Origin of the sequence: Amycolatopsis albispora (genome assembly GCF_003312875.1) — a bacterium.
GTDB classification, from domain to species: domain Bacteria; phylum Actinomycetota; class Actinomycetes; order Mycobacteriales; family Pseudonocardiaceae; genus Amycolatopsis; species Amycolatopsis albispora.
The window spans coordinates 8537698-8764495 of sequence record NZ_CP015163.1 but is presented as its reverse complement, the minus strand read 5'-3'; the positions used below and the strand labels follow the sequence as shown (position 1 = coordinate 8764495).

222 protein-coding genes, 1 tRNA gene, 3 pseudogenes and 1 riboswitch (2 of these 227 running past the window's edge) are annotated in these 226798 nt (G+C 70.8%); of the genes and pseudogenes, 87 read left to right on the top strand and 139 right to left on the bottom strand.

Features of this window, described 5'->3' with window-relative positions:
• The 3 genes from A4R43_RS40735 to argG form a co-directional block, all read left to right on the top strand.
• Nucleotides 1–462 carry the 3' portion of a TetR/AcrR family transcriptional regulator gene (locus tag A4R43_RS40735; RefSeq protein WP_162788775.1) on the top strand. It extends 111 nt beyond the left edge of the window, so only the last 462 of its 573 coding nucleotides appear in the window; its start codon lies off the left edge, out of view; the stop codon is at nt 460–462.
• 9 nt (nt 463–471) lie between these two features.
• Nucleotides 472–900 (top strand): hypothetical protein, encoded by a 429-nt coding sequence (locus tag A4R43_RS40730; RefSeq protein ID WP_113696961.1) that lies wholly within the window; start codon nt 472–474, stop codon nt 898–900.
• 215 nt (nt 901–1115) lie between these two features.
• Nucleotides 1116–2561, top strand: coding sequence for an argininosuccinate synthase (gene argG, locus A4R43_RS40725; protein WP_113696960.1), 1446 nt, complete (start codon nt 1116–1118; stop codon nt 2559–2561).
• A gap of 41 nt (nt 2562–2602) precedes the next feature.
• On the opposite strand, the gene A4R43_RS40720 is transcribed toward argG, so the two are convergent.
• The gene (locus A4R43_RS40720) at nt 2603–2950 is read right to left on the bottom strand and encodes a VOC family protein (protein WP_113696959.1); all 348 of its coding nucleotides are present in this window, start codon (nt 2948–2950) and stop codon (nt 2603–2605) included.
• Nucleotides 2951–3017: 67 nt separating this feature from the next.
• Here A4R43_RS40720 and A4R43_RS40715 point away from each other — a divergent pair, with 67 nt between their 5' ends.
• Together A4R43_RS40715 and A4R43_RS40710 are read left to right on the top strand one after the other, a co-directional pair.
• Entirely contained in the window at nt 3018–3971 is a 954-nt protein-coding gene (locus A4R43_RS40715) for a zinc-binding dehydrogenase (protein ID WP_113696958.1), read from the top strand.
• A gap of 73 nt (nt 3972–4044) precedes the next feature.
• Nucleotides 4045–4488, top strand: a complete 444-nt coding sequence (locus tag A4R43_RS40710) for a nitroreductase/quinone reductase family protein (RefSeq protein ID WP_113696957.1) — start codon at nt 4045–4047, stop codon at nt 4486–4488.
• Nucleotides 4489–4552: 64 nt separating this feature from the next.
• Here A4R43_RS40710 and A4R43_RS40705 read toward each other — a convergent pair whose 3' ends face one another.
• The gene (locus tag A4R43_RS40705; protein WP_113696956.1) at nt 4553–5203 is read right to left on the bottom strand and encodes a cutinase family protein; all 651 of its coding nucleotides are present in this window, start codon (nt 5201–5203) and stop codon (nt 4553–4555) included.
• Between the two features lie 65 nt (nt 5204–5268).
• Complete coding sequence (locus A4R43_RS40700) at nt 5269–5631, bottom strand: VOC family protein (RefSeq protein WP_113696955.1); 363 nt, start codon at nt 5629–5631, stop codon at nt 5269–5271.
• A 77-nt stretch (nt 5632–5708) separates the two neighbouring features.
• Here A4R43_RS40700 and A4R43_RS40695 point away from each other — a divergent pair, with 77 nt between their 5' ends.
• Entirely contained in the window at nt 5709–6137 is a 429-nt protein-coding gene (locus A4R43_RS40695) for a MarR family winged helix-turn-helix transcriptional regulator (RefSeq protein WP_113696954.1), read from the top strand.
• Nucleotides 6138–6232: 95 nt separating this feature from the next.
• Nucleotides 6233–6925: a hypothetical protein gene (locus A4R43_RS40690; protein WP_162788774.1), complete on the top strand. Its 693-nt coding sequence runs from the start codon at nt 6233–6235 to the stop codon at nt 6923–6925.
• Nucleotides 6926–7007: 82 nt separating this feature from the next.
• Here the strand turns inward: A4R43_RS40690 and A4R43_RS40685 are convergent.
• The 3 genes and pseudogenes from A4R43_RS40685 to A4R43_RS40675 all read right to left on the bottom strand — a co-directional run.
• Nucleotides 7008–7091, bottom strand: a pseudogene (locus A4R43_RS40685) (ATP F0F1 synthase subunit C); the annotation flags it as partial.
• 125 nt (nt 7092–7216) lie between these two features.
• A complete protein-coding gene (locus tag A4R43_RS40680; protein WP_113696952.1) occupies nt 7217–8011 on the bottom strand; it encodes an isocitrate lyase/PEP mutase family protein in 795 nt (264 codons plus the stop codon).
• 97 nt (nt 8012–8108) lie between these two features.
• The gene (locus A4R43_RS40675; RefSeq protein WP_113696951.1) at nt 8109–9398 is read right to left on the bottom strand and encodes an FAD-binding oxidoreductase; all 1290 of its coding nucleotides are present in this window, start codon (nt 9396–9398) and stop codon (nt 8109–8111) included.
• A gap of 60 nt (nt 9399–9458) precedes the next feature.
• Here A4R43_RS40675 and A4R43_RS40670 point away from each other — a divergent pair, with 60 nt between their 5' ends.
• The gene (locus A4R43_RS40670) at nt 9459–10418 is read left to right on the top strand and encodes a helix-turn-helix transcriptional regulator (RefSeq protein WP_113696950.1); all 960 of its coding nucleotides are present in this window, start codon (nt 9459–9461) and stop codon (nt 10416–10418) included.
• Nucleotides 10419–10420: 2 nt separating this feature from the next.
• On the opposite strand, the gene A4R43_RS40665 is transcribed toward A4R43_RS40670, so the two are convergent.
• Nucleotides 10421–11143 (bottom strand): SDR family NAD(P)-dependent oxidoreductase, encoded by a 723-nt coding sequence (locus A4R43_RS40665; RefSeq protein WP_113696949.1) that lies wholly within the window; start codon nt 11141–11143, stop codon nt 10421–10423.
• Between the two features lie 76 nt (nt 11144–11219).
• Here A4R43_RS40665 and A4R43_RS40660 point away from each other — a divergent pair, with 76 nt between their 5' ends.
• The gene (locus A4R43_RS40660) at nt 11220–11771 is read left to right on the top strand and encodes a MarR family winged helix-turn-helix transcriptional regulator (RefSeq protein ID WP_113696948.1); all 552 of its coding nucleotides are present in this window, start codon (nt 11220–11222) and stop codon (nt 11769–11771) included.
• On the opposite strand, the gene A4R43_RS40655 is transcribed toward A4R43_RS40660, so the two are convergent.
• From A4R43_RS40655 to A4R43_RS40640, 4 genes are all read right to left on the bottom strand, one after another.
• Nucleotides 11758–12627 (bottom strand): hypothetical protein, encoded by an 870-nt coding sequence (locus A4R43_RS40655; protein ID WP_162788773.1) that lies wholly within the window; start codon nt 12625–12627, stop codon nt 11758–11760. The two genes, A4R43_RS40660 and A4R43_RS40655, sit on opposite strands and share 14 nt — an antisense overlap.
• A 103-nt stretch (nt 12628–12730) precedes the next feature.
• Nucleotides 12731–13795: a hypothetical protein gene (locus tag A4R43_RS40650; protein WP_113696946.1), complete on the bottom strand. Its 1065-nt coding sequence runs from the start codon at nt 13793–13795 to the stop codon at nt 12731–12733.
• 6 nt (nt 13796–13801) lie between these two features.
• Nucleotides 13802–15115 (bottom strand): carboxylesterase family protein, encoded by a 1314-nt coding sequence (locus A4R43_RS40645; RefSeq protein ID WP_113698214.1) that lies wholly within the window; start codon nt 15113–15115, stop codon nt 13802–13804.
• 10 nt (nt 15116–15125) lie between these two features.
• Nucleotides 15126–16085 (bottom strand): helix-turn-helix transcriptional regulator, encoded by a 960-nt coding sequence (locus A4R43_RS40640; RefSeq protein WP_236808587.1) that lies wholly within the window; start codon nt 16083–16085, stop codon nt 15126–15128.
• Nucleotides 16086–16147: 62 nt separating this feature from the next.
• Here A4R43_RS40640 and A4R43_RS40635 point away from each other — a divergent pair, with 62 nt between their 5' ends.
• Both A4R43_RS40635 and A4R43_RS40630 read left to right on the top strand, forming a co-directional pair.
• Nucleotides 16148–16717 carry a DinB family protein gene (locus A4R43_RS40635; RefSeq protein ID WP_113696944.1) on the top strand — a complete coding sequence of 190 codons (570 nt, stop codon included), beginning with the start codon at nt 16148–16150 and terminating at the stop codon, nt 16715–16717.
• Nucleotides 16714–17175, top strand: a complete 462-nt coding sequence (locus A4R43_RS40630; protein WP_113696943.1) for a VOC family protein — start codon at nt 16714–16716, stop codon at nt 17173–17175. Before A4R43_RS40635 ends, A4R43_RS40630 begins: the two co-directional genes overlap by 4 nt.
• 48 nt (nt 17176–17223) lie before the next feature.
• On the opposite strand, the gene A4R43_RS40625 is transcribed toward A4R43_RS40630, so the two are convergent.
• From A4R43_RS40625 to A4R43_RS40610, 4 genes are read right to left on the bottom strand one after another with little or no spacing between them, the layout of a single operon-like run.
• The gene (locus A4R43_RS40625; RefSeq protein ID WP_113696942.1) at nt 17224–18534 is read right to left on the bottom strand and encodes an MFS transporter; all 1311 of its coding nucleotides are present in this window, start codon (nt 18532–18534) and stop codon (nt 17224–17226) included.
• Between the two features lie 5 nt (nt 18535–18539).
• Nucleotides 18540–19688 carry a galactonate dehydratase gene (gene dgoD, locus A4R43_RS40620; RefSeq protein ID WP_113696941.1) on the bottom strand — a complete coding sequence of 383 codons (1149 nt, stop codon included), beginning with the start codon at nt 19686–19688 and terminating at the stop codon, nt 18540–18542.
• Nucleotides 19689–19699: 11 nt separating this feature from the next.
• Complete coding sequence (locus A4R43_RS40615) at nt 19700–20305, bottom strand: 2-dehydro-3-deoxy-6-phosphogalactonate aldolase (RefSeq protein WP_113696940.1); 606 nt, start codon at nt 20303–20305, stop codon at nt 19700–19702.
• On the bottom strand, nt 20302–21267 hold the full coding sequence (locus A4R43_RS40610; protein WP_236808586.1) for a 2-dehydro-3-deoxygalactonokinase: 966 nt from the start codon (nt 21265–21267) through the stop codon (nt 20302–20304). The genes A4R43_RS40615 and A4R43_RS40610 overlap by 4 nt, the downstream gene beginning before the upstream one ends.
• Before the next feature lie 64 nt (nt 21268–21331).
• On the opposite strand from A4R43_RS40610, the gene A4R43_RS40605 reads away from it, so the two are divergent.
• Entirely contained in the window at nt 21332–22093 is a 762-nt protein-coding gene (locus A4R43_RS40605; RefSeq protein ID WP_113696938.1) for an IclR family transcriptional regulator, read from the top strand.
• Nucleotides 22094–22104: 11 nt separating this feature from the next.
• Here the strand turns inward: A4R43_RS40605 and A4R43_RS44355 are convergent, their stop codons facing one another.
• Genes A4R43_RS44355 through A4R43_RS40580 form a run of 5 tightly spaced genes read right to left on the bottom strand, consistent with a single transcriptional unit; the run spans nt 22105 to nt 26471 of the window.
• The gene (locus tag A4R43_RS44355; protein WP_236808583.1) at nt 22105–23586 is read right to left on the bottom strand and encodes a ComEA family DNA-binding protein; all 1482 of its coding nucleotides are present in this window, start codon (nt 23584–23586) and stop codon (nt 22105–22107) included.
• Nucleotides 23583–24026: a hypothetical protein gene (locus tag A4R43_RS40595; RefSeq protein WP_113696937.1), complete on the bottom strand. Its 444-nt coding sequence runs from the start codon at nt 24024–24026 to the stop codon at nt 23583–23585. Before A4R43_RS40595 ends, A4R43_RS44355 begins: the two co-directional genes overlap by 4 nt.
• Complete coding sequence (locus A4R43_RS40590; protein ID WP_113696936.1) at nt 24023–24631, bottom strand: 4Fe-4S single cluster domain-containing protein; 609 nt, start codon at nt 24629–24631, stop codon at nt 24023–24025. The genes A4R43_RS40595 and A4R43_RS40590 overlap by 4 nt, the downstream gene beginning before the upstream one ends.
• Nucleotides 24619–24834, bottom strand: coding sequence for a DUF2997 domain-containing protein (locus A4R43_RS40585; protein ID WP_113696935.1), 216 nt, complete (start codon nt 24832–24834; stop codon nt 24619–24621). The genes A4R43_RS40590 and A4R43_RS40585 overlap by 13 nt, the downstream gene beginning before the upstream one ends.
• Nucleotides 24831–26471, bottom strand: a complete 1641-nt coding sequence (locus A4R43_RS40580; RefSeq protein ID WP_113696934.1) for an AAA family ATPase — start codon at nt 26469–26471, stop codon at nt 24831–24833. The genes A4R43_RS40585 and A4R43_RS40580 overlap by 4 nt, the downstream gene beginning before the upstream one ends.
• Nucleotides 26472–26742: 271 nt before the next feature.
• Between A4R43_RS40580 and rph the strand changes: the two genes are divergently transcribed.
• Nucleotides 26743–29346 carry a rifamycin-inactivating phosphotransferase gene (gene rph, locus A4R43_RS40575; RefSeq protein ID WP_236809363.1) on the top strand — a complete coding sequence of 868 codons (2604 nt, stop codon included), beginning with the start codon at nt 26743–26745 and terminating at the stop codon, nt 29344–29346.
• Between the two features lie 56 nt (nt 29347–29402).
• On the opposite strand, the pseudogene A4R43_RS44350 reads toward rph, so the two are convergent.
• Together A4R43_RS44350 and A4R43_RS40560 are read right to left on the bottom strand one after the other, a co-directional pair.
• Nucleotides 29403–29510, bottom strand: a pseudogene (locus A4R43_RS44350) (IMP dehydrogenase); the annotation flags it as partial.
• Nucleotides 29511–30311: 801 nt separating this feature from the next.
• Nucleotides 30312–32603 (bottom strand): ATP-binding protein, encoded by a 2292-nt coding sequence (locus A4R43_RS40560; protein ID WP_113698213.1) that lies wholly within the window; start codon nt 32601–32603, stop codon nt 30312–30314.
• Between the two features lie 167 nt (nt 32604–32770).
• On the opposite strand from A4R43_RS40560, the gene A4R43_RS40555 reads away from it, so the two are divergent.
• Nucleotides 32771–33223, top strand: coding sequence for a carboxymuconolactone decarboxylase family protein (locus tag A4R43_RS40555; RefSeq protein WP_113696932.1), 453 nt, complete (start codon nt 32771–32773; stop codon nt 33221–33223).
• Nucleotides 33224–33237: 14 nt separating this feature from the next.
• Nucleotides 33238–33672: an iron chaperone gene (locus A4R43_RS40550; RefSeq protein ID WP_113696931.1), complete on the top strand. Its 435-nt coding sequence runs from the start codon at nt 33238–33240 to the stop codon at nt 33670–33672.
• 3 nt (nt 33673–33675) lie between these two features.
• On the opposite strand, the gene A4R43_RS40545 is transcribed toward A4R43_RS40550, so the two are convergent.
• From A4R43_RS40545 to A4R43_RS40520, 6 genes are read right to left on the bottom strand one after another with little or no spacing between them, the layout of a single operon-like run.
• Nucleotides 33676–34614, bottom strand: a complete 939-nt coding sequence (locus A4R43_RS40545; protein ID WP_113696930.1) for a fumarylacetoacetate hydrolase family protein — start codon at nt 34612–34614, stop codon at nt 33676–33678.
• A gap of 1 nt (nt 34615) precedes the next feature.
• A complete protein-coding gene (locus A4R43_RS40540; protein WP_236808580.1) occupies nt 34616–35557 on the bottom strand; it encodes a VOC family protein in 942 nt (313 codons plus the stop codon).
• Nucleotides 35557–36561: an amidohydrolase family protein gene (locus tag A4R43_RS40535; protein WP_113696928.1), complete on the bottom strand. Its 1005-nt coding sequence runs from the start codon at nt 36559–36561 to the stop codon at nt 35557–35559. Before A4R43_RS40535 ends, A4R43_RS40540 begins: the two co-directional genes overlap by 1 nt.
• A complete protein-coding gene (locus A4R43_RS40530) occupies nt 36558–37682 on the bottom strand; it encodes an FAD-dependent oxidoreductase (protein WP_113696927.1) in 1125 nt (374 codons plus the stop codon). The genes A4R43_RS40535 and A4R43_RS40530 overlap by 4 nt, the downstream gene beginning before the upstream one ends.
• Nucleotides 37683–37695: 13 nt before the next feature.
• Nucleotides 37696–38649 (bottom strand): cyclase family protein, encoded by a 954-nt coding sequence (locus A4R43_RS40525; RefSeq protein WP_113696926.1) that lies wholly within the window; start codon nt 38647–38649, stop codon nt 37696–37698.
• The gene (locus A4R43_RS40520) at nt 38646–39596 is read right to left on the bottom strand and encodes a fumarylacetoacetate hydrolase family protein (RefSeq protein WP_113696925.1); all 951 of its coding nucleotides are present in this window, start codon (nt 39594–39596) and stop codon (nt 38646–38648) included. Before A4R43_RS40520 ends, A4R43_RS40525 begins: the two co-directional genes overlap by 4 nt.
• Nucleotides 39597–39702: 106 nt before the next feature.
• Here A4R43_RS40520 and A4R43_RS40515 point away from each other — a divergent pair, with 106 nt between their 5' ends.
• Nucleotides 39703–40602: a LysR family transcriptional regulator gene (locus tag A4R43_RS40515; protein ID WP_113696924.1), complete on the top strand. Its 900-nt coding sequence runs from the start codon at nt 39703–39705 to the stop codon at nt 40600–40602.
• Nucleotides 40603–40610: 8 nt separating this feature from the next.
• Here A4R43_RS40515 and A4R43_RS40510 read toward each other — a convergent pair whose 3' ends face one another.
• Nucleotides 40611–42071: an alpha/beta hydrolase gene (locus tag A4R43_RS40510; protein WP_113696923.1), complete on the bottom strand. Its 1461-nt coding sequence runs from the start codon at nt 42069–42071 to the stop codon at nt 40611–40613.
• A 617-nt stretch (nt 42072–42688) separates the two neighbouring features.
• Between A4R43_RS40510 and A4R43_RS40505 the strand changes: the two genes are divergently transcribed.
• The 3 genes from A4R43_RS40505 (at nt 42689) to A4R43_RS40495 (ending at nt 48343) form a co-directional block, all read left to right on the top strand.
• The gene (locus A4R43_RS40505; protein ID WP_113696922.1) at nt 42689–47158 is read left to right on the top strand and encodes a DUF6531 domain-containing protein; all 4470 of its coding nucleotides are present in this window, start codon (nt 42689–42691) and stop codon (nt 47156–47158) included.
• Complete coding sequence (locus A4R43_RS40500; protein WP_113696921.1) at nt 47155–47553, top strand: hypothetical protein; 399 nt, start codon at nt 47155–47157, stop codon at nt 47551–47553. The genes A4R43_RS40505 and A4R43_RS40500 overlap by 4 nt, the downstream gene beginning before the upstream one ends.
• 145 nt (nt 47554–47698) lie before the next feature.
• Nucleotides 47699–48343 carry a hypothetical protein gene (locus A4R43_RS40495; protein ID WP_113696920.1) on the top strand — a complete coding sequence of 215 codons (645 nt, stop codon included), beginning with the start codon at nt 47699–47701 and terminating at the stop codon, nt 48341–48343.
• A gap of 312 nt (nt 48344–48655) precedes the next feature.
• On the opposite strand, the gene A4R43_RS40490 is transcribed toward A4R43_RS40495, so the two are convergent.
• On the bottom strand, nt 48656–49801 hold the full coding sequence (locus A4R43_RS40490; RefSeq protein ID WP_113696919.1) for a polysaccharide lyase family 7 protein: 1146 nt from the start codon (nt 49799–49801) through the stop codon (nt 48656–48658).
• A gap of 133 nt (nt 49802–49934) precedes the next feature.
• Here A4R43_RS40490 and A4R43_RS40485 point away from each other — a divergent pair, with 133 nt between their 5' ends.
• From A4R43_RS40485 to A4R43_RS43085, 6 genes are all read left to right on the top strand, one after another.
• Nucleotides 49935–50711 carry a polysaccharide lyase family 7 protein gene (locus A4R43_RS40485; protein WP_113696918.1) on the top strand — a complete coding sequence of 259 codons (777 nt, stop codon included), beginning with the start codon at nt 49935–49937 and terminating at the stop codon, nt 50709–50711.
• Nucleotides 50712–50754: 43 nt separating this feature from the next.
• Nucleotides 50755–52506 (top strand): serine/threonine-protein kinase, encoded by a 1752-nt coding sequence (locus A4R43_RS40480; protein WP_162788772.1) that lies wholly within the window; start codon nt 50755–50757, stop codon nt 52504–52506.
• Nucleotides 52507–52875: 369 nt separating this feature from the next.
• Nucleotides 52876–53319, top strand: coding sequence for a hypothetical protein (locus tag A4R43_RS44345; protein ID WP_236808578.1), 444 nt, complete (start codon nt 52876–52878; stop codon nt 53317–53319).
• A 75-nt stretch (nt 53320–53394) separates the two neighbouring features.
• Complete coding sequence (locus A4R43_RS40470) at nt 53395–54273, top strand: hypothetical protein (protein WP_113696916.1); 879 nt, start codon at nt 53395–53397, stop codon at nt 54271–54273.
• Nucleotides 54274–54611: 338 nt separating this feature from the next.
• Complete coding sequence (locus A4R43_RS40465) at nt 54612–55655, top strand: HD domain-containing protein (RefSeq protein ID WP_162788771.1); 1044 nt, start codon at nt 54612–54614, stop codon at nt 55653–55655.
• A gap of 14 nt (nt 55656–55669) precedes the next feature.
• The gene (locus A4R43_RS43085) at nt 55670–55843 is read left to right on the top strand and encodes a hypothetical protein (RefSeq protein ID WP_162788770.1); all 174 of its coding nucleotides are present in this window, start codon (nt 55670–55672) and stop codon (nt 55841–55843) included.
• A 58-nt stretch (nt 55844–55901) separates the two neighbouring features.
• Here A4R43_RS43085 and A4R43_RS40460 read toward each other — a convergent pair.
• Nucleotides 55902–55974, bottom strand: a tRNA-Asn gene (locus A4R43_RS40460).
• Nucleotides 55975–56130: 156 nt separating this feature from the next.
• Between A4R43_RS40460 and A4R43_RS40455 the strand changes: the two genes are divergently transcribed.
• A complete protein-coding gene (locus A4R43_RS40455; protein WP_113696914.1) occupies nt 56131–56355 on the top strand; it encodes a hypothetical protein in 225 nt (74 codons plus the stop codon).
• Here the strand turns inward: A4R43_RS40455 and A4R43_RS40450 are convergent.
• From A4R43_RS40450 to dnaG, 3 genes are read right to left on the bottom strand one after another with little or no spacing between them, the layout of a single operon-like run.
• Nucleotides 56352–57107: a trans-aconitate 2-methyltransferase gene (locus A4R43_RS40450; RefSeq protein ID WP_113696913.1), complete on the bottom strand. Its 756-nt coding sequence runs from the start codon at nt 57105–57107 to the stop codon at nt 56352–56354. The two genes, A4R43_RS40455 and A4R43_RS40450, sit on opposite strands and share 4 nt — an antisense overlap.
• Before the next feature lie 17 nt (nt 57108–57124).
• Entirely contained in the window at nt 57125–57646 is a 522-nt protein-coding gene (locus A4R43_RS40445) for a hypothetical protein (RefSeq protein WP_113696912.1), read from the bottom strand.
• A 5-nt stretch (nt 57647–57651) separates the two neighbouring features.
• Nucleotides 57652–59538 (bottom strand): DNA primase, encoded by a 1887-nt coding sequence (gene dnaG / locus A4R43_RS40440; RefSeq protein ID WP_113696911.1) that lies wholly within the window; start codon nt 59536–59538, stop codon nt 57652–57654.
• A 62-nt stretch (nt 59539–59600) separates the two neighbouring features.
• On the opposite strand from dnaG, the gene A4R43_RS40435 reads away from it, so the two are divergent.
• On the top strand, nt 59601–60527 hold the full coding sequence (locus A4R43_RS40435; RefSeq protein ID WP_113696910.1) for a sigma-70 family RNA polymerase sigma factor: 927 nt from the start codon (nt 59601–59603) through the stop codon (nt 60525–60527).
• Nucleotide 60528: 1 nt separating this feature from the next.
• Here A4R43_RS40435 and A4R43_RS40430 read toward each other — a convergent pair whose 3' ends face one another.
• The 4 genes from A4R43_RS40430 to A4R43_RS40415 form a co-directional block, all read right to left on the bottom strand.
• Nucleotides 60529–61446, bottom strand: a complete 918-nt coding sequence (locus A4R43_RS40430) for a glutamate ABC transporter substrate-binding protein (protein WP_113696909.1) — start codon at nt 61444–61446, stop codon at nt 60529–60531.
• A gap of 33 nt (nt 61447–61479) precedes the next feature.
• A complete protein-coding gene (locus A4R43_RS40425; protein WP_236808575.1) occupies nt 61480–62415 on the bottom strand; it encodes a glutamate ABC transporter substrate-binding protein in 936 nt (311 codons plus the stop codon).
• A gap of 342 nt (nt 62416–62757) precedes the next feature.
• On the bottom strand, nt 62758–63348 hold the full coding sequence (locus A4R43_RS40420) for a carboxymuconolactone decarboxylase family protein (RefSeq protein WP_113696908.1): 591 nt from the start codon (nt 63346–63348) through the stop codon (nt 62758–62760).
• 25 nt (nt 63349–63373) lie between these two features.
• The gene (locus A4R43_RS40415; protein WP_113696907.1) at nt 63374–64735 is read right to left on the bottom strand and encodes an MFS transporter; all 1362 of its coding nucleotides are present in this window, start codon (nt 64733–64735) and stop codon (nt 63374–63376) included.
• Nucleotides 64736–64831: 96 nt separating this feature from the next.
• Between A4R43_RS40415 and A4R43_RS40410 the strand changes: the two genes are divergently transcribed.
• Entirely contained in the window at nt 64832–65320 is a 489-nt protein-coding gene (locus A4R43_RS40410; protein ID WP_236808572.1) for a MarR family winged helix-turn-helix transcriptional regulator, read from the top strand.
• Here A4R43_RS40410 and A4R43_RS40405 read toward each other — a convergent pair.
• Together A4R43_RS40405 and A4R43_RS40400 are read right to left on the bottom strand one after the other, a co-directional pair.
• On the bottom strand, nt 65317–66429 hold the full coding sequence (locus A4R43_RS40405; RefSeq protein ID WP_113696906.1) for a serpin family protein: 1113 nt from the start codon (nt 66427–66429) through the stop codon (nt 65317–65319). The genes A4R43_RS40410 and A4R43_RS40405 overlap by 4 nt on opposite strands.
• Nucleotides 66430–66439: 10 nt before the next feature.
• Entirely contained in the window at nt 66440–67708 is a 1269-nt protein-coding gene (locus A4R43_RS40400; protein WP_113696905.1) for a deoxyguanosinetriphosphate triphosphohydrolase, read from the bottom strand.
• Between the two features lie 140 nt (nt 67709–67848).
• On the opposite strand from A4R43_RS40400, the gene A4R43_RS40395 reads away from it, so the two are divergent.
• The gene (locus A4R43_RS40395) at nt 67849–68193 is read left to right on the top strand and encodes a hypothetical protein (protein ID WP_236808569.1); all 345 of its coding nucleotides are present in this window, start codon (nt 67849–67851) and stop codon (nt 68191–68193) included.
• Nucleotides 68194–68251: 58 nt separating this feature from the next.
• On the opposite strand, the gene A4R43_RS40390 is transcribed toward A4R43_RS40395, so the two are convergent.
• From A4R43_RS40390 to A4R43_RS40350, 9 genes are all read right to left on the bottom strand, one after another.
• A complete protein-coding gene (locus tag A4R43_RS40390; RefSeq protein ID WP_113696904.1) occupies nt 68252–68905 on the bottom strand; it encodes a YdcF family protein in 654 nt (217 codons plus the stop codon).
• Between the two features lie 161 nt (nt 68906–69066).
• Complete coding sequence (locus A4R43_RS40385; RefSeq protein ID WP_113698210.1) at nt 69067–69672, bottom strand: response regulator transcription factor; 606 nt, start codon at nt 69670–69672, stop codon at nt 69067–69069.
• Complete coding sequence (locus A4R43_RS40380; RefSeq protein ID WP_113696903.1) at nt 69669–69887, bottom strand: hypothetical protein; 219 nt, start codon at nt 69885–69887, stop codon at nt 69669–69671. Before A4R43_RS40380 ends, A4R43_RS40385 begins: the two co-directional genes overlap by 4 nt.
• Entirely contained in the window at nt 69884–71014 is a 1131-nt protein-coding gene (locus A4R43_RS40375; RefSeq protein WP_236808567.1) for a sensor histidine kinase, read from the bottom strand. The genes A4R43_RS40380 and A4R43_RS40375 overlap by 4 nt, the downstream gene beginning before the upstream one ends.
• A 14-nt stretch (nt 71015–71028) precedes the next feature.
• The gene (locus A4R43_RS40370) at nt 71029–71769 is read right to left on the bottom strand and encodes an ABC transporter permease (RefSeq protein WP_113696902.1); all 741 of its coding nucleotides are present in this window, start codon (nt 71767–71769) and stop codon (nt 71029–71031) included.
• Nucleotides 71766–72668, bottom strand: a complete 903-nt coding sequence (locus A4R43_RS40365; RefSeq protein WP_113696901.1) for an ABC transporter ATP-binding protein — start codon at nt 72666–72668, stop codon at nt 71766–71768. The genes A4R43_RS40370 and A4R43_RS40365 overlap by 4 nt, the downstream gene beginning before the upstream one ends.
• Nucleotides 72669–72743: 75 nt before the next feature.
• Nucleotides 72744–74129, bottom strand: a complete 1386-nt coding sequence (locus A4R43_RS40360; RefSeq protein WP_113696900.1) for a glycine--tRNA ligase — start codon at nt 74127–74129, stop codon at nt 72744–72746.
• A 112-nt stretch (nt 74130–74241) separates the two neighbouring features.
• Complete coding sequence (locus A4R43_RS40355; RefSeq protein WP_236808564.1) at nt 74242–74907, bottom strand: class F sortase; 666 nt, start codon at nt 74905–74907, stop codon at nt 74242–74244.
• Nucleotides 74908–74911: 4 nt separating this feature from the next.
• The gene (locus A4R43_RS40350) at nt 74912–75979 is read right to left on the bottom strand and encodes a hypothetical protein (protein ID WP_113696899.1); all 1068 of its coding nucleotides are present in this window, start codon (nt 75977–75979) and stop codon (nt 74912–74914) included.
• Between the two features lie 224 nt (nt 75980–76203).
• Between A4R43_RS40350 and A4R43_RS40345 the strand changes: the two genes are divergently transcribed.
• Together A4R43_RS40345 and A4R43_RS40340 are read left to right on the top strand one after the other, a co-directional pair.
• The gene (locus A4R43_RS40345; RefSeq protein WP_113696898.1) at nt 76204–76593 is read left to right on the top strand and encodes an ArsR/SmtB family transcription factor; all 390 of its coding nucleotides are present in this window, start codon (nt 76204–76206) and stop codon (nt 76591–76593) included.
• Nucleotides 76593–77015, top strand: coding sequence for a Fur family transcriptional regulator (locus tag A4R43_RS40340; protein WP_269467511.1), 423 nt, complete (start codon nt 76593–76595; stop codon nt 77013–77015). Before A4R43_RS40345 ends, A4R43_RS40340 begins: the two co-directional genes overlap by 1 nt.
• Here the strand turns inward: A4R43_RS40340 and A4R43_RS40335 are convergent.
• Nucleotides 77012–77656 carry a TetR/AcrR family transcriptional regulator gene (locus A4R43_RS40335; protein WP_205215172.1) on the bottom strand — a complete coding sequence of 215 codons (645 nt, stop codon included), beginning with the start codon at nt 77654–77656 and terminating at the stop codon, nt 77012–77014. The genes A4R43_RS40340 and A4R43_RS40335 overlap by 4 nt on opposite strands.
• Before the next feature lie 74 nt (nt 77657–77730).
• Between A4R43_RS40335 and A4R43_RS40330 the strand changes: the two genes are divergently transcribed.
• Nucleotides 77731–78411 (top strand): NAD(P)-dependent oxidoreductase, encoded by a 681-nt coding sequence (locus A4R43_RS40330; RefSeq protein ID WP_113696897.1) that lies wholly within the window; start codon nt 77731–77733, stop codon nt 78409–78411.
• Nucleotides 78412–78415: 4 nt separating this feature from the next.
• Here the strand turns inward: A4R43_RS40330 and A4R43_RS40325 are convergent, their stop codons facing one another.
• The 21 genes from A4R43_RS40325 to A4R43_RS40225 all read right to left on the bottom strand — a co-directional run bounded on the left by A4R43_RS40325 (nt 78416) and on the right by A4R43_RS40225 (nt 98757).
• Nucleotides 78416–79144, bottom strand: coding sequence for a TIGR03943 family putative permease subunit (locus A4R43_RS40325; RefSeq protein ID WP_113696896.1), 729 nt, complete (start codon nt 79142–79144; stop codon nt 78416–78418).
• Complete coding sequence (locus A4R43_RS40320; protein WP_113696895.1) at nt 79144–80154, bottom strand: permease; 1011 nt, start codon at nt 80152–80154, stop codon at nt 79144–79146. The genes A4R43_RS40325 and A4R43_RS40320 overlap by 1 nt, the downstream gene beginning before the upstream one ends.
• 208 nt (nt 80155–80362) lie before the next feature.
• Nucleotides 80363–80782, bottom strand: a complete 420-nt coding sequence (locus tag A4R43_RS40315; RefSeq protein WP_113696894.1) for a hypothetical protein — start codon at nt 80780–80782, stop codon at nt 80363–80365.
• Complete coding sequence (locus A4R43_RS40310) at nt 80782–81606, bottom strand: isoprenyl transferase (RefSeq protein WP_113698205.1); 825 nt, start codon at nt 81604–81606, stop codon at nt 80782–80784. Before A4R43_RS40310 ends, A4R43_RS40315 begins: the two co-directional genes overlap by 1 nt.
• 44 nt (nt 81607–81650) lie before the next feature.
• Nucleotides 81651–82412, bottom strand: a complete 762-nt coding sequence (recO, locus tag A4R43_RS40305) for a DNA repair protein RecO (protein ID WP_113696893.1) — start codon at nt 82410–82412, stop codon at nt 81651–81653.
• A 23-nt stretch (nt 82413–82435) separates the two neighbouring features.
• Nucleotides 82436–82903 carry a CD225/dispanin family protein gene (locus A4R43_RS40300; protein WP_113696892.1) on the bottom strand — a complete coding sequence of 156 codons (468 nt, stop codon included), beginning with the start codon at nt 82901–82903 and terminating at the stop codon, nt 82436–82438.
• A 48-nt stretch (nt 82904–82951) separates the two neighbouring features.
• Nucleotides 82952–83419: a CD225/dispanin family protein gene (locus tag A4R43_RS40295; RefSeq protein ID WP_113696891.1), complete on the bottom strand. Its 468-nt coding sequence runs from the start codon at nt 83417–83419 to the stop codon at nt 82952–82954.
• Nucleotides 83420–83626: 207 nt separating this feature from the next.
• A complete protein-coding gene (locus tag A4R43_RS40290) occupies nt 83627–84097 on the bottom strand; it encodes a DUF2752 domain-containing protein (protein WP_113696890.1) in 471 nt (156 codons plus the stop codon).
• Nucleotides 84094–84447, bottom strand: a complete 354-nt coding sequence (locus A4R43_RS40285; RefSeq protein WP_113696889.1) for a CD225/dispanin family protein — start codon at nt 84445–84447, stop codon at nt 84094–84096. The genes A4R43_RS40290 and A4R43_RS40285 overlap by 4 nt, the downstream gene beginning before the upstream one ends.
• Nucleotides 84448–84486: 39 nt before the next feature.
• On the bottom strand, nt 84487–85389 hold the full coding sequence (era, locus tag A4R43_RS40280) for a GTPase Era (protein WP_113696888.1): 903 nt from the start codon (nt 85387–85389) through the stop codon (nt 84487–84489).
• Nucleotides 85390–85410: 21 nt separating this feature from the next.
• Nucleotides 85411–88425, bottom strand: a complete 3015-nt coding sequence (locus A4R43_RS40275; RefSeq protein ID WP_113696887.1) for an AfsR/SARP family transcriptional regulator — start codon at nt 88423–88425, stop codon at nt 85411–85413.
• A 40-nt stretch (nt 88426–88465) separates the two neighbouring features.
• Entirely contained in the window at nt 88466–88804 is a 339-nt protein-coding gene (locus tag A4R43_RS40270) for a cytidine deaminase (RefSeq protein WP_113696886.1), read from the bottom strand.
• Nucleotides 88797–90143, bottom strand: a complete 1347-nt coding sequence (locus A4R43_RS40265) for a hemolysin family protein (RefSeq protein ID WP_113696885.1) — start codon at nt 90141–90143, stop codon at nt 88797–88799. The genes A4R43_RS40270 and A4R43_RS40265 overlap by 8 nt, the downstream gene beginning before the upstream one ends.
• A 4-nt stretch (nt 90144–90147) precedes the next feature.
• Nucleotides 90148–90735 carry an rRNA maturation RNase YbeY gene (ybeY, locus tag A4R43_RS40260; protein WP_113696884.1) on the bottom strand — a complete coding sequence of 196 codons (588 nt, stop codon included), beginning with the start codon at nt 90733–90735 and terminating at the stop codon, nt 90148–90150.
• Nucleotides 90732–91808 (bottom strand): PhoH family protein, encoded by a 1077-nt coding sequence (locus A4R43_RS40255; protein WP_113696883.1) that lies wholly within the window; start codon nt 91806–91808, stop codon nt 90732–90734. The genes ybeY and A4R43_RS40255 overlap by 4 nt, the downstream gene beginning before the upstream one ends.
• Before the next feature lie 106 nt (nt 91809–91914).
• The gene (locus A4R43_RS40250) at nt 91915–92271 is read right to left on the bottom strand and encodes a histidine triad nucleotide-binding protein (RefSeq protein WP_113696882.1); all 357 of its coding nucleotides are present in this window, start codon (nt 92269–92271) and stop codon (nt 91915–91917) included.
• Nucleotides 92272–92934: 663 nt separating this feature from the next.
• Nucleotides 92935–93675 carry a 16S rRNA (uracil(1498)-N(3))-methyltransferase gene (locus A4R43_RS40245; protein WP_113696881.1) on the bottom strand — a complete coding sequence of 247 codons (741 nt, stop codon included), beginning with the start codon at nt 93673–93675 and terminating at the stop codon, nt 92935–92937.
• A complete protein-coding gene (dnaJ, locus tag A4R43_RS40240) occupies nt 93675–94835 on the bottom strand; it encodes a molecular chaperone DnaJ (protein ID WP_113696880.1) in 1161 nt (386 codons plus the stop codon). Before dnaJ ends, A4R43_RS40245 begins: the two co-directional genes overlap by 1 nt.
• A 42-nt stretch (nt 94836–94877) precedes the next feature.
• Entirely contained in the window at nt 94878–95900 is a 1023-nt protein-coding gene (gene hrcA, locus A4R43_RS40235) for a heat-inducible transcriptional repressor HrcA (protein WP_113696879.1), read from the bottom strand.
• 65 nt (nt 95901–95965) lie between these two features.
• Nucleotides 95966–97462 carry a CoA-acylating methylmalonate-semialdehyde dehydrogenase gene (locus tag A4R43_RS40230; RefSeq protein ID WP_113696878.1) on the bottom strand — a complete coding sequence of 499 codons (1497 nt, stop codon included), beginning with the start codon at nt 97460–97462 and terminating at the stop codon, nt 95966–95968.
• On the bottom strand, nt 97459–98757 hold the full coding sequence (locus A4R43_RS40225) for an aspartate aminotransferase family protein (RefSeq protein WP_113696877.1): 1299 nt from the start codon (nt 98755–98757) through the stop codon (nt 97459–97461). The genes A4R43_RS40230 and A4R43_RS40225 overlap by 4 nt, the downstream gene beginning before the upstream one ends.
• Nucleotides 98758–98839: 82 nt before the next feature.
• Between A4R43_RS40225 and A4R43_RS40220 the strand changes: the two genes are divergently transcribed.
• From A4R43_RS40220 to A4R43_RS40195, 6 genes and pseudogenes are all read left to right on the top strand, one after another.
• Complete coding sequence (locus A4R43_RS40220; protein ID WP_113696876.1) at nt 98840–100453, top strand: PucR family transcriptional regulator; 1614 nt, start codon at nt 98840–98842, stop codon at nt 100451–100453.
• Nucleotides 100454–100513: 60 nt separating this feature from the next.
• Complete coding sequence (locus A4R43_RS40215) at nt 100514–100888, top strand: SSI family serine proteinase inhibitor (RefSeq protein WP_113696875.1); 375 nt, start codon at nt 100514–100516, stop codon at nt 100886–100888.
• A 217-nt stretch (nt 100889–101105) separates the two neighbouring features.
• Nucleotides 101106–102717: pseudogene (locus A4R43_RS40210) on the top strand (NCS1 family nucleobase:cation symporter-1); the annotation flags it as partial.
• Nucleotides 102671–103513 carry a nitrilase-related carbon-nitrogen hydrolase gene (locus tag A4R43_RS40205; protein WP_113696873.1) on the top strand — a complete coding sequence of 281 codons (843 nt, stop codon included), beginning with the start codon at nt 102671–102673 and terminating at the stop codon, nt 103511–103513. The pseudogene A4R43_RS40210 and the gene A4R43_RS40205, both read left to right, overlap by 47 nt.
• 13 nt (nt 103514–103526) lie before the next feature.
• A complete protein-coding gene (gene hydA / locus A4R43_RS40200; protein WP_113696872.1) occupies nt 103527–104915 on the top strand; it encodes a dihydropyrimidinase in 1389 nt (462 codons plus the stop codon).
• A 23-nt stretch (nt 104916–104938) separates the two neighbouring features.
• Entirely contained in the window at nt 104939–105937 is a 999-nt protein-coding gene (locus A4R43_RS40195) for a TIGR03842 family LLM class F420-dependent oxidoreductase (RefSeq protein WP_113696871.1), read from the top strand.
• A 4-nt stretch (nt 105938–105941) separates the two neighbouring features.
• On the opposite strand, the gene A4R43_RS40190 is transcribed toward A4R43_RS40195, so the two are convergent.
• From A4R43_RS40190 to A4R43_RS40175, 5 genes are all read right to left on the bottom strand, one after another.
• A complete protein-coding gene (locus A4R43_RS40190) occupies nt 105942–106379 on the bottom strand; it encodes a type II toxin-antitoxin system VapC family toxin (protein WP_113696870.1) in 438 nt (145 codons plus the stop codon).
• 30 nt (nt 106380–106409) lie between these two features.
• Nucleotides 106410–106682 carry a hypothetical protein gene (locus tag A4R43_RS43080; protein ID WP_162788769.1) on the bottom strand — a complete coding sequence of 91 codons (273 nt, stop codon included), beginning with the start codon at nt 106680–106682 and terminating at the stop codon, nt 106410–106412.
• Between the two features lie 37 nt (nt 106683–106719).
• A complete protein-coding gene (locus tag A4R43_RS40185; RefSeq protein WP_113696869.1) occupies nt 106720–107547 on the bottom strand; it encodes a siderophore-interacting protein in 828 nt (275 codons plus the stop codon).
• 153 nt (nt 107548–107700) lie between these two features.
• A complete protein-coding gene (locus A4R43_RS40180) occupies nt 107701–108021 on the bottom strand; it encodes a hypothetical protein (protein ID WP_236809354.1) in 321 nt (106 codons plus the stop codon).
• Between the two features lie 5 nt (nt 108022–108026).
• Nucleotides 108027–108425: an SgcJ/EcaC family oxidoreductase gene (locus tag A4R43_RS40175; RefSeq protein ID WP_236808561.1), complete on the bottom strand. Its 399-nt coding sequence runs from the start codon at nt 108423–108425 to the stop codon at nt 108027–108029.
• An 82-nt stretch (nt 108426–108507) separates the two neighbouring features.
• On the opposite strand from A4R43_RS40175, the gene A4R43_RS40170 reads away from it, so the two are divergent.
• Together A4R43_RS40170 and A4R43_RS40165 are read left to right on the top strand one after the other, a co-directional pair.
• A complete protein-coding gene (locus tag A4R43_RS40170) occupies nt 108508–109191 on the top strand; it encodes a TetR/AcrR family transcriptional regulator (protein WP_113698204.1) in 684 nt (227 codons plus the stop codon).
• 60 nt (nt 109192–109251) lie between these two features.
• Nucleotides 109252–109608: an ArsR/SmtB family transcription factor gene (locus tag A4R43_RS40165; protein WP_113696866.1), complete on the top strand. Its 357-nt coding sequence runs from the start codon at nt 109252–109254 to the stop codon at nt 109606–109608.
• On the opposite strand, the gene A4R43_RS40160 is transcribed toward A4R43_RS40165, so the two are convergent.
• Nucleotides 109539–110345, bottom strand: a complete 807-nt coding sequence (locus tag A4R43_RS40160; protein WP_113696865.1) for a helix-turn-helix transcriptional regulator — start codon at nt 110343–110345, stop codon at nt 109539–109541. The genes A4R43_RS40165 and A4R43_RS40160 overlap by 70 nt on opposite strands.
• A gap of 66 nt (nt 110346–110411) precedes the next feature.
• Between A4R43_RS40160 and A4R43_RS40155 the strand changes: the two genes are divergently transcribed.
• On the top strand, nt 110412–110948 hold the full coding sequence (locus tag A4R43_RS40155) for an SDR family oxidoreductase (RefSeq protein WP_113696864.1): 537 nt from the start codon (nt 110412–110414) through the stop codon (nt 110946–110948).
• Here the strand turns inward: A4R43_RS40155 and A4R43_RS40150 are convergent.
• On the bottom strand, nt 110945–111682 hold the full coding sequence (locus A4R43_RS40150; protein ID WP_113696863.1) for a methyltransferase domain-containing protein: 738 nt from the start codon (nt 111680–111682) through the stop codon (nt 110945–110947). The genes A4R43_RS40155 and A4R43_RS40150 overlap by 4 nt on opposite strands.
• Nucleotides 111683–111738: 56 nt before the next feature.
• On the opposite strand from A4R43_RS40150, the gene A4R43_RS40145 reads away from it, so the two are divergent.
• The 5 genes from A4R43_RS40145 to A4R43_RS40125 all read left to right on the top strand — a co-directional run bounded on the left by A4R43_RS40145 (nt 111739) and on the right by A4R43_RS40125 (nt 116321).
• Nucleotides 111739–112137: a MerR family transcriptional regulator gene (locus tag A4R43_RS40145; RefSeq protein WP_113696862.1), complete on the top strand. Its 399-nt coding sequence runs from the start codon at nt 111739–111741 to the stop codon at nt 112135–112137.
• An 82-nt stretch (nt 112138–112219) separates the two neighbouring features.
• Complete coding sequence (locus tag A4R43_RS40140) at nt 112220–112408, top strand: hypothetical protein (RefSeq protein WP_113696861.1); 189 nt, start codon at nt 112220–112222, stop codon at nt 112406–112408.
• 111 nt (nt 112409–112519) lie between these two features.
• Nucleotides 112520–114538, top strand: a complete 2019-nt coding sequence (locus A4R43_RS40135; protein WP_113696860.1) for an MMPL family transporter — start codon at nt 112520–112522, stop codon at nt 114536–114538.
• Nucleotides 114535–115671: a sensor histidine kinase gene (locus A4R43_RS40130; RefSeq protein ID WP_113696859.1), complete on the top strand. Its 1137-nt coding sequence runs from the start codon at nt 114535–114537 to the stop codon at nt 115669–115671. The genes A4R43_RS40135 and A4R43_RS40130 overlap by 4 nt, the downstream gene beginning before the upstream one ends.
• On the top strand, nt 115668–116321 hold the full coding sequence (locus A4R43_RS40125) for a response regulator (RefSeq protein WP_113696858.1): 654 nt from the start codon (nt 115668–115670) through the stop codon (nt 116319–116321). The genes A4R43_RS40130 and A4R43_RS40125 overlap by 4 nt, the downstream gene beginning before the upstream one ends.
• 102 nt (nt 116322–116423) lie before the next feature.
• On the opposite strand, the gene hemW is transcribed toward A4R43_RS40125, so the two are convergent.
• Complete coding sequence (gene hemW / locus A4R43_RS40120; protein WP_205215170.1) at nt 116424–117638, bottom strand: radical SAM family heme chaperone HemW; 1215 nt, start codon at nt 117636–117638, stop codon at nt 116424–116426.
• Between the two features lie 26 nt (nt 117639–117664).
• On the opposite strand from hemW, the gene A4R43_RS44885 reads away from it, so the two are divergent.
• The 9 genes from A4R43_RS44885 to A4R43_RS40080 all read left to right on the top strand — a co-directional run bounded on the left by A4R43_RS44885 (nt 117665) and on the right by A4R43_RS40080 (nt 125016).
• Entirely contained in the window at nt 117665–117823 is a 159-nt protein-coding gene (locus tag A4R43_RS44885; protein ID WP_418190788.1) for a putative leader peptide, read from the top strand.
• Between the two features lie 119 nt (nt 117824–117942).
• Nucleotides 117943–119631, top strand: a complete 1689-nt coding sequence (locus tag A4R43_RS40115) for a nitrite/sulfite reductase (RefSeq protein WP_113696857.1) — start codon at nt 117943–117945, stop codon at nt 119629–119631.
• A complete protein-coding gene (locus A4R43_RS44340) occupies nt 119628–119780 on the top strand; it encodes an Insertion element protein (protein WP_162788768.1) in 153 nt (50 codons plus the stop codon). The genes A4R43_RS40115 and A4R43_RS44340 overlap by 4 nt, the downstream gene beginning before the upstream one ends.
• Nucleotides 119777–120472: a phosphoadenylyl-sulfate reductase gene (locus A4R43_RS40105; RefSeq protein ID WP_113696855.1), complete on the top strand. Its 696-nt coding sequence runs from the start codon at nt 119777–119779 to the stop codon at nt 120470–120472. Before A4R43_RS44340 ends, A4R43_RS40105 begins: the two co-directional genes overlap by 4 nt.
• A gap of 11 nt (nt 120473–120483) precedes the next feature.
• Nucleotides 120484–121404: a sulfate adenylyltransferase subunit CysD gene (gene cysD / locus A4R43_RS40100; protein ID WP_113698202.1), complete on the top strand. Its 921-nt coding sequence runs from the start codon at nt 120484–120486 to the stop codon at nt 121402–121404.
• Entirely contained in the window at nt 121404–122666 is a 1263-nt protein-coding gene (locus A4R43_RS40095) for a sulfate adenylyltransferase subunit 1 (RefSeq protein ID WP_113696854.1), read from the top strand. The genes cysD and A4R43_RS40095 overlap by 1 nt, the downstream gene beginning before the upstream one ends.
• A complete protein-coding gene (locus A4R43_RS40090) occupies nt 122663–123394 on the top strand; it encodes a sirohydrochlorin chelatase (protein WP_113696853.1) in 732 nt (243 codons plus the stop codon). Before A4R43_RS40095 ends, A4R43_RS40090 begins: the two co-directional genes overlap by 4 nt.
• Before the next feature lie 162 nt (nt 123395–123556).
• Complete coding sequence (locus A4R43_RS40085) at nt 123557–124186, top strand: cyclase (RefSeq protein WP_113696852.1); 630 nt, start codon at nt 123557–123559, stop codon at nt 124184–124186.
• 56 nt (nt 124187–124242) lie between these two features.
• Nucleotides 124243–125016, top strand: coding sequence for an enoyl-CoA hydratase-related protein (locus A4R43_RS40080; protein ID WP_113696851.1), 774 nt, complete (start codon nt 124243–124245; stop codon nt 125014–125016).
• Nucleotides 125017–125307: 291 nt separating this feature from the next.
• Here A4R43_RS40080 and A4R43_RS40075 read toward each other — a convergent pair whose 3' ends face one another.
• The 3 genes from A4R43_RS40075 to A4R43_RS40065 are packed head-to-tail and all read right to left on the bottom strand — an operon-like array spanning nt 125308 to nt 126309.
• Nucleotides 125308–125682 carry a barstar family protein gene (locus A4R43_RS40075; RefSeq protein WP_113696850.1) on the bottom strand — a complete coding sequence of 125 codons (375 nt, stop codon included), beginning with the start codon at nt 125680–125682 and terminating at the stop codon, nt 125308–125310.
• Entirely contained in the window at nt 125679–126098 is a 420-nt protein-coding gene (locus tag A4R43_RS40070) for a guanyl-specific ribonuclease (protein ID WP_113696849.1), read from the bottom strand. The genes A4R43_RS40075 and A4R43_RS40070 overlap by 4 nt, the downstream gene beginning before the upstream one ends.
• 10 nt (nt 126099–126108) lie before the next feature.
• Nucleotides 126109–126309, bottom strand: coding sequence for a hypothetical protein (locus A4R43_RS40065; protein WP_113696848.1), 201 nt, complete (start codon nt 126307–126309; stop codon nt 126109–126111).
• A gap of 57 nt (nt 126310–126366) precedes the next feature.
• Between A4R43_RS40065 and A4R43_RS40060 the strand changes: the two genes are divergently transcribed.
• The 3 genes from A4R43_RS40060 to A4R43_RS40050 all read left to right on the top strand — a co-directional run bounded on the left by A4R43_RS40060 (nt 126367) and on the right by A4R43_RS40050 (nt 130039).
• Nucleotides 126367–127332, top strand: a complete 966-nt coding sequence (locus A4R43_RS40060; RefSeq protein ID WP_113696847.1) for a zinc-binding dehydrogenase — start codon at nt 126367–126369, stop codon at nt 127330–127332.
• 119 nt (nt 127333–127451) lie between these two features.
• Nucleotides 127452–128462 (top strand): alpha/beta fold hydrolase, encoded by a 1011-nt coding sequence (locus A4R43_RS40055; protein WP_113696846.1) that lies wholly within the window; start codon nt 127452–127454, stop codon nt 128460–128462.
• Nucleotides 128463–128596: 134 nt separating this feature from the next.
• A complete protein-coding gene (locus A4R43_RS40050; protein ID WP_113696845.1) occupies nt 128597–130039 on the top strand; it encodes an amino acid permease in 1443 nt (480 codons plus the stop codon).
• Here A4R43_RS40050 and A4R43_RS40045 read toward each other — a convergent pair whose 3' ends face one another.
• A complete protein-coding gene (locus tag A4R43_RS40045; protein WP_113696844.1) occupies nt 130040–131080 on the bottom strand; it encodes an NAD(P)H-dependent flavin oxidoreductase in 1041 nt (346 codons plus the stop codon).
• Between the two features lie 65 nt (nt 131081–131145).
• Here A4R43_RS40045 and A4R43_RS40040 point away from each other — a divergent pair, with 65 nt between their 5' ends.
• The 3 genes from A4R43_RS40040 (at nt 131146) to A4R43_RS40030 (ending at nt 134380) form a co-directional block, all read left to right on the top strand.
• Nucleotides 131146–131943 carry a MerR family transcriptional regulator gene (locus A4R43_RS40040; protein ID WP_113696843.1) on the top strand — a complete coding sequence of 266 codons (798 nt, stop codon included), beginning with the start codon at nt 131146–131148 and terminating at the stop codon, nt 131941–131943.
• On the top strand, nt 131940–132482 hold the full coding sequence (locus A4R43_RS40035; protein WP_113696842.1) for a GyrI-like domain-containing protein: 543 nt from the start codon (nt 131940–131942) through the stop codon (nt 132480–132482). The genes A4R43_RS40040 and A4R43_RS40035 overlap by 4 nt, the downstream gene beginning before the upstream one ends.
• Nucleotides 132483–132616: 134 nt before the next feature.
• Nucleotides 132617–134380 carry a family 20 glycosylhydrolase gene (locus A4R43_RS40030; protein WP_113696841.1) on the top strand — a complete coding sequence of 588 codons (1764 nt, stop codon included), beginning with the start codon at nt 132617–132619 and terminating at the stop codon, nt 134378–134380.
• Nucleotides 134381–134455: 75 nt separating this feature from the next.
• On the opposite strand, the gene lepA is transcribed toward A4R43_RS40030, so the two are convergent.
• Entirely contained in the window at nt 134456–136306 is a 1851-nt protein-coding gene (lepA, locus tag A4R43_RS40025; protein ID WP_113696840.1) for a translation elongation factor 4, read from the bottom strand.
• A 135-nt stretch (nt 136307–136441) separates the two neighbouring features.
• Here lepA and A4R43_RS40020 point away from each other — a divergent pair, with 135 nt between their 5' ends.
• The gene (locus tag A4R43_RS40020) at nt 136442–137032 is read left to right on the top strand and encodes a class I SAM-dependent methyltransferase (protein WP_113696839.1); all 591 of its coding nucleotides are present in this window, start codon (nt 136442–136444) and stop codon (nt 137030–137032) included.
• Here the strand turns inward: A4R43_RS40020 and A4R43_RS40015 are convergent.
• The 6 genes from A4R43_RS40015 to A4R43_RS39990 are packed head-to-tail and all read right to left on the bottom strand — an operon-like array spanning nt 137029 to nt 141236.
• Nucleotides 137029–138045, bottom strand: coding sequence for a WXG100 family type VII secretion target (locus A4R43_RS40015; protein WP_113696838.1), 1017 nt, complete (start codon nt 138043–138045; stop codon nt 137029–137031). The genes A4R43_RS40020 and A4R43_RS40015 overlap by 4 nt on opposite strands.
• Nucleotides 138045–138359 carry a type VII secretion target gene (locus A4R43_RS40010; protein WP_113696837.1) on the bottom strand — a complete coding sequence of 105 codons (315 nt, stop codon included), beginning with the start codon at nt 138357–138359 and terminating at the stop codon, nt 138045–138047. Before A4R43_RS40010 ends, A4R43_RS40015 begins: the two co-directional genes overlap by 1 nt.
• Nucleotides 138359–138841: a YbaB/EbfC family nucleoid-associated protein gene (locus A4R43_RS40005; protein ID WP_236808560.1), complete on the bottom strand. Its 483-nt coding sequence runs from the start codon at nt 138839–138841 to the stop codon at nt 138359–138361. Before A4R43_RS40005 ends, A4R43_RS40010 begins: the two co-directional genes overlap by 1 nt.
• A 22-nt stretch (nt 138842–138863) precedes the next feature.
• The gene (locus A4R43_RS40000) at nt 138864–139949 is read right to left on the bottom strand and encodes a DUF6346 domain-containing protein (RefSeq protein WP_113696835.1); all 1086 of its coding nucleotides are present in this window, start codon (nt 139947–139949) and stop codon (nt 138864–138866) included.
• Between the two features lie 14 nt (nt 139950–139963).
• A complete protein-coding gene (locus A4R43_RS39995; protein WP_113696834.1) occupies nt 139964–140353 on the bottom strand; it encodes a VOC family protein in 390 nt (129 codons plus the stop codon).
• Nucleotides 140354–140375: 22 nt separating this feature from the next.
• Nucleotides 140376–141236, bottom strand: coding sequence for an EamA family transporter (locus tag A4R43_RS39990; RefSeq protein WP_113696833.1), 861 nt, complete (start codon nt 141234–141236; stop codon nt 140376–140378).
• Between the two features lie 159 nt (nt 141237–141395).
• Between A4R43_RS39990 and rpsT the strand changes: the two genes are divergently transcribed.
• Nucleotides 141396–141656, top strand: coding sequence for a 30S ribosomal protein S20 (gene rpsT, locus A4R43_RS39985; RefSeq protein WP_113696832.1), 261 nt, complete (start codon nt 141396–141398; stop codon nt 141654–141656).
• A gap of 82 nt (nt 141657–141738) precedes the next feature.
• Nucleotides 141739–143154, top strand: coding sequence for a Si-specific NAD(P)(+) transhydrogenase (gene sthA / locus A4R43_RS39980; protein WP_162788767.1), 1416 nt, complete (start codon nt 141739–141741; stop codon nt 143152–143154).
• 65 nt (nt 143155–143219) lie between these two features.
• Here the strand turns inward: sthA and holA are convergent, their stop codons facing one another.
• Nucleotides 143220–144197 carry a DNA polymerase III subunit delta gene (holA, locus tag A4R43_RS39975; protein ID WP_113698201.1) on the bottom strand — a complete coding sequence of 326 codons (978 nt, stop codon included), beginning with the start codon at nt 144195–144197 and terminating at the stop codon, nt 143220–143222.
• 115 nt (nt 144198–144312) lie between these two features.
• Nucleotides 144313–144446, top strand: a riboswitch (SAM riboswitch).
• Between the two features lie 11 nt (nt 144447–144457).
• Between holA and thrC the strand changes: the two genes are divergently transcribed.
• The 3 genes from thrC (at nt 144458) to A4R43_RS39960 (ending at nt 149504) form a co-directional block, all read left to right on the top strand.
• A complete protein-coding gene (thrC, locus tag A4R43_RS39970; RefSeq protein WP_113698200.1) occupies nt 144458–145717 on the top strand; it encodes a threonine synthase in 1260 nt (419 codons plus the stop codon).
• Nucleotides 145718–146385: 668 nt separating this feature from the next.
• Nucleotides 146386–147120 (top strand): ComEA family DNA-binding protein, encoded by a 735-nt coding sequence (locus A4R43_RS44335; RefSeq protein ID WP_236808557.1) that lies wholly within the window; start codon nt 146386–146388, stop codon nt 147118–147120.
• Nucleotides 147117–149504, top strand: a complete 2388-nt coding sequence (locus A4R43_RS39960; protein WP_113696830.1) for a ComEC/Rec2 family competence protein — start codon at nt 147117–147119, stop codon at nt 149502–149504. The genes A4R43_RS44335 and A4R43_RS39960 overlap by 4 nt, the downstream gene beginning before the upstream one ends.
• 335 nt (nt 149505–149839) lie before the next feature.
• On the opposite strand, the gene A4R43_RS39955 is transcribed toward A4R43_RS39960, so the two are convergent.
• The gene (locus A4R43_RS39955) at nt 149840–150373 is read right to left on the bottom strand and encodes a M15 family metallopeptidase domain-containing protein (RefSeq protein ID WP_236808555.1); all 534 of its coding nucleotides are present in this window, start codon (nt 150371–150373) and stop codon (nt 149840–149842) included.
• Nucleotides 150374–150598: 225 nt separating this feature from the next.
• Here A4R43_RS39955 and A4R43_RS39950 point away from each other — a divergent pair, with 225 nt between their 5' ends.
• Nucleotides 150599–150949 carry an ArsR/SmtB family transcription factor gene (locus tag A4R43_RS39950; RefSeq protein WP_113698198.1) on the top strand — a complete coding sequence of 117 codons (351 nt, stop codon included), beginning with the start codon at nt 150599–150601 and terminating at the stop codon, nt 150947–150949.
• Nucleotides 150946–151374 (top strand): SRPBCC family protein, encoded by a 429-nt coding sequence (locus A4R43_RS39945; protein ID WP_113696828.1) that lies wholly within the window; start codon nt 150946–150948, stop codon nt 151372–151374. The genes A4R43_RS39950 and A4R43_RS39945 overlap by 4 nt, the downstream gene beginning before the upstream one ends.
• Before the next feature lie 222 nt (nt 151375–151596).
• On the opposite strand, the gene A4R43_RS39940 is transcribed toward A4R43_RS39945, so the two are convergent.
• The 6 genes from A4R43_RS39940 to nadD all read right to left on the bottom strand — a co-directional run bounded on the left by A4R43_RS39940 (nt 151597) and on the right by nadD (nt 155374).
• A complete protein-coding gene (locus tag A4R43_RS39940) occupies nt 151597–151989 on the bottom strand; it encodes a DUF6221 family protein (RefSeq protein WP_113696827.1) in 393 nt (130 codons plus the stop codon).
• A gap of 177 nt (nt 151990–152166) precedes the next feature.
• Nucleotides 152167–153009: a DegV family protein gene (locus A4R43_RS39935; RefSeq protein ID WP_113698197.1), complete on the bottom strand. Its 843-nt coding sequence runs from the start codon at nt 153007–153009 to the stop codon at nt 152167–152169.
• A 10-nt stretch (nt 153010–153019) separates the two neighbouring features.
• Nucleotides 153020–153757: a diglucosylglycerate octanoyltransferase gene (gene octT, locus A4R43_RS39930; protein ID WP_113696826.1), complete on the bottom strand. Its 738-nt coding sequence runs from the start codon at nt 153755–153757 to the stop codon at nt 153020–153022.
• The gene (locus A4R43_RS39925) at nt 153754–154359 is read right to left on the bottom strand and encodes a histidine phosphatase family protein (protein WP_113696825.1); all 606 of its coding nucleotides are present in this window, start codon (nt 154357–154359) and stop codon (nt 153754–153756) included. Before A4R43_RS39925 ends, octT begins: the two co-directional genes overlap by 4 nt.
• Complete coding sequence (gene rsfS, locus A4R43_RS39920; RefSeq protein ID WP_113696824.1) at nt 154356–154757, bottom strand: ribosome silencing factor; 402 nt, start codon at nt 154755–154757, stop codon at nt 154356–154358. Before rsfS ends, A4R43_RS39925 begins: the two co-directional genes overlap by 4 nt.
• A gap of 44 nt (nt 154758–154801) precedes the next feature.
• The gene (gene nadD, locus A4R43_RS39915; RefSeq protein ID WP_236808554.1) at nt 154802–155374 is read right to left on the bottom strand and encodes a nicotinate-nucleotide adenylyltransferase; all 573 of its coding nucleotides are present in this window, start codon (nt 155372–155374) and stop codon (nt 154802–154804) included.
• A gap of 265 nt (nt 155375–155639) precedes the next feature.
• Here nadD and A4R43_RS39910 point away from each other — a divergent pair, with 265 nt between their 5' ends.
• Nucleotides 155640–157769, top strand: coding sequence for a RecQ family ATP-dependent DNA helicase (locus A4R43_RS39910; protein WP_236808552.1), 2130 nt, complete (start codon nt 155640–155642; stop codon nt 157767–157769).
• Between the two features lie 95 nt (nt 157770–157864).
• Nucleotides 157865–159139 (top strand): MFS transporter, encoded by a 1275-nt coding sequence (locus tag A4R43_RS39905; RefSeq protein ID WP_113696821.1) that lies wholly within the window; start codon nt 157865–157867, stop codon nt 159137–159139.
• A 16-nt stretch (nt 159140–159155) separates the two neighbouring features.
• Here A4R43_RS39905 and A4R43_RS39900 read toward each other — a convergent pair whose 3' ends face one another.
• Nucleotides 159156–160394: an FAD-dependent oxidoreductase gene (locus tag A4R43_RS39900; RefSeq protein WP_113696820.1), complete on the bottom strand. Its 1239-nt coding sequence runs from the start codon at nt 160392–160394 to the stop codon at nt 159156–159158.
• Between the two features lie 63 nt (nt 160395–160457).
• Between A4R43_RS39900 and A4R43_RS39895 the strand changes: the two genes are divergently transcribed.
• Nucleotides 160458–161075, top strand: coding sequence for a TetR/AcrR family transcriptional regulator (locus A4R43_RS39895; protein ID WP_113696819.1), 618 nt, complete (start codon nt 160458–160460; stop codon nt 161073–161075).
• Here the strand turns inward: A4R43_RS39895 and A4R43_RS39890 are convergent, their stop codons facing one another.
• Both A4R43_RS39890 and A4R43_RS39885 read right to left on the bottom strand, forming a co-directional pair.
• Nucleotides 161076–162965: an FtsX-like permease family protein gene (locus tag A4R43_RS39890; RefSeq protein WP_113696818.1), complete on the bottom strand. Its 1890-nt coding sequence runs from the start codon at nt 162963–162965 to the stop codon at nt 161076–161078. It lies immediately after the preceding gene.
• Entirely contained in the window at nt 162965–163714 is a 750-nt protein-coding gene (locus tag A4R43_RS39885; RefSeq protein ID WP_236808550.1) for an ABC transporter ATP-binding protein, read from the bottom strand. Before A4R43_RS39885 ends, A4R43_RS39890 begins: the two co-directional genes overlap by 1 nt.
• A gap of 115 nt (nt 163715–163829) precedes the next feature.
• On the opposite strand from A4R43_RS39885, the gene A4R43_RS39880 reads away from it, so the two are divergent.
• From A4R43_RS39880 to A4R43_RS39870, 3 genes are all read left to right on the top strand, one after another.
• The gene (locus A4R43_RS39880; RefSeq protein ID WP_236808548.1) at nt 163830–165116 is read left to right on the top strand and encodes a sensor histidine kinase; all 1287 of its coding nucleotides are present in this window, start codon (nt 163830–163832) and stop codon (nt 165114–165116) included.
• Nucleotides 165098–165748 carry a response regulator transcription factor gene (locus tag A4R43_RS39875; protein WP_113696815.1) on the top strand — a complete coding sequence of 217 codons (651 nt, stop codon included), beginning with the start codon at nt 165098–165100 and terminating at the stop codon, nt 165746–165748. The genes A4R43_RS39880 and A4R43_RS39875 overlap by 19 nt, the downstream gene beginning before the upstream one ends.
• Nucleotides 165749–165842: 94 nt before the next feature.
• A complete protein-coding gene (locus tag A4R43_RS39870; RefSeq protein ID WP_113696814.1) occupies nt 165843–166061 on the top strand; it encodes a hypothetical protein in 219 nt (72 codons plus the stop codon).
• A gap of 10 nt (nt 166062–166071) precedes the next feature.
• On the opposite strand, the gene proB is transcribed toward A4R43_RS39870, so the two are convergent.
• The 5 genes from proB to A4R43_RS39845 form a co-directional block, all read right to left on the bottom strand.
• Nucleotides 166072–167181, bottom strand: coding sequence for a glutamate 5-kinase (gene proB, locus A4R43_RS39865; protein WP_113696813.1), 1110 nt, complete (start codon nt 167179–167181; stop codon nt 166072–166074).
• Nucleotides 167174–168619, bottom strand: a complete 1446-nt coding sequence (gene obgE, locus A4R43_RS39860) for a GTPase ObgE (RefSeq protein ID WP_113696812.1) — start codon at nt 168617–168619, stop codon at nt 167174–167176. The genes proB and obgE overlap by 8 nt, the downstream gene beginning before the upstream one ends.
• Nucleotides 168620–168719: 100 nt before the next feature.
• On the bottom strand, nt 168720–168977 hold the full coding sequence (rpmA, locus tag A4R43_RS39855; protein ID WP_113696811.1) for a 50S ribosomal protein L27: 258 nt from the start codon (nt 168975–168977) through the stop codon (nt 168720–168722).
• Between the two features lie 15 nt (nt 168978–168992).
• Nucleotides 168993–169307 carry a 50S ribosomal protein L21 gene (rplU, locus tag A4R43_RS39850; RefSeq protein ID WP_113696810.1) on the bottom strand — a complete coding sequence of 105 codons (315 nt, stop codon included), beginning with the start codon at nt 169305–169307 and terminating at the stop codon, nt 168993–168995.
• A 164-nt stretch (nt 169308–169471) separates the two neighbouring features.
• On the bottom strand, nt 169472–172591 hold the full coding sequence (locus A4R43_RS39845) for a translation initiation factor IF-2 N-terminal domain-containing protein (protein WP_113696809.1): 3120 nt from the start codon (nt 172589–172591) through the stop codon (nt 169472–169474).
• 568 nt (nt 172592–173159) lie between these two features.
• Between A4R43_RS39845 and A4R43_RS39840 the strand changes: the two genes are divergently transcribed.
• On the top strand, nt 173160–174554 hold the full coding sequence (locus tag A4R43_RS39840) for a S8 family peptidase (protein WP_113696808.1): 1395 nt from the start codon (nt 173160–173162) through the stop codon (nt 174552–174554).
• Nucleotides 174555–175205: 651 nt separating this feature from the next.
• Here A4R43_RS39840 and A4R43_RS39835 read toward each other — a convergent pair.
• The 6 genes from A4R43_RS39835 to A4R43_RS39810 form a co-directional block, all read right to left on the bottom strand.
• Complete coding sequence (locus A4R43_RS39835; RefSeq protein WP_418190787.1) at nt 175206–176033, bottom strand: ABC transporter permease; 828 nt, start codon at nt 176031–176033, stop codon at nt 175206–175208.
• A gap of 2 nt (nt 176034–176035) precedes the next feature.
• Nucleotides 176036–176836 carry an ABC transporter permease gene (locus A4R43_RS39830; RefSeq protein ID WP_162788766.1) on the bottom strand — a complete coding sequence of 267 codons (801 nt, stop codon included), beginning with the start codon at nt 176834–176836 and terminating at the stop codon, nt 176036–176038.
• A complete protein-coding gene (locus tag A4R43_RS39825) occupies nt 176836–177750 on the bottom strand; it encodes an ABC transporter ATP-binding protein (RefSeq protein WP_113696805.1) in 915 nt (304 codons plus the stop codon). The genes A4R43_RS39830 and A4R43_RS39825 overlap by 1 nt, the downstream gene beginning before the upstream one ends.
• 68 nt (nt 177751–177818) lie before the next feature.
• Nucleotides 177819–178292, bottom strand: a complete 474-nt coding sequence (locus A4R43_RS39820; RefSeq protein WP_113696804.1) for a GNAT family N-acetyltransferase — start codon at nt 178290–178292, stop codon at nt 177819–177821.
• A 1-nt stretch (nt 178293) separates the two neighbouring features.
• Nucleotides 178294–181563 carry a phosphodiester glycosidase family protein gene (locus tag A4R43_RS39815; protein WP_113698196.1) on the bottom strand — a complete coding sequence of 1090 codons (3270 nt, stop codon included), beginning with the start codon at nt 181561–181563 and terminating at the stop codon, nt 178294–178296.
• A gap of 131 nt (nt 181564–181694) precedes the next feature.
• Nucleotides 181695–182393, bottom strand: a complete 699-nt coding sequence (locus tag A4R43_RS39810) for a FadR/GntR family transcriptional regulator (protein WP_113696803.1) — start codon at nt 182391–182393, stop codon at nt 181695–181697.
• A gap of 76 nt (nt 182394–182469) precedes the next feature.
• Here A4R43_RS39810 and A4R43_RS39805 point away from each other — a divergent pair, with 76 nt between their 5' ends.
• A complete protein-coding gene (locus A4R43_RS39805; RefSeq protein ID WP_113696802.1) occupies nt 182470–183837 on the top strand; it encodes a sialate:H+ symport family MFS transporter in 1368 nt (455 codons plus the stop codon).
• Between the two features lie 15 nt (nt 183838–183852).
• On the opposite strand, the gene ndk is transcribed toward A4R43_RS39805, so the two are convergent.
• Nucleotides 183853–184260, bottom strand: coding sequence for a nucleoside-diphosphate kinase (gene ndk / locus A4R43_RS39800; RefSeq protein ID WP_113696801.1), 408 nt, complete (start codon nt 184258–184260; stop codon nt 183853–183855).
• A 53-nt stretch (nt 184261–184313) separates the two neighbouring features.
• Nucleotides 184314–185855, bottom strand: coding sequence for an alkaline phosphatase D family protein (locus tag A4R43_RS39795; RefSeq protein ID WP_113696800.1), 1542 nt, complete (start codon nt 185853–185855; stop codon nt 184314–184316).
• A gap of 111 nt (nt 185856–185966) precedes the next feature.
• Here A4R43_RS39795 and A4R43_RS39790 point away from each other — a divergent pair, with 111 nt between their 5' ends.
• Nucleotides 185967–188249, top strand: a complete 2283-nt coding sequence (locus tag A4R43_RS39790) for a penicillin acylase family protein (RefSeq protein WP_113696799.1) — start codon at nt 185967–185969, stop codon at nt 188247–188249.
• A 110-nt stretch (nt 188250–188359) separates the two neighbouring features.
• Here A4R43_RS39790 and A4R43_RS39785 read toward each other — a convergent pair whose 3' ends face one another.
• Both A4R43_RS39785 and folC read right to left on the bottom strand, forming a co-directional pair.
• On the bottom strand, nt 188360–188749 hold the full coding sequence (locus tag A4R43_RS39785; protein ID WP_113696798.1) for a DUF4233 domain-containing protein: 390 nt from the start codon (nt 188747–188749) through the stop codon (nt 188360–188362).
• Nucleotides 188746–190401, bottom strand: coding sequence for a bifunctional tetrahydrofolate synthase/dihydrofolate synthase (gene folC / locus A4R43_RS39780; protein ID WP_113696797.1), 1656 nt, complete (start codon nt 190399–190401; stop codon nt 188746–188748). Before folC ends, A4R43_RS39785 begins: the two co-directional genes overlap by 4 nt.
• Nucleotides 190402–190471: 70 nt before the next feature.
• Between folC and A4R43_RS39775 the strand changes: the two genes are divergently transcribed.
• Complete coding sequence (locus A4R43_RS39775) at nt 190472–191074, top strand: class I SAM-dependent methyltransferase (protein WP_113696796.1); 603 nt, start codon at nt 190472–190474, stop codon at nt 191072–191074.
• Here A4R43_RS39775 and A4R43_RS39770 read toward each other — a convergent pair.
• The 9 genes from A4R43_RS39770 to A4R43_RS39730 form a co-directional block, all read right to left on the bottom strand.
• Entirely contained in the window at nt 191034–192212 is a 1179-nt protein-coding gene (locus A4R43_RS39770; protein WP_113696795.1) for a DUF222 domain-containing protein, read from the bottom strand. The genes A4R43_RS39775 and A4R43_RS39770 overlap by 41 nt on opposite strands.
• Nucleotides 192213–192409: 197 nt before the next feature.
• The gene (locus A4R43_RS39765) at nt 192410–192910 is read right to left on the bottom strand and encodes a hypothetical protein (RefSeq protein WP_162788765.1); all 501 of its coding nucleotides are present in this window, start codon (nt 192908–192910) and stop codon (nt 192410–192412) included.
• 98 nt (nt 192911–193008) lie between these two features.
• Nucleotides 193009–196863 carry a ThuA domain-containing protein gene (locus tag A4R43_RS39760; RefSeq protein WP_418190786.1) on the bottom strand — a complete coding sequence of 1285 codons (3855 nt, stop codon included), beginning with the start codon at nt 196861–196863 and terminating at the stop codon, nt 193009–193011.
• Nucleotides 196864–196961: 98 nt separating this feature from the next.
• On the bottom strand, nt 196962–197813 hold the full coding sequence (locus A4R43_RS39755; RefSeq protein ID WP_113696793.1) for a sugar phosphate isomerase/epimerase family protein: 852 nt from the start codon (nt 197811–197813) through the stop codon (nt 196962–196964).
• 5 nt (nt 197814–197818) lie between these two features.
• Entirely contained in the window at nt 197819–199012 is a 1194-nt protein-coding gene (locus A4R43_RS39750; protein ID WP_113696792.1) for an ABC transporter substrate-binding protein, read from the bottom strand.
• Entirely contained in the window at nt 198984–199991 is a 1008-nt protein-coding gene (locus A4R43_RS39745; protein WP_113696791.1) for an ABC transporter permease, read from the bottom strand. Before A4R43_RS39745 ends, A4R43_RS39750 begins: the two co-directional genes overlap by 29 nt.
• Nucleotides 199988–201004 (bottom strand): ABC transporter permease, encoded by a 1017-nt coding sequence (locus A4R43_RS39740; protein ID WP_113696790.1) that lies wholly within the window; start codon nt 201002–201004, stop codon nt 199988–199990. Before A4R43_RS39740 ends, A4R43_RS39745 begins: the two co-directional genes overlap by 4 nt.
• On the bottom strand, nt 201001–202482 hold the full coding sequence (locus tag A4R43_RS39735) for a sugar ABC transporter ATP-binding protein (RefSeq protein WP_113696789.1): 1482 nt from the start codon (nt 202480–202482) through the stop codon (nt 201001–201003). Before A4R43_RS39735 ends, A4R43_RS39740 begins: the two co-directional genes overlap by 4 nt.
• Nucleotides 202479–203540 carry a Gfo/Idh/MocA family protein gene (locus tag A4R43_RS39730; RefSeq protein WP_236808546.1) on the bottom strand — a complete coding sequence of 354 codons (1062 nt, stop codon included), beginning with the start codon at nt 203538–203540 and terminating at the stop codon, nt 202479–202481. The genes A4R43_RS39735 and A4R43_RS39730 overlap by 4 nt, the downstream gene beginning before the upstream one ends.
• 361 nt (nt 203541–203901) lie before the next feature.
• On the opposite strand from A4R43_RS39730, the gene A4R43_RS39725 reads away from it, so the two are divergent.
• A complete protein-coding gene (locus A4R43_RS39725; protein ID WP_113696787.1) occupies nt 203902–204786 on the top strand; it encodes an SGNH/GDSL hydrolase family protein in 885 nt (294 codons plus the stop codon).
• The gene (locus tag A4R43_RS39720) at nt 204783–205655 is read left to right on the top strand and encodes an SGNH/GDSL hydrolase family protein (protein ID WP_236808545.1); all 873 of its coding nucleotides are present in this window, start codon (nt 204783–204785) and stop codon (nt 205653–205655) included. Before A4R43_RS39725 ends, A4R43_RS39720 begins: the two co-directional genes overlap by 4 nt.
• A gap of 22 nt (nt 205656–205677) precedes the next feature.
• On the opposite strand, the gene A4R43_RS39715 is transcribed toward A4R43_RS39720, so the two are convergent.
• Nucleotides 205678–206058: a VOC family protein gene (locus A4R43_RS39715; RefSeq protein WP_113696786.1), complete on the bottom strand. Its 381-nt coding sequence runs from the start codon at nt 206056–206058 to the stop codon at nt 205678–205680.
• Nucleotides 206052–206249, bottom strand: coding sequence for a hypothetical protein (locus tag A4R43_RS43075; protein WP_162788764.1), 198 nt, complete (start codon nt 206247–206249; stop codon nt 206052–206054). The genes A4R43_RS39715 and A4R43_RS43075 overlap by 7 nt, the downstream gene beginning before the upstream one ends.
• A 48-nt stretch (nt 206250–206297) precedes the next feature.
• Between A4R43_RS43075 and A4R43_RS39710 the strand changes: the two genes are divergently transcribed.
• Nucleotides 206298–206639 carry a hypothetical protein gene (locus A4R43_RS39710; RefSeq protein WP_113696785.1) on the top strand — a complete coding sequence of 114 codons (342 nt, stop codon included), beginning with the start codon at nt 206298–206300 and terminating at the stop codon, nt 206637–206639.
• Between the two features lie 262 nt (nt 206640–206901).
• Here the strand turns inward: A4R43_RS39710 and A4R43_RS39705 are convergent, their stop codons facing one another.
• Nucleotides 206902–209526 carry a valine--tRNA ligase gene (locus A4R43_RS39705; protein ID WP_113696784.1) on the bottom strand — a complete coding sequence of 875 codons (2625 nt, stop codon included), beginning with the start codon at nt 209524–209526 and terminating at the stop codon, nt 206902–206904.
• Nucleotides 209527–209587: 61 nt separating this feature from the next.
• Here A4R43_RS39705 and A4R43_RS39700 point away from each other — a divergent pair, with 61 nt between their 5' ends.
• Nucleotides 209588–211894 (top strand): FdhF/YdeP family oxidoreductase, encoded by a 2307-nt coding sequence (locus tag A4R43_RS39700; RefSeq protein ID WP_113696783.1) that lies wholly within the window; start codon nt 209588–209590, stop codon nt 211892–211894.
• 264 nt (nt 211895–212158) lie between these two features.
• Here the strand turns inward: A4R43_RS39700 and A4R43_RS39695 are convergent, their stop codons facing one another.
• Complete coding sequence (locus tag A4R43_RS39695; protein WP_113696782.1) at nt 212159–212833, bottom strand: GOLPH3/VPS74 family protein; 675 nt, start codon at nt 212831–212833, stop codon at nt 212159–212161.
• Nucleotides 212834–212887: 54 nt separating this feature from the next.
• On the opposite strand from A4R43_RS39695, the gene A4R43_RS39690 reads away from it, so the two are divergent.
• Nucleotides 212888–213511, top strand: a complete 624-nt coding sequence (locus A4R43_RS39690; protein ID WP_113696781.1) for a GNAT family N-acetyltransferase — start codon at nt 212888–212890, stop codon at nt 213509–213511.
• Here the strand turns inward: A4R43_RS39690 and A4R43_RS39685 are convergent.
• The 4 genes from A4R43_RS39685 to A4R43_RS39675 form a co-directional block, all read right to left on the bottom strand.
• Nucleotides 213497–214258: an SDR family NAD(P)-dependent oxidoreductase gene (locus A4R43_RS39685; protein ID WP_113696780.1), complete on the bottom strand. Its 762-nt coding sequence runs from the start codon at nt 214256–214258 to the stop codon at nt 213497–213499. The genes A4R43_RS39690 and A4R43_RS39685 overlap by 15 nt on opposite strands.
• A complete protein-coding gene (locus A4R43_RS39680) occupies nt 214255–216795 on the bottom strand; it encodes a M14 family zinc carboxypeptidase (RefSeq protein ID WP_236808544.1) in 2541 nt (846 codons plus the stop codon). Before A4R43_RS39680 ends, A4R43_RS39685 begins: the two co-directional genes overlap by 4 nt.
• 68 nt (nt 216796–216863) lie before the next feature.
• Nucleotides 216864–216977, bottom strand: a complete 114-nt coding sequence (locus A4R43_RS44880; protein ID WP_418190785.1) for an MFS transporter small subunit — start codon at nt 216975–216977, stop codon at nt 216864–216866.
• Nucleotides 216977–218335: an L-lactate MFS transporter gene (locus tag A4R43_RS39675; protein WP_113696779.1), complete on the bottom strand. Its 1359-nt coding sequence runs from the start codon at nt 218333–218335 to the stop codon at nt 216977–216979. The genes A4R43_RS44880 and A4R43_RS39675 overlap by 1 nt, the downstream gene beginning before the upstream one ends.
• A 126-nt stretch (nt 218336–218461) precedes the next feature.
• Between A4R43_RS39675 and fdhD the strand changes: the two genes are divergently transcribed.
• Both fdhD and A4R43_RS39665 read left to right on the top strand, forming a co-directional pair.
• Nucleotides 218462–219289, top strand: a complete 828-nt coding sequence (gene fdhD, locus A4R43_RS39670; protein ID WP_113696778.1) for a formate dehydrogenase accessory sulfurtransferase FdhD — start codon at nt 218462–218464, stop codon at nt 219287–219289.
• A 220-nt stretch (nt 219290–219509) separates the two neighbouring features.
• The gene (locus tag A4R43_RS39665; RefSeq protein ID WP_236809346.1) at nt 219510–220382 is read left to right on the top strand and encodes an alpha/beta hydrolase; all 873 of its coding nucleotides are present in this window, start codon (nt 219510–219512) and stop codon (nt 220380–220382) included.
• On the opposite strand, the gene A4R43_RS39660 is transcribed toward A4R43_RS39665, so the two are convergent.
• From A4R43_RS39660 to tig, 6 genes are all read right to left on the bottom strand, one after another.
• Nucleotides 220379–221296: a sensor histidine kinase gene (locus A4R43_RS39660; protein WP_113696776.1), complete on the bottom strand. Its 918-nt coding sequence runs from the start codon at nt 221294–221296 to the stop codon at nt 220379–220381. The genes A4R43_RS39665 and A4R43_RS39660 overlap by 4 nt on opposite strands.
• 103 nt (nt 221297–221399) lie before the next feature.
• On the bottom strand, nt 221400–221714 hold the full coding sequence (locus A4R43_RS39655; protein WP_113696775.1) for a hypothetical protein: 315 nt from the start codon (nt 221712–221714) through the stop codon (nt 221400–221402).
• A 113-nt stretch (nt 221715–221827) separates the two neighbouring features.
• Entirely contained in the window at nt 221828–223123 is a 1296-nt protein-coding gene (clpX, locus tag A4R43_RS39650) for an ATP-dependent Clp protease ATP-binding subunit ClpX (protein WP_113696774.1), read from the bottom strand.
• A gap of 208 nt (nt 223124–223331) precedes the next feature.
• Nucleotides 223332–223961 carry an ATP-dependent Clp protease proteolytic subunit gene (locus tag A4R43_RS39645; protein WP_113696773.1) on the bottom strand — a complete coding sequence of 210 codons (630 nt, stop codon included), beginning with the start codon at nt 223959–223961 and terminating at the stop codon, nt 223332–223334.
• 25 nt (nt 223962–223986) lie between these two features.
• Nucleotides 223987–224595, bottom strand: coding sequence for an ATP-dependent Clp protease proteolytic subunit (locus A4R43_RS39640; protein ID WP_113696772.1), 609 nt, complete (start codon nt 224593–224595; stop codon nt 223987–223989).
• Between the two features lie 96 nt (nt 224596–224691).
• Nucleotides 224692–226101 (bottom strand): trigger factor, encoded by a 1410-nt coding sequence (gene tig / locus A4R43_RS39635; protein ID WP_113696771.1) that lies wholly within the window; start codon nt 226099–226101, stop codon nt 224692–224694.
• A gap of 394 nt (nt 226102–226495) precedes the next feature.
• Here tig and A4R43_RS39630 point away from each other — a divergent pair, with 394 nt between their 5' ends.
• Nucleotides 226496–226798: the beginning of a fatty acid desaturase gene (locus tag A4R43_RS39630; RefSeq protein ID WP_162788763.1), read on the top strand. 1497 nt of this gene lie beyond the right edge of the window; 303 of the gene's 1800 nt are visible here — the first part of the coding sequence; the start codon lies at nt 226496–226498; the stop codon falls past the right edge of the window.

Genomic DNA, 226798 nt, shown 5'->3' with positions numbered 1-226798 from the left:
GCCCGGCGCGCCGGCGTCACCAGGGCGACGGTGTACCGGCGGTTCCCCGACAAAGCGCGGTTGCTGCTGGCCACCGTCGAGGCGGCGTACGGGAATCCGCCGCGGAAACCGGAAATCCGCGACCTCGAGCACCTGCTCACCGCGTGGGCCAGCGTGCTCGCGGACCCGTCGCAGCGCCGCCTCCTGCGGCGGCTGTACGGCGCGATCGAGGACTACCCCGAACTCGCGGCCGTCTACCAGAACCAGCTCGGGCACCACCGCGACGACGCCCGGCGGGCCGTGCTGGAGCAGGCACGCGACCGCGGTGAGCTGCCCGCCGACACCGATCCGGCCGTGCTGCTGGACCTGCTGACCGGCGCCACCTGGCAGCACCTGGCCACCCGGCCGGACACCACGACGGCCGCCGAAACCGAGCGCTACCTGCGTTCCATCTGCCACCAGGCCGGTTACCGGCCGAGTTAGGAGACCACCATGACCAGCACGGCCACCACCGCTCTCGACGCCCAGCGCCGCACCCGCGCGTTCGCCCGCGTCATCGGCCCGTACGTCGCGGTGTTCACCACGATCTACGCGATCCGGCTGCCTTCGTTGCAGGGACTGACCACCGAGCTGTTCGCCGACCCGGTGCCGGTGCTGATGCTCGGCGCGCTGATGCTGGGCGCGGGCCTGGTGATCATCGGCCTCCACCGCAACTGGCGGGGCCCGCTCGCGGTCACCATCTCGCTGTTCGGCTGGTTCGTCGCGATCCGGGGCTTCCTGCTGATCGCCGTGCCGGACACGCTCTCGTCGGCGGTGGACGCGACCATGCTGTCGCCGACCGGCTTGCTGGTGGCGCGCGTGTTCTTCGGCTGCCTCGCGGTGATGGGCCTGACCCTCACCTACGCCGGCTGGCGCCGCTGACCCACGTCACGAATGTGGCTTTCGGGACGTTCGCCGTCTCGAATGTGGCTTTCGTGACACCCGCGCCGCCCGCCCGAGCCGCCGGGCCCGCTGCCGATGGACACGAATGTGGCTTTCGGAGCGGAAAACGCCCCGAAAGCCACATTTGTGTCCGACCCCGGCGCCACCCCGACCCCGGATTTGCATGATTATGCTCCTGGATGCATACTCTTGCCATGTCCAAGGTTCTCACCTCCCTGCCCACCGGCGAACGGGTCGGCATCGCGTTCTCGGGCGGCCTCGACACCTCCGTCGCGGTCGCCTGGATGCGCGACAAGGGTGCGCTGCCGTGCACCTACACCGCCGACATCGGCCAGTACGACGAGCCCGACATCGCCTCGGTGCCCGGCCGCGCCACGGCCTACGGCGCCGAGATCGCGCGTCTGGTCGACTGCCGCGCGGCGCTGGTCGAGGAGGGCCTGGCCGCGCTCACCTGCGGCGCGTTCCACATCCGCTCGGCGGGCCGCGTCTACTTCAACACCACCCCGCTGGGCCGCGCGGTCACCGGCACGCTGCTGGTCCGCGCCATGCTCGAGGACGACGTCCAGATCTGGGGCGACGGCTCCACCTTCAAGGGCAACGACATCGAGCGGTTCTACCGCTACGGCCTGCTGGCCAACCCGAACCTGCGCATCTACAAGCCGTGGCTCGACTCGGCGTTCGTCACCGAGCTGGGCGGCCGCAAGGAGATGTCCGAGTGGCTGCAGGCACACGGCCTGCCCTACCGCGACAGCACCGAGAAGGCCTACTCCACCGACGCCAACATCTGGGGCGCCACCCACGAGGCGAAAACCCTCGAGCACCTCGACACCGGCATCGAAACGGTCAACCCGATCATGGGCGTGCGGTTCTGGGACCCCGAGGTGGAGATCCCGGCCGAGGACGTCACCATCGGCTTCGACCAGGGCCGCCCGGTGACGATCAACGGCAAGGAGTTCGCCAGCCCGGTCGACCTGGTGATGGAGGCGAACGCGATCGGCGGGCGCCACGGCATGGGCATGTCGGACCAGATCGAGAACCGGGTGATCGAGGCCAAGAGCCGCGGCATCTACGAGGCACCCGGCATGGCGCTGCTGCACGCGGCCTACGAGCGGCTGGTCAACGCCATCCACAACGAGGACACGCTGGCGCAGTACCACAACGAGGGCCGCCGGCTCGGCAGGCTGATGTACGAGGGCCGCTGGCTGGACCCGCAGGCGCTGATGGTGCGGGAGTCGCTGCAGCGGTGGGTCGGCACGGCGGTGATCGGCGAGGTGACGCTGCGGCTGCGGCGCGGCGACGACTACTCGATCCTCGACACCACCGGCCCGGCGTTCAGCTACCACCCGGACAAGCTGTCGATGGAGCGCACCGAGGACTCGGCGTTCGGCCCCGGCGACCGGATCGGCCAGCTGACCATGCGCAACCTCGACATCGCCGACTCGCGCGCGAAGCTCGAGCAGTACGCCGGGCTGGGCCTGGTCGGCAGCACGCACCCGAAGCTGATCGGCGCCGCGCAGGCCGCGTCGACCGGGCTGATCGGCTCGATGCCGGAAGGCGGCGCCGAGGCGATCGCGTCCCGCGGCCGGGCCTCCGCCGACGCGGTGCTCGACCGCGCCGCGATGGAGTTCGGCACCGACTGATCCCCGTTGACCCGCGCTTCGCCGTGGTGGCGTGGCGCGGGTCAGCGGTGGCTGAGCACGTTCACCACGCGGCCGCTGGGGTCGCGCACGAAGAACCGCCGCACACCCCACTCCTCATCCCGCAGCGGGTGGACGATTTCCGCGCCACTGGCCTGGAATCCGGCATAGGCGGCGTCCACATCGTCCACTTCGATGCTGACGTCCGGGTTCACCGGCGCGGTCTGGTCCGCGGTGATGAAGCTGAGCTGCGCACCGGGATTGCCCGGCGGCGCCAGCGTCATGATCCAGCCGTGGTTCATCACCTCCTCGAGCCCGAGGATCCCGTAGAACTCGCGGTTTTCCCGCTCCTTTTCGGAGTGGACGATGGGCATCACACGACGCACGGCCATGGGCCCAGTGAACCAGATCCGGCCACCGCCTTGACTTGAACCTTGGTTGAGGTTGTCGACTGGGGGCATGCACGCAGTCGTCCTCCACGCCTACGGGCCCGCCACGAACCTCACCTACCAGCGGGTGCCCGATCCCGAACCGGGGCCGGGCCAGGTGCGGATCGCGGTCCGCGCGGCCGGTGTCCACTTCATCGAAACGGTGATGCGCACCGGCAAGCAGACCGAACTGGCGCCGCCCCCGCCCGAACTCCCGGCCATTTTCGGCGGTGAGGTGGCGGGTGAGGTGGAGTCGGTCGGGCCGGACGTGGACCCCTCGTGGCTGGGCGCGCGGGTGGTCGTTTCCGCGAGCCAGCCGGGCGGTTACGCGGAGCTGGTGGTCGCCGAAGTGCCCGCGCTGCACCGGATCCCGGACGATCTCGGGTACGAAGCCGCGGTCGCCATGGTGGTCACCGGGACCACCGCGCTCCAGTTCCTGGACGTCGCCCAGCTGACCGGCGACGACACCGTGCTGATCACGTCGGCGGCGGGTGGCATCGGGCAGTTGCTCGTGCAGTACGCGCGCGGTCTCGGCGCCACCGTGATCGGCGCGGCGGGTGGTCCGGACAAGGTGGAGATCGTGCGGGCGCTCGGCGCGGACCTGGCGCTCGACTACAACGAACCCGGGTGGGAGAAGGCCGTCGACGGCCGCGTGGTCACCGTTGTGCTCGACGGCGTCGGCGGCTCGAAGGGCGAAGCCGCGTACAGCCTGATCGCCGACGGCGGGCGGTATCTCACCATCGGCACGTCGTCGCAGCAGGAGTACCGCCCGGCCGCCACGCGCGGCATCACCACCACGAACGCACTGCTGAACATCCTCGACCGGCTCGACGAGGGACCCGCGTTCGAGGTGCGGGCACTGGCAGCCGCCGCCGAGGGCAAGTTGGTGCCCGCCGTGCACACCTTCCCGCTCGCCGAAGCCGCGGCGGCGCACGCGGCCCTGGAAAGCCGCGCCACCACCGGCAAGGTCGTGCTCGTGCCGTAGACCGAAAGCAAACCGAAAGCCGGTCGGCGCAGGCTGGTTCCCGTCAGCAGCAACGAGCAGACGGGAACCAGCGATGTCAGCCGAAACCCAGCCGCCGGTGGCGGACAGCCCCGATCCGTCGGTCGCCGAGCACGTGCGGCGTTACCTCGCGACCGACGGCGCGAGCGGTTACCGCGAGGGCGGGGTGACCAACCTGGTGCTCACCCACCGGGGACGCCGATCCGGCCGCCGCTACCGGACCGGGCTCTTCTACGGTGAGGAGAACGGCCGCTACGTGCTGGTCGCCTCGGGTTCGGCGATCACGCACACGCATCCGCAGTGGTACCTGAACCTGGTGGCCGAACCGGAGGCCGAGGTGCAGATCCTGGGTGAGCGGTTCACCGTCCGCGCCCGCACCACCGAGGGCGCGGAACGGGACCGCCTGTGGCGCCTGATGACCGGGCTCGCGCCGGTCTACCACACCTACGCCGCGCGCAGCCGCCGCGAAATCCCGGTCGTGGTGCTCGATCGGACCTGACCGGCGGACACGAATGTGGCTTTCGGGGCGTTTTCCGCTCCGAAAGCCACATTCGTGTGCTGGATCAGGGGTAGAAGACGCCGTTGAACCATTGGCCGCTGGCGTCGTCCGCGTAGGTGTCGACGTTGAAGTTGTAGTTGCCGTGCTTTCCTTCCCACAGATAACCCGGCAGCCCGGACGCCGCGTTGGCGTCGCAGATGATGTCGTCGGTGCACAGGGTCAGCACCGGCACGTTCCCGAAGAAGTCGTCGGCGCCCGCGAGCGGGAAGCCGGCCACCGGCGCCACGGCCGGGTGCGCGGCGGCGCCGGGCGCGCCCGGGTCGCCCGCCCGCTTGGGATCGGCGATCAGCACGGCGTTGACGTTGTCGAAGGTTTCCCAGTTCTCGGTCACCCAGGTGTGCACCACGGCCGCGCCGAGCGAGAAGCCGATCGCCTTGACGTGCTGCCCAGGGCAGGCGTTGCGGTGGTCGCGGACCAGCCGGTTGAGCTCGTTCACCCCCTGCCGCGCGTTGATGCCGATCGGCTGCGCCGGATAACCGACGCGCTGGCTGATGTTGCCGTGCCAGTAGGGCGCGGCGGAATTGTTGTCACCGGTGCCACCCACCACGATCGTGTAGGTGCCTGCACACGATTGAGCCTGCGCCGCGGGCGCCCCGGCCAGCACGAGGCCGGTCGAAGCCACCAGGCCGGCCAGAAATGCGGAAATCTTCCTCATGTGACGGAAACTAACGAACATCGATGAATTCCTGATGAAACCCAACCCGGCGCTCCACAGTGGACTCAGCCGTCGTGCGCGGTGATGGCGTAGCCCTCGGGGCCGGCGAAGGTGAACGCCAGCCCGAACGGCCCGCGCTCCGGCGCCCGCAGCACCGGGACGCCCGCGCCGGCCAGGTGGTCGTGCAGCGCCTGCGCGTCGTCGGCGCGGAACCACAGCGCGACCCCGGCACCGGGGCGCTCGATCGCGTCGAGATCAAGGCCGGGCAGCGGCTCGCGGACGGCGAACGGGATCGGCTCGGTGGCAAAAACCACCGCCCCTGGCGGGCCGGCGGGCGCCCGGCGCAGGCCGAGGTGTTCCTCAAAGAAGCGCGCCGCCTTCTCGACCTCACGTACTTGCAGAGCCACAAAATCCGGTCCGGTGACCATGGGAACCTCCGTTTGATGTCAGGACTTTGACATGGCCGACGCTAGACCAGTGCGCCGAGGTATGTCAAACTCCTGACATGCAAAACGACGTGACCGAGCGGCTCGGGTACCGGCTCAAGCGGGCCGCGGCCGCCCTGCGCGGGGCGATGGACAAGGCGCTGCGGGAGCACGAGCTGACCGTGCCGCAGTACGCCTGCCTCGAGCTGCTCGACCAGCAGCCGGGCCTGTCCAACGCCGAGCTGGCCAGGGGCACCTTCGTCACGCGGCAGTCGATGAACGTGGTGCTGCGGGGCCTGCAGTCGGCCGGCCTGATCACCCGGCCGCCGACCAGCGACCACGGACGCGCCCTGCCCGCCACCCTCACCGAACTCGGCAAGGAACGCCTCGACCGGGCACGCGCCGCCGTCTACGCCATCGACCAGCGCCTGACCGACGCCGTCCCGGCGAGCCGCCGCCCCCAGTTCCTGTCCGACCTGGACCGCCTAGCGTCCTCTTTGGACGACTGACCCACGGTTTCCCCGGGCTGAAACCGCGGTGAAAGCGGTGCGCCGAAGCTGGTGCGCGCGAGGGGTGCACCGCGCCCCGGGACCGAGGGAGTTGGATGACCGGGCCAGGGCAGTACCCGCCCCAGTACCCGCGGCAATACCAGCAGTATCCCCAGCAGCACCATCCACGGCCGCCCAAGCGGAAGACGGGGTTGCTGATCGGGATCGTGGCCGCCGTGGTGGTGCTCCTGCTGGCCGGCGCCGGGGTCTGGGTGTTCGTGGCGATGGACGACTCCGGCGACGCGGCACCGCGCGTGGACGCGTCGCAGGACCTGCCGAAGGCACCCGGTGGCTGCGCGGTTTTCGACGAGCACGAGGTGAAGCCGCACATCCCCGGCCGCATGGAGTTCGAAGTCGGCTCGGTCAACGGGTCCAACCAGCTGGTCGAGCAGGGCCAGTGCAACTGGAACAACTCCGACACCTTCACCAAGGACAAGGTCCGCCCGGCGTTCGTGATCGTGACCAGCTACGTCTACCGCGCCACCCAGACCAAGTCCGGAGTGGACGCCGCGAAGGAACACCTCCAGCGCCGCGTGAAGAACGGCGTCGAGGTGAACGTGAAGGGCGCCGAGGAAGCACTGCTCGTCGCCAAGGAGGACACCGACTTCACCGCGGACGTCACGGTGCGCTACCGCAACGTCGTCTACCACGTCGACTACAGCAACCAGACCGACGGCGCCCCCATCAAGCCGACGGTGACCGACCTGGCCGCCACCGCCATCGGCAAGGTCGTACCGAACACCGGCTAGCCCGGGCACGGCGAGGGCACCGCACCCGGGCCCGGCCGTCAGAGTGAGGCCAGGAAGTACATCACGATGCCGATCAGCGCGAGCCGACGGCGGCCAGTCCGTAGCCGATGGCCGCCAGGCCCGGGTTGATGTCGACGGCGGCTTGGGCGAGAACCAGATCAGTCATCGGATTCCCCTTCACTCGGTCCGCGTGACCGGGCCGGCTCGGCCCGGCACCTTCACCGCGCCGAGCCGGGCCGTCCGGCGCGACCGCCGATCCGGAGGAAATTCCGCCAGGAAATGCGCTATTTTTCAGTTCAGTGCACGAGTTCCGGCCGGAATGCCGCCACCCTCCCGGACGGATTCGGTGAGTTCGGCGAGCGCGGTCAGCGCGACCCGCTGGGAAAGCGGACCGTAGGAAATGCGCGCGACGCCGAGTTCGGCGAGGCGTTCGTGCGACGGCAATCCCGGCAGGCCGATGACGGTCAGCCGCTGCGGACCGAAAGCCTCGCTCAAGGTGGAAATCTGCCCCTCCGAAAGCACACCCGGCACAAAAACCACGGGCGCGCCCGCGTCGAGGAACGCCTTTCCGCGCTCGACCGCGTCCGCGAGCACATCGGCCGGGTCGCGGTCACCGGCTTTCAGGAACGCGTCGGTCCGGGCGTTCAGCACAAAATCGGGCACGCCTTCCGCGTCGGCGGCCTTCATGATCGCCTCGACCTGAGCGGCCGCCTCGGCGAGCGGCTTGAGCTGGTCCTCGATGTTGGCGCCGACCGCACCCACACCGATCGCGCGGCGGACCGTCTCGGCCGCGTTGCCGTACCCGCCTTCGAGATCGGCGGTCACCGGCAGCTCGGTGGCGGCGACGATGCGTGCCACCTCGTCGATCATTTCGCCGACCGGGATGTTCTCCCCGTCCTCGTACCCGCGCGAGGCGGCGATCGAGTGGCTGGCCGTCGCGAGCGCGGTCGTGCCCTCGACCCCGGCGACCACCTTCGCGCTGATCACGTCCCAGACGTTGACCACCCGCAGCAGTTCCGGCTCGCGGTGCAGCCGGAGCAGTTCGGCGGCCTTCGCGGCAACACCGGAGACATCCTTGCCCGTCATGGAAACCTTCCTCGCCTGTCCGGGACCGGCAGCTGCCGGTCTGCCTCCCCCAACCCCGCCGGTCAAGGAAAAATTCCGGCAGACCGCCGGGGACTGGTCAGCCCGGCGGAATCGGGAAGCCGGCCCGGAACAAGCCCTTCGGATCGACTTCCGCCTTGATCTCGCACAGCCTCCGGTAGTCCGCCGGAGCGAACGCCGAGCGGATCTTCGCGTCATCGACCTCCCCGATGTCGAACAGGAAATTGAGCGAACGGCCCATCGCGTGCGCCGACCAGGGTTCCAGCAGCTGATCGTGCATCGCCCGCACCGCGGGCAGTTCCTCGGTGCTGGTCGGTGAAAGCACGCCCAGCAGGTAACCGGCGTCGCGGTGGCCGACCGCGTTCGGGATCTCCGGCGACCGCGACAACGCACCGCCGAGGTGTCGCAGGCCGACCACGCACATCGCCGGGGCACCGGACCCGGTTTCCTTGACCAGCGCGGAAAGCTTGGCCGGATCCAGGTCGCGCAGCAGCAGGTTGTCGCCCCGGTAGGCGTGCGGCTGGTCGGGCTCTCCGAAGACCACTTCGGACTGGGCGAACGGGATCTCCCGCACCTCGTCGGCCAGCGGACCCAGTGCGCGCAACGGTTCCAGCAGGTCGTCACCGTCCTTTTGCGACCCGAGGAAGGCGATCTGGACCTTGCCGACGTGACGACCGCGCACCGGCTCGGGCGCCCACGGCTCGTCGGGGAAAGCCAGCGCCGACACCGCCGAGGTCAGCTCGTCCGGCACGTCCGCCGTCCACCGGTACCAGGCTTCCAGCAGTTCCGGCGTCCGCGCGAGGTCGAAGGTGAGCGTGCCGCCGTAAAGCCTGGTGACCGGCACCAGCCCGATCTCCATGCCGGTGACCACGCCGAAGTTGCCGCCACCACCACGCAGCGCCCAGAACAGGCCGGGCTCACCGTCCGGAGTCACCTGGCGAAGGCGTCCGCCGGCGGTGACGAGGTCGATGCGGCGGACGTGGTCGGCGGCGAATCCGTAGCGCCGCGCCAGCACGCCGACCCCGCCGCCGAGCGTGTACGAGACGGCACCGACCCCGGGCAAGCTGCCCGAAAGCGGCGCGAGCCCGTGCGGGGCGGCCGCGTCGATCACGTCCCACCAGCGCGCGCCCGCTTCGACCCATGCCGTGCGCCCGTCCGCGTTCACCTCGACCGCCCGCATTCCGCTGGTGTCGATCAGCACCCCGGTGCCGTCGAGCGGCCGGGTGAGCCCGTGCCCGGTCGCCTGCACGGCCACCGGCCCGGTGGCCGACCGCACGGCGTCGCGGACGTCTTCGCTGTTCGACACCGCGAAAGTCACCTCGGGCCGGTGTGCGGCGAGCAGCTGGAATCCGTTGTTGTTCTCGATCATGCCCGCCACCGTAGGATCCGTTGCGGACACCAGAAGTCCTCAACGTGACGGGTGAGCGGAATGACACGCCAGGACATGTCGACCCGGCTGCTGCGGTTGCTGTCATTACTGCAAGGACGCCCCGAGTGGCCGGGTGCCGACCTCGCCGCGAAGCTCGGCGTGACCACGCGGACCGTGCGCCGCGACGTCGAACGCCTGCGGCAGCTCGGTTACGAGGTCGAAGCGACCACCGGGACCGCGGGCGGCTACCGGCTCGGCGCCGGGCAGCGCATGCCGCTGCTGCAGCTCGACGACGACGAGGCGATCGCGGTCGCCGCCGGGCTGGTGACGCGCGGTGGTGGCAGCATCGCCGACCTCGACAGCAGCTCGGTGCGAGCGCTGGCGAAGGTGCGGCGGATGCTGCCCGCGCGCCTGCGGCCCCGGCTGGCCGCGCTCGCCGAAGCGGCCTCACCACACGCGCCGGCCGGAGCCGACCCGCTGGTCCTCGCCACGCTCGCATCCTGTTGCACCGAGCGGGAAACGGTCACCTTCGGCTACCGCAACCGGGCAGGCGAGCCGAGTGAGCGGCGCGTCGAGCCACACAGCATGGTCACGCTGGAACGCCGCTGGTACCTGCTCGGTTTTGACGTGCACCGGGAGGATTGGCGGGTCTTCCGCGTCGATCGCATCGACGCGCCCACGTCCACCCGGCACCGGTTCACCCCGCGCGAGTTGCCCGCGGAAAGCCCGGCCGACTACGTCTCGCGCTCGCTGTCGGGCGCGGTGTACCGCCACAGCGCGACGATGCATGTGCCGATGTCCGCGGATTCGTTGCGTGCCAAGCTTTTTTCGCCGATTCCGGGCGGGATCCGCGATGACGGCCCGGAGGGCTGCGTGGTCCTGCTCAGCACCGACAGCGCCGAAGTGCTCACCCAGTACCTCGCCGCGATCTGCGCGCTGGCCCCGGATTCACGGGTCGAAGCCGACACCGAGATCCGCGAACGCCTGCGCGCACTGGGAACCGCGTTGCGCTCGGCCTGACCTCAGCGGGTGGTGCACTCCCCGCCGTTGACCGGGATGACCTGGCCGGTGAGCTGCCGGGCACCCGGCGAGGCGAGGAAAGTCACCGTCTCGGCGATGTCCTCGGGCGCACCGGCCCGGCCGGTCATCGCGGCGTCGATCAGCGAAGACCGGCGCTCGTCGGTCAGCTTGTCCCGGAAGAACTCGGTGTCGGCGATGTAGCCGGGCGCCACCACGTTCGCGGTCAGGCCCCGCCGTCCGACCGTCCTGGCCAGGTCGATGTTCCACGAAGCGATCGCGGCCTTCGCGGCGCCGTAGGAACCAGCGCCCTTGTCCGCGGCGATCGAGCCGATGGTGACGATCGACCCGCCCGGCCGCAGCTTGCCGAGGCAGGCGGTGGTCATCAGCACCGCGGTCAGCACGTTCGCTTCGAGGTTCGCCCGCCAGTTCTCGGCGACCGCGGCTAGGCCGCCGGGCTCGCCGCGATCGAAATCGGTGTTCCCGCCGGCGTTGTTGACCAGCACGTCGACCTCGCCCAGCGTGGCCGCAAACGCTTCCACCTGCGCGGGATCGGCGGCGTCGAAGCAGGCGGTGCGCACCGCACCGCCGAGATCGGCGGCCGCCTTGTCGAGCACTTCCTGCCGCCGCCCGGTGATGACCACGCCGTCGCCGCGCCCGGCGAACGCCGCCGCGATCGCCTTGCCGATCCCGGTCCCGCCGCCGGTCACCAAAACAGTCCTGCTCACGAGGTTCTCCCCTCGGTCGGGTTAGCATGTTCAGGCCTAAACGTAGCAGAAGATTTAGACCTAAACGAGGACTGGTGTGGCACTCGACCCGAACGACCCCGTGGACGCGATCGCCTTGGCCTGGACCACCGAGCGGCCGGGCACCAACGTGGCCTCCATCGGCATCGTCACCCGGATCTGGCACGCGGCGAAGCTGCTTGGCGAGGACCGCACGCGCACGCTGGCCGCCGCGGGCGCCGACGCCGCGATCCTCGACCTGCTCTCGGTCCTGCGCCGCAGCGGCGAGCCGTACCGCCTGACCACCAGGGAACTCGCGGACGCGACGCTGGTTTCCGCCGGTGCCATCTCGCAGCGCGTCGCCCGCGCCGAGCGGGACGGCCTGGTCACCCGCACCACCCGCGCGGACGGGTCCCGCAAGGTCGACGTCGAACTCACCGCCGCCGGGCACGCGCTGGTCGAGCGGCTGGTCGACCGGGTGCTTGACCGCGAGTCCGAACTGGTGGCCAGGTTGAGCGAGAGCCAGCAGGCCGAACTCGCGGAACTGCTGCGGCTGCTGCTCGACGGCCTGCATGCCGAACTCGGTGACCGCAGGCTCGGCCAGGTCGGCGACGGGCTCACGCGAGACTGACGCCGTGCCACACCTCGGTCCGGTGGTGGGCGAACTCGTGCCACCGCGGCTCCCACCGCAGGTCACGGCAGCGCGACCACCACAGCCCGCCACCCGCGGGGTCACGCCAGACCAGCACGAGTTCGCCGTCGCCCGACCTGCCCAGCGCCGGCGCGCCGAACGCCCGCCGGTCGCCGAGCACGACTTCGCTTCGCGGGCGATCACCCGAAATGGTCGCCCAGCCGATGCGGTCGTCCTCGACGCGGCGCCAGGCGACGTGCAGGCAGGTGCCGTCGGAGGCCACCGCGGGCGGTGTGCTCGTCCGCCAGTCCGCGACCGGGCCCACGACCGTCCAGCTCCCGTCGAACACGGCCCGGCACACGCGGGAATCGAAGGTGCGCCGCCAGAACAAGTGCAGGCAGCCGCCGTGTTCGGTGAGTGAGACGTTTTCGTCGACAAAGTGCAGGCCGAGATCTTCCGGCCCGGCGTCCCAGTTCTCCCCGCGCAATTCCGCCCAGCGGATCGTGTACTGCTGATGGCTCGGCGGGCGGAAATCCGGTTCCTCCTGACGAAAGGCGAGAAACGTTCGGTTGCCGAGCCTGCCGAGCGACGGAAAGGCCAACGTCTGGAAGCCGGTCGATTTCCGCGGCGACCAGCGCCCGCCGCGATGCCGGTGTGACCACCAGATCCGCTGATCAAGCCCCTTCCAGGCCATATAGGTGCTGGTCGTATCCCCCGCCAGCGCCACCGCCCGCCCGGTGCGGCGGTCGCCGAGCACTTCGACCGCCGCTTCGCCGTCCTCCGGCTGGGCTTCGGACCAGCGGATGCAGTTGTCCGACACGCCTTCGAACCACGCCATCGCGGGCATTCCCGACATTTTTCCCCCTCGGACGCTCAACCTCACCGGCTCAATCGCGCCGATCAGCCCGAACGTTCTCGGCGACCCCGGAAAAGCCACGAATGGGCGACCAACGGAAAGGTCAACTCGATTCGCGAACATCGTCGAGACGCCACAACCGCACGGTTCCGTCGACCGGGTCGGAGGTGGCGCGCAGGCCGGCCTCCGGGGCGACCGCAGTCCCCCGATAGTGCTCGGCGCCGGACGGTAGCGGGAGTTCCTCGACCGTGCCGCTGGCGACGTCCCACCGGACGGCCACCGCCCGCGAACCCGGTCCGTGTCCCCACACCGTGAGCCATCCGCCGTCCTGGCTGAAAGCCAGCCCGTGCACCTGCAACGGAGCCACGTTGAGCTCCCGCCAAGGCTGCTCCGCGGTAAGAACCGCGGTCAGCTCGCTCTCTGCGCCCCGGTCTCCCTCGGCGGCGAGCGCCCGCAGTTCCGCGATGGCTTCGTCGCGTCGCTTCTGCTGCAACAGCAAGATCGCCCGGGTACGCCGGTACGCCGACGTGGCGAGCAGATCGATGGCCACCGCCCGGAGATCGGCGAGCCACCAGCCTCGCGACTCCTCCACCAGACGTTCGTGCAGCCAGTCGCTCGGCCCGACATCGGCCAGCAACGCCACCGCGTCCGCGGTCCGGGACCGCCACCACAGCAGCACGATCCAGGACAACTCCAGCTTCGCGCCCTCCTGGCGGAGCCGATCGAGGTAGTCCGGGCGCACCCCGGCGTGGTCGGCCAGCCCGCACCCCCACAGCCAGCGGCCCACCCGCCGGAGGTCGACCGAGCGCGCCGGGACCTGTCGCAGTTGTGCCACCGCCTCCGCGTAACGCCCGTGCCCGGCCAGCAGCCTGGCCAGGCGCTGCCGAGCCGGGAGACTTCCGGCGTCCGCGAGTGGTCGCAGCACTTCGATGGCCTCGGCCATCCGCCGCTTGCGGGTCAGGTGCTTCACGTAGGCCCAGCGCGCGGAGCCGTCGCCGGCGGTCATCCGCTCCCGCAGTTCGTCGAGCTGACCGGAGCGCATCAGACAGTGCGCGAGGTGCCACGCCGCCTGCTCGTCACCGGCCGCCACCAGGTCGCGCAGTTCTTCGATGCGCCCCGCCCGCGCAAGCTCCTTCGCCCGCCTCCCCCGAGCACGGATCTCGTTCACCGTCGGTCAGCTCGCCGGGAAGGTCAGCGTGTCGCGGGCTGCCTGCGCGTCGTCCGGGGAAACCTGGCCGGTGCGGGCGAAACCCGCCCAGACGCGGCGGACCGCACGGCCACGACGGTCCACTTCGGACCAGTCGACGCGCCCCAGCAGCTTCGAGCGTTCCCAGGCCTGCCGCGTGCCGAGGATGAGCGGCAGGTCGGCGATGTGCGCCGCGCCGAACGAGCTGCCGTCCGGCTGCCAGGTCATCCGGTACCGCACGGCCTGCCCGCCCGCCTCCCGATGCCGCCGGGCGAAGGCGCGCGCGGGCGCGTCGTAGATCTTCCGGGTCAGCGGCGCCGTGCCGAAACGCCGGATCACCGGGCCCGCCACGGGAATCCGGAACACGCGCTCGATCGCGGGCACCGCCCCGGCGAACAGGGCCGCCTCCTCCGCGGTGCAGCCGATCAGCACGTCGATCCGGGGCGCGGCCTTCCGCCAGGCCTCGTCCCGTTCGGCTTCCGGGGGCACCGGCGGCAGGCCGTACTGCACCCCGAACGGCATTCCGCCGGGCAGCCCGAAGCGCCGCGCCGCCTTCTCCGCGACCATCTGCGCCGCGAGGATCTCCCCGACCGGCGCCTCCCGCGACAGCTCACCGACCGCCGCGAGCATCGCCGAAGTCATCGCGGACCGCCCGGACGTGATGCCCAGCGGCGCGCTCTGGATGATCGCGCGCCGGAACAACCCGTCGGCGCCCTCGCTGATCATCAGGTGCGCGATCGCGTCCCCACCGGCGGACTGGCCGAACACCGTGACCGCCCCGGGATCACCGCCGAACGCCGCGATGTTGTCGCGCACCCAGCGCAGCGCCGCGAGCTGGTCGAGCAGGCCGAGATTCGCCGGCACCCGGACTCCGTCGCCGAGGAAGCCGAGCACGCCGAGCCGGTAGGTCACCGTCACGACCACCACCCGCTGCTCGGTGACCAGCGCCCGCGGGTCGTACACGTTCAGGTCACCCGCGCCGGTGACGTAGGAACCGCCGTGGATCCACACCATGACCGGCAGGCGCTCACCCTCGGCGAGGTCCGCGGGCGCGGTGATCGACAGCCGCTGGCACGCCTCGCCGTCACCGAGGTCGTCGTCCCCGATCAGCCGGGTGAGCAGCGGGGACCGGTGCTGCGGCGGGGCGAGCGCCCGCTCGAACGCGGTGAACGGTTCGCTGAACGGGGGCGGCGCCTCCGGCACCTCGAACCGTTTCGCGACCGCGTAGGGCACCCCGAGCACCCGCACCACGTCCGCTTCGACCCGCCCGACGACCGGCCCCGACGAAGTCTCGAACTGCACGCTGCCATGATCACACGGACCCGGCCGCCCGCAGCCGGTCCGCCAGCTCACCGCAGCGCGCCCGCAGTTCCGGCGGGTCGAGCACCTCGAACTCGTGCCCCAGCAGCAGCACGTGCATCAGGACGTAGTCGAGGCTGGCCGCGCCGCTGCGCACCTCGCAGCGCCCCTTCCCCCGCGCGCGGACCACGGCGGCCGACGCCGGGACCTGCGCGCGAACCGTGTCCGCCGCGGCGTGCACGAGGAACCGCGCCTGCTGCGGGTAAACGCGCAACGCGACGTTCTCCTGCACGAACGCCGCCGCGTCCGGCGCCTCGCGCGGGCTGAACCGCCAGGTCCGCGCGATCACCCCGGTCATCCGGTCCACCCGAAAATTGCGCCAGCCGTCCCGGTCGAGGTCATAGGCGAGCAGGTACCAGCGGCGATCGGAGGCGACCACGCGGTACGGCTCGACCCGCCGCTCCCGCACCTCGCCGCCGGACGGGTAGCCGAACCCGGCCTCGACCTGGTCGCGGCACGCCCTGGCCAGCGTCATCAGCACCTCGGGATCAACCGGCACGCGGCCACCGTCGAAGGACTCCACCGCGTCGGACAACGTGCGCACCTCGTGCCGCAGCCGCGACGGCAGCACCCGGTCGAGCTTGGCCAGCGCCCGCAGCGCGGCGTCCCCCGCGCTGGCGACCGCCCCGCCCGCGCCGACCAGCAGCGAGACCGCGGTGGCGATCGCCTCTTCGTCGTCGAGCAGCAGCGGCGGCAGGTCCTGCCCGGCGCCGAGCTGGTATCCGCCACCGACGCCCTGGCTCGCGTGCACCGGATAACCGAGCGCGCGCAGCCGTTCGACGTCACGCCGGACCGTGCGCGGCGTGACCCCGAGGCGGTCGGCGAGCTCGGGTCCGGTCCAGACCTGCCGCTGCTGCAACAGCCCGAGCAGGGTGAGCACCCGTTCCGTCGTCCCCCGGTCCTCACCGTCCACCCCGCTCACCCTATCGGAGATAGCGGACCGTATCTGTCCGCTAGGCATGCCAGGGTGGTCCCATGAACGGATTCGACTGGAACCGGAGCCTGCGGGAGCAGTGGGAGTTCCACTGGCGGCACCAGGTCCGCGCCCGCCTCGACGGCCTGACCGACGACGAGTACTTCTGGGCGCCCGTGCCGGACGCCTGGAGCGTGCGCCCGCGCGGCACCTCGACCGCGCCCGTGCAGGCCGGAGCCGGGGACTTCACCATCGACTACGCCATTCCCACGCCCGATCCCGCGCCCTTCACCACCATCGCCTGGCGGCTCGGCCACGTCATCGTCGGTGTGCTCGCCGCCCGCAACGCGTCGCACTTCGGCGGGCCCCCGGCGTCCTACGACAGCTGGCACTACGCCGGCGACGCGGCCACCGCGCTCGACCAGCTCGGCACGCAGCTCGACGCCTGGGTGACCGGGGTCGGCGGGCTCAGCGAGGCGGAGCTCCGCACCCCGGTCGGTAACAAGGAGCCCTATCCCGAGCTGGCGATCGCCGATCTGGTGCTGCACATCCACCGCGAGCTGATCCACCACCTGTCCGAGGTCTGCCTGCTGCGCGACCTGTACCTGCACACGAACGGAGCCCTCCGATGAGCCGCGAAATCCAGCTCACCTTCGACGCGCACGACCCGCGCTCGCTGTCCTGCTTCTGGCGCGACGCACTGGGTTACGTCCACCCGGCCCCGCCGGGGGTCGAGCTGCCCGAGGGCGCGGACCCGCTGGCGGCGTGGGACGAATTCCTGGAGCGGGTCGGCGTTCCGGAGGACCAGCGCAACTCGAGTTCCGCGGTGGAGGACCCGGACGGGCGGGGGCCGCGGCTGTTCTTCCAGCAGGTGCCGGAGGACAAGGTGGCCAAGAACCGCGTCCACATCGACATCCGCGCGGCGCCCGGCTTGCAGGGCGACGAGCGCATGGCGGCGCTGGAGGTGGAGTGCGAACGGCTCGTCGCGCTGGGCGCCGAGCGGCTCGAACGGCACGAACCCGCGCCACCGCTCAGCCACGGGTTCATCGTGATGCGCGACCCCGAGGGCAACGAGTTCTGCCTGGACTGAACACGAACACGACCGGTCGTACCCGGACGACCGGTCGTGTTCAGGGGGTCACCCGCGTTCTTCGACCCGTTCCACCTTCCCCACCAGGAACACGTACGACAGGATCCCGGCGATGGTGATCACGGTCATGTAGGCGAAGCCCGGCGCGAAGCTGTCGTCGGTGACGATCAGCCCGATCACGATCGGCGTCGCGATCGACGACAGGTTGCCGATGAAGTTGAACATCCCGCCGGTCAGCCCGAACAGCCGCCGCGGCGCCAGCGCCGAGACCAGCGACCAGGTGATCGACGCGAGCCCGTTGCCGAAGAACGCCACCGACAGGAACACGATGACCAGCGCGGTCGAATCGGTGAAGCTCGCGCCCACCATCAGCGTGCTCAGCAGCAGACCGGCGATGATCGGCCCCTTGCGCGCCGCGCCGAGCGAAGCACCGCGGCGCAGCAGGAAGTCCGACAGCACCCCGGAAATCAGCACGCCCACCAGCGCGGCGACGAACGGCAGCGAGGCCAGGAAACCGGACTTGATGTAGTCCATGTCCCGGTACTCCACCAGGTACGTCGGGAACCAGGTGAGGAAGAACCAGAGCGTCGAGGTCAGGCAGAACTGCCCGAGGTAGATGCCCCACAGCTTCCGGCGGCCCAGCACGGTCGCCAGATCACCACGCGTGATCCGCGCCCGCTCCGGCCGTTCGCGCGCCAGGTCCACCAGCCCGCCACCGGACTTGATCAGCTCCACCTCGGCGTCGTTCGCCCGCGAATCACGCGGTTCCCGGTACCAGGCGTACCAGATCACCGCCCACAGGATGCCGACCAGGCCGGTGCTGACGAACACCCAGTGCCACGAAAGCACCGACTGCAGCCAGGACAGCACCGGTGTCAGCAGCGCCAGCCCGATGAACTGGCCGGAGGTGTAGAACCCGATGGTGGTGGCGCGTTCCCGCTCGGGGAACCACACGGTGGCGATCTTGCTGTTGATCGGGTACGCGGGCGCCTCGAACACGCCGACCATCAGCCGCAGCACGATCAGCGCGGCAAAACCGCCGATGATGCCCATGAAGAAGGTCGCCAGCGACCAGAGCACCAGGCACACCGGGTACAGCACCCGCGGCGGCACCCGGTCGACCAGCCACCCGCCGGGAATCTGCAGCGCGGCATAGGTCCAGCCGAAGGCCGACAGCAGCAATCCCTGCTGCGCCTTGGAAAGGTCCAGTTCACCGGCGATCGCGGGCATGGCGATCGACAGGTTCGAGCGGTCCAGGTAGTTGATCACCACGGTGACGAAGAGCATCACCGCGACCAGCACCCGGATGCGGGAGGCCGTTGTGGACAGCCCGGCGCCCGCGGTTGTTGTCTGCGTCATGCCGCTCACCACTCCGCGAACGAGCCGTCGGCGTGCCGCCACACCGGATTGCGCCAGCGGTGCCCTTCCGCGGCGCGCTCGGTGACGTACTCCTCGTTGATCTCGATGCCGAGCCCGGGGCCGCCGGGAATGTCGACCTGCCCGTCGCGGTAGGTGAACACCGACGGGTCCACCAGGTAGTCGAGCAGGTCGTTGCTGGTGTTGTAGTGGATGCCCAGGCTCTGCTCCTGGATCGTCGCGTTGTAACAACCGGCGTCGATCTGCAGGCAGGCGGCGAGCGCGATCGGGCCGAGCGGGCAGTGCAGCGCCAGGCCGACGTCGTGTGCCTCGGCCAGGTGCGCGATCTTGCGCGCCTCGGTGATGCCACCGCAGTGCGACGGGTCGGGCTGGATGATGTCCACCGCCCCGGAGGCCAGCACGGACTTGAAGTCCCAGCGCGAATACAGCCGCTCGCCGAGCGCGATCGGGATCGGCGAGTTCCGCAGCACCTCGGCGAAGTCCTCGACGTGCTCGGACAGCACCGGCTCCTCGACGAACATCAGCCGGTACGGCTCCAGCTCGCGCAGCAGCACCTTGGCCATCGGCTTGTGCACGCGGCCGTGGAAGTCCACGCCGATGCCGACGTCCGCGCCCACCGCCTGGCGCACCGCGTCCACATTGGCCACACAGCGGTCCACCTTGGCCCAGCTGTCCAGATAGGACAGTTCCTCGGTGCCGTTCATCTTGACCGCGGTGAACCCCCGGTCCACCACGTCACGGGCGGCGCGGGCGGTCTCGGCCGGGCGGTCGCCGCCGATCCAGGAGTACACCTTGATCCGGTCGCGCACCCGGCCGCCGAGCAGCTCGTGCACCGGCACGCCCAGCGACTTGCCCTTGATGTCCCACAGCGCCTGGTCGATCCCGGCCAGCGCGCTCATGTGGATGCCGCCGCCGCGATAGAACCCGCCGCGGTAGAGCACGGTCCAGATGTCCTCGATGCGGGCCGGGTCCTGGCCGATCAGGTAGTCCGACAGCTCGGCCACCGTCGCGGCCACCGACTCGGCCCTGCCCTCCAGCACCGGCTCGCCCCAGCCGGTGATCCCCGCGTCGGTCTCGATCTTCAAGAAGCACCAGCGGGGCGGCACCTGGAATGTCGTCATTGACGTGATCTTCATGGTTTCCCTTACTACTGCGACGTTCCGTCCCAGATCCGGCGGAGTTCACCGGCTCGGGCACCGACCACTTCGGCGGTGTCGCCCGGCCGGTAGAGGCAGGAGCCGAGCCCCGCGCCCACCACGCCGTCGACGGCGGCCCACGCGGCCAGGTTGGTTCCGTCGACCCCGCCCACCGGCAGGAGTCCGACGTCCGGCGGGAGCACGGCACGCCAGGCCGCGGCTCCGCCGGTCCCGACCGCACCGGCCGGGAAGAGCTTGAGGTGACGGGCGCCCGCGGCGATCGCGGTGAACGCCTCGGTGGGGGTGGCGACGCCCGGGTACGGCGTCATGCCCAGCTCGACCGCGGCGCGGATGACTGCGGGGTCGCAGTTGGGCGCCACGATCATCCGGGCGCCCGCTTCCTGGGCGCGCCCGGCGTCCTCGGCGGTGAGCACGGTGCCCGCGCCGATCTCACACCGGTCGCCGAGCGCGTCGGCGAGCAGCCGCACGCTGGTGAACGGCTCGGGAGAGTTGAGCGGCACCTCGATGCCGGTGATGCCGGCGTCGGCGAGCGCGTGGCCGATTCCCGCCACCTCGGCGGGGGTGACGCCACGCAGGATCGCGATCAGCCCGGTCACGGTTGCGGTGTCCTTTCTGGAGTGTGGTGGACCAGCCCGGCCGCGGTGGCGATGCGCCACAGGCCGCGGACGGTGGTCTCCTCGGTCAGCACCACGGCCGCCACGCCCCGGTCGGCGAGCGCGGCGGCGTAGCGGCGGCACAGGTCGGCCGTGCCGCACAGCACCACGCGCTCGGTGTCCGAAGTGGACAGCTGGTGCGCGACCTCGTCGGCGAGCAGCACGCCGGAGAGGTAGTCGGGCAGGGACGCCGGGGCGAGCGCGCCGTCGAGCACCAGCGGGCGGGCGCCGAACAGCTCCGCGGCCAGCCCGCGCGACCGCCGCCCGGCCGCGAGCCCGCGTTCGAACGCCGCGTCGTCCCGGACCGGTTCGGCGGCCGTGCGCGCGAAGATGCCGTGCTTGGTCAGCAGGCCGTGCAGTTCGCCCGACATCGAGGTGGCGAACCCGGTCACCGTGTCGCCCTCGACGCGGACCCACTTGGTGTGCGTGCCGGGGAGCACCACGGTGCACGGCCCGGTGAGCACGTCGAGCATGCCGGCGAGCTGGGTCTCCTCACCGCGCAGCACGTCGCCGGGCCGGTCACCGGACGGGATCCGCAGGCCGGGCACCAGGTGGAGCACGCCGTCGCGGTGCGGCACCGGGACCAGGCCGGTGAAGTCCAAAGTGGAGGGAACGGCGCGGTAGCCGGTGTCGGTCCAGCCCTGCGCGCTGCCCACCATGCCGCAGGCGATGGCGGGCAGGCCGGGGTGCGCGGTGAGCCAGTCGCCGCAGGCCTGCCGGAAGGCCGTCTCGTAGGCGGCGGCGCGGGCGGCCGGGTCGCCGGGGTCGATGCCCTCGGTGACGGCCAGCAGCCCGCGCTTCGAGCGGCGGCCGTCCAGGACGCGGCCACCGGTGCCGAGCAGCCAGGCGCGCTGGCCGGAGGTCCCCCAGTCGAGCGCGACCAGGGCGGGTTCGGTGTCCGTCACAGGGGGCACTGTGCGACGCGGTTCCCAATAATGCGAATGCCGTCCCTATATGTAGGATGACGCCGTGGCAGACGCTCCCCCGCCGGGCACCCAGACGCTCGCCCGCGGCCTCGCGGTGATCCGCGCCGTCGCCGACGGCGCGACCGATCTGCGTGCGCTGGTCGCGCGCACCGGGCTGGGCCGCAGCACCGCGCACCGGCTGGTCCAGCTGCTGGTCAGCGAGGGTTACCTGCGCAGCGGGCGGGAGGGCTACACACTCGGGCCGACGCTGATCGAGCTGGGGTTCCAGGCGCTGCACGGCAATCCGCTGCCGGTAGTGGCGCGGCCGGTGCTGGAGGAGTTGTCCGCGCAGCTGAGCGACACCGTGCACCTGGCCGTGCGGGACGGTGATTCGGTGCTGTACCTGGACAAGCTGCCGGGTTCGCGCGGGGCGGAGATGCGCTCGCGGATCGGGCACCGGATGCCGCTGACGCGCACCGGGGTGGGCATGGCGCTGCTGCTGGACTCGGAGCCGGAGTGGCGGGGGCTGTACCAGGCGGAGGCGCCGCTGGAGCCGGACCAGGTGCACCCCGGGGACCTGGACGCGTTCCTGGTGCGGATGCGGGAGTACGCGGAGACCGGGGTGGCGCTCGACCTGGAGGACAACGAGCCCGGTATCCGCTGCGTGGCGGCGCCCGTGCGGGACGCGAGCGGCACGATCGCCGGGGCGATCAGCGTGTCGGCGACCCGGCCGTACATGCCCGCCGCCCGGCTGCGGGGCCTGGCGAAGGTGGTCGGCCGGGCGGCGCAGCAGATCTCGGCGGGGCTGGGCCACCGGGACCACTGAGCCCGGCCTGTTTAGATGTCGAGCTGGCGGACGCCGGTGTTGTGGTGCTGGATACGGCTCGTGGTCGCGCGGGCGCGAAGGCGGACGATCTCATGCGGCTGCAACCCGACGGCGACGCCGAACGCCTCGACATCGGCGAAGCCGCCCTGCCGCCGGCGCAGTTCCACGGCGGCGGCGACGCGCTGCGGGGTCATGCCGGGCAGCCGCGCCAAATCCGGCGGCGGTGCCGTGTTGAGGTCGGTGAGCTGCCCGGACGAGCCCGGCGCGCCACCGGTGAGAGCGGCCCCGGTAGCCTGCGGCCCGCTCACCGCGGCGCCGGTCGGCTGCGGCCCGGTCACGCCGGGCCCGGCAGCCTGCGGCCCAGTCACCGCGGGACCGATCGGCTGTGGCCCGGTCAGCGCGGGGCCAGTCGGCTGCGGACCCGTCGGGGGTGGGAAGCCGGGTGGCATCGCGCCCATTGGCGCGGCGCCCATCGGCGTGGGGCCGGTCATCGGGCCCCCGCCGAGCGTCGGGGGCGGAGCGAGTACCGGTGGCGCGCCCGGCGTTCCCGGCGCCGGGATGTGGGCCTCGATCGTGTCGCCCTCGCGCAGGTCCGTTCTCGACAGGCCGACGGTGAACACCCCGGTCCCGCTCGCCACCGGCACGGCCATGTTGTGCTGCGCCAGCGACGTGATCCGCACCCCTGTCGCGACCACTGTGGACCGTTCGTTGAACGTGGTCCCCGCCGGGCGCAGCACCCGCACCAGCGAGCCGACGCTGAGCCGGTTGCCCTTCAGCACGTCCGGCACCTCGACCGCGGCCACCACCGTGCCGTCCGGCAGGTGGTTCACCCCGTGCGTCACGGCCACACCCTCCCGGTGCTCCAGGTACTCCAACTCCGGCTCGTCGAACGCGACCAGCGCGTCCCCGGCCATCGGCTGCACCTCGCACTGGAACCCGAGCAGCACCGTGCCGTGCTGCCCCGCGGGCAGTTCCGGCACCGGCCCGGCAGGCCCGAACAGCTTGAGCACCCGCATCGGCTGACCACCGCCCCGGCCACCGCGGACCAGTCCGACGAGCGCCCCGTCCCGCAGCACCCCGCCGCGCTGCTGCACCTGCAGCCGCACCCCGGTGATCTCGTCGAAGTACGGCGCGTGCACCTGCGCCTGCCCCACCTGCCTGCTCGTGTCCGGCGGCGCTTCCTCGTCGCTGTACAGCTCCAGCGCGTCACCGTTGCCGAGGTCCCGCCGCCCGACGACCACAAAGATGTCCTTGAGGAAGCCGACCTCCGACACCGGCTCGACCTCACTCGAAAAGAACTTCTTGCGCACCATGATCCCGAGGCGCAGGTTGTCCGCCAGCACCCGGTCGTTCCGGATCAGCCGCGCCCTCGCCCCGCGGGTGGCACGGCCCGCGCTCACCTGCCCACCGGGCAGTTCACCGAGACCGGGCACGGACACCGAGTCGTTGAGCGCCTTGCCGAACTCGATCAGCCCGATCCTGCGCTCGGTCACGAGGTGGCGACCAGCGTGACGCTGATCGACTGGTCGGCGTTGGTCCGCTCGGACTCCACGCGCATCCCGGACTGGGCGGCGCGCTCCTTGAGCCGCTCGTAGACCTGGCGCTGCACCTCGGCCGCGTAGGCGTTGTCCACCGACAGCACCAGCTGCTCGGCTTCGGCCGGATTGATCGACGGACCGTCCACATGCGCCAGCTGCACGCCGTCGGGACCGTAGGTGAACTGGATCCGCCGCCCCGCCCACTGCGCGACCACGGTGTTCTCGTCGCTGGTGACCTGCGCGTTCAGCCCGGTCAGCGCCTTGGTGAGCAGGTCGCGGTGCCGCATGCGGGTGCGCACGGTGACCTGCCCGGCCTGCGCCTGCGTGTGCGCGGCGAGGGTGGCGGCGTTGAGCTGGGCCAGCGCCTGGCTGCGCAGCTTGAGGACGACGCTCATCGGTTGTTCCCTTCACGCACCGGCGCGAGCAGCGCCTCCAGTGCCTCGGTGGTGGCGAACCCGTTCAGGTCCACCGAGCCGTCGGTCGCGATCCGCAGCTCGAGCCGGTTCGGGGCGTCGAGCACGGACTCGTCGTAGCGGTCGGTCAGGAAGTGGAAGCGCTGGTTGGCCGACCCCACCCACGGCCGGCTCGGCTCCGGCTTGTCCGCCAGGTACGGCCCGTCGACCAGCAGGTCCGTCGACGCCAGCAGCGCCGCGCAGTCCGGCCGCACGCGCAGTTCCTCCACGCGGTGCCCGGTGAAGGTCATCACCGACAGCCCTTCCGCGCGGACCGCCGCGGCCAGCGCGCCGAGCGGCTCGGGCTGGTCGAACGGCTCGCCGCCGAGAAAGGTCACGCCCTGGACGCCGTGCTCGTCGCGGGCCCGCAGCACCCGCTCCGCCGCCTCGGGCCACGGCATCCGCGTGCCACCGCGGGTGGTCCAGGTCTGCGGGTTGAAGCAGCCGGGACAACGGACCGAGCAGCCCTGCGTCCACACCGCGCACCGCAGGCCCGGCCCTTCGGCCAGCGTCGCGTCGACGATCCGGTGGAGGTTCAGGAGTTCCATTGGGACTGCTGCTGGGTCGCCTGGTGCTCCGCGGTCGTCGTGGTGCGGCGGTAGTCCTCGGTGAACTCCGAGGACACCGTCTCCGCGTCGAGCAGATCCTCCAGGAGCGGGATGTAGTCGAGGCATTTCGAGCCCGTCACGCCGTGTGTCTCGGCGCTGATCGAGCCGTCACGCCCGACGGTCACGGTCACCCGGTGCGTCATACGTCGATCGTCCTTCCCGGCAGTGACTCGGCTGGCTCCGGCGGCGCGGCCGCCGCGGGCGGTGCGGGCGCCGGGGCGAGGCTGCTGTCGTCGGTGGCGGCGACCGCGCGCGTCTCCGCCCAGTTGCGGATGGCCAGGATCTCGTCGGCCTGGGTGACCGACAGCGGCACGGTCGACTTCACCGCGTGCACCAGGTCTTCCTTGCGCAGCGGCCGCTTTTCGGCGAAGGCGTCGACCAGCCCGGACAGCACGGCCTGCTCGATCTCGGCGCCGCTGTAGCCGTCACTGCACGCGGCCAGCTCGGCGAACAACGCGTCATCCATCGTCAGCTCGCTGCCGACGAACTCGTCGGTCACCCGCTTGCGCAGGTGGATCCGCCAGATCACCGCCCGCTCGGCGGCCGAGGGCAGGTCCACGAAGAAGATCTCGTCGAACCGGCCCTTGCGCAGGAACTCCGGCGGCAGCGAGTCGACCTGGTTCGCCGTGGCCATCACAAAAACCGGCGCGGTTTTCTCCTGCATCCACGACAGGAAGGTGCCGAACACCCGCCGCGCGGTGCCGCCGTCCCCACCGCCGCCCGCGCCGGCGAGGCCCTTCTCGATCTCGTCAACCCACAGCACGCAGGGCGCGATGCCCTCCGCCGTGCGGATCACCGCGCGCATGTTCTTCTCGCTGGAACCGACCAGCCCGGCGAACACGCGGCCGAGGTCGAGGCGCAGCAGCGGCAGCCGCCACATGCTGGCCACGCACACCGCGGACAGGCTCTTGCCGCACCCGGGAACGCCGGTGAGCAGCAGGCCCTTCGGCGCGCTCAGGTTGTACGCCGCCGCGGCCGGGGTCCAGGTGCCGCTGCGCTTGGTCAGCCAGCGCTTGAGCCGTTCGAGGCCGCCGACGGATTCGAAGCTCACCTCCGCGGGCACGATGTCGAGCATGCCCGACCGGCGCACCGCCTGGCGCTTCTCGGCGAGGATCAGCTCGAGGTCGCCGGGGTCGAGCCCGCCGCCCTCGACCAGCGCGCGGGCGAACGCGTTCTCCGCCTCGGGCAGGGTGAGCCCGCGGGCCGCGGCGATGAAGGTGTCGCGGTCTTCCCTGGTGATGCCGATGCGCACCTGGTGCCGGTGGGCGGCGACCATGCTGTCGAGCAGCTCGCCGATCTGCTGCTGGTCGGGCAGCGGGAAGTCGATGACGGTGGCGTCGTGCTCCAGCTCCGGCGGCACCTTCAACGCGGGCGAGACCAGGATGACGGTCAGCGGGACCGGGCGCGTCTTGAGCGTGGTGGCCAGTTCACGCAGGCGGCGCACGACCTCCGGGTCGGGGCGGTGGCCGCCCTCGGAGACCAGCGACGGGTGCAGGTCGACAAAAACGAACACGCCGGGCTCGTTCCAGCTGTACACGCGCTCCAGCGCCGCGGAGGCCGCCCTCGTCTCGGCCACCGGCGCGCCGCCACCGGCCGGGACCAGACCCGTGGTCGAGGACCACACGTGCACCCGACGCGGCGTGCGCAGCCGCGACCCGTCCTCGGCGACGGCGCGGATTTCCCGCACCACGCGCTGTTCCTCGTGCGTCTCGACGACGAGCAGCGGGTAACGCGCCTGCAGCAACTGGGTCAGCTCTTCGCGGAACCCCCGGCCTGTCATCAGTCCCCCCTTGACGTCCGGGCTGGATGCTATCAGCGCACCCCGGCGGTATCCGGTCGATCGGCCGACGCGGCGTGATGTGTCCACTGTGGAGGCACAGGCGAATCCGGCATCCCCGGACGAATCGGGCGGGCCCGGTCCCCAGCGGGGAACCACCCTCTTCCCACTTCAGGTTATAGCAGATTTCGCGGCCTCATGAGGCGCCGGAATCTGCTCCATACTCCCGTCGCGAACCACCCGACGAACCGATGGAGCAGCGGAATTGCGCTACGTGATGGGCTTCGAGCAGATCGACCGGACCAACCTCGCGGAGGTCGGCGGCAAGGGGGTGCACCTCGGTGAGCTGTCGAAGATCGACGGCGTCCGCGTGCCCGGCGGTTTCTGCGTCACCACCGGCGCCTACCGGGAGATCCTGGCGACGGCGTCGATCGAGGAGCAGCTCGACCGCCTGTCCCGCGTGCGCCCGGACGACCAGGCGGAGATCCGCGCGCTGAGCGCCGAGATCCGCGGCGTCGTCGAGGGCGTCGCGATGCCGGGTGAGCTGGTGACGGCGATCAGCGAAGCGGTCGCCCGCCTCGGTGACCAGGCCGCCTACGCGGTGCGGTCCAGCGCGACCGCCGAGGACCTGCCGACCGCGTCCTTCGCCGGGCAGCAGGACTCGTACCTCAACGTGGTGGGCACCGAGGCGGTCCTCGACCACGTCCGGCGGTGCTGGGCTTCGCTGTTCACCGACCGCGCGGTGACCTACCGGCTGCGCAACGGCTTCGGTCACCGGAGCGTGCGGATGGGCGTGGTGGTGCAGCGGATGGTGTTCCCGGAGGCAGCGGGGATCCTGTTCACCGCCGACCCGGTGACCTCGAACCGGAAGGTGGCCACCGTGGAGGCGGGCTGGGGGCTCGGCGAGGCGCTGGTGTCCGGGCAGGTGAACCCGGACATCTACACGGTGCGTGACGACCGCGGTGAACCGGTCGTCACCACGGCCGTCGGTACCAAGCAGCGGGCCATCGAGGCGGTGCCGGGAGGCGGCACGAAGGAGGCGCCGGTCGATCCGGAACGCCAGGCGCGGCCCGCGCTGACGGAGGCGCAGGCCGTGCGGCTGGTGCGGCTGGGCAGGCGGCTCGAAGCGCATTTCGGCGGCCCGCAGGACATCGAATGGTGCCTGGCGGACGGTGAGTTCCACCTCGTGCAGAGCCGCCCGATCACCACGCTGTTCCCGGTGCCCGAAAGCGCAGACGACGGCAACCACGTCTACCTTTCCGTCGGCCACCAGCAGATGATGACCGACGCGATGAAGCCGCTCGGGCTGTCCGTGTGGCAGCTGACCACCCCGCGGAAGATGCACGAAGCGGGCGGGCGGCTGTTCGTCGACGTGGCCCCGGAGCTGGCGACGCGGTCGGGCCGCGAAGGCATGCTGACCGCGCTGGGCCGGTCGGACCTGCTGATCCGCGACGCGCTGGAAAGCGTGCTGGCCCGTGAGGACTTCATCCCGTTGCAGCCGGACACGGGTCAGGGCACCGGCAACCCCCATCTCGACGGCCCGCCGTCCACCATCGAGACCGATCCGGCCATCGTCGCCGAGCTGATCGCGGAGAACCGGGCGTCCGTGGAAACCCTGCGGCGCGAGATCCAGCCGCTGTCCGGCACGGCGCTGCTCGACTTCGTCCTGGCCGACTTCGACGAGCTGCGGCGGATCCTGTTCTCCCCGCGAAGCCACCAGGCGATCATGGCCGCGATGGAGACCACCTGGTGGCTCAACGAGCGGCTGGCGGAATGGCTGGGCGAGAAGAACGCGGCCGACGTGCTCACCCAGTCCGTGCCCGGCAACGTCACCTCGGAAATGGGGCTCGCGCTGCTCGACGTCGCGGACACGATCCGGCCGCACGCCGAGGTCGTGGCGTTCCTGGAGCGGGTGGCGGCCGAGGACCACGACGATTTCCTGGACGAGCTGGCCACGCTGCCCGGCGGACGCGAGGCACGCGACGCCATCCAGGGTTATCTGGACGAGTACGGCATGCGCTGCGCGGGCGAAATCGACATCACCAGGGACCGCTGGAGCGAGCGTCCCGCCATGCTGGTGCCCACGATCCTCGGCAACGTCAGGAACTTCGAGCCCGGCGCCGGCAAGCAGCGCTTCGAGCAGGGACGGCAGGAGGCGCTGCGCAAGGAAGAGGAGTTGCTGACGCGGTTGCGTGCGCTGCCGGACGGGGAAGCCAAAGCCGCGGAAACCAAGCGGATGATCGACCGCGTCCGCACCTTCGCCGGTTACCGCGAGTACCCGAAGTACGGCATGGTCTGCCGGTACTTCGTCTACAAGCAGGCGTTGCTGCGGGAAGCGGCGCGCCTGGTCGAAGCGGGTGTCCTGCGGGCCGAGGACGACCTGTTCTACCTCCGGCTGCAGGAGTTCCAGGAGGTTGTGCGCACGCGGGCGGTGGACGCCGAGCTGATCCGGGAACGGCGGGAGGCCTTCCGGTCGTACGAGGCGCTCACGCCGCCCCGGCTGCTCACCTCGGACGGTGAGGCCGTCAACGGCGAGTACCGGCGTGACGACCTGCCGCCGGGCGCGCTGGCCGGGCTGCCGGTGTCGGCCGGGACCGTGGAGGGCCGGGCCAGGGTGGTCGTGGACATGGCGCGGGCCGAGCTGGCCGCGGGCGACATCCTGGTCACCGCGTACACCGATCCCAGCTGGACGCCGCTGTTCGTGGCGATCGCCGGCCTGGTGACCGAGGTCGGCGGCCTGATGACGCACGGCGCGGTGATCGCCAGGGAGTACGGGCTGCCCGCCGTGGTCAGCGTGGACGGCGCGACCCGGCTGATCCGGGACGGGCAGCGGATCCGCGTCCACGGCAGCGACGGTTACGTGGAGCTGCTCGACTGAGTCACCGGGTGCGGGAACCGTTCGGCCCACCGCGTTTCGGGGGTGGCCGTGGCAAGGCGTTCGGCGATGACGTGGGTGGCGCCGAACTCCCGGGCCAGCTTCTGCCTTGATTCGTGGCGGCTCATCGCGATGATCCGCTCGGCGCCCATTTCCCTGGCCGCGATTGCGCGACCGTCTGTGGTTCGTCGCTGGTCGTCTACAGCTTCACTTCGCCCTTGTTGACCACGAACAGCGGGCTCGCCTTGTCGCTCGGGCTGCGGGCATGGCGACGGCGTTCAACCTGGGCACCGCGGTCGGCTCGTGGATCGCGGGATTCGCGCTGGAGTCGTCCCTCGGGGCCACCGGCCGGTCGCCCTCCTGCGCCGCGCGAAAATGTCTGGGCCGGGCGCTTGACATAACCTCCAGTGCGAGCTATAGAAATAACAGAGGCGGTACACCACCTGGTGCCAGCGAAAGACACCGTGCCGGGGAGTGATCGACGATGCGGGACACTTTGTGCAGGCCACCCGCGACCAGCGGGTTCGCCGACCTGCTGGGTGCCGAGCCGCTGCTGGTGGACGCCGAGTTCGAGGCGATCGTGGCGGCCAGCTTCCCGCCTGTCCCACCGCCGTCCAAGAACCACCTCGCCACGACGGGCCAGCGTGCGAAGAGTCCACGCCGGACCCGTCCTCCGGCCGGCAAGCCCCGCGAGGCGGTGCGCCGGCAACAAGGCCTGCGACGGCAACGGTCCCCTCCGCCGGGCCACGCCAGCGTCCTCGACCAACTGCGTCAGCTGTGTGTCTGGGAAAGGCAGGTGATATCGCGGCGCGCATTCCCACGACGGTCACGCGCGCCGGTCACCGGATGAGGCTGTCTGCTCCCGCCATGGCCGGGTGAGCCCGATTTGGCCCCGGCACGCGTCTCGTGGCGCCAGACCGCGGCAGCCTCACCACCGGTACGCGATGAGTCGTGTACTCCCTTCCAGATCACCCGGCCCCGCCCGCGACCCCCGCGGCGGGGCCGGTTTCGGCCTGGCCCGCATGCGGGCTCGGTGTCACGAATGTGGCTTTCGAGACGTTCTGCGTCTCGAAAGCCACATTCGTGACAGTGGCGGCTTTGTCGAGTAGCGCCTGTGCCTCCTCGGGGCGTCCTGCGGCGCGGCAGGTTTCGGCGTAGGACCGCAGGCAGTCGATCTCCAGCTGCGCCTCCGCCAGCGGTTCCAGCAGCTCCAGCGCGCGCCGGTGGTGCTCCACGGCCTGGTCCAGCTCCCCCATCACCCGCAGCGCGACGCCGAGGTAGTTGTGGCACCACGCCTGGTTGTGCTGGAGGTTGTGCTCCTCCGCCAACCACAACGCCTCGTGCAGTGTTCGCAGCGACTCGGCCGGTTCGGTCTCGGCCAGTGCGACACCGAGCGTGACCAGGCCGGTGATCCGCGCGGGCCCGTCGGCCAGGTCGACCGCCGTCCTGGCGAGTTCGGCGGCTTCGCCGGAGGAGCCCAGCCGCCACGTCACCCAGCCGTCGAAGGCCAGCGCCTGCGCCTGCCCACCGCGGTGACCGAGTTGCTCGAACAACTCCCGCGCCCGCCGGAAACAGGCCTGCGCCGCTTCGAGGTCGCCGAGATCCCGGCGCACGAAACCGGTCCGCAGGGCCAATCCGGCCACCAGCTCAGGATCGTCCACATCGGACTTACCAGCCTCTTCGTACGCGGCCAGCGCCTCAGTCAGGCGGCCCGCGGCCGCGTGCGCGAAGCCCAGGTCCGACAGCAGTGAAGCCCGTTCCCGGTCACGCCCCAGCCGTCCCGCGGCAGCCGCGGCGGCATCGAGCAGGCGCGTCTGGTCGCCGGTGCCGCGATGCCGGAAGAACCAGACGTGCATGGCCTGCGGCAACTCGGCCACCACCTCGTCCACGCCGAGCCGCACGGCCGCATCGAAGGCGGCGATCAGGTTGACGTATTCGAGGTCGAACCAGGCCATCGCCTTCGCCGGATCACCATGCGAAGGCTGTGGCCGCCGCGGGGACGGCAGCACCCGATCATGGGCGATCGCCTCCGCCAGGTAGTGCTCCAGCACCCGGCGCACGGCGGCGTCGGCCTGCGGTTCCTCCTCCGCCGCGAGGTCGGCGGCGTAGCGGCGGAGCAGGTCGTGCATCCGGTACCGCCCCGGCGACGGCTCCTGGACCAGATGCGCGTCGACCAGCTCTTCGAGCGCCGCCTCGACGCGGCCGCGCGGCAGGCCGGTCAGCGCGACCACCGCCGCCTCGTCGAAGTCGGCACCCGGCAGCACACCCAGCAATCGGAACACGCGCCGCTGCTCGGCGTCGAGCTGCTCGAGCGACATGCCGAACACCGCGTCGAAGCGACCGGCGCCCTCCCGCAGCCGCTCGGCGAGCACGGCCACCGTCCATCCGGGACGGTGCCGCAACCGGGCACCGGCCATCCGCAGCGCCAGCGGCAGCCCGCCGCACTGCGACAGCACCTGACCGACCGCCTCCTCCTCGGCGAGCGCGACCCCCGCGGCCCGGCCGAACAGGTGCGCGGCGTCGTCGTCGGCCAGTGGCGCCAGCGAAACCGGCGGCACGCCGTCCAAGCTGACCAGCCGGGACCGGCTGGTGATCAGCACCGCGGACTGGCCGGCGCCGGGCAGCAGCGGGCGCACCTGCTCCGCGTCGACCGCGTTGTCGAGCACCACCAGTGCCCGGCGGCGGGACAGCTCGGACCGCCAGAGCGCCGCGCGCTCGTCGGTACCGGCGGGCGGCTGGCTGATCTCCAGTGCGCCGAGCAACCGGCCGAGCGCGGTCTGCGCGTCCAGCGGCTGCTCGCCGGGCGTGAAACCCCGCAGGTCGAGGTAGAGCCCGCCATCCGGATATGCCGCCGCGAGCCGGTGTCCCACGTGGACGGCCAGGCTGGTCTTCCCCACCCCCGGCATGCCGTCGATCGCGACCGCGCCCGCGGTCCGCAGCAACTCTTCGACCCGCGCGTACTCCGCTTCCCGCCCGGTGAAGTCGATCAGGTCGGCGGGCAGGTCGTTGCGGCGCGGCGGCGGGGCCGCCCCGGCCTTGGCCGCCTCGGCCCAGATCGGGCGCAGCGGCCGGGGATCGCGGCCGACCGCGCGGCACAGCGCCACCACGGCCTCCCACGGCGGCACCAGCCTGCCGGTCAGGTACCGGGACAGCGACGAGCTGCTCAGCCCGGCCTGCTTGGCCAGCGCACGCAGGCTGAGCCCGCTCAGGTCCTTGATCCGTGCGAGCTGGGTGACCAGTCGCTGCTGGGGGCTCGACACGGTGGAACACGGTACCCGTCCCAGCCCACCGAACTGGATCAGGACGAGGTTTGCGCAGGTCAAGCGCGTTCCGCGTGTCCCACGGTGTCCCACGGACCGCGCGACGGGGTGCGCCCGGGTGATCAGATCAATCCCGTCAGGCCGAGCGCGACCGAAGGAGAGAAGCGATGCCGACCGAGCGGATGCCGAACCCGGCGGAGCTGCTCCCCGGGGCGATGGACGCGCTGCTGGCCGTGGACGAGGTCACCGGGGCGGCCGGGCTGGAGGGCGGGCTGCTGGCGCTGAGCCACCTGCGCACCAGCCAGATCAACGGCTGCGGTCACGGGGTGGCCGCGGCCGTCCGGCGGGCACTGGAGCACGGTGTGCCGGAGCGGCAGGTGCACACGGTCGCCGCGTGGCGGCAGGCGCCCTGGTTCAGCGAAGACGAGCGCGCGGCGCTCGCGCTGACCGAGGCCGTGACCCGCCTCGCCGACCACCCGGACCCGGTACCGGACCGGCTGTGGGACCTGGCCGCCAAGTACTTCGACCACCGGGAACTGGCCGCGCTGCTGCTCGGCATCGCGTCCACCAACGCCGTCAACCGGCTCCACGCACCGACCCGCCAGCAGGCGGGCGAATAGAGAAAGGGAACACCATGGCCACCACGAAGAAATACGACGGGTTCACCGAGGACGAGCGCGACGCGATGAAGGAGCGCGCCAAGGAACTGAAGGCGCGCACCCGGCGTGGCGCCAAGGCCGACACCGAGCCGGAAGTGCTCGCGAAGATCGCCGAGATGCCCGACTCCGACCGCGCGCTCGCCGAGCGGCTGCACGCGGTGATCAAGGCCAACGCGCCGTCGCTGACGCCGAAGCTGTGGTACGGCATGCCCGCCTACGCCCGTGACGGCAAGGTGGTCTGCCACTTCCAGCCCGCCGCGAAGTTCAAGACGCGCTACGCCACCTTCGCTTTCAGCGACCAGGCGAACCTCGACGACGGCACGATGTGGCCGACCGCGGTGGCGCTGACCGAGCTGACCGCCGAGGACGAGGCGAAGATCGGCGCGCTCGTGAAGCAGGCGGTCAGCTGAGGTCTACCCGCCCGGCCGGTGGCGCGGGCGCCGCCGGGCGGCCGGGAGCGGGTGCGACACGGCCCCGGCGACCACCGTCGTGCTCAGCTCGCCGATCCCCTCGACGGTGAGCCGGACGGTGTCGCCGGGCCGCAGCGGTGGCCGGTCGCTGCCCCGGTTCCACAGCTCAGCGAGGCAACCGCCGTTGCCGCAGGTGCCGGAGCCGAGCACGTCACCGGGCCGCACCTCGGTGCCGCGCGAGGCGTAGGCCACCAGTTCCTCGAACGTCCAGCTCATGTTCGACAGCAGGTCCGAGCCGACGACCTCACCGTTGACCTCGGCGGTCAGCGCCAGGCGCAGCAGGCCGTCGGCGTCGCGGTGACCGGCCAGCTCGTCGGGGGTGACCAGCCACGGGCCCAGCGACAACGCGGTGTCCTTGCCCTTGCACGGTCCGAGCCCGACGGTCATCTCGGCGGCCTGCAGGTCGCGGGCCGACCAGTCGTTGAAGATCGTGTAACCGGCGATGTGCGTGCCCGCCTGCTCCGGGGTCAGGTCGCGGCCCGCGCGTGCGACCACGGCCGCGACCTCCAGCTCGAAGTCGAACCGCTCGGTGCCCGGTGGCATCGGCACGTTGGCGTGCGGGCCGAGCACCGAATGCGGGTTGCCGAAGTAGAAGGTCGGCGCGGTGTACCACTGGCCGGGCACGCCGTCACCGCCACGCATGCCCTCGACGTGTTCCTCGAAGGTGACGAAGTCGCGAATGGACGGTGGTCGCAGTGGCGGGAGCAGGCGGACCGCGGACACGGGCGGTCCCGGCGGTCCGTCCAGCGCCGCGGCCCCGGCCGCGGGTAGTTCGTCCAGCACCTCGATGAGGGACGCGGCATCGACCGGGTGCAGCAGCTCGGCGTCGTCGAGCACACCGACGCGCTCACGGCCCCGTTCGGCATAGGTGGCGAACCGCATGTCACACCGGCGGGGCGGCGAAGCAGCCGGGGTCGGGGTCGTTGAACGATTCCTTGGCGACCAGTTCGCTCATCGGGTTCGCGGTCCCCCACTGGTCGGTGACCTCGGGCTCGGAGAAGTCGTAGACGTGCGGGTGCCAGCTGTCCTCGTCGAGCAGTTCCAGTTCGGTGGTGTATTCGAGGGTGTTGCCGTGCGGGTCGAAGAAATACGAGAAGGTGTTGTCCCCGGCCATGTGCCGCCCGGGTCCCCATACCTTGTGCACGCCCGCGCGGAGCAGCCTGCCGGTGCCGCGCAGATATTCGTCGATCCCGCGTAGTTCGAACGAAATGTGGTGCAGCGAGGTGTGCGGCCCCTTCGCCAGCGCCAGGCTGTGGTGCTGCGGATTGATCCGCATGAAGTGCATGACCTCGCCCAGGTGCGGTGAACTCAGCGTGTCCGAAAGCGCAAAGGAAAGGTGCTGCTCGTACCAGGCGCGGGTCCGGTTGAGGTCCGGTGAATTGAGCACCACGTGGGAAAGGCGCACCGGCACCGATTCCTTTTCCTCGATGCGCCGGTGCTGCCGGGTCGCGACGTCGGCCGACACCTCGACCGTGCGGCCGTCGATGTCGAAGAACCGGAAGCCGTAACCACCGCCGAGCGTGCCGAGCTGGTCCGGGCTGCTGATCAGCTCGACGTTCGCGGCGATCAGCCGTTCGGCCAGCGCGTCCACATCGGCCGCGCTGGCGGCCCCGAACGCGACCAGGTCGAGCCGCTTCTCCTCCGCCTTGCGCAGCCGGACCACGTACTGCTCGGGCGAGCCTTCGGCGGCCAGGAAGCTGAGGCCGCTGTCGTTGGCGACCTCGGTCAGGCCCCAGACACCGGCGTAGAACTCCAGTTGCTTGTCGTAGTCCGGCACGGCGAGATCGACGTGCCGGAGATGGGTGAGCAGGCGCCGGGTCATCATCACTCCTTTGTGGACAGATTGAGCAGGGCGGCAGCGTTTCCGCCACGCACGGCGTGGAAATCGGCTTCGGGCAGGCCCGCGGCACGCAGCGCCGCCAGCGGATCGGTGGTGCCCATGTCGAACGGGAAGTCCGAGCCGAGCAGCACCCGGTCCGCGCCCGCCACCCGGACCAGTTCGCGCAGCACACGCGGATCGTGGACCAGCGAGTCGAACCACAGGTGCCGCAGGTAGTGGCTGGGTTCGCGGGCGCAGCCGCGGGCGTCCGGGCGGACGCGCCAGGCGTGGTCGGCGCGGCCGGCGTGAGTGGGCAGGTAACCGCCGCCGTGCGCGGCGACGAGCTTCAGCCCGGGGTGGCGGTCGAACACCCCGGAGAAGATGAGGTGGGACAGGGCCACCGCGTTCTCCGCGGGCTGGCCGACGCTGTTGGACAGGTACCAGCGGTCGAGCCGCTCGTCGAGCGTGCAGCCGAACGGGTGCAGGAACAACACCGCGCCGGTCTCGGCGGCCAGTTCCCAGAACGGTTCGTAGGCCGGGTCGGAGAGTTCGCGCGCGGGGGCGTGACTGGACAACTCCACGCCCGCCAACCCTTCGCTCAGCGCGTGGTCCAGCGCCTGGACCGCCAGCTCGGGATGTTGCAGTGGCACCACTCCGAGGCCGATCAATCGCTCGGGGGCGTGCGCGCAGTGCTTGGCGGTGGCGGTGTTCGCCGTCTCCCAGACCGCTTGGGCGACCTCGGGATCGGCCCAGTAGTGGTAGTGCGACGGGGACGGGCTGACCAGCTGCACGTCCACGCCGGCGGTGTCCATCGCGGCCAGCCGCCGCGTGACCTCGGTCAGCAACGGCAGCCGGCCGCCGACCATGGCACCGCTGACGGCGAGCGCTTCGGCCCCGTTGCGGCGGGCGTCCAGCTCACGAGCGGCCCGCCAGCCGGGCATTCCCTCGACCAGCTTGTCCACTTCGGACAGCAGGAGGTGCGCGTGCACGTCGACGGTGGGGGCGGTCACGGCCGCTCCTTCAACATCTTGGCGGTGCGGCCCATCAGTCCGGGCACGTCGGCGTCACGCACCCCGGCGAGCAGCCACTGTCCCAGTTGGACGGAGGCATCGACGACCTCACGAACCCGCGGGTACCGGCGATCGCGGTAGGCCTCGAACAGGCCGTCGTCCCAGTTGTCCCGTGTGGACAGCAGTTCGGCCAGCACGAGCACGTCCTCCAGCGACATGGCCGCGCCCTGGGCCAGGGTGGGCGGGCAGGCGTGCGCGGCGTCACCGGCCAGCACGACCCGGCCGCGGTGCCACGGACCGTCCACCAGCAGCCGGTCGAACCAGGTGTAGTTGACCACCGACGGTTCGGTCAGCGCCTCCTGGATCTCCCGCCACGGGCCGCCGTAACCCTGGGCCAGCCGCCGCATTTCCCGGTGGTAACCCGCGGGATCCACGGAATCGCGGTCGCGGGTCCGCTCGACCAGGTAGGCGTAGGCGGTGTGCTCGCCGGTCGGGCAGCAACCCGCGATGAAGCAGGAACCGCCGTAACTCATGTGCGTGTGCGTCAGCCCGGCCGGGCGCGGCACGGGCGCGCGCCAGATCGCCATCCCGGTCGGCACGGGCTCGTCACCGATGCCGATCAGCCGCCGCACGGCCGAATTGAGGCCGTCGGCGCCGACCACCAGGTCGTAGCCGCCGGTGGTGCCGTCGCTGAAGGTGACCTCGACGGTACTGCCGCGCTGCTCCAACGCGGTGGCCGTGAGGCCGAGCCCGACGAACGCGCCGGACGCGCGGACCGCGTCGATCAGGATCCGCTGCAACGCCGGGCGCTGCATGCCGAGCGTGGCGGGCAGGTCCTCACCACCGGTGCGGACGGACGGCTGCGTGGCGAGCACGGTGCCGTCCGCGCCCAGCAGGCTCAGCTCCTCGAAGGCGAACCCCTCGCGCAGCACGGGATCGAGCACGCCGACCGCGCGCAGCACCCGCAACGCGTTGCCCTGCAGGGTGATGCCGGAGCCGGTGGCCGCGTTCCAGTCCGGCCTCAGCTCCACCAGGTCGACGGCGTGGCCGGACCGTCTCAACAGGACGGCCAGGGCGCACCCGGCGGTGCCACCGCCGAGCACGAGCACGGTGCGGGTCATCACGGCTCCTGGTTCACTTGACGGCGACGGGATTGACCGGTGAGCCGACGGCCCCGGTGATCGGCAGCGGGGCGGCGGTGAGCCAGCACTCGTACACCCCGTCGGCCGCGCAGTCCGCGGCCAGCGCTTCGAAGTCCCACATCTCCCCCACCAGCAGGCCGATGTGCGGGATGACTACCTGGTGCAGCGGCTGGAAGGCGTGGTCGAACTCGTTGGGGCGGACCTCGAACCCCCAGGTGTCCGTGGCGATCGCGGCGATTTCGGTGCGGTGCAGCCACTGCGCGGTGGTGAACGACAGGCCGGGCGCGGGCCCGCCCGCGTAGTCGCCCCAGCCGTCGCGCCGCGCCCTGGCCAGCTGCCCGGTGCGGACCAGGACCAGATCACCGCGGCCGACGGCCACCCCGTGTGTCTCAGCGGTGGCGGTGAGGTGGGCTTCGGTGATGGCGAAGCCGTCCGGCAGCTCGCCACCGCCGACCGCGCGGCCGACGTCGAGCAGCACCGCGCGCCCGGCGACGTGCGCGGCCATATGCTCGATTCCGGTCACCCGATCACCTTCGGCGGTCACCGTGGTGGCCGCGTCCCGGCCGTTCCACGCCCGGCCGTGGTCGAAGATGTGGCCGAGGCCGTCCCACTGGGTCGAGCACTGCAGCGGCATCGCGATCACGTCGTCGGCACCGCCGATGCCGTGCGGGAAGCCCTGGAGCCCGGCCGCCGCGTCGGTGCCGGTGTCGAGCATCGTGTGCACCGGATTCGTGCGGCGGCGCCAGCCTTTCTGCGGTCCGTTCAGGTCGAACCGCTGCGACAGCGAGAAACTGGCCCCGCGGCGGATCAGCGCGGCGCCTTCGCGGCGCTTGGCCTCGGTGAGGAAGTTCAGCGTGCCCAGCACGTCGTCCGCACCCCAGCGGCCCCAGTTCGAGCACAGCTTCGCGGCTTCGGCGATCGCAGCCTCGGGATCGGCGCGGTTCACTCGGCCACGCACCGGGTGCGCTGGGTGCCGAGGCCGGTGATGGTGCTCTCCATGACGTCGCCGTCACGCAGCAACCGGCCCCAGTGCAGGCCGTTGCCCGCCGGTGACCCGGTCAGCACGAGGTCACCCGGCAGCAGGGTGGTGGTCTGCGAGACGTAGGACACCAGGCGCGCCACGTCGAAGATCATGTCCTTTGTGGACTCGTCCTGCCTGGTCTCGCCGTTGAGCTTGAGCACCAGGCGCAGGTCCATCGGATCCGGCACGAACTCGGCTGGTACCAGATACGGGCCGAGCGGGGTGAACCCCGGCGCGTTCTTGGCCCGCAGCCAGTCCGTGCCGATCTCCCGCATGTCCTTGCGGAACACCAGATCCCGGGCGGTGAGGTCGTTGGCGATGGTGTAGCCCGCGACGTGCGCCAGCGCGTTTTCCGGGGTGACGCGGTGCGCCGGGCGGCCGATCACGGCCGCCAGCTCGAGTTCCCAGTCCGGCTGGGTGCACCACGACGGCAGCACCACGTCGTCGTAGGGCCCGGTGATCGCCGACGGCAGGCCGACGAACACGTACGGCTGGTCCTCGCGGGCGCGGCGGTCCATCAGCTCCGCGGCGCGTGCCCTGGCCTGCTCCTCGGTCTCCTGGTCGTCTTCCGGTCGGTGCGCCACCACCAGGTCGATCACGTGCTGGCGGTAGTTCGCCCCGGACTGGAACACCTGGCGCGGCGCGATCGGCGCGTGCACCCGGAGGCTGGCCAGGTCGAGCCAGTTCTTGGCGTGCTGGGCGAGTTCCCGCAGTTCGGGCAGCGCCCCGGCCCACCGGTCCAGCACCGCGAGCGTGGTGGCGGGGTGCCAGGGCAGTGCCTGGCTCAGGTCGGCCACGCGGTCCTCCACCACCAGGCCGGGGAACGGCTCGTGACCGGTGGAGAAGGTGCCGAGCGCGAAGGGCGTTGCCATCGGGTGTCCTCCTTGGGTTCGAGGACTACTGTGGCCGCCGACGGAGGATCACGGAAATGAATGTCCGTGATAGCCGCCATTCACCACGTGGATACCGGGAGCGGCGATGAACCTGTCCAGCCTGGACCTCAACCTGGTGGTGGCCCTGCGCGCCTTGCTGGAGGAACGCAACGTCACCCGGGCGGGCGAACGCGTCGGGCTGACGCAGCCCGCGATGAGCGCGGCACTCGCGCGGCTCCGCCGCCACTTCGACGATCCGCTGCTCTCGCGCGTGGGTTCGCGGTACGAGCTGACCCCACTGGGCACGGTGCTGCGCGACCGCAGCGCCACTGCGTGCGACGTGCTGGAGCGCATGTTCAGCAGCCAGGCCGATTTCGACCCCGCCACCGAAACGCGGGAGTTCACCCTCGTCAGCTCCGACTACGGCGCCACCGTGTTCGGCGTCGCGCTCGCCCGCGCCCTGCACGAAGCGGCACCCGGCGTCCGGCTGACCTTCCAGCAGACTTCGCCGACGCTGCTGGAAAACCTGCCGACCCTGCTCAGCACGGTGGACGGCCTGCTCATGCCGCACGGGGTGATCGACGGCTTTCCCGCGGTCGACCTGTGCACCGACCGCTGGGTCTGCCTGGTGGCCGACGACCATCCCGAGGTCACCGGCGACCTCACCCTCGACCACCTCGCGCGCCTGCCGTGGGCGGTGTACCAGCGGGCCTACGACGCCCCGGTCGCACGGCAGCTCAGCATGCTCGGCGTCAGCCCGCGGGTGGACGTGTCGGTGCCGTCGTTCCACCTGCTCCCGGAACTGGTCGCGGGCACCCGGCGGATCGCGATGATCCAGCAGCGCCTGGTCGACCGGCTGCCCGCGCCCGGCGTGCGCGTGCTGCCCTGCCCGTTCCCGGCGGTGCCGTTGCAGGAGGCGCTGTGGTGGCACCCGGTGCACACGCAGGACGCGGGCCACATCTGGCTGCGTGACCTCGCGCAGCGCGTCGGCCAGACCCTCCGGTGAACCCGGGATCAGCAGGCGAGGTCTTCGCGCGGTCGTTCGCCGGTGACCAGGAAGTCGGTGGTCGCGTCGTTGAGGCACTGGTTCTTCAGGTAGAGGTACGCGCCGTGCCCGCCCTGGTCGGCGGTGATCATCCGGGCGCGGTCGCCCAGCGCCTCCCGCATCCGCAGCGCGCCGGACAGCGGCGTGGAGGGGTCGCGCAGGTTCTGCACCATGAGCACGTTCGACGGCCCGCGGTCGCCGATCTCCACCGGCGGCTCGACCGGCTCCACCGGCCAGAACGCGCACGGCCAGATGTTGGCCGCGCCCGCGCCCCACATCGGGAAGCGGAACCGGTCCTCCTCGACGTTGCGCTGGTAGAACTCGACCGGCTCCGGCCAGTTCCGGTCCCCGCAGAGCACCGCGAGCTGGGCGGCGGTGACGTTGTCCGCCGGCTGGTCCGGCGGTGGCGGGGCGCTCGGCAACGGCGGCACGGGCTGCCCGGTCTCGATCGCGCGCCACAGCTCGGCCGCCTGCGGCAGGCCCTGGTCGGTGTACATCCGCTCGAAGGTGGCGCGGCGGAACTGCCTGCCGTCGAAGCCGTCCGGGCGTGGTTGCGCGTCCAGCCGCGCGGCGAGTTCGTAGTACTTCAGCTTCACCTGCTCTTCCGTGGTGCCCAGGCCGTACTCCGGATGCGCGACGATGAACTTCGCCAGGTCCGGGAACCGATCCTCGACGCCCTGGCCGAAGCCACGTGAAGCCGAGGGGGCCGAACCTTCCTCGCTCATCGAGCTGTCGAGCACGATCCGGTCACCGCGCTGCGGGAACATCGTGGCGTAGGCCGCGCCGAGATAGGTGCCGTAGGAAACGCCGAGGAAGGACAGCTTCCGCTCCCCCAGCGCCTCGCGGACCCGGTCCATGTCACGCGCGGTGTTGGCGGTGGTCAGGTGCGGCAGCAGGCCGGCGGTCGAAGCCGCGCCGCACTTCCTGGCGACCTCGGCCACCCGTTCGGCCCGCGCGGCGACGTCGGCCGAGTCCAGCGCGTAGTCCGGGATGTTGGCGGTCTGCGAGGTTTCCGGCGGCAGGTCGCAGGTCACCGGGGTGCTGTAACCGACCCCGCGTGGGTCCATGCCGATCAGGTCGTAGCTGTCCCGCACGCTCTGCGGCAGCCCGAAATAGGTCAGGACCAGCGGGTAGTTCATCGCGGGCGCGCCCGGCCCGCCGGAACTGAGCAGCAGCACGCCGCGGCGCTTGGCCGGGTTCGCACTGGCCAGCCGCGAAATCGCGAGGTCGATGGTGCCGCCGCGCGGGTCGCGGTAGTCCAGCGGGACCGGCAGCGTGCCGCACTCCAGCGGGCCCAGCGGCGTGCCGCTCGGGCACTTCCCCCAGGTCACCGCGCCCGGACCGGGCGGCGCGGTGTCCGCCGCCAGTCCCACCGGCGCCAGCGACGCCACCAGCAGGGCGGCGAGCCCGGCAACGACGGATTTACGCATGGGTACCCCTTCTCGGACAGTCCACAACGGACGGTTGCCCGCCAGTGAACACCCTGCCCCTGGGACACACTCAAGCCGGCGGCGGCACGGGGTGAATGTCCTGGATCGAGACGCGAGGTGGGCTGTTCCGGCCAACTTGGCGAGCGATTCGAGTACGAAAGAAGCTAGCGTGAACACGCCGCGACCGCCGTAGAACCGCTGCTCCCCCATTGACTGCCTGATCTCCAACCAAGCGGGGCTCCGCTGCAACATTGATGCAGGCGGGCGATGCTCGACGCGGGAGTGTGGTCAGCCGCAGGTTTCGTTCGAGCCTTCGACATCGGCTGCGCCTGGCGATTGACCGGCCGTGGTTTTCCCGCGGGCGAGGCCGACAATGGTGCATGGCGGAACAGGCGTGCCAGGACGCGTTCGCGATAGCTCAAGCCGTCGAGCCGCAACTTCCAGCTGCGGCATCGTGAGGCCGGGGTGCGCGACGGACTCGACCTCGTACGCGGCCTCGGCACCGACGTGGCGCGATGGCCGACGAGGCCGTCGCCATCCTGCGCCGGTGCGGCACCGCCCAGGGAACCGGCGTAGCCGGGGCGACGTCGTAGAGTGCGGGTTGGAAGGGGGCGTGCATGCCTGAGGGAAATCCGCTGGTCGCGCAAGCGCAGTCGCAAACGACCGGGGTGACCGGGATCGGGATCGCCGAGTCGGCGGTCGATCTGGCCAACGGCGTGTCCGACGGCTCCTGGGTCGAAGCCGGACTCGGTGCGGTCGGCGTCGGCCTTGAGGTGCTGTCCCTCGTCGTGGACCCCATCGGCACGCTGGCCTCCTACGGCGTGTCCTGGCTGATCGAACACGTCCAGCCGCTCAAGGAAGCACTCGACTGGCTCGCCGGGGACCCGCCCGTGATCCAGTCCTTCTCCGACACCTGGGCCAACGTCGCCGCCGAAGTCAACGCCATCGCCGGAGACCTCGGCAACGAAGTCACCAACGGCACCGCCGGCTGGCAAGGCGAAGGCGCCGACGCCTACCGAGGCGCCGCCGCCGAACAAGCCGACGCCCTCGCCGGCGCCGCCTCGCTGGCCGACGGCATCTCCGCCGGTGTGATGATCATGGGCACCGTCGTCGCCGCCGTGCGTGAACTCGTCCGGGACCTGGTCGCCGAACTCGTCGGCAAGCTCATCACCTGGGCGCTGGAAGCCGCCGGGACCCTGGGCTTCGCGACGCCGGTGATCGCCGTGCAGGCCACCACCGCCATCTCCAAGACCATCACCAAGATCAGCGACTTCATCCGCAAGCTGGTCAAGACCATCGGCAACGTCTCCCCGAAGATCCGCAAGATCATCGACAAACTCGGCGAGATCATCGAGAAACTGTCCAAAATGCTGCGCAAGGGCGGCAAACCCGGCAGCAGCACCACCCCCTCGGGCGCCAAGCCGAACACCACCACAACCCCCGACACCACCCCCAACTCCCCCGACACCACCCCATCCGGCGCCGACACCACACCCGACACCGGCAGCACCCCCGACGGCGGAAAACCCGGCAGCACCACCCCCGACTCCTCCTCACCGGGCAGCAACCGGCCGGACGACGTCAACGACACCAAGACGCCGATCGACCAGCGCAAGTGCGAGAACGACCCGATCGACGTGGCGACCGGGGAAATGGTCCTGGCGCAGACCGACGTCGAACTCGCCGGTGTGCTGTCGCTCGTGCTGCGGCGCACGCACATCTCGTCCTACCGGGCCGGCCTCACCTTCGGACCGTCCTGGGCCAGCACCGTGGACCAGCGGCTCGAGTTCGACGCCGAGGGCGTGCTGTTCGTCGCCGAGGACGGCATGTTGCTGGCCTACCCGGCCCCACCGGACACCGGCTCGGTGCTGCCCGCCGCGGGCCCGCGCTGGCCGCTGAGCCGCTCCGAGGACGGCTTCACCATCCAGCGCGATTCGGGGCAGAGCCTGCACTTCCCGGCCGGTCCGGGCGCGGTCCAGCCGCTGACCCGGATCGAGGATCGCAGCGGCAACCGGATCACCGTGGAGCGTGACGGCGCCGGAATCCCGCTGGCCGTCCAGCACTCCGGCGGCTACCGGGTGGAATTCGAGCACGAGGGCGGCCGCGCCGTCACCCTCCGGCTCGCCGAGACCGACGGCGACGGCATCGTCCTGCTGCGGTACGGCTACGACGAGCGCGGTCGGCTCACCGAGGTCGTCAACTCCTCCGGCCGCCCGCTGCGCTTCGACTACGACCTCGCCGGCCGGATCACGCAGTGGACCGACCGCAACGGCGAGTGGTACCGCTACTTCTACGACGCCCAGGGCCGGTGCATCGCGAACCAGGGCTCGGGCGGCTTCCTCAACGGCACCTTCGGCTACGACGAGGACGGCCGCGGCACCCGCTTCACCGACGCGCTGGGCAACACCACCACCTACCGCTTCGACGAGCGCAACAACGTCATCGCCGAAACCGACCCGCTCGGCCACACCTGGCGGCAGGAGTGGGACGCCCACGACCGCCTGATCAGCCGCACCGACCCGCTCGGCCGCACCACGCGCTACGAGTACGACCAGGACGGCAACCTGACCAGGCTGACCCGTCCGGACGGCACCCAGGCGCTGGCCGAGCACAACGAACTGGGCAGGCCGACGGTCACCGTGGACCCGGACGGCGCGGTCTGGCGGCGCGCCTACGACCACGCTGGCCGCGTGGTCTCGATCACCAACCCGGCCGGGGTCACCACCACCTGCACCTACCACGAGAACGGGCAGCTCGCCTCGGTCACCGACGGGCTGGGCCGCACCCGCCGCACCGAGGTCGACGCGGCCGGCCTGCCGGTGGCCGAGATCGACGTGCGGGGCCAGGTCACCCGGTACCAGCGCGACCAGTTCGGCCGGATCGTCTCGGTCACCGATCCGAGCGGCGCGACCGCGCGCATGACGTGGACGGTCGAGGGCAAGCTGCTGTCCAGGACCGCCCCCGACGGCAGCGTCGAACGCTGGCAGTACGACGGGGAAGGCAACGAGGTCGCCTACCAGGACGCCGCCGGGCGCGGCGTGACGGTCCAGACCACGCACTTCGACCTGCCCGCGGTGGAGACCAGGACCGACGGCAGCAAGCTGACCTTCACCTACGACGCCGCGCTCCGGCTCCGCACGGTCACCAACGCGCAGCACCTCGAGTGGCGCTACGACTACGACGCGGCGGGCAGGCTGGTCGCCGAGACCGACTTCAACGGCAGGCGGATCCAGTACGAGCACGACGAGGCGGGTCATCTCGTCGCGCGCACGAACGGGCTCGGGCAGCGGATCGAGTTCGTCCGCGACCGCGCCGGGCGGATGCTCCAGCGGCGCTACGACGGCACCGCCGAGTACTTCGAATACGACCCGGTGGGCAGGCTGGTCCGCGCCCGCAACAACGACGCCGACCTGGTGCTCGAGCGGGACGTGCTCGGCCAGGTGATCGCCGAGTCGGTCAACGGGCAGGCGGTGACCTCGGCCTACGACGCGGCCGGGCGCCGGATCGCCCGGCGCACCCCGACCGGCGCGGAATCACGCTGGCAGTACGGCGAAAGCGGGCAGCCGACGGCGCTGGCCACCGCCGGGCACACCATCAGCTTCGGTTACGACGCGGCGGGCCATGAAGTCGAGCGCCTGCTCGACAGCGGCACCATCATCGCCCAGTCCTGGGACGCGAACCACCGGCTGACCGGCCAGACGGTGTCCACTGTGGCCGGTGGCGGCCGGGCGCGGCTGATCCAGCGGCGGGACTTCAGCTACCGCGCGGACGGCCACCTGGTCGCCGTGGACGACCAGCTCGACGGCCCGCGGTCGTTCCAGCTCGACGGCGGCGGCCGGATCACCGCCGTCCGCGGCGCGGGGTGGACCGAGCAGTACGCCTACGACAGCGGCGGCAACGTGCGCGCCGCGGAGTGGTCCGGTGGGGACACCGAAGCCCACGGCGAGCGCGCCTACCACGGCACGCTGCTCACCCGGGCCGGAAAGCTGCGCTACGAGCACGACCAGCAGGGACGCGTGGTGCTCCGGCAGAAGAAGCGGCTGTCCGCCAAACCGGAGACCTGGCACTACTCCTGGAACGCCGACGACCGGCTCGTCGGGGTGGTCACGCCCGACGGGAGCCACTGGCGCTACCTGTACGACCCGCTGGGCAGGCGGATCGCCAAGCTGCGGCTGGGGCCCGGCGGCACCGTGCTCGAACGAACGGACTTCTGCTGGGACGGCCTGCAGCTCGCCGAGCAGGTGCACTCCGGCGGCCACGCGCTGACCTGGGACTGGGCACCGGGCACCTTCCGGCCGATTTCCCAGGTGCAGCGGGTGCGCTCGGCCGACCAGGGCTGGATCGACAGCCAGTTCTACTCGATCGTGACCGACCTGGTGGGCACCCCGACCGAGCTGGTGGACGCGTCCGGGGCGCTGGGCTGGCGCCGCCGGTCGACGATCTGGGGTCACGACGTCGGCTCGGCGCCGCAACAGGCCGGCACTCCGCTTCGCTTCCCCGGCCAGTACTTCGACCCGGAGTCGGGGCTGAACTACAACCACTTCCGGCACTACGACGCCGAAACCGGCCGTTACGTGTCGACCGATCCGATGGGCCTGGCGCCGGGACCGAACCCGCAGGCCTACGTGCCCAACCCGACCGCCGCGACCGACCCGACCGGCCTGTCCCCCTGCCGCACCTACTACAGCGTGCAGGGCCGGGCCGACGCCGACCGGCTGATCAACGACGGCGGTGAGCCGTGGCCGTCCGGAGTGGACGCACAGGGCAGGCCGCGGAGCGAACTCGGCGAAGGGCTCTACGCCTGGGAAACCCGCGACCAGGCGGAACGCTATCTGGAGATGGTGCGCAGCCGCGACGGCGCACCGACCGACCTGGAGATCATCGAGCACCGCATCCGCGGCGAGGACTTCGACGGGCTGCGCTCGGCCGACATGACCACAATGGACGACGACGCGGCGACCGACCTGTGGAACCAGGGCAGCAACCACGACTACGAGCACATCCGCCGCGGAACCGGGCGGTTCGGCCCGGAGAACTACTTCCACCACAGCGTTTACCACCTGTTCGAGACAAGGAGGCCGGGGTGACCCGCGTTGGCGAGTTCAGGTTGCAGCGCCAGAAGAACGGACGCGGCTACTTCGGGCACGTGAAAGTCCGCGTGACGCCTTCGGCCACATCGTCGGTGTCCTGGGCCATCCCCGACGGCGATCCCGCTTCCCTGCAAACCAGGGCAGACGCCGAATTCGTCGAAGCCGCACTCGCGGGAGTGCGCGACGGGCTCGACCTCGTACGCGCCCTCGGCACCGAAGTGGACGGTCACCAGGTGGAAATAGTCCAGGCACTGGCGTACCTGACCGACCTGGACGAATCGGCGGTGCACGCGGCCGGCGTACTCGCCGTGGCCGACGCCTTCGGCGCACAGGACCGCTTCGACCTGACCTTCGACGCCGGCTGGCGGGTCACCCCGTCGTCGCCCGCGTAGAACTTCGTCGGGCTTGCCGCCCGGTGACGTCTGGACAGGGAGCGCCTACGCCGAGCTGCGTAGCTGGAGTTACGTCCGAGCGCGGACGCTTTCCGCGGCTCGCTCCGGCAGCTTTGAGGACACCTCGAACGCTGAAGGAGTCCCGATGTCCACTGCGGAAACCACTCTTGACCACCGGGCGGTGCGCCTCACCGCGCCGGTCGGCGCGGCCGTCTTCCTCGGTTCGTACCTGGCCGTGGACCTGGTCGCCGGCGACGCGGAACGGCCGCTGCCCGATGCCCCGGCGACAGCCATCTTCGACTACGTGACCGGCAATGCCACCGGGGTCGCGATGACCGGTGTCATGCAGCTCGTTTCGGTACTGGGACTGGCGTTGTTCGTGCACGCCGTCCGGCGCGTGCGCGGCACCGGCGCGAGCCATCTCGTGGGCTACGCCGCGGTCGTGGCGATGTGCCTTTCGGTGACCGCGTCCTTCGTGACGGCCGCGTTCGGCGCCGACCTGTCCGCGAGCACCGTCGCGGCGATCACCAAGGGCGGCTTCTACGCGGGCGGCGTCGGGCACGTCGTGCTGCTGGGCACCTATGTGTGGCTGACGCGCGGCGCCTTCCGAGCACGTGCGATCCGGATCTTCGGTGCCGTCGCGGCGGTCCCGGCGTTCCTGTCGCTGAGCTCGCTGCTGTTCTACTACGGGAACGCGTTCATCCTGCTGGGACGGCTGCTGGGCATGGCGTGGATCATCGTCGCGGCGGTCGCCGCCGTCCGCGGTGGTGTGCGACGAGTCGCCAGTTGACAACTCGCCGAGGGTGGTCGGTCGCCGTGCACGATCGACCACTCTGGCCCCGACGACCTTCGCCGCCAGGGCGGCAATGCCGCGCAAGGCCTCACCGTCGCGCCCGGTCAAACCGGCGTTCGCGACCCCACGAGCACCGCCAGCCCCACGCCGATGCCGACCTGCATCGCGGTGTTGGCCATCCCCCAGACTCCATCCAGATTTCGGACGTGGCGCTGTCCCGCGTGGCGGATCATGCGGCTTCGCCTGTTGTCGAGACGACCACCGGCGAGCTGCGCCGCCGGTGGTCGTCTCGTGTTTGCCGCAGCCTTACTAGCCGCTGTGGGTGACGTTCAGGGCGTAGATCTTCACCTCGCCGTAGTTGCTGCTCGAGCAAGGCGACGACTTTTCGCAGTTGGCCTGCGTGTAGGCGCCTGCCTTGAAGTACCCGCCGGTGAAGCTGTCGGAGATGGTGGTCTGCAGTACGCCGTTGTAATAAGCCTTGATCTTGCCGCCGCTCACCTCGAACTTCGCCTGGAACCTGGTGCCGAGCACGTAGTTGTCGTCGACCAGCTTGTGGTCGGAGGTGTCGCCCTTGGTGACGTAGAGCTTCTTGCCCTCCAACCGGAACACCGAGACGTCGTCGTCACCGCCGTGGATCTGGCCGGCGACCACGTCCGGCTTTTCCTTGGGCTGCGCGGTGATGGCCTGATCGATGGTCATCGTGTGCGTTCCCGAGGTGGACGACCAGCTGGCCTTCGACGAGCCCTTCATTTCCCGCAGTTCCGAGCGCGGGTAGCTGGAACCGCTGGTGGTCACCCCGTTGACGGCGGCGCGGAACTGGACAGCCTCGCAGTCCGGCGTCGCGGTGAACCACGGGTCGATCGAGTACGTCGCGAGTTCCGGTTGCTCGACGTTCTTCGGCTTCTCGTCCGCGCCGATGGGCAAGCCGATGTACCAGTTCTCGAGATCCAGCACGTCAGCCGGGTACGCGCAGGTGCCACCATTGCCGTCGGCGCCGAGCACGGCCGCTTCGGTGATGCTGGTCCAGTCGTTGCCCGTGTTCCCGTGCCCGACCACGCGCACGTACCTGGCGGACGCGTCGGCGAAGTCGTAGTTCTGCGGCGCGAGCGTGGTGCCACTGGACACTTTCCCTGCCAGCGCGGTCTTCCACGACGTCCCGTCGCTGGAAAGCTTGATGTCGAAGGTGTTCTTCCTGGTGTCGCCCTTGTGCCAGGCCAGTGACACCGAACCGACCGTCTGCGCCGTGCCGAGGTCGTACTGGATCCACACCCCGTCGCCCTCGGCGGACCACCGGGTCCCGAGATCGTTGTCCAGCGTGTTGGCCGGGACGTTGCCGTCGTCCGCGCTGGCGGTCACGCCCGCGATCTGCAGCGGGGAACCCGCGGCGACCGCGGTGAGCGTTCCCGGTACCCCGAGCGCGACCACCGCCAGCACTACGCCAAGCGTGCGTTTCATCGAGCCTCTCTTCGATCGGAACAACTAGGAACAACGATGACGCGCCCAAGGTGGCAAACCCCGTGGGGGACCGGTCCCCCGAGCGATCACCTAGCCTCCGCTGGCAACACGGGCCCAGCACGATCGGAGAAGAATGCGGACGATCAAACTGTTCGCCGGCGCTTTCGCCGGCGCGGCCACGCTGGCCCTGGTGCCGGTGGCGACCGCCCAGGAGAACTCCCCCGCCTGCACCCGCCCCGCGCAGGTCCTGGACCTGCGCAACTGGAAGATCACCCTGCCGGTCGACGACCCGGACCAGCCTGGAGCCCAGCCGCTGGAGGTCCAGCAGCCCCAGCTCAAGCGCTACGGGCTCGACCCGTGGTTCGTGCCCACCGCGGCCTGCGACGGTGTCCGGTTCCGCAGCGCGGTCAACGGGGTGACCACACCCAACAGCAGCTATCCCCGGTCCGAACTGCACGAGATGACCCGCGGCGGCACACAGCCCGTCAGCTGGTCCCCCACCTCCGGAACGCACACGATGGAGATCGACCAGGCCATCACGCACCTGCCCAACGACAAGCCGCACGTGGTCGCGGGCCAGATCCACGACGGTCAGGACGACGTCACCGTCTTCCGGCTCGAAGGGGAAAAGCTCTACGTCACCAACGGGGACGACCCGAACTTCGCGTTGCTCGACGACCACTACGTGCTCGGCACCAGGTTCCAGGCGAAATTCGAAGTGAGCGGCGGCAAGATCAAGGCCTACTACAACGGCGTGCACAAGGTGACGCTGCCGGCCACCTTCGACGGCGCCTATTTCAAGGCCGGTGCCTACACCCAGGCCAACTGCGCGAAATCCGTGCCCTGCGACCCCGGCAACTTCGGGCAGGTGATCATCCACCGGCTCGCCGTGACCCATCGACCCTCGTGATCAGGGGCTCACGCAGCGCAGCGGGCTGGCTACACTGGCTTGCGTGCGCACGGGAGACGTGATCGACGGGCGTTACCAACTCGAGGAAGTCCGAGGCGGCGGGGCCGGCGGCATGGTCTGGACCGCCTTCGACCGCAAGCTCAAGCGCACGGTGGCGCTCAAGCGCCCGCACGCCATGGTCAGCGAGGCCGACCGCATCCAGTTCTGCCGGGAGGCCGAGACAGCGGCGCAGGTGCAGCACCCGAACGCGATCTCGATCTTCGACACGGTGGAGGCGGATGGCTGCTGGCTGGTGATGGAGTACCTGCCAGCGGAAAGCCTGGACCGGGTGCTGGCCGAGTGCGGGCCGCGCCCACCGGAGTGGGTGGCCACGGTGGGCGCGCAGATCGCCGCCGCGCTGGCCGCGCTGCACCAGCGCAAGATCGTGCACCGCGACGTGAAGCCGGGCAACGTGCTGGTCACCGAAGACGGCGTGGCCAAGCTGACCGACTTCGGCATTTCCGTCTGGCGCGAGGTGACCTGGACCCACGACGGCAATTTCAGCGGTACGCCCGCTTACGCCGCGCCAGAGGTGGCGAGCGGGCATCCGGCCGACGAAGCGTCAGACGTGTTCTCCTTGGGCGCGACGCTGTTCACCGCGCTCGAAGGTGTCCCGCCGTTCGGCGCCGGTGAACCAGGCGAGGTGCTGGAACGCGCCCGCCGAGGTGAGGTCGAAAGCTCCGCCCGTGCGGGCCCGCTGGCGCCAGTGCTGGCGGAAATGCTGGCCGCGCAACCACTTCGCCGGCCGACCGCCGACCAGGTGCGACAGCGGCTCGAGGCCATCGCCGGTGCCGACCGGATCGGCCCGCCACCCGCCGGGGTCGTTCGCCCGCCGTGGTGGCGCCGCCGTCACGTCCAGGTGCTCGCGGTGCTCGTGCTCGCCGCGACGATCTCCGCCACCACCCTGGTGCCCACGCTCTGGAAGACCGAACCGGCGGCGGATCTGGTCGGTGACGAGCACACGGTCGCGCCGTGCGCCCTGGTCGATCCGGAGGCGCTGAGCACGCACTTCGGTGTACCGGCGCGCTTGCACAGCGCGCTGGGCAACTTCAACCGCTGCGACGTGATCCTCGGGCCGCCCGGAGCGGATGCCGCGACCGCGATCGACATCGAGGTGCAGTTGCTGCGGCTCAAGCGACATCCCGTCGTCGGCGAACTGTACGAGGACGAAGGCCCGCCGGGTGACGACGAATGCGCCCAGCAGGTGCCGGTGGACGAGCGGTTCGGCATCCAGGTCGCGGCGAAGGGCAGCCAGCCCCAGGACCAGCTCTGCGTCACCGCGAAGGTGGCGGCGGACCAGGTGCGCGGTGTGCTCGAGCGCGGCCCGATCCCGCGTCGCGAACAACCGCTGGCGCCCAGTTCGCTGGCCCACATCGACGCCTGCGCGCTGCTCGACAACACCGCACTGGCCGTCTATCCCGCCATCGACGCCACCGCCGGAGCGCGGGGCTTCGGCGGCTGGCGCTGCCGGTGGTACAGCACGGCGGACCAGGTCAGCGTTCTGCTGCGGTACGACCAGCACTCCAGCACCTCCCCCGTCGAAGGCGATTCGATCCCGTTCCCCGGTCATGAAGCGCACATCGACGCCGAAAGCGAGGCGTGCACCGTGCACGTCGTCCACCGACCGGCCGGTCGGCCCGCCGGCCCCACCATCGAGCTGATGGTGCTCACCGTCGAAGGCCCGCGCCCGGATGCCCAGTACTGCCCCCGCGCGATCGGCCTGGCCGAGGCCGCGGCCGCCCGGCTGCCGCGGTGAGGGAGGGGTCCCCTGACGGTCGGCCAGACTGGCGGTCACGGGAACGCAGGAGGCAGGAATGAGCCACGAAAGCCTTGCCCGCGGTGTGCCGCCGGCGGCCGCGAGCACCGTCGTCGCGCTCACCGTCCCGGCCGGATCACCGCCGGCCCGGCGGAAGGGCGCACCATCCGGTTCGGCCGCAACCGCACCGAGGTCGACCTGCCCGTCGGTGAGACCGATCCCCGGGTCAGCCGCCAGCACGGCCTGCTGGTCCGGCGCGAGGCACACTGGTGGGTCAGCAACACCGGCAGGCTGCCCATCCGGCTGCCGAAGACCACGTGGCTGTTCCCCGGAGAGGATCCGCTGCCGCTGCCCACCGGCTACACCCCGATGTTCATCCGCGGCTCCCGCGACCGCGAGCACCTGCTCGAGCTGTACATCACCGGCGAGGACGGCGGCCAGCCCGCGGTCCGGCCCGACGCGGTCACCCACCAGCCCAGGCAATGGCCGCTCTCACCGGACGAACGGCTGCTGCTGGTGGTGCTGGGGCAGCGTTATCTGCTCCACGACGCCAATCCGCAGCCGATCTCACGTCAGCAGGCCGCGCTGATGCTCGCCGAGTTGCAGCCGGACGCGAACTGGAGCGTCAAGCGGGTCGAGCACCTCGTCACCGACGTCCGCCTGCGGCTGTCCGCGGCCAGCGTGCACGGCCTGTTGCGGGAGGAGGTCGGGGAACCGGTCGGCAACACCCTCAACGACAACCTGCTCCGGGAACTGATCCTGTCCACCACGCTGGTGCCGCCGGATCTGGCCCTGCTCGACGGCTTGTCCTGAGTTGGTGCTGGTGACCCGCCGCGCCCTGTACCGGAAATGTAGGGCGGGTGGACCACCCGCGCGTAGACCAGGTGCATGCGGAACGCTCTGCGGCTCGGTGCCGCCGCCCTGATCCTGTGCAGCCTCGCCGCCTGCGGGGCGCCGGACGAGCCCGCGGCACCACCGGCCGCACCGCCACCCGCGCCGAGCCCGCCCGCGCCGCCGCCCACCCCCGCCCAGGTGGACTGGCTGAACCGCTTCTGCCAGGCAGCAAAGGTGTTCCTGCTGCCCCCGGAACCGCCGCGGGACCTGCGCGACGAGTTCACCGCGATGGACCTCAGCTCCTACCTGAGCACGGTGAGCACCTCGCTGAGCAGCATCAGGCACCAGAGCACCACCCTCGCCCCGGAAACGTTCCCACACGGCAAGGAACTCGTCGACGCCTACACCACCGCGGCGGAGCAACTGGGCAACAAGGTCGACGAGTACTCACGCCAGTACACCGCCGCCGAGGACGTGTTGCGCGGGTACGTCACCGAGACCACCGAGGCACTCAAGACACTGCGGCCGCAAGGACTCGACCTCCCCACGCTGGTGGCCACCGACGGCACCGTCGCGCAGGCACACCAGCAAGCCGAAAAGTGCCAGCCGCCCAAGGAAGAGGGCAAGCCATCCACCGCGCCCGTCGAGCTACCCGCGGCGAAGGACGGCGAAAGGCTCTCCGCCTGCTCGGACGGCCGGTGCGAGGTGCTGGTCTCCGCCGGAGCCGAGGTGCCCGCGCCGAAACGGTTCGGCTTCGAACTCATCCGGGTGCGCGCCATCGCCGACGGTGTCCTGCAACTCGGCGCGAAGGTCAGCGGCGGTTCGATGACCTCGCCACTGGACACCGGCCGCGCCACGATCATGAACGGACTCGAGGTCAAAGCCGTGGCCGTCGGCGACGGCAAAGCCGTGCTGAGCCTGGCACCCGCGTGACAAGACCGAGGCCAGCACAGCGTCCGCAACCTCGATATGGAGCACTACCTCAGCCTGGGCGGGTGCTCATGCCCTCAGCCGACATCATTCGGCCTGTTTCGGCGGGGATTGTGCACCGTGAATGCGGCAGTACTCGCTGCTGACCTCGCCGCGCCGCTACCATGGACCGGCTGCACACGGTACCGGTGCCCGAATTCGGCGGGGTACGACTGCGGGCGAAAGACTTCCGGCCTTCTGGAACCCTCCAAGAAGCGCGAGCCGCCGCAGCGTCGCGACTCGCGAACCTGCGAGCCGAGGTTGCCAACCTGCTCCATGAGCGATCGTGAGGTATTGAGTTATTGCGTGCGGTAGCCGAAATTCTGGGCCGAGACGAGTTCTACGCGGACCCGCTCTGGCGGGTGGAATTCCGTTTGACCCCGCTGGAGCGCCGGTTGCTGCGGTGCTGGCCGGTACGGCGGTTGCAATTCGTCGCTCACGCCGGAGCCGCGGTGGTGAGCACCCACCAGACCTATTCCCGGTTGGAGCACAGCCTCGGCCTGTTGTCATTGGTGGCACACTTTGCCCCGAACGATGAACCAGCCAGGCTCGCCGCGCTGTTGCACGACGTCGGACACCTCCCCTTCAGCCACACGTTCGAGGGTGTCGCAGGCCTCTCGCACCACGAGCTAGGAGTCCAGCGCATTCGAGAGCTGGGACCGATCCTGGCCGAATACGGCGTGCGCGTCGAGGACGTACTCGCTGTCGAAGGCAGTGCGCCCTCCGTGCTATGTGGCCGTCGAGGCGTGCTGAAGCTGGACCACCTGGAATCCTTCATACGCAGCGGCCGTGCGCATGCGCGGCTACGCGAGTCACCGCCGGAGACGCTGGCCCGGTTGCGGCTCATCGACGGCGAGGTGCACACCGACGGTGACACCGCCCATTATCTCGCCGAGCTGGCAATCGGTGAAGCGGAATACCTCTGCAGCTGGGAAAACGTGGTTCCCACCGCCGTGCTGCGCGGCCTGGCCACCATGCTGCTCAGCGACAGCGCCACCACCCACGGCATCACCGAGGCAACGGATGACGAACTGTGGGCCATGCTGCTTGCTGACCCGCGCACTCAAGCGGATGCGCGACTACTGCGGCGCGATCCACTCGGCTGGGACGTCCACCCCGCCGACCACACCGACGGTCATCCCTACGAACTGCGCCACCTCTACCTCGACACCGCCTGCGTCGAGAGCGAACCGTTACCTCTGCCCGCCCACCAGTTGCGGCAGCTGCCCTGGCGCTGCGTGGTCGCCCGCCGCGGCATCGACGGAAACGATCCGGAGGCGGATCACGCCGCGATCGGGCAGACGCGCAGCTGGCACTGGTCGCACGCCGCGCGGGGGCGCCGCTGATCGCCGTCGCGATCGTGGAGACGGCCACCGCGTGGCTGGATCCCAGCAACGTCATCCACCGGCTCAAGGAAGCCTTCACCGAGTGCGGCTACGGCTGGGTCACCAGCCACGTCTTCCGCAAGACCGTCGCCACCGTGCTCGACGAAGCCAACCTGCCCACGGGGGCCATAGCCGACAGTGTGGTGTGATCCTGCACTCCGCCGGGGGTACACACAACGAAGCCCAGGTCGTTGACCTGGGCGGATGCTCCCCCGATTGGACTCGAACCAATAACCTGCCGGTTAACAGCCGGCTGCTCTGCCAATTGAGCTACAGGGGATCACTGGCCCGGCCGGAGCGCTCCGGCCTGACACGAAGAACTCTAGCCCATGCCCATCCGGCCCCGCGCACCCACCCCCACCCCGTCCGCGCCCGGCCCGCCGCCGGGAGCTGGGGGACAATGGAACCCGAGCGAGCTACAGGGAGGCGCACGGAGATGAAGAAGTTCCTGCTGGGCGCGGCGGTGGGCTACGTACTCGGCGCGCGGGCCGGCCGCAGCCGTTACGAGCAGATCGTCCGCACCTACCGCAAGCTGGCCGACCACCCCGCCGTGCAGGGCGCGGCCGGGATCGCCAGGGCCAAGGTGGGCGAGAAGCTGCCGTTCGGCGAGCGACCCAGCCACAGCACCAACGGGCACCGGGCGCGGGAGCACCAGGGCTAGCCCACCCGCGCCACGGTGAAGACGCGGCGGAACGGGAACCACGTGGTGCCATCCGCGTTCGGCGGGTAGGCGTCGCGCAGCAGCGAGCCCAGCTCGTGCCGGAACCGGGCCCAGTCCGCCGCGTCCAGCGCCGCCCTGATCGGGCGCAGCACCGTGCCGGTGATCCACTCCAGCACCGCGTCCTCCCCGGTCAGGCGCTGCACGTAGGTGGTCTCCCAGGCGTCGACAGCGCAACCCCGCGCCGCCAGCAGTTCCGCGTACTCCTGCGGCTCGCTGACCACGTTCTCCTCGCGGAAGCCCAGCGAGCGCGACCAGCGCGCGGTCGCCACCAGCTTGCGCACCAGCGCGTGCGACGGCGCACGGAAATTGCCGGGCACCTGCATCGCGAGCCACGCCCCGGACGGCAGCGCGTCCACCCATCGGGTGAGCACTTCGTGGTGGGCGGGCACCCACTGCAACACGGCGTTCGTGATGAGCACGTCGGTGTCGGCGGGCGGCTGCCAAGTCACTACGTCGCCCAGGTCCGCCTGGACGCCGTTGGCCCGCGCCGCCTCGATCATCTCGGGGGAGCTGTCGAACGCCTCCACCACCGCGTCCGGCCAGCGCTCGGCCAGCGAGGGCGTCAGGTTCCCCGGCCCGCACCCGGCGTCGACCACCCGGCGCGGCTCGGTGGCTCCGACCCTGGCCAGCAGCTCGTGGAACGGGCGCGCGCGTTCGTCCTGGTAGTCGAGGTACTTCACCGGATCCCACATACAGTACGACTGTACTGCTAGGCCTCCGGATCCACCAGCTTCTTCACCGCGTCCTCGGCGATGGCGGCCACCAGGTCCGCGTCCACCCCCGGATCGGCACGGACCTGCAGCACGGTGCCGTCGGTGCCCGGCACCTTCCGCCGCAGGAACCAAGCCCCGCCACCCGGCAGCTCCTGCCGGTGCCGCGCGCGGATCGAGCCGTCGACGCGCTGGCGCACCATCGGCGGCACCTTGCCCGGCGACTCGACGCCGAACCGCACCGGGGCGCGGTCGGTCAGCAGCACGGCGCCACCCGCCTGCCCGGTTTCCTCGGCCTCGGTCACGGTGAGTGATCCTTCGGCCCAGGCCGCCTTGCTGATCAGGTGCCAGCCGATGCGGCGCTGTTCCCCGCCCTCGGGCACCCACAGGCCGAACTGCGTCACCACCAGGTACCCGCCGCCGGTCACCTTGGCGGTGGCCAGCGCGTCCTCACCCGCGGCCAGCTCGCCCGCGAAGTCCTCGGGCAGCCGGTCGCCGAACAGGCGCTTGAAGAACCCCATCCGGCTCAGTCCAGCCCGCCGACGGCCTGCTGCCGCAGGGCTTTCCGGTACTCCTCCAGCGCCACCAGGTCACCGAACAACGCGCGGTAGTCGTCCGGCGCCTCCACCGGCGACAACCGGGTCAGCTTCGACTTGATCTCCTGGATCTGCCTGCCGACCAGGTTCTCCTGGATCGCGGCGAGCACGCTGGAGACGTACCGCGCGTCGGCTTCTTCCTTGGCGTGCATCGGTTCCACCGCCAGCTCGCCGAGCACCCGGCGCACCATCCCTTGTGGACAGTGCTGCGAGGTGGCGTCGAGCAGCGCGGGCCCGGCCATGCCACCGGCGGCCCCACCGGCCTCGCGGATCGCCTTGCGGATGGCCAGGTACGCCGGGTGCGTGAACGCCTCGTCGGGCAGCGCGTCGAACTCGGGACCGGCCAGCGCGGGCTCCTGCAGCGCGGCCTTGAGCGTCTCGCGCTGCACGGTCAGGCGCGGGTCGGTGGGATTGGGCCGCGGCACGTCCTGCCCGTTCGCCGCGCTCGCCCCGGACGGCCGCTCGGCCAGGGCCCGCCCGCCCTTGCCGCTGGCGACCGCGCGCACCCGCTTGACCACGGTCGCCTCGTCCGCCCAGCCGACCCACCAGGCCAGCTTGGTGGCGTAGCCGTCCCGCTTGGCGCGATCCCTGATCTGCGCCACCATCGGCACCATCTTCTGCAGCGCGGCGACCTGCCCGTCCACCGACTCCAGGTCGTAGGACTTGAGCATGCTGCGGATGGCGAACTCGAACAGCGGGATGCGCCGCGCCACCAGGTCGCGCACCGCGGTGTCGCCCTTGGCCAGCCGCAGCTCGCACGGGTCCATGCCGTCCGGCGCCACCGCGATGTAGGTCTGCCCGGCGAAGGTCTGGTCGCCCTCGAACGCCTTGAGCGCGGCCTTCTGCCCGGCCTCGTCACCGTCGAAGGTGAAGATCACCTCACCGCGGAAGGCGTCGTCGTCCATCAGCAGCCGGCGCAGCACCTTCATGTGGTCCTGGCCGAACGCGGTGCCGCAGGTGGCCACCGCGGTCGGCACCCCGGCGGCGTGCATGGCCATCACGTCGGTGTAGCCCTCGACGATCACCACCTGGTGCCGCCGCGAGATCTCCTTCTTCGCCATGTCCAGCCCGAAGAGCACCTCGGACTTCCGGTAGATCGGGCTCTCGCTGGAGTTGAGGTACTTGGCTTCGATGCGGTCGTCGTCGAACAGCCGCCGCGCGCCGAAGCCGACCACGTCGCCGCCGAGGTCCTTGATCGGCCACAGCAGCCGCCGGTGGAACCGGTCGATCGGCCCCTGCCTGCCCTCGCGCACCAGCCCGGACTTGATCAGCTCGGTCAGCTCGAACCCGCGCTTGAGCAGGTACTTGGTCAGCTTGTCCCAGCCGCTGGGCGCGTACCCGCAGCCGAAGGTCTTCGCCGAGACCGGGTCGAACCCGCGCTCGTTGAGGAAGTCGCGGGCCATCCGGCCCTCCTCGCCGAGCAGCTGCTCGGCGTAGAACTCGGCGGCGGCCTTGTGCGCCTCGACCATGCGCGAGCGGGTGCCGCGGTCGCGCTGCACGCTCCCGCCGCCGCCCTCGTAGGTCAGCCGCAGGCCCACCCGGTCGGCGAGCCGCTCCACCGACTCGACGAAGGTGAGCTTCTCCAGGTCCATCAGGAACTTGATGACGTCCCCGCCGACCCCGCAGCCGAAGCAGTGGAAGGTGCCGTGCGTGGGGCGGACGTTGAACGACGGGGTCTTCTCGTCGTGGAACGGGCACAGCCCCTTCAGCGCGCCGCCACCGGCCCGCCGCAGCGCCACGTACTCGCCGACGACCTCATCGATCCGGTTGCGGTCACGCACCTCCGCGATGTCGCTTTCCCGGATCCGTCCCGCCACACCGCCACTCTAGTGCGCGGCCTCGGCGGCCCCGCAGGCACCGGATGGGGCAGACTCGGGGTATGGCCGTCACCGGGGATCTGCTGGCAGAGGAGTTCACCGCCCACCGCGCGCACCTGATCTCGGTGGCCTACCGGCTGACCGGCTCGGTGGCCGACGCCGAGGACGCGGTGCAGGAGGCGTGGCTGCGGCTGGCCGGGCTCTCGGAGGAGCAGCGCGCCGCCATCCGCGACCCGCGTGGCTGGCTGACCACCGTGGTCGGGCGGATCGGGCTGGACAGGCTGCGCTCGGCGGCCGCGCGCCGCGAGCGGTACGTCGGGCAGTGGCTGCCCGAGCCGATCGTGTCCGGCTTCGGCCCGCGCCCCAGCGAGGACCCGCTCGAGGTGGCCGTGCGCGACGACGGCGTGCGCATGGCGGCGATGGTGGTGCTCGACCGGCTCGGCCCCGAGCAGCGCGTGGCCTTCGTGCTGCACGACGCGTTCTCGGTGCCGTTCGCCGAGATCGCCGAGATCCTCGGCTGCTCACCGGCCGCCGCGCGGCAGCACGCCTCCCGCGGGCGCCGGGCACTGGAGGAGGCCGAACCGCCGCCCCGGGCGCCGCTGGCCGAGCAGCAGGCCGTGCTCGAGCGGCTGATGGCCGCGCTGACCTCCGGTGACGTGCGCGCGGTCGCCGAGGTGCTGCACCCCGACGTGGTGCTGATCGGCGACTCCAACGGCAAGGCCCGCACCACGCGCCAGATCATGGTCGGCGCGGACAAGATCACCCGCTTCTTCACCGGCGTGTTCGCCCAGTACACCGACGACGCGGTGGCCGGGGCGCGGCCGCTGCTGGTCAACGGCGATCTCGGGCTGTACCTGCCGCCCGCCCCCGGCGACGCCGACCACCACCCGCTGGACGCGCACGTGTCCACCTTCGTGGTCCGCGACGGCCTGGTCGTGGCGATCTACGACCAGGCGAACCCGGAGAAGCTGACCCACCTGCCCGACTGAGTCAGGAGCCGGGCACCGATCCGATGGCGGGCGGCTTGGGCGGGTCGCCCGGCACCACCTGGCCGAGGGTTTCGGTCCAGTTCTCGCCCCACAGCCCGCTCTGCTGGATCTTGCCCAGCCAGTCGTTGACCACCTTCTTGAACGCCTCGTCGCCGTGCCGGATGCCGATGCCGTAGGCCTCCTCGGTGAACGGCTCGCTGACGATCTGGATCTTGTCGTTGAGCTGCGCCGTCCCGGCCAGCAGCGTCATGTCGTGCACGTAGGCCACCGCGGTGCCCGCTTCGAGCGCCTGGATGCACTCGGTGGCCGCGCCGTAGGTGGTCAGCTGCACGCCCGGCGCGCTCTGCTTGATCGCGTCCACGCTGGTGGTGCCGGAGACCGCGACCACCTTCTTGCCGGCCAGGTCGGCCGGGGTGGAGATCTTGTTCTCCGTGCTCAGCGTGGCGATGGCCTGCCCGGAGACCAGGTACGGCCCGGCGAAGCTGATCTTCTCCGCGCGCTGCGGGGTGATGGTGTAGGTGCTGATCACCACGTCGACCGTGCCGGTCTGCAGCACGGCTTCACGCGTCTCGGAGATCGACCGCACCACCTTCACGTTCGGCTCGCCGATGAGGTACTTCGCCAGCAGCTTGCCGAGCGTGGCGTCGAAGCCGACGGTCTCCCCGGTGATCGGGTTCCGCTGGGACATCAGCGGCAGGTCCAGCTCGCCACCGACGAGCAGCTGCCCGCGTTCGCGGATCGCGGCGGCCGTCGGGCTGGCCGCGATCTCCGCGGCGGAGGCCACCGGCGCCCGGTCGAGCAGGCTCAGCTGGGCGGGTGGCGCCGCGGGCGGTGCCTGCCCGCCGCTGCACCCGCTCAGCGCCACCAGGCACACCGCACCCAGTGCCAGCCCCGTCCGCAGCCAAGACGCCGTTGTCACGCCGCGTTCCCCTCTCGTGGGCGTTGGTGGGCGTCACGACCCCGGAACGGACCCGATCTGCGGTGGCGCCGGCGGCTGACCGGCGACGACGGTGCCCAGCGACTCCTTCCACAGCTCTTCCCAGATCCCGGCCTGCACGATCTTGCCCAGCCAGTCGTTGACGAACTTCTTGAACTCGGTGTCCCCGCGCGGCAGGCCGATGCCGTAGGGCTCGCTGGTGAACGGCTCGCCGATGACGCGGATCTTGTCGTTGAGCCTGGCCGCGCCGGCCAGCACGGTCAGGTCGTGCACGTAGGCCACCGCCTGCCCGGCCTCCAGCGCCTGGATGCACTCGTTGGCCGTGCCGAAGGTCTTGATCTGCGCGTCCGGGGCCACCTTCTCCAGCGCGTCCACGCTGGTGGTGCCCGCGACCGCGACCACGGTCTTGCCGTTGAGGTCGGCCGGCTTGGTGATCGAGCGCTCGCGGCTGAGCGTGGCGATCGACTGGCCGGACATCAGGTACGGCCCGGCGAAGGCCACTTTCTGCGCGCGCTGCGGGGTGATGGTGTAAATCCGGATGACCGCGTCGACCGTGCCGACCTGCAACAGCGCCTCACGGGTCTCCGGGGTGGCTTTCGCGATCTTGACCGACGATTCCCCGATGATGTATTTCGCCAGCAGCTTTGCCAGCGTCGCGTCGAAACCTTCGGTTTCACCGGTAATGGAATTCCGCTCGGAAAGCAGTGGCAGGTCCAGTTCCCCGCCGACGATCAGCTGCCCGCGCTGCCGGATGGCGGTCGCGGTGGGACTCGCCGCCAGCTCCGCCGCACTGGCCACCGGCGCCCGGTCGAGCAGCCCGCCCGGCCCCGGCGCGGGGCTCGGACCAGCGGTACCCGGGGTGTTCGAGCCACCACACGCGGTCAGCGCGACCAGTCCGGTGACCGCCGCGGCCATCGCCAGCCAGCGGCGCGCCGGAAACGCCCTCACCATGTAAGACCCACGCTCCATTCATCATCCCGCGGCCGTGCCGGAGCCCATCTCCAATAGACGCCGGCAGCACTGACTGGCCCCCGAGACTTCCCAGCCGGAGCACACAAAACCCGCTCTTGGCGCAACCATAACCAGGGCGAACCACTAATTGTTAGCCCGAATTTCGGTGAGTGATAAACCAACTCCGTTAATGAATTGCACGATCTTGGCAGCAAGCCGTGAATGCGCGAGCAGGCCGGGCGCAACGGGCCAGGACCGGGTTGCGGGTGCCGTCACGGCACCCGCAATCGATCTTGTCCAGTGATGTTTCCGTGACCTGCACGGCGATTAATCGGAAACTGCTTAACCGGCCGCCCGGCCGATCTCGGTGACCTGGGGCACCCGGCAGGCCCCCCCCGAGGTGAAGCCCTGCTCGGTGATGTCCAGCGCGTTGTTCATCCGGGCACGCATGTTCTCCAGGCCGATCTGGTAGGTCAGCTCCAGCACGCCCTTGCGGCCGAACTCGGCCTCCAGCTCGGCGACCTGCTCGTCGGTCACGGTGACCGGCGTCGCGGTCATCGCGTCCGCGTAGGCCAGCGCGAGCCGCTCCTGCGGGCTGTACAGCGGCGAGTCGGCGTAGTCGTCGATCGCCTTGAGCCGGTCGATGTCGAGGCCCTCGTGCTTCTGCAGCATGGTGCCGAAGTCGATGCACCACGAGCAGCCGAGCCGCACCGCCGTGCGGTACACCGCCAGCTCGCGCACGTTGACCGGCAGCTCGTTCGACACCTTCTCGGCGAACAGCTCGGTCACCAGCCCGGCACGCAGGACACGCGGGTTGTGCGCGCTGACCGCCATCGGCTCGGGCAGCGCGCCGAAGCGGCGGCGGGCGATCCTGGCGATGACACGCAGCACGAGGCCGCCGCTCTTGACGTCCAGCGCGGGAATACGGGGCATGATCCCTCTCCTTCGTTCGTCGGTCTCACGAGGGGGACGAGACGACTTCTCCGGCTGTGACAGGCCGGGGTGAGCAGGTGGCGGCGATCACCATGGCGACCGCGGCCGCGCCGAAGACCACGGTCAGCCCCGCCGCCTCGAAACCCCCGGTGACCAGCAGCGCGAGCCAGCCGAGCACGGTGGTCCCGGCCACCCCGCCCGCCTGCCTGGCGAAGGTGAACACGCCCATCGTGGCGCCCATCTCGGCCGGCGCGGCGCGGCCCTGGGCGAGCACGGTGTAGGCGGAGACCACGAGCATGAAGCTGCCGCCGGTGAGCACCAGCCCGGCCGCCATCAGCACCACCCCGCCGGTGTGGATCGACACCGCGATCAGCGCCAGCCCGGCGACGCCGGTGAGGCAGCCCCAGCGGCCCCACGCGGTCATCCGGGGCCAGCGGCGCGCCAGCACCGCGAAACAGCTCGAGACGAGCAACGAGCCGCCCGTCATGGCCAGCAGGAGCAGCCCGGCCGCGCTCGGGTCACCCCGCACGCCGAGCGTGATCACCAGCGAGACGTAGGTGAAGGTGCCGTAGAGCGCGACGCCGGCGAGCGTGGTCGCCAGCACCGAGCGGACCACCACCGCGTCGGCGAAGATCCGGCGCGGGATCAGCGTCTGCGTCCTGGCGAAGGCGTACCCGGCCACCACCGCGGCCACCGCCAGCACCGGCGTCCACAGTGGACTTCGCGCCAGCTCGGGCACGGTGCCCAGCGCGGTGGCCGCCGCACCCGCCACCGCCAGCAGTGCCGAGCCACGGAGGTCCAGCCGTCCGGCGGGGCGGTCGGCACGGCGGCCGGGCAACCCGGCCATGCCGAGCACCAGCGAAACCACGCACAGCGGGAGGTTGAACCAGAACAGCCAGCGCCAGCCGAAGGCGTCGGCCACCAGCCCGCCGGCCGGCGGCCCGGCGAGCGAGGCGACCGCGCCGACGGCCACCTGCCAGCCCTGCCGCCGGATCAGCTCGGTGCGGTCGAACAGCTCGCCGAGCGCCGCCATCGCGCCGACGATCAGCCCGCCCGCCCCGAGACCCTGCACGGCGCGCCCGGCGATCAGCGAGCCGATGTCCCCGGCCACCGCGCACCAGGTGGATCCCGCCGCGAGCAACACGATCGACAGCACAAAAGCCGCTTTTCGCCCATACAGATCACCGAAGCGGCCGTGGACCGGCGTGGAGACCGTGGTGGTGAGCAGTGACGCCGCGGTGACCCCGGCGACCGCGGGCCCGGCGTCCAGCTCGGCGCCGATCAGCGGCAGCGCGGTCACCACCACCGTCAAATCCAGCTGTGCCAGCAACATCCCGAGCAGGACCCCGGCGAAGGCGAGCGTGCGCGTACGCTGATTCGTGTGCATATCGCACACATTAACGCGTGCAATATGCACGCATCAAGGGCATGGCAGGATGTCCGGCCATACCCGCATGGGTGATCTTGGTTCGAGGAAAGGCTCGTGAGCTCCGAGGTGACCGAAAACGAGAAAGCCCGGCCCGCGCCGAACGGCGGCGGACCGGCCTTGTTCCGGTTGGTCAGGTTCTGGTCGCGCCGGTGGGCGCCCGAGGTGGTGGAGCGGCTCTACGAGGGCGCCCCGCAGACGTGGACCGTGCAGAACCTCTACGTGATCGACGCGATCCACAGCGCGGCGCAGGCGGATCCGGAGGTGACCGTGGCCGACGTGGCGCGGCAGCTCGGGCTGGACCGCTCGGTGGCGAGCCGGATGATCACCGACGCCGTGCGCGACGGCTTTGTGCTCCGGGAAACCTCCGGGCAGGACGCCCGCCGCGCCCGGCTGTCGCTGTCACCGGCGGCCGAGAAGTTCCTCGACGCCACCCACGAATACCAGCGCGCGGCCTTCGCCGAACTGGTCGCGCACTGGCCAGCCGAAGACCGGCGGCGCTTCGCCGGCTACCTGGGGCGGCTGGCCAAGGAAGTGCTGCGTTAGCCCGTCGCCGGATTGGTGACCCTGGCCAGGAAGTAGACCGCACCGGTGCCGGTGTGCCGGACCAGCAGCAGGAACGGCCGGTCCACGGTGACCGGCACCGGGTCGCCGACCGGCAGCGAGACCATCCGGATCATCGCCGCGGTGGCCGCCGCGCCCTCCAGGCCGCTCTCGTCGATGCGCAGCACCGCCTGGTGCAGCACGTCCGAAACCAGCAGCCGCGGGTCGGGGCTGAGGCCGGACAGGTCCGCCTCCGGTGTGAACAGCGTCCGCACGCCGAGCGCCTTGAGCACGGCGGTGAGGTCGGTGCGCAGGTCCAGTTCGAGCTTCGGCAGCGCCAGGCTCACCTGGGTGAACCGCTTGGCGGACAACAGTTCCGCCAGCCGCCCGGCGTCCAGCTCCGCCTCCGCGGCGGCCAGCTCGCCGTCGGGCAGCAGGACGACCGCCTCCACGTCGCCGACCGCGGGCAGGCCGACCACCTGCCAGCCGTCTTCGTGCGCGTAACCGAGCTGCTCGGTCAGGTGCATGGTCGGCACCTCGACCGGGCCGCCCGGCGCGCGGAAGGGGGCCGGGCGGGTGGCGCCCTCGCCGAACGGGTTGGTCCACGCGGTCTTCAGGTAGAGCGCGTTGACCACGGCGGCGACGGTGTCCGGGCCGACCGAGCCGGGGGTGAGCAGTTCGGGGATCAGGTCGTGCGTGGTGGCCGCGATGTCGGCGTTGATCAGCCGCCGCGCGCCCTCGGGGTCACCGACAAAGGGCGCGCTCGCGACCGAGCCGTTCGCCCAGGCCGTCAGCTCGCCGGCGAACTCGGCACGCAGTTCCAGCTCGTCCCAGGCCCAGAGCGTGTTGGCCACTTCGAGCACCGGGGTGTCCTGGTGGTCCGGCCCCTGCAGCTCCGCGGCTTCGCGCAGGAGCTTGGCGTGGGCGTCCACCTCGCCGAGCAGCCGGACCAGTTCCTCGGCGGACTTCCCGCGGGCCGCTCTGGCCACCAGCGCCAGCGCACTGGCCGCGGAGTACGGCGAAAAGCAGGTGGCGCCCGATCCGGCCTCGGCGTGCAGGGCCAGAGCGAAGCGCAGGTGACTGGTTTCGGCTGGGTCTGCTGGGACTCCCATGGCACCGACCCTACGCGTGACGACCCGTGTGCCACGAGTGCCAAGCGTGGGCTTGTGCGTCAGTGAGCGAGGCGACCTGGTCGATCACCACGCGCAGGCGCGCGGCGTCGTCGGCCGCGGCGGTCCAGGCTGGCTGGAAGATCGGGTCCAGTGGTTCGGGCGCCTGCCTGGCCAGCACCTCGACCAGCTCGATGAGCAGCTGCCGCTGGCCGTCCTGCATGGCCAGCCGCCGCGGGTCGCTCATCACGTACCGCAGCGCCAATGCCTTGAGCACGGCCACCTCGGCACCCACCTGCTCCGGCACCGCCAGCGAAGCGGCGTACCGGGTCAGCGGGCCGTCGCCGTGGGCCTCCCTGGTGCCGGTGACCGCCGCCGAGGCGAACCGGCCGACCAGCTCGCTGGTCATCCGCTTGAGCGCCACCTGGGCGCCGAGCGAGGCGTCGTAGCGCTCGGCCAGCTCCTTCACCACCGGCAGTTCCAGCAGCCCGCGCGCCGCACCCTCCAAAGTGGACACCGGGGCGGCGGAGAAGTGCTTGGCCGCCAGTTCCGCCAGCGCGGCCCGCTCCTGCGAGTCGGCCAGCACGCGGAACGAGATGCGCCCGGCGAGCACGCCGTCCTCCACGTCGTGCACCGAGTAGGCCACGTCGTCGGCCCAGTCCATGATCTGGGCCTCCAGGCAGGTGCGGCCCTCCGGCGCGCCCTCGCGCATCCAGCGGAACACGCCGAGGTCGTCGGCGTACACCCCGAACTTGGCCACCCCGGCGGTGCGCGGCCACGGGTACTTCGTCGCCGCGTCCAGGCAGGCCCTGGTCAGGTTGAGCCCGGCGGTCTCCGGCCCGTCGAGCACCTTCGGCTCGAGCCTGGCCAGGATGCGCAGCGTCTGCGCGTTGCCCTCGAACCCGCCGCAGGGCTGCGCCGCCTCGTTCAGCGCGTGCTCGCCGTTGTGGCCGAACGGCGGGTGGCCGATGTCGTGCGCCAGCCCGGCGGTGTCCACCAGGTCCGGGTCGGCGCCCAGCTCCTCGGCGATGCCGCGGCCGATTTGGGCGACCTCCAGCGAATGGGTCAACCTGGTGCGCGGCACCCCGCTCACCTCGGTGCCCTCACCGGGGCCCACGACCTGCGTTTTCCCGGCCAGCCGGCGCAGGGCAGCCGAGTGCAGCACCCGGGCCCGGTCACGCGCGAACGCGCTGCGGGCGTCGGCCCGCGCGCCCGCGAGCACCGCGCCCTTGGGCGGCTCGGCGAGCCTTCGCTCGGCGTCGTGCGCCGTGTAGGAGTTCACCTCCGCCAGCTTAACCGCCCCGGCTTGCCGAAATAGGGGTTCCCCTAGGGACTTTCTCGGGTGCCCGCGGAAAGCAAACCAGGAGACGATTGTGATTCCAGTCACCACGAACACTGGAAGCACGGAGGCGGTGATGAGTTATGACAAGCGCCGAAAGAGCCGAAGTCGTCACTCCTGAGCGAACACCGGTCATCACCCACCGGGCCCGCGCGATGCTGCGCGCGGTGCAGGCGGGCCGGGCCGAGCTGACCGCGAGCTGCGAGCCGGACCTCAGGGTGGACGGCCTGCACTGCAGTGACCAGGCGACTTCCCACGAACTGGCCAGGGCGGGGCTGATCAGGGCGGCCGGACCGGCCCTGCCGGGCACCTGGGTGCGGGCCGAGCTGACCCCGGCCGGACTGGCCGCGCTGGCGCGCCCGATCCAGGGTTACGGGAGCCGGCGGCTCTCCGTGGTGCCGCCGTTACCCGGTGAATCGGCGGCGTGAGAATTGTTTCCGCAAGGCGGGAGAATCACATGATCGGCGGGTGTGGAATAGCGGTTGCTCAGCTGATACCGGTGCCGCCGATATCGTCCGCGGGGCGTTTCGAAAGCCGGTAGTACAGCAGCGCCCCGGTTTCCCGGAAGATGTACTTCGCCTGGGTTTCCCTGGTCTGCACGATCGGGCCGCGGTGGGTCGGCGAGGTCCACGCGTCCAGCCCGACGTCCTCGGCCATCGTCTCCGCCCGCAGTGAGTGCCACGGGTCGCTGACCAGCACCGCGCTGGCCATGCCGCGCCGGTGCACCTCGTCGGAGACCGCGTGGAGCGTGCCGAGCGTGTCACGCCCCTCCCCGACCACGATCGTGTGCTCGCGGGGCACGCCGCGCTCGATCAGCCACCGCGCGCCCGCCTCGGCCTCGGTGTAGCTGTCCCCCTCCGCGGAACCGCCCGAAGTCAGCACGTACTTGGCGACGCCGCTGTCGTAGAGCTGCTTCGCGTGCACCAGGCGCGCGCGGAACACCTCCGACGGCTTGCCGTTGTACTGGGCCGCGCCGAGCACCACGATGACGTCGGCCGGGGAGCGGTCGTCCAGCCTGGCCACCTGCCACACCCGGACCGCGGTGCCGCCGACCACGAGCAGCGCGATCAGCACCGCGCCGACCACGGCACGGCGCACCCAGCGGGCAGCACTCACACGTCCGGGGATTCGCGCAGTCATAGTGGGGAAATCCTGACAGATGCACGCTCCGTAGCGAGTACCCCCTACGGACCAGGCCGGGCCGCCGGGCTCAGGCGGCGGCGGGCGCTCGCAGTGTCACGAATGTGGCTTTCGAGACGTTTGGCGTCTCGAAAGCCACATTCGTGACATCCGGAGGGGGCCTACAGCCAGCCGCGGTCCTCGGCGATGCGGATGGCCTCCGCGCGCGTGCGGGCGCCGGTCTTCCCGATGGCGGCGGACAGGTGGTTGCGCACGGTGCCGTCGGACAGGTGCAGCCGCGCGGCCACGTCGGCCACCGTGGCCCCATCACCGGCGGCGCGCAGTACTTCCAGCTCCCGCCCGGTCAGCGGGCTGGTGCCGGTGGCCAGCGATTCCGCGGCCAGCGCCGGGTCCACCACGCGCAGTCCACTGTGGACCCGCCGGACGGCGTCCACCAGCTGCTCCGGCGGGCTGTCCTTGACCACGAAGCCGGCCGCCCCGGCGGCCATCGCCCTGGCGAGGTAACCCGGCCTGCCGAAGGTGGTGCACACGATGATCCGGCAGCCGGGCAGCGCGGCGTGCAGCTCGGCGGCGGCTTCCAGCCCGTCCTTGCCGGGCATCTGCACGTCGAGCAGGACAACGTCCACTTCGGAGGCACGGGCGAGCGCGACCACCTCGTCGCCCGAGGCCGCCTGCGCCACCACCTCGATGTCCGGCTCCAGCCCGAGCATGGCCGCCAGGGCGCCTCGCACCAGCGCCTGGTCGTCGGCCACCAGCACCCGGATCACGCCACCACCTCCGGCGGCCACGCGCCCCCGGGAATCGCCGATGGCTCCTGCGGCCACTCGCACCCGAAAACCGGCGCCACCTCCCGCTGCCCCTCGCACCAGCGCACCGGCGCCACCTTCCGCGGCCACGCGCCCCCGGGAACCGCCACTGGCTCCTGCGGCCACTCGTACCCGAAGACCGCCGCCGGGTGCATCACCGCCCGCGCCTTGATCACGCCGCTGCCTCCCCCGCGCTCGCTCGTACTCGGAAACCGCCGCCGGTCAGTGGTTCCGCTTGCACCGAGCCACCAACCGCAGCCAGCCGCTCCCCCAGCCCCCGCAGGCCGTTGCCCGGCGCACCGGGTGGGTTCGCGCCGTCGTCGGTGATCTCGATCCAGTCTTCGCCGAGTGAGATCCGTACCACCCGCGCCCCCGAGTGCCGGATCACGTTGGTCACCGCCTCCCGCACCACGTAACCGAACACACCCCGCAGCTCCGGCCGCACGTCGTCCACCGCGGACGGCAGTTCCGCGCGGATCTCCGCGGCCCGCAGCGCCTCACGCGCCCCGGCCAGTTCCGCGGGCAGTGACACCTCGCGGTACTCGGTGACGGTGGCGCGCACGTCCGCCAGCGTGCTCCTGGCCAGCCCTTCGATCGAGCGGATCTCCTCGACGGCGGACCGCTCGTCGTGCGCGGTCTCCAGCATCCGGCGCGCCAGCCCGGCCTTCACCGCGATCGTGGTGATGCTGTGCCCCAGCAGGTCGTGCAGATCGCGAGCCAGCCGCTCGCGTTCGGCGCTGACCGCCAGCGCGGCGATCTCCTCCTGCGCCGCGCGCAACTGCCGCACCATCCGCGAAAGCCTGCCCATGAAGAACATCGCGATGCTCACCGACACCACGGTGACCAGATTCCCCAGCTCCGCGAGGAACCGTCCCTCCACCAGCAGCCAGCCGGTCAGCCCGAGCACCGCGACCCCGTCGACGGCCAGCACGATCGGCGTCGGCAACGCGAAGGCGACCATCGAGATCGAGTACACCATCAGGTACATGTGCTCGTCGCCGAACAGCACCAGCAGCGCGAACCCCGCCACCACGTGCGCGGCGCACCAGGCGAGCCGCGTGCCCACCCGGCGCACCGGCAACAGCACCGGCATCGCCAGGTACCCCGCGCAATAGCCCGCCACCAGCGCGAAGGACAGCACGAGCACCGGCCAGCGGTGCTCGCGCTCCAGCAGCTCGATGCTCGACGGGATGACGAACGGCAGCAACAGCAGCGAGGAGATCACCAGCCAGCGCACCGGGAACCGGCTCGGTCCCGACGTCCGCGACGTGTCCTCCCACCGGCCGTCCCGCCAGTTCACCATCTCGCCCGATCCCCTCAAACCCGTGCGCTGTCGGCGCGGTAACGCCGGATCACTATCGCACCGAGCACCACGGTCCACCCGGCCAGCACGGCCACCGCGGTGAGCAGGCTCACCGACAGCTCGCTGGTCACCGCGCCCCGGCCGAGCTGGGTCAGCCAGTAGCTCGGCAGCAGCTGCGACACCCCGCGCAGCCATTCGGGCATGGTGTCGATCGGCACCCACAGCCCGCCGAGAAAGCCCATCGTCATGGTCACCAGCATGCCCAGCGGCTGCATCGACTCCGGCGTGCCGAACTGCCCGAGCAGCAGGCCGAGCAGCACGAACGGCACCGCGCCGAGCCAGCTGCCGAGCCCCGCCCGCAGCCAGCCGTCGAACCCGAGGTGCACGCCCTCGGTGATCACCGCGACCACCGGCACCAGCACCAGCGCGGGCAGCGCCACCAGCATCCCGGACAACCCCTTGCCGCCGAGGTACCCGGCGCCCGACAACGGGGTCAGCCGCAGCTGGCGCTGCCAGCCGCCCGCCCGTTCCAGCGCGAGCCTGCCGCCACCGGCCATCGCCGCCGACAGCACGCCGAAGGCCATCATGTTGACCATGAACACGCCGACCAGCTCCGCCCGGTGCGGCGTCCCGGCTGGCAGGAAAAGGTTGGCCTGCAACAGGAACATCACCACCGGGAAGACCACGGCGAAAACCACGAACCGGGTGGAGCGGAAGGTGCGGCGAATCTCCAGCCGCAGATAGGCCAGGCTCATCGGGCGCTCCCTTCGGCGGTCAGGGACAGGAACGCGCCTTCGAGACCGACCGCGGACACCTCGATCTCGTGTGCCGCCGGGTATTCGCGCAGCAGCGCACGCAGGGTGGCATCGGAATCCCGGCTGGACAACGCCACCTGCTCACCGCGTTGCTCCACATCGGACACTCCCGGCAGTTCCCCGGCCACGGCCGCGCTCAGGCCGGGCACCACCGCGCGGATGGTGCGGCCACCGGCCAGCGCCCGCACCTGGGCCACCGAACCGTCGGCGACCACCCGGCCACCGCGCATCAGCACCACCCGGTCGGCGAAGTCCTCGGCCTCTTCGAGGTAGTGCGTGGCAAACAGCACGGTCCGGCCGGTGTTCGTGAACTCGTGCATCCCGCGCCAGAACTCCCGGCGCGTGCCGACGTCCATCGCCGCGGTGGGCTCGTCGAGCACCAGCAGGCTCGGATCGCTGACCAGCGCGATGGCGAACCGCGCGCGCTGCTTCTGCCCGCCCGACAGCTTGGTCCCGCGCCGCCCGGCGAGTTCGGTGACCCCCGCGCGGCGCAGCGCCTCGCCCACCGGCAGCGGCGCGCGGTGCAGCGACGCCACCATTTCCACCATCTCGCCGACGGTCGCGTCTTCGAGCAGCGCACCGCCCTGCAGCATCGCGCCGATGACGCCGTCGGCCACCGCTTCGGCCGGGCTCAGCCCGAAGATCGTGGCCGTGCCCGCGTCCGGCCGGGTCAGCCCGAGCAGCAGGTCCACCGTGGTGGACTTCCCGGCGCCGTTCGGCCCGAGCAGGGCGACGACTTCACCCGGCGCGATGGCCAGCTCGACGCCGTCGACCGCCCGGACCGTCCCGTAGTGCTTGCGCAGCCCCGAAAGCCGGACCGCGTGTGAATCTCTGGTCATGCCTCCAGCGTCGCGCCGGAGGCCGCCCGGACCCCAGGCCGCTCGTCACGACCTGCCCATGACATCCGTCAGGGGTCAGCAGCCGATCAGCCGCGCGGCCAGGTAGGACTCCAGCTGGTCGATCGAGATCCGCTCCTGGCGCATGGTGTCGCGCTCGCGCACGGTCACCGCGTGGTCCTCGAGCGAGTCGAAGTCGACGGTGACGCAGAACGGCGTGCCGATCTCCTCCTGGCGGCGGTAGCGCTTGCCGATCGACCCGGCGTCGTCGAAGTCGACGTGCCAGTGCTTGCGCAGCGCGGCCGCCACGTCGCGGGCCTTCGGCGTGAGGTCGGCGTTGCGCGAGAGCGGCAGCACGGCCACCTTGTACGGCGCGAGCCGGTAGTCCAGCTTCAGCACCACGCGCTTGTCCACGCCGCCCTTGGCGTTGGGCACCTCGTCCTCGGTGTAGGCGTCGACCAGGAAGGCCATCATCGACCGGCCGACACCGGCCGCCGGCTCGATCACGAACGGCCGGTAGCGCTGGCCGCTGGCCTGGTCGAAGTAGGACAGGTCCACGCCGGAGTGGTTCGAGTGCGTGGTGAGGTCGAAGTCGGTGCGGTTCGCGATGCCTTCCAGCTCACCCCACTCCTGGCCGCCGAAGCCGAAGCGGTACTCGATGTCCACCGTCCGCTTCGAGTAGTGCGACAGCTTTTCCTTGGGGTGCTCGTAGTGGCGCAGGTTCTCCGGCTTGATGCCGAGATCGGTGTACCACTCGGTGCGCGTGTCGATCCAGCGCTGGTGCCAGACCTCGTCCTCACCCGGCTCGACGAAGAACTCCATCTCCATCTGCTCGAACTCGCGGGTCCGGAAGATGAAGTTGCCCGGGGTGATCTCGTTGCGGAAGGACTTGCCGATCTGGCCGATGCCGAACGGCGGCTTCTTCCGCGAGGTGGTCTGCACGTTGAGGAAGTTGACGAAGATGCCCTGCGCGGTCTCCGGGCGGAGGTAGTGCAGGCCCTCCTCGGACTCGACCGGACCGAGATAGGTCTTGAGCAGGCCGTTGAACTCACGCGGCTCGGTGTACTGGCCGCGGGTGCCGCAGTTCGGGCACGGCACGTCGGTCAGGTCGCCTTCGGCGATCTCCTTGCCGCTGCGCTCGGCGTACTCCTCGCTCAGGTGGTCGGCCCGGAAGCGCTTGTGGCACGACAGGCACTCGACCAGCGGGTCGACGAAGGCCTCGACGTGACCGGAGGCCACCCACACCGGGCGCGGCAGGATCACCGAGGAGTCCAGGCCGACCACGTCGTCGCGGCCCTGCACCATGGACTTCCACCACTGGCGCTTGATGTTCTCCTTGATCTCCACGCCGAGCGGGCCGTAGTCCCACGCCGACCGGGTACCCCCGTAGATCTCCCCGCACGGAAAGACAAAACCACGACGCTTGCAGAGACTGACTACGGTCTCGATGGTGTTGGCGGGCACTCCACGCTCCGTGACATGCGGGGACGAACATCTGACTTGGAACTGTCAGGGTATCCGCTGCGCTCCGCGCCCTCCGCGAGGGGTTTACCTTGGGTGAAAAGGCAAACGCGGATCACGGCCGCGAGACGAGCTCCGCGGTCACGATCCGGTTGTCCTGATAGCCCTCGGTACCGCCCACGTAGTCACCGCCGCAGGTCACCAGCACCAGCCGGTGCGGCCCGTCCTGGCCGAACAGCTGCTGCGCGTGCTGGGGCAGTTCGTTCTTGTGCAGCGTGAGGACCTCGGTGATCCGGTACTTCCACTGCCCGCCGCCGGTGTCCACCACGCTCACCTCCTGCCCCGGGTTGCTGCGCCACAGCTCGTCGAACGGGCCGTTCTGCCGCTTCCAGTTCACGTGGCCGGACAGCAGCGCCGCACCCTGGCTGTCGCCGAGCTTGGCGCCCCACCAGGTGGCTTCGTCGAGGCCGTCCGGGATCGGCAGCACGCCGTCGGCGGTGACCTCCTTGCGGACCAGCTTCGCCGTGCCGCCCTCGGGCAGCCGGACCGTGCCGGGGCTCTGCGCGGGTTCGGCGACCTGCACCGGCGCGGCCGGGGCCGAGGTCTCCGCCGGCACCCGCACCGGCACCGGGGCGGGCGGCTGGGCCACCGGCACCGGCTCGGGGCCGCTGGCCAGCACCCAGATCCCGACCCCGGTGACCACCACCGCGACGACGGCGAGCACGATCGCGATCAGCTTGCGGCGGCGCGGGACTTCCGGCTCGACGGGAGGCGTTTCCACCAGGTCAGCTCTTCCGCTCGGCCGGCGCGGGACGACGGCGCAGCGTCAGCACGGCACCGGTGCCCAGCAGCAAGCCACCACCGAGCAGCGACAGGCCCAGCGGCGACACGCCACCATCGGTGTGCTCCGGGGTGATCGCGCCCGCCGGGATCTTCGTCGGCACCTGCGGGGTGCTCGACTGCGGCTCCGACGGCTTGAAGTTCTCCGGGATCGAGCAGCTGACCCCGCCGAGCACGTACCGGCTCGGGACTTCCTCGATGACCTTGTCGTCCTTGTCCTTGACGCGCGTGACGACCTCGACGAGCCAGCCCGCGGCGGCGTTCAGCTCCCCCTTGCGCCACTGGTCCTGGCGCAGCAGCGAGTCGAACTCGGAGATCGGGCGCACGGTCAGGTCGGAGCGCGTCTTGGCGGGGTCCTCGACGCCGACCTTGGCGTCGGTGTCCCGCGGCGCGCCGAACGGCAGGTCGGTCAGCTTTACCTCACCGCCGGCGGCGGGCACCTTCTCTTCGACGAGTTCACCGTCGGCGTTGCGCACCCAGAGCTTCTCCGCGGTGGTGGTGCCGGTGACCTTGTCACTGCCCGCGCATTCCACGCTGGTCTTGGCCCCGCTCAGCACCACGAGGGTGTTCTCGAGGTCGCTGTGGCCGCCGATCGAGGTGTCCTGCAGCGCGTAGTTGGTCTCGGCGGTGGCCGTGGGCACGTTGTTGTCCTTCAGCGTCGCCACGACGTTGTGGTCGCGGCTTGCGACGCCTTCCGGGTACGGGCTGTGCGCCGGGTCGTACTTGCCGAGGTGCACCAGGTAGTTCGGGCCGATGGCGTTCTTCTCGCCGTCGTCCTTGGGCAGCAGGATGCGGTCCTGCGACAGCCTCGACTCGCCCGCCTTGAGCGGAGACTTCTGCGTCTCGGTGACCAGGGTGCCCGCATTCTCCCCCTCGCCGACCTTCGCCGCCGCGGCGTTGGCGTAGGCGACCGGGCCGGTCTCCTCGTCGACCTGGGCCGACGCCACCCCGGGCGCGACCGCGAAGGCCAGTGCCGTCGTACCGGCGGCCAGCTTCGTCACAAAACGCGTCATGGCTCCTCAGCTTCATAGGCGCTCTTGCCGTGTCTCACGCGTGACCACGCGCAGGGGTTGCTCGCGCGTCCCCAGACCCCGCGGTGCGGCCAACTTCGCACGGCCGTCCACAAGATAGGAAACTTACTCACGATTTCGACCGGATGTCACTCGAACGGCCTAGTCCCTGAGATGGGCACTAGGATGGTAAGGACAACCCTTTTCGCCAACCGCTGGAGTGGACGATGCCGACGGTGAGCCCGGACGCCGCACCACCCGGTCTGCCGGAGGACGCCGAGCACGTGCACTCGCCGGCCAGGACGCCGTCCCCGCACGCGCCGACGCCGTCCGCGGCCACCCTGGTCGAGGCCGGTGAGCTGCTGCGCGCGCTGGCCGCCCCGGTGCGCATCTCGATCGTGCTGCAGCTGCGTGACGGCGACCGCTGCGTGCACGAACTGGTCGACTCGCTCGAGGTGGCGCAGCCGCTGATCAGCCAGCACCTGCGGGTGCTCAAGGCGGCCGGGGTGGTGCACGGCGAGCGGCGCGGCCGCGAGGTGGTCTACCGGCTGGTGGACGACCACCTGGCGCATATCGTGGTGGACGCGGTGGCACACGTGCAGGAAGGCAAGCAGTAGTGAGCATCCCGACCCGAGGACCGGCCCCGCTGCCGGGACGCCGGTCCACCAAGCAGCGCGCGGCCGTGGTCGAGCTGCTGGCCACGGTGGACGACTTCCGGTCGGCGCAGGAACTCCACGACGAGCTGCGCAAGCGTGGTGAGGGCATCGGCCTGACCACGGTGTACCGGACGCTGCAGTCGCTGTCCGAGGCAGGCGAGATCGACGTCCTGCGCACCGAATCCGGCGAGGCGATCTACCGGCGCTGCTCCTCGCACCACCATCACCACCTGGTCTGCCGCCGGTGCGGGTTCACCGTCGAGGTGGAGGGCCCGGCGGTGGAGCGCTGGGCGGAGAAGATCGCCTCGGGCAACGGTTTCTCCGACATTTCGCACACCGTGGAAATCGTCGGGCTCTGCGCGGACTGTTCCAAGGAAAACTAGGTTTCGTCCGGGCGCAACGCGTCCAGGATCAGCGACAGGCCGAACTCGAACTCGCCCGCGTAGGTGTAACCGGGCTGGAGAACGTGCTCGGTCATCAGCTCCATCAGGTTCGGATAGGCGTCGACGGGCGCGTCGCGGGCGATTCCGGTGGCGACCTCGTCAAGTTCCTCGGTGTTGGTGAACGGCAGGCTCAGCTCCTGGAGCACAAAACCGTAGAGGTAGCTGTCGATCACCGAGAAGGCGTGCGCGGCCATCGGCACGGAGAAACCGCCCGCGTGCAGGACACCGAGCACCGCGTCGTGGTGGCGCAGCGTCGCCGGGCCCGGCTGGCTGCGCGAGTCCATCAGGCCGACGGCCCAGGGATGACGCCGCAGCGCCGCGCGCGCTGATTCCGCGCGGTCGCGCATGGCCGCCTTCCAGTCCCCGCCCGGGGCGGGCAGCTCGATTTCGGCGAACACCGCGTCGACCATGCCGTTGAGAATGTCGTCCCGGCCGCCGACGTGGTTGTAGAGCGACATCGCCTCCACGCCCAGCCTCCCGGCGATCGCCCGCATGGTGAGCCCGGCTTCGCCCTTTTCGTCGGCCAGCTCCATCGCTGCGGTGATCACCCGCTCCCGGCTCAGCGGTGCGCGCTTCGGCATGTGCCCTCCTTGACGTACTTACAGCGTAAGTCTAGCGTTACTTACAACGTAAGTCCGGAAGGCGGGAGCGGGACATGGAAAAGGTCTGCGTCATCGGCGCGTCGGGAAAGCTCGGGCAGTACATGGTCGGACAGGCACTGGATCGCGGGTACGAGGTCGTCGGCGTGTGCCGCGAGCGCAGCGTGGGCAAGCTCACCCGGTTCGCGGACCGGATCACCGTGGTGCCGGGGCCGACCAACGATCCGGAGGTGATCCGGAAGGCGGTCGCGGGCTGCGACGGCGTGCTGACCGTGCTCGTGCCGTGGGGTGTGCGGCAGTACTCGTCGGGCACCGCGCAGGCCGTGCTCGACCACGCCGAACCCGGTGCGCGGCTGGTTTTCTCGTGTGGCTGGCACATCAGCCGGGACGGGCTCGACCGGTACTCGTGGCGGTTCAGAACCGGCGTCCGGGTCGCCACCAGGCTGGCGAAGCTGGCGCGCGTGGTCGAGATCGACGACCAGGTCGAGGCGTGCCGCCGGATCTTCGACAGCGACCGGCGGTGGACGGTCGTGCGCGGCAGCGATCTCGAAGAGGGCGAGAGCCAGGGGCTGCCGGTGTGGAGCCGTCACGTCGGCGACCCGATCCTCGCCAGCAACCTGACGCGGCGCGTGGACTTCGCGCTGTTCATGGTGGAGGCGCTGACCGACGACTCGCTCGTGCGGGAGGCACCGGCGATCGTCGGCCGTCTCTCGGAAAGCGCGCTAGCCGCTCAGTAGGTCTTCAGTATTCGTACGGGTCCTTCGGCGCGGGTACCGGGCGCACCGAGGCGAGGGTGAGGTCCGGGGTGTAGTTCGTCTCGCGGGTGGTGGTGCCGGGCACGACCACGCCGGTGACCTCGATCCAGGTGTCCGGCCGCAGGCCCTCGGTGCCCGGGCCGAGCAGGCGCACGGTGACCGGGTTGGCGTCGGCCGCGCAGCAGCCGATGACCAGGCGCGCCAGCAGCACGTCGGCGCCGTCGCGGGCGACGAACCCGGACAGCGAAACCGTGCGGCCGTTGAGCGAACCGCTCGAATCCCAGCCCGCCCTGGTGACGAACTCCGAAACCGGCAACGGCACCACCTGCTGCTCGGGCAGCGCGGGAAAGAGTTGCGCGTCCCGCAGCGCCGAGGACTGCGGGGTGCGGCCCTGGGTGCGGGTCACCGAATCCGAGCCGAGCGCGGGCGGGGCGACCAGGAACACCGCGAGCACCGGCACCATCAGCAGCCACGCCGAGCGGGCCGGGTGCTGGTGGCCTTCGTGCGCGTGTCCGGCCGGGGCCGCGGCCCTGCGGGCGGCCACCAGGTCGCGGCCGATGGCGAGCACGCCGAGCAGCACCATGATCGCGCCACCGGCGATGATCCACGGCTGGTGCGCGGGCTTGACGTACCGCAGGTAGTCGCCGTTGAGGCTGATCTTGAGCAGCGCCCCGCCGAGCAGGACGAGCAGGATGTTCTGCGTTTCGCGCCGCATCACGAACCTCCGAGCAGGAACGATCCGGCGAGCACCGCGCTGGTGGTCGCGACGACAAAGGTGACCGGGGCGAACCGCAGCGCGAACGACCGGCCGAAGGTGCCCGCCTGCAACGCGAACAGTTTGACGTCCACCGCCGGGCCGACGACCAGGAACACCAGTTTCGGCAGCAGCGGCATCGCGGTGAGCGAGGCGGCGACGAAGGCGTCGGCCTCGCTGCACAGCGCGAGCACCACGGCCAGCACGGCCATCACCAGGATGCCGAGCACGATCTGCTCGCCCAGCACGCCAAACCACTCCGGCGGCACGAGCACGCCGAGCGCGGCCGAGATCAGCGCGCCCAGCACGAGGAAGCCGCCCGCCTCGACCAGGTCGGTGCGGGCGATCTCGGCGAAGGTCTTCCAGCGTGAGCCCGGTTCGCTGTCGGGCAGGCGGCGCAGCGCGCGCTCGGCGATCCACTCGAGCTTGCCGAAGCGGGCCCACAGCCAGCCCATCACCATCGCGGTGGCCAGCGAGGCGAGGAAGCGCGCGAGCACCATCATCGGCTCGCCGGGGAAGGCGACCGCGGTGGCCACCAGCACCACCGGGTTCACCGCGGGCGCGGCGAGCAGAAAGGTCAGCGCCGCGGCGGGCGCAACACCCTGCCCCATCAACCGACGCGCGACGGGCACCGAAGCACACTCGCATCCCGGCAGCGCCACTCCCGCGAGCCCGGCCACCCCGACCGCGGCGCCCTCGCGCTTCGGCAGCACCCGGCGCAGTACGCGCGCGGGGACGAACGCGGCGATCGCGCCGCTGATCAGCACCCCGAGCACGAGGAACGGCAGCGCCTGCACACAAACCGCGACGAAGACGGTGGAGCCGGTGCGCAGCGCGGGCACGTCGAGGACCTGCTGGAGCCAGCCCTGCGCGAGAATCGCGATCAACAGCACCGCGCAGAGCACCTCGATGGAGGTGATCTTCGGCTTCCTGCGGGCCGTACCCTCCGCGTTGCCGGAAATGATTCCCACCTTCGTGACTATGCCAGACGCCCCACCCGCAGACGGGAGCGCCGGGGTGGCGCGGGCCGGTCACCGAGGTGGGGTGGCGCTGCCGCCGGGAGCATCCCCGGGCCGGGAGCGGCGTGACGCGAGCCGCGCGGCGAGCACATGTCACGAATGTGGCTTTCGAGACGTTTGGCGTCTCGAAAGCCACATTCGTGACACCAGCCCAGGTCGGTCAGGACTCCGGGATGCCCAGCAGGTCGGTGCGCAGCTGCGAAGCGGTCGAAACCACCAGCATCAGCAGCGTGCCCAGCGGAGACGGGTCCATGCCCTCAGCCGGAAAGGCGTAACGCAGGGTGACGTCCATCCCCCGCTCGGTGTGTACCACGCCCAGCGTGCCGAACAGGCCCTGCCCGGCGCGCTCCGCCGCGGAAGCCGCGATCGACTGGTCGTCCGGCAGGTCCCAGGCCACCACGCAGGTCAGGCTCAGCACGGTCAGCCCGTCGGCCAGGCGCGTCGCCTGCACCACGCACGGCACGTCCGCGTGCATGAAGGTGAGCGCCCCGTCGTCGTCGACGTGCACATCGAGGTAGCGCTCGAGCGACGAGCGGGCGAGGGTGAGCAGGTTCGCGGTGTCCGCGGCTTCGGTGGTCATCAGGCTCCTCCGGCCGACGACGCCGCGTCCACCGCGGCACCGAATCGCCGGTCACGTTTGGCGTACTCGAGGCAGGCCGCCCACAGCTGGCGGCGGTCGAAGTCGGGAAAAAGGGTGTCCTGGAAGACGAACTCGGCATAAGCCGACTGCCACAGCATGAAGTTCGAGGTACGCAGCTCCCCGGACGGGCGCAGGAACAGGTCCACGTCCGGCATCTCCGGCTGGTACAGGTACTTGGCGATGGTGCGCTCGTCGACCTTGTCCGGGTTGATCTTGCCCTCGGCGGCCAGCTGCGCGATGCGCCGCACCCCGTCGGCGATCTCGGCGCGGCCGCCGTAGTTCACGCACATGGTCATGTTCAGCGTGGTGTTGTGCCTGGTCTTCTCCTCGGCCGCCTGCAGCTCGTTGATCACGCTGCGCCACAGCCGCGGCCGGCGACCGGCCCAGCGGATGCGCACCCCGATCGAGCCGAGGTAGTCGACCTGGCGGCGGATGGTGTCGCGGTTGAAGCCCATCAGGAAGCGCACCTCCTCCGGGCTGCGCTTCCAGTTCTCGGTGGAGAAGGCGTACACCGACAGCCACTTCACGCCGAGTTCCACCGCGCCGCTGGCGACGTCGATCATCACCGCCTCGCCGCGCTTGTGCCCCTCGATCCGCGGCAGGCCGCGCTGGTTGGCCCACCGACCGTTGCCGTCCATCACCAGCGCGACGTGGTTGGGCACCAGCTCGGCCGGGATCTCCGGCGGCCGCGCCCCCGAAGGATGCGGTTCGGGCGCCCGCAAGGGCACCTGCGACGCCGGTGTGGAGCGTCCCCTGAGCCGCACGGTCGTCCTCCAGGTCATTCGGGCGGGTACGTTTCCACCCGACCCTACTTCCCGGTGACCTCGGCATCGCGGGCACGTCGCTCCACCAGCGGCAGCGACCGCAGCTGGCGCTCCAGGTGCCACTGCAACTGCGCGGCGACCAGGCCGCTGGCGTCGCGGCGGGTGCTCTGGGTGGCGGCGTCGGCGGTGGTCCAGTCCCCGTGGAGCAGCGCGCCGAGCAGCTGGAAGATCTCCGGGGCGGGGTGCACCGAACCGGCCATCCGGCACCGCGGGCACATCGCGCCGCCGCCGGCCACGCTGAACGCGCGGTGCGGGCCGGGTTCACCGCAGCGGGCGCATTCGTCGATCGCGGGCGCCCAGCCGGCGAAGGCCATCGCGCGCAACAGGAAGGCGTCGAGCACCAGTGAGGAGTCGCGCTCGCCGTCCGCCAGCGCGCGCAGGGCGCCGACGACGAGCAGGTAGAGCCGCAGTGCGGGCTCACCCTCTTCCACGGTGAGCCGGTCGGCCGTTTCGACGATGGCGCTGGCCGAGGTGTAGCGCTGGTAGTCGGCCACGATCGGCATGGCGAACGCGTCCAGGGTCTGCACCTGGGTCACCACGTCGAGCGTGCGGCCGGTGTGGAACTGCACGTCCACGTGCACGAAGGGTTCGAGGCGGGCGCCGAACCGCGAGTTGGTGCGGCGGACGCCCTTCGCGGCGGCACGGACCTTGCCGTGCCGCCGCGTCAGGAAGCTGACGATCCGGTCGGCCTCGCCGAGCTTGTACGTCCGCAGCACCACCCCGGTGTCGCGGTAGAGACGGCTCACCGCCCTATCGTCCCACTACCGGGTCAGCAGGAGGTGGTGTAGTCGCAGTAGTCGTACGAGCTGGTGATCTCGGAGTACGAGTCGTACGCCGCGGTACCGGCCGCGATCGCGACGATGATCATGATGATGGCGACCACGCAGCCGATGCCGCCCAGGATGGTCGAGATCAGGCACAGCGTCTTCGTGGTCCGCGAGGCCTGCTCGGCCATCGCGTAGTTGCCCTGCATCTTGTACTGGCCGACCTCGTTGGACTTCATGATCGCGAAGATCCCGAGGATCACGCCGCCGAGGAACAGCGAGACGATCGCCCAGCCCTTGTAGTCCGGGATGTCCTGGCCGCCGGGGGGCATTCCGGGCGGGCCGCCGAAGCCGCCGCCGGGGGCACCGTAGGCGGGCTGCCCGTAGGGCGCGGGCATGCCACCGGACGGCGGGCCGTAGCCACCGGGCTGCTGGCCGTAACCCGGCTGCTGCTGGCCGTATGGATTGGTCATCGAGAATCCCCCAAAGAGGCTGGAACGGTGAAAGGTGGAAACACGGGCTCAGAGCGCGGCGAGGCTGACGATGAAGATGATCAGGCCGACCACGCAGCCGAGACCGCCGAGAATGGTGGAGATCAGGCAGATCGTCTTGGTGGTACGGGACGCCTGCTCCGCCATCTGGTAGTTGCCCTGCATCTTGTACTGGCCGACTTCGTTCGACTTCATGATCGCGAAGATGCCCAGCAGGACGCCGCCGAGGAACAGCGAGGCGATGGCCCAGCCCTTGTAGTCCGGGATCTCCTGGATGGAGCCGCCGGGACCACCGGGACCACCCATGCCGGGACCGCCGCCGAAGGGCGACGGCTGGCCGTAGGGCTGCTGCTGACCGTAGGGAGCGGGCTGACCGTACGGCGGCGACGGCTGACCGTACGGGGCCGGCGTGCCACCCGACGGGGGCCCGTAGCCCGGCTGCGGCTGACCCTGCGGTTGCTGGCCGTAGGGCTGCTGCTGACCGTAGGGATTGGTCATGGGGCTTCCCCCTCGCTCACTTCAGTCGGCTTGAACATGTCGTCACGGTCGCCCCCCGAGGCAGGCCGGTGCGCGGGAGCGTACTCGGTCGGGTGACCAGGGGTGCGGGCAGGCACCGATCGGTACCCCGACGCCGTGACGTCGCGATAGGACGGTAGGCGACCGGCGCCGGTTCCACCGGCATTTCGCCGAATTTTCCGTCCCGGCTCACACGTACAGCGCGGTGAACGGCGCGAACGGCAGGTTGCGCACCACGAACCAGACGACGAACGCCACGCCGAAGACCAGCGGGGTCCACCGCCAGTGCAGCCAGCTGTTCACCCAACGGCCACGCCACCGGCCGACCGCCCACGCCACGATGCTCCACACCGACAGCAGCACCACGATCAGCGACAGCGCGTTGTAGTGCAGCGCCCCCAGTAGATCCCCGTGCAGCAGGCTGTACATCATCCGCAGCCCGCCGCAGCCGGGGCAGGCGATGCCCAGCAGCGAGTGCGTCGGGCAGACGGGCAGGAAACCGCCGGGGGTGGTCGGGTCGCCGAGCAGCACCGCGACGCAGCCCGCGGCCCCGGCCGCGACCACCGCCGCGGGCGGGCCCAGCGCCCTGGCCCGCTCCGCGAAGGTACGCGCCGGGATCCCGTTGTAGATACCGGTGTACTCACCCGCGGCCTGGCTCATACCGACGACGCCGCCCCGAAGATGCCGAACAACCCGAGTCCCAGCACAAAAACCACGAAGACGATGTAGAGCGCGAGCAGGATGACCATGCTCAGCGCCGACCACATGGCCCACTTCTTGGCCTCGTCGGCGGCCTTGTGCGCGGCTTCGAACTGCCCGGAGTACCACAGCGTGTGCACCTGGTTCGACTTCACGATCGCCACCACGCCCAGCGGCAGGCAGCACATGATCGTCGTCAGGATCGCCCACACCAGGTGGTTTTCCGGCGGCGGCCCGTAGTTGGGCGGGCCGTAGCCGTACCCGGGGCCGTAGCCGTAGCCGCCAGGCGGTTGCTGAAACGGACCGGTCATCCGCCCCCTCCTCCGTCAACAGTCATCAGTAGAAGCCCTCTAGAAACCCAGCCGCCGCAGCTGCTTGGGGTCACGCTGCCATTCCTTCGCCACCTTGACGTGCAGGTCGAGGTAGACCTTGCTGCCGAGCAGCGCCTCGATCTGGCGCCGGGCGCTCGCGCCGACCTCCCGCAGCCGCTCCCCCTTGTGCCCCAGGATTATGCCCTTCTGGCTGGGCCGCTCCACGTACAGGAAGGCGTGCACGTCGATCAGGTCGTCGCGGCCCTCGCGCGGCAGCATCTCCTCGACGGTCACCGCGATCGAGTGCGGCAGCTCGTCGTGCACGCCTTCGAGCGCGGCTTCGCGGATCAGCTCGGCGACCAGGGTCTGCTCGGGCTCGTCGGTCAGGTCGCCGTCCGGGTACAGCTGCGGGCCCTCGGGCAGGCGCGACACCAGCAGGTCTGCCAGCGTCCGGACCTGGAAACCGTCCACCGCGGACACCGGCACCAGCTCGGCGAACTCCATCACGTTCTGCAGCGCGAGCAGCTGCTCGGCCACCCGCTCCTTCGGCACCAGGTCGGTTTTGGTGACCACGCCGATCACCGGGGTGCGGCGGGCGATCTTGGTCAGCTCGGCCGCGATGAACCGGTCACCGGGACCCACCTTCTCGTCGGCGGGCACGCAGAACCCGACAACGTCCACTTCGGACCAGGTCGAGTGCACGATGTCGTTGAGCCGCTCGCCGAGCAGCGTGCGCGGCCGGTGCAGGCCGGGGGTGTCCACGATGACCAGCTGCGCGTCCTCGCGGTGCACCACGCCGCGGATCGCGTGCCGGGTGGTCTGCGGCTTGCTCGAGGTGATCGCGACCTTGCTGCCGACCAGCGCGTTGGTCAGCGTGGACTTGCCCGCGTTCGGGCGGCCGACGAAGCAGGCGAAACCGGAGCGGTGGGTGGTGGTGCTCATCCGCCCATCCTCCCTGACGCCTCACGCCGTCGACTCGGTGATCCCCCCGAGCAGCTCGTCCAGCTCGGTGGCGCCGGCGCGGTCACCCAGTTCCAGGTACAGCGCGCGGGCTTCGGTCCAGGCTTCGACGGCCTCGGCCACCCGTCCGGTTCCCTGCAGTGCCCTGCCGAGTTTCGCCAGCGCGCCGGGCAGCCGCGCGACCAGCCGGCGCTCGCGGTATTCGGCCACGTACCCGGTCAGCTCGGCCGCGGCCAGGTCGTAGCGGCCCTGCTCCAGGTGGACCGCGGCGAGCAGTTCCATCGGCAGGAAGCTGGTCGAGTGGTGCCGGTAGTGCTGCGCCACCTCGACCGCCTGCTCCAGGGTGTCCTCGGCGGCGGCCAGGTCGCCGGTGCGCAGGTGCAGGTCACCGAGGTGGGTGAGGGTGAGCGTGTGGAAGCCGGTGTGGTCGAGCCGCCGGAACCCGGCCGCGGCGGTCCGGTAGGCGTCCACCGCCTCGTCCCACTGGCGCCGGTCCTGCCGGAGATTGCCCAGCCGCATCCAGGCCTCGGCCTCCGCCCTGGCGAAGCCGATCGCCCCGGCCAGGCGGCGGACCTCCAGCACGCACCGCAGCGCCTGGTCGGCCTCACCGCGGACGCGGTGGATGATCGACTCGTTGATCAGCGACAGGATCGTGGTGCGGTGCTTGCCCTGCTCCCCGCTGAGGCGGCGGCTCTCGGCGTACGCGGCCATCGACTCGTCGTACGCGCCTTCCAGCCGCAGGCCGAGCCCGAGCAGCGAAAGCGCCTGCGCGCGCCCGGTGTCGTGTCCGAGTTCGGCGAACAGCTGCTCGGCTTGGCGCGCGTACCGCAGGCAGTCCGCGCTGCCGCGGCCCCACGCGCGGTCGGCCAGCCCGCGCAGCAGCACCGCCGTGCCGAGCCGGTCGCCCTCGGCTTCGCACCGCTGGAGCGCGGCCAGGTGCGTACGCTCCCAGTCCTGCCCGAGCACGCGGTACTCGAAGTAGCCGACCAGCGCCTCGGCGATCTGCCAGCCGACGGGCATGCTCGCGCCGCCGGTGACGATGGCTTGCAGATTGCGGGCCTCGACGTCGAACCAGCCCGCCGCGTTGCCGCCCAGCACCTCGGGCTCACCGGTGAACGGCCGGTCGTGACCACCGGAAATCCGTTCCAGGGTGCGGTTGTCGAGCAGGTCGTCGGCGGCCTCGGCGAGCGCCAGCCACGCCCGGCGCGCCCGGCCCAGCGCGGCGGTGATCTCCTCCGGCGACTCGGTTTCCTCGGCGCGTTCCCTGGCGAAGAGCCGGGTCAGGTCGTGCAGCCGGTACCGCGTCTGCCCGCAGACGTCGGTGCCCACGTCCTCCACCAGGTGCACGTCGACCAGCGCTTCCAGCGTGCTTTCCGCCTCCGCGGCGGGCACGTCGAGCAGGGCGGCGCAGACCCAGGAGGCGAAGTCGGTGACGTCGAGCAGCCCGAGCAGCCGCAGCGCCCGCTGCTCCGCCTGCCGCAGACCGGTGTAGCCGAGCGCCAGGCTGGCCCGTACCGCGAGATCACCGGCCACCAGCTCGTCGAGCCTGCCGCATTCGCCCGCCAGCCGGGCGGCGAGCTGGCCGATGCCCAGCCGCGACCGCGCGACCAGCTTCGCGGCGGCCACGCGGACCGCCAGCGGCAGGTACCCGCACAGCCGGGCGATCTCGTCGACCGCGCCGGGTTCGGCGTCGATCCGGTCCTGGCCGACCACCCCGGCGAGGAAGGCCCGCGCCTGCTCCGGCGTGAACACCTCGACGTCGAGCGCGCGCCCGCCCTCCAGCCCGCTGAGCCGCGCGCGGCTGGTGACCACCACCGCGCAGCCCGCCGACCCCGGCAGCAGCGGCCGGACCTGGTCCTCCCCGGCCGCGTTGTCCAGCAGCACCAGCACCCGGCGCCCGGCGAGCTTGCTGCGGAACAACGCCGACCGGTCGGCCAGGTCGTCCGGGATGGCGCCGCCGTCCACGCCGAGCGAGAGCAGGAAGTTGGCCAGCACCCGCGCCGGGTCGCGCACTTCCTCCTGCGTACCGCACAGGTCGACGTAGAGCTGGCCGTCGGGGAACCGGTCGGCGACCAGGTGGGCGGCCCGCACGGCGAGCGTGGTCTTGCCGACCCCGCCCTGCCCGGCCAGCGTCACCACCGGCACGGCCTCCCCCGCCGCGGTCAGCGTGCGGACCAGCTCGGCGAGTTCGGTGGTGCGGCCGGTGAAGTCGCCGACGGTCGGCGGCAGCTGGGCCGGGCCGTCGAACGCGTCGCGCCGCGGCGCGCGGACCCGCGGCTGGTGGTGCAGCGACTCACCACGCAGCACGGCCTGCTCCAGCGCGCGCAGCTCGGCCATCGGCTCCAGCCCGAGTTCCCTGGTCAGGCGCCGGTGCAGCCGGCGGTAGGCGGCCAGCGCGTCCCTGGTGCGGCCGGTGCGGTGCAGCGCGATCATCAGCTGCGCCCAGAGCCGCTGCTCGAACGGGTGCTCGTGGGTGAGCGCGAGCAGCGCGGGCACCAGCTCGGCCGCGCGGTCCAGCCGGAGCACCGCGTCGTGGTAGTCCAGCAGCGCGCCCACCCGCTCGTGCTCGAGCGCGGGCGCGATCCGCTCCGAGATCAGCTCGGACTCGATCCCGGCCAGCGGCGCGCCACGCCACAGGCCCAGCGCGCGCTGGAACAACTCGGCCGCCGCCGCGTCGTCGTGCCAGGCCAGCTCCCGCGCCTTGGCCACCGAAGCGCGGAACCGATGGAGGTCGACCCGCTCCGGCGCGACGTCGATCAGGTACCCGTTCGCCCTGGCCAGCACCTGGACCGGATGCCCGGCGAACGACCGCCGCAGCCGGGAGACCACCACCTGCACGGCGTTGCGCACGGTGTCCGGCCACTGCTCGCCCCACAGCGCGTCGGCGATCCGCTCCAGCGGCACCACCTGCCCCGGTTCGAGCAGGAGCATGGCCAGCAGGCAGCGCTGCCTGCCCGCGCTGATGGTGCCCGAGGGCATGCCGATGATCTCGAGTGGGCCCAGGATCCCGAAGTCCACACGGTCTCCAGCGGTCGGCGAGTGGCGGTCAGGTCACGCCCTAGCGCAACACTTCCTGCACCGATCCGGAAGGGTCCGCGCGAAAAATAGGGGCATTCCCGGCAAGATCACGGACCGCGTGCACCGACTGCTCGGGGAACGCGGGCTCCGCGGTGACCAGTGCCGCCGCCTCCAGGCCCTCGGCACCGCTGGACACCGCGGCGGCGACCGCGGCCTGCAACGCGGTCAGCTTGAACGAGGGCAGGTTCACGCTGGTCGCCGCATAGGTGCGGCCGTCGGTGTCCCGGACGGCCGCCCCTTCGGCCGCGCCGTTCCGCGCCCTGGCCGAGCGGGCGAGAATGACGATCTTCTCGTCCTCGGCCCCGAGCTCCTCAGGCATGCTCCACGCTCCGATCCCGTTCGTTCCGCTCGTCCCGTTCGTCACGCGGCACGCGCACGCGCCGCCCGGCCAGCCCGTCGCTCGCGCGCACCACCACGGTGGTGATCCGCATCCGGCCGCGCCGGTCCTTGCCGCCCTCGGCGTGCAGCCGCAGCCCGGCGACCTCGGCTTCCGCACCCGGCAGCGGCACCCGGCCGAGGCGCTGCGCGAGCAGGCCGCCGACCGTCTCCACGTCGTGGTCCTCGAGTTCGATGCCGAACAGCTCGCCGAGGTCGTCCACGCTGAGCCTGGCCGACACCCGCACCGACGACTCGTCCAGCGCCTCGACCGGCGGCCGCTCGTCGGCGTCGGATTCGTCGGTGATCTCGCCGACGATCTCCTCCAGGATGTCCTCGATGGTGAGCAGGCCGGCCGTGCCGCCGTACTCGTCGATCGCGATGGCCAGGTGGTGGCGCGAGACCTGCATTTCCTTGAGCAGCTCGTCCAGCCGTTTCGAGTCGGGCACAAAACTGGCCGGGCTCATCAGCTCGCGCACCTCGCGGGCGGCACCGCCGTCGGCCATCGAAGCCCGCACCAGGTCCTTGATGTTGACCACGCCGACGATGTCGTCCACCGACTCGTCGATCACCGGCAGCCGGGTGAACCCGGACCGCAGCGACAACGCGAGCGCCTGGCGCACCGTCTTGCCCTGCTCGATCCAGACGATCTCGGTGCGCGGCACCATCACCTCGCGCGCCACCGTGTCCCCCAGCTCGAACACCGAGTGGATCATCTCGCGCTCGGAGTCCTCCACCACGCCGCGTTCCTGGGCGAGGTCGACCAGCTCACGCAGCTCGACCTCGGAGGTGAACGGGCCCTCGCGGAAGCCCTTGCCCGGGGTGATCGCGTTGCCCAGCAGGATCAGCAGCCTGCTCAGCGGGCCGAGCACGGTGCCCAGCGCCCGCACCGGCCCGGCCACCACCAGGCCGACGCGGTACGGGTGCTGGCGGCCGATGGTGCGCGGGCCGACCCCGATCAGCACGTAGCTGACCACGACCATCACCACCCCGGCCACGACCACGGCCAGCGAGACCGGCTCGATCCAGCGCAGGAAGACCACGGTGACCAGCACCGTGGAGGTCAGCTCGCAGCCCAGCCGCAGCAGGAGCAGCAGGTTGATGTGGCGCCTGCGCTCGGCGATCACCGCGACCAGCTGGCGGGCCCCGGCGCGGCCGAGCCGCACCATGCCCTCGGCCCTGGCCTGCGACACCGTGCTCACCGCCGCGTCGGCCGCGGCGAACACCCCGCCGAGCAGGACCAGCGCCACGGCGATGACCAGCAGGGAGGTCGAGCTGGTCATCGGCTCAGCCCGGCTGACCGGGGTCGGCGTCCGCGGCGTCGGCGGGATCGGCCGCGTCGGGCACCCGGTCCAGGCCGGCCGTGCCGAGCAGCCGGTCGTCGGCGGAGCGCTGCGCGTCCTGCCTGCGCACGGCCGCGGTGGCCGCGCGGAACTCGTTCAGGATGCGCTTCTGCAACCCGAACATCTCCTTCTCCTCGGCCGGTTCCGCGTGGTCGTAGCCGAGCAGGTGCAGCACGCCGTGCACGGTGAGCAGGTGCAGTTCCTCGGTCAGCGAGTGCCCGGCGGTGTGCGCCTGGTCCTTCGCGAACGCCGGGCAGAGCACGATGTCGCCGAGCAGGGCCGGCGAGGCGTCCGCGGCGTCGGGACGGCGGGTGGAGTCCAGCTCGTCCATCGGGAAGGCCATCACGTCGGTCGGGCCCGGCAGGTCCATCCAGCGCTCGTGCAGGTCCTCCATCACGTCCAGGGTGACCAGCAGCACGGACAGCTCGGCCAGCGGGCTGACCTCCATCTTGTCCAGCGCGAACCGGGCCGCCGAGACGATGGAGGCCTCGTCGACGCCGACCCCGGACTCGTTGGCGATCTCGATGCTCACCGGCGCTGGCCCTTCCAGCCGTTGGCGGTCTCGGTCGCGTCCTGCACGGCCTGCCACTTCTCGTAGGCGTCCACGATGTCGCCGACCAGGCGGTGGCGGACCACGTCCTGGCTGGTCAGCGTGGCGAAGTGCAGGTCGTCCACGCCTTCGAGGATGTCGCGCACCACCCGCAGGCCGCTGCGCTGCCCGCTGGGCAGGTCGACCTGGGTGACGTCCCCGGTGACCACGATCTTCGAGCCGAAGCCGAGGCGGGTGAGGAACATCTTCATCTGTTCCGGCGTGGTGTTCTGCGCCTCGTCCAGGATGATGAACGCGTCGTTGAGGGTGCGGCCGCGCATGTAGGCCAGCGGCGCGATCTCGATCGTGCCCGCCTGCATCAGCCGCGGGATCGACTCGGGATCGACCATGTCGTGCAGCGCGTCGTAGAGCGGGCGCAGGTACGGGTCGATCTTCTCGTTGAGCGTGCCGGGCAGGTAACCCAGCCGCTCCCCGGCCTCGACCGCGGGCCTGGTCAGCACGATCCGGGTGACCTGCTTGGCCTGCAGCGCCTGCACGGCCTTGGCCATCGCCAGGTAGGTCTTGCCGGTACCGGCCGGGCCGACGCCGAACACGATGGTGTGCTTGTCGATGGCGTCGACGTAGCGCTTCTGGTTCAGCGTCTTCGGCCGGATGGTGCGGCCGCGGCGGGACAGGATGTCCATGCTGAGCACGTCGGCTGGCGATTCGGCGCCGCCGGCGGAGAGCATGGACACCGTGCGCCGCACGGTCGGCGGGTCCACCTGCTGGCCGCGGCCGGCCAGGGTGACCAGCTCGGCGAACACCCGCTCGGCGAACGCCACGTCCGCCGGGGCGCCGGTGAGGGTGACCTCGTTGCCGCGGACGTGGACGTCCGCGGTGAGCAGTTCCTCGGCGACGCGCAGGTTCTCGTCCCGCGACCCGAGCAGGGTCAGCGCGGCGGCGTCGGGAATGGGGAATCGGGACTTCGCGTCCTGCGCGGCTGCCGCCTCGACCTGCTGGTCGTCTTCACGCGGGACTTCGGATCGGGCGGCTCCACCCGGTGCGGTACCGGCCACTGGGCCTCGGGCCTGCTTTCTGCGCGTGCGCTACTGGTCGTGAATGGTCTGGTCACCCACGATGCTAGCGGTTGGCGCCCCGGCGGCGCAGGTGGTTACCTCGCGGCTAGCCGGGGCGGCCGAAGTGGCCGAGCTGTTCCCCGCCGAGGACGTGGGCGTGGACGTGGAAGACCGTCTGCCCGGCGTCGGCGTCGGTGTTGAAGACCACGCGGTAGCCGCTGGCGCTGATGCCCTCGAGTTCGGCCACCTTGGCGGCGGTGGCGACCACGTCGGCCAGCCCGGCCGGATCGGCGGCGGCGAACTCGGCGAGGTTGCGGTACCGCTTCTTCGGCACCACGAGCACGTGCACCCTGGCCTGGGGCTGGATGTCACGGAAGGCGAGCGTGGTGTCGGTCTCGTACACGATCTCGGCCGGGATCTCCCTGGCGATGATCTTCTCGAACAACGTCTCCGCGTCACTCATGGTTCGGACCCTATCGGTTCATCCGCGGGTCCCCATCCCGGCGCCCGATTGTGACTACGGCGAAGACCCCCTTGTCAAGGCTGGGAAACGTACCTTGACAAGGGGGTCTTCGCCGTGTTCTTGGCTTGGGACCGGGATGGGGAAGGGGAGTCTGCCTGGTGCCCCCACTGCTCCCCGGCTTCCTGTTCCCGCCCACCCAATGTCACGAATGTGGCTTTCGGGACGCCAAATGCCTCGAAAGCCACATTCGTGACACTCCAACAGGGAGGCGCGGCACCCAACCGACAAACGACCCAAAGCCGCGCGGGGGTCCAGGGGGCTCGCCCCCTGGCGGGGGCCTGGGGGTTCGACCCCCAGAAAACACCGTTCCTTCGCCGATGGGAGGGCGAAGCCCGAACACGGCAAAGGAAAGAAGGAACGCCGCGGGGCGGTGGAACCTGGGGGTCGCTCCACCGCCACCGCGGCTCCGCCGGACCGAGGGGGGAGGTGTCCGGCGGGGACTCCGGTGCACGGGCTGATGCCGCTGTGTCCGGAAACCGTGTGTGCTGTTCCGAATGACCAGAGTAACGGCTACTCCGGCCAGCGCGCCAGGTCAGAGCGTAAAATTACCGGCAGAAATTTCCGGGGTTTCGAATACGCCCGGTAGCTGGATCCACCAGGTGGTCAGGGCCAGCGTGGCGTGAGCGCTCCAAGTGCGCCGAGAGCAACCGCCGCCGCGGTCGAGGTCCGCAGTACGGTCTGTCCTAGTCTGACCGGACGTGCGCCCGCGTCCGAGAGCACGGTCAGCTCCTCCGGGCCGATTCCGCCTTCCGGGCCGACCACCAGCAACAGGCTTCCGGCTGCCGGAAGACCCGCGTCCGCCAGGCGGACACCCGCCTCGGCTTCCAGCACCAGGGCTCGGTCGACCTCGCCGGCCAGCGCGGCCAGTTGCTTCGTGGTCACCGGCTCCGTCACCGGCGGCAGCCAGGTGCGGCGGGCCTGCTTCGCGGCCGCTCGCGCGGTGGACCGCCAGCGGGCCAGTGCCTTGTCGCCGCGGGGGCCGTCCTCCCATTTCGCCACGCTGCGGGCGGCCCGCCACGGCACGATCTCGTCGACGCCCGCCTCGGTGGCCAGTTCCACCGCCAGCTCGCCGCGATCGCCCTTGGCCAGCGCCTGCGCGACGATCACCCGCAGCTCCGGCGCGGGCTCGAACCACGACTCCTCGACCCGGAGCCCCAGCGAGGCGTCCCGCCCGGCCTGAACCGAGTCGACCACGCACCGCGCGCCACCACCACGGCCGTCGGTGAGCACCAGGCGCTCACCGGGGCGGATGCGGCGCACGGTGGCCGCGTGCCGGGCTTCTTCCCCGTCGAGCACCGCCCGGTCGCCGGCGGGCAGCGCCTCCACCAGGAAAACCGGATCCACTACCGGCTCTTGGTGCGCAACTTCGAGAACAGCCCGCCGTGCTTGCCGTTGCCAGCCAGCGTCGGCGAGTCCTCGCCGCGCGACTGGGCCAGCTCGCGCAGCAGCTCGCGCTGGGTTTCGTCGAGCTTGGTCGGCACCACGACCTCGACGTGCACGTGCAGGTCACCACGGCCGTCCACGCGGCCGGACGAGCGCAGCCGCGGCATGCCCTTGCCGGTCAGCACCAGCTCGGTGTTCGGCTGCGTGCCCGGCTCGATCTCCAGCTCGTGCTCACCGTCGATCAGCGTGTCCATCGGCACCTTCGCGCCCAGCGCGGCGGTGGTCATCGGCACGCTCAGCTTGCAGTGCAGGTCGTTGCCCTGCCGGATGAACACGTCGTGCGGTGCCTCGTCGATCTCGACGTACAGGTCACCGGCCGGCCCGCCACCGGGGCCGACCTCACCCTGGCCGGACAGCCGGATCCGCATGCCGTCACCGACACCCGGCGGCACCTTCGCGGTCACCGTGCGGCGCGAGCGCACGCGCCCGTCGCCACCGCACTGGCGGCACGGGTCGGTGATGACCTCGCCGTACCCGCGGCAGACCGGGCAGGCCCGCGCGGTGACCACCTGGCCGAGGAACGACCGCTGCACGGACTGGATCTCGCCCTGCCCGCCGCAGGTGTCGCAGGTCTTCGTGGTGGCACCGGCCGCGGTACCCGCGCCGCGGCACAGGTCGCACAGGATCGCCGTGTCGACGGTGATCTCCTTGTCCACCCCGGTGGCGCACTCCTCCAGCGTCAGTCCGATGCGGATGAGCGCGTCCGAACCCGGCTGCACGCGGCTGCGCGGGCCGCGCCCGCGGCCACCACCACCGGCGGCGCCGCCGAAGAAGGCGTCCATGATGTCGCCGAGCCCGCCGAAACCGCCGAACGGGTCGCCGCCGCCACCGCGGGCGGCGCCGTTGTCCATCGGGTCACCGCCGAGGTCGACGATCTTGCGCTTCTGCGGGTCGGACAGCACCTCGTAGGCCGTGGTCACCTCACCGAAGCGGTGCTTGGCGTCCTCGGACGGGTTGACGTCCGGGTGGAGCTCCCGGGCGAGCTTGCGGTACGCGCGCTTGATCTCCTGATCGGTCGCGTTCTTCGCGACACCGAGCGTGCCGTAGTAGTCCCTGGCCACCGTCTTGCCGTCCTCCTGCCGAAAAACCCGAAAGCGCCCGGCTCACTTGCCGGAGAGCATCTGCCCGACGTAGTTGGCCACCGCCCGCACCGCGGCGATGGTGCTCGGGTAGTCCATCCTCGTCGGCCCAACGATCCCCATGCCGCCGAGCAGCGTGTCCATGCCGTAACCGACCGACACGACCGAGGTGCTCCTCATCTGCTCGTCCTCATTTTCCTCGCCGATGCGCACCGTGACCGCACCGGGGTTGCGCGCGGCCGCGAGCAGCTTCAGCACCACGACCTGCTCCTCCAGTGCCTCCAGCACCTGGCGCAGCGAACCGGGGAAGTCCGCCACGTTCCGGGTCAGGTTCGCGGTGCCGCCGAGCACCAGGCGTTCCTCCGGGTGCTCCACCAGCGACTCGACCAGCACGGTACACACCCGGGTGGTGGCGTCCCGCAGGTCGGCGGGCGCCTGCTCGGGCAGCTCGGCCACCCTGGCCGCCGCCTCGGTCAGCCTGCGCCCGGCCAGCGCGGCGTTCAGCGAGGTCCGCAGCCTGGCCACGTCCTCCTCGGTGATCACGTCGCCGATGTCCACCGTGCGCTGGTCCACCCGGCCGGTGTCGGTGATCAGCACCAGCATCAGCCTGGCCGCGGTCAGCGGCACCACCTCGAGGTGGCGCACGGTGGAGTTGGTCATCATCGGGTACTGCACCACCGCGACCTGCCTGGTCAGCTGCGCGAGCAGCCGGACGGACCGGCGGAGCACGTCCTCCATGTCGACCGCGCCGTCGAGGAACGAGGTGATCGCCCGGCGCTCGGCCGCGGACAGCGGCTTGATCTCGGAGAGCCGGTCGACGAAGAGCCGGTAGCCCTTGTCGGTCGGGATGCGGCCGGCACTGGTGTGGGGCTGGGTGATGTAGCCCTCCTCCTCCAGCGCCGCCATGTCGTTGCGGACTGTGGCGCTGGACACACCGAGGTTGTGGCGGTCCACGATGGCCTTGGAACCCACCGGCTCCTGGTTCGCCACGTAGTCCGCGACGATGGCTCGAAGCACCTCGAACCGGCGCTCATCCGCGTTCGCCACGTGACCTCACCTCCGCCGGCCGCCTGCCTTCAACCAGAGTTTACGGAAAGCAGGCGGCCAGGCGCTCAGGTGTTGCGCGGGAAGCCGAGGTTGACGCCGCCGTGCGAGGGGTCCGGCCAGCGCGAGGTGACCACCTTGGTGCGGGTGAAGAAGTGGAAGCCCTCCGGCCCGTAGGCGTGGCTGTCGCCGAACAGCGAGTCCTTCCAGCCGCCGAACGAGTAGTAGCCGACCGGCACCGGGATCGGCACGTTCACCCCGACCATGCCGACCTCGATCTCGTTCTGGAACCGCCGGGCGGCGCCGCCGTCGGTGGTGAAGATGGCCGTGCCGTTGCCGTAGGGGTTGGCGTTGACCAGCTCGACCGCCGGCTCGTAGCCCTCGGCGCGGACCACGGACAGCACCGGCCCGAAGATCTCGTCGCGGTAGACCGACATCTCCGGCGAAACCTTGTCGAACAGCGTCGGGCCGAGCCAGTAACCGCCCGCCTCGCCGTCGACCTCGATGCCGCGCCCGTCCACCACCAGCTCCGCGCCTTCGGCCACGCCCGCGTCCACATAGGACTCGACCTTGGCGTGGTGCGCGGCGGTGACCAGCGGGCCCATCTCGGAGTCCGGGCGGCGGCCGTCGCCGACCCGCAGCTTCCGGATCCGCTCGGCGATCTTGGCCACCAGCTCGTCCCCGACCGGATCCACCGCGACCACCACGGAAACCGCCATGCAGCGCTCCCCCGCCGAGCCGAAGCCCGCCGAGACCGCGGCGTCGGCGGCCAGGTCGAGATCCGCGTCGGGCAGCACCACCATGTGGTTCTTCGCGCCGCCGAGCGCCTGCACGCGCTTGCCGTGCCGCGTCCCGGTTTCGTAGACGTAGCGCGCGATCGGCGTGGAGCCGACGAAGGAAATCGCCTTCACCACGGGGTGTTCCAGCAGCCCGTCCACCGCCACCTTGTCGCCGTGCAGCACGTTCAGCACCCCGGCGGGCAGCCCCGCCTCGGCGAACAGCCCGGCGATGAAGTTGGCCGCCGAGGGGTCCTTCTCGCTCGGCTTGAGCACCACGGTGTTGCCGCAGGCGATCGCGTTCGGCACGAACCACAGCGGCACCATGGCCGGGAAGTTGAACGGCGAGATCACGCCGACCACCCCGAGCGGCTGCGCGATGGAGTACACGTCCACCCCGGTGGAGGCGTTCTCGCTGAAGCCGCCCTTGAGCAGTTGCGCCGCGCCGCAGGCGTATTCGACGTTCTCGATGGCACGCGCGATCTCACCGGCCGCGTCCGAGACGACCTTGCCGTGCTCGCTGGTGACGATCCGCGCCAGCTCGTCCTTGCGCTCGGCGAGCAACTGCCGGAAGGCGAACATGATCCGGGTGCGCGCGGCGAGCGAAGTGCCGCGCCAGGCCGGAAACGCGTTCTGCGCCGCGGCGACGGCGGCCTCCACCTCGGCGCCGCCTGCGAAGTCGACCCGTGCGCGCACCTGCCCGGTGGCCGGGTCGAACACGTCGCCGGACCGCTCGGCCACCCCCGAGAAGGGCTTGCCGTCGATCCAGTGGCTGATCCGTTCCGTCACTTGCGTGCCTCCTGCGCCGCCGCGATCGAACCTTCGAGAATCTCCAGTGCCTCACCGGTTTCGGCGTCGGTGAGGGTCATCGGCGGGGCCAGCCGGATGACGTTGCCGTGCAGCCCGCCCTTGCCGACCAGCAGCCCGCGCTTCTTCGCCTCTTCCAGTACCACACCGGCCGACGGCGGGCTCGGCGAGCGGTCCGCCTCGACCAGCTCCAGCCCGATCATCAGCCCCTTGCCGCGGACGTCGCCGAGCACGTCGTAGCGCTCCGCGAGGTCACGCAGGCCGCCGAACAGCGTGTCGCCCTGTTTGGCGGCGTTGCCCTGGAGGTCGTTGTCCAGCAGGTAGTCCAAAGTGGCCTTCGCGCCCGCGGTGGAGACCGGGTTGCCGCCGAAGGTCGAAATGGAGTTCGCGGTCAGGCAGTCCATCACCTCACCGCGCGCGACCACGCCGCCGATGGCCAGCCCGTTCCCCAGCCCCTTGGCGAAGGTCATCATGTCCGGGGTCACGCCGTGTGCCCGCATGCCCCAGAAGTGCTCGCCGGTGCGCCCCCAGCCGGTCTGCACCTCGTCGGAGATGAGCAGGATGCCGTGCTCGTCGAGCACCTCCTTGAACGAGCCGAAGAACCCGTCCGGCGGCACGTTGAAGCCGCCGACGCCCTGGATCGGCTCGGCGATCATCGCGGCCACGTCACCGGAGGTGCTGGTCTGCAGCACGTCACGCAGGTCGTCGGTGCAGGCGGCGATGAAGTCCGCGTCGGACAGCGAGGAGAACGGGCTGCGGTAGCGGTAACCGCCGTGCACGTAGCTGACCTTGACCGGGGACAGCGAGCTGGCCGACCAGCCGCGGTTGCCGGTGATCCCGACCGTGGCGAACGCGCGCCCGTGGTAGGAGTTGCGCAGCGCCAGGATCTGGTTGCTGCGCCGGTACTGCGTCGCCAGCATCAGCGCGGTCTCGTTGGCTTCGGTGCCCGAGTTGGTGAAGAACACCTTCGCGCCCTCGATGCCGGACAGCTCGGCGATCTGCTCGGCCAGCTCGACCTGCTTGCGGATCAGGTACAGGGTGGAGGTGTGCAGCACCCCGCTGTCGAGCTGGCGGCGGATCGCGTCGGAGATCTCCGCGACGTCGTAGCCGATCGCGTTGGTCAGGATGCCCGCGAAGAAGTCGAGATAGGTGTTCCCGTTCGCGTCGGTGACCCGGCGCCCGGAGGCACGGACGATCTCGATCGGCTCGTCGTAGTAGAGGGCCAGCCAGTTCGGCAGCACCGCGCGATGCCTGGAGAGCAGCTCCGATTCGGTCATGCGACCGAGTGTGCGGACCGGCCGGGGAAGAACGCCACGAGCAATGTGTACGGACTCGGTGCCCCGGCCGTACAGTCTGCCTATGTACCCGACGGTCGCCGAGGTGCTCGCCCTGCCGGTGCTCCGGCAGGGGCGGCCGCACGTGGTGGCCGGTGCGGCCGGGCTGGACCGCCGGGTGCGCTGGGTGCACGTGGCCGAGGTGATCGACATCGCGCACCTGCTCAAGGGCGGTGAGCTGGTGCTGACCACCGGCGTGGCCCTGCCCGACGACGAGGCGGAGCTGGCGAAGTACCTCGATTCGCTGGCCGCGGTCGGGGTGGCCGGGCTGGTGGTGGAGCTGGTCCGGCACTGGAGCGACGCGCTGCCCTCCGGCATGACCGAGGCCGCCGACCGCTGTGGCCTGCCGCTGGTCACGCTCTCGCGCGAGACCCGGTACGTGGCGGTCACCGAGACGGTCAACGGGCTGATCGTGGACGCGCAGGTGGACGAGTTGCGCGAGGCCGAGCGCGTGCACCAGACCTTCACCGCGCTGACCGTGTCCGGCGCCGAGCCCGACGTGGTGCTGCGCGAAGTGGCGCGCATGACCGACCAGCCGGTGGTGCTGGAGACGCTGTCGCACGAGGTGCTCGCCTACGACGCCGCGGGCACCGATCCCGGTGAGCTGCTGGCGGCCTGGCCACGGCGGTCCGCGCAGGTCCAGCTCGGCGAGCGCACCGGATACCACGCGGGCGCGGGGTGGCTGGTCACCGTCGTCGGCGCGCGCGGGCACGACTGGGGGCGGCTGATCGTGGTCTGCGCGGAGCCGCCGCGCGACCGGCACGTGGTGGTGGCCGAACGCGCCGCGTCGGCGCTCGCGCTGCACCGGCTGGTCGCCAAGGACACCGACAGCCTGGAGCGGCAGGCACACCGCGCGGTGCTCACCGAGCTGCTCAGCACCCCGGTCCCGGCGGCCGAGCTGGTGGTGCGGGCCGCCGCGCTGGCCGTGCCGCTGACCGGCAGGCAGCTGGTCGGCGCGGCCATCCGGCCGGTGCTCACCGCCACCGAACCGGCGCTCAACCTGGCCACCGTGCTGCGGGAGCTGGCCGAGGCGGCCGCGGTGGCCACCCGGCGCGCGCGGGTGTCGGCACTGGTCGCGGTGGTCGGCGACACCAGTGTCGGCGCGCTGCTTTCCCTTTCCCCGCAAGCGAAACCGGAGGCGGTGCTGGACCGGCTGGCGGCCGAGGTGCACCAGGCCCGCGGGGTGGCGCCGTCGATCGTGGCGGTGGGGAGCACGGTGGACAGCGCCGCCGACGCCCGCCGCAGCCTGACCGAAGCCGGGCACGTGGCCGACGTCGTGCCCGCCACCAGGGAGTCCGCCACCGGATTCCACCGGCTCGAAGACGTGCGCCTGCGCGGCCTGCTGCACCTGCTCGCCGACGACGAGCGGGTGACCGCCTTCGCTTCGCGGGAACTCGGCGCGCTGCTGGCCAAGGACGCCACCACCGGCAACCGGCTGGTGCAGGCGCTGCGCTTCTACTGCGCGCACGGGGGCAACAAGTCCGCCGCCGCGGCCGCCGCGCACATGTCGAGAACGGCGTACTACCAGCAGCTCGCGCGGGTGGAACAGGTGCTCGGTGTGCCGCTGGAGGACCCGGAGTCGATGCTCTCGCTGTACGTGGCACTATTGGCCCACGACATTCATACCACCCGACCGTGAGGGCGATTTTCACCCCGTCGAGTAGCTCAGTGATCAGGCGAGCCCGCCGATGAACCGATCATGGCTATTTTTCCCTTCGAACCGCTCACCGCTTGCGCGCTGACCCTGGCCTGCATCGGGGGCCCGGCCCACCCCGCCGACGCTTCGATCGCCCTGTCCACCCTGGACTCGGGCGGGCGCTCCGGCGCGGTGGTGCTGCAGTGCGACCCGGCGGGCGGCACGCACCCCGACGCCAAGGCCGCCTGCGCCGCCCTGTCCCGCGCCGACGGCGACCCCGGCCGCGTCACGCCCAAGGACGTGGCCTGCACGCTGGAGTACGCGCCGGTGGAGGCCCGCGCGTTCGGCACCTGGAAGGGCAAGCAGGTCGACTTCCGCACCACCTACCCGAACCGCTGCGCCGCCGACGCCCACTCCGGCGGGGTCTTCGGCTTCTAGGGGCCGCCCCACTGCAATGAATGTGGCTTTCATAGCGCCTGGCGCTAGGAAAGCCACATTCATTGCGTTGGCGAGTCGGGCGCGTTGAGCTGCGGTTACGCCGCGACCGCATGCATCGCGGAGATCCATGCGCAATCGACAGTGTGTTCTGGGACACAGCCATCGGTGAACACTCTGCCACTGCCACCCCGGGCACCGCCGGTCGCAGGATTCCGCAATGACGCACACCCGATCGCAGGCCGGCACCTCCCCGTCCGGTGACGAGATCGTGCACGAGGACGGCCGGGTCGACCTGGCCGATCCGGGCGTGCTCGCGGGCAGCCGCTTCCTGAACCCCGAACTGGCCCCGGTCCCGGTCGGCAAGCGCACCTGGACCACCTACAACTACTTCGCGCTGTGGATGGGGATGGCGCACAACATCCCCAGCTACGCGCTGGCCGCGTCGCTGATCGCACTGGGCATGAACTGGGTGCAGGCGCTGCTGACCATCGTGCTCGGCAACATCATCGTGCTCGCGCCGATGCTGCTGAACAGCCACGCCGGCACCAAGTACGGCATCCCGTTCCCGGTGTTCGCGCGGGCCTTCTACGGCATCCGCGGCGCGAACTTCGCCGCCCTGCTGCGGGCGTTCATCGCCTGCGGCTGGTTCGGCATCCAGACCTGGGTCGGCGGTGAGGCGATCTACATCCTGACCGGCAAGCTGGTCGGCGGCGACTGGCGCAACGCCGCCGAGTTCGCCGGGCAGCCGTGGACGCTGTGGCTGAGCTTCGCGGTGTTCTGGCTGGTGCAGATGCTGATCATCTGGCGCGGCATGGAAGCCGTGCGGCGCTTCGAGAACTGGACCGCGCCGCTGGTCTCGGTCGGCTTCCTGATCCTGCTCGGCTACGTGCTGGTCAAGGCGGGCGGGCTGGGCCCGATCCTGGCCGACCCCGGCAGGCTCGGCTGGGGCCCGGACTTCTGGAAGGTCTTCGCGCCCGCGCTGATGGCGATGATCGCCTTCTGGGCCACGCTCTCGCTGAACATGCCGGACTTCACGCGGTTCGGCGGCAGCCAGCGCAAGCAGGCCCGCGGCCAGGTGTTCGGCCTGCCCACCACGATGACCTTCATCGCGATCGTGGCCATCCTGACCACCTCCGGCGGCAAGGTGCTCTACGGCGAGGAGATCTGGGACCCGGCCCGGCTGGCGGACCGGTTCTCCAGCCCGGTGCTGGTGGTGCTGGCGCTGGTCGCGCTGGTGCTGGCGACCATCTCGGCGAACCTGGCGGCGAACGTGGTCAGCCCGGCGTACGACTTCTCCAACGCCTTCCCGAAGCGCATCACCTTCGCCGTCGGCGGGCTGCTCACCGGCGTGATCGGCATCGTCATCCAGCCGTGGAAGCTGTACTCCGACCCGAGCATCTACATCTTCGCCTGGCTCGGTTTCTACGGCGGTGTGCTCGGCGCGGTGGCCGGGGTGCTGGTCGCCGGGTACTGGGTGGTCAACCGGACCGAGTTGCACCTGGCCGACCTCTACCGCGAAGGCGGCCGGTACTGGTACCGCGGCGGCTGGAACTGGCGGGCCATGGTGGCCACGCTGGCCGGCGCGGTGGTCGCGGTCGGCGGCGCCTACACCGCGGCCGGGGAGCAGGGCCCCTTCCCCGCGGACGGGCTGATCCCGTTCCTCAAGCCGTTCTACGACTACAACTGGGTGGCCGGGCTGATCGTCGCCTTCGTGGTCCACCTCGCCCTGTCCTGGCAGAAGTCCGGCGGCGGCAGGCACGCCGCCCCACAAGGAGGAGACAAGTGAGCGACCTGGTACGCGCGGGCCTGATCCAGCAGCGCTGGACGGGCGACAAGGAGTCGATGATCCGGAACGCGGTGGACGCCATCGGGAAAGCGGCCTCGCAGGGCGCCCAGGTGGTCTGCCTGCAGGAGTTGTTCTACGGCCCGTACTTCTGCCAGGTCCAGGACGCCGACTACTACTCCTACACCGAAGGCATCCCGGACGGGCCGACCACCAAGCTGATGCAGGAGGTGGCCGAGCGCCACGGCGTGGTGCTGGTGGTGCCGATGTACGAGGTCGAGCAGCCGGGGGTCTACTACAACACCGCCGCGGTGATCGACGCCGACGGCACCTATCTCGGCAAGCACCGCAAGAACCACATCCCGCAGGTGAAGGGCTTCTGGGAGAAGTTCTACTTCCGGCCCGGCAACCTGGGCTACCCGGTGTTCGACACCGCGGTCGGCCGCATCGGCGTCTACATCTGCTACGAGCGCCACTTCCCCGAAGGCTGGCGCGCGCTCGGCCTGGCCGGGGCGAAGATCGTGTTCAACCCGTCGGCGACCAGCCGCGGGCTCTCGGAGTACCTGTGGCGCCTGGAGCAGCCCGCCGCGGCCGTGGCCAACGAGTACTTCGTCGGCACAATCAATCGCGTCGGGGTGGAACCCTTGGGGGACAACGACTTCTACGGCCAGACCTACTTCGCCGACCCGCGCGGGCAGCTGGTCGGCGAGGCGGCGTCGGACACCGAGGAGGAAATCGTGGTGCGGGACCTGGACATGGGCCTGCTCAACGAGGTCCGCGACCTCTGGGCGTTCTACCGCGACCGGCGCCCGGACAGCTACGGACCGCTGACCGAAGCGTGAGGAGGTTTTCCGCATGACACGCACCCTGATCAAGGGCGGCACGGTGCTCAGCTCGACCGGCACCAGCGTCGCCGACGTGCTGGTGGACGGCGAGAAGATCGCCGCGGTGGCCGCGCCCGGTGTGTTCGGCGACGCGGAGCGGGTGATCGACGCGACCGGGAAGTACGTCATGCCCGGCGGCATCGACGCGCACACGCACATGGAGATGCCCTTCGGCGGCACCTTCTCGCACGACACCTTCAGCACCGGCACCACGGCCGCCGCCTGGGGCGGCACCACCACGATCATCGACTTCGCGGTGCAGGCCAAGGGCACCACGCTGCAGTCCACACTGGACAAGTGGCACGAGAAGGCCGACGGCAACTGCGCCGTCGACTACGGCTTCCACATGATCATCTCCGATGTGAACGACACCACGCTCAAGGAGATGGAGTCGTGCATCGGCGCCGGGGTGACCAGCTTCAAGATGTTCATGGCCTATCCCGGCGTGTTCTACTCCACCGACGGCGAGATCCTGCTGGCCATGCAGAAGGCCCGCGAAACCGGGTCGACGATCATGATGCACGCGGAGAACGGCATCGCGATCGACCAGCTGGCCGCGCAGGCCTTCGCCGCGGGCAAGACCGAGCCGGTGCAGCACGGGCTGACCCGGCCGCCGGAGCTGGAGGGCGAGGCCACCCACCGCGCGATCCAGCTGGCCAAGGTGACCGGTTCCCCGCTCTACATCGTGCACCTTTCCGCAGCGCAGGCACTGGCGGCCGTCGCGGAGGCGCGCAACGACGGGCAGAACGTGTTCGCCGAAACCTGCCCGCAGTACCTCTATCTGTCCATTGAGGACATGGCGAAGCCCGGTTTCGAAGGCTCGAAGTACGTGGCCTCGCCGCCGCTGCGGGAGAAGAAGCACCAGGCGGACCTGTGGCGCGGGCTGCGCACGAACGACCTGTCCGTGGTGTCCACCGACCACTGCCCGTTCTGCTTCGAGGACCAGAAGGTGCTGGGCACCGACGACTTCCGCGCCATTCCGAACGGCATGCCCGGCGTGGAGCACCGGATGGACCTGCTGCACCAGGGCGTGGTGGCCGGGGAGATCACGCTGGAGCGCTGGGTGGAGACCTGCGCGACCACCCCGGCACGCATGTTCGGGCTGTACCCGCGCAAGGGCGTGATCGCCGCCGGGTCCGACGCGGACATCGTGATCTACGACCCGGCCGCCAAGCAGACGCTGTCCGCGGAAACGCACCACATGAACGTGGACTACTCGGCGTACGAGGGCTTCGAGCTGACCGGCCGGGTGGAAACGGTGCTGTCGCGGGGATCGGTGGTGGTCTCGGCGGACGGGTTCACCGGCTCCACCACGCACGGCCGGTTCCTGCGGCGCGACCTGAACCAGTACCTGAGCTGACCGGCGACCGAGGGGTGTCCACTGTGGATTTCGGCGTTGTGCTCCAGACGGATCCGCCGGCCGGCGACCTGGTCCGGCTGATGACCGCGGCCGAGGGCGAGGGCTTTCGGTACGGCTGGACCTTCGACTCCTGCGTGCTGTGGCAGGAGCCGTTTGTCATCTACTCGCAGATCCTCGCGGCCACCTCGTCGATGGTGGTCGGCCCGATGGTGACCAGTCCCGGCACGCGGGACTGGTCGGTGCTGGCCTCGTTGTTCGCCACGCTGAACGACATGTACGGCAACCGCACGGTGTGCGGCATCGGCCGCGGGGACTCCGCGCACCGGGTGGTCGGGCTCAAACCGTCCACTTTGGCCACCCTGCGGGAGTGCATGCACGTCACCAAGGAGCTGGCCGAAGGCCGCGAGGTGCTGCTGCGCGACAAGCCGGTGCGCATCCCGTGGGTCCGCGACGGGCGGCTGGAGATGTGGATGGCCGGGTACGGGCCGCGGGCGCTGAAGCTGGTCGGCGAGCACGCCGACGGGTTCATCCTGCAGTGCGCGGACCCGGCCATCGCGCGCTGGACGATCGGCTCGGTGCGGGAGGCGGCCAGGGCCGCCGGCCGCGACCCGGAAGGCATCACCATCTGCGTGGCGGCGCCCGCCTACGTCGGGGACAACCTGGTGCACCAGCGGGAGCAGCTGCGCTGGTTCGGTGGCATGGTCGGGAACCACGTGGCCGACCTGGTCGCCCGCTACGGCGAATCGGGTGACGTGCCGCGGGAGCTGACCGAGTACATCAAGGAGCGCGAGGGGTACGACTACGCGCACCACGGCAAGGCGGGCAACCCGTCCACCGAGTTCGTGCCGGACGAGATCGTCGACCGGTTCTGCCTGACCGGACCGGCGGGCGCGCACGTGGAACGCCTGCAGGAACTGGCCGAGCTGGGCGTGGACCAGTTCTCGCTCTACCTGATGCACGACGAACGGGAGCAGACGCTTTCGGCCTACGGCTCACAGGTGGTCGGCAAACTAAGCGGCTGAGGTCCTACTGATCGGCCTCGGGGTAGATCCTGAAGTACGAGACATGCACGGGCTTGATGTGCTCGAAGTGCCGACGATCCACGGTGGCCACCTCAACGGTCTTCAGCCGTTCCGCGGTGGCCACCACCGCCGCATCCGCCACGCCGAGCGGCCAGTCGGCATACTGCCGCATCAACACGGCCATCCGACGGAAGTCGTCGTCCATCGGGTGATAGATCCGGATCTGGGGTGACCGCATGAGTTCCTCGATGAACGCAGCCTCGGCTTCGCCGCCAAGGTGCTTCTCAATGTACTGGCACACTTCGGTGAGTACCAGGGAGGGCACGAGGAGATCACGGGTGGCAGCCGACTTCAACCACGCGACAACCGCCTGGTGATGATCATCCTTGCGGCTGACCATGGCAATGAGCGGACCGGCGTCAACCACGATCGGACGCGCCATTAGAGGTTCTACCGTCCCGTCGCCAGAGGTTCAGGCGTCGTCCTGGCCGCGGACAACGGCCTTGACCCGCTCGGACGAGTCGGCAGGCAGGTCGAACATCCCCAGAAAAGTCGGCAATGAATACGGCTCCGGAGTCGCCGGCTTCTCCTCGGCCGTTGGTTCCGGTGTGCGATCAGCGCCGAATCGGCCAACGGCCGACCTTCGCGCCGTCAGTCCGGCAGGCTTGTGTAAACCGCTGGCAGCAGAACGAACCCGACGGGTTGCCCCGGCCGGCACATCGTAGTTCAGCTGCCTGTTGCCCACGTCATCGATGTTACACCGGACATTCCGATAACCCGCGTCAGGAAGCAGCCGCGGCCTGTTCCTTGGCTCGTTCCTCGGCCTTTTCGGCCTGCCAGCCGTCTTCGTCCTTGCCTCGGCGCCAGTAGCCCGAAATGGACAGCAGGTCCTTCCGGACGCCGCGCTCGTTGAGCAGGTGCCGCCGCAATTCGCGGACGAAGTCGGCTTCGCCGTGCACGAAGGCCTGCACCACACCGTCGCCGAAGTCGAGGTCTCGCACCGCGCGCACCAGGTCACCACCGGCCGAGCGGTGCAGCCAGGTGATCTCCGCGTCGGCCTTGGTGGCCAGCGGCAGTTCCTCGTCCGGCCCGCCGACCAGGATGAACGCCCGCACCCGCGCACCGGACGGCATGCGCTCGAGCGAAGCCGAGATCGCGGGCAGCGCGCTCTCGTCCCCGACCAGCAGGTGCCAGTCGGCCTCGTCACCGGGCGCGTAGGCACCGCCGGGCCCCGCGAAGAGCAGGTCGTCGCCGGGTTTGACGTTGAGCGCCCACGGTCCGGCCAAGCCCTCGTCCCCGTGCACCACGAAGTCGATGGCGAACTCGCCGGCCTTCCGGTCGAAGTACCGCACGGTGTAGGTCCGCGTCCGCGGCCACTGCTCCCGCGGCAGCTCGGCGCGGATGCGCTGCAGGTCCATCGGCTCCGGATAGGTCACGCCCGGTACCGGGAAGCACAGCTTCACGTAGGCGTCGGTGAACCCGTTCTCGGTGAACTGCGCGAGGTTCTCCCCACCGGCGACCACGCGCACCATGTGCGGCGTGAGCCGCTCGGTGCGCAGGACGCGCAGGCGGATGAGCGGCCGGGGACGCCGCGCTGGACGCTCCGCCATGAGTGGCCCCCTTCGAATCCTCGGGTTCACGTGCTAGCTAAGGCTAGCCTAACGGGAAGCTTCGCGCCCGCACAGATCAGCACCGCCCCAGCCTGGCTCGAAGATCGCTCCGGGGCACCCCGAGCAGGCTGGACCGGCGGATTGAGACCTACGTCACGTCAGCCGGGCCGCGCACCCCAGTTCCTCGCCGACCCTGGCCAGCAGGGCACCGACCCCGTCCCTGGTCCGCTCGCGGAAGCCGATGAACAGCCGGTTGGCCAGCGCGACCGTCCACACCGGACTCCGCGCCACGTTGAACACCCGGTGGACCACCCGCGAACCACCCGCCGCCGGTGACACCAGGTACTCACCGCGGTACCACCAGCCACCCTGCGCCCAGACCGTGTCGCCGTCGCGCCGCCAGCCGGTGTCACGGGCGACCGCGGCGAGCACGCGCTCGGGCGGCGCCTCGACCACACCGGCGACCTCGACCATCAGCTTCACGACGGCACCGCCGTGCGCCGCGTGTTCTGGAACGACGCGATGCGCCAGCCTTCCGGCTCCTCCACCAGCACAAAGGTGACCGTCGACGCCCGGCTCGGGTCCTCGTCCGCGCCGTCGAGCGTGGTGCCGCCGCCGATGACCACGATCGCCACGTCCGGGCGCACGAACCGGACCGCGGGCGGCGTGGTGCCGCAGGTCATCTTCGAGCCCTTGAGCGGGCCGTCGAAGAGGAACCGGTGGCTCTCCTCGATAGCCGCCCGGCCCCGGCTGTTCTGCCCCATGAAGTTCACGTAGTCCGCGTCTTCGAGGAACAGCCGCGCGTACGCCGCCGCGTCGCCCGCGTTCCATGCCTCGGTCAGCTCGTTCAGCGTGCTGAACACCGCCTGCTCGCTCATGCCCATCTCCTTCGAACACCGTTCGTTTGACGAACACCATTCGTACTTACGAACACTGTTCGTGTCAAGTACAGTGTTCGCCATGACCGTTCCCGCTCCGCCGTGGCGGCGCTCCGGACGCGCGGTGAAACCGCAGCTGTCCGCCGAGCTGATCGTGCGCACCGCACTCGAACTGCTCGACGCCGAAGGCATCGACGCGGTGAGCATGCGGCGGGTCGCCCAGGCGCTGGACACCGGCGCGGCCTCGCTCTACGCACACGTGTCCAACAAGGACGAACTGCACGAGCTGATGTTCGACCAGGTGCTGGGCGAGGTCGAGCTGCCCGAACCGGACCCGGCGCGCTGGGACGAGCAGCTCCGGGAAGTGCTGCAGGGCCAGCTTTCGGCGATGCTGGCCCATCCCGGCATCGCGAAGGTCGCCTGGGCGACACAGGTGCCCGTGGGCCCGAACGCCTTGCAGCATGGGGAAACGGTGCTCGCCCTGCTGCGTGCCGGTGGACTGTCCGAACGGGACGCCGCCTACGCCTCCGACGCGCTTTCCTTGTACACCAAGGCATTCGCCTACGAGGCCAGCGGCTGGGCGTCGGGCGAGTTCGCCGAGGACGAGGCCGCCGAGCGCGGGCGCCAGATGCACGAGTACCTCAGCTCGATGCCGGGCCGGTTCCCGAACATGCTCACCCTCGGCCAGTACTTCTCGGCGGAAACCTCGGCGGACCGCTTCCGCTTCGGGCTGGACATGCTGCTGCGCGGCCTGCGCCGCGGTTGACGGGTCCGCGGGCGCCACCTATAGTAAACTGACTTGTTGATAAAACGCTAGGTTGCCTTAATGACGGTGGATGACGAGTGGCTGGACCGGGCCTTCGCCGCGCTCGGCGATCCCGTGCGGCGGGCGATGATCGCGCGCCTGTCCCGCGGTGAGGCCACGGTGAACGAGCTGGCCGAGCCGTTCACCATCACCAAGCAGGCGGTTTCGCGGCACATCCAGGTGCTGGAGGCGGCCGGCCTGATCACCCGCAGCCGCGACGGCCAGCGCCGCCCGTGCCACCTGGCCCCCGCCGCGCTCGAAGCGCTGACCGGCTGGATCGACACCTACCGCCTGGCCGCCGAAAGCCGCTACCGCAAGCTCGACGCCCTGCTCAGCTCCCTCAACCCGGCTTCCGACGGCGAACCCGGCTCGGCGTAGAAAAGGACGAGCCGCTGGCCGTCGCTGTCCGGCAGCGGCAGGAGTTCGTCGGTCAGCGTGAGCGGGCCCGCCGTGGCGTGCCGGTAGACACGCGTGTGGTGCGCGCAGCCGCGCACCGGGTGCGCCGCCCACAGCCCGGCGAATTCGGGGCTGGCGCGGCGCAACTCGTCGATGAGCGCGGTCAGCGCGGTGTCGCCGGGGCGACGGCCCGCGAGGTGGCGCAGATCGGCGACGGTGTCGGCAGCCTTGTCCGAGTCGAACAGTCCGCGCACGCGAGCGTCCAGGAAGAACAGGCGTGCCCAGTTCGGCCGGGCGTCGAAATCCAGGTGCGGGGCGAGCAGCGCGTGGCCGAGGCGGTTCCACGCCAGCACGTCGGTGTGCCTGCCGAGGATCAGCGCGGGAACGGCTCCCACGGCGCCGAGCAGCACACGATGCCGTGGTGCCAGCCGCTCCGGCATCTCCGGGTGCACGGTCTTGGCGTTCGCCAGCGCGTGCAGGTGCGCGCGTTCCTCGTCGTCGAGGCGCAGCGCCTTGGCGAGCGCTTCGAGCACGGCCTCGGACACCGCACCGTGCTCACCCTGCTCCAGCCGCCGGTAGTAACCGGGGCTGACGCCCGCCAAGGCCGCCAGTTCCTCGCGGCGCAGGCCGGGAACGCGGCGGACTTCGCCGTAGTCGGCCAGCCCGACGTCGGCGGGCCGCAACCGCGCGCGGCGGTCGCGGAGGAATTCACCCAGCATGGCCCCAGCATGCCTGCCCCTGGCAGGGGCAGGCACGACCACGCCGGTTCACGCAGGATCGGCGGCGTGAGAGTTGCAGTGATCGGTGCGACCGGAACCATCGGCACCGCGGTGACCGCGGCCCTGCGCGACCGTGGGTACGACGTGGTTCCCGTTTCGCGGACCAGTTCCAGTCCAGTGGACATCGCCCGCCCCGAGGGCCTCTTCGCCACAGCCGGGCCTCTCGACGCCGTGCTCTGCTGCGCGGCGAGCGGCGCGCTCGTGCCCATCGACTCGGGCACCGACGAGGAGTTCTTCACCGGGCTGGAGACCAAGCTGCTCGGGCAGGTGCGGCTGCTGCGGCGGGCCGTCGAGCACCTGCCGGACGGCGGTTCGGTCACCTTGACCTCGGGCACCTTCGAGGAACCGACGCCGGGCAGCAGCTTCGGCGCGCTGACCAACTCGGGCCTGGAGGCGTTCGTGGCGGCGGCCGCGGCGGAACTTCCGCGCGGACTGCGGGTCAACGTCGTCAGCCCGGGCTGGGTGCGGGACGCGACGACCGTCGTCCCGCACTACCTCCGCGCGCTGGAGGACGTCACCCTGACCGGGCAGACCCTCCGTTAAGGCCGGGTGGCCGACGCGACGAACTGCGGGGCCGCGAGCAGGAACCGGCCCCGCGCCACGCGTTCCCGCTGCTCCGCGAGCCAGTTCTGGGCTCGCTCGGCGCTGATCACGCCCGTGCCGACGGCGGCCGAGGCCGCCGACTCCAGCATCGGCAGCCCGGTCTCGCCGGTCAGCAGCGCGGTGTGCACCTCCACCGCCACGTCGGTGAAACCGCCGTCCAGCAACAGGTTCCGGTACCGCAGCGCGCTGCGCGGTGACGGCATCGACGCCACCTGGGCACCCAGCACGGCCCGCTCGGTGGCCGGGTCGTCGCTGTCGACCCCGACCATCTCCCAGTTCGGTCCAATGAGGACTATGCGCCCGCCGGGCGCCAGTACCCGCGCCGCCTCGGCCAGCGCGGCCGCCGGGTCGGCCACCGCGTGGTAGACGCGTTCCGCGCGGTAACCGTGGAAATGCCCGTCGGGAAAGGGAAGCCGCTCCGCGCTGCCTTCGGTGAACTCACCGGCGGGATGACGTCCCTTCGCCACCACCAGCACTTCGGGGTTGACGTCCACACCGGACACCCGCGCGCCCGCCGCGGCCAGCTCCCCCACCGAAGTCCCGGTGCCGCAGCCCACGTCCACCACCCGCTGCCCCGCCGCCACGCGCAGCAGCTCGTGCCCGCGGTGCCGGGCCAGCGCGGCGGCCGGCTCGCGTTCGAAACCGTCCATCATGGCGACAAAGCGTTCGATCATCGGAAAACCTCCGGTCCGGGTTGCCGTGTGACCCCAGTCTGTGACTTCATGTCGACATGAAGTCAAGCGAGTACACCGTCGGCGAGCTGGCCGGCCGGTTCGGGCTGCCGACGAACGTGCTCCGGCACTGGGAGGCCGAAGGACTGCTCACCCCGGAGCGCACCGCGGGCGGGCAGCGCCGCTACCGGAAGTCCGACGTGGTCAAGGTGGCGCTCATCCTCCAGGGCAAGGAACTCGGCTTCGGCCTGGCCGAAATCCGGCGCGTGCTGACCACCGGCGATCCGGCCGACCGCCGCGCGGCGCTGCGCGAGCACCACGCGGCCCTGACCAAGCGCATCGAGGAAGCCGAGGCCGCCCGCGCCGCGCTCGGGCACGCGATCGCCTGCACCAGCGACGACTTCCTCGAGTGCGCCCACTTCCGCCGCCGGCTCGCCGAGCGGATCCCGCCGGGCTGAGCGGATTGCTCCGAATGCGAGGAATCAGCGCGGCGGTACCGGGTACCCGCACCGGTATCGGGGGCTCGAAAGGAGGACTGCCGTGTTCGCCATCATTGCCGCGGTCATCTTCGGCTTGGCGCTGATCTTCGACCTGGCCGACATCTCGCTCGGGACGGCGCTCGACGGAGGCACCCTGCTCACCGCCGGTCTGCTCTGCGTGGCACTGCACCTGGCCGGGGTCGGGGCGAGCGCACGCGGACGCACGTTCTGGCGTGCCCGCTCTCGCTGACCGGAAGCCGTGTCAACTCCAGGAGTACCCCGGCTGTCCACTCCAGCCGGACGCGCACACCCCCGCTGACCCGGCACCGTTTCGCCCCGAGCCAATTGAAGGGGCGAAACGGTGCTGGAAAAAGCGGAACAGGCGCGCGGGTACTTCGCGCTGCCCGCCGGCCGGACGGCCAAGCGGGTCATCATCGGGTTGTGGTTGCTGCTGCTCGCGCTGGCCGTGCCGGTCGGGCTGAACATCGGGTCGGTGCAGAGCGACGACGCACGTGACCGGCTGCCCGCCGACGCGGAATCCACCAGGGTCACCGAACTCGTGGAACGGATTCCCGGCGGCGAAGGCGACCAGGTGCTCGTCGTGCAGCAGCGGCAGGACGGCATCACTGAAGCGGACCGCACGTGGGCGACCGCGCGGCGTGACGCGCTCGGCGGCACCGGCATGCCACCGGTGACCTCCGACGACGGCCGCACGCTGATGTACGCCGTGGAACGGGAAAATCCGGGCGAGGACGAGGAACGCACGGCCGCCTTCGTCGAGGAGGTCCGGCTGGCCGTCGCGCAGCCACCGCCGGGGCTGACCGTGCAGGTGACCGGGTCCAGCGCGATCGGCGCCGACATCGACGCGGTCTTCGAAGGCATCGACGAGACGCTGATGATGGTCACCACCGCCGTCGTGGCGTTGCTGCTGATCATCACCTACCGCAGCCCGTTCCTGTGGTTGCTGCCGCTGGCCGCGGTCGGCGTGTCGGCGATGGTGTCGATGGCGGCCCTGTACGGCATCGCGTCGGCCGCCGGGATCACCGTGTCCACGCAGAGCTTCTCGATCATGATCGTGCTGGTGTTCGGGGCGGGCACCGACTACGCCATGCTGCTGGTCGCCCGGTATCGCGAGGAACTGCGGCGCGTGCACGACGTGCACCAGGCGATGGGTGCCGCGCTGCGGGGCGCCGGCCCGGCGGTGCTCGCGTCGGCCGGCACGGTCACGCTCGGCCTGCTGTGCCTGCTCGCCGCCAGGATGAACGACCTGTCCGGGCTCGGCCTGGCCGGTGCCGTCGGCATCGCCTGCACGCTGGTCACCATGTTGACGCTGTTCCCGGCGCTGCTGCTGGTCACCGGACGGCGGGTGTTCTGGCCGAAGGTGCCGCGCTACGGCGCTCCGGCCACGGCGAGCCGCGGCATCTGGGCCAGGGTCGCGAACCACGCGGTCGCCAAGCCGGTGCGCACGGCCGCCGCGAGCGCCGCCGTGCTCGGGGTCTTCGCGCTCGGCCTCACCCAGCTCGGCGGCGACCTCGGCGAGACGGGCCAGTTCACCGACACCCCCGAGTCGGTCGCCGGATACGCCACCCTCGGCCAGGCGTTCCCCGAGCAGAGCGGCCGCCCGCTCACCGTGGTCACCGACAGCGCGAAGGCGGACGACGTGACCGCGCTTGCCGCGGCCGTGCCCGGCGTCGCCGAGGCCGAACCGGCGCGGCAGGGCGACGGGCTGACCGTCATCGAGGTCCGCCCCGGCGCCACCCCGGACACCCAGGAGGAGTTCGACACGGTGAGCCGCCTGCGCGCGGCGGTCGCCCCGGACGCGCTGGTCGGCGGGCCCGCCGCCGAGGAACTGGACACCCGCGAGGCCACCGCGGCGGACAACTGGCTGGTCCTGCCGCTGGTGCTCGCCGTGGTCCTGCTGGTGCTCGTCCTGCTCCTGCGGGCGGTGGTCGCGTCGCTCGTGGTGGTGGGCGCGGTGCTGCTCTGCTTCGCCGCGGCGCTCGGCATCGGCGCGATCGCCTACGACGTGCTCTTCGGCTTCGCCGGGACGGCGGCGAACCTGCCCGCGCTGTGCTTCGTGTTCGGTGTCGCGCTGGGCGTGGACTATTCGATCTTCCTGGTGGCCCGCATCCGCGACGACGCCCCGCGGCTGGGCACCAAGGAGGCCACGCGGCGGGCGGTGACCTCGACCGGCGGGGTGATCGCGTCGGCGGGCCTGGTGCTCGCGGCCACCTTCGCGGTGCTGGCGTCCCTGCCGTTCGTGCCGATGGTCGAACTCGGGTTCGCGGTCGCCGCCGGGGTGCTGCTGCAGACGCTGGTGGTGCAACCGCTGCTGGTCGCGCCCCTGCTGGTGGCGTTGCCGGGGAAGATGGAGCGGTGACGACGGAACCCCGGCGCCGCGTCGGCCTCGCCGACGCGGCGCTGACCGCCGCGCTGGCCGCGGTCACCGTGCTGGCCGCGTGGCTGCTGCCCACGCACTGGTTCGAGGGCCACGAACTCGACGGCGCCGGCGCGCTGCTGCTGGTGGCGCAGACCCTGCCGGTGCTCGTCCGGCGGTGGCTGCCGCTGCCCGCGCTGCTGGTCAGCTGCGTCGCGGCGGTGCCGTACCACGCGGTGGACTACCCGCACGAGGTCGCGCTGCCGCCGGTGATGGTGCTGCTGTACACGGTGGTGGTCAGCGGTACCCGCAAGCGCACGATCGCCACCCTGCTGCCGATCTTCCTGGCCATCGCGCTGACCATCGGCCTGACGCAGGACGGCCCGCCAGGGGTGGAGGTGGCCGCGCCGCTGGGCTGGCTGACCGTGGCGACGGTGTTCGGCGAGGCCGTCCGCCAGCACCGCCAGTACGTCGACAGCATCACCGAGCGCGCCGCGCGGCGCGTCGCCGAAGAGCGGCTGCGGATCGCGCGGGACCTGCACGACGTGCTGGCGCACAACATCGTGGTGATCAACGCGCACGCCGGGGTGGCCGCGCACCTGCTCGACGAGGAACGCGACCACCCGGCGCTGGCGCGGATCGCCGAGCCGTTGCGGACCGTCGCCGAGGCCAGCAGCAAGGCGCTCGCGGAACTCCGCACCACACTCGATGTGCTGCGGGGCAACGAAACCGACTCCGACCGCCGTCCGACGCCCGGGCTGGACCGGCTCCCGGAACTGGTCGACGCCACCCGGTCCGCCGGGGTCGCCGTGACGTTTTCCGAGCACGGCGAGCCCCGGGAGCTGGGGCCCGCGGTCGAGATCACGCTGTACCGGATCACGCAGGAAGCGCTGACGAACGTGGTCAAGCACGCCACCGCCTCGCGGGCCACCGTGCGGCTCGACTACCTCGGCGGGCGCGTGCGGCTGGAGATCACCGACGACGGCCGGGGCAGCACCGGCAGGCGCGGGGGCGGGTACGGCATCATCGGCATGACCGAACGGGCCGCCGTGCTCGGCGGGCGGCTCACCGCCGGTCCCGGCGCCCGCGGTGGTTTCACCGTCACCGCCGAACTGCCTGCCGAGGAGCGCGTGTGATCCGGGTCCTGCTCGCCGATGACCAGGCGCTGGTGCGCAGCGCGTTCGCCCTGCTGATCTCGTCGGCGGAAGACATGGCGGTGGTGGGCGAGGCGGCCGACGGGGCGCAGGCGGTGACCATGGCGCGGGCCGAGCGGGCCGACGTGGTGGTGATGGACATCCGCATGCCCGGCACCGACGGCATCGCGGCCACCGCGCGGATCGCCGAGGACCCCGACCTGGCCGGGGTGCGGGTGCTGATCCTGACCACCTTCGAAACCGACGACAACGTGCTCGGCGCGTTGCGCGCGGGGGCCAGCGGATTCCTGGTGAAGGACGCCAAGCCGGGCACGCTGCTGGCCGCGATCAGGACGGTCGCCGCCGGGGACGCCCTGCTCTCGCCGGGAGCGACGCGGGCGCTGATCACGCGGGTGCTGGCGCAGCCGGACCCGCCGCCGGGAGTGCTCGACATGCTGACGGCTCGCGAGCGGGAGGTCCTGACGCTGATCGGGCGCGGGCTGAGCAACGCCGAACTGGCCGAGGAACTGGTGATCAGCCCGCTGACCGCGAAGACCTACGTCAGCCGCCTGCTCACCAAGCTGGACGCGCGGGACCGAGCGCAGCTGGTCATCGCCGCCTACGAATCGGGCCTGGTCCGCCCGCAGCTCTGACGGGTGCCCCCGAGCGCCGAACGCGGCTCCCGACCCCGGTGTCACGAATGTGGCTTTCGGGACGCCAAACGTCTCGAAAGCCACATTCGTGACATCAACCGCCTAAGGCACCAGCCGTCGGACTACGCCGTCCGCGAGTAGGCGGCCCTTGTCCGTGAGCACGGCCCGGCCCCGCGCCGACAGTTCCGACTCCACCAGCAGTCCCTCGCGCGCTGCCGCCCGCGCCTCCGAGGCGCCCGCGGCGTCCAGCGCGTCCAGCGGCAGCCCGTCCGCCAGCCGCAGCTCCAGCATCACCCGTTCGACGTGCCGCTCGGACTCGCTCAGCACCTCCTGCCCACCGGCGGGCACGTGCCCGGCCGCCAGCAGGTCCGCGTACTTCGCCGGGTGCTTCACGTTCCACCACCGCACCCCGCCGACGTGGCTGTGCGCCCCCGGTCCGGCACCCCACCAGTCCCCGCCGCGCCAGTAGCCCAGGTTGTGACGGCAGCGCGCGGCCTCCGACGACGCCCAGTTCGACACCTCGTACCAGCGCAGCCTGGCCGTGGCGAGCACCTCGTCGATCAGCTCGTAGTAGGCCGCGAGCACGTCGTCGTCCGGCATGGGCAGCTCGCCCCGGCGCACCCGCCTGGCCAGCGCGGTGCCCTCCTCGACGATCAGCGCGTAGGCCGAAACGTGGTCCACGCCCGCGGTCAGCACCGCGTCCAGCGAGGCACGCAGGTCCTCGACGCGCTCCCCCGGCGTGCCGTAGATCAGGTCGAGGTTGACGTGCTCGAACCCGGCCGAGCGGGCCTCGATCGCGGCAAGGATCGGCCGCCCCGGGGTGTGCACGCGGTCCAGCACCTTGAGCACGTGCCGGGCGGCGGACTGCATGCCGAGGGAAACGCGGTTGTAACCCGCGTCACGAATTCCGGCGAAGAACTCCGGCGAGGTGGATTCCGGGTTCGATTCGGTGGTCACCTCGGCGCCCTTGGCCAGGCCGAACGCACCGCGCACCGCGTCCAGCACGGAAGCGAGCCCGTCCGCGCCGAGCAGCGACGGGGTGCCGCCGCCGACAAAAACGGTGTCCACCGCCGGCGCCCGGCCCAGCATCGCCGCGGCCAGGTCCAGCTCGCGGCGCAGGCCGTCCAGCCAGCTGGTGGGAGAGGAGGACGTACCCAGCTCACCGGCGGTATAAGTGTTGAAGTCGCAGTAGCCGCAGCGTGTCGCGCAGAACGGCACGTGGACGTAGACCCCGAACGGCCGGGTGCCGAGGCCCGCCAGCGCGGATTCGGGCAGGGCCAGCTCGGCGGGCGGCGTGGGATCGGTGAGCAGGTGCACCCCTCCACTATCCCAAATCGGCCCCGGTGACCAGGCCCGGTGACCTCGCTCCCACCATTCGGGCAACGCTCGACCACATTGTGGACGCGTGGCACCCTGGGACCGTGACTTACGCCGGTGTCCTCCTCGTGGCTCGCCGCCACGTCGACCTCCGACGTGTCGCCAGCGCCCTCTGCCGTGCGTAATCCCGCTCCGCCCGCCTGACCCATGCCATGTCGGCGCCGAGCCCAGCCGCGATCGCTCCCACCACGGCCAGACCAGGGCGTTCACGGTGCGCAGGCGCCAGAAGAATCCCGGAGGACCGATGGCCTCGCCTGCTCGCCCGAGCACGTCCCGCCCCGCACGCGCCAAGCAGCGGCGCGGGGAGGGGCAGTGGGCGCTCGGCTACCGCGAACCGCTCAACCCGAACGAGCGTTCCAAGAAGGACGACAACCCGCTCAACGTGCGGGCCCGGATCGAGAACATCTACGCGCACGGCGGCTTCGACTCGATCGACCCCGCCGACCTGCGTGGCCGGTTCCGCTGGTTCGGCCTCTACACCCAGCGCAAGCCGGGCATCGACGGCGGCCGCACGGCCACCCTGGAGCCCGAGGAGCTGGACGACCGCTACTTCATGCTGCGGGTCCGCCTCGACGGCGGCGCGCTGAGCCTGGCCCAGCTGCGCGTGCTCGGCGAGATCTCTCAGCGCTACGCCCGCGACACCGCCGACATCACCGACCGGCAGAACATCCAGTACCACTGGATCCAGGTCGAGGACATGCCCGCGATCTGGAAGCAGCTCGAAGACGCCGGCATGACCACGATGGAGGCCTGCGGTGACAGCCCGCGGGTCATTCTCGGCTCGCCGGTGGCGGGTATCGCGGCCGAAGAGATCATCGACGGCACGCCCGCGATCGACGAGATCAAGCGCCGCTTCATCGGCGACCCGCGTTATTCGAACCTGCCGCGCAAGTTCAAGACCGCGATCTCCGGCCAGGCCGACGTGGCGCACGAGATCCACGACGTGGCTTTCGTCGGGGTCAACCACCCCGAGCACGGTCCCGGCTTCGACCTGTGGGTCGGCGGCGGGCTGTCCACCAACCCGATGATCGGCCAGCGCCTGGGCACCTGGGTCCCGCTCGACGAGGTGCCCGAGGTCTGGGAGGGCGTGATCAGCGTCTTCCGCGACTACGGCTACCGCCGCCTGCGCTCGCGGGCGCGGATCAAGTTCCTGGTCAAGGACTGGGGCGCGGAGAAGTTCCGCCAGGTGCTGCAGGACGAGTACCTCAAGCGCGAGCTGATCGACGGCCCGGCGCCCGAGGTGCCCGAGCGCCCGATCGACCACGTCGGCGTGCACAAACAGGTCGACGGCAAGCGGTACGTCGGCTTCGCGCCGATCGCCGGCCGGGTCTCCGGCACCACGCTGCTCGCCGTCGCCGACGCGGTGGAGCGCACCGGTTCCGCCCGCGTCCGGCTCACCCCGCAGCAGAAGCTCGTCGTGCTCGACGTGCCCGAGGACAAGGTCACCGAACTCCAGGTGGCGCTGTCGAAGCTGGGCCTGGACAGCGAGCCGTCGCCGTGGCGGCGTGGCGTGATGGCCTGCACCGGGCTCGAGTTCTGCAAGCTGGCCATCGTCGAGACCAAGGCGCGTGCCCACGACCTGGTCGCCGACCTGGAGAAGCGGCTGTCCGACATCGGGCTGGACGAGGCGCTCAGCGTGCACCTCAACGGCTGCCCGAACTCGTGCGCCCGCATCCAGACCGCCGACATCGGGCTCAAGGGCCAGATCGTCACCGACAACGACGGGAACCAGGTCGAGGGCTTCCAGGTGCACCTCGGCGGCGGGCTCGGCCTCGACGCCGGATTCGGCCGGAAACTGCGCGGGCACAAGGTGACCAGCACCGAGCTGACCGACTACGTGGAACGCGTCGTGCGCAATTTCGCGGAAAAGCGGGAAAACGGCGAGCGGTTCGCGCAATGGGTGGCCCGTGCCGAGGAAAGCGATCTGCAGTGACCGAGCGAGCGACGCCGTTCCACTGCCCCTACTGCGGTGACGAAGATCTCCGTCCGGAAGAGAACGGGGCCTGGCTCTGTTCGGGTTGCCGACGGGTCTTCTCGGTGAAGTTCCTCGGATTGTCCCTTCCGGAGGTGGCGAAGAAATGACCGCGACAGCCGATTACCGTACCCTCGCCGAACGCGCTTCGGCCGAATTGGCCGATGCCACCGCCGCCGAAGCGCTGGACTGGACCGTGCGCACCTTCGGCGACGATTTCATCGTGGCGTCCAACATGCAGGACGCCGTGCTGATCGAACTGGCCACCCAGGCCAAGTCCGATGTGGACATCCTGTTCCTGGAAACCGGGTACCACTTCGCCGAGACCATCGGCACCAGGGACGCGGTCGAGGCGGTCTACCCGCACGTGCGGATCGTCAACGCCCAGGCCGAGCAGAGCGTCGCCGAGCAGGACGCCGAGTACGGCCCGAAGCTGCACGAGCGCGACCCCGGCCTGTGCTGCCACCTGCGCAAGGTGGTGCCGCTGCGCCAGACCCTGTCGAAGTACTCGGCGTGGGTCACCGGCGTGCGCCGGGTGGACGCGCCGACCAGGGCCAACACCCCGATCGTCGGCTGGGACGAGCGCAACGGCCTGGTCAAGGTCAACCCGCTGGCCGCGTGGACCGACGAGCAGTTCAACGACTACATCCGCGAGCACGGCATCCTGCAGAACCCGCTGGTGTCGGCGGGTTATCCGTCGATCGGCTGCGCGCCGTGCACGGCGAAGGTGGCACCCGGCGCCGACCCGCGCAGCGGCCGGTGGGCGGGCCAGGCCAAGACCGAGTGCGGCTTGCACGGCTGAAAGGGATCAACGTGACGACGCTCGAGCCGGCTACCGACGCGGCCCAGGACAACCTGGCCGCGCTCGAATCCGAAGCCATCCACATCTTCCGCGAGGTCGCCGGGGAGTTCGACCGCCCGGTGATCCTGTTCTCCGGCGGCAAGGACTCCACCCTGCTGCTGCACCTGGCGATCAAGGCGTTCTGGCCGGCCCCGGTGCCGTTCCCGCTGCTGCACGTGGACACCGGGCACAACTTCGACGAGGTGATCGCCTTCCGCGACGAGGTGGTCCGCAAGCACGGGCTGCGGCTGATCGTGGCGCACGTGCAGGACTGGATCGACGACGGCAGGCTGGCCGAGCGCCCCGACGGCACCCGGAACCCGCTGCAGACCCAGCCGCTGCTGGACACCATCGCCGAGCACAGGTTCGACGCGGTCTTCGGCGGCGGGCGGCGCGACGAGGAACGCGCCCGCGCCAAGGAGCGGATCTTCAGCCTGCGCAACGCCTTCGGCCAGTGGGAGCCGCGACGGCAGCGGCCGGAGCTGTGGAACCTCTACAACGGCAGGCACCGCCCCGGCGAGCAGGTGCGCGTGTTTCCGCTGTCCAACTGGACCGAGGCCGACGTCTGGCACTACATCAACCGCGAGGGCGTGGAACTGCCGTCGATCTACTTCGCGCACCAGCGCAAGGTCTACGAGCGCGACGGCATGCTGCTCACCGAAGGCCCGTGGGGCGGCCCGCGTCCCGGTGAGGACGTGCGTGAGCTGAGCGTGCGCTACCGCACCGTCGGCGACGGCTCGTGCACCGGCGCGATCGAGTCCACCGCGTCCACTGTGGACGAGGTGATCGCCGAGGTGCTGGCCAGCAGGCTCACCGAGCGCGGCGCCACCAGGGCGGACGACCGGCTGTCCGAGGCGGCGATGGAAGACCGCAAGCGAGAGGGTTACTTCTGATGTCGAGTCTGCTGAGGCTGGCCACCGCGGGCAGCGTGGACGACGGGAAGTCCACTTTGGTCGGCCGCCTGCTCTACGACACCAAGTCGGTGCTGGCCGACCAGCTCGACGCGGTGACCAGGGCCAGCGTCGACCGCGGTCTGTCCACTCCGGACCTCTCACTGCTGGTGGACGGGCTCCGCTCCGAGCGCGAGCAGGGCATCACCATCGACGTGGCCTACCGCTACTTCGCCACCCCGCGGCGCAGCTTCGTGCTCGCCGACACCCCCGGGCACGTGCAGTACACCCGGAACACGGTGACCGGCGCGTCCACCGCGCAGCTGGCCGTGCTGCTGGTCGACGCGCGCAAGGGCGTGGTGGAGCAGACCCGCCGCCACGCCGCGGTGCTGGCGCTGCTCGGCGTGCCGCGCCTGGTGCTCGCGGTGAACAAGATCGACCTGGTGGACTACGACGAGGCCGTGTTCGCGGTGATCGCCAACGAGTTCGCCACGCACGCGACTTCGCTCGGGTACGCCGAGGGGGACGTGCTGTCGATCCCGGTTTCCGCGCTGCAGGGCGACAACGTGGCGGTCAAGTCCGAGCGCACCCCGTGGTACGCCGGGCCCACACTGCTCGAGCACCTGGAAGAGGTGCCGGTGGCACCGGACCCGCACGACGCGGCGTTCCGCTTCCCGGTGCAGTACGTGATCCGGCCGCGCACCGCCGAATACCCCGACTACCGGGGTTACGCGGGGCAGATCGCGGCGGGCAGCGTGCGCCCCGGCGACGAGGTCGTGGTGCTGCCGCACGGGCTGCGCAGCCGTGTCGCGGCGATCGACACCGCCGACGGCCGGCTGGCGGAGGCGGGTTCGGGCACCTCGGTGACGCTGCTGCTGGAGGACGACCTGGACATCTCGCGGGGCGACCTGATCGCCATCGCGGACCGGGCGCCGCGGGTGACCGACGAGCTGACCGCCGCGTTGTGCTGGCTGTCGAACAAGCCGCTCGCGGCGGGCGCGCGGGTGCTGGTCAAGCACGGCGCGCGGACCGTGCAGGCACTGGTCGACGAGATCGGCTCACGCTTCGACGAGCAGACGCTGACCACTGTGGACAGTCCGGAGACCTTGGCGCTCAACGACATCGGCACGGTGTCGCTGCGGCTGGCGGAGGAGCTGCCGGTGGACGACTACGCCGACAGCCCGCGCACCGGCGCGTTCCTGGTGATCGATCCGAAGGACGGCGACACGCTCGCCGCCGGGCTGATCGGCGAGCGGTTCGCGTGAGCCCGCTGGTCGTCGTCGCGCACGGCAGCCGGGACCCGCGGTCCGCGGCCACCGTGCGCGCCCTCGTCGGCCGCGTGCGCGCGCTCGCGCCCGATCTCGACGTGCGGGTGGCCTTCCTGGACCTGTCCGATCCGCCGGTGCCCGAGGTGCTCGTCCGCCTGCACCGGGAGGGGCATCGCGAGGTCGTGGTGGCGCCGCTGCTGCTGGGCAGCGCGTACCACGCGCGCGTGGACCTGCCCGCGCTCGTGGACAGCGTGACCAGCCGGTTGCCGCGGTTGGGCGTGCGGATCGCGGACGTGCTCGGGGTCGCCCCCTCGCTGGAGGCCGTCGCGCTGGACCGGCTGCGGGAAACCGGCGCCGATCTCGCCGACCCGGAGTTGGGCGTGGTGCTCGCCGCGGTCGGTTCCTCGAACGCGACCGCGAACGCGGCGGTGACCGGGCTCGCCGAGCGCTGGCACCACCGGCACGGCCTGCTGGTCGCCCCGGCCTTCGCCAGCGCCACCAAGCCGGACGTGCCCGCGGCGATGGCGAAGCTGCGCGCACACGGCGCTCGCCGCTTCGCCGTCGCGTCGTGGTTCCTGGCGCCGGGGCTGCTGCCGGACCGGATCGCCGCCCTCGCCGGGCCGGAAGTGCCGATGGCCGCCCCGCTCGGCACCGACCGGCGCGTGGCCGAGCTGGTGCTCGACCGGTATGCCGAAGTGGTGTCTTCGCAGGTCATCCCGGCCTGATCGGCGCAGTTCGCTAGTCTCTTCGGCTGGCTTCGTTCCCAGTTGCGATCACCACCCGCTTATGGGAACGGTGACTTCTTGACGCGCTATTTAACTTGCCGGTAACTATCTAAACGCCGCGCGGCTCTCCCCGTTACCCCACACACCCCAGAGGTGGAGACGATGAAGTCTGCCCTGCGTAAAACCCTGACCACCGCCGCGATCGCCGTGGTGCCGCTGTGCGCGCTGGCGAGCCCGGCCTCGGCCGCCGCCCACGACGTGACCCTGGACTGCCAGGCGAACGCCCCGATCGTCGGCCCGCAGCAGGCCACGCTGAACCAGACCGCGGACGTCACCGCGCCCGCCACGGTGGCGCCCGGCGGTGCGCTGACCGTGGTGGTCGACCCGGCGCCGAACAACGTGCCCGGTGAGGTCAGCGGGTACAAGATCAAGGAGATCAAGAACTTCGCGCTGGAGATCCCGATCCCGGCCAACTCCACCTTCGTCGACGCCACCCTGTCCGGTGGTTCCGGGCTCGGCCCGACCCCGCCGAAGATCGAGGTGGCGAACGGGGTGGGCACGCTCAGCTTCCCCGGGCCGCTCGCCGGTGGCGCCGCGTTCGAGCTGCCGACGGTGACGGTGAACCTGACCGCCGGCCAGTCCGGCACGATCGAGACCAAGCTCGGCGGCACCAGCTACGAGGACCCGGGCCTGACCTTCGACACGGTGGTCACGCAGCTGATCGACATCACCGCGCCGACGGCCTGCTTCCCCAACCCCAGCCCGGTGTTCACCACCACCACGATCGGCTGAGCCGTGGCTGCCGGGAGCGGGTCTCGCTCCCGGCAGCCGTGTGCGAAGGTGGGGCCATGGCTGAAGAACTGGTGCACTACGCGGTGGCGGGCGGGACCGCCACGATCACCCTGGACTCCCCGCACAACCGCAACGCGCTGTCCGCGCAGCTGCGTGCCGAGCTGAGCGCGGGGCTGACCAGGGCCGCCGAGGACGACGCGGTGCGGGTGATCGTGCTCGACCACACCGGGCCGGTGTTCTGCGCGGGCATGGACCTCAAGGAAGCCAGGGGCGCCGGGGCCGGTGACCAGGGCGTGAACGAGTTCCCGCGCATCCTCGAGCAGCTGTGGACCAGCCCGAAGCCGGTGGTCGCGAAGCTGGCCGGGCCGGCCAGGGCGGGCGGCATCGGCATGGTGGCCGCGGCGGACATCGCGGTGGCGGTCAAGGAGGCGACCTTCGCCTTCAGCGAGGTGCGCATCGGCGTGGTGCCCGCGGTGATCTCGCTCACCGTGCTGCCGCGGCTGAACCCGCGGGCCGCGCACGAACTGTTCCTCACCGGCGACAAGTTCGACGCCACCCGGGCGGTGGCCATCGGGCTGCTGAACTCCGCTGTGGACGCGTCCGATTTGGACGCCGAGGTTTCGCGGTATGTCCGGGCTCTGGCCCTCGGCGGCCCGCGGGCACTGGCCGCCACGAAGGAACTGCTGAGCCGCCCGCGCCCCGCCACCCCCTCCGACGGCTTCGCCGAGATGACCGCGCTGTCGACGGGTTTCTTCGCCAGCGAAGAGGGCCAGGAAGGCATCACGGCTTTCGCCGAAAAGCGTCCGCCGTCCTGGGTCCCCACCCCCTGACGCGGGACGGCTGCGGCCCAACCCGACGCGGAGCCTCCCGGTGAACACGAATGTGGCTTTCGGGGCGAATTTCGCCCCGAAAGCCACATTCGTGTCCCTGGAACGATCCAGCCAGCCGGGGCTTCCGCGCAAGCGCCACCAACCGGCCGCCCGGCGCCCGACGCCCGACGCTATGAATGTGGCTTTCATAGCACGGCGGAGCCGCCCACCCGCGCCCGCGGCAGTGTCACGAATGTGGCTTTCGAGACGCCAAACGTCTCGAAAGCCACATTCGTGACATGCGCCCGAGGCTCAGGAGTCTGGTAGCTGGACGGTCAGGTGCCGCGAGTCCGAGCGCGTACCGCCAGGGGCCAATGCCCGTTGCGCATCTGACAACACGCTCCGGATCGCCAGGTACGCCTTCGGGTCCGCGGTCTTGAACGCCTCCGAACCCGCCCAGATCAGCACGTGCTCACCGGCGGGCAGCCACGACAGGTCCGTCAGGCAGTCGTACAGCGCGTCCAGGTTCCGGCCGAACCAGTCCGGGAACTCGAGCGCGGCGGCGATCGCGTCCATGGCCGCGGCCTTGGTCACCGGCGCGGGGCCGGGCAGTACATGGGCGTAGGCACCGCGAGCGCGGGCGCGCTCCGCCAGTGCTCGCGCATCCGGTTGTTCCACGGCGCTCACCTGCTCGGGTCCACGATGACGAACGAAGCGTAATGGTCCCCGGTGTAGTACAGCTCACGCGCCGCGCCGGTGACCAGCCGCCTGGGTCCGCGATCCTTGCTCCCCGGCGTTTTCACCGTGTACTCCCGGTAATAACCGGAGTCACGCGCGGGCAGCAGCTTCTCGCGGTTCTGGAATTCGACCCCGTCGTTGCGGGGGTACGGGAACGGGCCGTTCGAGCCGATCAGCTTCCACGTTTCCGCGGCCTCCGGCGGCAGCGAGGACAACTTCTCCACCCGCAGCCCGGACTCGCTGCCGGGCACCGGGCCGCCCTGGCCGCCTGAGCCGTCGGCAACGAGGTCCTTGACCAGCCAGCCGCCGACCACCAGCACGATCAGGCCGATCAACGCGGCGGTGATCCGCCTCCGGTTGAACATGCACCGAAGACTACGACCGGCCGGCCGGGTCCTCGCGCCGGGCCGCGCTCAGCCAGCGGGACACCCGGTCCACCAGGCGGTCGATCAGCCACGCCCCGCCCGCGCACAACGGCAGCAGCACCGCCATGACCAGGATGAACTGCACCGGGAACCAGAGCTGCGCGAGCCACAGCTCCACCGAGTCCCACCAGTCCGACAGTCCGTCCAGCACGTGTCGAAGGCTACTCCCCGATAGCCCGGCCGTGCTTCCGCCGGTAGGTTCCGGGGCATGTTCGCCGTATACGCCAAGGCCCCGAACCCGGAAAACCCGCTGGACTCGCTGGTGGTCGGCGAGCGCCCCGAACCCGAGGTGCCCGACGGCTGGGTGCGGGTCGCGGTGAAGGCCGCGAGCCTGAACATGCACGACATCTGGACCCTGCGCGGCGTGGGCATCAAGCCGGAGCAGTTCCCGATGATCCTCGGCTGCGACGGTGCGGGTGTGCTCGACGACGGCACCGAGGTGGTCCTGCACTCGGTGGTCAACGCACCCGGCTGGCAGGGCGACGACACGCTCGACCCGAAGCGCACCCTGCTCACCGAGAAGCACCAGGGCACCTTCGCCGACTACGTGGTCGTGCCCGCGCGCAACGCCGTGCCGAAGCCGAAGGAGCTGTCCTTCACCGAGGCCGCCACGATGGGCACCGCCTGGCTGACCGCGTACCGCATGCTGTTCGTCAAGTCCGGGCTGCGCCCCGGCCAGACCATGCTGGTGCAGGGCGCCTCCGGCGGCGTGTCCACCGCGTTGATCCAGCTCGGCCGCGCGGCCGGGTTCCGCGTGTGGGTCACCGGCCGCAGCGAGGAGAAGCGCGCGCTGGCCGAGCAGCTCGGCGCGCACCAGTCCTTCGAATCCGGCGCGCGGCTGCCGGAGCGGGTGGACGCGGTGTTCGAGACCGTCGGCAAGGCCACCTGGTCGCATTCGGTGAAATCGCTCAAACCGGGCGGCATCATCGTGGTCTCCGGCTCGACCAGCGGCCCGGACGCGCACGCGGAACTGCAGCGCGTGTTCTTCCTGCAGCTGCGCATCGCGGGCTCGACCATGGGCACCCGCGACGAGCTGACCGACCTGCTCGAATACGTGCAGCTCTCCGGAATCCGGCCGCAGGTCGGCGCCGAACTGCCGTTCCGCGAGGCGGCCACCGGCTTCCGGCAGATGCTCGACGGCGAAACCGCGGGGAAGACCGTCTTCACCGCGTGAACCGTGTGATCGGCTGAGTGGTCGAGACCACCCGTCCAGCGGTAGGGGAACCCCTGACATCGGTTCGTGACCGCACGAAAGCGAGCGGAAACCCCGAACCAGTGCTTACCCTGGAGTACATGACCGCACAGCAGCGGGAGGCACCACCGGCGACGGTGCAGGACGGCTCGGGCATCCGGGTCGCCCATCGCCGCTACGCCGGTGCCCGCACCCGCGTGCTGGAGGTCGGCCCGCAGCCCGACGCCGACACGCCCCGGCGCCGTTCGGCCCGGCGGTCCAGCCGCCCGGCCACCCCGAGGCTGGTGTTGCTGCACGGCTACTGCGACAGCGCCGACACCTGGCGCCCGGTACTGGAAGAGCTTGCGACCGCGGGACACTCCGCGGTCGCGGTGGATCTACCGGGTTTCGGTGAGGCGGACGCGCTGCGCCCCGGCGCGATGCTGCCGCAGCTGGACACCTTTCTCGCCGCGCTGATCAAGGAGCAGTCGGTGCTCGGCCCGGTGGTGCTGGCCGGGAACTCGCTCGGCGGCACGATCAGCCTGCGCGCCGCGCAGAGCACCCGGCTGCCGGTGGCGGGCGTGGTCTCCATCGCCGCGCCCGGCTTCGTCGACTCGTGGCTGATCCGCACGGTGGCCCGGTTCCCGATCCCGCTGCGCCTGTACTCCTCGCTGCCGTTGCCGGTACCCGGGTTCGTCGTCCGCGCGATCGCCGAGCAGGTGGTGCCGCGGCTGCTCTACGCCGACGCCGCGGTGGCCGACGTGGCGCAGGTCCGCCGGTTCACCGAGCTGTTCCCCGACTACCGCGCCACCACCGGCCGTCTCGAGCAGGCCAGGCAGCTGGTCGAGGAGCTGGCCACCGCCTACCAGCTCGACACCGTGCGCGCGCCGCTGCTGGTGGTCGCCTGCGGCAAGGACAAGCTGGTCAGCGCGGCGTCGGGCAAGCAGCTGCACAGCCTGGTGCCGCACAGCAGGCTGCTGGTGCGCGACGACTGGGGCCACTGCCCGCAGCTCGACGACCCGCCGGCCATCGCGGAGCTGATCACCTACTTCGCGGCCAGCGCCACGCACGCCAAGCAGCGCCGGACCGCCGCGTCCGTCACCGCCCGCGTCGGCACCGAGGCCTCCGCCTGAGCCGAGTTCTGAGCTGAATCGAGTCCACTCCCCAGACTCGCCATCCGGTACTGCCCAGCGCCGCGCCCAGCGGGTACGGTGCCGCATGGCCCGCGATCCGGGCCTTGGCGAAAGCACGACCACGGGAGCGGACCATGACCGTCGGCCAGAGCGGTTCCGGCAACGGGATCTTCCGGCGCAAGCCCATCGACACGATCGAACCGGTGGCCGAAAGCGAGGGGCTGCAGCGCACCCTCGGCCTGCGGCAGCTGACCGCGATCGGCGTCGGCGGCATCATCGGCGCCGGCATCTTCTCACTCGCCGGTGCGGTGGCGAACGAGACAGCGGGCCCGGCCGTGCTGATCTCGTTCCTGATCGCCGGCATCGCCAGCGCGGCGGCGGCGTTCTCCTACGCCGAGTTCGCCGGGCTGATCCCGCGCGCCGGTTCGGCCTACACCTACGGCTACGCGGTGCTCGGCGAGATCACCGGCTGGTTCATCGGCTGGGACCTGCTGCTGGAGTACACCGCGATCGTGGCGGTGGTCGCGATCGGCATCAGCGGCTACTTCAACGACCTGCTGGGCTTTCTGAACATCTCGCTGCCGGAGTGGATGCTCGGCGCGCCGGGCACCGAACCCGACGGCATGGCCGCGGGCACCTACAAGGTCAACCTGTTCGCCGTGCTGCTGTGCCTGCTGATCGCGTTCATCCTGAACCAGGGCATGAAGAACGCGGCCAGGTTCGAGACGCTGCTGGTCTACCTCAAGGTCGGCGTGGTGCTGCTGGTGATCGTGGTCGGCGCGTTCCACATCAACACCGACAACTACAACCCGTTCGCCCCGTTCGGCTGGGCGGGTGCCTTCACCGGCGCGGCGACGGTGTTCTTCGCGGTGTTCGGCTACGACGCGATGTCCACCGCGGCCGAGGAGTCGAAGGACTCCCAGAAGCACATGCCGAAGGCGATCATCTACTCGCTGGCCATTTCGATGGTGCTCTACGTGCTGGCGTGCCTGGTGCTGACCGGCATGGTGAACTTCAAAGACATCGATAGCGAAGCGGCGTTCTCCAGTGCGTTCGCCGGGATCGGGCTGAAGTGGCTGGGCGCGATCATCGCCGCCGGTGCCATTCTCGGCATCCTGACCGTGTTGTTCACCTTCATGATGGGCGCGGCGCGGGTCGGCTTCTCGATGAGCCGCGACGGCCTGCTGCCGAAGTGGTTCGCCAAGACCCACCCGGTGAAGAAGGTGCCGAGCCGGATCACCTGGGTGCTGGGCGTGGCTTCGGCGCTGATCGCCGGTTTCCTGCCGATCGCCGAGGCGGCCGAGCTGACCAACATCGGCATCCTGCTGGCGTTCGTGGTGGTCTGCATCGCGGTGATCGTGCTGCGGTACAAGCGCCCGGACCTGCCGCGTGGCTTCAAGACCCCCGGCATGCCGGTGGTGCCGGCCATCGGCGTGGTGTTCTCGATCTGGCTGATCACCTTCCTGCAGCCGGAAACCTGGCTGCGGTTCGCCGCCTGGTTCGCCATCGGCCTGCTCATCTACTTCGCCTACAGCCGCCGGAACTCGGTGCTGGGCAAGGAAAACGCGGGCAAGTAGTCAGCGCCACCGGCGGACGGCGGCCTGGAGCTCGCGGTCCAGGTTCTCGATGATCTCGGCGGCCGGGGCGGACCTGCCCAGCGGGTAGGTCTGCCCCGCCCACAGCGACAGCGCCTCCGGGTCGCCCGCCTTGGCCGCGGCCGCGCGGATCGGCTTGGTCAGGCCGTTCACCTCCGGATAGGCGGCCGGGGCCGGACCCGAGTGCTCCAGCAGGAAGCGGTTGACCAGGCCGCGGGCCGGTCGCCCGCTGAACGCGCGGGTGAACGCTGTCCGGCGGCCACCTTCGGCCAGCGCCTGCCGGTAGGTCTGGTTGGTGCCCGCTTCGTCGGCCCGCAGGAAGGCCGTGCCCAGCTGCGCGGCGACCGCGCCCGCGGTGAGCACGGCGGCCACGTCGGCTCCGTGCACCAGCCCGCCGGCCGCGATCAGCGGCAGGTCCACTTCGGCCGAAACCAGGCGCAGCGCGGCCAGCAGGCCGTAGGTTTCGCCGCCCGCCGGGTCGGCCTCGTCGTCGGTGAACAACCCGCGGTGGGCCCCGGCTTCGAACCCCTGGACGCACAACGCGTCCGCGCCGGCCTCGGCGGCGAGCGCGGCCTCGGCCGGATTGGTCACCGTGACCACCACCTGGCTGCCCGCCGCGTGCAGCCGCTCGACGTCCGCCGCCGACGGCCTGCCGAAGGTGAACGAAACCAGCGGGACCCGCTGGGCCACCACCAGGTCCAGCTTGGCCGGGTAGTGGTCGTCGTTCCAGTCCGGCACGCCGGGCTCGACGCCGTACCGCTGCGCCTCGGCGAGCAGGCGGAGCTGGTAGTTCGCCAGGTCGTGGGCACCGCGCGGCCCCGGCACGAACAGGTTGACGCCGAACGGCCGGTCGGTCAGCGCCCGGGTGCGGTCGAGCTGCTCCCCCAGCGCCTCCGCGGTGAGATAGCCCCCGGCGAGGAACCCGGACGCCCCGGCGCGGGTCGCGGCGGCGACCAGTTCCGGTGTCGACGGACCACCCGCCATCGGCGCGGCGAACACGGGCACGCGGAGTTCGGTGATCATGCGACCGAGCGTACCCAGCGCGCCGGACTTGCCACTCCCACTGTGGGAGGGTCCACGATGAACCGGTGGAACTCATCCCGATCGGCCGGTTCGCCCAGCGCTGCCGCCTCAGCGTGAAGCGGCTGCGCCACTACGACGACCTCGGCCTGCTCACCCCGGCGAAGGTGGACGAGGTGACCGGCCACCGCTACTACCGGCCGGACCAGGCGCGCGACGCGCTGGCCATCTCGCTGCTCCGGCGGCTGGACATGCCGCTGCCGGACATCGCGAAGGTGCTCGACGGTGATCTCGCCGGACCGCTGCACGCGCAGCGCGAACGGCTGGAATCCGAGATCCGGCACCGGCAGACCCTGTTGCGGTCAACCGAGAAACTGCTCGCGCGCGGGCTGCGCGGCCCGGAGGTGTCGCTGGCCGAAGTCCCGGTGCGACGGTTGCGGGTGGTCCGCGCGGACGCCGATCCCGACGACTTCGGTGCCGCCTTCTCCGGCTGTGTCTCGCAGCTCGCCGTTGCCTTCGAACGCGGCGGTGTGCCGTGGCGGCCACCGCTGCTGGGGCTGTACCCGCTGGACCTGGACGCCGCGCGGGTGCCGGTCGCGGTGGGCATGGCGGTCGACGAAGCCACCTTCACCGCCGAGCTGCCGCCCACCGAGCCGGAACTGCTGCCCGCCGGGACCGCGGCGACGGTCACGCACATCGGCCCGTACGAGGACCTTTCGCTGTCCTACCACGCCTTGCTCAGCTGGATCTACGACAACGGGCACCAGCCGTCGGGTCCGGCGGTGGAGACCTACCTGACCGATCCGAAGACCGCCGCCCCGGAGGAACTGGTCACCCGGATCACCATAACGGTGGAGGAACGATGAAGAAGCGCTATCCCGAGCTGTACCGCGCGAATACCGAACCGTCCCTTGTGGACGTTCCCGAGCTGGGTCTGCTGACCGTCGAAGGAAAGAGCACGCTCGACTCGCCGCAGTTCACCAGCGCGGTCCCGGCGCTGTACGCGGTCGCCTACGCGGTGCGCGCGCGGATCGAGCCGAAGTATTCGGTGGCACCGCTGGAAGGCCGGTTCGAAGGCTACGAGCTGCCCAAGTGGACACTGCAGGTCCCGCTGCCGCCGGAAGCGGGGCCGGAGGTGGTCGGCGAGGCGCTGCTCGCGATGTCGAAGAAGAAGCCGGAACTGCCCATCGACCGGGTCCGCTTCCAGACCTGGCACGAGGGTCCGAGCGCGCAGATCCTGCACGTCGGGCCGTACCGGGAGCAGACGGCGACCATCCGGCGACTGGTGGACTTCGTCGAGGCGCAGGGCGCGAAGCCCGGTGAGCACCACGAGATCTACCTGTCCGATCCACGCCGGGTCGACGAGGCGAAGTTGAAGACGATCATCCGCTACTCACTGCGCTGACCGAACCAGCCGCGCCCTGGTAGCCGGATTCTCCGCACGCGACACCCGTTCGGCGGTAACACCGGACCGATTTACCCCGTATTGGTCTAGACCTCTATCCCGATCCGGTGGGAGAATCCGACTACAGGAGGCCCATGGTGAAAACCGGTGGAAGATCCCGCGTGCGGGTGCGGCTGGCCCGCACACTCGCCGCACTGACCATCGCGGGCGGCTCGCTCGCCGCCCTGCAGCCCGCTGCCGCTGTTGCCGCCGAACCGCTGACCAGCCTCGTCCCGGTGCCGGTCTCGGTGCAGCCCGCCGCCGGGGTGACGCACACGCTGGCGGCGAACGCCAAGATCTACGCGGCTTCGCCCTCGGTCGGCGACTACCTCGCCGGCGTGCTGCGCAAGTCCACCGGCTACGCGCTGCCGGTCGAGGCCGCCCCCGCGAACCCGCCGGCCGACGGCATCTCGCTGCTGCTGTCCGGCGCACCCGGCAGCGTCGGCGACCAGGGTTACCAGCTGACCGTGTCCGCGCAGAACGTGGTGCTGCGCGCGAACACCGCGGCCGGGTTGTTCAGCGGCGTGCAGACGCTGCGCCAGCTGTTCCCCGCCGCGATCGAGAGCGCGACCGTGCAGCCCGGCCCGTGGATGCTGCCCGGTGCCACCATCACCGACCACCCGCGCTTCGCCTACCGCAGCGCGATGCTGGACGTGGCCAGGCACTTCCACCCGGTCGACGCGGTGAAGAAGTACATCGACCAGCTCGCCCTGTACAAGATCAACTACTTCCACCTGCACCTGGCCGACGACCAGGGCTGGCGGATCATGATCGACAGCTGGCCGAAGCTGGCCACCTACGGCGGCAGCACGCAGGTCGGCGGCGGTCCCGGCGGGTACTACACGAAGGCGCAGTACAGCGAGATCGTGGCGTACGCGGCTTCGCGGCACATCACCGTGGTGCCCGAGATCGACATGCCCGGCCACACCAACGCCGCGCTGGCTTCCTACGCCGAGCTGAACTGCAACGGCGTCGCACCGCCGCTGCGGACCGACATCGAGGTCGGCTACAGCTCGCTGTGCATCTCGAAGGAGATCACCTACCAGTTCGTGGCCGACGTGATCCGCGAGATCTCCGCGCTGACCCCCGGCCCGTACTTCCACATCGGCGGCGACGAGGCACACGCCACCTCGGACGCGGACTACCAGACGTTCATGGCGAAGGTGCTGCCGATCGTGGCGCAGCACGGCAAGACCGTGCAGGGCTGGCACGACATCGCGAAGGTGCAGCTGCCCGGGTCCGCGGTGCCGCAGTTCTGGGGCACCACCACCGCCGACCAGGGCGTGGTGAACGCGGTGGCACGGGGCAGCAAGGTGCTGATGTCCCCGGCGAACAAGGCCTACCTGGACATGAAGTACAACTCGTCCACCCCGCTGGGGCTCAGCTGGGCCGGGTTCATCGAGGTGCAGACCGCCTACGAGTGGAACCCGGGCGCCTACCTCAACGGCGTGCCGGAGTCCGCGGTGCTCGGCGTGGAATCTCCACTGTGGACCGAGACGATCGTGACCAGCGCGCACATCGAGTACATGGCGTTCCCGCGGCTGGCCGCGCACGCCGAACTCGGCTGGTCGCCGTGGTCGACGCACAACTGGAACCAGTTCCGCACACGGCTCGGCGCCCAGGGCCCGCGCTGGACGGCGATGGGCATCAACTTCTACAAGTCGCCCCAGATCCCGTGGGACACCGGCGGCAATCCGGGCGTGTGCAGCCAGCCCGCCTGGGACGCGGCGACGGTGTACACGGGCGGGAACGTGGTGTCGCACAACGGCACCAAGTGGACCGCGAAGTGGTGGACCAAGGGTGAGGAGCCCGGCACCACCGGCGAATGGGGCGTCTGGCGCGACGACGGCCCCTGCTGACGCCGGCTGTTCCTGTCACGAATGTGGCTTTCGAGACGTTTGATGTCTCGAAAGCCACATTCGTGACACCCGCCCCTACTTCTTGCCCTTGCCGCCCTTGTCCGAAGCGTCCTCAGTGGACAGAGCGGCGACGAAGGCCTCCTGCGGGACCTCCACCCGGCCGACCGTCTTCATCCGCTTCTTGCCTTCCTTCTGCTTCTCCAGCAGCTTCCGCTTCCGCGAGATGTCACCGCCGTAGCACTTGGCCAGCACGTCCTTGCGGATCGCGCGAATGGTCTCGCGGGCGATGATCCGCGAGCCGATGGCCGCCTGGATCGGCACCTCGAACTGCTGGCGGGGGATCAGCTCACGCAGCCGCGTGGCCATCTTGTTGCCGTAGGCGTACGCGGCGTCCTTGTGCACGATCGCGGAGAACGCGTCCACCGTCTCGCCCTGCAGCATGATGTCCACCTTGACCAGGTCGGACGCCTGCTCCCCGGCCTCTTCGTAGTCCAGCGAGGCGTACCCGCGCGTGCGCGACTTCAGCGAGTCGAAGAAGTCGAAGATGATCTCCGCCAGCGGCAGGTTGTACCGCAGCTCCACCCGCTCCTCGGACAGGTAGTCCATGCCCAGCAGCTGCCCGCGCTTGCTCTGGCACAGCTCCATGATCGCGCCGATGAACTCCGACGGCGCGATCACCGTGACCTTGCTCAGCGGCTCGTGCACCTCGGCGATCTTCAGCCCGGTCGGCCAGTCCGACGGGTTGGTCACCGTCACCTCGCTGCCGTCCTCCAGGTAGACCTGGTAGACCACGTTCGGCGCGGTGGAGATCAGGTCGAGGCCGAACTCGCGCTCCAGCCGGTCCCGGGTGATCTCCAGGTGCAGCAGGCCGAGGAAACCGCAGCGGAAGCCGAAGCCCAGCGCCACCGAGGTCTCCGGCACGTAGGTCAGCGCGGCGTCGTTGAGCTGCAGCTTCTCCAGCGCCTCGCGCAGCACCGGGTAGTCCGAGCCGTCCACCGGGTACAGCCCGGAGTAGACCATCGGCTTCGGCTCGCGGTACCCGGCCAGCGGCTCCTCCGCGCCCTTGCGCTCCGAGGTCACCGTGTCCCCGACCTTGGACTGCCGGACGTCCTTCACGCCGGTGATCAGGTAGCCCACCTCACCGACGCCGAGCCCGGCGCTGGCCTTCGGCTCCGGCGAGATGATGCCGACCTCGAGCAGTTCGTGGGTGGCGCCGGTGGACATCATCTTGATCCGCTGGCGCGGGGTGATCTTGCCGTCGACCACGCGGATGTAGGTGACCACACCGCGGTAGGTGTCGTACACCGAGTCGAAGATCATCGCGCGCGGCGGGGCGTCGGCGTTCCCGGTCGGCGGCGGGACCTGGCGGACCGCCTCGTCGAGCAGCTCGGTCACGCCCTGCCCGGTCTTCGCCGACACCCGGAGCACGTCGGTCGGCTCGCAGCCGATGATGTGCGCCAGCTCGGCGGCGTACTTGTCCGGCTCGGCGGCGGGCAGGTCGATCTTGTTCAGCACCGGGATGATCTGGAGATTGTTCTCCAGCGCCAGGTACAGGTTGGCCAGCGTCTGCGCCTCGATCCCCTGCGCGGCGTCGACCAGCAGGATCGCGCCCTCGCAGGCCTCCAGCGCACGCGAGACCTCGTAGGTGAAGTCGACGTGGCCCGGGGTGTCGATCAGGTGCAGCACGTGGTCCTGCCCGTCGACCTTCCACGGTAGCCGCACGTTCTGCGCCTTGATGGTGATGCCGCGCTCGCGCTCGATGTCCATCCGGTCGAGGTACTGCGCGCGCATCGCCCGCTCCTCGACCACGCCGGTGAGCTGCAGCATCCGGTCGGCCAGGGTGGACTTCCCGTGGTCGATGTGCGCGATGATGCAGAAGTTGCGGATCAACTCCGGCGGGGTGAAGGTGGTGTCGGCGAACGTCACAGTGACTGGTCCTCGGCAAAAGTCGGGATTCGGCTCTCCTATCGTCCCATGAGGGGTCACCGACCGGGTTGACCAGTGCTCATCTCCGGGCGATCCCCGATGCGACCGGCTGCGCTCCGTGTTGACATCGAAGGTATGAGTGCATCCTTCGAACAAGTGCTGGACCGGGCGTTCGGCCATCCGCGCGGCGTGCTCGGGCGCGTCGGCGGCTGGGTGATGGCCGCCGGGAACGCGGCGACCGAACGCCACGTGGTGGACGTGGCACGGCTCACCGAAGCCGAAACCGTGCTGGTCGTGGGTCCTGGGCCGGGGGTCGGCGTGCTCGCCGCCGCCGAACGCGCGGGCCGGGTGATCGGCGTGGACCCGTCCGCCGAAATGCTGGAGCTGTGCGCCGAGCGCTGCGAAGGCGTGGGCAACGTGGAGCTGCACCTCGGCTCCGCCGCGGAGACCGGTCTCGACGACGCTTCGGCCGACGTGGTGATCTCGGTGAACAACGTGCAGCTGTGGCCGGACCGCGTGGCCGGGCTCGCCGAGCTGCGCCGGGTGCTCCGGCCCGGCGGCAAGCTCGTGCTGTCCGCGCACGAGAAGTGGCTTCCCGTGAGCAGGCACGAACTCGCCGCCGAAGTGACCGAAGCCGGTTTCACCGACCTCCAGACCTGGGTCTGGGACCCGCCGGGACCGCTCGCCGCACGCGCGGCGCAGCTGCGGGCGATCCGTGCGGACTAGGCGCCCTTCTCGACGTTCTTCTTGGCTTCCTCGTAGTTCTCGTCCGCGTTCGCGTCTTCCTTGGCGACCTCGTACAGGCCGACCCGGCCGAAGTTGCCGGGGCTGATGGTGTCGGCGAACCCGTCGCGGACCCGCTTGCCCATCAGGCCGTCGACGCTGTCGGCGGCGTGCTTGAGCCCGCCGGGCAGCTTGCTGGTGACCGCGTCCTTCCAGCCGTCCACCGCGCCTTCGACCTGGCGCAGCGCCTTGCCGTTGCGGCCGGCGGTCTTGCCGAGGGTCTTGGCCGTGTCGCCGAAGCGCTTGGCCAGCTTGCCCAGCGCCTGCACCGCGCCGCGGAGCTTGCTGAACTTGGTGAGGATGTTCGCCAGCTTCATCAGCAGCTTGGAGATCTTGCCCGCGATCTTGCCCGCGGTGGCCGCCCCGCGTGCCACGGCCCAGCCGGTGAAGGCGGCGATCGACCCGCCGAGCGTGCACCAGCTGGTGGCCAGCGCGGCCGCGGCGGCCAGCACGATCTCGGCCACCACCTCGGCGATGATGTCGCGGATGATGCCGCGCACGGTGGCGACCAGCTGCCCGGAGCCGCGCAGGCCCTCGGACACCGCGGCCGAAGCGGCGTCGAGCGACTTGATCTGCTCGACGATCTGCTGGCCGGTCTCGCGGTACTGGACCGAGGCCTGGCCTTCCCAGCCGGCGGTCTCGGTCTCGATCGCCTTCGCGTAGTCGTCGGCGATCTGGCCGACCTCCTTGCGGATCTGCTCACCCCAGACCGCGGCGATCTCGTTGATCTTGCCGGGGTCACCCGCGAGGTCGTCGAGCGGTTCCTTGAGGAAGTCCAGGTGCTCGATCAGCCAGCCGATCCCGGCGCTGAGCAGGCCGCCCAGCGGGTTGGCGATCAGGCCGAGCGTGTCGAGGCCGAGCGCCAGCCCGTCCATCGCCCAGTCTTCCGGATTGTTGAAATCGTTCGCCGCCTGGTAGACGGTGTCGACGATCCCCGCGCCGTCGGTGGCCCCCATCAGTCCTCCTTGAACAGTTCGAGCAGCTCCTGGACTTCCTTCTCGAAGCGCTCGTAGGCGCCACCGGCCTCCTTGATGCCTTCGCTGAAGTCGGTGAGGCCCTCACCCAGCTCGTTCAGCGCGGCGGCGGTCTCGGCGATCTGCTCGCGCACGTCACCGCTGAAGGCCTGGCCGATGATCCCGTAGGTCTCGATGCCGAGATCGACGCCGCCGCCCTTCGTCCCGGCCTGGTTGAGCCGTTCGCCCAGCTTGAGCACGGTGCCCGCGTGGGTGACCAGCTCGTCCGGCTTCGCCTTGAACCCGCCGTCGGGCATCAGAGCCTCCTCATGATCGAGCCGCCGAAGTCTTCGTCGTCGTCACCGCTGTCACCGCTGTCGGAGCGTCGCGGCGGCTGCTGTGGCGGCTGCTCCTGGTCGGCCGGGGCGGCGGGGTCCTCGGCGATCGCCGTGTTCACCTGGTCACGCAGGAACTCCATCGCGTCGGACTCGCCGACCAGCGGCTGGAGCGCGGCCTGCGTCTGCGCGGCGGCGTCGGCGTGCGCGGCCTGGATGGTCTGCTGGATGGCGGCGGCCAGCCGCTGGTGCCCGAGCTGCACCGAAGCGGGGCTGAGGGTGAGGCTCTCGAGTCTGCCGCCGGGGGCCAGGACCACGGTCACCGCGCCGTCGGAACTGCTCGCCCGCGCACGCATGTTCTTGATCTGTTCCTGGGTTTCCTGCGCCCTGCGCTGGATGTCCCCGACGCGCCGGGTGTAGTCGGCGAGCCACTGCTCGCCCCCGGCCATACCCTCAGTTGCCACACGTAGTCCTTCCATTCAGCGGCTACGACGGCGCGGCACCGCCCGCGGTTCCACCCGATCCGGATCGCCGTTCGTGCTCGGCGAGCAGGCGCGCGATCCGCTGGGGCGTGGTCTCCGCCGTCGCCAGCCAGAGCGCACCCAGGCCGGCGAGCAGCACGGCGTCGCGTGCCGAAGCCAGCCAGACCGTCAGCGGCGCGTCGGCCGAGCCGGTCACGATGACGCGGATGGTGCCCCACAGCGCCAGCGCCAGCAAGAGCAACCCGATGACCGATCCGGCCGCACCCCGCTTCCGCCGTTCGGCCGCAACGAGCTTCTTCCGCTGGTCACGCGCCAGAAATTCGGGCCCGTACCGGAGCACCCGCGCGGCGTCGGCTCGCACGGACGAGTAGATCGCCCAGACCAGCACGGCGAGGATGAGCCCGATGATCACCACGCCGGTGGCCGGCGGGTCCACCAGCAGCGCCCACTCGATCTGCGGCCACGGTGAGGTGAAGGTGCCCTCGCCCCGTGGCGCGTCGTAACGCGGGATGGTGGCCAGCACGGTGTAGGCCACGGCGACCACGAGCCAGGCCACGAGCAGCTGGAGCCGCGGGATCCGGACCGCCTTGAGCTCGGCCCGCGTGACCGGCCACTCCTTGGTCTCCGTCCGCGTCTCCGGCCGGAACACCCGGTACACCGCGACCCCGGCACCCAGCGCGAGCACCACCACCAGGAAGCCGAGCCCGATCACCGCCGGGAGCCGGACGGCCGAGTACTTCGCGGTGTCGTTGCGGCCGAGCGTCGTGTCGGCGCGACCGGATTCGGAGGTGTCGAGATAGACCGGCACGTCCCGCTCGCCGGGCTCGAGCTGTCCGGCCGGGAACTCGGCGTGCTCGGTTTCGCCGTCCGACCAGCGCACCTCGGCCTGGCAGGTGTAGCTGGTGCCGAAGCCGCGCGGCCCGATCGGACCGTGCTCGGTGCACGTGGTCGCGGTGGCCACGCCGAGCCGGTCGGCCTCCGGGCCACCGCCGTAGGTCACCCTCGCGACCGTGCTCCAGGCCAGCAGGCCGAGGACGAGCGCGAGGCACCAGGCGAGCGCCTTGAGCAGTCGGCGCGTGGGGTTCGTCACGCGCCGAAGGTAACTCAGTCCTTCGAGTGGTCCCGGACGTCGGTGCGCAGCGGATGCCCCGGCGGCACCTCGACCAGCACGATCCGCGTGCCGTCGGGATCGGCGATCCAGGCCTCGTCCAGGCCCCACGGTTCACGGCGGGCCTCGCGCACCGGCTCGACGCCCTTGGCCGCCAGCTCGGCCAGCGTCGCGGGCAGGTCGCGGACCTGCAGCCAGAAGGCGATGTCCGGGGTCGGCCCGGTCTCGCCGCGGCCGACCAGTTCGAGGAAGCCGCCGCCGAGGAAGAAGATGGTGCCGACCGGGATCTCCCGGTAGATCGCCAGGCCCAGGGTGTCCCGGTAGAAGGCGGTGGACACCTCGAGGTCCTTCGGCATCAGCAGGACGCGGCTGCTCAGAACTTCCATGCCTTCCTCCCTACCGGCGCCTTCACGCCACCGCAATGGCAGTGATGCCGGCCAGCACGACACAAGAACCGAGCACGCGGCGTGCCGGGTCGGCTTCACCGAGTACCAGCCAGCCCGCCAAGCCGCCGAGCACGATGCTCAGCTCACGCGCCGGGGCGACCAGGCTCACCGGCGCCAGCCGCATGGCGAACAGCACCAGCAGGTAGGCCACCGGTGAGAACACGCCGACCAGCAGCACCTCGCGGCGGTGCTTGCGCCACAGCTCGCCGGTCGCGGTGCCCCGCAGGGCGTACGGCGCGAGCAGCGCGCTCTGCAGCACCGCGCCGAGGCTGAAGTAGACCAGCGGCGGCACCGCGAGATCGGTCACCGAATGCGCGTCCCACAGCGTGTACCCGGCGATCGCGGCCCCGGTGAGCAGGCCGTAGAAGATCCCGGCACGCCGCTGCCGCGGGTCGCCGCCCGCGCCTCCGCTGCCGATCACCAGCACCCCGGCGACCACCAGCAGCGCACCCAGCAGGCCGAGCCAGCCCGGCCGCTCGCCCAGCACCAGCACCGCGGCCAGCACCGACAGCAGCGGTCCGCTGCCCCTGGCCAGCGGGTAGACCACGGACAGGTCACCGGCCGCGTACCCGCGCTGCAGCACGATCCCGTACGCCACGTGCAGCACCGCCGTCCCGGCCGCGGCCAGCAGCCAGGTCCACTGTGGACGTTCCGGGGCGAACAGCAGCGAGATCGCCGCCACCGGCGCGAACACCACGGCGGTCACCGTGTAGTAGAGGAAGACGAACCGGGCACCGCCGTCGGACACCCGCTTCGCGGCGAGGTTCCACCCGGCGTGCACGACGGCCGCACCGAGTACGAGGAGCAGGGCCGTCACGTTCACCAGCGCTCAACCTACGCCCGTGCGCGGGCGCTCCGAGCACCGGTGTTAGGCTTTTCACTCGTTGTCGCGTGGCATTCCGTCATGGAGGAAACCCGCTGGTGCGGGGCCACCCACAGACGCGGCGGCGAAACCGAACCGAGGAAACCAGGGAGCGCCCGTATGGCCAACATCAAGTCGCAGATGAAGCGCATCAAGACCAACGAGAAGGCGCGTCAGCGCAACCAGGCGATCCGGTCCTCGGTGAAGACCGCGATCCGCAAGTTCCGCGAGGCCGCCGACGCCGGTGACAAGGCCAAGGCCGTCGAGGCCCAGCGCGAGGCCGCTCGCAAGCTGGACAAGGCCGCCACCAAGGGCGTGCTGCACGCCAACCAGGCCGCGAACAAGAAGTCGGCGATGGCCAAGCGCGTCAACGCGCTCTGACCCACCCCCTTCCGAAGGAGCCCCCGGTGCGAACCGGGGGCTTTTTCGTGTGTGCGGCGGCTCGATAGGGCAGGCTGGGCGCGTGAGCGCCTATGACTACGACCTGATCGTGATCGGCTCGGGCCCCGGCGGGCAGAAGGCCGCCATCGCCGCGGCCAAGCTCGGCAAGCGCGTGGCGGTGGTCGACCGCCACGACATGGTCGGCGGGGTGTGCGTCAACACCGGCACCATTCCGTCGAAAACGCTGCGTGAGGCCGTGCACTACCTGACCGGGATGAGCCAGCGTGAGCTGTACGGGGCCAGCTACCGGGTCAAGCAGGACATCACCATCGCCGACCTGATGGCCCGCACGCAGCACGTGATCGGGCGCGAGGTCGAGGTGGTGCGCGCGCAGCTGATGCGCAACGGGGTGCACCTGGTCAGCGGCCTCGGCCGGTTCACCGACCCGCACACCGTCGCGGTCGAAGGCGGTCCGCGTGGCGAGCGGACCTCACTGACCGGTGAGTACGTGGTGATCGCCACCGGCACCCGGCCGGCGCGCCCGCCGGAGGTCGACTTCGACGAGGCCCGCGTGCTGGACTCCGACGAGATCCTGAGCCTGGACCGCATCCCGTCTTCGCTGGTCGTGGTGGGTGCCGGGGTGATCGGCATCGAGTACGCCTCGATGTTCGCCGCGCTGGGCTGCCGGGTGACCGTGGTCGAGCAGCGGGAGCGGATGCTGGAGTTCTGCGACCCGGAGATCGTCGAATCGCTGAAGTTCCATCTCCGGGACCTGGCGGTGACCTTCCGGTTCGGCGAGAAGGTGGTCGACGTGGCGGTCGGCGAGCACGCCACGGTGACGTCGCTGGCCAGCGGGAAGCGCATCCCGGCCGAGGCGGTGATGTACTCGGCCGGTCGCCAGGGCATGACCGACGCGCTCGGCCTGGAGCACGCGGGCCTGACCGCCGACAAGCGCGGCCGCCTCGCCGTCGACGACCACTACCGCACCGAGGTCCCGCACATCTACGCCGTCGGTGACGTGATCGGCTTCCCCGCGCTCGCCGCGACTTCGATGGACCAGGGCAGGCTGGCCGCGTACCACGCCTTCGGCGAACCGGCGAACGAGCTGGCCGCGCTGCAGCCGATCGGCATCTACACCATTCCGGAGATCTCCTACTGCGGCGCGACCGAGGCCGAGCTGACGTCTTCTTCGATCCCGTACGAGATCGGTACCGCCCGGTACCGCGAACTGGCCCGAGGCCAAATCGCCGGCGACTCGTATGGCATGCTCAAGCTGCTGGTGTCCACAGAGGACCGGAAACTGCTGGGCGTGCACGTCTTCGGCACCGGGGCCACCGACCTGGTCCACATCGGACAAGCCGTAATGGGCTGCGGCGGCACGGTCGACTACCTGGTGGACACCGTGTTCAACTACCCGACGCTGTCGGAGGCGTACAAGGTCGCCGCACTGGACGCCACCAACAAGATCCGCGCACTGGCCCGCTTCACCACAACCTGACACCGGAAACTCGCGGCCCCCCGCGAGTCCCCGCTTCCCCAGCCGGAGCCCCGCTCCCCCCAGCTTCAGCGCCGCTCCTTCGCCGCCGCGACCGCCAGCACCGCGCGCTCCAGCGCGTAGTCCGGATCGGCCGCCGCCCCCTTCACGTCCGCGTTCAGCTTCGCCACGATCCGCATCGCGTCCGCCAGCCCGTCCGGGCCCCAGCCGCGCACCTGCCCCTGCGCCTTCCGGATCTTCCACGGCGGCATCCCCAGCTCGCCCGCCATCGAGTTCGGGTTGCCGCGCCCCGCCCCGGCGACCCGCGCGATCGTCCGCACCGCGTCCGCCAGCGCGTCCGCCACCAGCACGTGCGGCACCCCGATCTGCATCGCCCAGCGCACCGACTCCAGCGCCGCCGCGCGATCCCCCGAGACCGCTTTCTCCGCCACCGCGAACCCGGTCACGTCCGCCCGCCCGCGGTGGTAGCGCCGCACGGCCTGCTCGTCGACCTTCCCACCGGAGTCCGCCACCAGCTGGGTCGCCGCCGACGACAGCTCGCGCAGATCCGAGCCGACCGAGTCGATCAGCGCCATCACCCCGGCCGCGTCGATCTTGCCGCCCGCCTGCCGGACCTCGTTGCGCACGAAGGCTTCCCGCTCCGCCGGCTTGGTGATCTTCGGGCACTCGACCACCGTCGCCCCGGCTTTGCGCAACGCCGCGGGCAGCGCCTTGCCCGCCTTCGTCCGGCCGCCGCCGGTGTGCACGAGCACCAGCACCACCCCGTCGGCCGGATCCTTGGCATAGGCCAGGATCGCGTCGCCGATCTCCTGCGACGCGTCCTGCGCGCCGTCGATCGCGATCACTCGGCCCTCGCTGAACAGCGACGGGCTGACCAGCTCGGCGAGCGCTGGAGCTGTGAGTTCGGACACTTTGAGCCGGGTCAGGTCCGCCGCTGGGTCCGCGCTGCGGGCGGCCTCGAGAGCGGCTCGAATCGCCCGCTCGATGAGCAGTTCTTCCTCGCCGAGCACGAGGTGGAGGGCGGCTGCTTCGGTCACGGGCCCGATCCTGCCACGGCGGTACGACACTAGCCCGGCACGGTGAGGCGGTCGCGTCGGCGCGGCGTGATGCCGTACGGTGTTGGCGAGGCGCCGCGCCGAGCGCGGGCCGACAACCGAACAACGCTCATCCAGAGGGGCAGAGGGATACGGCCCGAAGAAGCCCCGGCAACCGGCGTCAGCCTGTCATCTCGATTCCGCGAGGTAGCTGGCGATCACGGTGCCAATTCCGGCCCACACCCGTGGGGCAGATGAGGAAGGACCTCGCGATGACTGCCACCCTCCGCACGACCAAGCGCACCCTGGACCTCGGCCCGGCCGTCGAGCTGGTGTCGAAGGAAGAGGGGCACCGCCAGCCGCTGGCGCCCGAGTTCGTTTCCGCCGAGGACTTCTCCCCGCTCGAGGTCGCCTACGACTTCGGCCGCGTGCGCCGCGAGGACATCGAGAAGGGCCCGCGCAACATCTGGCGCTACAAGAGCCTGCTGCCGGTGCCGTCGAACGTCGAGGAGATCCCGAACACCGAGCCCGGCTGTACCCGGCTGGTGCGTGCGGACAGGCTCGCGAAAGCCTTGGGGCTCAAGCGAGTCTGGGTCAAGGACGACACCGGCAACCCCACCCACTCGTTCAAGGACCGCGTGGTCGCGGTGGCGCTGGCAGCGGCCCGCGAGTTCGGCTTCGAGGTGCTCGCCTGCCCGTCCACCGGCAACCTGGCCAACGCCGTCGCCGCGGCCGCGGCGCGGGCGGGCTGGGAGTCCGTGGTGCTGATCCCGAAGACGCTGGAGCGAGCCAAGATCCTGACCACCGCGGTCTACGACGGCGCGCTGATCGCGGTCGACGGCAACTACGACGATGTCAACCGCCTGGCCACGCAACTGGCCGCGGAGAACGAGAACTGGGCGTTCGTCAACGTCAACGTGCGGCCGTACTACTCCGAGGGCTCGAAGACGCTGGCCTTCGAGGTCGCCGAGCAGCTGGGCTGGCGGCGGCCGCAGCAGATCGTGGTGCCGATCGCTTCGGGCTCGCAGCTGACCAAGGTGGACAAGGGTTTCCGCGAGCTGGGTGAGCTGGGGCTGGTCGAGCAGTCGCCGTACAAGATCTTCGGCGCGCAGGCGACGGGGTGCTCCCCGGTGTCGGCCGCCTTCCGCGCCGGGCACGACGTGGTGCAGCCGGTCAAGCCGGACACCATCGCGCGCTCGCTGGCCATCGGTAACCCGGCGGACGGCCCGTACGTGCTGGACGTGGTCAACCGCACCGGCGGCGCGATCGAGGACGTCAGCGACGAAGAGGTGGTCGAGGGCATCCGGCTCCTGGCGCGCACCGAGGGCATCTTCACCGAGACCGCCGGCGGCGTGACCGTGGCAACCGCGAAAAAGCTCGTCGAGGCCGGAAAACTCAACCCCGACGAGGAAACCGTCCTCCTGATCACCGGCGACGGCCTCAAGACGCTGGACGCCGTGGAAGGCAAGATCGGCCCGCGCGCCACCGTCCCCGCTTCCGCGGATGCCGTGCGCGAGGCTCTCGCCAAGTAACACCCTTTCTTTCCCCAGAACACGAATGTGGCTTTCGGAGCGTTCACCACGCCCCGAAAGCCACATTCGTGTCCGGCATGCCGTTCGTGTACGCCGGTCTTCGGCAACATTCGCCTCTGTTGCCAGCATCCGTCTCAGTCGTCAGCGCTCGCTTCCCTAACCAGCATTCCCCCTTCACCACATTCGCCCCCTCGCTAGCGCTGGCCCCTCTCGTCAACGCTGGCCCCTCTCTCTCCAGCATTCGGCTCCCGCCAGCATCAGCGGCCCTCGCCGCCACCATTCACCTCCCCGCCAGCGCTCGCCTCCCTCACCAGCATCACCCCTCACCAGCGCCCGCCCCTCCCTTCAGCATCCGCCTCACCCGCCAGCATTCGGCTCCCTCGCTAGCATTCGCCTCACCCGCCAGCATTCGCGCTCTCGCCAGCGCTCGCCCCCGTCTCCAGCATCCGCGTCCCCAGCACCATTCGCTCCCTCACCAGCATTCCCTCTCGCCAGCCTCCGCCTCTGTCATCAACATCCGCCCCTGCCATCAGCATTTGCCTCTCCCTCAGCATTTACCTCTGCCGCCTGCCTCCAGCGCCCACCGACTTATCCACACCCCCCAACTTGTCCACAGCCCCCACTCAACCCCCTGTCCTCCCCACCCCAACCCCCATAACGTCGAAGCCGTGTTCGAACGTCTTCAACTCTTCAATCCCGGAGCGCCCCCGCCCTCCGAGGAGCCCAAACCGGACCTCGCCGAGCTGGCGGCCCGGGTGGAACGCGACCGCACGCGCCGGCTGATCACCCGCTGGCTGCCCAAAGCCCGCGGCAGCCCGGCCAAAGGGCGCGCCGCGATCGTGTTCGCCATCGCCGGCGTGCTCGCGATCGCGCTCACCGCCGTCCTGCTGCTGGGCGGCGGGCCGGAGCCGGAACGCGCCCCGGCGCTGCCACTGGCCCGCGCCGCACCCGCTTCCAGCGCGCCGCCGAGCGCCAGCGCCGAGCTGGTCGTGAGCGTGATCGGCGACGTCACCAAACCCGGTCTGGTCACGCTGCCCGCCGGCGCGCGCGTCGCCGATGCGTTGCGCGCAGCCGGAGGCGCCTTGCCCGGCACCGATCTCGCCACCGTGAACCTGGCTCGCCGTCTCAGCGACGGGGAGCAACTCGATGTGGGGGCGCCACCACAGGCCCAAGGTCCGGCGCCGACTTCCCCCGGCGCCGGACCCGCGGTCAAGGTCGACCTCAACACCGCGAGCCTGGCCCAGCTCGACGATCTACCCGGCATCGGCGAGGTCACCGCGCAGCGCATTCTCGACTGGCGCAACGAACACGGCCGCTTCACCGCGGTCGAGCAACTCCGTGAAGTGGAAGGGATCGGCGAAACCCGGTTCACGCGCCTGCGTGATCAGGTGACCGTGCAATGACCCCGGCCGCCGGTTCGGCGGTGATCCCCGAGCCCGCCAGGCATGATCTGCGGTTGGTACCGGCCGCGCTCGCGGTCTGGCTCGGCACTCTCGGCGGCCTGTTGCTCGGCTGGTGGGTGACGCTCGCGGTCGGCGCGGGCGTGGCGGGGGTGGCTGCCGGTGGACTGCTGGCCGTCCACCGGCGACCGACGGGAAGTGGACGAACGGGCGCGCTTCTGTTGGCACTACTGGGTTTCGGCGCGTTGCTCGCGGTGGTGGTGACGCCGCGGCTGCAAGCCGCACAGCAGGATCCGCTTCGCCCGGCAGCGGATCGAGGTGAGCAAGCGGTGCTCCGGGTGACGGTCACCGAACGACCCCGGCCGATCCGTTCGGCGGGCTACGCGGGAAGGGCAGGTGGTACGAGTGCCGTGGTGATCCCGTCCGAGGTCATCGAGGCGACGGTCGATCAACGGACGGTGTTCTCGGACGGGCGCGTGGTGCTGCTCGCCACCGCGGAGAGTTGGTCGGATCTGTTGCCAGGGCAGCAGGTGACCGCCTCGGGCTCCCTGGCCCCGGGGCGACCGGCCGAGCTGACCGTGGCAGCTCTCCAGGTACGAGGGCCACCGCAGGAAGTCGCTGACGCGCCATGGTGGCAGCGGGCAGCTGCCTCGATGCGCGCCGGGCTCCGGGCGGCGGCGGGCGTGCTCGACGAGGAACCAGCCGGACTGGTACCGGGGCTGGCGGTCGGTGACACCGCCGGAATGTCCCGGCGGGTCGAGGACGAGTTCCGTGCTGCGGGCCTGTCGCACCTGACGGCGGTCAGCGGCACCAACGTGACGATCGTCTGCGGTGCGGTGCTGCTGTTGTTCCGGCTGCTGCGGCTCGGGCCGGTGGTGTCGGCGGCTGGCGCGGGCCTGGCCCTCGCGGGCTACCTGATCATCACCGGGCCGGAACCGAGCGTGCTGCGAGCGGGCGTGATGGGCGCCGTCGGACTGCTCGCGCTGGCGCTGGGTCGCCGGGGCACCGCGCTCCCGGCACTGGCGGCGGCTGTGGCGGGACTGGTGGTGTACGACCCGGCGATGGCGGCCAGCTTCGGTTTCGCGCTGTCCGTGGTGGCGACGGCGGGACTGGTGCTGCTGGCACCGCGCTGGGCCGCGGCACTCACCCGGCGAGGGGTGCCGTCCGGTCCGGCGGAGTGGCTGGCGGTGCCGTTGGCGGCGTTCACCGTGACCGTGCCGATCGTCGCGGGCATGGCGGGTGAGCTGAGCCTGGTGGCGGTGGCCGCGAACCTGCTGGCCGCACCGGTGGTCGCGCCGGCAACCATTCTCGGCGTGCTGGCGACGGTGCTCGGCACGGTGTGGCCGGGCGGCGCCGAGTTCCTGGTGCGGCTGGCCGGGCCGGAGGCCAGCTGGCTGATCCTGGTGGCCAGGGAGGCGTCGGCGGTGCCGGGCGCGGTGCTGGACTGGCCGCCGGGCTGGTGGGGCGGCTTGCTGGCGGCGCTGGTGGTCGTGGTCCTGGTGGTGGCCTGCCGGTTCGGCCGGGTGCGGCTGGCGATCGCGGTCGTGCTGGCGCTCGTCCTGCTGGTGACGGTGCCCGCGCGGATGATCGCGCCGCCGTGGCCTCCGCCGGGCTGGGCGGTGGTGGCGTGCGACGTGGGCCAGGGCGACGCCCTCGTGCTGGCCACCGCCGAACCCGGGCGGGCCGTCGTGGTGGACACCGGGCCGGAGCCGGGGCCGGTGGATCGCTGCCTCGATCGGCTGGACGTGGACAGGGTGCCGTTGCTGGTGCTCAGCCACCTGCATGCGGATCACGTCGGCGGGCTGGCGTCGGTGTTCGAGGGCAGAACGGTCGGCGCGGTGGCGGTGGGCGCGGGCCGGGCACCGCGATGGGCCTGGGACAAGGTCGTCGAGGTGGCCGGTGCGAACGGCGTGCCGGTGGTGGAGTTGCCGGTCGGGCAGCGGCTCGACTGGCCGGGGCTGGGCCTCGACGTACTGGGGCCGCGCTACGTCAGCACACGCGCCACGGCGGAGAAGGACGGCACGTTGATCAACAACAGTTCGCTGGTGCTCAGGGGCCACACCAGCGCGGGACGAATCCTGCTCACCGGCGACGTCGAACTGGCCGCGCAAGCCGATCTACTGGCCACCAAGGAGGACCTGCACGCCGAAATACTCAAGGTGCCGCACCACGGCTCACGCTATTCGCTGCCCGCCTTCCTGACCGCGGTCGCCCCACGCGTCGCGATGATCAGCGTCGGCGCCGGTAACTCGTACGGACACCCGAATCAATCCACAATGGACACCTTGACCACCGGAGGCGCCCTGCTGACCCGAACCGACACCGATGGCGACACCGCCGTCCTCCCCGACGACGGCACCCCAGCCATCCTCCGCCGAGGCCGCTGACCCGCCCAGCACCATCCGCCTACAGCAGTCACAGCATCGCGCCCTGACAAGCCACAGCCGACTGACACCTCCTTGCGACACATTCCGCGTCGGGCGGGCGCGGCCGAGTGCGCGCAGAGTTGCCCCAGATCAGCGACGAAAGAGCAGCCTCCGGCAGCCCCTGCACACAACCGCCACGCCAGTCCCGGCCAAGGCACCTACTCGGCCCCGCACCCAACCGCCACAACGGTCCGCGACAGTGGCACCCGTCAGACTGCGCGCAGCCGCTGCGGTGGTCCGAGGCGAGGCAGCCGTCAGCCCGTGCGCGGATCGGTCGTAATGGTGCATGCCGTCGGTCAGGCGCTGTCGAGGGCGGGTCGCGGTAGCACTGCGGTCTTGCCAAGCGATGCGCCGGGATAGCGCAGCCGCACCGGTGGGCCATCGGGGCGGTGTTCGAAGTGCCACCATTCGTTGTCGTACACCCGGTACAGGTCGTACGCGGCGCCGTGGCGTTCCAGCCAGCGCGCTCCCTCGGCGGGCCGCACGTCCAGCGCCGTGCCCACGACGTGCCGTGACTCCTCGGCCGGGAGCACTCGCGGGCGCGCGTCCGTCGTCGCGAGCTCGATTCGGCGGAGTTCTTCCGCGTACAAACACCGTTGCTCCGCTGGGTTCCGGTAGCCGGAGGTGAGCCCGATCAGCGTGCCGTCGTGCCAAAAAGCCTGTGTGCGGGCGGCCGTGAACGCTCGCCGGGTCGCCAGGGTGAGGCCAGCGAGATTCTCGGCAGGAAAACGCGCGGCCAGCGCCCACTGGCATGCCACGTGCCGGGCCCGCCGCGGCGCGAGCACAAAAGCCAACGGCAGCAGCGCGACCGCCAGCAACCGGGCGGCCACCCGGTACCCGTGATCACGCAGTCGCTCACCACACCACTCACCACGATGGGCCGACATGACACCCCCAGTCCGGTCACGCACCCCGCTGCGCCAACCCCAGTTTTGAGCGGTCGCTCAAAATTTGAGTCTAGACCGCTTTTGAGCGATCGCTCAAGTGTTGCCTTCACCGGCAAGCATGTAGGGAGAAGTTGACATGTAGGCCAGAGGCTACATATGCTCCTGGGCATGTCCGACGAAGTGTTTCTCGCGTTGGCCAGCCCGGCCCGGCGCCGCCTGCTGGAGTTGCTGGCCGGTGGCCCGCGCACGGCGGGCGACCTGGCGGCCCAGTTCGACATGAGCAGGCCGTCGGTGGCCGAGCACCTGCGCATCCTCCGCAACGCGTCGCTCGTGCGCGACGAACCGGTGGGACGGCAACGCTTCTACCACCTGGAGGCAGCCCCGCTGGCGCAGGTCGGCGACTGGCTGCACCCGTTCGAGCGGTTCTGGCGCGAACGCCTCCGCAGCATGGCGGACCTCGTCGAAAACGAACTCCCCGACCAAGACCGAGACCAAAACCAAGAGGACAACTCGCGATGACCTACACCCGGACCGGGACCATCACCGTCGACCAGTTCATGAACGCGCCGCCCGCGAAGGTGTGGCGCGCGCTCACCGACCCCGAGCTGCACGCGAAGTGGTGGGCGCCCGGCGACATCAGCGACCAGGTCGGCCACGAATTCCACCTGCAGATGCCGGGTTTCGGCGACATCCCGTGCAAGATCGTCGAATCCGAGCCGCCCGCCAAGCTGGTCTACACCTTCAACGGGGACTGGACGCTGACCTGGCGGCTCGTCGAAGAGGGCCACGGCACCCGGCTGCTGCTCGAGCACTCCGGCTTCGACCTCGACGACAAGCGCCAGCGCGACGCCTGCGAACGCATGGGCCCGGGCTGGCGCGACGAAGTGCTGCCCCGGCTGGCGAAGCTCACCACCGAGGGCACGGAAACCGCAGCGACCGGCTGACCGCCGCCACATCGCTGGCACCGCAGAGCTGGCCATCGCCTCACCGGTCCGCGGAGTGGCCAACGACAGCACTGGCCACCGCGGAGTTGATCACCACAGCGATCGGCTGGCCGCCGTGGACGCGGCCGGCCGGCAACCGCCGGGCGGGCCGCGTCCAGGGCAGAGCCACCGGGCGGAACAAGAGCCTTCTCGTACCTAGTTCGCCCGTTCGGCGGCCACTTGTCAAGGGCGCCATTCGCGGCGGTACTCGGGGTGGTCCGCGTACGGCAGCGCGAGCAGGCGCAGCGTCCGGCACCAAGTCGTGCCCGGTTCGCCGCCGGGGACGTGGCAGATCTCGCACCAATAGTCCCCGCCGTAGAGGGGGAACCCGGCCACGCGGTCGGTCACCGTGGTCTCGTGGGCCTCGATGATCAACCGCGTCGCCTCCACCTCGCGGATCATCCGGTTGATCGATTCGAGTTCGACGGAACCGAGGCCGCGGATGCGCATCTCGGTCTGCGTGGCCAGGTCGGCGTGGTCGAGCTGATCACCCGCCTTGCCCTTCTGCACCGTCCGCATGATCAGGCTCTGGCGCTCGTTCACCCTCGCGGTCAGGAACGCCACCAGGTCGGTCAAGGGGGATCGTCCTTTCTCCGGTAGCCGAAACCCCGCGCGATCCCCTGACCCAGGCCCCGAGCGGGCCCACCGCGCATGCTTGCTCGTCGGAAGTATCTCACCGAGCGTTACGAATCGGACATAACAAGCCGGTCACTACCGACCCGGAGATCACCGAGCGTGAACAGTGCGCGACGCTCAGGGGCGCTGGACGACCACCCCGAGCACGCCCGGGCCGGTGTGGGCGCCGATCACCGCGCCGAGTTCGGACACCAGGCACCCCGACGACCGCGGCAACTGGTCCTCCAGGCGGTTGGCCAGTTCGACCGCGCGTTCCGGCGAAGCCAGGTGGTGCACGGCGAGTTCCACCGGGTCGTCACCGGCCGCACGCACGGCGAGATCGACCATGCGCGCCATCGCGCGGTTCATCGTGCGCACCTTCTCCAGCGGCAGGATGCGGCCTTCGGCCATGTGCAGCACCGGTTTCACGGCCAGCGCGGTACCGAGCAGCGCGGCCGCCGAGCCGATGCGGCCGCCGCGGCGGAGATGCTCGAGGGTCTCCACCACAAAAAGCGTCTCCGACCGCCGGGCCGTCTCGACCGCCGCCTTCTCCACCTCGGCGGGCGAGGCACCAGCCGCCGCGGCGGAAGACGCGTGCAGCGCGGCGAAGCCGAGCCCCATCGCGGTGGTCCGCGAATCGACGATGCGCACCTTGTCCGGGCCGACCTCCTGCGCCGCCAGCACCGCCGCCTCCCAGGTGCCCGACAGCTCACGGGAAAGGTGCACCGAAACCACCGCCTCGGCGCCGTCGGCCAGCGCGGCGCGGAACTGCCGGGCGAACTCGGCTGGCGTCGGCCTGGAGGTGGTGACGATGCGGCGCTGGCCGAGCGCTTCGGCGAGCGCGGCCGGGCCGACGTCGGTGCCGTCGAGCGCGGACACCCCGTCGATGAGCACGTGCAGCGGCACCACCCGGATCGCATGCCGGTCGGCGAAGCCCTCCGGCAGGTGGGCGGTGGAATCCGTGACTACGGCTACCGGCACGGCCACCAGCCTACGGTGCCTCGCGTGGTTCTTCGGTGAACAACAAGGGCGCGACGAGTTTTGCCATTTCGGCGCCCACCGCGGCGTGTCCCGCCCAGCCCCAGTGCATGCCGTCGGGATTGCCGTGGCCGCCGAGCACGTGCGGCCCGACCACGGCGGAGAGGTCCAGCATGGGGACTTCGCGCCGACGCGCCCACTCGGCCATCGCGGCCGCGGCACCGGCGCGGGCGGTGTGCACCCCGCCGTAGGACGCGGCACGGTGCACCGACGGCAGCACGCCGACGATTGGCAGCGACGGGCGCAGCGTGCGCAACGCCTCCACCGAAAGATCCAGGTACCGCACGGTCAACGCGGCGGGCAGCACGGTCGGGCGCCCGCGCAGCGCCACCGCCAGCCGCGGCTGCGCGGCCTGGTAGGCGCGCCGGGCGACACGGCGCAGGCCGTCCGGGCGGAGGTACCGCAGGCCGGTGCGCAGGTACGTGGGCAGCGGCGACGGCAGGGTGTCCATGCTGCCGATCGCGAGGATCACCGCGTCGACGTGGTGCAGGTCGGCCCAGACACGCGGGTCGCCGGTCAGCGACCACCACAGGTCACGCGCGTTCCAGCCGACCCCGGCCACCAGGTCGGCGGTGCCGCCGAGCGCGTCGGCGGCGACGTTGGGCCAGAGCCGGGGTTCGTCGGCCGCGTATTCGTGATCGGGGCCGTGGAAGCTCAGCGAATCCCCGAAGACCAGCAGCCGCGGCTTCACCCGGTGATGCCGGCGTTGTACGCGATCAGCCGCCACATGTCGTTGCGGCGCCCCAGCTCCACCCAGTGGCAGTTCGAGATGCCGCCGAGCGTCGGCCACGCCTCGACCGGCAGCCCGAGCAGCCGGGCGGTCAGCGCGGTGATCAGGCCGCCGTGCGCGGCGAGCAGCACGGTGTGCCCGGCGTCGGCGGCCATCAGGTCGGCGACCACCTCGTACGCGCGGTCGGCCACGTCCACCCGCGACTCGCCGCCGGGCGGCGCCCAGGTGGCATCGGTGCGCCAGAGGTCCCGCTCACCGGGGTACTTGGCGTCCACTTCGGCGCCGGTGAGCCCCTGCCACTCGCCGAGGTGCGTCTCGCGCAGGCGCTTGTCGATGCGCAGCGGCACGCCGATCGCCTCGGTGAGCACGGTGGCGGTGTCGGTGGCGCGGTGGAGGTCGGAGGCGATCACCAGCTCCGGCGAGAAGCGGGCGAGCGCGGGCGCGGCGAACCGCGCCTGGTTCCAGCCGACCTGGGTCAGCGCGGAGTCGAGGTGGCCCTGCATGCGGCCGGCGGCGTTGTAGTCGGTTTCACCGTGCCGCCACAGCACCAGCCGCTGGGTCACGGGCGCTCCCCGGCCGGCTCCTCCTCGGCGTCGGCCACGGGCAGGCCGTCGACCTCGATGCGGGGGCAGTCCTTCCACAGCCGTTCGAGCCCGTAGAACGAGCGCTCCTCGTCGTGCTGGACGTGCACCACGACGTCGACGAAGTCGAGCAGCACCCAGCGGCCTTCCCGCGCGCCTTCGCGGCGGACCGGCTTGTGCCCGGCTTCGCGGAGCTTCTCCTCCACGTTGTCGACGATGGCGCCGACCTGGCGTTCGTTGGGGGCCGAGGCGATCACGAAGGCGTCGGTGATGACGAGCTGGTCGGAGACGTCCAGCACGACCACGTTCGACGCCTTCTTGTCCGCCGCCGCGTGTGCGGCGGTGACGGCCAGTTCGCGGGCTTCGGACGTGGCGGTCAACAGGGCTCCTTCGGGTAAACGGATGCGCCCGATGAGGGTACCCGCTAGGGCTTGGCCTGCCGGTACAGCCCGCGTTTGTCGATGTAGCGGACCACCCCGTCGGGCACCAGGTACCAGACCGGCTCGCCCTGCTCGACCCGTTCGCGGCAGCCGGTGGACGAGATCGCCATCGCGGTCACCTCGACCAGGCTGACCTTGCCGCTGGGCAGGTGGTGGTCGTTGAGGTGGTAGCCGGGCCGGGTCACGCCGATGAAGTGGGCCAGGTCGAACAGCTCGTCGGCGTTGCGCCAGGTGAGGATCTGCTCGAGCGCGTCGGCGCCGGTGATGAAGTGGAGCTCGGTGTCCGGGTACTCGGCACGCAGGTCGCGCAGGGTGTCCACGGTGTAGGTCTGGCCGCCGCGGTCGATGTCCACCCGGCTGACCGAGAACACCGGGTTGGACGCGGTGGCGATCACCGTCATCAGGTAGCGGTCCTCGGCGCGGGTGACCACCCGGTCGGACTTCTGCCACGGCTGGCCCGTCGGCACGAAGATGACCTCGTCGAGGCCGAAGCGCGACTGCACCTCGCTGGCCGCGACGAGGTGTCCGTGGTGGACGGGGTCGAACGTCCCGCCCATGACCCCGATTCGACGCCGGTCTGGCATGAACAGGCAGCGTACGTGCCCCGGAGAGAGGGCGCGGTGCGCGGGGTGTCCGCACCGGAGAGCCCGCGCACCGCGCTCCGGCGGCCTGGGGGAACCGCCGGGTACCGGCTTCTCCGGGGGAACGGAGGCGGTACACCCAGAACAGAGCCGGGCACCGGGGCGGAATGACGGGCGAGTGACCTGCATCACAGGCGCACCGGTCGCGGGGCTGTCGGTGCCATGGGGTAGAGGTGGTGGCGTGCACCCCACCGAAAGCACCGACGTCACGACCCTGCGGCACCGTTCCGACGAGCTGCTTCGCGCGCTCGCGGGCGAGGGTGCCGTCCTGCGTGAGGACCAGTGGACCGCGATCGAGGCGCTGGTCGCCCACCGGCGGCGTGCGCTGGTGGTGCAGCGCACCGGCTGGGGCAAGTCGGCGGTGTACTTCCTGGCCACCGCGCTGCTGCGGGAGCAGGGCGCGGGGCCGACGGTGATCGTCTCGCCGCTGCTGGCGCTGATGCGCAACCAGATCGCCGCCGCCGCGCGGGCCGGGATCCACGCGGCCACCATGAACTCGGCCAACCAGCAGGACTGGGACGAGGTGCAGGCCGACATCACCGCCGGTCGCACCGACGTGCTGCTGGTCAGCCCCGAACGGCTGAACAACCCGGACTTCCGCGACAACGTGCTGCCGAAGCTGACCGCCACCGCCGGGCTGCTGGTGGTCGACGAGGCGCACTGCATCTCCGACTGGGGCCACGACTTCCGCCCCGACTACCGCCGCCTGCGCACGCTGCTCGGCGAGCTGCCCGACGGCGTGCCGGTGCTGGCCACCACCGCGACGGCCAACGACCGGGTGGTCACCGACGTGGCCGACCAGCTCGGCGTCGGCTCCAGCGGTTCCGGGGACGCGCTGGTGCTGCGCGGTCCGCTCGACCGCGAGAGCCTGCACCTGTCGGTGGTCCGGCTGCCCACCGCCGAGGCCCGGCTGGCCTGGCTGGCCGAACGGCTCGGCGAGCTGCCCGGCTCCGGCATCATCTACACGCTCACCGTCGCCGGTGCCTACGACGTGGCGCGGCTGCTCGGCGAGCACGGTTACCCGGTCGCCGCCTACACCGGCAAGACCGAGCCCGCCGAGCGCCAGGCCGCCGAGGACGACCTGCTAGCCAACCGGGTCAAGGCGCTGGTCGCCACCTCCGCGCTGGGCATGGGCTTCGACAAGCCGGACCTCGGTTTTGTGGTGCACGTCGGCGCGCCGTCCTCGCCGATCGCCTACTACCAGCAGGTCGGCCGCGCCGGGCGCGGTGTGCGCCGTGCCGAGGTGGTGCTGCTGCCCGGGCACGAGGACGTGGAGATCTGGCGGTACTTCGGTTCGCTGGCCTTCCCCGGCAAGCGCGTGGTCGACCAGCTGCTGGACGCGCTGGCCGCCGCCGACCGTCCACTGTCGACGGCGGCGCTCGAGCCGAAGGTGGAGCTTTCGCGCACCCGCTTGGAAATGGTGCTCAAGGTGCTCGATGTGGACGGTGCGGTGCGCCGGGTCCGCGGTGGCTGGGAGAGCACCGGGCAGCCGTGGGAGTACGACGCGCAGCGCTACCAGCGGGTCAGCGAGGCCCGCAACGCCGAGCAGCAGGCGATGCTCGACTACCAGAACACCTCCGGCTGCCGGATGGAGTTCCTGCTCTCGCAGCTGGACGATCCGCATGCCGCGCCCTGCGGCCGGTGCGACAACTGCACCGGCAAGCACCTCTCGGCCGAGGTGTCCGAGTCCGTTGTGGACAAGACGGCGCAGGACCTGCGGCGGCCGGGCGTCGAGCTGGCGTCGCGGCGGCAGTGGCCGACCGGCATGGCCGGGCTGGGCATCAAGGCGTCCGGCAAGATCGCCGCGGGTGAGCAGACCGAGCCGGGCCGTGCGCTCGGCAGGCTGACCGACATCGGCTGGGGCAATCGCTTGCGCGAGCTGGTCGGCGACTCGGCGGCCGACGGCGAGGTGCCCGAAGCGGTGTTCCAGGCCTGCGTGCAGGTGCTCGCCGCCTGGGACTGGGCCGAGCGGCCGGTCGCGGTGGTGTCACTGCCGTCGAGCACCCGCCCGACGCTGGTGCGCGACTTCGCGCAGCGCATCGCACGCATCGGCAGGCTGGACTACCTGGGTGAACTCGCCGCCGACGGCGAACGGCCGCGCCGGGCGAACAGCGCGCAGCGCGTGGCCGACCTGTGGCACCGGCTGTCGCTGCCGCCGGAACTGGCCGAGGCGGTCGCCGGGCTGTCCGGTCCGGTGCTGCTGATCGACGACGTGGCCGACACCGGCTGGACGATGGCCATCGCCGCCCGGCTGCTGCGCCAGGCGGGCGCGCCCGCCGTGCTGCCCTTCGCGCTGGCCAGCACTTCCTAGCCGAGACACGACCAAGGGGTGGAACGGGGATCTTCCCACTCACCCATCCGTGTGGCAGGGTCCTGGCTCAACCGGACCGAGCACGGAGGTCAGCCATGGTCGAGTCGAGTCCCGAGGTACAGCACCGGCTTCCGGTCAGGAAACTGTTCGCGGCCAGCGTGGGCAACGCGCTCGAATGGTTCGACTGGACCATCTACGCCACCTTCAGCATCTACTTCGCCGCCGCCTTCTTCCCGGGCGAACTGTCCCAGGTGAACACTTTCGCCACCTACGCGCTGGCGTTCTTCTTCCGCCCGCTCGGCGGCTACCTGCTGGGCCGGTTCGCCGACCTCCGCGGCCGCAAGCCCGCGATGATCCTGACCATCGTGCTGATGGCCGGCGGCTCGGTGATGATCGGCGTGCTGCCCACCTACGAGCAGGTCGGCTGGCTGGCGCCGCTCCTGCTGTTGCTGGCCAGGGTGGCGCAGGGCCTCTCGCTCGGCGGTGAGGTGTCGAACGCCTCGGCCTACCTCGGCGAGATCGCCCCGGCCCCGCGCCGCGGCCGGTACTCCTCCTTCTTCTACATCTCCACCGGCACCGCGGTTCTGCTCGCCTCCGTGCTCGGTTACCTGCTCGCCGAAACACTGTCCAAGGAGGACCTGAACTCCTGGGGCTGGCGCATCCCGTTCCTGCTCGGCGGTGTGCTCGGCCTGATCGGGTTGTGGCTGCGGCGCAGCCTCGCCGAGACCGAGCAGTTCGAGGAGAACAAGTCCACCGCGCGCCGGGTGGAGCGGCCGCTGCTGACCACGCTGCGCGAGCACCCGAAGTCGGTCGGCAGGCTGATCGGCTTCACCATGCTGTCCACGCTCTGCTACTACACCTTCTTCAGCGCGCTGACCCCGTTCGCGGTGAAGACCCGCAAGGCCGACGACACCGAGGTGTTCCTGGCGCTGTCGATCGCCACCGCCCTGTTCGTCGCGCTGCAGTACCCGATGGGCGCGCTGGCCGACCGCTACGGGCGCAAGCCGCAGCTGCTGGTGTGGTCGGCGGCCACCGCGATCCTGATCATCCCGCTGTCCTCGCTGGTACGGCCCGGGTTCGGCAACCTGCTGGTGGTGTTCTGCGTCGGACTCGGCCTGTACACCGCGATGACGTCGATCGCGCCCGCCATCATGTCGGAACTGTTCCCGACCGAGCTGCGCGCGCTGGGCATCGGCGCCTGGTACAACCTGACCGTCGCGGTCTTCGGTGGTACCGCGCCGCTGCTGATCAGCTGGCTGTCCACGATGGGCCAGCCGAACCTGTTCTTCATCTACGTGGCCGTCGGCGCCGCGGTCGCCTTCCTGGTGATCCTGCGGCTGCCCGAAACCAAGGGCAGCGAACTGCGTTAGTCCGTGTTGGTTCGGGCTAGTCCGTGCCGTGCTCGGCGAAGGCGCGCCGCTTGAGCGGTGGCACGGCGGTGAGGAACCGGAGCGCGCCGCGGAAGGCCAGGCGCGCGGCGGCGTTGCCGGAGACGAACTGCTCGGCGGACCGCCTGGACGCACGCACGGCCGCGAAACCGTAGTCGCGCATGCGTTCCTCGTAGTTGCCGATGGCGGCGACGGCACTGCTCCCGCCGCGGGACAGCTCGGCGCAGAGCAGTTCCGCGTCCCGCAGCGCGGTGTTGGCGCCGATGCCGCGGAACGGGGTCATGCTGTGCGCCGCGTCGCCGAGCAGGGTCACGCGGCCCGGCTCCCACGGCTCGACCGGTTCCGAGGTCAGGATCGGCACCAGCGAGACCGCGGCGGCCGGTGACCGCTCGACGATCCGGTCCAGTTCCGGGTGCCAGTCGCGGATGTGCCCGCGCACCACCGACTTGAGCCCGTCACCGTCCAGTTCGGACAGCTCACGCCGGTAGAACTCCCGCCGGGCGGCGAAGGACCACATCAGGTAGCCCTCGGTGTTGCCGAACAACTCCGGTTCCAGCGACGCCGTCTCGTCATCCACACCGGGACTCTCGTGCGGCGCGGTGAACATGCCGCAGTCCTTGCGCGGCATGATCGTGTTCGGGCCCTCGGCGAGCCGCCGGGGCAGGTTCGCGTCACGCAGCGGGAGCTTGCCCACGATGGCGCGGATGCCGGTGTCCACCCGGGTCGCGTGCGGCAGGAACTGGGCCCGCACCCGGGAGTTCGCGCCGTCCGCGCCGATCAGCACGTCGGCTTCGGCCTCGGTGCCGTCGGCGAAGCAGATCCGGCGGCCACCGTCGGCGTACCGGACGAACTCCTTGCCGTGGTGCAGGATGCCGTCCAGCTCGGCGGACAGCAGCTGGTGCAGGGTGATCCGGCTGACCGAATGGTGCGCGCGCACCGGATCGGGTCCGGGGTCAGTGTCGATCACCAGCAGTTCCTTGAGCTGCTCGGTCAGGAAGCCGAACGCGCCACCATCACCCGAGGTGGCCACGAACCGCTCCCACAGCGACGGCGGCAGGCAGGCGTGCAGTGCCCGCGCGCCGTGCGGGTTGATGTGCACGCGGTAGCCCTGCAGCCGTTCGGTCCGGCTGCGGCTGCGTTCGTAGACCGCCACCTCCACCCCCGCGCGCCGCAGCCCGTGCGCCAGGCAGAGCCCGCCCGTGCCGCCACCGATGATCCCCACTCGCAACGTTGTCATGCGCCCATAATCATCCACACGGATGATTAAGTCAACCGAGTAGCTGACTGATACCGTGACGGCGTGCCAGAGCCCCGGACCCGCCGCTCCCCCGCGCCAGAAGACCGCCAGCGTGACGCCGAACGCACCAAGGCGCGCATTCTCGAGGCGGCGAAGGCCGAGTTCGGCGCGAAGGGCTTCACCGCGGCGCGGGTCGGCGAGATAGCCGCGAAGGCGGGGATCAACAAGCAGCTGATCTCGTACTACTTCGGCGGCAAGGAAGGGCTGTACGCCGAGGTCGCGGGCGCGGTCTTCCAGCGCAACCGCGGCATCGCCGACCCGGCGGCGAGCACCGCGGAGGTGGTGGCGGGTTTTGTCCGCGACAGCCTGGCCGACCAGGACGGGGCCCGGTTGTTCATCTGGGAGAACCTCAACGACACCGGTCCCGGCGCCCACGGTGAGGACGAGCAGCGCGAGTTCCTCCGCGCGCAGGTCGACTACCTGCGCGGACGGCAGGCCGCGGGTGACTTCCCGGCCGATCTCGACCCGCGGCACCTGCTGCTGGCGCTGATGGGCGCGGCGGCCGCACCGTGGATGCTGCCCAGGGTCGCGCGGCTGGTGTGCGACACCGATCCCGCTTCGCCGGAGTTCGGCGACGAGTTCGCCGAGCAGCTCGCCCGGCTGCTGCGGCACCTCGCCTGATCACTCACGCGCCGCCACCAGGGAAACCGGGGACGGCCGCGTCGCCAGCAGGGTGGTCCACACGCTGGTCACGCCGACCGCGGTGAACGCACCGGCGGCGAGAAAGCCCAGCAGCCGCCACGGCACCGCCACCACCGGCATGCCGACCAGCACCCCGGCCAGGGTGAGGCAGCCCAGCCCCAGCCCGATCGCGGTGACCGCCCAGGCCTCGATCAGCGCCATCCACACCACCTGCCGCCGGGTCAGCCCGGTGACGCGGGCCGCGGCGAACTCCACCCCGCGCTCGGCCCCGGCCATCACCACCGCGTTGACCACGGCCACCGCCGCGTACAGCCCGGACAGGCCCATCAGCGCGGCCAGGAACGCGGTGTTGTCCTGTTGCTGCTTCTCGACGTCGGCCGCGACCCAATCGGCCATTGTGGACACTCGGCCGATGTCCACAATGGCCGGATCGGCTCCCGGTGCCAGGCGCACCACCGAAACGGCTGGTGATTCGGCGACGATCCCGGCGGGCACGGCGTCCCTGGGCAGCAGGAAGGTGGCGCCCTCCGCGACGGTCTCCGGCATCGCCGCCACCACCCGCAGTTCCCGTTCCCCGCCGGGAAAACTCGCGCGCACCGAATCGCCGATCCGGATGCCCTCGCTCACCAGCGCGGGCCCCACCGCGATGGTGTCCCCACGCAGCTCGGCCAGGTCCCCCGCGCGTGGCCGGATCAGGTGCGCCTGCTGGTAGGCGGCCGGGTCGATCACGGTCAGCCCGTCGTAGTAGCGCTCGGTGCGGGCCCAGCCCTCCTCCCGCAGCTCGGCCTGGATGCGGATGGGCACGGTGACCTCCACCGAAACCCCGGCCACGCCGGGAATCGACGCGATGCGGTCGGCCTCGGCACCGGTCGACTCGACCACCAGATCACCGACCGTGGTGCGCCGCTGCTCCTGCTCGCTCAGCTCGGACAGCGAGGCCATGGTGCCCGCCAGCCCGAGCACCAGGCCGGTCAGCACGATCAGCGGCGCGGCGGTGGACGCGCTGCGGCGCACCCCGTCACGCAGGTTGGCCTCGGCGATCTCCCCCAGCACCGTCGCGCGCAGCAGCAGTCCCAGCACGCGCCCGGCCAGCGGCACCACCAGCGGGCTCAGCACGCTCAGCCCGGTCGCGCCGACGATGGCCACCAGCATGGACATCGCCAGCGCGCCCGCCAGCTCGACCCGCTGCGCCAGCACCACCAGCCCGGCGCAGAAGGCCACCATGGACAACCCGGTGAACCAGCGGCCGACGGTCATCACCCGCTGCACGGAACCGCTGTCCCGCAAGGCTTCCAGCGGCCGGACCCGCGACGCGCGCCGGGCCGCGCTGAGCACGCCGAGCAGTGACACGCCGATACCGACGAAGCCCGACACCCACAGCACGCGTGGTTCCCACGCCGCCGAGAAGCCGTCCGGCACCAGGCCGAGCGCGTTCAGCAACCACGACTGCGGCCAGGTCGCGACCACCCCGAGCGGCACCCCGAGCGCGGTGCCGGTCACGCCGAGCAGCAGCGCCTCGGCGACCAACAGCCGGTACAGCTGCCCGCGCCCGCCGCCGACCAGGCGCAGCAGCGCGAGTTCCCGCCGCCGCTGCGCCACGGTGAAGGCGAAGGTGGAGCCGACGATGAAGAAGCCGAGAAAACCGGACAGCAGCACGGTCATCCCCATCAGCGTCGCCGCGCCCTCGAACCCGGCCCGCACCCGGTCCGCGGTGGCCTGGTCGAGCCCGTCCGGCACGCGTTCCCGTGCCGTCGAGCCCATCACCAGCAGCGACGACTGCACCAGCGCCACCCCGAGCGCGACGGTGAGCAGCGCACCCCCGAACAGCCTGCGCCGCTCCCCGAACGTGCTCAGCGAAAGCCGCAGCATCACGCCTCCAGGCTCGCGAGCCGGTCGGCGACCTCGCGGGCGGTGGGCCGCAGCAGCTGGTCGACGAGCCGGCCGTCGGACAGGAACACCACCGCGTCGGCGGCGGCCGCGGCGACCGGGTCGTGCGTCACCATCACCACGGTCTGGTGCGCCCGGTCGACCATGCCGCGAAGCAGGTGCAGCACCCCGCGCGCGGACTTCGAATCCAGGGCGCCGGTTGGCTCGTCGGCGAACAGCACGGCGGGCCTGGTCACCATGGCGCGCGCGATCGCCACCCGCTGCTGCTGCCCGCCGGACAGTTCACGCGGGCGGTGCCGGACGCGGTCGCCGAGCCCGACCGATGCCAGCACCGCGTGCACCTCCTCGCGGGAAACCCTGGCGCCGGACAGCCGCAGCGGCAGCGCGACGTTCTGCTCGGCGGTCAGCGCGCCCAGCAGGTTGAAGCTCTGGAAGACAAAGCCGATCGCACTGCGGCGCAGGGCGGTGAGCGCGCTGTCCGTGGCCAGCGTGATGTCGTTGCCCAGCAGCACCACCCGGCCGCCGGTGACCCGGTCCAGCCCGGCCGCGCAGTGCAGCAGGGTGGACTTGCCCGAGCCGGACGGGCCCATCACCGCAGTCCAGGTGCCGGGCGGGAAGCCGATGCTGACGCGGTCGAGCGCACGCACGCGGGCCTGCCGCTCGCCGTACTCCCTGGTCACCTCCCACAGCTCGATCGCTGGCACCACGCGTGTCCCGGCTTCCGCACTCACCCGCCCAGCAAACCGGCCGCACCCGGTGCCGCGCACTACGGCCAGGTCCCCAGCCGGAGGTAGACCTGGCTCTACCCCCGCTGAAGGCGGGCACGGACGGCTAGGGTCGGCTTCCGTGACCACCACCGCGCTCGACGCCCTGGGCGGGCGGGGCTTCCTGCTCGGCCGATGGCCGTGGCGCGCGGCGGCGTACCTGCTCAGCTCGCTGGCCACAGCCACCGCCACCGCCGGTGCGCTCAGCCTGCTCTGCCTGCCGTGGCTGGTGCTCGCCCTGGAGTCCTCTTGGGACAGACCGGGCCCGGTGATCGCCCTGCTGGCACTGGGCGCGCTCGGTTTCGGGCTCGGCGGGCCGCTGCTCGCCCTGCCGCTGGCCGGCTGGGAACGACGCCGCCTCCGGCTGGTGGACCCGCGCCCGGTCACCTCCGGCCACCGCCCTCCCCCGGCAACCGGCCTCGCGCCGTGGGTGCGCACGCGGTTCACCGAAGCCGCGACCTGGCGTGAACTCGGCTACGCGGTGCTGCTGGCGACCGTCGTCCTGGCCGCCTGCGTGGCGGTGCTGGTGTTCGCCGTGCTGGCCGTTTCCCTGCTGGTGAGCCCGTTCCTGGTCGGCGGCGGCCCGGTGTCCGTCGGCTTCCTGACCGTCAGCACGCCCGGCGAGTCCGTCTGGGGCGTGCTCGGCGGCCTCGTGCTGCTCGCCGCGCTCTGCTACCTGGGCACGCTGGTCGCCGGGCTGCACGGCATGCTGGCCAGGACCCTGCTCCAGGGCGACCAGCTGATCGAGGTCTCGCGTTCGCGTGCCCGGCTGGTCGACGCCTTCGAGGCCGAACGGCGGCGCATCGAACGCGATCTGCACGACGGCGCCCAGCAGCGGCTGGTCGGCCTGACCCTGCGGCTCGGCCTCGCCCGCCTCGACCTGCCAGCGGACTCACCCGCCGCCGCGCAGGTGGCCGCCGCCCACGACGAGGCCAAGCAGCTGATGGCCGAACTGCGCGAGTTCATCCACGGCATCCGCCCGCAGGTGCTCACCGAACGCGGGCTGCCCGCCGCGCTCGGCGAGCTGGCCGACCGGTCGGCGGTGCCGGTGACCGTCCACAGTGCACTGAACGGCCGGCTGCCCGGTCCGCTGGAGGGCACCGCCTACTTCGTCGCCTCCGAGGCGCTGGCCAACGCGGCCAAGCACAGCGGGGCGGCCGCGGTCGAGATCGACGTGCGGCTGGACCGCGGCTGGCTGCGGCTGGAGGTCCGCGACAACGGCCGCGGCGGGGCCGATCCGGCGGGCGGCACCGGGCTGACCGGCTTGGCCGACCGCGTCGCCGTGCTCGACGGCAGAATGGTGCTGTCCAGTCCGGCCGGTGGGCCGACCGTGGTGCGTGTGGAGCTGCCGTGTCCTCAGTCCGAGTAGTGCTGGCCGAAGACGGCGTCCTGCTCCGCGAAGGCCTGTCCGGCCTGCTCGGCCGCTTCGGCTTCGAGGTGGTGGCGGCCGTCGGCGACGCCACCGAGCTGGTGCGCGCGGTCGAGGAGCACCGGCCCGGCCTGGTGGTCACCGACATCCGGATGCCGCCGGACTTCACCGACGAGGGCCTGCGGGCCGCGGTCGAGCTGCGCCGGGCGCATCCCGGGCTGGCCGTGCTGGCCCTGAGCCAGTACGTCGAGCGCAGCGGCGCCGCCGAGCTGCTCGACTCCGGTGACGGACGCGGTGTCGGCTACCTGCTCAAGGACCGCGTGGTCGACGTCGAGGAGTTCGCCGCCGCGCTGCGGCAGGTGGCCGACGGCGGCACCGTGGTCGACCCGCAGGTGGTGCGGCAGCTGCTCAACCGGCGGCGCGACCCGCTGAGCCGGCTGTCCGCCCGCGAGACCGAGGTGCTCGCGCTGGTCGCCGAAGGCCACTCCAACGCCGAAATCGCCCGGCGGCTGGTGGTCTCGGAAGCGGCGGTGACCAAGCACGTCGGCAACATCCTGACCAAACTGGACCTTCCGCCCGCGGAGGACACCAACCGCCGCGTGCTGGCCGTGCTCGCCTACCTACGTCGGTAATTGCTTTACGTAACGGAAAAAGCCGGGGACAACAGGCAACGGACCGCGCGCACCGTACGTCTGAACAGGCAATACCCCAGGCGAGAGGCAGGCCGTGAACCACCCCAGCGACCCACCCACCGAGCGCGAGCTGACCGACGCCGCCGGACTGCTCGAAGACGAACTGGACCGGCTCATCGGCGAGTACAGCCGGATCTCCGGCGAGCAGCCGGCCGTCGGCGTGCAACCGAGCTTGGCCGCGTACCTGGTGCGCAGCGCCGAACCGCCCATCCTGGCCGCGTTGCTGGCCGCGGCGATCGCGCGCCTGGCGTGACCGGACTGCTTCAGCGCCCGAACGGCACCAGATCGTCGGCGTGCACGACCTCGCGCCGCTGCTCGGCGGGCAGCTGGTGACTCGACCGGCCGATCAGCGCCGGCAGCTCCACCGCGTCGTAGGCGACCACACCGCGGGCCACCACCCGTTGCGCCGGATCGACCAGGTCCACCACGTCACCGGCCTCGAAGTCGCCGTCGACCCCGGTGATCCCGGCGGCCAGCAGCGACCGGCGCCGCCGCACCACCGCGGTGACCGCACCGTCGTCGAGGTGCAGGCGGCCACGCGCGTCGGTGGCGTAGCCGAGCCAGAACCGGCGGGCCGAAAGGCGGCTGTCCGCGGCGGCGAACGCCGTGCCGACCTTCGCCTCGGTGAGCGCGTCCGCCGCCTGGCTCGCGCCGGCGAGCAGCACCGGGATCCCGGCCGCGGCGGCCGTCCGCGCGGCGGCCAGCTTCGAGACCATGCCACCGGTGCCCAGCCCGGAGCTGGACATGCCGACCGAGATGCCGTCGACGTCCGCGTCGCCGGTCACCTCGTCGATCCGCCGGGTCGCGCCCGAGCGCGGGTCCCCGTCGTACAGTCCGTCCACATCGGACAGCAGCACCAGCGCGTCGGCGGCCACCAGGTGGGCCACCAGCGCGGCGAGCCGGTCGTTGTCGCCGAACTTGATCTCTTCGGTGGCCACGGTGTCGTTCTCGTTGACCACCGGGACCGCGCCCAGCGCGAGCAACCGCGAGAAGGTGCGCTGCGCGTTGCGGTAGTGCGCGCGGCGGACCACGTCGTCGGAGGTGAGCAGCACCTGGCCGACGGTCAGCGAGTACCGCCCGAACGACTCACCGTAGGCGTGCGCGAGCGCGAGCTGGCCCACGCTCGCCGCGGCCTGCTGCGAAGCCAGGTCACGCGGGCGCTTCGCCAGCGAAAGCGGCGCCAGCCCGGCGCCGATCGCCCCGGACGAGACCAGCACGATCTGGCTGCCCGCGCCGATGCGGGCCGCGATGGCGTCGACCAGCGCGTCCAGCCTGCGCCCGTCGAGCCCGTCACCCGCGGTGGTCAGCGCCGAGGAACCGACCTTGACCACCAGGCGCCGGGCGTTCGCCACCGCCTGCCGGGTCTCACTCACCGTCGGACTCCTCGTCCGGGCCGTCACGCCGGATGCGCCGGGCTTCCTTGCGCTCGGCCGCGCTGACCCGGTCGGTGCCCTCCAGCCGGACGTCGGTACCGCGGCCGGACAGGTGCACGACCGCGCCCGGGGTGGACGGCTGCCACTCGAACGAGATGTCGCCGATGGTGACCTGGCTGCCCGGAACCGCGCCCTTGCGGGCCAGCTCGTCCTCGACACCGAGCCGGTTCAGCCGGTCGGCGAGATAACCGACGGCCTCGTCGTTGCCGAAGTTCGTCTGCCGGATCCACCGCTCGGGACGGGTGCCGTGCACGACGAAGGCGCCTTCCTCCTCCGGGTCCGGCTCGACGGTGAACCCGCTGTCGTCCACCGCCAGCGGCTTGAGCACCACCTTCTCCGCCTCCGGCGGCGGCTGCTCGGCCCGGTAGCGCTCGACCACCGCGCCTAGCGCGAAGGTCAGCTCCCGCAGGCCCTTGCGCGACACCGTGGAGATCTCGAAGACCTCCAGCCCGCGCTTTTCGAACTCGGGCCGCACCAGCTCGGCGATCTCCGCCGCGTCCGGCACGTCCACCTTGTTCAGCACCACCACCCGCGGCCGGTCGGCGAGATCCCCGCCGAGGCTCGGCGTGTAGCGGGCCAGCTCCGTCTCCAGTGCGTCCACATCGGACACCGGATCGCGGCCGGGCTCGTAGGTGGCGCAGTCGACCACGTGCACCAGCACCGCGCAGCGCTCGATGTGGCGCAGGAAGTCCAGCCCGAGGCCCTTGCCCTGGCTGGCGCCGGGGATCAGGCCGGGCACGTCGGCCATGGTGAACACGGTGTCGCCCGCGGTGACCACGCCGAGGTTCGGCACCAGCGTGGTGAACGGGTAGTCGGCGATCTTCGGCTTGGCCGCCGAAAGCACCGAGATCAGCGAGGACTTGCCAGCCGACGGGAAGCCCAGCAGGCCGACGTCGGCCACCGAGCGCAGCTCCAGCACCAGGTCGCGGGACTCGCCCGGCTCACCGAGCAGCGCGAAACCCGGCGCCTTGCGTGCCTTGGACGCCAGCGCGGCGTTGCCGAGCCCGCCCCGGCCGCCCTGCGCGGCGACGAAGGTGGTGCCGGGGCCGACCAGGTCGGCGAGCACCTCGCCGCGTTCGGTGAGCACCACGGTGCCGTCCGGCACGCGCAGTTCCAGGGTCTCCCCGGCGGCGCCGGAGCGGTTGCCGCCCTGCCCGATCTTGCCGTTGCCCGCCCGCGCGTGCGGCCGGAAGTGGAAGTCGAGCAGCGTGTGCACGTTCGGATCGACGACCAGCAGCACATCACCGCCGTTGCCGCCGTTGCCGCCGTCGGGACCGCCGAGCGGCTTGAACTTCTCACGGTGCACCGAGGCGCAGCCGTTCCCACCGTTGCCGGCGGCCAGATGGATCACCGCGCGGTCGACGAACCGGGACGCCATTGCCTGCCCTCTCCAGAAACTTCTCTACATGCGAACGGGCGGTGTGGTCCGCGATATTCCGCAGACCACACCGCCCGGTGGTGTTCGCTCGGTCTGAGGCTCAGGCCTCGACCGGCACGATGTTGACCGTCTTGCGGCCACGCTTGGAACCGAACTCCACCGAGCCGGACTCCAGCGCGAACAGGGTGTCGTCCCCGCCGCGGCCGACGTTCACGCCCGGGTGGAACTTGGTGCCGCGCTGGCGGATGAGGATCTCGCCCGCCTTCACGACCTGGCCACCGAACCGCTTGACGCCGAGGTACTGCGGGTTCGAGTCACGACCGTTGCGGGAGCTGGACGCGCCCTTCTTGTGTGCCATGGCTGCCTGAACCCCTTACTTGGTGATGCCGGTGACTTCGAGGCGGGTCAGCTTCTGCCGGTGACCCTGCCGCTTGTGGTAGCCGGTCTTGTTCTTGAACTTGTGGATGCGGATCTTGGGACCCTTGGTCTGCTCGACGACCTTGCCGGTGACCGAGACCTTCGCGAGCGCGTCGGCGTCCGTGGTGACCTCGCCGCCATCCACGTACAGCACGGCGGGGAAGGTGTGCTCGGTGCCCGGCTCGCCCTCGAGCTTTTCGACCTCGACGACGTCGCCGACGGCCACCTTGTACTGCTTGCCGCCGGTCTTGACGATCGCGTACGCCGACACGGATGTCTCCTGCTAACTCGACAATAGGGTGGGGGCTTGTGCACGCCGCCCGCGGTAGTCCGCGTGCTGGTGGGCGCACAATGCTGGCCTGCCGCTACGGGCGGGCCGTCTTACAGGTTACGTGCCACCCCGGATCTGGTGACAACCGGGGTGGCCTAACCCTTCTACTGGCTGTTCTCGCCCGCGGTGACCGGCGGACCGGCCGGCCGCGAGGCCACCCGGCGGGCACGCCGCCGGGTCGTCTTCGCCGCCGGAGCGGGCACGGACACCTCGGGCACCTCAGACGTCTCAGCCGTCTGGGATGTCTCAGCAGCCTCAGGCGCCTGGGAAGACGCCTCAGGCTGTTCGGCCTGCTGCTGCGCCGCCTCGGCCCGCTCAGCCGCCTGGGACGGCTCAGCCTGAGCCGCCGCTGGGGCCTTCTCTGGAGCCTTCTCGGCGGCCTCGGCCTTCGCGGCGGTCTCGGGCGCCTCAGCGGCCTCAGGCGCCTCAGGCTTCGCCGGGGCCTCGGGCGCCTTGGCGGCCTCGGCCTTCTCGGCCTTCTCAGCGTTCTCGGTGGTGCCCGAGGCCTGCTGCGCTTCCGCAGCCGCGGTCGCCGGGGACTCGGCGGGGACCTCCTGCGCCTCTTCGGCGCGTTCCGCCACGTGCCCGTTCAGCTCGGGAGCCTTCGCCTCGGCGTCCTCGTGCTCGCCCTTGGCCGACTTCGACGCGTTCGCCATCGCCTGCACCGCGGTGACCACCGACTCACGCTGCACCGGGGTCGGCGGCTCGGTGGCCTTCGGCTCCGGCTGCGGCTGCTCCTCGGCCTTGTTGCCGCGGCCACGCGAGCGCCGGGACGAACCGTGCTGGTGCCCGCCGTTCCCGCCACCGCCGTTGCCGGAACCGTTCTTCGGCTGGTGGTCGGTGGAGACCACCACCCCACGGCCCTTGCAGTGCTCGCAGGTGGTCGAGAAGGCCTCCAGCAGCCCGGTGCCGACCTTCTTGCGGGTCATCTGCACCAGGCCCAGCGAGGTCACCTCGGCCACCTGGTGGCGGGTGCGGTCGCGGCCGAGGCATTCGGTCAGCCGCCGCAGCACCAGCTCGCGGTTGGACTCCAGCACCATGTCGATGAAGTCGATCACGATGATGCCGCCGATGTCCCGCAGCCGCAGCTGCCGCACGATCTCCTCGGCCGACTCCAGGTTGTTCCTGGTCACCGTCTCCTCGAGATTGCCGCCGGAGCCGGTGAACTTGCCGGTGTTGACGTCGATCACGGTCATCGCCTCGGTGCGGTCGATGACCAGGTAACCGCCGGAGGGCAGCCACACCTTGCGGTCGAGCGCCTTGGTGATCTGCTCGTCGATCCGGTAGTCGGCGAAGACGTCGCCGTTGCCGGAGTAGCGCTTGAGCCGGTCGGCCAGGTCGGGCGCGACGTGCGCGACGTAGCCCTGGATGGTCTCCCACGCCGTGTTGCCCTGGACCTCGAGCTTGGCGAAGTCCTCGGTGAACAGGTCGCGGACCACCTTGACCAGCAGGTCCGGCTCTTCGTAGAGCAGCGTCGGCGCGCCGGACTTCTTGCCCTTGCCAGCCTCGGCCTTCTCCTTGATCACGTCCCACTGCGCCTTGAGGCGGCGCACGTCGCGGTCCAGTTCCTCCTCGGCGATGCCCTCCGAGGCGGTGCGGATGATCACGCCCGCGTCCTCGGGCACGATCCGCTTGAGGATGTCCTTGAGGCGGCGGCGCTCGTTCTCCGGCAGCTTGCGCGAGATGCCGGTGGCGCCCCCGGCTGGCACGTAGACCAGGAAGCGGCCGGGCAGCGAGATCTGCGTGGTCAGCCGGGCCCCCTTGTGCCCGACCGGGTCCTTGGTGACCTGCACCAGCACACTGTCGCCGGTGGACAGCGCCTGCTCGATCTTGCGCGCCTTGCCTTCCAGCCCGGCGGCGTCCCAGTCCACCTCACCGGCGTAGAGCACGGCGTTGCGGCCGCGGCCGATGTCGATGAACGCGGCCTCCATCGAGGGCAGCACGTTCTGCACGCGGCCGAGGTAGACGTTGCCGACGATCGAGCCGCTGCCCGACGAGGTCACGAAGTGCTCGACCAGCACGCCGTCCTCGAGCACGCCGATCTGCGTGGCGTCGCCCTTCTCGGCGACCACCATGGTGCGCTCGACCGCTTCGCGGCGGGCGAGGAACTCGGCCTCGGACAGGATCGGCGCCCGGCGGCGACCGGCCTCGCGGCCGTCACGGCGGCGCTGGCGCTTGGCCTCCAGCCGCGTGGAGCCGCGCACGCTGCGCACCTCGTCGCGGACCGGCTTCTCGGCTTCCTTCTCCCGGTCCTTGTCCTTGCCCTGGCGGACGTGGACCACGGTGTTGGGCGGGTCGTCCGAGCTGGTGGCGGCCTCGGTGTCCTCTTCGCCGCTGCCCTTGCGACGGCGGCGGCGACGGCGGCGCGAACGGCTGCTTTCCTCGGCCTCGTCGGAGGCTTCGTCGGACTCCTCGGCCTTGCCCGCTTCGGCGGCCTTCTCGGCCGGGGCCTCGTCGGCCTTGGCCTTCTTGTCGTGGTCCTTCTGGTCCTTCGGCTCTTTCTGGTCCTTCTGGGGCTTGGCCTCGACCTCGTCGACCTCGCCCTCGTCCCGGCCTTCGTCGCCGCCCTTGCCGCGGCCGCGGCCACGACGGCCCCGGCGGCGACGCCGGCGACCGGCGCCTTCTTCGTCGTCCTCGCCCGGGGCCTGCTCACCCTCGGCGCTGGTGTCCTCGTCGGCCTCGGCCTGCGCGGGTTCCGGCGCGCGCTGGGCGGGCGCGGCGGCGGGCTCCGGCGGCAGGAACACCGGCGACGGCGCGGCGAACAGCGGCACGCGCACGGCCGGGCGAGCCTGCGCCGGCTCGGGTTCCGGGGCGGGCGCGGCCTCGGCGGCGGGAGCCGGGGCCTTGACCGCTGGGGCCTTGGTGGCCTGCGGGGTCACCGGGGGCTCAGTGGCTTCCGGAGCTGCGGTGGCATCCGGGGCTTGGGTGGCTTCAGTGGCTTCCGGGGCCGCAGCCTCGGATGTCTCCGCTTCGGCCGTGGCACCGAGCGCCTCGGCGACCTGGAGCGCGACCTCCTTGGGCACGCTGGACTGCGCACTGCGCGCCGTCACGCCCAGCTCGACCAGCTGCTTGAGCACCTCGCGGCTGCTCGAACCGAGCAGCTTGGCCAGTGCGTGCACCCTGATCCGGGCAGGCAGATCGGCCAGTGGGCCGGTCTCCGATGCGGTTGCAGGTGTGGCGGGATTCCCGCCGGTGTTCTCGGCGGGTGTGTCCGCGTTCGACATATATCTCCTCCGCCCCCGGGCGCGTCTACCAGCCTCTTCCGGCTGGAAGGACGCGGCCGCGCAGGGGCCCCTTCCTGTGCTGTTCCGCCGTGGTGGGCACCGACGGCGGGAATCCTTGCTGTCTCCGACGGCGCCGGAACCCGCCCGGCTGCCCGTCCTCGGCAGTCTGCTCGGCGACGCGCCGGCTGGGCACGGGGCGGACTACGCCCCTGGTTCAGGTCGTCTAGCCGCCGGTGGAGGCGGCGACGACATGGCTCGTTCAGCAGGTCACCGGGCCACCACGCCGGTGTCCTCCGCGCGACGCGCGGCGGCTCCGGCCCAGCGGCCGCCCTGAGTATCCCACACACCGGGGCGGATACCGCGTACTCGGTACCGGCTCATCGGGTTACAGCTCGCTGACGAGCGGCGGGACCGGCGACACGCCAGGTAGTGTGAAAACGGCCACTACCACTTCCCGGCCAGCCACCCGGGCGAACTTCGCCGGACCGCTTGTCCAGCGTCCGGCCGGTGGTTACCGTGCGGGCTCGGGGGTCGGGGGACCCGCTCAGCCGAAGCTCTTCTCGCCGAGATGGAGGTACCCGTGCGGCTGCGTGCGAGCACGGTCCTCGCGGGCGCGCTGCTGGTGCTCGCCGGTCAGGTCGCGGCGCCGGTACCGGCCGGCGCGGCCGAGCCGGACTGCTCCCCCGGTGCCCGCACCCTGCGTTACGTCGTGTTGTTCGATCGCGGGACCACCGCCGAGGAAGCCGCGGCCGAGGTCGAAGGCGCCTGCGGGCAGAGCACGACCTTCTACCCGCAGGTCGGCGTCGGCGTCGCCACCTCGGCCGACGCCGGGTTCGCCGAGCGGCTCGGCCCCGGCCGCGCGTTCAGCGCGCAGGGCGAGCGGGCGAAGAGCGCGAAGAAGGCCCCGCGGTCCGCTGGCACCAAGGCCAGGATCACCGCGACCGATCCGGACGCGGTGCCGCGTGCCGACCGCACCGCCGAGCAGTGGGACATGCGTGCCATCGGCGCCGGCGAGGGCGCGGCGGGCAGCCCGCGCGTGGTGGTCGGCGTGCTGGACAGCGGGATCGACGCCACGCACCCCGACCTGGCGCCCGCGATCGCCGCCGACCAGTCGGTGAGCTGCCTGTCCGGGGCGCCGGACACCAGCGAACGGGCGTGGCAGCCGACCACCTCCACGCACGGCACGCACGTCGCGGGCACGATCGCGGCGGCGGACGACGGGCGTGGCACCACCGGTGTCGCGCCGGGGGTGCGGATCGCCTCGATCAAGGTCATCGACGACCGCGGGTACGTCGATCCGGAGGCCGCGGTGTGCGGGCTGATCTGGGCGGCCGACCACGACATGGCCGTGACGAACAGCAGTTTTTTCGTGAACCCGTGGGCGCTTTCGTGCGTGGCCGGGGACCGCGTGCTGCAGGAGGCACTGGCCCGCGCGGTCGAATACGCGGACAGCCAGGGCACCCTGAACGTGGCGGCGGCGACGAACGAGGCGGTCAACCTGGTGCCGTCCCCGCGCAGCGGCAAGTCGGGACGCGGTGGGTGCGAGGCCCTGCCCGCCGGGCTGCGGGATGTGGTGGCGGTGTCGTCGGTGAGCGCGTCGGGGGTGAAGGCGGGGTACAGCTCGTATGGGCTCGGCGTGATCGACCTGACCGCGCCGGGTGGTGAGGCGGGCGACTGCGTGCTCTCGACGGTGCCGGGCGGGTACGCGCCGCTGTGCGGCACTTCGATGGCCGCGCCACACGTGGCGGGGGTGGCGGCGCTGCTGGTGTCGGAACACCCGGGCTGGGGCCCCTCCACGCTGCGGCGGGCGTTGCAGTCGCAGGCCACCCCGATGAACTGCCCCGCCGACTACGACCTAACCGGTGATGGCACGCAGGACGCCTACTGCGCGGGATACGGCGCCTACAACGGCTTCTACGGCCACGGCCTGGTCAACGCGAGAACGGCCGCCGTCACCCGCTGAGCCGGGGACGGGGTCTTGGCCCGGCTCAGCGGGTGACCCGCCCGGCACTGCCGCGGTGTGGGCGGCGCGCGGTGGCGCACCGGGCCTGCCTGAGGCGCGGCCTGGCGAGGGCACCCCGGCTGGCGTGGGTGGACACGAATGTGGCTTTCGGGGCGAAATCGGCCCCGAAAGCCACATTCGTGTCCCGGGGGGGGATGGCTGGCGGCCTGCGCGGGCGCGGAGAGGTGGCTCCGCGCGGTACGGGTGGCGCGCCAGGTGCGCGTCGGCGGGTGCGGAAAGTGGGCTGGGCGGCGTCGGCTGGGGGCGAGACGCGTGGCGGGAATGTGCGCGAGCGTCAGCGGCGGAGGGTGTGCGCGGGGGTCAGCGGCGGAGGGTGTGCGCGGGGGTCAGCGGCGCAGGAGTGCACGCGGAGGCCAGCGGCGCAGGAGTGCGCGCGGAGACCAGCGCCGGAGGAGTGCGCGCTGGGGTCCGTGGCGGGGGATGTGCGCCGGGGTCAGCTGAGGAGAAGTTTGTGTGGTGGTCAGCGGCGAAAGGAGCGTGCGCGGGGGTCAGCGGCGCAGGAGAGCGGGCGCGGCGGGCAGCGGCGAAGGAGCGGGCGCGGCGGGCAGCGGCGAAGGAGCGCGCGCCGGGGTGGCGGGATGTGCGCCGGGGTCAGCTGAGTAGGAGTTTGTGCAGGCGCCGTGCGGCCAGGACCAGGCCCACCGCGGCCATCACCAGCAGGTAGGCCAGGTGCCCCAGGATGGACCAGTCGAAGAAGCCCGTCGCCAGGCTGCGCATGAGTTCGATGCCGTGGTACAGGGGGAGGCAGCTGACCACCCACTGCAGCGCCTCCGGGTACACGCCCAGGGGATAGAACGTGGTGGAGAACAGGAACATCGGCATCAGCACCAGCTGGATGTAGTCGAACTGGCTGGTGGACCGCAGGAACGTGGCGCAGCCCATGCCGACCGCGGCGAAGGCGAACGAGACCAGCACCGCCGCGGGCAGCAGCAGGACCGCCCACGGTGAGGTGAGCAGGCCCATCGCGCCCATCACCGCCACGAAAGCCGTCGAGTACAGCGCGCCCCGCACCACGGCGAAGCCGATCTCGCCGAGTGCGATGTCCAGCGGGCCGATCGGCGTGGCCAGCATGGCGTCGTACAGCTTCGCGTACCGGAACCGGAAGAACACGTTGTACGTCGAGTCGAAGACGGCGCCGTTCATCGCCGACGCCGCGAGCAGGCCCGGCGCCACGAACGCGACGTAGCTCATCAGCTGACCGCCCGGCCCGGCCACCTCGCCGACCAGCTTGCCGAACCCGACCTGGAACGCCAGCAGGTAGAACAGCGGCTCCAGCGCCCCGGACGCGAACACCACCCAGTACCGCGAGTACACCAGCGCCGACCGCTCCAGCAGGAACCGCGCCCGCCCCGCGTACAGCGAAGACGGCAGCACCCGCAACAGCAATCCCCGCGAAGGCGGAGCCTCCCGCACCACCACGGTCACACCACCAGCCGTTTGTAGAAGTAGTGCCGCGCGAACACAAAACCGGCGCCGAACAACACCACCAGGAAAGCCGCGTGCCCGAGCCCAGGCAGCAGGTCGAGCGTGCCGAGCGTGACCCCGCGCGACAGTTCGGTGCCGTGCCACAGCGGGGAAATCCACGCCAGCCACCGCAGCGCCATCGGGATCTGCTCGATCGGGAAGAAGGTCCCGGCGAACAAGGTCATCGGCATCACCACGAACCGGAACAGCGTGGCGAACCGCGTGCCCTCGTCGTACGTGCTGGCCGCGAACGCGCACACCGGCGCCGCGCACGCCAGCCCGGTGGCCACGCCGACCACCACGACCAGCACCGCGCCCGCGTTCAGCCAGGCCCCCAGCAGCAGCGCCATCACCGCGTACACCGCACCGGCCAGCGTCAGCCGGAGCGCCACCCACAGCAAGTGCCCGCCGAGCACCTGCCCCGGCGAGATCGGCGTCGCGGTGGCCGCCAGGTAGTCCTTCTGCCACTTGAACCCGGACAGCACCGGATAGGTGGACTCCCCGACCGCCAGCATCAGCGACGCCGACACCAGCAGCGCGGGCGCCACGTAGTGCAGGTACGACAGCCCGCCAGTGGCCTCGCCCGGCTGCACCTGCGAACCGAAGCCCAGCCCCATCGCGGCGAGGAAGAACAGCGGCTGCAGCCCGGTGGAGTACAGGTTGGACCGCCAGTACCGGCGGTACCACATCCAGTGCCCCTCGACACGCAGCGCCGCCCCGCGCCACGCGCCCACGACCCGGCCGGTGGAAACCGTCATCAGTCCACCAGCGTCCGGCCGGTGAGCCGGAGGAAAACGTCCTCCAGCGTGCTGCGGCGGACCAGGCTGGACAACGGCCGCACCCCGCGCGCGTGTGCCTGCTCCAGCGCCGCCTCCCCGGTGGCGGTGTAGAGCAGCAGCCGGTCCGGCAGCACCTCGATCCGCTCGGCCAGCGATTCGACCTCGGGCACGGCGGCGGCCTGCTCCCCCGGCGCGAACCGCAGCTCCAGCACCTCACGCGTGGAGTACCGCGCGATCAGCTCGGCCGGCGAGCCCTCGGCGGCGATGCGGCCGCCGTCCATCACCACCAGCCGGTCACACAACTGCTCGGCCTCATCCATGTAGTGGGTGGTGATGATCAGCGTGACGCCCTGGGATTTCAGCCGGAACAGCCTGTCCCACAACAGGTGCCTGGCCTGCGGGTCGAGCCCGGTGGTCGGCTCGTCGAGCAGCAGCAGCTCGGGATCGTTCACCAGCGAGCGCGCGATGGTCAGCCGCCGCTTCATGCCGCCGGAGAGCGCTTCGACCTCACCCTCGGCCTTCTCGGTCAGCTGCGCGAACTCCATCAGCTCGACCGCCTTCTTCCGCACGTGCGCGCGGGAGAGCCCGAAGTAGCGGCCGTAGACCTGGAGGTTCTGCCGCACGGTCAGCTCGGCGTCCAGGTTGTCCAGCTGCGGTACCACGCCGATCCGCGCGCGGATGCGCGGGCCGTCGGCGTCCGGGTCGAGGCCGAGCACCTTCAGTTCGCCGTCCGAGCGCGGGGACACGCAGGCGATCATGCGCATGGTGGAGGACTTCCCGGCGCCGTTCGGCCCGAGAAAGCCGAACGCCTCCCCGCGCCGGACCTCGACGTCGATGCCCCGGACGGCCTCGAACTCGCCGAAGCGCTTCACCAGCGCCTTGGCCTGGACCATCGGGCCGTCGAAACTGCTTTCTCCCACATCCGGCACTGTGCCACGCGGCACCGACAGTTTTCGACCGGTTATCGCAGGCGCTTGCTCATCACCACGTTGGTCTCGGCGTACCCGGCGCCCGCGTAGAGCGAGCGCGCGGTGGTGTTGTCGCCGAAGACGTGGAGCTGGATGGTGTCCAGCCCCAGCTTCGCGACCTCGTCTTCGAGCGCGGCCATCATCGCCTTGCCGTAGCCCTTCCCGCGCTGCTCGCGGTGCACCTCGATGTTGTAGAGGTAGGCCAGCCGCCCGCTCTCGCCGTCGCGCTCGGCGAACCACAGCGTGCCGACGACGCGGCCGCCGTCGCGCGCGGTGTAGATGTGGTTCACCGAGGTCACCAGCCCGGCGGGCAGCAGCTGCTCATGGGCTTCCTCGGACAGCCGCCGTGCGTCCTGGGCCGGCCAGTTCCCGGCGTGCACCTTCGCTTCGGCGTACGCGACGATCACGTGCTCGCGGTAGGCCGTGAACTCCTCCTCGGTCATCGGCACGAGTTCGACGGCCCTCACCTCACAGCGTTACCGGGATGGTGACCGTGCGGCGCACCCCGTTGACCTCCAGCGTCAGTTCCGCCGACCCCGGGCGCAACCCGGTGAGCAGCCCCGTCGACGGGTCGAAGGCAGCGACCGCGCCACCGGCGGGGCCACCGCCGACGTGGGTGCCGGTACCGCCGATCCAGTCGGCGCTGACCGGGTAGGCCACCGGAACGGCCCGCCCACCCTGGTTCACCGTACCGAAAACCGCCGCCTTGGTACCGATCTTCACCGACGCGGGCGCGGTCAGGGTCAGCTCGTCCACGTGCGGCCGGGTCTGGATCTCCACCCCGGAGCCCAGCCGCACCATGGTCCAGCCGGTGAACCCGCCGTCGCCGGGTGCCGCCGCCGGTGCCTTGCCCGCGTTGCCGTTGATCAGGTACGGCACACCGTCCACTCTGGACACGTTGAACACGCCGGCGTGCGAGGCGATGGCGGCGGCGGGCTTGCCGGAGCGCTCCTCGAACCCGGTCAGCCAGGTGCGCAGGAGGTCTGCCTCCTTGCCGTCGGCCAGCTGCGAGTTGCCGGTCGGGCTCGGGTCGCGCGTCGGGTGGTGCATGGCCACGACCACCCCGCGCACCGCAGCGTCGGTTTCGGCGCCGTCGAGCGCTTCACGCAGCATCCGCACCTGGTCGAAACCACCGGCACGCAGGCTGCCGCGTGACGAGTCGAGCAGCACCATCCGGACCCCGTTGAGGTCCACGACGCGTTGCGGTGCACCGAACTCCGCCTGGAACTCGGCCAGCCCCTTGCCACCGTCGGCCTCGTGGTTGCCGGGCACGTAGTACCAGGGCACCCGGCCGTCGAGTTCCTCGGTGATGATCTGCCGCGCCAGATCGAAGTCGGCGGCGAGGCCGCGGTCGACGAAGTCGCCGTTGATCACCACCACGTCCGGTTTCGCCGCCACCGCCTCACGCAGCGTGCGGCGGGCCTGCGCGACCAGCGGGCCGGTGGGCGCGTCGGCGGTGAACTGCGCGTCGCTGACCACGGCGACCTTGAGCCCGCCGTCGCCGAGCGAGCCGTCGGTGAGCACCGCGGGGTCGCGTTCGGCCGGATCGCCGGGCACCTCCGCCGACGGCGCCACCTTCAGCGTCAGGTCGTCGAACACCAGCCTGCCCTCGTACTGCTGGTCAGGCACGTTCTCCACGGCGTAGAACCGGGTGAGCCGCTGACCCGACGGCAGCCCGGCGGGCAGGCTGCCTTCGACGTAGCGCCAGCCGGTCCAGTCCACCGCAAGTGTCAAGTCCACAATGGACGCGACGTTCGACGCGTCCCGGAGTTCGGCGCGCAGCCAGGCGCCCTTGCCGTCTCCGTTGACCCACACGCCCACCTTCTGCGTGCCAGCGGGCAGCGTGTACGGCGTGCTCGCGTTGACGTAGGCCGCGCGGGTCGCGGTGGTGCCGGTGAGCCGGTAGTCCAGCGCGAGGCCGCGGCCGCCGTCACGGCCATCACCCTCGCTCAGCACCGCGCCGACCACGGCCGGGTACACCGAGGCCGTCCAGCCCGCCGGACCGTCCAAAGGCGACAGGAGCCGCGGTTCGCTGCCCACCGAGATGACGAAGTGCGTGACCAGCCCGGCCGCCTTCGCGGTCACCACGGTCGCGCCCGCGGGCACCAGCGCGGTCACCGCGAACCGGTCGCCGTCGGGCTCGACGCGCACCACCGACTGGTCGAATTCCAGCTGTACGTCGGACGGTTCGAGCCAGGTGCCGTAACCGTCCGCGTCGTAGCCGTAGACCTGGAAGTCACCGGACGCCCCGGCGCCGGACAACGCGACCTGCTCGGTGCTGGTGCCCAGCCGGACCGGCTCGCCCAGCACGGTCAGCTCGGTGCTGCCCCGGGTGCCGCGGTAGCTCGCCTCCACCTCGACGGTGGCGCGTTCCCCTGGCGTGGCCACAAAAACCCCGTCGCGCACGATACCGCGCGAACTCCGCCAGATCGGCTTCACGCCGACCGCCGCGCCGGACTCGTCGTGCCCGCCCGCGACCAGGCGCCGGGACAGCCCGGGCAGCACGCGGTCGGCGTTTTCGCTCTCCTGCTCGGGATGCGGGGCGAACCCGGTCAGCTTGCCGCTGCCCGGCGTGGTGGCGAACCCGAGGCCGTTCGGCACGGTCCTCTCGCCGCCGTCCGACGGCGAGTTGCGCACCGACGCCGCCACGTCGCCCTCTTCGCGGGCGAGCAGCGTCGACGAGCCGCCGCCGTCGAGATTGATCGCGTCGTCCGCGCCCAGCGACTGCATGTGCCGCGCGAGTTCGAGTTCGGTCATGCCGCGGCTGTCCGCCTGTCGTCCATCCACAGTGGACAACCACATTCGGCTGCCGTCGGCGGAGAAGCCGACCGCCGTGCGCGGGTGCATGGCCACCGTGTCGACCGGCTGCAGCTGACCGTCGGCGAGCAGCACCTTGTTGCCGCCGACCGCCACCGCCAGCTCCCCGGCGTCGCTGCGGGGCGCGTACGCGACCGAAACCGGGTCACCGACGGCGAGCCCGGCGAGCGCGTCCACCCCGGCGTCGCGGGCGAGCAGGATCGTGCTGCCCGCGGCGATCGGGCCGTCCACCGGCTGCGGGCGCAGCTGGGCGACCTTGCCGTCACGCAGTTCGACTTCGAGCACCTTGGCCGCCCCGGCGACCGAGGTCTTGCGTGAAGCACTGCCCCACAACGGGGTGTAGACGCCGATGCCGTCCTTCGCCAGCACCGCGCCGTTGAAGTTGGTCGCCTTGATGGGGCCGCCGGGCAGCGTCACGGTCGCGTCGAGGAACACCGACGCCAGGCGCGCCTTGCCCTCGGCGGTGATCGCCGCGGTGAAGTTGTGGCCCTGCGCGGGCGCGGTGTGCAGCTGCCCGCCGCCGATGCCGACGCCGAGCGGGGCGCCGGTGGCGTTGATGTCGAAGAAGTCGCCGTTCACCCCGGCGACCGCGCCCGCCGCGGCGACCTGCTCGGACAGCGGCGCGCGGGCGGCGACCGCACCCGGGTTCAGGTAGGCCGGTTTCAGCGACCCGGTGGCCAGGTCGACCTCCAGCGTGTCACCGCGGATCCAGCCGAGCGGGTCGAAGCGGTCGAACTGGGTCAGGCTGAGGCCGGGTGCCACCTCGCTGGTGGCGGAACCGGTGACCAGCCCGTCGTCCGGGGCCGCCGCGGCGACGCGGGCGGTCGCCTCGCCGGAGGACGAGGCCGCCGGGGCCGATTCGGCCGGTACCGGGCCGAGCGGCGCGGCCAGCGGATCGGCCGCGGCCACCACCGGCGGCATCGCGAGCACCCCGGCGAGCACCAGCACCGCACCTGAACGAATCCTGCCCACTGCCGCTCCCCAGTCCGTCGAAGGTCTCCGGCCTCACCTCAGCGCATGGAAATCGCCAGCGGAAGACGGCGAGGTGAACGTCAGCCGAACCGCGCAACCGAACCGGACACCCTGGCCCTGATCCCGCGGAAATGCGCCTCGACGGCGGTGTGCAGCGCGGCTTCGTCCCGCGTGCGCAAGGCTTCCAGGATGTCCCGGTGCCAGCTCGCCACCAGCGCGGGCGTTTCCTCGTCACCACGCGGCAGGTCACCGTCGAGCGAGCGGAAGACCCGCCAGAACACGCGGAGCAGTTCGAGCACCAGGTTGTTGCCCAGCGGGCGGTAGAGCGTCTCGTGGAACAGCCAGTCGGCCTCGGGCGCGTATTCGCCAGCCTCGGCGCGTTCCTCCATGGTCTGGACCGCGGACTCGAGCACGGTCAGGTCCACCGAGTCCCCGGCGGCGAGCACCCGGCCGGCCAGCCCGGCTTCGAGCACTTCGCGGACCTCCAGCAGCTCGCGGATGTCGGTGAGATCACCGCGCACCGACAGCGCGCCGCGGAAGGCCAGCCCGGCCTCCAAACCGGACAGCGAGACCCCGCCGACGTAGGTGCCGTGACCGTGCCGGATGTCCACGATGCCCTGCGCTTCGAGGGCCTTCATCGCCTCGCGCAACGGATTGCGGCCGACCTCCAGCTCCCGCATCAGCTCCAGTTCGGTGGGCAGCAGCGCGCCCGGTGGCAGCCCGCGCTCCACGATCAGCCGCTTGACCGACTCGCGCAGTGCCCGCTGGTTCGCCGACATTTGCCCTCCCTTCACCGCGCCACTACCTTACCCCAGAGATAGGACATCCTATGTCCGCAACTCGAAGGAGAGCCGGATGGCGGTCACCCGCGCCCAGCGCCGGGCGTTCTTCGCCGCCTGGCTGGGCTACCTGCTCGACGGCTTCGACTTCATCCTGATCACCCTGGTGCTCACCGAGATCGCCGCCGAGTTCGGGCTCAGCCTGACGCAGGCGGCGACGCTGGTGTCGGCGGCCTTCGTCTCGCGCTGGCTCGGCGGGCTGGTGCTCGGCGCGATCGCCGACCGGTACGGCCGCAAGCCCGCGATGATCCTGGCCATCCTGGCGTTCTCGGTCGGCAGCGGGCTGTGCGGGTTCGCCTGGGACTACTGGTCGCTGTTCGCCTTCCGCGCGGTGGTCGGCATCGGGATGGCCGGGGAGTACGGCTCCAGCGCCACCTACGTGCTGGAGACCTGGCCGAAGCACATGCGCAACCGCGCCACCGGGTTCCTGCTGTCGGCGTACCCGGTCGGCACGGTGCTCGCCGCGGTGGCCTACGACCTGATCGTGCCCGCCGGCGGGTGGCGCTGGCTGTTCTACGCCGGGCTGGTGCCCATCGCGCTGACGCTGTACCTGCGGCGCTCGCTGCCCGAAGCAGCGGAATGGGAGGCCGACGGCGGCGGCTCGTCGGTGTTGTTCGCACCGGGGCGGCGGCTGGTGAACGCGCTGGTCGCGGCGGTGCTGACGACCGCGCTGGTGCTGGTGTTCAGCCGGACCGCGACCGGCTGGCCGCTGATCGCCGTGGTGGTGCTGGGGCTGCTCGCGCTGACCGTGCAGCTGGCCGGGCGGCGGTGGCCGGTGGTGGTCGCGGTGATCGCCACGGTGTTCTGCGCGTTCCTGTACTCGTGGCCGGTCCAGTCGCTGCTGCCGACGTACCTGAAGACCGAGCTGGGGTATGCGCCCGGAGCCGTGTCGACCGCGTTGACCTGGGCCGGGCTCGGGTACGCGGCGGGTTCGTGCCTGGCCGGGATCCTCGGCGACCGGCTCGGCACGCGGCGGGCCTACGTGCTCGGGCTGTTCGCTTCGCTGGCGTTCGTGTTCCCGGTTTTCGCGCTGCCGCCGGGGAACGTGGTGCTGCTGTGGGTGCTGCTGTTCGGCATGCAGGCCACCAGCCAGGGCATCTCGGGGCTGCTGCCGAAGTACATCGCCGACCACTTCCCGACCCGCATGCGAGCGGCCGGGCTGGGCTTCTCGTACAACGTCGGCGCGCTGGGCGGAGCGGTCGCCCCGCTGGCGGGGGCGGCGATCGCCGAGCAGGCAGGGCTGGGGAACGCGCTCACCCTGCTGGCCGTGGTGCTGACGCTGGCGGTGGCCGCGCTGGTCGGCTTCAACCTCCCGGCACGGCTCGAACCGATGTCACGAATGTGGCTTTCGAGACGCGAAACGTCTCGAAAGCCACATTCGTGACAGTTGCTCAGCGGGTCAGTTCGGGAACCAGAGCTTCAGCTCGCGCTCGGCGGATTCGGCCGAGTCCGAGCCGTGCACCAGGTTGAACTGGACCTCCAGGGCGAAGTCGCCGCGGATGGTGCCCGGGGTGGCCTTCTCGACCGGGTCGGTGCCCCCGGCCAGCTGCCGGAACGCCGAGATCGCGCGGGTGCCCTCGACCGCGATGGCGACCAGCGGGCCGGAGGTGATGAAGTCCACCAGCTCACCGAAGAACGGCTTGTCCTTGTGCTCGGCGTAGTGCTCCTCGGCGACCGAACGCTCGACGGTGCGCAGCTCCAGCTGAGCCAGGGTCAGGCCCTTGCGCTCGATCCGGGAGATGACCTCGCCGACCAGTCCGCGCTTGACGCCGTCGGGCTTGACCAGAACAAGGGTGCGCTCACTCACGGGTGCTTCTCCTTTAATTGCGTGTTACTTGACGCGAACTGTAGCGACCGGGCTCAGCGCCGCTGAGGCCGCAGGGTCTTCGACCACAGCGAAGTACCCGCCGCGTCACGCAGGTCGACGGTCAGGTCCCCGCTCGCGCCGTCCACGTTGACCTCGCCGAAGTGCTGGAAACCGTCCAGCGGCGAGCTGTTCGCCGCGGGCGGCGCGTGCACGAACACCGCCTCCGGCCCGAAGGTCGGGTCCAGTGCGTTCGGGCCGAAACCACCGGCGTTGAGCGGGCCGGAAACGAACTCCCAGAACGGGTCGAAGTCCCCGGCGGCCGCGCGGTCCGGCGAGTAGTGGTGAGCCGCGGTGTAGTGCACGTCGGCGGTCAGCCAGACCACGTTGCGCACGCGCCGCCGCGAGATCTCGCGCAGCACCCAGGCCAGTTCGTGCTCGCGGCCGCCGGGGCCGCCGGGCAGGCCGTTCGCCACGCCCTCGATCCCGGTGCCGTCCGGCACGGTGAGCCCGATCGGCATGTCCGCGGCGACGATCTTCCAGGTCGCCTGGCTGCGGTCGAGCCCGCGCACCAGCCACTGCGCCTGCTGCTCGCCCAGGATGTGCCCGACGCCGTTCGGGTCGGCGTTGTTCGCGTCCTTGTAGGTGCGCATGTCGAGCACGAAGATCTCGACGTGCCTGCCGTAGCCGAAGCTGCGGTACACCCGGCCGTCCACCGCCTGGCGCGCGTCGATCGGCTGCCACTCGTGGAACGCCTGGAACGCGCGCTTCGCCAGCACGTCCACGCGCTTCTCGGTGTACCGCGGCAGGTCCAGGATCTCGCCCGGGTACCAGTTGTTGACCACCTCGTGGTCGTCCCACTGGAAGTAGGCTGGCACCTCGGCGGCGAACCCGCGCAGCTTGTCGTCGAGCAGGTTGTAGGCGAACTGCCCGCGGTATTCGTCGAGGGTTTCGGCCACCTTGGACTTCTCCGGCGTGACCACGTTCCGCCAGATCCGGCCGTCGGGCAGGGTGACCTGCTCCACCAGCGGGCCGTCGGCGTAGACGGTGTCACCGCTGTGCAGGAAGAAGTCCGGCCGCCGGTCCGCCATCGCGCGGTAGATCGGCATGCCGCCGCGATCGGGGTTGATGCCCCAGCCCTGGCCCACCGTGTCGCCGGACCAGACAAAGCGCACGCTCTCGCGGCCGATCGGCGCGGTGGCGAACCGGCCGGTCAGCGGCTCGCTGGTGACGCGGCCGTCGAGGTCCTCGGCACGCACGCGGTAGTGCAGTTCGGTGCCGGGCCGCAGGCCCGCGAGGCGGACCTTGCCGGTGCCGCCGGTCTCGGGGCTGAGCACCGGGCCGGTGATGCGGCGGGCGTTGCGGAAGGACGGGTCGCGCGCGACCTCGACGAGCATCCGGGACGGGCGGTCCGCCCTGGTCCAGACGATCGCCGAGTGCGAGGTGACGTCACCGGACTGCACCCCGTGGGTGAGCACCGGGCGGCTGTTGCCGCGGGCGAGGGCGGGCACGGCGCCGAGCGAGCCGGCGGCGAGCACGCCCGCGCCGAGCACACCAGCACGCAGCAGGGACCGCCGGTCGTGGTGGGATTCGGTCATTCCGGTGTTCTATCCGGATTCTCGGGCCGCGGGGCCAACTGGGCCTTTCCGCCGGGTGAACGACGCCCTAGGTTGACAGAGGATCACCGGGCGCACACGGAAGGCGGTCACATGGGGGGACGCAGCAGGTTCGGCCGGGTACTCGCCGTCACGCTGACCGCGGCCGCCGTGGTCACCGCACCCGCCGCCGCGGACACGGACGGCGCACGCGCGGTGATCCGGTACACCGAGCACGGCATTCCGCACATCTGGGCGAAGTCGTTCGACGGCCTCGGTTACGGCTACGGGTACGCCGCTGCGAAGGACAACCTCTGCGAGCTGGCGAACGGGTACCTGACCGTGGACGCGAAGCGGTCGAAGTACCTCGGGCCGGGCGGCGACGGCAACTCCGCGCTCAGCGAGGCCGATTCGAACCTGGCCAGCGACGTGCACTTCCAGCGGATCAACGACTCCGGCGTGGTGGAGCGGCTGCTCGGCCAGCCCCGCGCGGAGGTCAAGGAGATCGTCGGCGGCTACGTCGACGGTTACAACAAGTGGCTGACCGAGCACGGCACGGCCGATCCCGCCTGCCGCGGTGCGGACTGGGTGCGGCCGATCACCGAACTCGACGTCTACCGCCACCTGTACGCCGTCACCGCCATTTCCGGGCAGGGCCAGCTGGCGAACGGGCTGGTCGACGCGAAGCCGTCGGGCGGCTCGCTGCCCGTGGACGCCGCCGCGCGCATCGGTGACGCGCTCACCAGCGAAGACACCATCGGCAGCAACGGCATCGCGGTCGGCCGGGACGGCACCGCGGCGGGCCGCGGCAGCGTGCTGCTGGGCAACCCGCACTTCCCGTGGCAGGGCGGGCGCCGGTTCTGGCAGGCGCAGCTGACCATTCCCGGTCGCTTCAACGTTTCCGGCGGCAGTCTGCTCGGCATGCCGCTGGTCCAGATCGGGCACACGCGCGACGCCGCGTGGACGCACACCTTCGCCACCACCCGCACGTTCGGCTTGTACGAGGTCAAGCTGGCCGAGGGCGACCCACTGTCCTATGTGGTCGACGGCAAGCCGGAGAAGATGACCGCGCACCAGGTTTCCGTCGAAGTGAAGCAGCCGGACGGCTCGCTCACCACGGACACCCGCACGCTGTACTCGACCCGCTACGGCCCGGTCATCACCGACGTCGATGGCGTCTCGCTGCCGTGGACCACCACGTCGGCGTATGCGCTCCGGGACGCCAACGCGACCAATCTGCGTGGGCTGAACACGTGGTTCAGCCTGAACCAGGCACGCGACGTGGACGACGTTTCGGCCGCGCTGAAGTCCACGCTCGGCGTGCCGTGGGTGAACACGATCGCCACCGACCGGCGTGGCCGGGCGCTCTACTCCGACGTCCAGGTGGTCCCGCACGTCACCGACGAACTGGCGGACCGCTGCTCGACCCCGTTGGGCCGTGAGCTGTTCCAGGCCGCCCATGTGTCCATTCTGGACGGTTCAAAGGGGACCTGCGCCTGGGGTGCCGACGCCGACGCGGTGGAGCCGGGGCTGCTCGGCCCGGCCCGGCTGCCGCACCAGATCCGGGAGGACTACGAGCTGAACGCGAACGACAGCCCGTGGTTGTCGAACGCCAGCGCGCCCCTCACCGGCTACCCGTGGATCATCGGTGACACCGGCACCGCGCGCTCACCACGCACCAGGGAAGCCCTGATCGCCACCGAGGAAAACCTGGGCGGATTCACCACGGAGTCGATGAAGCAGCTGCTCTTCGGCGACCGCAGCCGGCTCGCCGTGCTGATCGCCGACGCGGTGGCCGAGCTGTGCGGCACGGGCCCGGCCTGCGACACGCTCGCCGCCTGGGACCACACCTTCCGCCTGGACAGCCGGGGCGCGCTGCTGTTCCAGCGGTTCGCGATGCGCCTCGGCCCGGGGTTGGGCTGGAAGGTGCCGTTCGACCCCGCCGATCCGCTGCCCACCCCGAACACGCTCGACACGCAGAACCCGTTGGTGCGCAAGGCCTTGGACGACGCGGTGGCCGAGCTGACCGCCGCGGGCATCCCGCTGGACGCGACGCTCGGTGAGCACCAGTCGGTCACCCGCAACGGAAAGCGGATCCCGGTGCACGGCGGTCCGGGGCAGCTGGGCATTCTGAACGCGATGTCGCCGGTGTGGGACCCGAAGGCGGGCAACGTCGAAATCGTGCACGGGTCGAGCTTCATCCAGGTGGTGGGGCTGGCGGGCAAGGCGTGCCCCGACACGTCCACGCTGATGACCTACTCGCAGTCCACCGACCCGACGTCCCCGCACTTCGCCGACCAGACCGAACTGTTCTCGCGTGGCGAGTGGGTGCGGGGCCGCTTCTGCGAAGGCGACATCCTCCGCTCCCCCGCGCTGAAGGTGGTCCCGCTGCGCTAGAACGCCCTGGCCCGGTACGTCATCAGCGCGACGCCGCTGCCGTCGAGTCCGGCGATGAAGCCGTCGATCGAGCTGGCGATGTAGTAGGTAAGCTCTCGCACCCGGCGAGCCTACTGCTCCTGCTGGCTCGGCAACCGGCCTTCGGCCATTCGGCGGGCGACGTCTCGGCGCAGCCACAGCAGCCACAACCACAGCGCCAGGAAGACAAAGCCGATCACCGCGACCGCGGGCAGCGCGAAGAAGAACGCGATCAGCGCGCCCTGCAGCACCAGGATCGCGGGCACCGCCCACGGCTTCGACAGGAACCCGCACAGCACACCCATCACCACCGCGATGGCGATCACCGCCCAGCCGATGCCGCTGGTCAGGCCGCCGCCGAGCTGGGCGACCACCGGCAGCGCCAGCGCCACCACGATGGCCTCCATGATCAGCGTGCCCGCCATCACCCCGCGGAAGGACTTCAGCGGGTCCTTCGCCGGCGGTTTCGGCTGCTCGGTCATGCCGGTTCCTTCCCGAACAGGGTGCGTGCCTCACCCGCGGTGAACACCGAGCCGGTGATCAGCACCCCGCCACCGGCCAGCGGCTCCTCCGGGTCGTCGGACTCCTCGGCCAGCGCGACCGCGGTCTCCACCGCGGTGTCCAGCCGCGGTGCCGCGTGCACCCGGTCCTCGCCGAACACCGACTTCGCCAGCTCGTCCAGCTCCTCCAGCGGCATCGCGCGCGGTGAGCTGTTCTGCGTGACCACCACGTCGGTGACCACCGGTTCGAGCGCGTCGAGAATGCCGTGCGCGTCCTTGTCCGCCATCACCCCGACCACCGCGACCAGGCGGCGGAAGGCGAACTCGTCGGTGATGGTGGCCGCGAGCGCACGGGCCCCGTGCGGGTTGTGCGCGGCGTCGAGCATGACCGCCGGAGCCGCGCGGACGCGCTCCAGCCTGCCGGGGTTCTGCACCTCGGCGAAGGCCTCGCGGACCGCCTCGACCACCAGCTGGCGGTCCTTGCCCGCGCCGAAGAAGGCCTCGACCGCGGCCAGCGCGAGCGCCGCGTTGTCGGCCTGGTGCCTGCCGTGCAGCGGCAGGAAGATCTGGTCGTAGACCCCGCCGAGGCCCTGCAGCTTGAGCAGCTGCCCGCCGACGGCGATCTCACGTTCGAGCACGGCGAACTCGCTGCCCGCGCGGGCCACCGAGGCGTCCACCTCGATCGCGCGTTCCAGCAGCACGCGCTGCACCTCGGGGTCCTGCTCGGCGAGCACCGCCACGCTGCCGGGCTTGATCACCCCGGCCTTCTCCCTGGCGATGTCACGCAGGTCGGTGCCCAGGTAGTCGGTGTGGTCGATGGAGATCGGCGCGATGGCGGCGACCTGCGCGTCGGCCACGTTGGTGGCGTCCCAGGTGCCGCCCATGCCGACCTCCAGCACGACGGCCTCGGCCGGCGCGTCGGCGAAGGCGGCGAACGCCATGCCGGTGAGCACCTCGAACTTGCTCATCCGGATCTCGCTCGCGTTGTCGACCATGGTCACGAACGGCGCGATGTCACGGTAGGTGTCCACGTACTTCGCGGCCGAGATCGGTGCCCCGTCGATGCTGATGCGCTCGGTGACCAGCTGCAGGTGCGGACTGGTGTACCGCCCCACGCGCACCCCCATCCGGGTGAGCAGCGCGTCGATCATCCGAGCGGTGGAACCCTTGCCGTTGGTGCCCGCCACGTGCAGCACCGGGTAGGTCCGCTGCGGGTCCCCGAGCAGGTTGAGCAGCGTTTTCACCCGATCGAGCGAGGGCTCGATCTTGGTCTCCGGCCACCGCTCGTTCAGCTCGGCCTCGACCGCGCGCAGCTCGTAGCGCGCCTCGGGCCCGTTCTCGTCGGGCAGCTCGTCGGTGCCCTGGTCGTCCAGTTCGTGGGTCTCGTCGGTGGACGGCAGGTCGGGCACCGGGCCGAGCGCCAGGTTGTCCCCGAGCTGGCCCACCCCGCCGACGCCGGCACCGGATCCACCGCCCGCCTCGAAGGCGTGGTCGGTGGTGTGGAACGTCCCGTCCGGATTGTCCGGATCCGTGTTGTCCGGATCGTCGATCGGTCCCAGCTCGTCGATCCCGGCGAAGCTGTCGAGATCACCCAGCTCAGGCCGCTTCGGGGACTCTTCTTCGCCTTGCGGCACCCGTGCTCCCAACTTGCGCTGCTCCGTGCGCCCCCGAGTCTACGACCGGCGTTTCTGGCAGGTTGGGGGCGTGCCGTTCAACCACAACGACCACTACCACCCGTACCTGCTCCGCCAGCTCCCGCCGAACGCGCGCCGCGCACTCGACGTCGGCTGCGGCACCGGCCGCTTCGCCCGGCGCCTGGCCGCCCGCGGCCTGAAGGTCGACGGCATCGACCCGTCCCCCGACGTGATCAACACCGCCACCGCCCTGGGCGGCGACGGCATCACCTACCACCACGCCGACGTGACCACCATGGAGCTGCCCACCGCCGAGTACGACTTCATCTCCTGCCTGGCTTCGCTGCACCACGTGCCGTTCACCACGGTCACGAAGCTGCGGGACGCCCTGGCACCGGGCGGTGTGCTGGCCGTGCTCGGCTGCGCCCACCCCAGCGGCCCCCGCGACTGGCTCCCGTGGCTGGCGGCCGTCCCGGCGAACCTGCTCGCCCGGGCTGTCGTGTATGCCGGCGAACACCTCAACGGCGGCCCCGACCCGCTACCGAAGGCCCCCGTCCGCGACTGGGCCACCACCATGGCCGAGGTCCGCCGCGAGTCGGCCCGCCTGCTGCCGGGAAGCACCGTGCGCACCCTCACGTTCTGGCGATACGCCCTGCTCTATCGACACCCCTGACCCCGAGGGGCTCGGGCCGGCTGGTGTACCGCTGATTGGCCGGGGTGGTGATGGTCAAGGTGCCATCGGATGCGACCTCGTGGCGCCACCCGGGCAGGTCGCGCAACTTGTGGTCAGCCCGGCACAACCCGACCAGCGTCTTCGCCCCAGTCGGACACCCGTCCTTCCAGCCACGGCCCCGACTGTCGCAATGATCAAGGTCGCCGAACTGCGCCGGACGGGTACACCCCGGACGACGGCACTCACGGTCGCGAACCCGCACCAGTTCATCGAGTCCGGCCTTGGGCCGGTAGCGACGGCGGCCAAGCTCCACAACCTGCCCATCCGCCGGGTCAGTGATGATTCGCTGGAAGACGGTGCCAGGGTGGGCAGCGATGTCACGGGCAAGCGACGGAGGGATCGACCCGTGCCCCGCCAACTCAGCGGGCTCATTACGAAGCCCGGCGTAGGTGAGCGCATCCAGATACAAATACACATGGGCTTTGACTTCGCCGCCGAATTGCTTGCCCAGCAACATATCCATTGCCACATCGGCACGGAGTTGGTCGAGGGTGCGGGTCTCGTCCGCAGTCTTCAGCAAACGAGCTTGGCGATCGACGCACACATACGCCGCCACCGCCTTCTCGACAGGAGCGTTTTCGAGGGAGAGGCCAGCGACGCCAGCAACACCGTGGTGCAGGTGGAGGCCACGATCCTCACGCGGCCTACGGGCACGCTCCTCAAAACCTTCCGGATCAGCGCGAGCCGCCGCCGATGTCGCCGACCGGCGAGCCGCCGTCGGATTCTTCCCCTCAAGGCGACCAGCCATCACCTCATCCACCACCGCCGCCTTGTCGTCGGCCAGCCAGGCCGCCGCGTCATTCACCGCCACCGCCGAAGCCATCGGCACAGCACCAGCCTCCACCAACCCCAGCACAGCCGGGAACCGATCAACCAACCCCTCCGCGTGGGCGATCAGCGCGTGAGCCTTGTACTTGGTCATGCACAACGCCATGGACAATTCCTCCGCCACTCCACGCCGAACCGACGCCGCGCGAGCAAAGGAAACCACCTGCCGGACCAGCCTAGCCTCAAGCCGGGCAATCTCCGCAGCCGTGGATTTCAAATCAAGGAGGATCTCCCCCTCAGAAGATTCCATACCACATAATATCACACATACGTTCGAAACGAAACGGTGAATACAAAAGCCGACCACGAAGCCCACCCACACCTCCCCCAACCCCGGTCCACAGCCAAAAACACGGCGAAGGCCAGCTTGTCAAGGTACTCTTTCCCGCCTTGACAAGCTGGCCTTCGCCGTAGTCACACTAAAAAGCCGGGGTGGCCAACCCCTTATCAAGGATGCCCGTGCTCCGCCATCTCCCCCGGCAACCCCTGCGTCGGCAGGAACACATGCACGTGCCCCAGCCCCGCCTTGATCCCGGCCAGATCCAACTGGTTCGCCGCCACCGACCAGGCCACCACCGCGTCCTTCCGCAGCGACTCCCCAAGAGGCGCCGATACCGGATAAGCCGCCAACGCCCGATCCAGCAACGAAACCGCACCAGCAAACCCGGACCGCGCCAAATTCACCTCAGTCCCACCGGAAGGACGTTCCGCAAACCGAGCCACCGCGCGATCCACCGCCGACTTCCAGGAAGTCAACTGTTCCGCAGACGGCACCCCAGCAAAAGACACCATCTCCGTCACCTCCGTCCGCGCCTGCTCCGCCAGCGAAACCAGATCCCGGGTCAGCGCCGTATCCCGTGCCGCGTACTCCTGCTCCAGCTGCTCCACCCGCGACGGCGAGTCGAACCAGCCCGGCACCACCAGGGCACCCAGCACACCCAGGATCAACCCGAGCAGGACCCCGCCGGAACCCCACACCCCCGGAGAGGTGTGGGGCCGGCGCGGGGAGCGATCCGGCAATCGCCCCCGCGTCTTGGGGGATCCCATCAGCCGCGAAGCCCGTCGATCACGGCCTGCGCGTCGCGCGTCAGCACCGAGCGAACCACCGGATCACTCACCTTCCGCTCCACGGTGTGCTTGAACAGCGACAGCACCGCCGCCGCGCCCTGCGGGGAGTTCTTGTCCTGCAAGAACTTCGCCGTGGTTAGGGTCAGCTTCAGCTGCGCCGAGGTGAACTGGTCGATCTTCCCGGCCTCGGTGAACTGGTCCACCAGCGCCCGCAGATCGGCCACCGACGTGGTCACGGTGAAGCCGAACTTCTGCTCCACCGCGTTGCCCGCCTTGTCCTTCGCGGTCACCACCAGCTCGTGCGCGCCAAGGCTGAGCTCGTACAAGGCCACCGGCGCCCCATTCACCACCGGCTTGCCGTCGAGCAGCGCCACCGCACTGTCCAAACCGGACACCGCGTCCCCGGCCTCCCAGGCGAACCCGAGCACTTCCGAGTCACCGTAGGTGCCACCGGCCTCCACGCCGCTGACGGTCAGCGCGGGCGCACCCGCGTCGATCTTCAGCACCGAGCTGCCTTCGGCCTCGACGTTGCCCTTCTTGTCCGTGGACCGGTAGGCGATGACCTGCTCACCCTCACCCGGCACGGTGAACGGCGCCGTGTACGGGGTCCACGCACCGTCACCGATGCGGTACTCCGTGCTCGCCACCCCGGACCCGTTGCCGTCGTCCGCGGTCAGCGTGACCGTCGGCGCGGTGCGGTACCAGCCGTTGGCCCCGTCGGCCGCGGTGAACGCCGCCGTGGTCTTCGGCGCCTGCGCGTCGACCACCGCGACCCCGTCCCCGATGAACTTCATCGAGTCCAGGTCGAACGGCCCCACGCCGCCGCGGAACACCATGAACAGCTCCGTGGTGCCCTCGAACTCGGCCAGGTCCACCGGCGGCAGCTGGACGTAGTTGTCCCAGCCACCGGTGCTCGGCACCGGCACGTCGGCCAGCAGCGTGCCGTCGACCGCACCGGCCCGCAGCTCCACCGAGCCACCAGCGCCGTCCGGCGCCGAAGCCCGCAGCGAGACCTGGTCGATCCCGGTGAAGTTGACCGGCTTGAACGAGATCCAGTCGCCACCGTTGATGTCACCGATGCGGCGGCCCGACTCGGCACCCGCCTGCGACACGATCCGGATGCCCGACGAACCGGTGAAGAACTCCGCCTGCTTGTGCTTCGGCTGCAGGATCGCGGTGTCCCGCCCGTTCAGCGCGGGAACGCCGTCGGCGCCCTTGTCGGTGTAGCTCGCGTCGACCGAGTAGAGGATGTTCGCGTCCGCGTGCCCGTCGTCCACCAGGGTCTGGAACTGACCCTCGCAGGCGTTGATCGGGTCGAGCGGGTGCGCGTGCGAGTCGTGCCCGAGCGCGGGCTGCACCACGACCTTCGAGCAGTCGATCTCGCCGTCCTCCGGATCGGTCACGTTCACGTCGAACGCCACCGTGTCCCCGAAGTCGAACATGCCGCCTTCCACCGGCCACGCCACGTCCACCGTCGGGGCCGTGTTGCCCACCGTCACCGTTATGTTGGCCACGCCGGTCTTCCCGGTCGCGTCGGTGACGGTCAGCTGGGCGTTGTACGCGCCCTTCGCCGCGTAGGTGTGCGTCGGGTTCGGCTCGGTCGAGGTGGCACCGTCACCGAAGTTCCACGAGAAGGTGATGTCGGTGCCTTCCGGGTCCGCCGAACCGGCGCTGGAGAACGAAACCTCCAGCGGCGTCGGGCCGGACGTCGGGTTCGCCGTCGCCTTGGCCAGCGGCGACCGGTTGCCCTGCGTGTGCTCGATCCGGTACAGCCCCGAGTCCGGGTTGTCGCGGCCGTAACCACCACCCCACTCGAGCAGGTACATCGCACCGTCCGGGCCGAAGCGCATGTCCATCGGCGCCAGCGTGGTCTGGCTGGTGAACCACGGGTCGATCTGCAGGATCTTGCCCTCGCTGTCGGACGAGAACGTGTAGATCTTGTTCCGCGCCCACTCGTAGAAGAACGCCTTCCCGTCGTAGTACTGCGGGAACTTCTTCTCCGACGCCAGGTTCGGGTCGAAGCGGTAGACCGGGCCCGCCATCGGCGCCGAACCGCCCTCACCCAGCTCCGGGAAGTTGGGCGAGTGGCCGTAGCCGTACCAGACCTCGGCCACCTTCGACGGCGGCAGCTGGGTCAGGCCGGTGTTGTTCGGCGAGTCGTTGACCAGGTTGGCGCAGTCGAACTTCGCTCCCGACGTGCTCGTCGCGAAGTCGAAGTCGTTGTACGGGATGTCGTTGCCCGTGCAGTACGGCCAGCCGTAGAAGCCGGGCTCCTTGATCACGTTCCACTCGACCTGCCCGTCCGGCCCGCGGTTCGGGTCGGCGGTGCGGGCGTCGGGACCGTAGTCGGCGGCGTAGATGGTGCCGTCGGTGTCCACGCTGAACCGGAACGAGTTCCGGAAGCCCATCGCGTAGATCTCCGGCAGCGTCTTCTCCGTGCCAGGGGCGAACATGTTGCCCTCCGGCACCGTGTAACCGCCCTCGGCCTTCGGCGTGACCCGCAGGATCTTGCCGCGCAGGTCGTTGGTGTTCGCCGAGGTCTTCTGCGCGTCGAACAGGTCGCGGCCGGGGCGCTCGTCGATCGGCGAGTAACCGCTCGACTGGAACGGGTTGGTGTCGTCACCGACGCCGATGTAGAGGTTCCCGTTCGGCCCGAAGGTCAGGTACCCGCCGGTGTGGCCGGGCTCCTCGCGCCGCGACGCGGGGATGTCGATCAGCTTGCTCTCCGACCCCGGCACGATCACGTCGCCTTCGACGGTGAACCGCGAAACCCGGTTGATCTCCTCGGTGCCCGGAGGCGAGTAGTAGAGGTAGATCCAGCCGTTCTCGGCGAAGTTCGGGTCCAGCGTCAGCCCGACCAGGCCGTCCTCACCACCGGAGTAGACCGGCAGGTCGAGCGCCACGGTGTTGGCGCCGGTGGCCGGGTCGTGCAGCTTCACCTGGCCGAGGATCTCGGTGTAGAACACCCGGCCGTCCGGCGCGATGTCCATCGCGGTCGGCGCCTTGGTGTTGGTGTCCAGCGGCACCTTCTCGAACGCGGTGTCCACCGTGGCCGCGCAGTCGGCGGGCACCACCTTCGCCGCGGTCTTCACGCCGCCGAGCAGGTGCTGGACGAACTCCGGTTCGCTGTAGGCCCCGGTCGGGTGCCCCATCGCGGTCGCCCACACCCGCGAGGTGCCCACGTCGCGGCACCAGGAGATCGGGTGGTCGGCGCCCATCGCGTCCGGCCCGGGGTTGTAGGTCCGCTCGTCCGCGGAGACCAGCACGTGCGCCTTGCCGCGGATGCTCTGGTCGAAGTTGTACCACTCTTCGGCGCGGTTCCAGCGTTCCGGCAGCCCGGCGGTGGACGGGTGCTGCTTGTCCACCACCTTCGCCGTGCCCTGGAGCACGCCCGGCGAGTGCGACGGCATGTGCGTGCCCGCGTTGACCAGGTCGTCCCACCACGGGAACTCGTTTTCGATCCCCATGTCCGTGGCGTTGTGGACCGCGGCGATGCCGCCGCCGTTCTCCACGTACTTCTGGATGGCCGCGCGCTCGGCGTCGTTCTGCCACACCATGCCCGAGGTCTGGAACATGATCACCACGTCGTAGGTGGCGAGTGCGGCGTCGTTGAAGACGGTCGAGTCCTCGGTGTGGTCGAGCTCGAAGTGGTTGTCCGCGGCGAGTTGCTCGAACATCGCCACGCCGGCCGGGATGGAGTCGTGCCGGTAGCCCGCGGTCTTGGTGAACAGCAGGGCCCGGAACTCGGGGTCCTGCTCGTGCCCGGGGTGTGCCTGCACGGCGGCGGGCACCAGTGCCACGCCGAGCAGCCCGGCGAGCAGGGACGCGCCCAACTTCGGCAGTATTCTTCGTCGAATACCCATGGATTCCTCACGGTTCGGGGTGTCGGGAGAGGAAAACGTGCATCGGCGTGCCGGCGCCGCTGGATGGACTAGCCCCCTTTCTGGATCTTCCGCAGGAACGCCAGGCCATCGGTGGCCAGTGCGTCCTGGCTGGCCGCGAGCGGCCGCCAGATCGACGCCGCGGTGGCGATGCTGGCGTTGTGCGCGGTGAAGGACTCGATGCAGAGCGGGCCGGTGTACCCGGCGTCGGCGAGCGCGGCCAGGATGGCCGGCCAGTCGAGGTGGTCGGTGCCCGGGGTGCCGCGGTCGTTCGCGCAGACCTGCACGTGGGCGATCCGGCCGGTGGCCGCGCGAATGGCCGCCGGGATGTCGGTCTCCTCGATGTTCTGGTGGTAGACGTCGATCGCCACGCCGCAGCCGTCCAGCCCGGAAAGCGCTTCCAGAGTTTGCGCGACCGTGTTCAGCAGGCTGGTCTCGTATCTGTTGAGCGGCTCGACGGCCACCCCGACCCCCACCGACCTGGCGTGCTCGGCCACCGGGGAAAGGTTGTCGCGCAACTGCTCCAAGCAGTCGGCTCGCTCCACTTCGGACATCTGCCAGGTGCGCCCGACCGAGCTGTAGGCAGGTCCGGCGATGACCGGCGAACCCACCTCCGCGGCGACGTCGGCCACCGCGCGCAGGTAGTCCTGAGTGGACTTGACCGTGCGGTCGTCGGCGCGCACCAGCTCCCGCCCCGGTGGCATGACCAGCGCCACCGAGGCGGACAGGCCGAGGCCGGCCAGCAGCCGGGCCGCCGCACCGGGCTGCCAGTCGCCGAGGTTCTCGACGGGCAGCTCGATGCAGTCGAACCCGGCCGCGGCCACCTTGGGCGCCAGTTCGGCCAGGGCGTGGTCGTCCAGCGGGGACGTCCAGACCCAGGTGTTGACTCCGATGGCGTGCATGCGGGCTACTTCCACTTGTCCGGGAAGCCGGGCATCTCCTTGCAACCGCAGAGGCCGTAGTGCAGCGGCGGCATGCCGGGGGTGAGGTACTGGTCCAAAGTGGAGGTTTCGATCACCGGCTGCGGCAGGATCCACTCCTTCGGCACCTGCTCGCCCTTGAGGATCTTCAGCGCGGCGATCACCGGGGTGCGCCACTGGTAGGTCGGGTAGGTGGGGGCGAAGGCCTTGAGGTTCTCCGACTTCCACTTCTCCAGGAACTGCTGCTGGTCCTCACCGGAGATCGCGGGTGCCTCGGCACCGGCGTCCTCGAAGGCCTCCAGCACCGGGACCGCGGCGGTGCCGTCGTCCATCCAGATGCCGTCGATCTTGCCCTCGCGCTGGAGGTAGTCCGAGACGATGCTCTTGGCCTTGGCGCTGTCGTTGCCGGTGAACTCGGCGCCGACCACCTGCACGCCGTTGGCGGCGAAGATCTTCTCCGCGGCCGCCCAGCGGTGCTCGAGCACGTCCACGCCGGGCAGCACGCGCAGGCCGAGCACCTTGCCACCGGCCGGGATCGACTTGGCCAGGAACTCCGCGGCGCTGGCACCGAAGGCGTAGCCGCCGATCGGGTGGATCGCGGTGACCGGGCACTCGGTGTTCACGCCGCGGTCGAAGGTGATCACCGGGATGCCGGTGGCGCAGGCCTGCTCCACCGCCGGGGTCAGCGTGGCGGTGGTGTTCGGCGAGACGATCAGCGCGTGGCAGCCCTGCGAGCCCAGCGACTGGATGTCGCTGATCTGCTTGTCGTCCTTGGCTTCGGCGTCCAGCGTGGTGAACTTCGCGATCTCCGGGTGCAGCTCGGCTTCGGCCTGCATGGTCTTCCAGCCGACCTGGCGCCACGGGTTGTCCACCGAGGCGTTGGAGAAGCAGATGTTGTAAGGACCGTCCTTCTTGTACTTCGAGGTGTCCGTCATCACCGGCTCGAGTGCCTGCTCCCACGGCTTGTCCGCGGGTCCCTGCGGAGTGGCGGACCGCAGGGCCAGCTGGCGGTCGTACTCGGCCTGGTCGAAGAACTCCGAGTTGGCCGGGGCTCCCGCCGCCGGGGTTGGCGCGGCCTGGCCGCCGGTGTCGGCGGGCAGGTCGCTCGAACACGCGGACAGGGCGAGCACGCCCGCGGCCGCGAGGGCGAAGCTACTGCTGCGCAGCAGTTTCTTTCTCATGGGTTTTCTCCTGGTTCACCACTTTGTGCCGGAAAAGGTTGCTGCCCACCGAGGCGTAGGCCACGGCGGCGATGATGATCACGCCCTGCACCGCGGACTCCAGGCCACCGGAGACACCGAGCAGGTTGAGCAGGGAGAACAGGGACTCCAGGGTGAGCGCGCCGGCCATCGCCGCGACCACCGAACCGCGGCCGCCGCCGAGCACCACGCCGCCGAGCACCACCGCGGTGATCACGCGGAACTCCAGTCCGTCGCCGACCTGCGCCGACACCCCGGCGAACCCGCCGAGCAGCACGGCGGCCACCGCCGCGGACAGTCCGGAAAGGACAAACGCCAGCGTGCGCAGCCGCTCCACCCGGCCACCGCCGAGCCGCACGGCCGTCTCGTTGTCGCCGACCGCGACCAGCGTCCGGCCGGTGCCGCCGCGCATGAAGAACACGGCCGCCACCACGATCACCGCGAGCAGCACCACCGACCAGGGCACCTGCCCCAGCAGCGGCACCTCGAACCCGGCGCGGCCGACCGTGCGGAAGGCGTCGGACAGCGCACCGCGCGGCGCGCCGCCGGTCCACAGGAACACCGCGCCGTCGAGCACCAGCAGCATGCCGAGGGTGACGATGAACGACGGCACCAGCAGGCGCGTGGTGATCAGCCCGTTGACCAGGCCGACCAGCGCGCCGAAGCCGAGCATGAACAGCAGCACCCACGCGGTGGCGGATTCGTCACCGTCGATCAGCCGCGCGGCGATCACCACCTCGGCGGTGACCAGCGAACCGACCGAGAGGTCGAACCCGCCGCTGACGATGACGAAGTACTGCCCGATGGCGAGGATCATCAGCGGTGCCGCGCGCTTGAGCAGGGCGAGGTAGCCGGCGGGCTCGCTGTAGGCGGGACCCGCGAAAGCCAGTGCCACCAACAGGATCGCCAGCACCACGAGGACCGGCAGCGTGCCCTCGGTGAGCTTGAGCCGTCGTGTCACTTGCCCCTCCTGGAAAGCTGGCGGCGGGCGTAGAGCGCCACGGCCACGATGAGCACCACGCCGCGGACCACGTCCTTGAAGAACGGCGTGACCCCGAGGTCGTCGAAGATCGTGTCCAGGGTGGCCAGGATGAACACGCCGCCGATGGTGCCGGCGACGCCGCCGCGGCCACCGGCGAGCAGCGTGCCGCCGAGCACCACGGCCGCGATGGACTCCAGGTCGTACCCGGCGTCGGTGCCGACGTACGGCGCGCCGGAGCCGAGCCTGCTGGCCAGGAAGATCCCGGCGAGCCCGGCGGCGATGGAGCACAGCACGTGGGCCTTGACGATGGTGCGCTGCGTGCGCACCCCGGACAGCCGCGCCACGTCCTCGTCGCCGCCGACCGCGTAGATGTGGTACCCGCCGCGGGTGCGGCCGAGGTACCACCACGCCAGCCCGGCCAGCGCGAGCATCAGCAGGGTGGAGATCGGGATCGGCCCGATCCGGTCGTACCCGAGGTGCTGGAAGGCCCGCGGCACCTCACCGGCCGGTCCTTCGTACCCGTTCTCCAGGTAGCCGCGGATGATCAGCGCGGTGCCCAGCGTGGCGATGAACGCGTTCACCTTGAGCCGGGTGATCACCAGGCCGTTGACCAGGCCGACCACCGCGGCCACGGCCACGGTCAGCACCACCGCGAAGACGATGTTGCCGGGGTCGCCCGCCATCGTCTCGGCGGCGATCAGGGAGCACAGCCCGATCAGGTAGGCCACCGACAGGTCGAGCTTGCCGGTCAGGATGACCAGCGTCTGCCCGATGGCGACCAGGCCGAGCGTGGTGCTGCGGGTCAGGATGTTCAGGATCCCGCCCTGGTCGAGCAGCGTGCCGCCGTCCACCGCGACCAGCACGCTGCCCACGATCAGCAGCACCACCAGCGCCAGGTAGACCGACACCACGGGCGTCAGCTTCTGCGTCCACTTCGGACGGTCGTGCGCCGGGCGCTGGGGCGCGGCCGGGCGGTCGGCGATGGCGGTCATGCCGTACCCGCCAGTTCGTGTCCGGTGGCCAGTGACATCACGGCTTCCTCGGTAGGCCCGGCGGGCAGTTCCCCGGCCAGGCGGCCTTCGTGCATGACCAGCACGCGATCGCTCATCCCGATCAGCTCGGGCAGTTCGGAGGAGATCATCAGGATGGCGACCCCGCGCCCGGCCAGTTCGCGGAGCAGGTCGTAGACCGCCCGCTTGGCACCCACGTCGATGCCGCGGGTGGGTTCGTCGACCACGAGCACCTTCGGCTCGACGGCCAGCCACTTCGCCAGCACCACCTTCTGCTGGTTGCCGCCGGAGAGGAAGCGCACTTCCTGGTCTTCGTTGCGGGCGACGACGGTGACCGACTTCAGCAGCGCGGGCAGGTCGAGCCTGCCCAGCTTCCGGCCGAAGGCGGAGCGGCGGACGAGCAGCGCGTTGTCCTTGACCGACTGCCGCAGCGCGAGCCCTTCGCCCTTGCGGTCCTCGGTGACGTGCGCGATGCCGCGCCGCACCGAATCGCGGGGCGAGCGCAGGCGGGCCGGGCCGCCGTCGATTTCGACGGTGCCGGTGGTGAACGGGTCGATCCCGCAAACCGCCCTGGCCACCGCGGAGCGGCCCGCGCCCTGCAGCCCGGCCAGCCCGACGATCTCGCCGGCACGCACTTCGAAGTCGATGCCGGAGAGCCGCTCGTTGCCGCCACCGCGCACGGCGAGGCGGACGTCACCGAGGTCGGCCTTGTTGGCGCGGTCGGGGAACAAGGCGTCGAGCGGGCGGCCGACCATGTGCCGCACCAGCTGGTCGCTGGTCAGGTCCGCGGTGTTCGCCGTGATGACCAGCGCGCCGTCCTTGAGCACGGTGATCCGCTGGCTCAGGTCGAACACCTCGCGCATGCGGTGCGAGACGTAGAGCACCGCGATCCCGCGTTCGCGCAGGCGCCCGATCAGGCTGTACAGCAGTTCGACCTCGTGCCCGGCGAGCGCGGCGGTCGGCTCGTCCATCGCGATCACCCGCGCGTCGGTGGAGAGCACCTTGACGATCTCGACCACCTGCTGCAGCGCCACCGGCAGGCGGCGCACCGCGGTGCGCGGCGAGATGTTCTTGACGCCGATGCCCTCGAGCAGTTCGGCGGTGTCGGCCTCCATCTTGCGGCGGTCCACCTGGCCGCGGCGGGTCGGTTCACGGCCCAGGAACACGTTCTCCGCCACCGTGCGGTCACCGAGCAGGTTGAACTCCTGGTGCACGATCGACACCCCGGCGGCCTGCGCGTCACGCGGCGAGCCGAAGTGCACCTCGGTGCCGTCGACCTCGACCTTGCCCTCGTCCGGGCGGTGCACCCCGGCCAGCACCTTCATCAGCGTGGACTTCCCGGCGCCGTTCTCGCCGACGAGCGCGTGCACCTCGCCCTCATGCAGTTCCAGGTCCACGCCCTTGAGCACGGGCACGCCGAAGAAGCGCTTGGTGATGCCGGTCAGTTTCACGTCGGTCATTCGGGTACCTCCGTCCACTGCCCGCCCGCGGCGGCGGAGGTCAGCACGGCTTCGGTGAGCCGGGCCGCGCGGAGGCCGTCGGCGAAGGTGGGCAGGCCGTCGGCGACGGGTTCCCCGCGCACCGCGGCGTAGGTGTCGGCGACGAACGCGTCGAAGCAGTCCTGGTAGCCCTGCGCGTGCCCGGCGGGCAGGCGCGAGTAGCGCAACGCTTGGGGGGACAGCGTTTCCGGGTCGCGGACCAGCAGCGTGCTGCCGTCGCGGCGGCCGAGCCACAGCTGCTCGGGCAGTTCCTGGTCGAAGCCGAGGCTGGTGTCGGTGCCGGAGACCTCCAGGTGCAGCCGGTTCTTCCGGCCCGCCGCGACCTGGCAGATGACCCCGGTGCCGAGCACCCCGCTCGCCGTGCGCAGGTGCAGGGTCACCAGGTCCTCAGTGGACACCGGGAGGTCACCGCGGCGGTCGCGCACGGTGGCGCTCTGCGCGGACAGCGCCAGGATGCGCTCGCCGAGCACGAACTCCAGGAAGTCGCACCAGTGCGAGCCGATGTCGGCGAAGGCGCGCGACAGCCCGCCGACCGCGGAATCCACGCGCCAGTTGTCGTCTTCGGGGCGGGAGAGCCAGTCCTGCAGGTATCCACCGTGCACAACGGACACCGCGCCCGGCTCCCCCGCCGCGACCCGCGCCCGCATTTCCCGCGCCATCGGGTGAAAGCGGTACACGAACGGGACGGTGGCCACGCGGCCACCGTCGTGTGCGGCGGCCGCCAGCCGCGCCGCGTCCTCGGCGGAGGTGGCCAGCGGCTTCTCGCAGATCACGTGGGCGCCGGCGGCGATGGCCGCTTCGGCGGCGGCCGCGTGCACCGCGTTGGGGGTGCACACGTGCACCACGTCCGGCGCCGCGTCGGTGAGCATCGCCCGGAGATCGGAATAGCCCTGAGCAGCACCGACCGCCTCGGCGGCGGCAGCCGCGCGCGCCGCGCTGGACCCCACCGCGCCGACGATCTCGGCACCCGCGCGCCGCGCCGCTTCGGCGTGCACGCGGCCCATGAAGCCGCTGCCCACGACGGCCACCCGGGGCCGGGGAACAGCGGAGGGGGTTATCGACGAGGCCTCTGCGGAGAGGTCGGTCACAGCCATGTTTCGGGACACTACGGAGAACTTACGTTCATGGCAAGCAGAAGTATGTCCCGAATGATCTCAATTTGGGTACCCATGGCCAGATGTCCTCCAGTTGGCAGACTTGACAACGATTCAGGCAACCGAGAGCAACCGAGTCACTACGCCGAAGTGGTGACCCTTGGTGATCGAGTTCTCCCCGAAGTTCACCGGGTGCCTGCACTCCTTTGGAGGCTCCCCGCCGCCGGAGGCCGGACTAAGCAGGGAACGAGGTTCGGTTTTTCCACGGCGCGAAGGGAACCCGCTGATGAGATGGCGACGAAGTACCGGGCTGGTGGCCGCGGCCATGATGGCCGCCGGGGCGCTGACCACCGCCCCGGCGGCGGGCGCCACCACCGCGTTCCAGAACTACGTGGCCCTCGGTGACTCCTACACCGCCGGGCCGCTGATCCCGTGGCAGCGCGGCGATCCGGCGGGCTGCCGCCGCTCGAGCACCAACTACCCGGCGCTGCTGGCCGTCAAGCTCGGCGTCCGGTCCTATGTGGACGGCAGTTGCAGCGGCGCGGACACCACGCACCTGACCGCCCCGCAGCGGCTGGCCATCGGCTACCACCCACCGCAGTTCAACGCGCTGCGGCCGGAGACCGACCTGGTCACCATCGGCATCGGCGGCAACGACTTCAACCTGTTCAGCCGGATCATCGACACCTGCCCCGGCCTGCGGAAACTGGACCCGAACGGCGCGCCGTGCCGCGAGCACTTCACCGTCGGCGGGGTCGACACGCTGAAGGCCGCCATCGGGCGCACCGAGGGCAATCTGCGGCTCGCCTTCGAGACCACGAAGGCGTACGCGCCGCGGGCGAAGGTGCTGGCCATCGGCTATCCGCGGATCGCACCGGAAGCCGGTTACTGCCCGTCCGTGCTGCCGTTCGCCGACGGCGACTACGCCTGGCTGAACAGTGTCGAGCAGGCGCTCAACGAAGCCGTCGCCAGGGCGGCCGCCGCCACCGGGGCGTCCTATGTGGACACCTGGGGCCCGTCGCTCGGGCACGACGCCTGCGCCGAGGACGCGGCCTGGATCAACGGCAAGCGGCTGCGCCCGTACGCCGCGCCCTACCACCCGTTCGCCGCCGGGATGCACGGCATCTCCGGTGTTGTCTACGACCACCTTCGCCGAGGGGACTCCAGTTGAGGAAAGCACTCCACGCCGGGATCGCGGTCGCGCTGGCCGCCGTTGTGCTGCCGGTGGCACCAGCAGCCATGGCCTTGCCCGCCTACCAGAGCTACGTGGCCATCGGCGACTCGTACACCGCCGGGCCGATGATCCCGGAGCAGCGCACCGATCCGGCGGACTGCCACCGGTCGGCGTCCAACTACCCATCGCTGCTGGCGGATTTGCTGGTGGTGCGCACGGTGACGGACGTCAGCTGCAGCGGCGCGGACACCACGAACCTGACCCAGCCGCAGGAACTGCCCGAAGGCAGCCACCCACCGCAGCTGGACGCGCTGCACCCGGAGACCGACCTGGTCACCGTCGGGCTCGGCGGCAACGACTACAACCTGTTCCGGCGCATCATCGAGACCTGCCCGGTGCTGCGGTCGCAGGACCCGGCCGGGGCGCCGTGCCGCGAGTACTTCACCGTCGAGGGCGTCGACACGCTGCGCGACATCATCACGCAGACCGAAGGGAGCCTGACCGAAGGCCTGCGCCGCGTGCACGAACGCGCGCCGAAGGCCAAGGTGCTGGCGATCGGCTACCCGCGCGTGGTGCCGCCGTCCGGGTTCTGCGGTTCGCTGCTGCCGTTCGCCGACGGTGACTACGCCTGGCTGGCCGGGCTGGAGGAAGCGCTCAACGGCGCCATTTCCAACGCCGCGGCGGCCACCGAATCGTCCTATGTGGACGTCTACGGCCCGTCACTGGGCCACGACGCCTGTGCGCAGGGCGGTGCCGCCTGGATCAACGGCGACCAGCACCGCGAGGACGCCGCCCGTTACCACCCGATGCGGACGGGCATGGAAGGTGTGGCGGGGGTGATCTTCACGCAGCTGCTGAAGGGCTAGCTCACGCCTCGGCCGGGCGCCTTCAGTTCGAAGGCGCCCGGCTGAGGTCCACCACGCAGAACGGGTTGCCGTCCGGATCGGCCAGCACCACGAAGTCCGGGTTCGGCGGGTAGTCGTCCCAGTCGATCTTCTCGGCGCCCAGCTCGACCAGCCTGGCCACCTCCGCCTCCTGCTCGGCCGTGGTGTCGACGACCAGGTCGAGGTGCACCCGCGGCCGCCGCTCCGCCGGCGACTCGCTGAGCATCAACCCGAGCGCGCGACCGGAACCGTCGGCGTGCTCCAGCGTCCGCCAGTGGTCACTGGCCCATTCGGGGCTGTCCACCAGATCCAGCGCCGACGTCCAGAACCGGACCGCGCGCTCCAGGTCGGCCACTCCCACCGTGGGAAATCCCAGCCTCAGCATTCCGCCTCCCTCGTGCTCGTCTTCGGATGGTAGCCACCGGAAAGAGGTTTGGCCGGGTTCATCCTGAGCATCGACGCGGCAGCTTTCCGAAGTTGAGTTACCCCGGCCATGGTGAGGATCAACGTCGCGCGGAGTTCGTCTCGGCGCCCGCCCAGGGTGCCTTTCTCGACCGGGCGCACGAAAAGATCCACGCGCGGCTCGGTTGACCTCCAGCATGGTCGAGGTGTGAGCCTGGCGGCATGGCACCGATCCTGATGCACAACACCATGCGAATCACCGGCGACGCGGACGCCTATCGCAAGGCGGTCGCCGACGCGGTGGCGTTCGTCGAGCGGGAGGGCCCGCAACTGATGGTGGAGGTCTTCATCGACGAAGCCGCCGGGCTGGCGCACAGCTTCCAGCTGTACGAGGACTCCGCGGCCATTCTCAAGCACTGGGAGCTGAGCGACCCGTACATCCAGGCGGTCATGGAACACTGCGAAGTGGAAGAACTGGTGATTTACGGGGGGCCGTCCGATGAGGTACGGGCGGGGGTGGAAGGCGCGAAGATCGTGCCTCAGTTTGCCGGGTTTCTGCGGTAGGGATGGCGGTGGCCACCCCGGTATTTCATTGTGACGACGGCGAAGACCCGCTTGTCAAGGCTGGGGAGAGTACCTTGACAAGCGGGTCTTCGCCGTGTTTTTGGCTGTGGACCGGGGCGGGGAAGGGGGAGTCTGGGTGGTCGTCGGCTCCCGTTCCCGACTTGCGGTTTGGATGGAGGGCGCCCGGTGTCACGAATGTGGCTTTCGAGACGTTTGGCGTCTCGAAAGTGGCTTTCGTGACATCGGGGCGGACACGAAGCGGTCAGGCCGTCGGTAGTGCGGCCAGCCGGGCGTTGATGCGTTCGATGTCGCTGACGGCGGTGTCCCGGCGCGCCCGGATCTTTTCGATCACCGCGTCCGGGGCCTTGTCGAGGAAAGCCTGGTTCCCCAGCTTGCCCTCGGTCTGCTTCAGCTCCTTCTCCGCCAGCCCCAGGTCCTTCTCCAGGCGCTTGCGCTCCGCCACCACGTCGATCGCGCCCGACAGGTCCAGGGCCACCTCGACCACGCCGGAGGACAGCGCGACCTCCAGCGCCACGCTCGCGGTGAACTCGTCACCGGCCTCGGTCAGGCGCACCAGCGAGCGGACCGCCGCGTCGTGTGCGGACAGGGCCGCGAAGCCGTCGCCGGAGATCCGCGCGGCCACCTTCTGGCCCGGCTTCAAACCCTGCTCGGACCGGAACCGGCGCACCTCGGTGACCAGCTTCTGCACATCCGCGACACGCTGGTCCGCCACCGCGTCGGCGTAGGCGGCGGTCTCCGGGGCGGGCCACGCGGCGATCACCAGCGACTCACCGCCGGTCAGCGCCTTCCACAGCCGCTCGGTGATGAACGGCATGATCGGGTGCAGCAACCGCAGCACCGCGTCGAGCACGTGCCCGAGCACCAACCGGGTGTTCTCCGCGGCGTCACCGGCGAACTGCACCTTCGCCAGCTCCACGTACCAGTCGCACAGCTCGTTCCAGACGAACTGGTACAGCACACCGGACAGCTTCGCGAACTGGAAACCGTCGAACAGTTCGTCCACTTCGGACACGACGGCGCCGAGCCTGCCCAGGATCCAGCGGTCCGCCTCGGTCAGCTCCGCCGCGGGCGGCAGTGGCGCCGAGACGTTCGCGCCGTTCATCAGGGCGAACCTGGTGGCGTTCCACAGCTTCGTGCCGAAGCTGCGCGAACCGGCCGCCCACTCCTCGGCGATCGCCATGTCGTTGCCGGGGTTGGCGCCACGCGCCAGGGTGAACCGGGTGGCGTCCGCGCCGAACTTGTCCAGCCAGTCCAGCGGGTCGATCACGTTGCCGCGGGCCTTCGACATCTTCTTGCCCTGCTCGTCACGGATCAGCCCGTGCAGGAACACGTGGTCGAACGGCTGCTTGCCGTCCATCACGTACAGCCCGAACATCATCATCCGGGCCACCCAGAAGAACAGGATGTCGTAGCCGGTGACCAGCACGCTGGTCGGATAGAACTTGCGCAGGTCCAGCGTGTCGTCCGGCCAGCCCAGCGTCGACATCGGCCACAGGCCCGAAGAGAACCAGGTGTCCAGCACGTCGGTGTCCTGGGTCCAGCCCTCACCCGACGGCGGTTCCTCGTCCGGGCCGACGCAGACCACCTTGTCGTTGGGGCCGTACCAGACCGGGATCCGGTGCCCCCACCACAACTGGCGCGAAATCGTCCAGTCGTGCATGTTGTCGACCCAGTCGAAGTAGCGCTTGGCCAGTTCCGGCGGGTGGATCTTGGTGCGGCCGTCGCGCACCGCCTCGGCGGCGGCCTTGGCCAGCGGCTCGACCTTGACCCACCACTGCAGCGACAGGCGCGGCTCGACCACGGTGCCGCACCGCGAGCAGTGCCCGACCGAGTGCAGGTACGGGCGCTTCTCGGCGACGATCCGGCCCTGCTCGCGCAGCGCCGCGACCACCGCGGGCCGCGCCTCGAACCGGTCGAGGCCCTCGAACGGACCGGCCGCGGTGATCACCGCGCGCTCGTCCATGATCGTCAGCATCGGCAGGTCGTGGCGGCGGCCGATCTCGAAGTCGTTCGGGTCGTGGGCCGGGGTCACCTTGACCGCGCCGGTGCCGAACTCCGGGTCGACGTGCTCGTCGGCCACGATCGGGATCATCCGCCCGGTCAGCGGCAGTTCGACCTCGGTGCCGATCAGGTGCCGGTAGCGCTCGTCGTCGGGGTGCACCGCGACCGCGGTGTCGCCGAGCATGGTCTCCGCGCGGGTGGTGGCCACCACGATGGCGTTGTCGCCGTCGCCGTAGCGGATCGAGACGAGCTCGCCCTCGTCCTCGGAGTGCTCCACCTCGATGTCGGACAGCGCGGTGTGGCAGCGCGGGCACCAGTTGATGATGCGCTCGGCGCGGTAGATCAGCCCGTCCTCGAACAGGCGCTTGAACACCGTCTGCACCGCGCGGGAGAGCTGCGCGTCCATGGTGAACCGCTCGCGGCTCCAGTCCACGCCGTCGCCGAGGCGGCGCATCTGGCCGAGGATCTTGCCGCCGTACTCGTCCTTCCACTGCCAGACGCGCTCGACGAACTTCTCGCGGCCGAGGTCGTGCCGGGACACGCCCTCCTTGCCCAGCTCACGCTCGACCACGTTCTGCGTGGCGATGCCGGCGTGGTCCATGCCGGGCAGCCACAGCGCCTCGAAGCCCTGCATCCGACGGCGGCGGCTGAGCGCGTCCATCAGGGTGTGGTCGAGCGCGTGGCCCATGTGCAGGCTGCCGGTGACGTTCGGCGGCGGCAGCACGATGGTGAACGGCGGCTTCTCCGAGCTGGCGTCGGCCTTGAAGTAGCCGGCGTCTACCCAGCGCTGGTACATCGCGGCCTCTTCGTCGGCCGGGTTCCACGCGTTGGGCAGGTCGGGCTGGTTCAAGGCGTTCTCGGTCACCTGTCAAGTCTACGAACCGGCCGAGGTCGCGAGGCCTGGGGGCAGGGCGCACGATGGAGGGGTGACGGAGAAGGCACCACAGCAGGACATCGACGAGAGCAAGCTGGCCGTCGGCAAGCCGAAGAGCTGGGCGGCGGGCCTGCCCGGCGTGCTGGTCTCGCTCAAGCGGGGCCAGGAGCAGATGGGCGCCGGGCGGACCGTGCGCGCGTTGCGCGTGCTCAACCAGCGGGAGGGCTTCGACTGCCCCGGCTGCGCGTGGCCGGAGCCGCGTGAGGCGGACGGCGAGCACCGCAAGCTGGCCGAATTCTGCGAGAACGGCGCGAAGGCGGTCGCCGAGGAGGCCACCAAGCGGCGGGTCGGGCGCGAGTTCTTCGCCACCCACTCGCTCGACGAGCTGGCCGGGCGCACCGAGTACTGGCTCGGGCAGCAGGGCAGGCTGACCGAGCCGATGGTGCTGCGCGAGGGCGGCACGCACTACGAGCCGATCAGCTGGGACGACGCGTTCGACCTGGTCGCCCGCCACCTGCGGGGGCTGGCCAGCCCGGACGAGGCGGTCTTCTACACCTCCGGCCGGACCAGCAACGAGGCCGCTTTTGTGTACCAGCTGCTGGTCCGCTCGTTCGGCACGAACAACCTGCCCGACTGCTCGAACATGTGCCACGAGTCCTCCGGGGCCGCGCTGTCGGCCACCACCGGCATCGGCAAGGGCTCGGTGAGCCTGGCCGACATCCACCGGTCCGACCTGATCGTGGTGGTCGGCCAGAACCCCGGCACGAACCACCCGCGCATGCTCTCCGCGCTGGAGGAGGCCAAGTCGCGTGGCGCGAAGGTGGTGGCGGTCAACCCGCTGCCCGAGGCCGGGCTGATGCGGTTCAAGAACCCGCAGAACGTGCGCGGGCTGGTCGGCAAGGGCAGCCCGCTGGCCGACGAGTTCGCGCAGATCCGGCTCGGCGGGGACCTCGCCTTCTTCCAGGCCATCGGACACCTGCTGCTGGCCTGGGAGAAGGCCGCGCCGGGCACCGTGCTCGACCAGGAGTTCATCGACGAGGCGACCGAGGGCTTCGCCGCCTACGCCGAGCGCGTCGCCGACCTGGACTGGGAGCGCATCGACGAGGCGACCGGCCTGCCGCGCGAGCAGATCGTCAAGATCGCCAGGATGATCGCCGACTCCGAGCGCACCATCTACTGCTGGGCGATGGGCCTGACCCAGCACAAGCACGCGGTGCCGACGATCAAGGAGATCGCCAACGTCGCGCTGCTGCGCGGCATGATCGGCAAGCCGGGTGCCGGGCTGTGCCCCGTTCGTGGTCACTCGAACGTGCAGGGCGATCGCACCATGGGCATCTGGGAGAAGATGCCGGAGAGCTTCCTGTCCGCGCTGGAGGCCGAGTTCGGCATCCCGGTGCCGCGCAAGCACGGCTGGGACACGGTGGACTCGATCCGCGCGATGCGCGACGGGCGGGCGAAGGTGTTCTTCGGCGTGGGCGGCAACTTCGCCGCGGCGACGCCGGACACCGAGCTGACCGAGCGCGCGCTGCGCTCGTGCGAGCTGACCGTGCAGGTGTCGACCAAGCTGAACCGCTCGCACATCGTGCACGGCAGGACCGCGCTGATCCTGCCGACGCTGGGGCGGACCGAGCGCGACGTGCAGGCGAGCGGTGAGCAGGTGGTCACCGTCGAGGATTCGATGTCGGCGGTGCACACCTCGCGTGGGCGTCTCGAACCGGCGAGCGAGCACCTGCTGTCCGAAGTGGCCATTCTCGGCCGGCTGGCGAACACCCTGCTGGGTGACGAGCATCCGGTGCCGTGGCTGGAGTTCGTCGGCAACTACGACCGCATCCGCGACCACATCGCGAACGTGGTGCCCGGCTGCCATGAGTACAACAAGCGGGTGCGCCAGCCGGACGGTTTTGTGCTACCGCACGCGCCGCGCGACGCCAGGGAGTTCAACGGCACCCGAAACGGCAAGGCCAACTTCACCGCGAGTGAACTGGAATACCCGGTGGTGCCCGAAGGCAGGCTGCTGTTGCAGACGCTGCGTAGTCACGACCAGTACAACACCACGATCTACGGCCTGTCCGACCGCTACCGCGGGGTGGAAGACGGGCGCCGGGTGGTCTTCGTCAACCCGGCGGACCTGGCCGAGCTCGGGGTGGCCGACGGCGCGCTGGTCGACCTGGTTTCGGAATGGACGGACAGCGAACGGCGGGCGCCGAGCTTCCGGGTGGTCGCCTACCCGACCGCGCGCGGCTGCGCGGCCGCGTACTTCCCCGAGGCGAATGCCTTGGTGGCACTGGATTCGGTGGCCGACGAGTCGAACACCCCGGTGTCGAAGTCGATCGTGGTCCGGCTGGAACCGGCGACCTGACCGGGGCTGGCCGGTGTCACGAATGTGGCTTTCGAGACGTTTGGCGTCCCGAAAGCCACATTCGTGACACGCGCCTCGCGGGAGGGAGCCGCCGCCGAGGCTCATGACGGTGAGCCGGGGACCGAACAGGGCACCGGCCACACTCCCCCTTCCCCATCCCGGTCCGCAGCCAAGAACACGGCGAAGGCCCCGATGTCAAGGCATCTTTCCCGCCTTGGCATCGGGGCCTTCGCCGTCGTCACACTGAAAAGCCGGGGTGGAGGCTCAGCTCGTCGCCGTGGTCACGATGGCGGGGATCATCACCGCGGTCATCACGGCCGCGGTGAGTTCCTCGATGGCCTTCCCGGTGGCGGCCGAGCCCCAGTTGCCCTCGGCGATGTCCTTGGCGCGCCGGTCGACCAGCTTGCGGTCGGCGCGTTCCGGCAGGTCGAGCACCTTGCTCGCGGCCTGGATCGCGGCGAGCACGGCGATCAGCGCGGCGGTGCGCTCGTCCGGGTCCCGCCCGTCCACCAGCACCGCGGTCAGCGTCTCCCGCAACGCCAGCTCGTGCGCGGAATCCTCGGCGGGCCACCGCGTCACCGGGAACAGCTTGAGCACCTTGCCCTCTTCACGCCGCAGCACACCTCGGTCGGCGAGGCCGTCGAGCAGGCGTTCGGTGAGCTTGTTCCCCGCCAGCGGCGCGATCGCGTCCTTGGGCTTGCGCCCCTCGTACTTTTCCAGCTTGACCAGCGCGTCGTCGAGCACGTGCTGCCCGGTCGGGGTGCGGTCCACCAGCTCCAGCCGCCCCTTGCCGCCTTCGCCGACGCTGATCCGGTTCCTCATGCCCAGCTCGATCAGCAGCGCGCCGGCCAGCGCGTAGGTCAGGCTCGTCACCGTGCTGTCCGGCTTGCCGGTCTCGTCGTCGAACACGAGCAGTACCAGGTCTTCCGCGATGAGCATGCGCCCCACCCTAACCACCGGGCACCTCTCGCGCCGGTCCCGCGTTGAGCCGGTATGACGCAGACGATCGTGCACCGGGTACAGCCGGGGGAACTGGACCGGGCCGCCGCCGCGGTGGGCGCCGCCTTCTTCGACGAGGTGGTGAGCACGTGGGTGATCCCCGATCCGGTGCAGCGCGAGCAGCTCCTGCCGCACCACCTGCGCGAGCTGGTCGCCAAGGCGCTGGAACGCGGTGAGGTGCTCGCCGCCGCCGACTTCGGCGCGGTTTCGGTGTGGCTGGACCGCGAAGCCGGGGAATCCGAGTCCAACGGCTTTCCCGAAGCCGTGGACGTGCCGCCCGGGCTCCGCGAGATCGCGCGCCGCGGCATGCTCGTCGCGGAGCTGACCGAGGCCCGGCACCCGACGCACACCGCGCACGTCTACCTGCCGTGCATCGGCGTGCTGCCGAACCACCGCGGGTTCGGCCTCGGCAGCGCGCTGCTGCGCGACAAGCTGGACCGGGCCGACGCCGCGGAACTACCCGTGTACCTGGAGGCCAGTTCGACGCGCAACCGCGCGCTGTACCGGCGGCACGGGTTCGAATCCAGCGGCGACCCGATCCGCTTCCCGGACGGACCCGAGATCTACCCGATGTGGCGCGAACCCCGGAAGCCGCGGGAATCCTCAGCGCAGGTGTGACGCGCCGTTCAGGTCGAGCACGGCACCCGAGGCCCAGGCCGCCTCGGCGGAGGCGAGGTACACCACCGCCGCGGCGACCTCCGCCGGGGTGCCCACGCGGCCGAACGGGCTCTGCCCGCGCAGCCGCTCGCCCTGGTCGCCGTCCAGCCGGTCCGCGACGCGGTCGGTGGCGGTGAAGCCCGGCGCCACCGAAGCGACCGCGATGCCGTGCGGTGCCAGGGAAACCGCCAGCGACTGGCCGAACGCGTGCACCGCGGCCTTGGTCGCACCATAGGCCGGGTGGTCCGGCTCGCCGCGGTACGCGCCACGCGAGCCGATGTTGACCACCCGTCCCGGCGCCCCTCGATCGATCATGTGCCGGGTCACGCAGTAGGTGAGATTGGCCGTGCCGAACAGGTTCACCGCGGCCATGCGCTGCCAGACCGCCTGCCAGTCCGCATAAGACACTCCGGCCACCGCGTGCGCGTTCTCCTGCCCGGTGGCCACGGCCGCGTTGTTCACCAGCACGTCCACGCCGCCGAGCGCCGCCTCGGCTTCGTCGGCGAGCGTCTGCGTGGCCATCGGATCGGCGAGATCACCGGTCAGCAGCACGTGCCCGGAACCGGGCAGCGCCGCCAGCGCCTGCTCCGCCGCCGCCCGGTTCGATCCATAGTGGACGGCCACGCGGTCGCCGAGCGCGGCGAACGCCTCGGCCACCGCCCGGCCGATCCCACTGGACGAACCGGTGACCAGCACGCCTCGGCTCATCGGGTGGTCGCCCAGAACACGGCCTTGCCCACCTGCGCGTACAGCCCCTTGGGGTGCGCGCGGAACAGCGGTTCGGTGCCGAACAACACCGTCTTCGCCCCGCTTTCGTCCACACCGGACACCACGGAGGCGGCACCGGCGGCCTGTGCCGGGCCCTGGCCCTGTTCGTTCGGCAGCCAGTGGCCCGCGGCGAGCGGGTTCTCCTGGGCGTAGCGCTGCTCGGCGGTCACGCCCGCGCCGAGCCCGGTGAACCACAACGGCGAGTAGACGAACGAGCTCTCCGGGGCGCCGCTGCCGATCGGCCCGGTCCCGTTGGTCACCGAGACCACCCCGTTGGCGTCCTCACGACCGGCCACCGCGGTCACCGGCAGCAGTCCCGCCTCGGTGTTGAACGCGGCCCCGGTGGCTCCGCGCGTGATCACACCACCGCGCTGGAACAGCCGCTTGACCGAGTTCTTGGCCGACGCGTTCAGCTCGCGGTAGTTCAGTCCGGATGAGACGAACAACGCGTCCACCCGGCTCAGGTCGAACCCGTTGTTCAGCACCTGCGTGGACACCGGCCGCACCTCGAAGCCGAGTTCCCGCAGCACCAGCAGCTCGTCGGCGGCGACCGCACCGGCGAGCACCGGCTTGCGCATCAGCGGGCCGCGCTCCCCGGCGGGCGCCGCGGTGAACCGCACGCCGAGGTTCTTCGCCACCTCCAGCACGGCGACGCGTTCCGAAGCGGGCACCACCACCGAGCCGTCGGCCTGCTGGTGGACCGGGCGGCCCTGGCCGAGCAGGGTGTTCACCGCCAGCACGTCCTTGCCGTCGCGGACCGCCAGCGCCAGGTCCTGGCCGGGCGCCGCGTCCACGCCGCCGGTCGGCGCGGCGGCGGTCACCGACGTGACGCGCACGTTCGGCGCGTCCGACTTGGAGATGTCCACCGAAGCACCCCAGAGCAGGCGGTGGCTCCAGCCCGAGATGTCGTACATGACCTCGACCTTGCCGGAGATGTCGGCGCCGGTCTCCAGCATCACGTTGGCCAGCGCGCGCTTCGGCTGGTGCATGTCCACAATGTACGAACCGGCGGGATAGCTCCTGCCCGCCAGCTGGAAGTCCTGCTCCGCGCGCTGCACGCGCACGTCGTTGGCGACCAGGTGGTCGACCAGCCGCGCCGCCGCTGGCGCGGACCGCTGGCCGTCACCGGCCGGGATCACGTAGGCACGCGGGAACTCGGTGGTGTAGCGGTCTTCCGGGCCGAAGCCGGGCACAAAACCGTCCGGCAGCTGGCGCTGCGGTTCCCCGGCGGCACCGCGGCGGAAGATCTCGATCTGGTTGTCGATCAGCTCGGTGCGGTGCGTGTTCGCGTAGTCGATGGTGGTGCGGATGGTCGCTTCCACCACGTCGGTGTTGATCTTCGACCGGCGCTGCAGCTCCTCGGCGGGCAGGTGGTAGGCGTCGTTGTTGACGCGCTGCGGCACCTCGATCGTGTAGGACACCGCGCCGTGGTACATCGAGTACTGCGCGGTGTAGATCGGCGCCCAGCCGTCCCACACCCCCGGCTCGTAGTCGCGGAACGGGATCTCCGGCTTGGCCGCCTCGGGGTGCCCGAGCGCCTGCACGGCCTTCTCCATCGCCAGGCCGTTTTCGTAACCGTGCTTGAGGTAGAGGTCGAAGTCGTAGTTCTGCCCGTGCGGCGGCGTGGTCGGCTCGATCAGCGTGTTCTCGACGTAGCCGTGCTCGTCGAGCATCATCACCGGCTGCTTGCCCAGCACCATCTCGCGCATCGCCCGGGTTTCCGGCTGCGACGCGGTGACGAAGTCGCGGTTCATGTCGAACCCGCTCGCGTTCGCGCGGGTACCGGCCACGCGGCCGTCCGGGTTGGCGGTGAGGTTGAGGTAGATCCGGTTGCGCTTGAGCAGCTCCAGCGCGGCCTTGTCGTTCGTGGTGGCCAGGTACTCGATCACGCGCAGCGCGCCGTCGGTGCCTTCCCACTCGTTGCCGTGGATGTTGTTGTTGATCCACACCGGGGTCTTGTACCCGTTGCGCAACGCGGCGTCACGGGCCGCGCGGCCGGGGTCGTTCTCGATCTTGTCCCGCCAGTGCTCCTGGATCCAGCTCTGCGCGGAGGTCTCCGGGGCGGTCAGCGTGACCAGGTACAGGTCGCGACCGAGCCCGGACTGCCCGGCGACCTCCACCGAGATCCGGTTGCTGCGCTGCTGCAGCTCGTTCAGCTTCGGCGCCAGCGCGTGGTACGGCGACAGCCCGAGCTTGATCGACTTGTCCGACGGGTCGGCCGGATAGGTGCGCAGCTCGGTCTGCCGCGGATAACCCCGGTGGTCCCCGCGCTGCCTGTTCTCCCCGGCCGTGGCCGCGCGCAGCTGCGGCGCGGCATCGGTCGCGGCGACCTGGTTGCGCTCCGGGCCGTACCCCGGTTGCCGGTGGGACTGGCCGGGTGGCGGTGGCTCGGGCGCCGCCTGCGCCGGAACGGTGCTGACGGCCAACCCGGCCACCACGGCCAGTACCAGGCCACGAGCGGAACGCGAAAACGACACAGGCCACCTCCACGAGCGAAAGTTCCGACAGTCTTTCGGCTCGCTAAGGAGTTGGCAAGAGCCTGATGTCAGCCGCCGAAGAGCTGGACCACCTTCCGGAACAGCTCCACCACGCCGTACAGGAACGGCAGGCCGACCCAGATCCAGGCGAAGACCATCAGCCCGGTGCGCTTCGAGTTCATCACGCCTCCTTGCCGGCACCCGCCGGGACGGCGGCCGGTTCGTGGTACTTCTCACTGACCGGGCGGACCAGCTCGTTGGCCACGAAGCCGAGCACGAGCAGGCCCATCATGATGTAGAGCGAGGTGCTGTACAGCGCCGGTCCGTCCTTGCCAGCCGACTTCTGGCCGTCGGCGATGGCGTTCACGATCAGCGGCCCGAGCACCCCGGCGGTGGACCACGCGGTGAGCAGCCTGCCGTGGATGGCGCCGACCTGGTAGGTGCCGAACAGGTCCTTCAGGTACGCCGGGATGGTGGCGAACCCGCCGCCGTAGAACGACAGGATGACCATCGCGCAGAGCACGAAGACCAGCTTCGAGGTGTTCGTGGTCAGCGCGATCACCAGGTACATCAGCGCGCCGGCGCCGAGGTAGAGCCGGTAGATGTTGCGGCGGCCGACCAGGTCCGAAGTGGACGACCAGACGAACCGGCCGAGCATGTTGGTCAGCGAAAGCAGCGCCACGAAACCGGCGGCCGCGGCCGCGCCGACCGGGACCGAGGTGCCCTCGAAGAAGTCGGTGATCATCGGCGACGCCTTCTCCAGGATGCCGATGCCCGCGGTCACGTTGAAGCACAGGATCACCCACAGCAGCCAGAACTGCGGGGTCTTCAGCGCGTTCTTCGCCGAGACGTTCGCGGTGGTGATCATCCGCCCGGCCGCGGCCACCTTCGGCTGGTAGCCGTCGGGCTTCCAGTCGTCGGCGGGCACCCGGACCAGCAGCACGCCCAGCGTCATGAACACCGCGTAGACCACGCCGTGCACGGCGAAGGTGGTGGCGATGCCCGACGGGTCGTCGCCGAAGGTGCGCAGCATCTGGGTGGACCACGGCGACGCGATCAGCGCGCCACCGCCGAAGCCCATGATCGCGATGCCGGTGGCCATGCCGGGCCGGTCGGGGAACCACTTGATCAAAGTGGACACCGGGGAGATGTAGCCGATGCCGAGCCCGATGCCGCCGAGCCCGCCGTACCCGAGCACCACCAGCCAGTACTGGGAAGTCGCCACCCCGAGCGCGGAGATCAGGAAGCCGGTGGAGAAGCAGACCATCGAGACGAACATCGCCCAGCGCGGGCCGTTCTTCTCCACCAGCGTGCCGCCGAAGGCCGCGGACAGCCCGAGCATCACGATGCCGAGCTGGAAGGGCAGCGCGCTCTGCGTTCCGGTCAGGTCCAGCGACTTCTCCAGCGCGGGCTTGAACACGCTCCACGCGTACGCTTGGCCGATGGACAGGTGCACGGACAACGCGGCGGGCGGGATGAGCCAGCGGCTCCAGCCCGGCGGGGCGACGGTGCGGGAGCGGTCGAGGAAGCCGAGGGCCATGGGTGGAGCCTCCGTAGACTGAACAAGAGTGAAACTTGGCCGCAGACTGTTTGCTTAGCCGCCGCAATGTATTACCGATCGGCGTAGAGCGCACTACCGGCATTCCACCGAACGCGGGAGGCAGCCATGGGACGAGTCACGGTGCGTAAGCCCGTGCTGAAGTTGACCACCCGTGGTGAGCGGACCCGGCCCGACGTGCTGGCCGCCGAGGAGCCGCTCGAACTGCGGGTCGGCGGCCGCGCGCTGGCGGTGACCATGCGCACCCCCGGCCACGACGTGGAGCTGGCACACGGCTTCCTGCTGTCCGAGGGCGTGCTCGGCAGCCGCGAGGACGTCCGCACCGCGCGGTACTGCGACAGCGTGGACGACCACGGCCGCAACACCTACAACGTGCTGGACCTGGCGCTGGCCGACGGGGTGCCCGCCCCGGACACCGGCGTCGAGCGGAACTTCTACACCACCTCGTCCTGCGGGGTGTGCGGCAAGGCCGCGCTCGACGCGGTCAAGCTGCGCACGCGCTTCCCGGCCGGGGACAGCCCGTTCGCGATCGCTGGTGACCTGCTGGCGAAGCTGCCGGACCAGCTGCGCGCGCGGCAGAAGGTGTTCGACGCGACCGGCGGGCTGCACGGCGCCGCGTTGTTCGGCGCCGACGGTGAGCTGCTGGTCGTGCGCGAGGACGTGGGCAGGCACAACGCGGTGGACAAGGTGCTCGGCTGGGCGCTGCTCGAAGGCCGGGTGCCGCTGCCTGATGCCGGGCTGCTGGTGTCCGGGCGGGCGTCGTTCGAGCTGGTGCAGAAGGCCGCGATGGCCGGGCTGCCGATGCTCGCCGCGGTCTCCGCGCCGTCCTCGCTGGCGGTCGAACTGGCCGAGGAGAACGGCATCACGCTGGTGGGCTTCCTGCGCGGTGAAAGCATGAACATCTACACCCGTGACGAACGCGTCCTGCGTCACTGAAACCGGCCGAATCCGGGGCGAAACACTCGCGGCACCTGCGACGATGTGGAAGTCGAGTGCCGGTTGACGCGCATGACGCACCCGCGTCCTGGCGCCCGGCCGGGGGCAGGGAACGGCAGGACGGCGAGTGGACGGCGGGGAAGGCTCAACCGGGCGAGGGCCGGCTGAGCACGACGGCGACGGCGAGCGGCGCGGGAGGCGCCGGTTCAGCCGCCGTTCGGTGCTGCTCGCCGGTGGCTCCGCGCTCGGAGTCGCCGGAGTGGCCGCCGCGGGTGCCACCGGCGTCCTGCCGTTCAGCGAAGCCATGCAGCGCGCGCTGGGTGTCGCCTCCTCGAACCCCGCCACCGAACTGGGCGTGACCAGGGTCGAGCGGGTGTATTCGGCGGCCCGCGGCCGTGACGTCGACCTGGTTTTCATGCTGCCGTCGAAGAACCCGCAGCGCGGGCTGCCGATCTCGCTGTACCTGCACGGGCGTGGCGGCTCGGGGCGCCGGTCGGCGCCCGGCGGGCTGGTCAACCAGCTCAGCGGCGAGGTCGCCCGGCGAGCGGTGCCCGCCTACGGTTTTGTCGCCGTCGACGGCGGGCCGAACAACTACTGGCACGAGCACGTGCCTGGCGACGACCCGATGCGGATGCTGCTGGAGGAAGTGCCGGTGTGGCTGGCGCAACGCGGCCTCGGCGGGGTCGACGGAATGCCGTTCGCCTGCGCGGGCACCTCGATGGGCGGCTTCGGGGCGCTGCTGTACGCGCGCCGCCGCGCCGAGCGTCGGCAGCCGCCCGCCGCGATCGCGGCCGTCTCCCCCGCGTTGATCACCTCGTGGGCCGAGATGAGCAAGCGCAACGCCTTCCGCGACGCCGCCGACTGGGCCTCGATGGACCCGCTGAAGCATCTCGACGCCATCCGGGGCATTCCCACCGGCGTATGGTGCGGCACCGAGGACGCGTTCATCACCGGAGTGCGCCAGTTCATCGCCGAAGCCCGCCCGAAGGTCGGCCACACCGCACGCGGCAAGCACGGCGAGGCGTTCTTCCGCAGCGTGGTGCCCGGCCTGGTCAGCTTCCTCGGCAGGCACGTCCCGCCGCGGCCGGTCTAGAGGCGGAAGAACACCCGGGTCTGGGTGCCGTCCGGGCCGGTGTGCACGCGGACCAGGTCCGACAGGAAGTTGACCATCAGCAGGCCCCGCCCGCCCGGCTGGGTCGGGGTGGCGGGACGGCGGCCGGCCAGCGGGTCGGTGATGTGCCCGGCGTCGCGGATTTCGCAGACCACCGAGCCGTCCTCGTGCCACAACCGCAGCACGCCGGAGCCGCGGCCGTGCCGGAGGCTGTTCGCGCACAGCTCGCCGACCACCAGCGTCAGGTCGAGCACGCGTTCCTCGCCGAGCCCGTAGGCGGCGGCGCGTTCCCCGGCGAACCGGCGCACGCCGCTCAACCCGGTCCGGTCGAACGACAGCACCCACGGGATCTCACCGGGCGCCGGGAACGGCTGGTTGTAGCGGTCGACCACCTGCTCCGGTGAGAACGAGCGGCTGACCCACGTGCCGTACTGGTCGCTGAGTTCGGGATGGGTGCACGCGGCCTCGTCGAGGATCCACGGTTCGAGGCCCTCGGCGTCGTACGGGCACAACACGGTGACCGGCCGCCCGGCGAAGGCGAAGTTGATCAGCGCCTCGTGCTGGGCGCACGCCGGGTACTCCACCGGCGACCGGCCCGGCCAGATCGGCTCGCCGACCAGCCGCACCGGGCCCTCGTGGCGGTCGGCGAACTCGCGCAGCACACCGGGAATGATCCGCCCGGGATTGCGGCCCGCCTCGGTCATGTCGATCAGCTGGACCCGCTGCCGCTCGTCTTCGCCGAGTTCGTCACCGAGCCAGGCCAGGTGCTCGCCGGGCAACGCGGCGGCCACCGGGTGGCCGGCGGCCAGCCCGCCGGTGACAAAGGGAACGGTGCCTGCCAGGAACTCGTCACGGCCGCGGTAGAACAGGGCCGGATGGGTGAACACCTTCACCACGCTTCCACCAGGGGAGAAACAGTCGAATGCCGACTCCCCAGCTTAGCGGAGCCCGGTCATGATCCCGCTACTCCCGACGGGGCCCGGAGCCCGGCGCTAGCCGCTAGCGGTCCAGCACGTTCGCCACGAAGCCCATCAGCCAGAAGCCGCCGAGGGTGCCGGTCAGCAGGACCACCCACCAGCCCAGGAGCCGCGGGGGCTCCTGGGTGCGCCGCACCTGCCACAGCCCGAAACCGCCCAGCAGGTACAGCGGGACCGGGGCCAGCGTCAGCGGGGACTGCCGGGTGGTGGTGGCGACCACGCACAACACCACCAGCAGCACCAGCAGCCCGGCGAAGATCCGGTGGTTCAGCGGGTGGGCGAGCCTGCCGGCGGCCACCAGCCGCTCCGGCAGGTCGCCGAACTCCGTGGTTGCCATCGGAAGTCCATCGCGGGTCTCGGCGGATCCAGGTTTCCGCTGGTGCGGCCGGCGGGAAGCTGGGCCGTCGAGACCCCGAGGGACTTCCGACCGCTGCGGTCTTCCGGGGCTGGTCAGGCCGACTTCTCCCCGCGCTCGCTACGCTGCCGCCGCGACGGCTGACGGGACACGATGGTCGGGTTCACGTTCTCCCGGACGGTCTGCTCGGTGATCACGACCTTCGCCACGTCGTCGCGGCTCGGGATGTCGTACATCACCGGCTGGAGCACCTCCTCCATGATGGCGCGCAGGCCGCGGGCACCCGTGCCGCGCAGCATCGCCTGGTCGGCGATGGCCTCTAGCGCCGTCTTGGTGAACTCCAGCTCCACGTTGTCCATCTCGAAGAGCTTCTTGTACTGCTTGATCAGCGCGTTCCTGGGCGTGGTCAGGATCGAGACCAGCGACTCCTTGTCCAGGTTGGTCACGCTGGCCACCACCGGGAGACGGCCGATGAACTCCGGGATGAGCCCGAACTTGATCAGGTCCTCCGGCATGGTGTCGGAGAAGATGTCGCTGTTCTCGATCTCGGACTTGGTCCGGATCTCCGCGCCGAAGCCGAGGCCGCGCTTGCCGACCCGCTCGTTGATGATCTTCTCCAGCCCGGCGAACGCGCCGGCCACGATGAACAGCACGTTCGTCGTGTCGATCTGGATGAACTCCTGGTGCGGGTGCTTGCGCCCGCCCTGCGGCGGCACCGACGCGGTGGTGCCCTCGAGGATCTTCAGCAGCGCCTGCTGCACGCCCTCACCGGAGACGTCCCTGGTGATCGAGGGGTTCTCCGACTTGCGGGCGATCTTGTCGACCTCGTCGATGTAGATGATGCCGGTCTCGGCGCGCTTGACGTCGTAGTCGGCGGCCTGGATCAGCTTCAGCAGGATGTTCTCGACGTCCTCGCCCACGTAGCCGGCCTCGGTCAGCGCGGTGGCGTCGGCGATGGCGAACGGCACGTTGAGCAGCTTGGCCAGCGTCTGGGCGAGGTAGGTCTTGCCGCAGCCGGTCGGCCCGAGCATCAGGATGTTGGACTTGGCCAGCTCCACCGGCTCGTCCTTCGAATCCTTCGGCCCGGTCTTGTCGTCGGACTGGATGCGCTTGTAGTGGTTGTAGACCGCTACCGCGAGCGTGCGCTTGGCCTCGTCCTGGCCGATGATGTAGCGCTCGAGGAAGTCGTGGATCTCGGCCGGCTTGGGCAGCTCGTCGAGCTTGACGTCGCCCGCTTCGGCCAGTTCCTCCTCGATGATCTCGTTGCAGAGATCGATGCACTCATCGCAGATGTACACGCCGGGTCCGGCAATGAGCTTCTTCACCTGTTTCTGGCTCTTCCCGCAGAAAGAACACTTCAGCAGGTCTCCGCCGTCACCGATCCGTGCCATGACCGTGGACCTCGTCCCCTCCGGTGCGCTCGGGTGCACCTGACTTCTCTAGCCTGCCCGTCGCGACGGGACTCTGACGCGTTTCCACAGACGGTACCCGCCCGGCGCGTCCTACGGGAGGACCTGAGCGGTACTAGGCGCGCCGGAAGAGGCCATCGGCCGGAACACCGGTACGATCACGCGCCGCACCGGTGCCCCGGCCCCGGGCTCAGTTCTCCGCCGATGCCTTGCGGTAGGGCAGCACCTCGTCGATGATGCCGTACTCCTTGGCCTGCTCGGCGGTGAGGATCTTGTCCCGCTCGACGTCGTCGCGGACCTGCTCCAGCGACTTGTTCGTGTGCTTGGCCAGCGTGGTCTCCATCAGCCGCCGCACGCGCTGGATCTCCGCGGCCTGGATCTCCAGGTCCGAGACCTGCCCGTAGGTGCCCTCGGTGGCGGGCTGGTGGATCAGCACGCGCGAGTTCGGCAGCGAGAACCGCTTGCCGGGGGTACCCGCGGCCAGCAGCACCGCCGCGGCCGACGCGGCCTGGCCGATGCACATGGTCACGATGTCCGGGCGGACGTACTGCATGGTGTCGTAGATCGCCATCAGCGCGGTGAACGAGCCACCGGGCGAGTTGATGTAGATGGTGATGTCGCGATCCGGGTCCTCGTGCTCCAGGTGCAGCAGCTGGACCATCACGTCGTTCGCCGAGGCGTCGTCGACCTGCACGCCGAGCATGATCTGACGCTCTTCGTACAGCTTGTTGTACGGGTTCGACTCCTTGATCCCGTAGCTGGTCCGCTCCACGTAGGAGGGCAGCACGTACCGGGACTGGGGAAGGTGCAAGTTGCTCATCTCGATCTCTCCTCTACCTTCCCGGTCAGCTGTTCGAACCCGGCAGCGGGTTCTCCCGGGTGAGCACCTGGTCGACGAAGCCGTACTCCTTGGCCTCCTCGGCAGTGAACCAGCGGTCCCTGTCGGCGTCCTTGGTGATCTGCTCGAAGGTCTGGCCGGTCTGGTCCGCGGTGATGCGGGCCAGCTCCTGCTTCCACTTGCCGAACACCTCGGCCTGGATGGCGATGTCGGAGGCGGTGCCGCCGACACCGGCGGAGGGCTGGTGCATCAGGATGCGGGCGTGCTGCAGCGCGAAGCGCTTGCCCGGCGTGCCGGAGGAGAGCAGGAACTGCCCCATCGAGGCGGCCAGGCCCATCGCGTAGGTCTGCACGTCCGGCTTGATCAGCTGCATGGTGTCGTAGATCGCGAAGCCGGCGGTCACCGAGCCGCCTGGCGAGTTGATGTAGAACCGGATGTCGGACTCGGCGTCCTCCGCCGCCAGCAGCAGCAGCTGCGCGGTGATCCGGTTCGCGACCTCGTCGTTGACCTCGGAGCCGAGCACGACGATGCGCTCGGCGAGCAAACGCTCGAACACCGAGTCGGTCAGGTTGAGTCCCGCGGTGCTGGTCCGCCCCTCGGGCAAGTGGTGCGTCACGTGTGCCTGCCTTTTCGCCGGTTCAGATCTTGTAATCGACCCTAACGAACTCGGGCGGGCCGGAATGCCCGACACCGCCCAAGTTCGCTCAGAGCATTACTTCTGGCTTGCGGTCTCCTCCGCCGGGGACGCCTCAGCGGCCTCGGTGGACTCGGTGGACTCGGCCGAGTCCTCCGCAGTCTCCTCCGCCCCACCGAACAGATCGCTCAAGTCCAGCTCGGAACCGTCCGCGCCGGTGACCGTGGCCCCGCGCACCACGGTGGCCAGTGCCTTGCCGCGGCGCACGTCGGCGTAGATCGCGCCGAGCTGGCCGGACTGCTGCGCCCGCTGCACGTACTCGTCCGGGCTGATGCCGAAGCGCTGGGCCTGGTAGATGATGCGCTCGGTGAGCTCGCCGTCGTTGACGTCGACGCCCTCCTTCTCGGCGATGGTGTCCAGCAGCAGCTGCGTGCGGACCGCCTTCTCCGACTCCTCGCGCGCCTCGGTCTCGAACTGCTCGACCGTGGTGCCCTGCGCCTCCAGCGACTTCGCCCAGGCGGCCTCGTCGTGGTCGAACGGGTGGATCGCGTCGTGCTTGCGGCTCTCGATCTCGCCCTCGAGCACCTTCTCCGGGATCGGCACCTCGGTGGTCTCCAGCAGCGCCTCGAGCACCTTGTCGCGGGCCTGCACGCCCTGCTGCATGCGCTTCATCCTGGTCAGGCGCTCACGCAGGTCGGCCTTCAGCTCGTCGAGCGTGTCGAACTCGCTGGCCAGCTGGGCGAACTCGTCGTCGGCCTCGGGCAGCTCGCGCTGCTTGACCGACTGCACGGTGACGCTGACCTCGGCGTCCTTGCCGGCGTGCTCACCGGCCACCAGCTGGGTGGTGAAGGTCTTGGTCTCGCCCGCGGTCGCGCCGATGATCGCCTCGTCGATGCCGTCGACGAGCTGGCCGGAGCCGATCTCGTAGGACAGGCCGGTGGTGGAGGCGTCGGGCACCTCTTCACCGTCGACGGTGGCGGACAGGTCGATCGAGACGAAGTCGCCGTTCTCCGCGGGGCGCTCGACGCCGGTCAGCGTGCCGAAGCGGGCCCGCAGCTGGTCCAGCTCGGCGTCGACCTCGCTGTCGTCCAGCTCGACGTCGTCCACGCTGACCGAGATGCCGCTGTAGTCGGGCAGCTCGATCTCGGGCCGGACGTCGACCTCGGCGGTGAACTCGAGCACGTCGCGGTCCTCGAGCTTGGTCACCTCGAAGTCGGGACGGCCCAGCGTGCGCACCTCACCGGCCTGCACGGCCTCCAGGTACTTGGCCGGGATGACCTCGTTGACGACCTCGTCGAGCACCGGCGCGCGGCCGATCCGGCTCTCCAGCACGCGCGCGGGCACCTTGCCCGGGCGGAAGCCGGGGATGCGAACCTGCTGCGCGATCTTCTTGTAGGCGCGGTCGAAGTTCGGTTTGAGTTCGTCGAACGGCACCTCGACATTGATCTTGACTCGCGTCGGGCTGAGCTGCTCGACGGTGCTCTTCAACTTCTTCTCCTCGAGCCGTGACGGTGTTGGGACGGGTAATGCACGATCCTTGGCGGATGCCCCCAGGTCACAGGTGGACCGGGACGCCCGAGTCTAGGCCAGCGCCCGCCCGCGGCTGTGGGCGGGCAGCCCGAGGGCGCGTTTCCTGAGTCTCGTTCGCGGTCTTCGCGCCCAGGCGGCCCCTGGCGGCACCGGGCCTTCGGCCGAGTACGCCCAGTACGAGGCCGAACGCCCGGCACCGCCAGGAACCACCTGGATCACGAAGCCCATCGAACAGACCCAGGAAACCCGCCCTACCCGCCAAGTCACTCTTGTCCGGCATCACCCATTCGGGTCACAGTTAGTGGCGGCGTAACGCTGTTGTACCGCTGAGCGGGTGGCAAGGGGGTGGAGAGTGGGCGGTACGGGCACGGTGCGTGAGCTGCCCGCCCCCGGGGTCAGCCTGCCGCTGGTGGCCACGCCGACGGTCGCGTTGTTCGCCGGCGGGGCGGCGGTGTGGGCACTGGGCGCGTGGCTGGCGCTGACCGGGCTGGCGCCGCTGTGGGCGACCGTCGTGCTCCAGGCGATGGCGACGGTGACCATGTTCACCGTCGCGCACGAGGCGATGCACCACGCGGCCGGCCGGCTGACCACGGTCAACGCCCTGCTCGGGCGGCTGGCCATGCCGTTCGTCGCCGCCTACGGCGCGTTCCCGCCG

Bases quoted from the DNA above. Each gene is read 5' to 3' on its own strand.
- A4R43_RS39890 (WP_113696818.1), bottom strand. From the start codon at position 162,965: ATGCTGCGGCTTTCGCTGAGCACGTTCGGGGAGCGGCGCAGGCTGTTC.
- A4R43_RS39695 (WP_113696782.1), bottom strand. From the start codon at position 212,833: ATGCTCATCGCGGAAGACCTGGTACTGCTCGTGTTCGACGACGAGACC.
- A4R43_RS39655 (WP_113696775.1), bottom strand. From the start codon at position 221,714: ATGGCAACCACGGAGTTCGGCGACCTGCCGGAGCGGCTGGTGGCCGCC.
- A4R43_RS40395 (WP_236808569.1), top strand. From the start codon at position 67,849: ATGACAAGCGCCGAAAGAGCCGAAGTCGTCACTCCTGAGCGAACACCG.
- A4R43_RS40450 (WP_113696913.1), bottom strand. From the start codon at position 57,107: ATGTGGGATCCGGTGAAGTACCTCGACTACCAGGACGAACGCGCGCGC.
- A4R43_RS39735 (WP_113696789.1), bottom strand. From the start codon at position 202,482: ATGACCGACGTGAAACTGACCGGCATCACCAAGCGCTTCTTCGGCGTG.
- A4R43_RS40545 (WP_113696930.1), bottom strand. From the start codon at position 34,614: ATGCGGTTCGCCACCTATGCCGAACGGGGCCGTGAGCGCGTCGGTGTG.
- A4R43_RS40290 (WP_113696890.1), bottom strand. From the start codon at position 84,097: ATGAGCCAGGCCGCGGGTGAGTACACCGGTATCTACAACGGGATCCCG.
- A4R43_RS40185 (WP_113696869.1), bottom strand. From the start codon at position 107,547: ATGGCGGAGCGTCCAGCGCGGCGTCCCCGGCCGCTCATCCGCCTGCGC.
- A4R43_RS40265 (WP_113696885.1), bottom strand. From the start codon at position 90,143: ATGACCAGCTCGACCTCCCTGCTGGTCATCGCCGTGGCGCTGGTCCTG.
- A4R43_RS39905 (WP_113696821.1), top strand. From the start codon at position 157,865: ATGGTCGAGTCGAGTCCCGAGGTACAGCACCGGCTTCCGGTCAGGAAA.
- A4R43_RS40630 (WP_113696943.1), top strand. From the start codon at position 16,714: ATGAGCCGCGAAATCCAGCTCACCTTCGACGCGCACGACCCGCGCTCG.
- A4R43_RS40020 (WP_113696839.1), top strand. From the start codon at position 136,442: ATGAGTGCATCCTTCGAACAAGTGCTGGACCGGGCGTTCGGCCATCCG.
- nadD (WP_236808554.1), bottom strand. From the start codon at position 155,374: ATGGGCGGGACGTTCGACCCCGTCCACCACGGACACCTCGTCGCGGCC.
- A4R43_RS40350 (WP_113696899.1), bottom strand. From the start codon at position 75,979: ATGACGCGTTTTGTGACGAAGCTGGCCGCCGGTACGACGGCACTGGCC.
- A4R43_RS40470 (WP_113696916.1), top strand. From the start codon at position 53,395: ATGCGGAACGCTCTGCGGCTCGGTGCCGCCGCCCTGATCCTGTGCAGC.
- obgE (WP_113696812.1), bottom strand. From the start codon at position 168,619: ATGGCGTCCCGGTTCGTCGACCGCGCGGTGATCCATCTGGCCGCCGGC.
- era (WP_113696888.1), bottom strand. From the start codon at position 85,389: ATGAGCACCACCACCCACCGCTCCGGTTTCGCCTGCTTCGTCGGCCGC.
- A4R43_RS39710 (WP_113696785.1), top strand. From the start codon at position 206,298: ATGGCACCGATCCTGATGCACAACACCATGCGAATCACCGGCGACGCG.
- A4R43_RS44345 (WP_236808578.1), top strand. From the start codon at position 52,876: ATGTTCATCCGCGGCTCCCGCGACCGCGAGCACCTGCTCGAGCTGTAC.
- A4R43_RS40150 (WP_113696863.1), bottom strand. From the start codon at position 111,682: ATGATCGAACGCTTTGTCGCCATGATGGACGGTTTCGAACGCGAGCCG.
- A4R43_RS40680 (WP_113696952.1), bottom strand. From the start codon at position 8,011: ATGACGGGCAAGGATGTCTCCGGTGTTGCCGCGAAGGCCGCCGAACTG.
- A4R43_RS39750 (WP_113696792.1), bottom strand. From the start codon at position 199,012: ATGAGAAAGAAACTGCTGCGCAGCAGTAGCTTCGCCCTCGCGGCCGCG.
- A4R43_RS44880 (WP_418190785.1), bottom strand. From the start codon at position 216,977: ATGAACTCGAAGCGCACCGGGCTGATGGTCTTCGCCTGGATCTGGGTC.
- A4R43_RS40055 (WP_113696846.1), top strand. From the start codon at position 127,452: ATGACCGCACAGCAGCGGGAGGCACCACCGGCGACGGTGCAGGACGGC.
- A4R43_RS40690 (WP_162788774.1), top strand. From the start codon at position 6,233: ATGACCGGGCCAGGGCAGTACCCGCCCCAGTACCCGCGGCAATACCAG.
- A4R43_RS39900 (WP_113696820.1), bottom strand. From the start codon at position 160,394: ATGACAACGTTGCGAGTGGGGATCATCGGTGGCGGCACGGGCGGGCTC.
- A4R43_RS40720 (WP_113696959.1), bottom strand. From the start codon at position 2,950: ATGGCCGTGCGTCGTGTGATGCCCATCGTCCACTCCGAAAAGGAGCGG.
- A4R43_RS39675 (WP_113696779.1), bottom strand. From the start codon at position 218,335: ATGGCCCTCGGCTTCCTCGACCGCTCCCGCACCGTCGCCCCGCCGGGC.
- A4R43_RS40405 (WP_113696906.1), bottom strand. From the start codon at position 66,429: ATGGGAGTCCCAGCAGACCCAGCCGAAACCAGTCACCTGCGCTTCGCT.
- A4R43_RS40285 (WP_113696889.1), bottom strand. From the start codon at position 84,447: ATGACCGGTCCGTTTCAGCAACCGCCTGGCGGCTACGGCTACGGCCCC.
- A4R43_RS40035 (WP_113696842.1), top strand. From the start codon at position 131,940: ATGAAGAAGCGCTATCCCGAGCTGTACCGCGCGAATACCGAACCGTCC.
- A4R43_RS40015 (WP_113696838.1), bottom strand. From the start codon at position 138,045: ATGGGGGCCACCGACGGCGCGGGGATCGTCGACACCGTCTACCAGGCG.
- A4R43_RS39785 (WP_113696798.1), bottom strand. From the start codon at position 188,749: ATGACCGAGCAGCCGAAACCGCCGGCGAAGGACCCGCTGAAGTCCTTC.
- A4R43_RS40080 (WP_113696851.1), top strand. From the start codon at position 124,243: ATGGCTGAAGAACTGGTGCACTACGCGGTGGCGGGCGGGACCGCCACG.
- A4R43_RS39805 (WP_113696802.1), top strand. From the start codon at position 182,470: ATGGCGGTCACCCGCGCCCAGCGCCGGGCGTTCTTCGCCGCCTGGCTG.
- A4R43_RS40715 (WP_113696958.1), top strand. From the start codon at position 3,018: ATGCACGCAGTCGTCCTCCACGCCTACGGGCCCGCCACGAACCTCACC.
- A4R43_RS40175 (WP_236808561.1), bottom strand. From the start codon at position 108,425: ATGAGCGAGCAGGCGGTGTTCAGCACGCTGAACGAGCTGACCGAGGCA.
- argG (WP_113696960.1), top strand. From the start codon at position 1,116: ATGTCCAAGGTTCTCACCTCCCTGCCCACCGGCGAACGGGTCGGCATC.
- A4R43_RS40215 (WP_113696875.1), top strand. From the start codon at position 100,514: ATGGCTATTTTTCCCTTCGAACCGCTCACCGCTTGCGCGCTGACCCTG.
- A4R43_RS40250 (WP_113696882.1), bottom strand. From the start codon at position 92,271: ATGAGTGACGCGGAGACGTTGTTCGAGAAGATCATCGCCAGGGAGATC.
- A4R43_RS39715 (WP_113696786.1), bottom strand. From the start codon at position 206,058: ATGCTGAGGCTGGGATTTCCCACGGTGGGAGTGGCCGACCTGGAGCGC.
- A4R43_RS40625 (WP_113696942.1), bottom strand. From the start codon at position 18,534: ATGACGCAGACAACAACCGCGGGCGCCGGGCTGTCCACAACGGCCTCC.
- A4R43_RS40595 (WP_113696937.1), bottom strand. From the start codon at position 24,026: ATGAGCGTCGTCCTCAAGCTGCGCAGCCAGGCGCTGGCCCAGCTCAAC.
- A4R43_RS40300 (WP_113696892.1), bottom strand. From the start codon at position 82,903: ATGACCAATCCATACGGCCAGCAGCAGCCGGGTTACGGCCAGCAGCCC.
- A4R43_RS40540 (WP_236808580.1), bottom strand. From the start codon at position 35,557: ATGATGACCCGGCGCCTGCTCACCCATCTCCGGCACGTCGATCTCGCC.
- A4R43_RS40510 (WP_113696923.1), bottom strand. From the start codon at position 42,071: ATGCGTAAATCCGTCGTTGCCGGGCTCGCCGCCCTGCTGGTGGCGTCG.
- rpmA (WP_113696811.1), bottom strand. From the start codon at position 168,977: ATGGCACACAAGAAGGGCGCGTCCAGCTCCCGCAACGGTCGTGACTCG.
- A4R43_RS40445 (WP_113696912.1), bottom strand. From the start codon at position 57,646: ATGGGGTTCTTCAAGCGCCTGTTCGGCGACCGGCTGCCCGAGGACTTC.
- A4R43_RS40505 (WP_113696922.1), top strand. From the start codon at position 42,689: ATGCCTGAGGGAAATCCGCTGGTCGCGCAAGCGCAGTCGCAAACGACC.
- A4R43_RS39840 (WP_113696808.1), top strand. From the start codon at position 173,160: ATGGAGGTACCCGTGCGGCTGCGTGCGAGCACGGTCCTCGCGGGCGCG.
- A4R43_RS40345 (WP_113696898.1), top strand. From the start codon at position 76,204: ATGCCGACGGTGAGCCCGGACGCCGCACCACCCGGTCTGCCGGAGGAC.
- A4R43_RS40635 (WP_113696944.1), top strand. From the start codon at position 16,148: ATGAACGGATTCGACTGGAACCGGAGCCTGCGGGAGCAGTGGGAGTTC.
- A4R43_RS40390 (WP_113696904.1), bottom strand. From the start codon at position 68,905: ATGACTGCGCGAATCCCCGGACGTGTGAGTGCTGCCCGCTGGGTGCGC.
- fdhD (WP_113696778.1), top strand. From the start codon at position 218,462: ATGGGACGAGTCACGGTGCGTAAGCCCGTGCTGAAGTTGACCACCCGT.
- A4R43_RS40520 (WP_113696925.1), bottom strand. From the start codon at position 39,596: ATGGCAACGCCCTTCGCGCTCGGCACCTTCTCCACCGGTCACGAGCCG.
- A4R43_RS40705 (WP_113696956.1), bottom strand. From the start codon at position 5,203: ATGAGGAAGATTTCCGCATTTCTGGCCGGCCTGGTGGCTTCGACCGGC.
- A4R43_RS40415 (WP_113696907.1), bottom strand. From the start codon at position 64,735: ATGCACACGAATCAGCGTACGCGCACGCTCGCCTTCGCCGGGGTCCTG.
- A4R43_RS39960 (WP_113696830.1), top strand. From the start codon at position 147,117: ATGACCCCGGCCGCCGGTTCGGCGGTGATCCCCGAGCCCGCCAGGCAT.
- A4R43_RS40420 (WP_113696908.1), bottom strand. From the start codon at position 63,348: ATGCCCCGTATTCCCGCGCTGGACGTCAAGAGCGGCGGCCTCGTGCTG.
- A4R43_RS39725 (WP_113696787.1), top strand. From the start codon at position 203,902: ATGAGATGGCGACGAAGTACCGGGCTGGTGGCCGCGGCCATGATGGCC.
- A4R43_RS40190 (WP_113696870.1), bottom strand. From the start codon at position 106,379: ATGGCGCGTCCGATCGTGGTTGACGCCGGTCCGCTCATTGCCATGGTC.
- A4R43_RS39995 (WP_113696834.1), bottom strand. From the start codon at position 140,353: ATGGAAGTTCTGAGCAGCCGCGTCCTGCTGATGCCGAAGGACCTCGAG.
- A4R43_RS40550 (WP_113696931.1), top strand. From the start codon at position 33,238: ATGGCCACCACGAAGAAATACGACGGGTTCACCGAGGACGAGCGCGAC.
- A4R43_RS40010 (WP_113696837.1), bottom strand. From the start codon at position 138,359: ATGCCCGACGGCGGGTTCAAGGCGAAGCCGGACGAGCTGGTCACCCAC.
- A4R43_RS39790 (WP_113696799.1), top strand. From the start codon at position 185,967: ATGGGGGGACGCAGCAGGTTCGGCCGGGTACTCGCCGTCACGCTGACC.
- A4R43_RS40165 (WP_113696866.1), top strand. From the start codon at position 109,252: ATGACGGTGGATGACGAGTGGCTGGACCGGGCCTTCGCCGCGCTCGGC.
- A4R43_RS39830 (WP_162788766.1), bottom strand. From the start codon at position 176,836: ATGACGGTTTCCACCGGCCGGGTCGTGGGCGCGTGGCGCGGGGCGGCG.
- A4R43_RS40160 (WP_113696865.1), bottom strand. From the start codon at position 110,345: ATGCTGGGTGAATTCCTCCGCGACCGCCGCGCGCGGTTGCGGCCCGCC.
- A4R43_RS40095 (WP_113696854.1), top strand. From the start codon at position 121,404: ATGTCGAGTCTGCTGAGGCTGGCCACCGCGGGCAGCGTGGACGACGGG.
- A4R43_RS40370 (WP_113696902.1), bottom strand. From the start codon at position 71,769: ATGAGCCTGGCCTATCTGCGGCTGGAGATTCGCCGCACCTTCCGCTCC.
- A4R43_RS40045 (WP_113696844.1), bottom strand. From the start codon at position 131,080: ATGATCACCGAACTCCGCGTGCCCGTGTTCGCCGCGCCGATGGCGGGT.
- A4R43_RS40425 (WP_236808575.1), bottom strand. From the start codon at position 62,415: ATGGTGAGGGCGTTTCCGGCGCGCCGCTGGCTGGCGATGGCCGCGGCG.
- A4R43_RS40365 (WP_113696901.1), bottom strand. From the start codon at position 72,668: ATGACCAGAGATTCACACGCGGTCCGGCTTTCGGGGCTGCGCAAGCAC.
- A4R43_RS40225 (WP_113696877.1), bottom strand. From the start codon at position 98,757: ATGACCGAATCGGAGCTGCTCTCCAGGCATCGCGCGGTGCTGCCGAAC.
- A4R43_RS39755 (WP_113696793.1), bottom strand. From the start codon at position 197,813: ATGCACGCCATCGGAGTCAACACCTGGGTCTGGACGTCCCCGCTGGAC.
- A4R43_RS40105 (WP_113696855.1), top strand. From the start codon at position 119,777: ATGACCGCGACAGCCGATTACCGTACCCTCGCCGAACGCGCTTCGGCC.
- A4R43_RS39950 (WP_113698198.1), top strand. From the start codon at position 150,599: ATGTCCGACGAAGTGTTTCTCGCGTTGGCCAGCCCGGCCCGGCGCCGC.
- A4R43_RS39740 (WP_113696790.1), bottom strand. From the start codon at position 201,004: ATGACCGCCATCGCCGACCGCCCGGCCGCGCCCCAGCGCCCGGCGCAC.
- A4R43_RS40335 (WP_205215172.1), bottom strand. From the start codon at position 77,656: ATGCCGAAGCGCGCACCGCTGAGCCGGGAGCGGGTGATCACCGCAGCG.
- A4R43_RS40710 (WP_113696957.1), top strand. From the start codon at position 4,045: ATGTCAGCCGAAACCCAGCCGCCGGTGGCGGACAGCCCCGATCCGTCG.
- A4R43_RS40325 (WP_113696896.1), bottom strand. From the start codon at position 79,144: ATGCGGCGCGAAACGCAGAACATCCTGCTCGTCCTGCTCGGCGGGGCG.
- A4R43_RS40030 (WP_113696841.1), top strand. From the start codon at position 132,617: ATGGTGAAAACCGGTGGAAGATCCCGCGTGCGGGTGCGGCTGGCCCGC.
- A4R43_RS40675 (WP_113696951.1), bottom strand. From the start codon at position 9,398: ATGATCGAGAACAACAACGGATTCCAGCTGCTCGCCGCACACCGGCCC.
- A4R43_RS40270 (WP_113696886.1), bottom strand. From the start codon at position 88,804: ATGCCTGAGGAGCTCGGGGCCGAGGACGAGAAGATCGTCATTCTCGCC.
- A4R43_RS39815 (WP_113698196.1), bottom strand. From the start codon at position 181,563: ATGCCGCCGGTGGTGGCCGCGGCCGATCCGCTGGCCGCGCCGCTCGGC.
- A4R43_RS40435 (WP_113696910.1), top strand. From the start codon at position 59,601: ATGGCCGTCACCGGGGATCTGCTGGCAGAGGAGTTCACCGCCCACCGC.
- A4R43_RS40515 (WP_113696924.1), top strand. From the start codon at position 39,703: ATGAACCTGTCCAGCCTGGACCTCAACCTGGTGGTGGCCCTGCGCGCC.
- A4R43_RS40220 (WP_113696876.1), top strand. From the start codon at position 98,840: ATGTACCCGACGGTCGCCGAGGTGCTCGCCCTGCCGGTGCTCCGGCAG.
- A4R43_RS40060 (WP_113696847.1), top strand. From the start codon at position 126,367: ATGTTCGCCGTATACGCCAAGGCCCCGAACCCGGAAAACCCGCTGGAC.
- A4R43_RS40180 (WP_236809354.1), bottom strand. From the start codon at position 108,021: ATGGTCGAGGTCGCCGGTGTGGTCGAGGCGCCGCCCGAGCGCGTGCTC.
- A4R43_RS40375 (WP_236808567.1), bottom strand. From the start codon at position 71,014: ATGGTGAACTGGCGGGACGGCCGGTGGGAGGACACGTCGCGGACGTCG.
- A4R43_RS40695 (WP_113696954.1), top strand. From the start codon at position 5,709: ATGCAAAACGACGTGACCGAGCGGCTCGGGTACCGGCTCAAGCGGGCC.
- A4R43_RS40490 (WP_113696919.1), bottom strand. From the start codon at position 49,801: ATGAAACGCACGCTTGGCGTAGTGCTGGCGGTGGTCGCGCTCGGGGTA.
- hydA (WP_113696872.1), top strand. From the start codon at position 103,527: ATGACACGCACCCTGATCAAGGGCGGCACGGTGCTCAGCTCGACCGGC.
- A4R43_RS40580 (WP_113696934.1), bottom strand. From the start codon at position 26,471: ATGACAGGCCGGGGGTTCCGCGAAGAGCTGACCCAGTTGCTGCAGGCG.
- A4R43_RS40315 (WP_113696894.1), bottom strand. From the start codon at position 80,782: ATGACCACCGAAGCCGCGGACACCGCGAACCTGCTCACCCTCGCCCGC.
- A4R43_RS40115 (WP_113696857.1), top strand. From the start codon at position 117,943: ATGGCCTCGCCTGCTCGCCCGAGCACGTCCCGCCCCGCACGCGCCAAG.
- A4R43_RS40085 (WP_113696852.1), top strand. From the start codon at position 123,557: ATGAAGTCTGCCCTGCGTAAAACCCTGACCACCGCCGCGATCGCCGTG.
- A4R43_RS39770 (WP_113696795.1), bottom strand. From the start codon at position 192,212: ATGGAATCTTCTGAGGGGGAGATCCTCCTTGATTTGAAATCCACGGCT.
- dgoD (WP_113696941.1), bottom strand. From the start codon at position 19,688: ATGAAGATCACGTCAATGACGACATTCCAGGTGCCGCCCCGCTGGTGC.
- A4R43_RS40050 (WP_113696845.1), top strand. From the start codon at position 128,597: ATGACCGTCGGCCAGAGCGGTTCCGGCAACGGGATCTTCCGGCGCAAG.
- A4R43_RS40295 (WP_113696891.1), bottom strand. From the start codon at position 83,419: ATGACCAATCCCTACGGTCAGCAGCAGCCCTACGGCCAGCAACCGCAG.
- A4R43_RS39945 (WP_113696828.1), top strand. From the start codon at position 150,946: ATGACCTACACCCGGACCGGGACCATCACCGTCGACCAGTTCATGAAC.
- A4R43_RS40730 (WP_113696961.1), top strand. From the start codon at position 472: ATGACCAGCACGGCCACCACCGCTCTCGACGCCCAGCGCCGCACCCGC.
- A4R43_RS39845 (WP_113696809.1), bottom strand. From the start codon at position 172,591: ATGTCGAACGCGGACACACCCGCCGAGAACACCGGCGGGAATCCCGCC.
- A4R43_RS39810 (WP_113696803.1), bottom strand. From the start codon at position 182,393: ATGTCGGCGAACCAGCGGGCACTGCGCGAGTCGGTCAAGCGGCTGATC.
- clpX (WP_113696774.1), bottom strand. From the start codon at position 223,123: ATGGCACGGATCGGTGACGGCGGAGACCTGCTGAAGTGTTCTTTCTGC.
- A4R43_RS40170 (WP_113698204.1), top strand. From the start codon at position 108,508: ATGACCGTTCCCGCTCCGCCGTGGCGGCGCTCCGGACGCGCGGTGAAA.
- A4R43_RS39645 (WP_113696773.1), bottom strand. From the start codon at position 223,961: ATGAGCAACTTGCACCTTCCCCAGTCCCGGTACGTGCTGCCCTCCTAC.
- A4R43_RS39685 (WP_113696780.1), bottom strand. From the start codon at position 214,258: ATGAGCCGAGGCGTGCTGGTCACCGGTTCGTCCAGTGGGATCGGCCGG.
- A4R43_RS40330 (WP_113696897.1), top strand. From the start codon at position 77,731: ATGGAAAAGGTCTGCGTCATCGGCGCGTCGGGAAAGCTCGGGCAGTAC.
- A4R43_RS40555 (WP_113696932.1), top strand. From the start codon at position 32,771: ATGCCGACCGAGCGGATGCCGAACCCGGCGGAGCTGCTCCCCGGGGCG.
- A4R43_RS39825 (WP_113696805.1), bottom strand. From the start codon at position 177,750: ATGGTCCAGGCCAAGGCGCTGGTGAAGCGCTTCGGCGAGTTCGAGGCC.
- A4R43_RS40530 (WP_113696927.1), bottom strand. From the start codon at position 37,682: ATGACCCGCACCGTGCTCGTGCTCGGCGGTGGCACCGCCGGGTGCGCC.
- thrC (WP_113698200.1), top strand. From the start codon at position 144,458: ATGACTGCCACCCTCCGCACGACCAAGCGCACCCTGGACCTCGGCCCG.
- A4R43_RS40070 (WP_113696849.1), bottom strand. From the start codon at position 126,098: ATGTTCAACCGGAGGCGGATCACCGCCGCGTTGATCGGCCTGATCGTG.
- A4R43_RS40655 (WP_162788773.1), bottom strand. From the start codon at position 12,627: ATGTCGGGAATGCCCGCGATGGCGTGGTTCGAAGGCGTGTCGGACAAC.
- A4R43_RS40700 (WP_113696955.1), bottom strand. From the start codon at position 5,631: ATGGTCACCGGACCGGATTTTGTGGCTCTGCAAGTACGTGAGGTCGAG.
- A4R43_RS39690 (WP_113696781.1), top strand. From the start codon at position 212,888: ATGACGCAGACGATCGTGCACCGGGTACAGCCGGGGGAACTGGACCGG.
- A4R43_RS39795 (WP_113696800.1), bottom strand. From the start codon at position 185,855: ATGACCGAATCCCACCACGACCGGCGGTCCCTGCTGCGTGCTGGTGTG.
- A4R43_RS40455 (WP_113696914.1), top strand. From the start codon at position 56,131: ATGAAGAAGTTCCTGCTGGGCGCGGCGGTGGGCTACGTACTCGGCGCG.
- rpsT (WP_113696832.1), top strand. From the start codon at position 141,396: ATGGCCAACATCAAGTCGCAGATGAAGCGCATCAAGACCAACGAGAAG.
- A4R43_RS40585 (WP_113696935.1), bottom strand. From the start codon at position 24,834: ATGACGCACCGGGTGACCGTGACCGTCGGGCGTGACGGCTCGATCAGC.
- A4R43_RS40145 (WP_113696862.1), top strand. From the start codon at position 111,739: ATGAAGTCAAGCGAGTACACCGTCGGCGAGCTGGCCGGCCGGTTCGGG.
- A4R43_RS40670 (WP_113696950.1), top strand. From the start codon at position 9,459: ATGACACGCCAGGACATGTCGACCCGGCTGCTGCGGTTGCTGTCATTA.
- A4R43_RS40590 (WP_113696936.1), bottom strand. From the start codon at position 24,631: ATGGAACTCCTGAACCTCCACCGGATCGTCGACGCGACGCTGGCCGAA.
- A4R43_RS40485 (WP_113696918.1), top strand. From the start codon at position 49,935: ATGCGGACGATCAAACTGTTCGCCGGCGCTTTCGCCGGCGCGGCCACG.
- A4R43_RS40495 (WP_113696920.1), top strand. From the start codon at position 47,699: ATGTCCACTGCGGAAACCACTCTTGACCACCGGGCGGTGCGCCTCACC.